Annotated in this window: 156 protein-coding genes and 1 pseudogene (2 of these 157 only partly in view); 99 read left to right on the plus strand and 58 right to left on the minus strand. The window is 60.7% G+C overall.

From position 1 onward, the window contains the following. The 3 genes from NQ519_RS06650 to NQ519_RS06660 all read left to right on the plus strand — a co-directional run. A protein-coding gene (locus NQ519_RS06650; protein WP_019152376.1) for an MFS transporter crosses the window boundary here: on the plus strand, window positions 1–942 show its 3' portion. 429 nt of this gene lie to the left of the window's left edge; the window shows 942 of its 1,371 coding nt (coding positions 430–1,371); its start codon lies off the left edge, out of view; the stop codon is at window positions 940–942. Continuing rightward, on the plus strand, window positions 939–2,021 hold the full coding sequence (locus tag NQ519_RS06655) for an SGNH/GDSL hydrolase family protein (RefSeq protein ID WP_227900995.1): 1,083 nt from the start codon (window positions 939–941) through the stop codon (window positions 2,019–2,021). The genes NQ519_RS06650 and NQ519_RS06655 overlap by 4 nt, the downstream gene beginning before the upstream one ends. 66 nt (window positions 2,022–2,087) lie before the next feature. Continuing rightward, complete coding sequence (locus tag NQ519_RS06660; protein WP_019151950.1) at window positions 2,088–3,092, plus strand: aldo/keto reductase; 1,005 nt, start codon at window positions 2,088–2,090, stop codon at window positions 3,090–3,092. Window positions 3,093–3,159: 67 nt separating this feature from the next. Here the strand turns inward: NQ519_RS06660 and NQ519_RS06665 are convergent, their stop codons facing one another. The 10 genes from NQ519_RS06665 to NQ519_RS06710 form a co-directional block, all read right to left on the minus strand. Beyond that, complete coding sequence (locus NQ519_RS06665) at window positions 3,160–3,939, minus strand: class I SAM-dependent methyltransferase (protein ID WP_019151949.1); 780 nt, start codon at window positions 3,937–3,939, stop codon at window positions 3,160–3,162. A 156-nt stretch (window positions 3,940–4,095) separates the two neighbouring features. Beyond that, window positions 4,096–4,722, minus strand: coding sequence for an outer membrane beta-barrel protein (locus NQ519_RS06670; RefSeq protein ID WP_019151948.1), 627 nt, complete (start codon window positions 4,720–4,722; stop codon window positions 4,096–4,098). A 26-nt stretch (window positions 4,723–4,748) separates the two neighbouring features. After that, complete coding sequence (locus NQ519_RS06675) at window positions 4,749–5,390, minus strand: DUF4136 domain-containing protein (RefSeq protein ID WP_019151947.1); 642 nt, start codon at window positions 5,388–5,390, stop codon at window positions 4,749–4,751. Between the two features lie 198 nt (window positions 5,391–5,588). Further along, window positions 5,589–6,833 (minus strand): glycoside hydrolase family 5 protein, encoded by a 1,245-nt coding sequence (locus NQ519_RS06680; protein ID WP_019151946.1) that lies wholly within the window; start codon window positions 6,831–6,833, stop codon window positions 5,589–5,591. Next, window positions 6,830–8,632, minus strand: a complete 1,803-nt coding sequence (locus tag NQ519_RS06685) for a glycoside hydrolase family 2 protein (protein ID WP_019151945.1) — start codon at window positions 8,630–8,632, stop codon at window positions 6,830–6,832. The genes NQ519_RS06680 and NQ519_RS06685 overlap by 4 nt, the downstream gene beginning before the upstream one ends. Window positions 8,633–8,646: 14 nt before the next feature. After that, window positions 8,647–9,549: a glycosyl hydrolase gene (locus NQ519_RS06690; protein WP_026076764.1), complete on the minus strand. Its 903-nt coding sequence runs from the start codon at window positions 9,547–9,549 to the stop codon at window positions 8,647–8,649. A 25-nt stretch (window positions 9,550–9,574) separates the two neighbouring features. Further along, the gene (locus NQ519_RS06695; protein WP_019151943.1) at window positions 9,575–12,262 is read right to left on the minus strand and encodes an autotransporter outer membrane beta-barrel domain-containing protein; all 2,688 of its coding nucleotides are present in this window, start codon (window positions 12,260–12,262) and stop codon (window positions 9,575–9,577) included. 21 nt (window positions 12,263–12,283) lie between these two features. After that, window positions 12,284–13,237 (minus strand): PKD domain-containing protein, encoded by a 954-nt coding sequence (locus tag NQ519_RS06700; protein ID WP_019151942.1) that lies wholly within the window; start codon window positions 13,235–13,237, stop codon window positions 12,284–12,286. 19 nt (window positions 13,238–13,256) lie between these two features. Continuing rightward, window positions 13,257–14,900, minus strand: a complete 1,644-nt coding sequence (locus tag NQ519_RS06705) for a RagB/SusD family nutrient uptake outer membrane protein (RefSeq protein ID WP_019151941.1) — start codon at window positions 14,898–14,900, stop codon at window positions 13,257–13,259. 18 nt (window positions 14,901–14,918) lie between these two features. Then, window positions 14,919–18,029, minus strand: coding sequence for a SusC/RagA family TonB-linked outer membrane protein (locus tag NQ519_RS06710; protein WP_227900994.1), 3,111 nt, complete (start codon window positions 18,027–18,029; stop codon window positions 14,919–14,921). A gap of 287 nt (window positions 18,030–18,316) precedes the next feature. Here NQ519_RS06710 and NQ519_RS06715 point away from each other — a divergent pair, with 287 nt between their 5' ends. Further along, window positions 18,317–21,154: a helix-turn-helix and ligand-binding sensor domain-containing protein gene (locus NQ519_RS06715; RefSeq protein ID WP_227900993.1), complete on the plus strand. Its 2,838-nt coding sequence runs from the start codon at window positions 18,317–18,319 to the stop codon at window positions 21,152–21,154. A gap of 40 nt (window positions 21,155–21,194) precedes the next feature. On the opposite strand, the gene folE is transcribed toward NQ519_RS06715, so the two are convergent. The 6 genes from folE to NQ519_RS06745 are packed head-to-tail and all read right to left on the minus strand — an operon-like array spanning window position 21,195 to window position 25,471. After that, complete coding sequence (folE, locus tag NQ519_RS06720) at window positions 21,195–21,803, minus strand: GTP cyclohydrolase I FolE (RefSeq protein ID WP_019151937.1); 609 nt, start codon at window positions 21,801–21,803, stop codon at window positions 21,195–21,197. A 19-nt stretch (window positions 21,804–21,822) separates the two neighbouring features. After that, window positions 21,823–22,800 (minus strand): Gfo/Idh/MocA family protein, encoded by a 978-nt coding sequence (locus NQ519_RS06725; protein WP_019151936.1) that lies wholly within the window; start codon window positions 22,798–22,800, stop codon window positions 21,823–21,825. 4 nt (window positions 22,801–22,804) lie between these two features. Then, the gene (gene rdgB / locus NQ519_RS06730; RefSeq protein ID WP_026076763.1) at window positions 22,805–23,386 is read right to left on the minus strand and encodes an RdgB/HAM1 family non-canonical purine NTP pyrophosphatase; all 582 of its coding nucleotides are present in this window, start codon (window positions 23,384–23,386) and stop codon (window positions 22,805–22,807) included. A gap of 25 nt (window positions 23,387–23,411) precedes the next feature. Continuing rightward, complete coding sequence (locus NQ519_RS06735) at window positions 23,412–24,062, minus strand: ATP-binding cassette domain-containing protein (RefSeq protein ID WP_026076762.1); 651 nt, start codon at window positions 24,060–24,062, stop codon at window positions 23,412–23,414. After that, window positions 24,049–24,630, minus strand: a complete 582-nt coding sequence (locus NQ519_RS06740) for a hypothetical protein (protein ID WP_019151933.1) — start codon at window positions 24,628–24,630, stop codon at window positions 24,049–24,051. Before NQ519_RS06740 ends, NQ519_RS06735 begins: the two co-directional genes overlap by 14 nt. A 1-nt stretch (window position 24,631) precedes the next feature. After that, window positions 24,632–25,471, minus strand: a complete 840-nt coding sequence (locus tag NQ519_RS06745) for an HAD family hydrolase (protein ID WP_015546914.1) — start codon at window positions 25,469–25,471, stop codon at window positions 24,632–24,634. A gap of 77 nt (window positions 25,472–25,548) precedes the next feature. Between NQ519_RS06745 and NQ519_RS06750 the strand changes: the two genes are divergently transcribed. Further along, window positions 25,549–26,079, plus strand: a complete 531-nt coding sequence (locus NQ519_RS06750; RefSeq protein ID WP_019151932.1) for a nitroreductase family protein — start codon at window positions 25,549–25,551, stop codon at window positions 26,077–26,079. A gap of 61 nt (window positions 26,080–26,140) precedes the next feature. On the opposite strand, the gene polA is transcribed toward NQ519_RS06750, so the two are convergent. From polA to NQ519_RS06770, 4 genes are all read right to left on the minus strand, one after another. Further along, window positions 26,141–29,017 carry a DNA polymerase I gene (gene polA, locus NQ519_RS06755; protein ID WP_019151931.1) on the minus strand — a complete coding sequence of 959 codons (2,877 nt, stop codon included), beginning with the start codon at window positions 29,015–29,017 and terminating at the stop codon, window positions 26,141–26,143. Window positions 29,018–29,073: 56 nt separating this feature from the next. Next, window positions 29,074–29,526 (minus strand): 6-pyruvoyl trahydropterin synthase family protein, encoded by a 453-nt coding sequence (locus tag NQ519_RS06760; RefSeq protein ID WP_022061551.1) that lies wholly within the window; start codon window positions 29,524–29,526, stop codon window positions 29,074–29,076. A 372-nt stretch (window positions 29,527–29,898) separates the two neighbouring features. Next, window positions 29,899–31,524, minus strand: coding sequence for a ribulokinase (locus tag NQ519_RS06765; protein ID WP_019151929.1), 1,626 nt, complete (start codon window positions 31,522–31,524; stop codon window positions 29,899–29,901). A gap of 11 nt (window positions 31,525–31,535) precedes the next feature. After that, window positions 31,536–32,675, minus strand: a complete 1,140-nt coding sequence (locus NQ519_RS06770; protein ID WP_019151928.1) for a DUF6786 family protein — start codon at window positions 32,673–32,675, stop codon at window positions 31,536–31,538. Between the two features lie 115 nt (window positions 32,676–32,790). Between NQ519_RS06770 and NQ519_RS06775 the strand changes: the two genes are divergently transcribed. The 23 genes and pseudogenes from NQ519_RS06775 (at window position 32,791) to NQ519_RS06885 (ending at window position 71,982) form a co-directional block, all read left to right on the plus strand. Next, window positions 32,791–33,849, plus strand: a complete 1,059-nt coding sequence (locus NQ519_RS06775; RefSeq protein WP_227900992.1) for a LacI family DNA-binding transcriptional regulator — start codon at window positions 32,791–32,793, stop codon at window positions 33,847–33,849. Window positions 33,850–33,899: 50 nt separating this feature from the next. Further along, window positions 33,900–35,948, plus strand: a complete 2,049-nt coding sequence (locus NQ519_RS06780) for an FG-GAP repeat domain-containing protein (RefSeq protein ID WP_019151926.1) — start codon at window positions 33,900–33,902, stop codon at window positions 35,946–35,948. Beyond that, window positions 35,945–36,820 (plus strand): alpha/beta hydrolase, encoded by an 876-nt coding sequence (locus NQ519_RS06785; RefSeq protein WP_026076761.1) that lies wholly within the window; start codon window positions 35,945–35,947, stop codon window positions 36,818–36,820. Before NQ519_RS06780 ends, NQ519_RS06785 begins: the two co-directional genes overlap by 4 nt. Before the next feature lie 22 nt (window positions 36,821–36,842). Further along, window positions 36,843–37,754 carry a dihydrodipicolinate synthase family protein gene (locus NQ519_RS06790; protein WP_019151924.1) on the plus strand — a complete coding sequence of 304 codons (912 nt, stop codon included), beginning with the start codon at window positions 36,843–36,845 and terminating at the stop codon, window positions 37,752–37,754. 31 nt (window positions 37,755–37,785) lie between these two features. Then, window positions 37,786–39,273 carry a sodium:solute symporter family protein gene (locus tag NQ519_RS06795; RefSeq protein ID WP_019151923.1) on the plus strand — a complete coding sequence of 496 codons (1,488 nt, stop codon included), beginning with the start codon at window positions 37,786–37,788 and terminating at the stop codon, window positions 39,271–39,273. Then, window positions 39,270–40,718 carry a sulfatase family protein gene (locus NQ519_RS06800; RefSeq protein ID WP_019151922.1) on the plus strand — a complete coding sequence of 483 codons (1,449 nt, stop codon included), beginning with the start codon at window positions 39,270–39,272 and terminating at the stop codon, window positions 40,716–40,718. Before NQ519_RS06795 ends, NQ519_RS06800 begins: the two co-directional genes overlap by 4 nt. 22 nt (window positions 40,719–40,740) lie before the next feature. Next, window positions 40,741–40,831: pseudogene (locus NQ519_RS16250) on the plus strand (hypothetical protein); the annotation flags it as partial. Between the two features lie 286 nt (window positions 40,832–41,117). Next, the gene (locus tag NQ519_RS06810; RefSeq protein WP_083871159.1) at window positions 41,118–44,252 is read left to right on the plus strand and encodes a SusC/RagA family TonB-linked outer membrane protein; all 3,135 of its coding nucleotides are present in this window, start codon (window positions 41,118–41,120) and stop codon (window positions 44,250–44,252) included. Between the two features lie 18 nt (window positions 44,253–44,270). After that, entirely contained in the window at window positions 44,271–46,097 is a 1,827-nt protein-coding gene (locus NQ519_RS06815) for a RagB/SusD family nutrient uptake outer membrane protein (protein WP_083871157.1), read from the plus strand. A 32-nt stretch (window positions 46,098–46,129) separates the two neighbouring features. Further along, entirely contained in the window at window positions 46,130–49,180 is a 3,051-nt protein-coding gene (locus NQ519_RS06820) for a SusC/RagA family TonB-linked outer membrane protein (RefSeq protein ID WP_083871154.1), read from the plus strand. Window positions 49,181–49,184: 4 nt separating this feature from the next. Next, window positions 49,185–50,888, plus strand: a complete 1,704-nt coding sequence (locus tag NQ519_RS06825) for a RagB/SusD family nutrient uptake outer membrane protein (protein WP_019151918.1) — start codon at window positions 49,185–49,187, stop codon at window positions 50,886–50,888. Window positions 50,889–50,934: 46 nt separating this feature from the next. Next, entirely contained in the window at window positions 50,935–51,507 is a 573-nt protein-coding gene (locus NQ519_RS06830; protein WP_019151917.1) for a DUF1735 domain-containing protein, read from the plus strand. Window positions 51,508–51,521: 14 nt separating this feature from the next. After that, a complete protein-coding gene (locus tag NQ519_RS06835) occupies window positions 51,522–53,480 on the plus strand; it encodes an FG-GAP repeat domain-containing protein (RefSeq protein ID WP_019151916.1) in 1,959 nt (652 codons plus the stop codon). Window positions 53,481–53,498: 18 nt separating this feature from the next. After that, a complete protein-coding gene (locus NQ519_RS06840) occupies window positions 53,499–55,244 on the plus strand; it encodes a glycoside hydrolase family 32 protein (RefSeq protein ID WP_019151915.1) in 1,746 nt (581 codons plus the stop codon). A 19-nt stretch (window positions 55,245–55,263) separates the two neighbouring features. Beyond that, entirely contained in the window at window positions 55,264–57,039 is a 1,776-nt protein-coding gene (locus NQ519_RS06845; RefSeq protein ID WP_019151914.1) for an L-fucose isomerase, read from the plus strand. Between the two features lie 34 nt (window positions 57,040–57,073). Continuing rightward, the gene (locus NQ519_RS06850; protein ID WP_019151913.1) at window positions 57,074–60,223 is read left to right on the plus strand and encodes a SusC/RagA family TonB-linked outer membrane protein; all 3,150 of its coding nucleotides are present in this window, start codon (window positions 57,074–57,076) and stop codon (window positions 60,221–60,223) included. A gap of 19 nt (window positions 60,224–60,242) precedes the next feature. Beyond that, window positions 60,243–61,868 carry a RagB/SusD family nutrient uptake outer membrane protein gene (locus tag NQ519_RS06855; protein ID WP_019151912.1) on the plus strand — a complete coding sequence of 542 codons (1,626 nt, stop codon included), beginning with the start codon at window positions 60,243–60,245 and terminating at the stop codon, window positions 61,866–61,868. Between the two features lie 21 nt (window positions 61,869–61,889). Further along, entirely contained in the window at window positions 61,890–62,888 is a 999-nt protein-coding gene (locus NQ519_RS06860) for a DUF5017 domain-containing protein (protein ID WP_044118784.1), read from the plus strand. A 12-nt stretch (window positions 62,889–62,900) separates the two neighbouring features. Continuing rightward, on the plus strand, window positions 62,901–64,838 hold the full coding sequence (locus tag NQ519_RS06865) for a DUF5017 domain-containing protein (RefSeq protein ID WP_019151910.1): 1,938 nt from the start codon (window positions 62,901–62,903) through the stop codon (window positions 64,836–64,838). Window positions 64,839–64,861: 23 nt separating this feature from the next. Continuing rightward, window positions 64,862–66,454, plus strand: coding sequence for a sialidase family protein (locus NQ519_RS06870; RefSeq protein WP_019151909.1), 1,593 nt, complete (start codon window positions 64,862–64,864; stop codon window positions 66,452–66,454). A gap of 5 nt (window positions 66,455–66,459) precedes the next feature. Further along, window positions 66,460–68,070 (plus strand): sialidase family protein, encoded by a 1,611-nt coding sequence (locus tag NQ519_RS06875; protein WP_019151908.1) that lies wholly within the window; start codon window positions 66,460–66,462, stop codon window positions 68,068–68,070. 15 nt (window positions 68,071–68,085) lie between these two features. After that, entirely contained in the window at window positions 68,086–69,960 is a 1,875-nt protein-coding gene (locus NQ519_RS06880) for a sialate O-acetylesterase (protein WP_019151907.1), read from the plus strand. Window positions 69,961–69,969: 9 nt separating this feature from the next. After that, window positions 69,970–71,982 (plus strand): FG-GAP repeat domain-containing protein, encoded by a 2,013-nt coding sequence (locus NQ519_RS06885; protein ID WP_227900991.1) that lies wholly within the window; start codon window positions 69,970–69,972, stop codon window positions 71,980–71,982. Between the two features lie 68 nt (window positions 71,983–72,050). Here the strand turns inward: NQ519_RS06885 and sppA are convergent, their stop codons facing one another. Then, window positions 72,051–73,817: a signal peptide peptidase SppA gene (gene sppA / locus NQ519_RS06890; protein WP_026076759.1), complete on the minus strand. Its 1,767-nt coding sequence runs from the start codon at window positions 73,815–73,817 to the stop codon at window positions 72,051–72,053. Between the two features lie 165 nt (window positions 73,818–73,982). On the opposite strand from sppA, the gene NQ519_RS06895 reads away from it, so the two are divergent. The 5 genes from NQ519_RS06895 to NQ519_RS06915 all read left to right on the plus strand — a co-directional run bounded on the left by NQ519_RS06895 (window position 73,983) and on the right by NQ519_RS06915 (window position 81,793). Continuing rightward, the gene (locus NQ519_RS06895; RefSeq protein ID WP_019151904.1) at window positions 73,983–75,035 is read left to right on the plus strand and encodes an Mrp/NBP35 family ATP-binding protein; all 1,053 of its coding nucleotides are present in this window, start codon (window positions 73,983–73,985) and stop codon (window positions 75,033–75,035) included. Between the two features lie 388 nt (window positions 75,036–75,423). Then, complete coding sequence (gene nadA, locus NQ519_RS06900) at window positions 75,424–76,365, plus strand: quinolinate synthase NadA (RefSeq protein ID WP_019151903.1); 942 nt, start codon at window positions 75,424–75,426, stop codon at window positions 76,363–76,365. A 72-nt stretch (window positions 76,366–76,437) separates the two neighbouring features. Then, window positions 76,438–78,534: a S46 family peptidase gene (locus NQ519_RS06905; protein WP_019151902.1), complete on the plus strand. Its 2,097-nt coding sequence runs from the start codon at window positions 76,438–76,440 to the stop codon at window positions 78,532–78,534. 153 nt (window positions 78,535–78,687) lie between these two features. Next, a complete protein-coding gene (gene metG, locus NQ519_RS06910) occupies window positions 78,688–80,730 on the plus strand; it encodes a methionine--tRNA ligase (protein WP_019151901.1) in 2,043 nt (680 codons plus the stop codon). 49 nt (window positions 80,731–80,779) lie between these two features. Continuing rightward, entirely contained in the window at window positions 80,780–81,793 is a 1,014-nt protein-coding gene (locus NQ519_RS06915; RefSeq protein ID WP_019151900.1) for a branched-chain amino acid aminotransferase, read from the plus strand. A gap of 109 nt (window positions 81,794–81,902) precedes the next feature. Here NQ519_RS06915 and mnmG read toward each other — a convergent pair whose 3' ends face one another. From mnmG to pheS, 6 genes are read right to left on the minus strand one after another with little or no spacing between them, the layout of a single operon-like run. Next, the gene (gene mnmG / locus NQ519_RS06920) at window positions 81,903–83,861 is read right to left on the minus strand and encodes a tRNA uridine-5-carboxymethylaminomethyl(34) synthesis enzyme MnmG (protein ID WP_019151899.1); all 1,959 of its coding nucleotides are present in this window, start codon (window positions 83,859–83,861) and stop codon (window positions 81,903–81,905) included. Further along, window positions 83,858–84,751: a hypothetical protein gene (locus NQ519_RS06925; RefSeq protein ID WP_019151898.1), complete on the minus strand. Its 894-nt coding sequence runs from the start codon at window positions 84,749–84,751 to the stop codon at window positions 83,858–83,860. The genes mnmG and NQ519_RS06925 overlap by 4 nt, the downstream gene beginning before the upstream one ends. A gap of 10 nt (window positions 84,752–84,761) precedes the next feature. Beyond that, window positions 84,762–85,199 (minus strand): rRNA maturation RNase YbeY, encoded by a 438-nt coding sequence (gene ybeY, locus NQ519_RS06930; protein WP_019151897.1) that lies wholly within the window; start codon window positions 85,197–85,199, stop codon window positions 84,762–84,764. 57 nt (window positions 85,200–85,256) lie between these two features. After that, on the minus strand, window positions 85,257–86,375 hold the full coding sequence (locus NQ519_RS06935) for a murein hydrolase activator EnvC family protein (RefSeq protein ID WP_019151896.1): 1,119 nt from the start codon (window positions 86,373–86,375) through the stop codon (window positions 85,257–85,259). Window positions 86,376–86,381: 6 nt separating this feature from the next. After that, window positions 86,382–88,172, minus strand: coding sequence for a tetratricopeptide repeat protein (locus tag NQ519_RS06940; protein WP_019151895.1), 1,791 nt, complete (start codon window positions 88,170–88,172; stop codon window positions 86,382–86,384). Between the two features lie 13 nt (window positions 88,173–88,185). Continuing rightward, the gene (pheS, locus tag NQ519_RS06945; RefSeq protein WP_019151894.1) at window positions 88,186–89,211 is read right to left on the minus strand and encodes a phenylalanine--tRNA ligase subunit alpha; all 1,026 of its coding nucleotides are present in this window, start codon (window positions 89,209–89,211) and stop codon (window positions 88,186–88,188) included. A gap of 76 nt (window positions 89,212–89,287) precedes the next feature. Here pheS and NQ519_RS06950 point away from each other — a divergent pair, with 76 nt between their 5' ends. Continuing rightward, window positions 89,288–91,585, plus strand: coding sequence for a patatin-like phospholipase family protein (locus tag NQ519_RS06950; RefSeq protein ID WP_019151893.1), 2,298 nt, complete (start codon window positions 89,288–89,290; stop codon window positions 91,583–91,585). Between the two features lie 61 nt (window positions 91,586–91,646). On the opposite strand, the gene NQ519_RS06955 is transcribed toward NQ519_RS06950, so the two are convergent. Together NQ519_RS06955 and NQ519_RS06960 are read right to left on the minus strand one after the other, a co-directional pair. Then, complete coding sequence (locus NQ519_RS06955; protein ID WP_044118841.1) at window positions 91,647–93,038, minus strand: glycoside hydrolase family 125 protein; 1,392 nt, start codon at window positions 93,036–93,038, stop codon at window positions 91,647–91,649. A gap of 127 nt (window positions 93,039–93,165) precedes the next feature. Further along, on the minus strand, window positions 93,166–94,350 hold the full coding sequence (locus NQ519_RS06960) for an AraC family transcriptional regulator (protein ID WP_019151891.1): 1,185 nt from the start codon (window positions 94,348–94,350) through the stop codon (window positions 93,166–93,168). A gap of 209 nt (window positions 94,351–94,559) precedes the next feature. On the opposite strand from NQ519_RS06960, the gene NQ519_RS06965 reads away from it, so the two are divergent. The 11 genes from NQ519_RS06965 (at window position 94,560) to NQ519_RS07015 (ending at window position 112,160) form a co-directional block, all read left to right on the plus strand. Continuing rightward, entirely contained in the window at window positions 94,560–97,442 is a 2,883-nt protein-coding gene (locus NQ519_RS06965; RefSeq protein ID WP_019151889.1) for a GH92 family glycosyl hydrolase, read from the plus strand. Window positions 97,443–97,449: 7 nt separating this feature from the next. After that, a complete protein-coding gene (locus NQ519_RS06970) occupies window positions 97,450–98,289 on the plus strand; it encodes an endonuclease/exonuclease/phosphatase family protein (RefSeq protein ID WP_019151888.1) in 840 nt (279 codons plus the stop codon). Between the two features lie 13 nt (window positions 98,290–98,302). Next, window positions 98,303–100,234 (plus strand): alkaline phosphatase, encoded by a 1,932-nt coding sequence (locus tag NQ519_RS06975; protein WP_026076758.1) that lies wholly within the window; start codon window positions 98,303–98,305, stop codon window positions 100,232–100,234. A gap of 6 nt (window positions 100,235–100,240) precedes the next feature. Further along, window positions 100,241–101,857 carry an MGH1-like glycoside hydrolase domain-containing protein gene (locus NQ519_RS06980; protein ID WP_019151886.1) on the plus strand — a complete coding sequence of 539 codons (1,617 nt, stop codon included), beginning with the start codon at window positions 100,241–100,243 and terminating at the stop codon, window positions 101,855–101,857. 11 nt (window positions 101,858–101,868) lie between these two features. After that, on the plus strand, window positions 101,869–102,885 hold the full coding sequence (locus NQ519_RS06985) for a metallophosphoesterase family protein (RefSeq protein WP_019151885.1): 1,017 nt from the start codon (window positions 101,869–101,871) through the stop codon (window positions 102,883–102,885). Then, window positions 102,882–103,703: an ROK family protein gene (locus NQ519_RS06990; RefSeq protein ID WP_019151884.1), complete on the plus strand. Its 822-nt coding sequence runs from the start codon at window positions 102,882–102,884 to the stop codon at window positions 103,701–103,703. The genes NQ519_RS06985 and NQ519_RS06990 overlap by 4 nt, the downstream gene beginning before the upstream one ends. 9 nt (window positions 103,704–103,712) lie before the next feature. Further along, the gene (locus tag NQ519_RS06995) at window positions 103,713–105,347 is read left to right on the plus strand and encodes a beta-N-acetylhexosaminidase (protein WP_026076757.1); all 1,635 of its coding nucleotides are present in this window, start codon (window positions 103,713–103,715) and stop codon (window positions 105,345–105,347) included. A gap of 254 nt (window positions 105,348–105,601) precedes the next feature. Then, window positions 105,602–108,790, plus strand: coding sequence for a SusC/RagA family TonB-linked outer membrane protein (locus NQ519_RS07000; protein WP_026076756.1), 3,189 nt, complete (start codon window positions 105,602–105,604; stop codon window positions 108,788–108,790). A 12-nt stretch (window positions 108,791–108,802) separates the two neighbouring features. Continuing rightward, window positions 108,803–110,437 (plus strand): RagB/SusD family nutrient uptake outer membrane protein, encoded by a 1,635-nt coding sequence (locus NQ519_RS07005; protein ID WP_019151881.1) that lies wholly within the window; start codon window positions 108,803–108,805, stop codon window positions 110,435–110,437. A gap of 24 nt (window positions 110,438–110,461) precedes the next feature. Further along, on the plus strand, window positions 110,462–111,289 hold the full coding sequence (locus NQ519_RS07010; RefSeq protein ID WP_026076755.1) for an endonuclease/exonuclease/phosphatase family protein: 828 nt from the start codon (window positions 110,462–110,464) through the stop codon (window positions 111,287–111,289). A 37-nt stretch (window positions 111,290–111,326) separates the two neighbouring features. Next, window positions 111,327–112,160, plus strand: coding sequence for a hypothetical protein (locus NQ519_RS07015; protein WP_227900990.1), 834 nt, complete (start codon window positions 111,327–111,329; stop codon window positions 112,158–112,160). Between the two features lie 461 nt (window positions 112,161–112,621). On the opposite strand, the gene NQ519_RS07020 is transcribed toward NQ519_RS07015, so the two are convergent. From NQ519_RS07020 to NQ519_RS07035, 4 genes are all read right to left on the minus strand, one after another. After that, the gene (locus tag NQ519_RS07020) at window positions 112,622–114,616 is read right to left on the minus strand and encodes a M13 family metallopeptidase (protein WP_019151878.1); all 1,995 of its coding nucleotides are present in this window, start codon (window positions 114,614–114,616) and stop codon (window positions 112,622–112,624) included. A gap of 196 nt (window positions 114,617–114,812) precedes the next feature. Next, window positions 114,813–116,075, minus strand: coding sequence for a phosphoglycerate kinase (locus tag NQ519_RS07025; RefSeq protein WP_019151877.1), 1,263 nt, complete (start codon window positions 116,073–116,075; stop codon window positions 114,813–114,815). A gap of 109 nt (window positions 116,076–116,184) precedes the next feature. Next, window positions 116,185–117,507 (minus strand): ABC transporter permease, encoded by a 1,323-nt coding sequence (locus tag NQ519_RS07030; protein WP_019151876.1) that lies wholly within the window; start codon window positions 117,505–117,507, stop codon window positions 116,185–116,187. A 12-nt stretch (window positions 117,508–117,519) separates the two neighbouring features. After that, the gene (locus tag NQ519_RS07035) at window positions 117,520–118,440 is read right to left on the minus strand and encodes an ABC transporter ATP-binding protein (RefSeq protein ID WP_026076754.1); all 921 of its coding nucleotides are present in this window, start codon (window positions 118,438–118,440) and stop codon (window positions 117,520–117,522) included. Between the two features lie 188 nt (window positions 118,441–118,628). On the opposite strand from NQ519_RS07035, the gene NQ519_RS07040 reads away from it, so the two are divergent. The 3 genes from NQ519_RS07040 to NQ519_RS07050 all read left to right on the plus strand — a co-directional run bounded on the left by NQ519_RS07040 (window position 118,629) and on the right by NQ519_RS07050 (window position 122,870). Next, window positions 118,629–121,073, plus strand: a complete 2,445-nt coding sequence (locus tag NQ519_RS07040; protein WP_019151874.1) for an ATP-binding protein — start codon at window positions 118,629–118,631, stop codon at window positions 121,071–121,073. A 4-nt stretch (window positions 121,074–121,077) separates the two neighbouring features. Then, the gene (locus tag NQ519_RS07045; protein ID WP_019151873.1) at window positions 121,078–122,433 is read left to right on the plus strand and encodes a sigma-54-dependent transcriptional regulator; all 1,356 of its coding nucleotides are present in this window, start codon (window positions 121,078–121,080) and stop codon (window positions 122,431–122,433) included. A gap of 227 nt (window positions 122,434–122,660) precedes the next feature. Beyond that, window positions 122,661–122,870: a hypothetical protein gene (locus NQ519_RS07050; protein ID WP_227900989.1), complete on the plus strand. Its 210-nt coding sequence runs from the start codon at window positions 122,661–122,663 to the stop codon at window positions 122,868–122,870. A gap of 179 nt (window positions 122,871–123,049) precedes the next feature. Here the strand turns inward: NQ519_RS07050 and NQ519_RS07055 are convergent, their stop codons facing one another. The 3 genes from NQ519_RS07055 to NQ519_RS07065 form a co-directional block, all read right to left on the minus strand. Continuing rightward, entirely contained in the window at window positions 123,050–124,564 is a 1,515-nt protein-coding gene (locus tag NQ519_RS07055) for a BACON domain-containing protein (protein ID WP_019151871.1), read from the minus strand. 151 nt (window positions 124,565–124,715) lie between these two features. Next, entirely contained in the window at window positions 124,716–125,723 is a 1,008-nt protein-coding gene (locus tag NQ519_RS07060; RefSeq protein WP_019151870.1) for a GNAT family N-acetyltransferase, read from the minus strand. A 28-nt stretch (window positions 125,724–125,751) separates the two neighbouring features. Further along, window positions 125,752–126,579, minus strand: coding sequence for an acyltransferase (locus tag NQ519_RS07065; protein ID WP_019151869.1), 828 nt, complete (start codon window positions 126,577–126,579; stop codon window positions 125,752–125,754). Between the two features lie 93 nt (window positions 126,580–126,672). Here NQ519_RS07065 and rsmH point away from each other — a divergent pair, with 93 nt between their 5' ends. From rsmH to NQ519_RS07105, 8 genes are all read left to right on the plus strand, one after another. Next, a complete protein-coding gene (rsmH, locus tag NQ519_RS07070) occupies window positions 126,673–127,593 on the plus strand; it encodes a 16S rRNA (cytosine(1402)-N(4))-methyltransferase RsmH (protein ID WP_019151868.1) in 921 nt (306 codons plus the stop codon). Between the two features lie 146 nt (window positions 127,594–127,739). After that, complete coding sequence (locus NQ519_RS07075; protein ID WP_026076753.1) at window positions 127,740–128,255, plus strand: FtsL-like putative cell division protein; 516 nt, start codon at window positions 127,740–127,742, stop codon at window positions 128,253–128,255. A gap of 6 nt (window positions 128,256–128,261) precedes the next feature. Then, a complete protein-coding gene (locus tag NQ519_RS07080) occupies window positions 128,262–130,520 on the plus strand; it encodes a penicillin-binding protein (RefSeq protein ID WP_019151867.1) in 2,259 nt (752 codons plus the stop codon). Between the two features lies 1 nt (window position 130,521). After that, the gene (locus NQ519_RS07085; protein WP_019151866.1) at window positions 130,522–131,976 is read left to right on the plus strand and encodes a UDP-N-acetylmuramoyl-L-alanyl-D-glutamate--2,6-diaminopimelate ligase; all 1,455 of its coding nucleotides are present in this window, start codon (window positions 130,522–130,524) and stop codon (window positions 131,974–131,976) included. A 113-nt stretch (window positions 131,977–132,089) separates the two neighbouring features. Then, on the plus strand, window positions 132,090–133,334 hold the full coding sequence (gene mraY, locus NQ519_RS07090) for a phospho-N-acetylmuramoyl-pentapeptide-transferase (RefSeq protein ID WP_019151865.1): 1,245 nt from the start codon (window positions 132,090–132,092) through the stop codon (window positions 133,332–133,334). 1 nt (window position 133,335) lies between these two features. After that, window positions 133,336–134,685 (plus strand): UDP-N-acetylmuramoyl-L-alanine--D-glutamate ligase, encoded by a 1,350-nt coding sequence (gene murD, locus NQ519_RS07095; protein ID WP_019151864.1) that lies wholly within the window; start codon window positions 133,336–133,338, stop codon window positions 134,683–134,685. A gap of 4 nt (window positions 134,686–134,689) precedes the next feature. Further along, the gene (locus NQ519_RS07100) at window positions 134,690–136,060 is read left to right on the plus strand and encodes an FtsW/RodA/SpoVE family cell cycle protein (protein WP_019151863.1); all 1,371 of its coding nucleotides are present in this window, start codon (window positions 134,690–134,692) and stop codon (window positions 136,058–136,060) included. Window positions 136,061–136,062: 2 nt separating this feature from the next. Further along, window positions 136,063–136,458, plus strand: a complete 396-nt coding sequence (locus NQ519_RS07105) for an RNA-binding S4 domain-containing protein (protein ID WP_026076752.1) — start codon at window positions 136,063–136,065, stop codon at window positions 136,456–136,458. A gap of 819 nt (window positions 136,459–137,277) precedes the next feature. Here the strand turns inward: NQ519_RS07105 and pth are convergent. Together pth and NQ519_RS07115 are read right to left on the minus strand one after the other, a co-directional pair. After that, window positions 137,278–137,841, minus strand: coding sequence for an aminoacyl-tRNA hydrolase (gene pth / locus NQ519_RS07110; RefSeq protein WP_019151861.1), 564 nt, complete (start codon window positions 137,839–137,841; stop codon window positions 137,278–137,280). Window positions 137,842–137,849: 8 nt separating this feature from the next. Beyond that, window positions 137,850–138,422 (minus strand): 50S ribosomal protein L25, encoded by a 573-nt coding sequence (locus NQ519_RS07115; protein ID WP_026076751.1) that lies wholly within the window; start codon window positions 138,420–138,422, stop codon window positions 137,850–137,852. 298 nt (window positions 138,423–138,720) lie between these two features. Between NQ519_RS07115 and NQ519_RS07120 the strand changes: the two genes are divergently transcribed. Together NQ519_RS07120 and NQ519_RS07125 are read left to right on the plus strand one after the other, a co-directional pair. Further along, the gene (locus tag NQ519_RS07120; RefSeq protein ID WP_019151859.1) at window positions 138,721–141,366 is read left to right on the plus strand and encodes a glucosidase family protein; all 2,646 of its coding nucleotides are present in this window, start codon (window positions 138,721–138,723) and stop codon (window positions 141,364–141,366) included. A 7-nt stretch (window positions 141,367–141,373) separates the two neighbouring features. Beyond that, on the plus strand, window positions 141,374–143,080 hold the full coding sequence (locus NQ519_RS07125; protein ID WP_019151858.1) for a DUF5722 domain-containing protein: 1,707 nt from the start codon (window positions 141,374–141,376) through the stop codon (window positions 143,078–143,080). On the opposite strand, the gene NQ519_RS07130 is transcribed toward NQ519_RS07125, so the two are convergent. Next, window positions 143,022–147,053, minus strand: coding sequence for a hybrid sensor histidine kinase/response regulator transcription factor (locus NQ519_RS07130; RefSeq protein WP_026076750.1), 4,032 nt, complete (start codon window positions 147,051–147,053; stop codon window positions 143,022–143,024). The genes NQ519_RS07125 and NQ519_RS07130 overlap by 59 nt on opposite strands. Window positions 147,054–147,356: 303 nt before the next feature. Here NQ519_RS07130 and NQ519_RS07135 point away from each other — a divergent pair, with 303 nt between their 5' ends. The 13 genes from NQ519_RS07135 to NQ519_RS07195 all read left to right on the plus strand — a co-directional run bounded on the left by NQ519_RS07135 (window position 147,357) and on the right by NQ519_RS07195 (window position 177,228). Then, a complete protein-coding gene (locus NQ519_RS07135) occupies window positions 147,357–150,542 on the plus strand; it encodes a SusC/RagA family TonB-linked outer membrane protein (RefSeq protein ID WP_147513238.1) in 3,186 nt (1,061 codons plus the stop codon). Between the two features lie 19 nt (window positions 150,543–150,561). Continuing rightward, on the plus strand, window positions 150,562–152,448 hold the full coding sequence (locus NQ519_RS07140; RefSeq protein ID WP_026076749.1) for a RagB/SusD family nutrient uptake outer membrane protein: 1,887 nt from the start codon (window positions 150,562–150,564) through the stop codon (window positions 152,446–152,448). 32 nt (window positions 152,449–152,480) lie between these two features. Further along, window positions 152,481–155,576, plus strand: coding sequence for a SusC/RagA family TonB-linked outer membrane protein (locus tag NQ519_RS07145; RefSeq protein WP_019151854.1), 3,096 nt, complete (start codon window positions 152,481–152,483; stop codon window positions 155,574–155,576). Between the two features lie 13 nt (window positions 155,577–155,589). Further along, window positions 155,590–157,848: a RagB/SusD family nutrient uptake outer membrane protein gene (locus NQ519_RS07150; protein ID WP_019151853.1), complete on the plus strand. Its 2,259-nt coding sequence runs from the start codon at window positions 155,590–155,592 to the stop codon at window positions 157,846–157,848. Window positions 157,849–157,916: 68 nt separating this feature from the next. Beyond that, window positions 157,917–160,400 carry a beta-galactosidase GalB gene (gene galB, locus NQ519_RS07155; RefSeq protein ID WP_026076746.1) on the plus strand — a complete coding sequence of 828 codons (2,484 nt, stop codon included), beginning with the start codon at window positions 157,917–157,919 and terminating at the stop codon, window positions 160,398–160,400. An 88-nt stretch (window positions 160,401–160,488) separates the two neighbouring features. Beyond that, window positions 160,489–163,635 (plus strand): glycosyl hydrolase, encoded by a 3,147-nt coding sequence (locus NQ519_RS07160; RefSeq protein WP_026076745.1) that lies wholly within the window; start codon window positions 160,489–160,491, stop codon window positions 163,633–163,635. 23 nt (window positions 163,636–163,658) lie between these two features. Continuing rightward, complete coding sequence (locus NQ519_RS07165; protein WP_161603991.1) at window positions 163,659–165,113, plus strand: right-handed parallel beta-helix repeat-containing protein; 1,455 nt, start codon at window positions 163,659–163,661, stop codon at window positions 165,111–165,113. Then, window positions 165,076–165,351: a hypothetical protein gene (locus NQ519_RS07170; RefSeq protein ID WP_019151849.1), complete on the plus strand. Its 276-nt coding sequence runs from the start codon at window positions 165,076–165,078 to the stop codon at window positions 165,349–165,351. The genes NQ519_RS07165 and NQ519_RS07170 overlap by 38 nt, the downstream gene beginning before the upstream one ends. Window positions 165,352–165,404: 53 nt before the next feature. Continuing rightward, entirely contained in the window at window positions 165,405–167,663 is a 2,259-nt protein-coding gene (gene bglX / locus NQ519_RS07175; RefSeq protein ID WP_227901165.1) for a beta-glucosidase BglX, read from the plus strand. An 11-nt stretch (window positions 167,664–167,674) separates the two neighbouring features. Continuing rightward, on the plus strand, window positions 167,675–170,023 hold the full coding sequence (locus NQ519_RS07180) for an alpha-L-rhamnosidase-related protein (protein WP_019151847.1): 2,349 nt from the start codon (window positions 167,675–167,677) through the stop codon (window positions 170,021–170,023). A 34-nt stretch (window positions 170,024–170,057) separates the two neighbouring features. Then, window positions 170,058–172,460, plus strand: coding sequence for an alpha-L-rhamnosidase-related protein (locus NQ519_RS07185; RefSeq protein WP_019151846.1), 2,403 nt, complete (start codon window positions 170,058–170,060; stop codon window positions 172,458–172,460). Between the two features lie 22 nt (window positions 172,461–172,482). Beyond that, window positions 172,483–175,263 (plus strand): family 78 glycoside hydrolase catalytic domain, encoded by a 2,781-nt coding sequence (locus tag NQ519_RS07190; RefSeq protein ID WP_147513236.1) that lies wholly within the window; start codon window positions 172,483–172,485, stop codon window positions 175,261–175,263. Window positions 175,264–175,278: 15 nt separating this feature from the next. Beyond that, complete coding sequence (locus NQ519_RS07195) at window positions 175,279–177,228, plus strand: sialate O-acetylesterase (protein WP_026076743.1); 1,950 nt, start codon at window positions 175,279–175,281, stop codon at window positions 177,226–177,228. 64 nt (window positions 177,229–177,292) lie between these two features. On the opposite strand, the gene galE is transcribed toward NQ519_RS07195, so the two are convergent. Continuing rightward, on the minus strand, window positions 177,293–178,321 hold the full coding sequence (galE, locus tag NQ519_RS07200) for a UDP-glucose 4-epimerase GalE (protein WP_019151843.1): 1,029 nt from the start codon (window positions 178,319–178,321) through the stop codon (window positions 177,293–177,295). Window positions 178,322–178,632: 311 nt separating this feature from the next. On the opposite strand from galE, the gene kbl reads away from it, so the two are divergent. Together kbl and NQ519_RS07210 are read left to right on the plus strand one after the other, a co-directional pair. Further along, window positions 178,633–179,820 carry a glycine C-acetyltransferase gene (kbl, locus tag NQ519_RS07205; protein ID WP_019151842.1) on the plus strand — a complete coding sequence of 396 codons (1,188 nt, stop codon included), beginning with the start codon at window positions 178,633–178,635 and terminating at the stop codon, window positions 179,818–179,820. Window positions 179,821–179,828: 8 nt separating this feature from the next. Next, window positions 179,829–180,299: an Lrp/AsnC family transcriptional regulator gene (locus tag NQ519_RS07210; protein ID WP_044118783.1), complete on the plus strand. Its 471-nt coding sequence runs from the start codon at window positions 179,829–179,831 to the stop codon at window positions 180,297–180,299. A gap of 59 nt (window positions 180,300–180,358) precedes the next feature. Here the strand turns inward: NQ519_RS07210 and NQ519_RS07215 are convergent, their stop codons facing one another. The 8 genes from NQ519_RS07215 to NQ519_RS07250 form a co-directional block, all read right to left on the minus strand. Further along, window positions 180,359–183,472: a glycoside hydrolase family 2 TIM barrel-domain containing protein gene (locus tag NQ519_RS07215; RefSeq protein WP_019151840.1), complete on the minus strand. Its 3,114-nt coding sequence runs from the start codon at window positions 183,470–183,472 to the stop codon at window positions 180,359–180,361. 37 nt (window positions 183,473–183,509) lie between these two features. Beyond that, complete coding sequence (locus NQ519_RS07220; RefSeq protein ID WP_019151839.1) at window positions 183,510–184,055, minus strand: KdsC family phosphatase; 546 nt, start codon at window positions 184,053–184,055, stop codon at window positions 183,510–183,512. Beyond that, window positions 184,031–184,810, minus strand: coding sequence for a Rossmann-like and DUF2520 domain-containing protein (locus tag NQ519_RS07225; RefSeq protein ID WP_019151838.1), 780 nt, complete (start codon window positions 184,808–184,810; stop codon window positions 184,031–184,033). The genes NQ519_RS07220 and NQ519_RS07225 overlap by 25 nt, the downstream gene beginning before the upstream one ends. Before the next feature lie 113 nt (window positions 184,811–184,923). Continuing rightward, window positions 184,924–186,228, minus strand: a complete 1,305-nt coding sequence (locus tag NQ519_RS07230) for a YihY/virulence factor BrkB family protein (protein ID WP_019151837.1) — start codon at window positions 186,226–186,228, stop codon at window positions 184,924–184,926. 30 nt (window positions 186,229–186,258) lie between these two features. After that, complete coding sequence (locus NQ519_RS07235; RefSeq protein WP_019151836.1) at window positions 186,259–187,404, minus strand: THUMP-like domain-containing protein; 1,146 nt, start codon at window positions 187,402–187,404, stop codon at window positions 186,259–186,261. Then, window positions 187,401–188,879, minus strand: coding sequence for a ComEC/Rec2 family competence protein (locus NQ519_RS07240; protein WP_019151835.1), 1,479 nt, complete (start codon window positions 188,877–188,879; stop codon window positions 187,401–187,403). The genes NQ519_RS07235 and NQ519_RS07240 overlap by 4 nt, the downstream gene beginning before the upstream one ends. A gap of 28 nt (window positions 188,880–188,907) precedes the next feature. After that, window positions 188,908–189,960 carry a substrate-binding domain-containing protein gene (locus NQ519_RS07245; protein WP_019151834.1) on the minus strand — a complete coding sequence of 351 codons (1,053 nt, stop codon included), beginning with the start codon at window positions 189,958–189,960 and terminating at the stop codon, window positions 188,908–188,910. Between the two features lie 44 nt (window positions 189,961–190,004). Next, window positions 190,005–190,781 (minus strand): 6-phosphogluconolactonase, encoded by a 777-nt coding sequence (locus NQ519_RS07250; protein WP_019151833.1) that lies wholly within the window; start codon window positions 190,779–190,781, stop codon window positions 190,005–190,007. 274 nt (window positions 190,782–191,055) lie between these two features. Here NQ519_RS07250 and NQ519_RS07255 point away from each other — a divergent pair, with 274 nt between their 5' ends. From NQ519_RS07255 to NQ519_RS07310, 12 genes are all read left to right on the plus strand, one after another. Beyond that, a complete protein-coding gene (locus tag NQ519_RS07255) occupies window positions 191,056–192,399 on the plus strand; it encodes an MFS transporter (protein WP_227900986.1) in 1,344 nt (447 codons plus the stop codon). Between the two features lie 4 nt (window positions 192,400–192,403). Then, window positions 192,404–193,573, plus strand: coding sequence for an N-acetylglucosamine-6-phosphate deacetylase (gene nagA / locus NQ519_RS07260; protein ID WP_019151831.1), 1,170 nt, complete (start codon window positions 192,404–192,406; stop codon window positions 193,571–193,573). 206 nt (window positions 193,574–193,779) lie between these two features. Continuing rightward, window positions 193,780–194,787, plus strand: a complete 1,008-nt coding sequence (locus NQ519_RS07265) for a family 20 glycosylhydrolase (protein ID WP_019151830.1) — start codon at window positions 193,780–193,782, stop codon at window positions 194,785–194,787. A gap of 34 nt (window positions 194,788–194,821) precedes the next feature. After that, entirely contained in the window at window positions 194,822–198,034 is a 3,213-nt protein-coding gene (locus NQ519_RS07270; protein WP_227900985.1) for a SusC/RagA family TonB-linked outer membrane protein, read from the plus strand. Between the two features lie 14 nt (window positions 198,035–198,048). After that, window positions 198,049–199,917, plus strand: a complete 1,869-nt coding sequence (locus tag NQ519_RS07275; protein WP_083871148.1) for a SusD/RagB family nutrient-binding outer membrane lipoprotein — start codon at window positions 198,049–198,051, stop codon at window positions 199,915–199,917. Between the two features lie 27 nt (window positions 199,918–199,944). Continuing rightward, complete coding sequence (locus NQ519_RS07280; RefSeq protein ID WP_019151827.1) at window positions 199,945–200,295, plus strand: PKD-like domain-containing protein; 351 nt, start codon at window positions 199,945–199,947, stop codon at window positions 200,293–200,295. A gap of 64 nt (window positions 200,296–200,359) precedes the next feature. Then, entirely contained in the window at window positions 200,360–201,508 is a 1,149-nt protein-coding gene (locus NQ519_RS07285) for an acyltransferase family protein (RefSeq protein ID WP_026076740.1), read from the plus strand. A 10-nt stretch (window positions 201,509–201,518) separates the two neighbouring features. Next, a complete protein-coding gene (locus NQ519_RS07290) occupies window positions 201,519–203,075 on the plus strand; it encodes a family 20 glycosylhydrolase (protein ID WP_026076739.1) in 1,557 nt (518 codons plus the stop codon). A 1-nt stretch (window position 203,076) separates the two neighbouring features. Then, window positions 203,077–204,678 carry a beta-N-acetylhexosaminidase gene (locus NQ519_RS07295; protein ID WP_019151824.1) on the plus strand — a complete coding sequence of 534 codons (1,602 nt, stop codon included), beginning with the start codon at window positions 203,077–203,079 and terminating at the stop codon, window positions 204,676–204,678. 33 nt (window positions 204,679–204,711) lie between these two features. Next, window positions 204,712–206,100 (plus strand): PKD-like domain-containing protein, encoded by a 1,389-nt coding sequence (locus NQ519_RS07300; protein ID WP_019151823.1) that lies wholly within the window; start codon window positions 204,712–204,714, stop codon window positions 206,098–206,100. 10 nt (window positions 206,101–206,110) lie between these two features. Continuing rightward, complete coding sequence (locus NQ519_RS07305; protein ID WP_019151822.1) at window positions 206,111–207,160, plus strand: glycosyl hydrolase family 18 protein; 1,050 nt, start codon at window positions 206,111–206,113, stop codon at window positions 207,158–207,160. 12 nt (window positions 207,161–207,172) lie between these two features. Next, window positions 207,173–208,351, plus strand: coding sequence for a DUF5009 domain-containing protein (locus tag NQ519_RS07310; RefSeq protein ID WP_044118782.1), 1,179 nt, complete (start codon window positions 207,173–207,175; stop codon window positions 208,349–208,351). A 49-nt stretch (window positions 208,352–208,400) separates the two neighbouring features. Here NQ519_RS07310 and NQ519_RS07315 read toward each other — a convergent pair whose 3' ends face one another. The 9 genes from NQ519_RS07315 to NQ519_RS07355 form a co-directional block, all read right to left on the minus strand. Beyond that, entirely contained in the window at window positions 208,401–208,802 is a 402-nt protein-coding gene (locus NQ519_RS07315; RefSeq protein WP_019151820.1) for a structural protein P5, read from the minus strand. After that, complete coding sequence (locus tag NQ519_RS07320) at window positions 208,795–209,220, minus strand: phage holin family protein (RefSeq protein ID WP_019151819.1); 426 nt, start codon at window positions 209,218–209,220, stop codon at window positions 208,795–208,797. Before NQ519_RS07320 ends, NQ519_RS07315 begins: the two co-directional genes overlap by 8 nt. Beyond that, a complete protein-coding gene (locus NQ519_RS07325; RefSeq protein ID WP_019151818.1) occupies window positions 209,195–209,668 on the minus strand; it encodes a DUF6712 family protein in 474 nt (157 codons plus the stop codon). The genes NQ519_RS07320 and NQ519_RS07325 overlap by 26 nt, the downstream gene beginning before the upstream one ends. Further along, window positions 209,665–210,891, minus strand: coding sequence for a phage portal protein (locus NQ519_RS07330; protein ID WP_019151817.1), 1,227 nt, complete (start codon window positions 210,889–210,891; stop codon window positions 209,665–209,667). Before NQ519_RS07330 ends, NQ519_RS07325 begins: the two co-directional genes overlap by 4 nt. A gap of 72 nt (window positions 210,892–210,963) precedes the next feature. Then, window positions 210,964–211,941 carry a hypothetical protein gene (locus tag NQ519_RS07335; RefSeq protein ID WP_019151816.1) on the minus strand — a complete coding sequence of 326 codons (978 nt, stop codon included), beginning with the start codon at window positions 211,939–211,941 and terminating at the stop codon, window positions 210,964–210,966. A gap of 96 nt (window positions 211,942–212,037) precedes the next feature. After that, window positions 212,038–212,907, minus strand: a complete 870-nt coding sequence (locus tag NQ519_RS07340; RefSeq protein WP_019151815.1) for a Clp protease ClpP — start codon at window positions 212,905–212,907, stop codon at window positions 212,038–212,040. Then, window positions 212,904–213,170: a hypothetical protein gene (locus NQ519_RS07345; RefSeq protein ID WP_019151814.1), complete on the minus strand. Its 267-nt coding sequence runs from the start codon at window positions 213,168–213,170 to the stop codon at window positions 212,904–212,906. Before NQ519_RS07345 ends, NQ519_RS07340 begins: the two co-directional genes overlap by 4 nt. 2 nt (window positions 213,171–213,172) lie before the next feature. Beyond that, window positions 213,173–215,524, minus strand: coding sequence for a hypothetical protein (locus NQ519_RS07350; protein ID WP_019151813.1), 2,352 nt, complete (start codon window positions 215,522–215,524; stop codon window positions 213,173–213,175). Further along, on the minus strand, window positions 215,515–216,564 hold the full coding sequence (locus tag NQ519_RS07355; RefSeq protein ID WP_019151812.1) for a hypothetical protein: 1,050 nt from the start codon (window positions 216,562–216,564) through the stop codon (window positions 215,515–215,517). The genes NQ519_RS07350 and NQ519_RS07355 overlap by 10 nt, the downstream gene beginning before the upstream one ends. Before the next feature lie 361 nt (window positions 216,565–216,925). On the opposite strand from NQ519_RS07355, the gene NQ519_RS07360 reads away from it, so the two are divergent. The 12 genes from NQ519_RS07360 to NQ519_RS07415 all read left to right on the plus strand — a co-directional run bounded on the left by NQ519_RS07360 (window position 216,926) and on the right by NQ519_RS07415 (window position 228,394). Next, window positions 216,926–217,480 carry a type 2 periplasmic-binding domain-containing protein gene (locus tag NQ519_RS07360; RefSeq protein ID WP_257005817.1) on the plus strand — a complete coding sequence of 185 codons (555 nt, stop codon included), beginning with the start codon at window positions 216,926–216,928 and terminating at the stop codon, window positions 217,478–217,480. Between the two features lie 68 nt (window positions 217,481–217,548). Beyond that, the gene (locus NQ519_RS07365; protein WP_019151810.1) at window positions 217,549–218,532 is read left to right on the plus strand and encodes a magnesium transporter CorA family protein; all 984 of its coding nucleotides are present in this window, start codon (window positions 217,549–217,551) and stop codon (window positions 218,530–218,532) included. Window positions 218,533–218,747: 215 nt separating this feature from the next. Then, entirely contained in the window at window positions 218,748–220,220 is a 1,473-nt protein-coding gene (locus NQ519_RS07370) for a lipopolysaccharide biosynthesis protein (protein ID WP_019151809.1), read from the plus strand. 1 nt (window position 220,221) lies between these two features. Beyond that, window positions 220,222–221,367 (plus strand): DNA polymerase III subunit, encoded by a 1,146-nt coding sequence (locus tag NQ519_RS07375; RefSeq protein WP_019151808.1) that lies wholly within the window; start codon window positions 220,222–220,224, stop codon window positions 221,365–221,367. Between the two features lie 3 nt (window positions 221,368–221,370). Then, window positions 221,371–221,862, plus strand: coding sequence for a 2-amino-4-hydroxy-6-hydroxymethyldihydropteridine diphosphokinase (gene folK, locus NQ519_RS07380; RefSeq protein WP_019151807.1), 492 nt, complete (start codon window positions 221,371–221,373; stop codon window positions 221,860–221,862). Between the two features lie 7 nt (window positions 221,863–221,869). Continuing rightward, complete coding sequence (locus NQ519_RS07385; RefSeq protein WP_026076737.1) at window positions 221,870–222,844, plus strand: hypothetical protein; 975 nt, start codon at window positions 221,870–221,872, stop codon at window positions 222,842–222,844. Beyond that, on the plus strand, window positions 222,841–224,874 hold the full coding sequence (locus NQ519_RS07390; protein WP_019151805.1) for an Ig-like domain-containing domain: 2,034 nt from the start codon (window positions 222,841–222,843) through the stop codon (window positions 224,872–224,874). Before NQ519_RS07385 ends, NQ519_RS07390 begins: the two co-directional genes overlap by 4 nt. Window position 224,875: 1 nt before the next feature. Further along, complete coding sequence (locus NQ519_RS07395; RefSeq protein ID WP_019151804.1) at window positions 224,876–225,685, plus strand: outer membrane beta-barrel protein; 810 nt, start codon at window positions 224,876–224,878, stop codon at window positions 225,683–225,685. A gap of 12 nt (window positions 225,686–225,697) precedes the next feature. Next, window positions 225,698–226,039 carry a 30S ribosome-binding factor RbfA gene (gene rbfA / locus NQ519_RS07400; RefSeq protein ID WP_019151803.1) on the plus strand — a complete coding sequence of 114 codons (342 nt, stop codon included), beginning with the start codon at window positions 225,698–225,700 and terminating at the stop codon, window positions 226,037–226,039. A 7-nt stretch (window positions 226,040–226,046) separates the two neighbouring features. Next, window positions 226,047–227,252, plus strand: coding sequence for an FtsX-like permease family protein (locus tag NQ519_RS07405; RefSeq protein ID WP_019151802.1), 1,206 nt, complete (start codon window positions 226,047–226,049; stop codon window positions 227,250–227,252). A gap of 1 nt (window position 227,253) precedes the next feature. Continuing rightward, entirely contained in the window at window positions 227,254–228,081 is an 828-nt protein-coding gene (locus tag NQ519_RS07410) for a DUF4296 domain-containing protein (protein WP_019151801.1), read from the plus strand. Then, window positions 228,041–228,394, plus strand: a complete 354-nt coding sequence (locus NQ519_RS07415) for a hypothetical protein (RefSeq protein WP_019151800.1) — start codon at window positions 228,041–228,043, stop codon at window positions 228,392–228,394. Before NQ519_RS07410 ends, NQ519_RS07415 begins: the two co-directional genes overlap by 41 nt. Window positions 228,395–228,402: 8 nt before the next feature. On the opposite strand, the gene xerD is transcribed toward NQ519_RS07415, so the two are convergent. After that, complete coding sequence (gene xerD / locus NQ519_RS07420; RefSeq protein WP_019151799.1) at window positions 228,403–229,299, minus strand: site-specific tyrosine recombinase XerD; 897 nt, start codon at window positions 229,297–229,299, stop codon at window positions 228,403–228,405. A 70-nt stretch (window positions 229,300–229,369) separates the two neighbouring features. Here xerD and prmA point away from each other — a divergent pair, with 70 nt between their 5' ends. Then, a complete protein-coding gene (prmA, locus tag NQ519_RS07425; RefSeq protein WP_019151798.1) occupies window positions 229,370–230,200 on the plus strand; it encodes a 50S ribosomal protein L11 methyltransferase in 831 nt (276 codons plus the stop codon). Further along, window positions 230,197–230,686 carry the 5' portion of a DNA repair protein RecO gene (gene recO / locus NQ519_RS07430; protein WP_019151797.1) on the plus strand. It continues 236 nt past the right edge of the window, so the window shows 490 of its 726 coding nt (coding positions 1–490); it begins with the start codon at window positions 230,197–230,199; its stop codon lies off the right edge, out of view. Before prmA ends, recO begins: the two co-directional genes overlap by 4 nt.

Genomic DNA, 230,686 nt, shown 5'->3' on the forward strand with positions numbered 1-230,686 from the left:
TGGGCACAATCCATGGGAGCGCCCCCGGCCATCATATTCCTCTCGCGATGGTATCCCCTCCGGGAACGGGGAACCTACTACGGATTCTTCTCGGCAAGCCACAACCTCGGAGAATTCTTCTCATTCCTATTCGTGGGCTCCATCGTGACATTCGCAGGGTGGCAGGCAGGGTTCTTCGGATCGGCCGTGGCGGGAGCAATCGGTGTGGTGATCGTCCTCTGCTGGCTCCATGACACCCCGGAATCCAAAGGACTGCCGCCCGTAGAAGCCCTGGCGCACGAGAAACCGGCGCCGGAAGCGGACAAATCCGTTCGGGAGATTCAAAAACAAGTGCTCCGCACCCCGGCGGTATGGGTGCTGGCGGCGGCGAGCGCGTTCATGTACATATCCCGCTATGCCATAAACGGATGGGGAGTACTGTTCCTGCAAGAGGCCAAGGGATACTCGGATGTGGAGGCAATATCCGTGGTCTCGATAAACGCCCTGCTGGGAATACTCGGAACCGTGTTCTCGGGATGGTTCTCGGACAAACTCTTCAAGGGAGACCGAAAGATTCCCGCCCTGCTGTTCGGCATACTGAACTCCCTGGCCCTGGCACTGTTCCTCTACGGAGGGAATGCCATGTGGGTGAATGTCCTCTCGATGGTCCTGTTCGGAATAGCAATCGGAGTGCTGATCTGTTTCCTCGGAGGACTCATGGCCGTGGACATCGTGCCGAGAAAGGCGACGGGGGCCGCGCTGGGAGTGGTGGGGATAGCCTCCTACTGTGCTGCGGGAATTCAGGATGTCGCGTCGGGATGGCTCATAGATGCGAACATTACCGTAACGGCAGATGGCGCCAAACACTACGACTTCGGACCTGTGGCTGTATTCTGGATTACAGCGTCAATAATATCGTTTCTGCTGCCGCTGATGAACAAAAAACAAAAGACAGAAGCATGAAAAAAAGGATATACGCGATCCTCGGTCTGCTGATCCCGGCGATGGCCGTGGCGGAGAACACGCCGGTGAAATATGCGGACGCGGCAAATCTCACGATCGTTAACAAAGCCCAACCGGGAGGTTCGGCATTCCAGCGTATCGAGGTGGCCCGCTACCCCGAGCTGACCCCGACGGTCACGCGATATTACCGCTACTCCACGGGGCTGGCTGTGGCGTTCCGCACCGACAGCCGCAACATCCGCGCCCGGTGGACCACTGTCAACCAACTCCCCGGAGCCAATTCGACGCTCATCGCACAGCGCGGGCTCGACCTCTACATCCGCCGCGACGGCAAATGGGTCTTCGCCGGAGTCGGGGTGCCGAGCAAATCCGGAACGCAGCACGAAGCCCCCGTCGTCGAACACATGGATACGACGATGAAGGAGTGCCTGCTCTACCTCCCGCTGCACGACGAAATCGCCGCCCTCGAAATCGGAACCGACGAAGGTGCGCGGCTGGAAGCCACTCCCGACCCCTTCCGTCACCGGATCGTGGTGATCGGGTCGAGCATCACGCACGGCACCTCGGCGAGCCGTCCGGGAATGGCCTACGCCGCACGACTGGGCCGCGCGCTGGGATTCGGATTCGTCAACCTCGGGGCCAGCGGACAATGCAAACTCGACACGTTCTTCGCGCGCATCGCCGCGGAGACCCGGGCCGACGCCTTCGTGTTCGACGTTTTCTCGAATCCGTCGCCGCAGCAGATCGAAGAGCGGCTGGAGGGATTCGTCCGGCGCATCCGCGAAAGCCACCCCGCGACGCCGCTGATCTTCCTCCAGACGGAGGTGCGCGAAAGCGGGAACTTCGACCTGAAAAAACGCGCTTTCGAAGCCGACAAGCGCGAAGCCGCCCGGAAAGGGATGGAGAAACTCCTCGAAAGGGACGAAAACATCTATTTCATAGACCCCGGCATGGATCTGGGAGACGACCACGAGGCGACCGTCGATGGCGTACACCCCACGGACCTCGGGTTCGAACGGATGCTGGACGCGCTGACGCCCCGCATCGCCCGCATACTCCGGAAATACGGCATCAAGTAGTCCGGGCGACGGAGAACGGCGGCAAAAAAATCGTATCTTTGTCTTGGAATCCAAAATCGGACAGCTATGATCGAACCCCTCTACCAGCCGTCGCCGTCGCGTTACGAAAACGGCATGATTTTCCGCCGCGCCGGGCGCAGCGGCGTGCAGCTGCCGGCCCTGTCGCTGGGCATGTGGCACAATTTCGGCAGCGAGCAGACCTTCTCCAAAGTGCAGGAGATGGCCCACTACGCCTTCGACCGCGGGATCGTGCACTTCGACCTGGCGAACAACTACGGCCCGGCCTACGGAACCGCCGAGGAGAATTTCGGACGCCTGATGGAACGGTCGTTCCGCCCCTACCGCGACGAGATGTTCATCGCCACCAAGGCCGGATACGACATGTGGCCGGGGCCCTACGGCAACTGGGGTTCGCGCAAATACCTCATGGCGAGCCTCGACCAGAGCCTGCGGCGCATGAAGCTCGACTATGCGGACGTTTTCTATTCGCACCGCTACGATCCCGAAACGCCGCTCGAAGAGACGCTTCAGGCCCTGGTGGACATCGTGCGCAGCGGCAAGGCGCTGTACGCCGGGCTGTCGCGCTACCCGCTCGCGGCGGAGCGTTTCGCATTCCGCTACCTGGCCGAGCGCGACGTGCCGTGCCTGCTGTTTCAGGACAAATACAACATTTTCAACCGCGAGCCCGCGACATCGGGCGTGCTGTCGCTGGCCGCCGAGTCGGGCGCAGGGTTCGCGGCCTTCTCGCCGCTGGCACAGGGGCTTCTGACCGGGCGTTACCTCAACGGCATTCCGCAGGATTCGCGCATGGCCGAGGGGCGTTCGCTGCGGCGCGACGTGCTGACCGACGCGATGCTGGCCCGCATCCGCGGCCTCGACGACCTCGCCCGGCAGCGCGGGCAGACGCTGGCCGAAATGGCGCTGGCGTGGCTGCTGCACGACAGCCGCGTGACGACGGTCATCATCGGAGCCAGCTCGACGGCCCAGATCGCAGACAACCTGCGGGCGTTGGAGAACACGGCCTTTTCCGACGAGGAACTGGCGCGGATCGACGCGCTCTCGCGGGAATGACCCCGGCATGGAAAAAAGAGGTCCGCTTTCCGATGAAAGCGGACCTTTTCGCGTTATGACGGCAGGATTACTTTTCGGGTTTCTGCCCGATGTAGAAAACATATCCGTAGTCCGTTCCGTGGGCGCGGTAGTGTTCGATCTCCTCCCGCATCAGCGTGGCCATGCGGACCGCAGCCGGACTGTGACCCTGCTCTTCCAGAAAGTCGGGGATGCGCGCGGCCACCGCAGCGTAGTAATTCTGCGTCCAGCAATGCTGCGGCAGCACGAAATGCGCCAGCGGAACGTATCCGGCCTTTTCGAGGATGCGCACTTTGGCCGCAGGGGTGCCGATGTCCGGGAAATTCTCCCGGATGTACGCCGTCTCCGGCAACCGCGAGGGCGCGAGCCACGAGCACTCGGTGACGGCGATCACGCCCCCGGGTTTGAGGAACCGCCGCCACTCGGTGAGCCCCCTCTCGAAACCGATGTTGTAGATCGACCCCTCGGCCCAGATGAGGTCCAGCTCTTCGTCGCCGAAGGGCAGTTCGTCCATCGACCCGACGAGGGCCGTGACCTTTTCGCTCAGTCCCGTGCGCTTCATCCGTGCGCGAAGCTCCTCGATCATTCCGGGCAGCAGGTCCACGGCCGTGATCGTGCCGTCGAGGTGCCGGGCGAGCACTTCGGTCTGCCGCCCCGTACCGCAGCCGATGTCGGCGACGCGGAGTCCGGGGCCTGTCGCCGGGAGGAACCCCAAAGCCCGGATGGTTTGTTCGTCGCCGCCGGGGCCCTGCCGGTCGAGGGCGCGGAAAAAATCGGCGATGAGGGTCAAATCGAATTCGAAGATCGGTTCCTTGTTTTCGTTGTTCATAATCGGGAATATTCGGGCCGTCCGTCGGACGGCTGAAACAATGTTTCGGGCCTGCAAGATAGTTCTTCGAAACGGAACCGCCAAATCCGTCCGCACGAAAACGCCGGACCTTCGTACAAGGCCCGGCGCTTCCGGTGAGGCGTCACCCGACGGGTGTCAGAACGAGATGCCGACACGTATGCCGAAATTGTTGATGTTGTTGATCGAGTAGGTCAGCACATCGCCGCTGTTGGTGGCGTAGCTGTAATAGAGCGCCACGTGGAAACCCAGCCGGTAGTCGGGGCGCGGGAAGATCGACACGCCGATCTCCGGCGACATGAAGAATCCCCATGTGTCGGTGTACTGCTTGACGACATAATAGTAAGACGACATTTCGGCGTAGCTGGCGCCCAGCTTCAGGCCGGCATAGGGCTGGAATACGCTGTCGGTAAGCCAGTTGTAACGTCCCGTAACGCCGAACGGCAGTTGGAACAGGGCGTGTTTCTGGTTGGTGGTCAGCGCCGAGCCGCCGCCCAGATCGAGCGTCTGACGCGAAATGCTTTGCAGATTGGTCTGGTAGGAGATGAACGGACCCACGGTGATGGCCGGCGTCACGAAGTAACCGCCTTCGAAGTTCATGCCCCAGCCCGAGGTCTTGTCGGCGAAATCGGCGCCCAGAGGCACGCCCACCTGCCAGTCGATGTTGATGTAGGTCTTGGGGAACACCTGTGCCTTGCCCGGCAGGGCCGCAGCAAGCATAACGGCGCAGATAGCGATGGTTTTGAAGTATTTCGATGTTTTCATAATCGGACGAATTTTTTGCTGTTAAACTATTTTGCCAGATAAGGCGACTGCTCGAAAGCCTGCTCCACGCCGGCGATCGTGCGTTGCCGGTTGAGTTCCGCATCGGAAGTCAGCAGACCGCCGATGAAGCTGTCCCACACGACGGGCAGTTTCTTGTTGCTCTCCCGATCGGCTTCGAGGTCCAGCATCTCCAACAGCAGCGAACCGGCCGTGTATCCGTAATAAACGCTGTAAGGGTAGTGCCAGCCGACCCAGTCGCCCCAGTATCCGGGAGCCCAGTAGTAGGGGTAGTACCACCACCAGTAGGGATAGTCGTAGCCTACGAAGTAGGTCACTTTCCGGACGTAGCTGAGCTGGATGCCCACATTGGCGGCATCCTTGTCATCGGTGCGGGTGTATCCGGCGGCATTCATCTTGCCGGCGACCGTGCCGATGATCTCCAGGGCGTCGGCGTCTTTCCAGTATTCGGTTTTGTCGCTGTTCCCGATCACCAGAATACTGTCGGGGAGGTAGTAAGTGTCGATGGCGGCGAAATCGGTGTCGGTGTCGTGGGCTGTGTAGACCAGATAATCCCGGTGAAGGTCCGATGTCGAAGGCTCCTTCTGACACGCGCAGAACGCAACTGCAATGAGTGCGAACGCAAAGTAACGTAATTTTTTGACGTTCATGGTTGTTTAATTTTTTTGGTTTGCTGTCCCGACCATCGTTTCAAATTCCGTTCCCCGCGCGCGGGTTTCCCGGCGCAGGGCCCGAATCGCGCATAAAGAAACCGTTTTCGAAGCACGAAAAACCGGGACTCCCGTCGTGGGAGCCCCGGTCGTTCCGGCGGCGAATATCTCTCAGAACCCGAACGTCTTGCAAGGCAATCAGGGATTCAACCCCAATGCAGCGACATACGTGTCATTCGGGCGGCAGTTCGCAAATTTGCAGTTCTCGAGGTAAATATCGAGCACGCGGCGCATCTCGGACTGGTCCGGACGAGCTTCACGGATGAATCCGTATTCGGAACGGTCGGCCGCCAGGAAATCGCAGATCTTCTGCCAGCCTTCGGGCATCGGCACGCTCACGAACGACGGCCGGGCATCGAGCCGCTTGTAAGTCCAGAAAGTCCACCCGATGTTCATCTCGTCGAGCGCCCTGCGGAAATTCCCGACCCACTCGTCGGTATTCTCGCCGGTTTCGCCCATATACATCGGGCATTGCGACTTGTCGCGGAAAGCCGCGAAGCCTTTGAGCGAATTGACCGAAGGCGGACACTTGTAGATATGGCACGTGAAGATCAGATTGTCATCGAAGGTCCAGTCGTCGTAAACCTTGAAATTCGTGTTCCACTGCGCTCCGGCGAGGATCAGAATGTGGCGGGAATCCACCTCGCGGATAGCCTTGGCCGTCCGGATCATCAACGGCTGGAGTTCGGCGTTCAGCTCCTCCTTGTCCTCGAAATAGTGGGCGATCGGTTCGTTCATCAGGTCGTAGCCGAGGATCGTGGGTTCGTCCGCATAACGGGCCGCAATGCCGCGCCAGACGGCGATGAAGCGTTCCTGCATCTCCGGACTGCGGAACAGCCACGGATAACCGTACGAATCGTCGATGTTGTCGCCGGTCTGCCCGCCCGGGCAGTCGTGCATGTCGAGAATCAACCGCAGCCCGGCGTCGCGGCACCACTCCACAACGCGGTCCACGAGGGCGAATCCCTCCTCGGGATCATGCAGCCCGAGATACTCCTCCGCGGTGAAAAGTTTGTAGTGGAACGGCAGACGCACGGTCGTAGCTCCGGTCGAAGCGATGTAATCTATATCCTCGCGAGTGATGTAGTTCTCGCGGAACGTACGCCAGAAACGCTCCATATAGGCCGGACCGACCAGCTGGCACAGACCTTCATGGATGCGGCGCGGCGAATTGGCGCTTTTGGGAAACTGAAAGAGGTAACCCTCGGGATTGAGCCAGTGTCCGAGGTTGGTGCCCCGGATTTCGAAACGGTTCCCGTTCCCATCGACCAGATTCACGCCGTCGGTGCGGATGAAATCCGGCGAACCGCCGGCACGGCCGGCACATGCCGCACAGCACAGCGCGGCGAGAGAGAGGATGAGATGTTTGAAAATTGCGATCATCTTTTCGTTTTGTAATAATCTTGAAGTACGTAGAATGCCTGTTTGCGTTCGCCGCGGTCGGAGATGACCCCCTTGCGGTTGAAGCCGTCCTGCGTCTGGGGCAGCAGCCGGCGCGCCGAACGGAAATCTTTGAGCACCCAGGGCGAAATGCCCGAAACTGGCGGCATCCGCTCTTCGATCATCCGCAGCGTCTTGCGATAGAGATCGGCCTGATACTCCTCGGTCCAGATCTCCGTGGCTTCACCGCGCTTGCCGTAAGGGGCGCCGCCGCCGAACTCCGAGATCATGACCGGCTTTTCGTAGTCGATCTCCCAGCGCACGCGGTCGATCTTTTCGTTCGTCCCGTCGTACCAGCCCACATACTCGTTCAGGCTGATGATGTCTACATATTCGTTCATGTTATCCTGCACGGAGAGCACCTCCGGGCTTTTGTCGTTGCGCTCCATCGCCATCGAGATCAGACGGGTCGGGTCCTTTTCGCGGGCATAGGCGGCCAGCGACGAGAGGAACCGGTCGCGGGCGTCGCCGTGGGGCGTTTCGTTGGCGATCGACCAGATAATGACGTTGCAGCGGTTCTGGTCGCGTTCGATCATCTCGTCGAGCTGGTTCAGGGCATTGGCGTAAACATCCTCGCGCTCCCAGAGAATCGTCCAGTAAACCGGAATCTCGCTCCACACGAGCAGCCCCATCCGTTCGGCCTCGCGCACCATCTGTTCGTTGTGTGGATAGTGGGCCAGACGGACGTAGTTGCAGCCCAGTTCCCTGGCCCAGCCGAGCAGCGTGCGGTCCTCCTCGACCTTGGCGATGCGCCCGTTGCGGAATGCCGCCTCCTCGTGGATCGAAATGCCGCGCAGGAAGATCGGTTTTCCATTGAGCAGTATTTCGCGGCCGCGGGTCTCGATGGTGCGGAATCCGATCTCGTCCTCCACCCGGTCGTCGTCCGATGCGATTTCGACGGCATAGAGTTTCGGGGATTCGGGCGACCAGAGACCGATCCGGGCGCGCTTTTCGAACCGGGCGACCCCGTCGGCGTCGGTCGTTCCCCGAAGGTCGATCTTCAGTTCGGGAATCGCAAATCCGACATGCTGCCCGGCCTCCTTCCCGTTCATGCGCACAACAGCCTCGACGGTGTCGGTCGTACCGGGTTTCAGCCGCACGGTGTAACTCTCGACAAAGCGTTCGGGAACCGACACCAACATCACGTCGCGCGTGATGCCGCCGTAGTTGAACCAGTCGCAGATGATGGTCGGCACGCGTTCGGGCAGCCGTTTGTTGTCCACGGCCACCACCAGCGTATTCTCCCCGTCGCGGAGCAGGTCCGTCACATCGAAATTGAACGGCGTATAGCCGCCTTCGTGGTCGCCGACATGCTCCCCGTTCAGAAAGACATGGGTGAGGTAGTTCGAAGCCCCGAAATAGAGGTACTGCCGTTTTCCGGCCTCGCGGGCAGCCGGGAACTTATGGCGCAGCCAAACCATCCCTTCGTAGTGGAAGAGCTGATGCACCTGCGTATTCCAGTCGCCGGGAACGGCCATCACGGGCGAAAGGTCGAAGTCGTACTCCTTCCACGTAGTAACGTTGTCCACCTGCTTGTCCTTGAAGAAACCGTTGGGATCGGGTCGCCGGCGGTAGTCGTAGTAACCGGTTTCGAGCGGATCGGCGAAATAGTTCCAATAGCCGTTCAGCGACCGGATTTCGCGCCCGTAGACATGCTGGATCAGCGGATCGAGCCCTTCGGTGCGCTGTCCGTAGGCAAGAGAGGCCGACAGCAGGGCTGCCAGAATCAGGATTTTTTTCATGCGGTTCGTGCAGTTTATTGATTTTTAAGCCGAATATCGTCGTTGGGTTCGAGCGTGGCGTAATATTCGCCCAGCGAGGTGATCCGCTCGTCGTCGCCGAAAAAGCGCGAGGTGATCAGGCCGATCATCGTCGGCGAAGCACACCCGAACCACGAGTAGCGGAACACCTCGTTCATCCCCTCGTAGGCCGGCAGCAGCACCTTCATCTGATCGAGTACGCGGCTCTCGGTGTAACTGTTGTAGCCGTTGTTCTTGGCATTGTCGTCGCGCGGCGCGAACTCGGTGATCCAGATTTTCTTGCCGAATTTATTATAAACGTCGCGGATCACCGACTGGTAGTTCTGGGTTCCGATGCCCGCATACATGTGCACGGCGACATAATCGCAGCGCAGTCCCCGCTGCGCGACGCCGGCCATAAATTCGTCGAGCCAGGCCCGCGTGGGGTACGACGGGGCCGGACTTACGAGTTTGATGCGGCTGTCGAGGTTTTGGCAAAGAAATTCCCACTTTTCGAGAGCATCGGAGACACTCATGTTCGACTCCTCTTTCAGATCGGGTTCGTTGAATCCCAACACATAGAAAACCCGCCCCTCTTCATAGAGTTTGTTGATTTTGTCGCAGTTGTCCTTGGTGACCGACGAGGCGCCCCAGAACATCGGCACGAACTCCGCGCCCTCGACCGTATTGCTCGGATCGAGCCCCCAGGTGTAATACCAGTTGGCCTTCAGATCGACGAGTTTCTGTCCGAAATCCAGCGTGTTGGTGCTTTGGCAGACGCCGCGTTTGGCCTTCGTGGCCCCGGTCGTTCCGCCCTCGGGTTTGTTGATGTCCTCGGGCAGGTCCGAGATCATCTGCTCTTTGGTGCACGCCGTAACGGCGCACACCAGAGCAATGAGGATAAACAGTATCTTTTTCATAATCAGTCTTCTTATTCTCGGTTAGTTAGTTGATTTTCACGGCATCGTCGCAGCCCGTCTTCTGCAATTTCGGGGCTGACGCCGCAGCGTCCCAGATCCATACCGATGCGAAGTCATAGCCGAGGCTTTCGAACAACGCCTGCGTCGGCTCCTGCTCGACGCCGTCCTGGCCATAGGTATCGGTATCCAGTGCGACGTAAGCCGACGCATCGGCATAGGAGACATTCCAACGGTAATTGGACGTAGCGGTAATATCGCCCGCCGCCGTACCGTAAATGGCAAACCCTCCGGTCTGGATCGTGGTGGCGATCACGGCGCAACCGGTCGTCTTCGGAGTATTGCCGTTCTTTATGTTCACGATACCGGCCGTATAGGAAGTGCCCTTCGAACCTCCCGTCACACGCGCCCCGCAGACCACGCAGCGTTCAACGTCACCCTTGACGGCAGCCGAGATTCCGGCCGCAGCAGCCGTACTGGAAGACGACACGCTGATCGCCTGCACCGAGCCGCCGACATAGCAGTCGCGGACCGAACAACATACGCCGCCGATGCCGCCCACAGCGTTTCCGCCGCTGACGCTTCCTGTAAAGGCACTCTTCTCGATGGTGATGCCGCCGACGTAATCGCCGCTGACGGTCGATCCCTGCAAAGCGCCGAAAATACCGCCGATCATATTCGAACCCTCGCCGGACATCTTCACTTCGGCAGTCACCAGACATCCTTTGATAATATCCTTCGAATTTTGGTTCGTATTGGTTTTGCGACCCAGAATACCGCCCAGCTTCGTGCCGGAAATCGTTCCGGAAATCGAGCCTTCGACCGTCGAGTCGGACATCGTGACGCCGTTCGAAGCCTTGATGACACCGACCAGACCTCCGGTCGCAAAATTCGAATTGGTGGTCATTGTGACATTCACATAGCAGTTATTGATGACGGACGAACCCTGCGCCTGTCCGGCAATGGCTCCGAAGCCCGTATCGGCTGACGATGCACCCGATTCCGCCGACAGCGTACCCGTCACGGCCACTCCTTCGACATGTCCGTCGAGCAGGTTGGCCACGGCTCCGCAGGCGCTCTTTCCGGCAGAGATATTCACACCGGAGAACTTCACGTTCTTCACCGCACCCGTAAGCGTCGCAACGAAAGGCGCCGTCAGCCCCTCGACCGTATGTCCGTCGCCGTCGAGCGAGCCCGAGAACGCGGGAATGGTCTCCCAGCCGGAAACGGCGATGTCCTCCGTCAGTTTCACGTGGGCCGCCGGATAGGTGTGCAGCGTCGCGGTGAACTGATCAGCGTCGATCACCACGTAGGGATCGCCCTCGATGCCCGAACCGCTTTCGTACATATTTTTCGACGAAACCGCAATGGTGTGCACCGTCGAAGTCACCCGGTCGCCGAGCGACACGCTGAACGTGACATCTCCACCGGAAAAATCGGCCTCCTTGGTGACGGTGAAGTTCCCCGAAGCGTCGTCGTAGCTCCACGACGTGCCGGTCGCACCCGGATCGAAAGTCACCGTCGCGCCCTTGGTCACGAGTCCCAGCGACTCGGTGGCCGAATCCGAGCCCATCGTGATGTTGACAGCCGCGGGAACCGTACCGAACTCGATCACCCGGGCATCCCGGCCCGCACCCGAAGCGACGGATGCGGCGACGAAATTCTCCCCTCTGACCGTGACGGCCGAAACATCGGCCGAAAGAGAAGCCTCGCTTTCGGCAGCGAGCGCCGAGACGTAATTACGGCCCGTGACACTGCCGTCGAGCGTCAGGTTCGTGACCTCGGCACCCGCACCGACACGGGCGAAAAGAGCGACATAATCCTCCGCCGGACGGTCGAGCGCCAGCGTGATCTTGCGGCCGTTGCCGTCGAGCGAACCCGTGAAGGGCTGCGCCTCGGTGCCGGCGGGCGTCCAGTTATTGTCGAGAACAATATCCGAAGCGAGGCGGAAAGCCTTGTCGAATCCGTAGCCGATCTTTTCGAGTTCCGCAGCGGAGGTGACCTCATAGGGAGCGTCGGCCGTACCTTCACCGGCTGCGAAAGCGCTGACGCGGATCTTGCACACCTGCGGCGGACGAGCGCCGAACGAGGCGGTCAACTCCACCTCGCCGCCGAGGAAATTGGCGGCAGGAGTGAACGTGACGGTACCTTCGCCGGTCGCCGGGTCCGAAACCACGTTGACACGCAGCCCGTCGGGCGTCGTGCCCGATTCGACGACCGCGGCCATCGTCGGGCTGACGGTGAAAGCGATGGTTTCGGGAGCGGTCAGACCCGTGAGCGGCGTGCGGTCGATCTCGAATTCGATCGTCCCCGACGGGTCCACATCCTCCAGCACGGCGATTTCGACGCTCGAAAGATAGGTCTTGGCCCGGTATTCGACGTTGAGTTGCAGGAACGAGGTTTCGAGCAGCAGGGGCGTACCCTTGACGGCCACCGTCGCTTCACCCGCTCCCGACACGAGCGTCACCTCCTGCGCGTCGATGCGCAGGCCGTTGGTTTCGGGGGCACTGATGCGCGCCGTGCCTCCCCTGGCGTTCTCGTAGGGAATCTTTATGCGGCAGAGGTCGTTCGCTTCGACGCCCTGCACGTAGCTGCCTTCCGCGAGGCAGTTGGCCGTGTCGATAACCAGTTCATCGAGGTAGTAGGACGAAGCGTCGTCGTCCGAACATCCCGCGGCCAGCGCGGCGGCACAAAGGATATAAAGCAGTTTTTTCATAATGTCAATCGGTTTTGCGGGTTAATCCTTCGACCAGATCCACTCGATCGGATCGTTGTTCGACGCCGTTTCCCTGGTGCGCAGCAACAGCTGGCGCAGCGACAGTTTGCCGTCGATCGTTGACCACATGAAAATCTTCATATGGGTCTCCGAGATGGCCCGGACCTCGTACTGCGTATTCCAGCCGCAGAAATAGAAGAGGTAGCCGCCGTGACCGGCATTGGTCGAGGGGAAAGAGATGTAATAGCGCCCTCCCGTCTGCGAAAGGCTCCAACCCATGTTCGAAGGCGGCGTACAGGCGACGATGTAGTCGTTCGTCGAGGCCAGGTTATAGGCCGTCGCGCTCCATGCCCCGTCGTTGTAAAGCTCCATAGCGGGGGTCATGTTGTTCAGCGTCGAACTCTTGCCGTTGTTCACATAGCCGAAAGCCTGGCCGCGTTCGCTGTTGAGGATGAAGGTCGCCTCGTCGTCGTAGAGCTCGCAGCCGGCCTTTCCGTTCGGGCTGACGCCCCACCAGCGGTCGCTCACGTTGTTGGGATTGAACAGGCCGATATGGTCCTGGCGCTCGGCATCGAGCATCCAGGTCTTGCCCTCGCCGCCGATCTCTCCGGCGATGTAGGTGTACATCGGATCGTTCAGCAGGAAGAGGTTTTCCGTCGTCACGGAGAGTTTCACCGAAACGTCGTTCGTGCGCCCGTTGTCGCCGTAGGCTTTCAACGAGATCGTATAATCGCCCGGAAAAGGGTATTCGGCCGTTACCGAATTGACGCCCGAAGCGGTGTTGCCGTTGCCGAGGTCCCAGAATCCGATCACGTCGGTGCGGTTCGTGCGCAGCAGATAGGTGTTCTGCACTTCACCGGGCGTCACGACGATTTTCAGGTCGGAGACACGTCCGTCGGGCAGTTCGGGGCGCTCGTCGATCGTGCACCCCACGGCCGCGAACGCGATGGTCAGTATGCTGATTATCTTTTTCATGGAAAGTTCGTTTTGAAAGTTAGTAGCCGGGGTTCTGCACCAGCGAATTGCGCGACTGGGTGATCTCATACTGCGGGATCGGCAGCAGGCCGCGGCGCGTCTTGTCCCACGTGACGGCGAATTCGCCCTCCTCGCCGTTGGTCAGGACACTGGCTGCGTAGGTATCGCCCTGACGCAGGACATCCCAATAGCGATGGCCTTCGAGGGCCAGTTCGAGCAGGCGTTCATCGAGAATCTTGTTCAGCGTCAATTCTCCGGCATTGCCGGCCGACCCGGCGCCCAGCGCACGTTCGCGCACCTTGGCGTAATATCCGAACGCCTTGCTCTGCGAGCCGTAGCGGAACTCCATTTCGGCAGCCATCAGCAGCACGTCCGTCCAGCGGATCGAGGGATAATTGTTCGGATAGTTCAGCTCACGCGACCCCGACGAGGCATTGTTGGCCGTCAGCGGCGTAAACTTGCGGCAGAAATAGCCCGTGTTCTGGAACCCTTCCGTGTATTTCAGCCCTTCGCCGTCGTTGTCGCCCTCGGCGGCATTGGCATTGATGAGCGTCGCCCAGCGGCGCGGGTCGGCGGGATCGTAGGCGTCGAAAAGGCGCTTGTCCACCGGAGCGAACGACCAGCCGGCGGCATAAGGCGAGGCAACGTCGCGGATGCCCCACAGAATCACGGCCTGATTGCCCATACAACCCTCGCGGTTGCTCCAATCGCCCCACTTCGAAAGGGCCGAATACTGGATGGTGAAGACCTCCTCCGAACAGTTTTTGTTCGAGACGTTCCACAGCGGGGAGACGCCGCTCGCCGTATCTTTCGCATAGGCATTGGCCAGGAACGAATAGTTGCCGCTGTCGGCCACCTCCTCGATCATGCGGATCATCTCCTCCGCGGAGACTCCGGGCAGCTCCTGCCGACCGTAATACCCCGTATAATAGAGCCATACGCGGCAGAGCAGGGCTTTGGCGGCGTCGAGCGTGGCGCGGCCCTTATCCGCGGAGTCGAACTGGTTGGCGGCCTCGGTCATCGCCGGAGAACCGTCGGCGCGCTTCATCCCGATAGCCGTCAGCAGGTCGGTGGCGATTTGTTCGTAGACAGCGGCGGGCTCCGCCTGTTTCTGAGCGAAATCGGCCGGGGTGAGCGGCGTGAGGATCAGCGGCACGTTGCCGAACAGACGCACGAGATCGAAATAGTAGTAAGCCCGCAGGAAATGTCCCTCGGCCTTGTACATGGCACGCAGGTCCTCATCTTCGAACGCGGCGCCGTCGATCTTCTCGAAAAACTTGTTGCAACGGTAAATGCCGGTGTAGTATTTGTGCCACAGGGCTTCGGGATAGAGGTCCGAAACCAACATCGTGAAGCGGTCGAGGCGACTGGTCTGCACGGCGTCGTTGGCACTGGCGCCTCCGGCGTAGCAGCAGTCCCCGAGGATCTCGCTGACCACCTCGAACGCACAGTTCTGCGCGCCGCCGCTGACAGCCTTGGGAGCGCTCCAGGTCAGCACGTTGTAAGCCGAGGTGAGCGACTGGTACATGTCCTTGGACGATCGGTAAAAGTTGTCTTCGACATCGTTCATCGGCGGCGTGAGGTCGAGCAGCGAGTTGCAGGCCCCGCCTCCGAGACACATCAGGCCCGCAGCGACGATCGAATAAATTCCGGTATGTTTCATAACAGTTGTTTTTTCGGGTTAGAAGGTGAGGTTCAGGCCGACCGATACGGTGCGCGGACGGGGATAGACGCCCCGGTCGATGCCCGATCCGAGGATCGACCCGCCGTTGCCCACTTCGGGATCGTAGCCGTCGTATTTCGTGAACGTGAAGGCGTTATCGACCGACGCGAAGACGCGCACCTTGCGCAGGTAATACTTCTCGGGAATATTGACCGTATAGCCGAGCGTGATATTGCGGATGCGCCAGAAATCCCCGTCCCTGAGGTAGAAATCCGACGGCCGCGTCCAGTTCAGATTCGTGTCGTTATGCGCCACGCGGGGGATCGAGTTCGACGTTCCCTCGCCGTGCCAGCGGTCGAGCACCCAGGCTCCGTAGTTGCTCATCGTCAGATCGGGACGGCGCAGGACACTGAATATTTTGTTGCCGGCCTGCCCCGCAGAGGTGATGCCCAGGTCGAAACCGTAGGCGCTGACATTGACGTTAAGGCCGAAAGTCACCTTCGGGAAGGGATTGCCCAGATCCACCCGGTCGTTGTCGTCGATCGTGCCGTTGTCGTCGGTATCCTGATAGCGGAAGTCGCCGGGACGGGCGTCGGGCTGGATCTGCACCCCTTTCGAGTTGACCCATGCGTCGATCTCGGCCTGATTCTGGAAGATTCCCAGCGTCTTGTAGCCCCAGAAATAGGACATGGCGTGTCCGGCCTCCATGCGGGTCACGGCACCTGTAATGCCCTGGACGGTCGAACCGGTGACATAGCCGGTGTCGGTTCCGACATAGGTGACCCGGTTCTTATTGTAGGAGATGTTGCCGTTCACGGCGATATTCCACTTGCCGAACTGCCGCTGGAAATCCACGGCGAACTCCACGCCCGAGTTTTTCACGTTGCCGGCATTGGCCGTCGGGAACGAGTTGCCCAGCATCAGCGGAACGGGCGTCGTCACGAGCAGGTCCTTGGTCTTCTTGACATAGTAGTCGAACGTAAGTCCGAGACAGCCGAAGAGCCGCACGTCGAGACCGATATCGGTCTGCTCGGAGGTCTCCCATTTCAGATCGGGGTTGACCACCTTGACCGGAGCCGCTCCGACCGCGAGGCTGCCGTTCGCATTCTGCGACCCGAAGGAATAGCCGAGGCCGTAGGTCGAAATGGTCGCCAGATAGGCGAAATCGCCGATATTCTCGTTACCGTTCTGTCCCCACGAAGCGCGGAATTTCAAGGCGTCGAGCCAGCGGACATCGCGCAGGAAACTCTCGTTGGCGACATTCCAGCCCACGGAGACCGAGGGGAACGTACCGAAACGGTTGTTGGGGCCGAAACGCGACGACCCGTCGCGGCGGACGGTGGCCGTGAGCATATAGCGGTTGTCGTAGGCATAGTTGACACGCCCGAAGAACGACACGATGGCCGAGGGATTGCCCGGACCGCCGCTCGCCGATGCCGAGGAGTTGGTCGCCATCGAGATATAGGCGTGGTCCTCGTCGTCGATTTTCAGATCGTTGCGGCTGGCGCTCAGCGAGAGGGAGCTGCGCTGGAGCAGCGAAGCTCCGATCATCGCCGACACGTCGTGCCGCCCGTCGTAGACATGCCCCCAGGTGAGATAACCTTCGTAGCTGAACCGGCGGTTCTGGTCATAGCTCTGCGATGCGCCGTTGGCCGACGTGTTCCCGGTCGTCGAGTTGAGTTTATACATCGGGGAATAGCCGAATCCGTCGGTCCAGGTGATGTCGGCGCCGGCGGAACCGCGCAGCCGGAAATCATTCAGGAATTTGAGTTCCGCGAAGACGCTCCCCTTCATGGTGGTATAGAGCGTGCGTCCGTTCGAATAGTAGATGCGCGCCACGGGGTTCACCACCTCCTGCGACACGTATTTCGAAACGCCGAAGCCGCCGTAAAGCTCGTCGGTCTGATAGGGATCGTAAACCGGCGTGAGCGGGTCCATGTTCAGGGCGCCGACCAGCGGTCCGGCCGTCGAGGAGTTCTGCGTCACCGACTGTTTCTTGACGTGGCTCACCACGACGTTCTCGCCGACGGTCAGCGCATCGTTGCGCAGCAGTTTGTGTTCGGCGGCGAGGTTGATCGTATAACGCTTGAAATTCGACTTGCCCTCAGCCAGAATGCCGTCCTGATTCAGATACGAAGCCGATCCGTTGAACGACGAGCGGGCCGTGCCGGCCGAAATGCGCACGTTATGGCGCTGCACGCCGGCATTGCGGTTGAGAATGGCCTCCTGCCAGTCGGTTCCCTGACGGAAAGAGGCGATCTGCTCGTCGGTGAACGGAAGCGTCGCGCCCGAATTGGCCGCAGCCTCGTTCTGGATAATGGCGTATTCGCGGGCGTTCAGCACGTCGATCTTACGGGCGATGTTCTGGATACCGTACGAAAAGTCGTAGTTGACGCTCCATTGTCCGTCCTTGCTGCGCCGCGTCGTGATCAGAACGACACCGTTGCCGCCGCGGGCTCCGTAAATCGCCGAAGCGGCGGCATCTTTCAGCACCTCGATCGATTCGATGTCGCCCGGGTTGAGGTACTCGATGCCCGAAACGGCCATTCCGTCAACGATATAAATAGGTGTCGCCGTGCCGTTGGTGCCGATACCGCGGATGTAAATCTGAACATCCGATCCGGGTTGTCCGGAGTTCGACACGACCTGTACGCCGGCTGTTTTCCCGGCCAGCGCATCGTCGGCACGCATGATGCCCGTCGTTTCGAGGGCCGAACCCTTGACCGACGAGATGGCTCCCGTCACAAGGCTTTTCTTCTGAACGCCGTAACCCACGACCACCACTTCGTCAACCAGCTGCGCATCGCTCTCCAAGCGCACGTCGATCTCCATGCGGTTGTGTACGGCCACCTCCTGCGTCTTGTATCCGAGGAAGCTGAACACCAGCACATCGGATTTCGACGCACGGATCGTATAAGCGCCCTTCATATCGGTCGAAGTGCCGGTAGTGGTGCCTTTGACGATGACCGCCACACCGGCGATGCCTTCGCCCGACGCATCCGTCACGATACCCGAAACGGTGCTTTGGGACTGCGCCGATCCCGGCAGCAGAAACAACGTGCCGGCCAATGCCAGCAGCATCCTGCGCAACCCCGGGAGAACGGCTCTTCCGTGTAGATTTTCATTCATAGATTTGGATTTTAGGTTAGCTATATAAATTATTTTAGAAACAATTCCTGTCCAAAAGTAAAATTTCAATGAACGAATCCGAATTTTTCAACCCCTACAAAACTACGACACAGCCGATTTCCGGAATCATCCAAATCCCTACAAATCGGTATTCAAACCGTTTATTATCAATGATTTCACCGTCCGAAAATCCGTTTCACAGCGCATACGACATTCCCGTGATTCCGGGCCGGTTCGTTTTTCTTAATATATTTAATATATTTGTGGAAAGAAAACGCATCCGAACGATGGGCCGAACGATTCTTACCCCGTTACGTCTGCTGCTGCCGGTCGTCCTGACGGTTTTGGCAGGAGATGCCGCCGCCGCGATCCGCTGCGGTCTGCGCCATGTGGAACGCTTTGCGCAAAGCGCAGAACCCGTGGCCCATACGCAGGTGTGGGACATAACGGCCGACGGAGGGGACGGCTGCCGGATCTTTTTCGCAACCAACGACGGGCTCTGCGTCTACGACGGCATCCGCTGGAACAACTACCGCCCCGAGGGCAACTCCGTGCTCCGGGCCCTGCGCTACGACGCCGAAACGGGCCGGCTCTATACGGCCGGAGTCAACGAATTCGGATACTGGGTGCGCGACGACTACGGCCGGCTCGCCTACACGACGCTCTACAAAAATCCCGACTTCCGCTCCCGGAGCAATGATTTCTGGCGGATCGCTCTCGAAACCCATTCGGGACGGGTCTATTTCCAATGCCGCGAAAAGATCTGCATTTACGACCTGCTGTCGGGCGCGATCCGCGAACTGCACCCGCAGGACGCCTTCCGGTATATGTACGAGGTGGACGGACGCATCTATTTCCAGGACGGCGCCACCCTCTGCCGCTTGGGCGACGACCTGAGCCGCGGAATCGTCTGCAACGTCCCGAGCCGCATCATCAATCTCGTTTCGGGGCGCAACGGCGAATTGCTGGCTGCCGTGGAACATGCCGGCATGTTCTCCATCGACAACGAAGGGCGCATCGCACCGCTCGACACCGCGACCAACGCCCTGCTGGCGGATGCCAAGATCATGTGCTGCCGACGCTACAACGCCGAACTGCTGCTGGTCGGAACCACCCGCCGGGGGCTGTTCCTGATCGACAACGACGGTTCGGCCAGCCACTCGATCCCCTATGGCCGGGAACTCGACAACGCCACGATCCTGAGCGCCGCGGCGGACGAGCGCGGCAACATCTGGCTCGGGCTCGATTCGGGCGCGGCGTCCATCGACAACAGCACGCAGGACTATTACTTCACCGACTCCCGGCTGGGGCAGGTTCACGGCGTGCTCGGACTCGGCGACGACCGGATGCTCATAGGCTCGAACAAGGGGCTTTTCCTGCTGGACAACGACGGTTCGCTGAACCTGATCCCGGGCAGTACGGGTTCGGTGTGGGAACTGGATGAAATCGGCGGCCGGATCTATGTGCTTCACGATCTGGGGCTCTTCCGGCTGGCAGAGGGGCTTCGGCTCACGCCGGTCGTCACGGGAAGCGGCGTCTACTCGCTGCGCCGGTGCCGGAACGACCGGCGATTCTACATCATGAGCACCTACTCGGGCGTCAGCCTGCTGCGGCACACCGACGAGGGATTGCAACCCGTATCCCGGATCGCCGATTACAGCGGATTCACACGCAACATCCGCATCGACGAGAAAGACCGCATCTGGGTCACGGTGCTCGGCGTGGGATTCGTGCGGCTGACGCTCTCCGAGGACAAATGCAGCGTCGTCGAAGCCCGCAACTACGACCTGGCCGCGGGAACGGACGGCAATGTGTTCTCGACCCGCATCGACCAGGAACTGATCCTGTGCTGCGACGACCGGGCATACCGCATCGACTACGTGACGGACTCGCTCGTCCGCGCTCCCGGCGCCGAACAGATACTCGGACTGTGCGGCCGGGGGGGGGTGAAAAGCATCGTCCAGCAGGACAACCGCTTCTGGTACGTGGCAGCCGACGAAACGGGCTACGTCGAACGAACGGGCAATTCGCTGAACCGCTGCGCCGGCATCCTCGCACAGGCGACCAGGGAGCGGATCTCAAGCGGATTCCGGACGGTCGGCGATGCAGGAGTCATCGGATTCCGCAACGGCATCGGGTTCTCCTACGGAGGCAGTTCCCCGTCACAACCCGTCGAAATCGGCATGGTGGCGGCGCAAGGGCCCAATAAAACGCGCTATCACCGGCTCGACGATCCGGTGTTCGAGATTCCCGCAGCGATGAACACGCTGCGCATCTGGCCGATCCGTCTCCCGCCGGGGCAGCAGCTCGAATACCGGATCGCATCGCTGGCTCCCGAATGGCAGACGGTGCATATCGACGAGTTTCTGCAAATCCCCGCGCTGCCGCACGGCCGCCACACCGTCGAACTGCGCGCCCCGGGCGCCGCCGATCCGTCGAATACCCGGCAGGTCGAAGTCTGGGTGCGTCCCCCGTGGTACATTTCGTGGCCGATGATCCTCCTCTACGTATTGGTCGTCACGCTGCTGCTCGCCGGAGTGCGAGGCTATTACATCCGCAAGAACCGTCTGGCGCAAGAGGCCGTGCTCCGCCGGGAGAAGGAGCGCCGGGAGAAGGAGCTCGAACAACTCGAACGGGAAAACCTGCTCAAAGAGAAGCGGATCTCGGAACTGGAACGCGAGAAACTGAAAACCGACCTGCGCAACAAGGACAAACGGCTGGCAAATATCACCATGAACAGCATTCGCCGCAACAACATGCTCAACGAGCTGAAAAGCGAGGTCTCGGAGCTGCTCACGGTCGAAGGATCGGGACGAATCAAAACGATCGTCGGACGGGTCATCCGCCAGATCAACGCCCAGCTCAAGGACGACAGCGACTGGCAGCTGTCGGAGAACTATTTCAACACGATCTACGACGGTCTGCTGGACCGGCTGCGGGCCAACTATCCGTCGCTGTCACAGACCGACCTGCGGCTGTGCGTCTATATCAAACTGAACCTTTCGACCAAGGAGACGGCCGAACTGATGAACATCTCACCGCGCAGCGTGGAAATGGCCCGCTACCGGCTGCGCAAGAAACTGGGACTCGGTTCCAACGACAATATCGGGTCGGTCCTCCGGTAACAGATGCGCCGGACGCCGCCGCGCCGGAACGGGCGTAAGTCTAACGGTAGCGGTGGGAAATGAGGGTCATGAACTCCTCGCGGGTCCGCTGGCTCGACAGGAAGACGCCCGTGAAAGCCGACGTGGTGGTGGCCGACTGCTGCTTCTCGATGCCGCGCATCTGCATGCACATGTGGCTGGCCTCGATCACCACGGCCACGCCCATCGGGTTGAGGGCCTCCTGAATGCAGTCGCGGATCTGCACCGTCAGCCGCTCCTGCACCTGCAAGCGGCGGGCGAAGCACTCCACCACGCGGGCCACTTTCGAAAGACCCGTGATGTAACCGTTGGGGATATAGGCCACATGGGCCTTGCCGTAGAAGGGCAGCATGTGGTGTTCGCAGAGCGAGTAGAGCTCGATGTCCTTGACGAGCACCATTTGCCGATACTCCTCGCGGAACATCGCCGAGCGGATGATGTCGAGCGGATTTTCGTCGTAACCTTTCGTCAGGAACGCCATAGCCTTGGCCACCCGTTCGGGGGTTTTCAGCAGCCCTTCGCGCGCGGGGTCCTCGCCCAGCAGGCGCAGGATCTCCGCATAGTGGAGTTTCAGCGCCTCGACGGTCGCAGGGTCGAAACGCTCCTCCTTGTCGTAGTTTTTCGTCTCCATAGGGCGCAAAGATAGCGATTTATTCTTTCATTATCTCATCCATCACCCGCGAAGTTCGCGCCGCGGAGACTCCCGTGGAGGGGCACACGCCCTCGCCGCGCAGCTCCCGGACGATCGTTTCGATCAGCGGGCCCTGAATATGCTCCGGAGGGGCGATTTCGAAGCGTTCGATGCCCCGCGCCGTCACCAGTTCGACCGGCGTGAAATCGAACGTGCTGAACCGCACCGAGCCTTTGCGGCCCGTGACGACCACCGAATCCTCCGCAGCGGAGGGCGGAGCGACGAAGCACCACATTCCCGTGCCGGGCACGCCCGAACGGAAGCGGAACGACGCCGCGACGGTGTCCGCCACGTCGTAGAATCCCCCGCGGTTGGCCTTGCACCCCCGGGCGTCGGCGATCTCCCCGAGCAGGAAGTCGAGGATGTCGAGCGTATGGGGCGCCATGTCGCAGAAATAGCCCTCCCCGCCGACCTCGCGGCGCAGCCGCCACGGAAGGCGTGCCGGATCGCGGTCCCCGGGGCTCTCCGGACGGAAATAGCGCACCTCGACGCTCAGCACTTCGCCGACGGCCCCGCTGTCGATCAACTCCTTCACTTTCAGGAAGTAGGGCAACGCCCGGCGGTAATAGGCGACGAAGAGCCGCTGCCCGGAGCGTTCCGCCGCGGCGATCATGTCGAGGCACTCCGCATGGTTCATCGCCATCGGCTTCTCGACGTAGACGGGTTTTCCGGCGGCCAGCACCTTCAGGGCGAGTTCCCGGTGGCTGTCGGGCGGGGTTGCGACGTAGACGATGTCCACGCCGGGATCGGCGATCAGCGCATCGGCGTCGGTATAATTCCTCGGCACGCCGTGCCGGCGGGCGAAATCGGCGGCCTTGGCGGCGTCGCGGCGCATGACGGCCGCGAGGGCGGAATGCGGGGTCTTGTACATCGGCGGGCCGCTCTTGCGTTCGCAAACGTCGCCGCAGCCCAGGATGCCCCAATTGACGTTTTCCATACGGCTATTTTTCGATCGAACGGAGGAATTCGGCCAGTTTGCGCACGGCGCGGGCGCGGTGCGAAACGGCGTTCTTTTCGTCGGTGGTCATCTCGGCGAAGGTCTTCGCGTAGCCGTCAGGGATGAACAGCGGGTCGTAGCCGAACCCCTCGTGCCCGGCCTCGCGGTCGATGATCCGCCCCTCGACGACACCTTCGAAAAGGTGCTCCTCGCCGCCGAGAATCAGCGAGATGACCGTGCGGAAACGCGCCCGGCGGTTCTCCGCACCTTCGAGGTTTTTCAACAACAGGCGATTATTGGCCGCAAAATCGTGGCCGTCGGTGGCATAGCGGGCCGAGTGCACGCCCGGGGCGCCGCCCAGCGCCTCGACCTCCAGCCCCGTATCGTCGGCGAAGCAGTCGAGCCCGGTGCGGCCGTGGAGGTAGTGCGACTTCTGCGAGGCGTTGCCTTCGAGGGTCTCCTGCTCCTCGGGAATATCCTCCTCAACGCCGCAGTCGCGGGGCGTCAGCAGGGTGAAGGCGTCGCCCAGCACAGCCTGCACTTCGGAGAGCTTGTGGGCGTTATTCGTGGCGAAAACGATTTTCATGGCATGGAATTTTTCGTAAAGGTACTCATTTTTCCGCAATCCCCGAAGCGGCCGCTTCCCGGACCGCCCGGGCGAATTCGTAGTGTTCGTAGCGGCCGCGGACGCCCCCGCCGCCGAGCACGTAGAAATCGTCGCAGATGCCGTCCAGCTCCGCCAGCCGGGCGGCGACGAGCACCGTGCGGCCCTCCGAGCCGAGTTGCAGGATCAGTTGGCGAAGCATGAAGGCGCTCTCGACATCGAGGCCGCGGAAAGGTTCGTCGAGCAGCAAGACCCGTTTGGGATTCAGCAACAGCAGGACCAGCGCCAGCCGTTTCCGCTCCGCCTCGGGGAGCGCCGCGGCCTCCGCGTCGAGCGGCACGGGCAGACGGCGGAGCATAGCCGCGGGATTCGACCCGGGGTTGTAACGGACCGCAAGGTCGAGACAGTCGCGCACCGTCAGCCCGGGCCAGAAGCGGGGTTCCGCCTCCGCAAACCCCACGTCGCACCGCCGCAGGGGATGTCCTCCGAGGGTGATGCGCCCCGCGTCGGGGACGACGAACCCGTACAACGCCCGCAACAGCGCACTCCGACCCTCGCCCGCGATGCCGTGGACGGCATTCGCCGGAAGGTGCATCGTCACACCGTCGAGGAGCGTCCGCTCCCCGTCACGAATCCGGAGGGCGTCAATCGTAATCATAAAGGTAGCGACTGAGGTTGCGTTCGGCCCGGAGCAGGTAGCTCACCACGAGGCAAAGGCTGAGGGGCAGCAGGGGCGGGAGGAGAAATCCCGCAGCGCCCAGCCGGGCTGCCAGCGGCCAGCGCGGGGATTCGTCCGCCGGGTCGTAGCGGGCGTATTTGGCCGCGACGAAATAGAGCAGCGCCAACGCCGCCAGCGGGGCCCACGCCGCGGCCATCCAGGCTGAACGGGGCTGTGCGAGGAGTGCCAGCACGGCGAAAGGGGCAGTCATCAGAAAGTAGTTGCGCCAGGCCGTGAGGACCTTGCGGGCAAGCAATCGCGCGGCGCCCTTTTCGGGCAGCAGCAGGAGTTGCAGGGGTTCGTTCGCGGCATAAAACGACCCGCAGGCCGCCGCCGCGAGATAAAGGGCCGGAAATCCGGCATAGGGGATGCAGGCGCAGACGAGCAGCACGACGGCCGCGGCGACGACCGCGGCAGGGTGCCGGCGCACCCCGGCGGTCCACTCGGGCGATCCGCCGAACAGGGCCGGGCGCACCAGCCGTCCGGAGTAGACTTTCCCGGCAAGCATGTTATCGGACGACCTCCAGTTTTTCCAACCTGTCGTCGAGGTCGATCTTGTCGATGATGGTCTTCACGAGGATGTCCATCTCCGAACCCTCCGTGTAGTCGGCCGGGCATACGTGGCTCACACGGTTGTCGTGGATCAGCGAGGCCATCTCCTTGCTGGCTCCCTTCCGGTCGGGGTTGTAGACCGCGATCGAATGGCCCCCGGAGTTCTTGACCAGCCGCATGCAGGGGATGTCGGTGGTCCCGTCGCCCACGTAGATCATGTGTTTGAACGGTACGGGACGCTCGTTTTCGGGGATGTAGCGGTTGACCAGCTTCGAATCGAAAACCGACTCGACGCCCTTGTTGATCTTGAAGATGAACTGCGTCTTGTTGGTGTAGTTGACCGCCACGGCGGGCCAGTAGGCGATGCCGTCCACGTCGTAGAGGAACGAGCAGGCGTAGATCTTGCGGAACTCGTGGGCGATCTCCGTGCCCTCGATGATCTCCTTCAGCCCCGAGGAGTTGATGTAGTGCAGGATGCGGATGCCCCGCCCGGCCCCGTAGGCGTTGATGCGCGAAAACCACTCTTTGACCCCCGCGAAGAGCGTCACGCGGCGGCCCGAATCCTGAAACGCCTCGCGGCGCAGCGACAGGCCCTTCGACTTGGCCTCCTGGATCATCCGGGCCATGTACGTGAGGACCATGTCGGCATCCTGCTCCTCGGCCAGCGTGTTGGCCTCGGTCCAGAACTCCTTGTTGCTCTTGCCGACAGCCGGAATGAAATCGTACTCCTGCATGTTGCCCGGGGCCAGCGTGCCGTCGAAATCGTAGATGAGTGCTATGGTGAATCTGAATTCCATCGTTTTCAAGGTTTTGATTCTCAAAGATAGTTTTTTTTAACTATTTTTGCAAGAACCGTACGAAAACGCAAAAGATTATGGAATTCAAGGAATTGATCGCAAAACGCCGTTCGGTGCGCAAATTCTCCGACCGGCCGGTTCCCCGCGAGGTCGTGGACCACATCCTCGCCGAAGCCCTCACGGCCCCCTCGGCCCGCAACACGCGCACGTCGCGCCTGCTGGTAATCGACGACCCCGCGCTGGTGGCCCGCATGGCCGACATGCGCGACTACGGATCGGGATTCCTGACGGGTGCGCCGCTGGCGATCGTGGTGCTGGGCGACACGTCGTCGAGCGACCTGTGGCGCGAGAACGCCGCGATCACGGCGACGGTGGTGCAGCTGGCCTGCGTTGACGAGGGGCTGGCCTCGTGCTGGGTGCACGTCAACGGACGCCCCCGGCGCAAGGACGCTCCCGACGGGGAGACTGCCGCCGACTATCTGCGGCAGTTCCTGCCCATCCCCAACGGCTGCGAACCCCTCTGCGCCATCGCCGCAGGGTATTCGGACTTCACGCCCGCCCCGCTTCCCGCTGCGGACGACGCGGCGCGGATCATCCGGCTGAAATAACCGCCCGGAACAGAAAATCGCCCTCTTTCGGAGGGCGATTTTCTGTTCCGGCATACCGCGGTCAATGCGCTTCGAGCCAGTTGCCGCCGATGCCGGCGTCAGCAATAAGTCGCACCTTGAGCTGCGCCGCGGACTCCATGCACTCGGTGACGATCTTCGTGACGCGTTCCTGCTCCGAACGGAGCATATCGACGACCAATTCGTCATGCACCTGCAAGATCACCCGCGAACGGATGCCCTCGGCGGCGAAACGCCGGTGAACGTCGATCATGGCAATCTTCATGATGTCGGCCGCAGAGCCCTGAATCGGGGCGTTCACGGCGTTGCGTTCGGCCAATCCGCGCGCCACGGCGTTGTGCGACGAAATGTCGTTGAGGTAGCGGCGGCGGCCGAAAATCGTTGACACGAAACCCTCCTCCTTGGCCTTAGCGACCACATTGTCCATATACTCCTTGACCTTGGGGTAGGAGGCGAAATAGCCGTCGATGATCTCTTTGGCCTCCTTGCGGGGAATTTCGAGCCGCTGGCTCAGACCGAAGGCCGAGATGCCGTAGATGATGCCGAAATTGGCCGTCTTGGCCCGGCGCCGCTCCTCGGGCGTCACCTCTCCGAGCGGTTTATTGAACAGTTTGGCGGCGGTGGCGGTGTGGATGTCCTCGCCGTGTCCGAAGGCCGAGATCAGCGACTCGTCGCCCGACAGATGGGCCATCAGGCGCAGTTCGACCTGACTGTAATCGGCCGAAAGCAACAGGTGGTCGTCATCCGAGGGGATGAACGCCTTGCGGATGCGGCGGCCCATGTCGTCGCGGACCGGGATGTTCTGCAAGTTGGGATTCGTCGATGAAAGGCGCCCGGTGGCCGTGACGGCCTGATTGAACGAGGTGTGGATACGCCCCGTGGTGCGGTTGACCAGCTGGGGCAGCGCCTCGACATAGGTCGAAAGCAACTTCTTGACGCCCCGGTATTCGAGGATCAGATCCACGATGCGGTGTTTGCGGGCGAACGACTGAAGATAATCTTCGTCGGTGCAGAACTGTTTGGTCCGGGTCATCTTGGGCTTCTCGGCGATGCGCATCTTGGCGAACAGCACCTCGCCCAGCTGACGCGCGGAGTTGATGTTCAGATTGGGTTCGCCCGCCTCGGTGCGGATCGCCGCTTCCAGTTCGCCCAGCTTGCGGTTCAGCTCGACGGCATAGACAGCCAGCGCCCCGGTGTCGATCCTCACACCCGCCATCTCGATGTCGGCCAGCACGGCGATCATCGGCTCCTCGACCTCGAAATAGAGATGCTGGAGACCGATCTCCTCGACCTGGGGATAAAGCACCTGTTTGAGCCGCAGGGTCACGTCGGCATCCTCGGCGGCGTACTCCTTGACGCGCTCGACGTTCACCAAGTCCATCGTCAGCTGTTTGGAACCCTTGCCGATCAGCGTCTCGATCTCGATGGGCTTGTAGTTGAGATACCGCTCCGAAAGGGCGTTCATGTTATGGCGCGACTCGGGATCGAGCAGGTAGTGGAGGATCATCGTGTCGTACTTGCGGCCCCGGATCTCGATCCCCAGCCGGCGCAGCACCATCAGGTCGAACTTGATGTTCTGGCCGATCTTGGCGATCCGCTCGTCCTCGAACAGCGGCCGCACGATCTCCGCGTATTCGGGCGTGTTCTCCTCTTTGAAAGGGACGTACCATGCTTTGAAAGGCTCCACGGCGAGCGACAGCCCGACGATCCGGTCGTTGAAAATGTCGAATCCGGTGGTCTCCGTGTCGAAGCAGAACTCCTCATACCGTCCGACCTCGGCGACGACTTCGCGCAGTTGCGCGGCGCTCTCGACGAGCGTATATTCGTGAGGCGTGTTCTGAGCCGTCGCCAGCTGCATCGCGTCGGCCTCGGCCTGCAATTCGGCGACGGGAACCTCCCGGACCTCGGGCATCTGCACCACGGGGTCGCCGAACAGATTGCCCTGACCCGCCAGCGCGGCTTTCTTCGCCGCGGCGGACTTGGCGCGGGCCATCTCCGCCAGCTGGGTCTGCGCCTCCTGCCGGGGGCCTTCGGGAAGCGCCTCGGGCGGCGCGAGGTTGGCCAGGTCGTTCATGAAAGCCTTGAAATCGAGCTCGGCGAAGACCCCGCGCAGCTCGTCGATATGCGGTTCGCAGACCGTGAGGTCCTCCTCGCGGAAGGGGATCGGCACGTCGAGGCAAATGGTCGTCAGGCGCTTGGCCAGACGCAGGTTGTCGGCCCACTCGGCGATCTTCTCGCCCTGTTTTCCCTTGATTTTCGAAACGTTGTCGAGGATGTTCTCGACCGTTCCCCACTCCTGCACCAGCTTGCAGGCGCTCTTTTCGCCGATGCCCGGCACGCCGGGGATGTTGTCCGAAGCGTCGCCCCACAGCGCGAGGATGTCGCGCACCAACTGAGGGTCGTCGATGCCGTACTTCTCGCGGATGGCCTCGCGGCCGACGATCTCGATGCTTCCCTCCGCGCCCCGCTGCTTGTAGATGCGGCAATGGTCGCGCACGAGCTGTCCGTAATCCTTGTCGGGGGTCACCATATAGACATCGTAACCCGCCTCGACGCCCTTCTGCGAAAGGGTTCCGATCACGTCGTCGGCCTCGTACCCCTCGACTTCGAGGATCGGGATGCACATCGCTTCGAGCACCCGCTTGACGTAGGGCACCGAAAGCAGGATGTCCTCGGGCGTCTCGGAACGGTTCGCCTTGTACTCGGGGAAGATGTCGCGGCGGAAACTGCCCCCCTTGGGATCGAAGGCCACGCCCAGCAGGTCGGGCCTTTCGCGCTTCTGAATGTCGCGCAGGAACTTCACGAACCCGAACACCACGGAGGTGTTCATCCCGGCGCGGTTGCGCATCGGCCGCCCCAAAAAAGCATAGTAATACTTGAAAATCAACGCATAGGCGTCAACCAGAAAGAGTTTTTTCATATCTGTATTTAAGTTGCGTCGCTTGTATTCGCGGGGGGGGGCGGAAAAACAGGGTGTCACTCGTTGTCGCCGGCAAACCACTCGGCGAACGAGGTTGCGGTTTCGTGGAGCTTCAACGAATGGAGCGCAACGCCTTCGGGAAGCCGGGCGGCGATGCGGCGGGCGAAATCGGCGAGCATGTTCTCGCACGTGGGCTGGTAATCCACCGTCAGGATGTTGCCGAACCGCTCGGCGAGCACCCGGCGCAGCTCCGCGCCCGACGCCGAACCGCGCAGCACCAGCGCATGATCGAACCGCGAGACGATCTCTTCGTTCACGATCCGCTTCAGCACCCCGAAATCCATCACCATCCCGCATTTGGGATCGGCCTCGTCTTCGGCCGGGGTGCCTTTCACCGTCACGAACAACCGGTAGGAGTGCCCGTGGATTTCGCGGCACGGCCCGTCGTATCCGTCGAGGGCATGCGCTGCCTCGAATGAAAATTCCTTGGTCAATCTGATCACTGTCATAGGGCAAAGATAGTGCAAGGTGAGCGGAGTGCCAAATTTATTTGAGCACTTCCGAACCGCAGCCTATCTAAGACAAAAGTCAAAGATAGTGCAAGCCGAGCGCAAAAGCAAGTTTACTTGCATTTTGCCGAGGCGCAGCCTGTCTAAGGCAGGGCCAAAGATAGTGCAAGGTGAGCGGAGTGCCAAATTTATTTGAACACTTCCGAACCGCAGCCTATCTAAGGCAACGCCAAAGATAGCGCAAGCCGGGCACAATGCCAAATTTATTGGGGGGGGGCAGCCGACCCAAGACAGCACACAGGCCGCAGGCAAAACCGAACGATTCGTCGGCTCTACCCGCGGCCCGTGCACCCGGCCCTCCGGAACGCCCGCTCAGCGGCGGCCTCCGAGTTTCAGATAACGGTCGTAGAGGCGGTCGTAAACCGCGTGACGCTCCATATCGGGCAGGTATTCGTCCGAGAAACCGGGACACATCGCCCGCTGGGCCTCCTGCACCGATCCGTAGAGCCCGGCGGCGACCGCCGCGAACATCGCCGCACCCAGGGCGCAAGCCTGATCGCTGGCCACCACCCGGATCGGAACGCCGATGACATCGGCCATCGTCTGCATCACGAAAGGCGATTTGCGGGCGATGCCGCCGATGGCGAGGATGTTGTCGATGGGCACCCCCTCTTCGAGCATCCGCTCGTCGATGGCCCGGGACCCGAAGACCGTCGCTTCGACCAGCGCCTTGTAGATCGCCGGCGCCGATGTCGCAAGGGTCAGTCCGTCCAGCGCACCCCGCACCCGGGGGTCGGCATCGGGCGTCCGGCGGCCGTTGTGCCAGTCGAGCGCCACGGGATCGTCGGGTGTCAGGGGCAGCCGTTCGGCCTCGGCCGTCAGCTCCCCGAGAATCCGCTCTTCGAGCTGCGGATCGCTTCCGGCAATCTGCCGCAGCGGCCACGCCATCACCCGCCGGAACCAAGCGTACAAGTCGCCGAAGGCGGCCTGCCCGGCCTCGAAACCGATATACCCGGGCAGCACCGAACCATCGACCTGACCGCAGATGCCGCGCACGGTCCGGTCGCCGACCTCGTCGTAAGTGCCGACCACAATGTCGCACGTCGAGGTTCCCATCACCTTGACCAGCGTTCCAGGGACGATCCCGGCCCCGACAGCCCCGACATGGCAGTCGATGGCCCCCACGCCGACGGCGATGCCCGGTTTCAGCCCCAGCCGGGCGGCCCACTCGCCGCACAGCCGGCCGACGCACGCATCGCCCGTGACGGTGTCGGAATAAAGATGTCCGCGGAAGATGCCCAGCAGCGGATCGACCGCCTCCAGAAACTCCGACGCAGGAAGTCCGCCCCACGAGGCGTGCCACATCGCCTTGTGTCCGGCCACGCAGCGGCTGCGGGCGATGGTCTCGGGGGTCGTGTCCCCGACCAGCAGGGCGCTGATCCAGTCGCAGTGCTCCACCCACGAATAGGCCGCAGCCCGCAATCCGGGTGAACGGCGCAGGCAGTGGAGCATCTTGGCCCACACCCATTCGCAGGAGTAGGTGCCGCCGCTGTAACGGGTATAGTCGATCTCCCATTTTCTTGCTAAATCGTTTATCTCATCCGCTTCGGCGAGGGCCGTATGGTCTTTCCAGAGCACGAACATCGCATCGGGCTCCTCGGCGAACTCCGGCAGCAGAGCCAGCGGGGTGCCCTTGGCATCGGTCAGCACCGGGGTGGACGCCGTGGTGTCGAAGGAGATGCCGCAGACGGCATCGGCAACGTCGCGTCCGCAGGCCGCCAGCGCCTGACGGACAGACGCTTCCAGAGATTCGACATAATCGAGCGGATGCTGGCGGTAGCAGTTGTGCGCGGGATCGCAGTAGAGCCGTTCGGCCCACCGGGGATAGGCCACCACCGCCGAAGCGAGTTCCGACCCGTCGGCGGCATCGACGACGAGGCACCGCACGGAATCGCTCCCGAAATCGACGCCCAGAAGATAGTTGGTTCGAGGTTGCATAGTTATTTCGATTAATGGTTGAACGCTTCTTTCACAGCCCGCAGCCCTCCGGGTATCAGCCCGCGGAGAAGTTCTTCGAGCAGGGCTTCGTCCCCTTGCAGGTGGAAGACCTCCTGCGTGTGGCACAGCGTCTCGCCGGGCCGCAGGAAGGCCGCCGGCGAGGAGGTTTCGATTTCATAGAACGGGCCCATCACCTCGCCGGTCTCGGTCGGCCCGTCGTTGTAGGCGTTGACGACATCCCCGCCGAACGGATCGGCCTGCGCGCCCCAGCGGCTCTCCACATAGCGGTCGCCCGGCGCGGAACGGCGGTAGCGAACCAGCGTCACGTGATGCGCCGCCGCGTCATAACTGCCGCAAAGCCCCGTATCGCGGCCCGCAGGCAGCCCGATCTTCGACCGGAAAGCGCCGTCGATCCGCAGGCATACGAGCCCTCCGGAGACGGAGAGCCGGTCGTCCGGAAGCTCTCCGAAATAATCGCTGTTGACGGCCGCACGCACCTCTTCGCCGTCGCAGGGGAGGAAAACGACGGTCGTCGGCGACGGCATGAACATCCCGAGCATCCAGACCGACGGAGCGCCGCCCGCGGGTGTCCAGGGCTCCGGACCGCAGTTCCCGATCCGGTTCTCGCTGCGGTAGGCCACCAATGCGAGTTCCGGCGGCAGGACACGCCCCAACGACACCTCCGCCTGCCGGTGCGAGAGGAGTTCGACGCGACGCGCCACCCCGATCTCAAAACGGGTTCCGGCGGCGTTGCGAAGCGACATCTCGGCTTCGAAGCGCACTTGCCGGGCATCGCGCCCGACCACCCGGAAAGGCTCGGTGTCCAGCGCCGCCGGAACCTGCCAGTTGGCATAGACCTGCTCGGCGCCGGGCGCGAAGTAGAGCGAGAAGGGGCCGCCCTCGGGCCCGAGCCAGAGACGTTCTTCGCCGCCGAAAGGGTTGAACCGGGATTTCCGGACCCCCGAAGCGATCAGCGAGCGGTTTATCCAGCCGTAGCCGGGTCCCCCGGTTCCGGCCGCCGTCGAGGTCATCACCCGTCCCTGCCACGCCGGAACCAGACAGACCCGCGCCCGGCCCGATTCGTCGGACAACTCCACGACCCGAACCCCGCAACTCTCCAGGAATGCGCGCTCTTCACCGTAAGTTTTCATATTCCGAAAGGGATAAAATCAAAAAAATTGCGAAAAAATTTGTTTATTAAAACGTTTTAATTACTTTTGCAAATGTAACAGAAAATCCCAGATATTGCAAAAAATCGCAAAAAATATGCGCACGAAGCGAGTCACCATAAAAGATATAGCCACGGAGGCGGGAGTTTCGATCGCCCTGGTCTCGTTCGTGATGAACAACAAGGCCGACGGCAAGGAGACCTACCGCGTGAACAAGGAAACGGCCCAGCGCATTCTGGAGGTCGCGCAAAAACTCAATTACCAGCCCAACAACGCCGCCCGCACCCTGCGCAGCGGCAAGACGAACACCATCGGCGTCATCGTTTCGGACATCTCGAACAAGTTCTTCGCCGACATCGCCCGGTGCATCGAGAACCACGCATATAAACATAAGTACACCGTGCTGTTCGGCAGCACCGACGAGAATCCGCAGAAGCTGGAGAATCTGGTCGAGGTCTTCCGCAACAAGGGCATCGACGGCCTGATCGTGGTTCCGTGCGAAGGTGCGGACGAGATCATCCGCGACATCGCCCGCCAGAACATCCCGCTCGTGCTGCTCGACCGCGAGGTGCCCGATCTGGAAGTCAGCAGCGTCGTGCTGAACAACCGCCGCGCCGGGTACGAAACGACCGAGGCGCTGATCCGGCGCGGATTCACCCGCATCGAGATGATCTCCTACTCGATGGGGCTCTCGAACATCCGCGAGCGCGAAGAGGGCTACCGCCGCTGCATGCAGGCACACGAAATGGGCGAAAACGCCGTCATACACCACCTGCGCCACGACAAGTTCGCCAAAATCGAGGAGATCATCCGCGAGGCCCGGCAGCGCCGCGTTGAGGCTTTCCTCTTCGCCACCAACACGTTGGCAGGCCAGGGCCTGAGCGCCATCTTCCGCAACGGCTGGCGCGTGCCCCAGGATTTCGCCATCGCCTGCTTCGACACCAACGAAGCCTTCGACATCTACAAAACCGCCATCGCCTACGTCCGCCAGCCCATCGAACGGTTCGGAACCGAGGCCCTCGACCTGCTGATCAAGAGCATCGAACAGCGCGACAAACCCGGAAGCTGCACACGCATCGTGCTGACGCCCGAAATCGTCGAGAGCGCCCCCGAAGAGGCGCTGCGGAGCGCGGAAGAGGCGACAGTGAAAAGTTAAAAACATTTGCCCCGAGGCTAAAACGATTTACAAGAAACCGACATAAAACCATGAACCCGGCAACCCATCTTTACAAAACGAGCGTCCTCGCCATCCGCACCGCAGCGCTGGCCGCCGCACTCTTCGTCACGACATCGGCACCGGCCCGAACGGCGCATACAGCCAATCCCAAGGGGGGGGGAAACACCCCGGCCCAATCCGACCCGGACATCCTGCGCTATAACAATCCGGGCCTCACGGTCGATCTGGGGGTCGGGCTGTGGGGCATTCCGCTGCCCGTGGACTACGACGGCGACGGCGTGAAAGACCTGCTGGTGTCGTGCCCCGACCGCCCCTACAAAGGACTCTATTTCTTCAAGAACATCGGTACGCCGCGCCATCCCCGTTTCGCCGCCGCCGAGCGCATCAGCGAGAAGGGGATGAACAACATCCGTCTCTCGGAGGCGGACGGCAAACCCTACGTCCTTTCGAAGAATTTCGAATACCCCGACTTCTTCAAGGCCCCCTATGCCAAAAAACGCCGCCTGCACTACGAAGGCGAGGAACTCGGGGCCACCTACAACAAGTCGCGGAGCAATATGTGGAGCTACGCCGACTGGGACGGCGACGGCGACAAGGACATCGTCGTGGGCATCGACACGTGGGACGACTACGGCTGGGACAACGCTTTCGACAGTCTCGGACGCTGGACCCGGGGTCCGCTGCACGGCTACGTCTACCTGCTGGAAAACACCGGCAGGGGATATGTCAACCGCGGCAAGGTGGAGGCCGCAGGCGCCCCGATCGACGTTTACGGGGCGCCCAATCCGTGTATCGCCGATTTCGACGGCGACGGCGATCCGGACCTGATCTGCGGCGAGTTCGTCGATGGACTCACCTGGTTCGAGAACGTCGGCACCCGCACGGAGCCCCGCTTCGCCGCGGGACGGCCGCTTGCGAACAAACACGGGGAGATCCGCCTCCATCTGGAGATGATCGTCCCGGTGGTGTCGGATTTCGACGGCGACGGGCATCCCGACCTCATCGTCGGCGACGAGGACGGCCGCGTGGCCTGGGTGCGCCACACGGGGAAGGTCAAAAAAGGCATGCCGCAGTTCGAATCGCCCCTCTACTTCACCCAGCAGGCCGATCCGGTCAAATTCGGGGCCCTCTCGACCCCCTGCGCCTTCGACTGGGACGGCGACGGAAAACAGGACATCATTGCCGGGAACTCGGCCGGCGAAATCGCTTTCATCCGCAACCTTTCGGGCGGCGAAAACCCCGTGTGGGACGCTCCGCGCCTCTTCACCGTCAACGGCAGGCCCATCCGCATCCAGGCCGGGGAGAACGGTTCGATACAGGGTCCCGCCGAACGCAAATGGGGCTATACGGTGCTCTCCGTGGCCGACTGGGACGGCGACGGGCTTCCCGACATCATCGTCAACTCGATCTGGGGCAAGATCGAATGGTTCCGCAACCTCGGCGGCAAAGACGGGCTAAGACTCGCCCCGGCGCAGCCCGTGCGCGTGGCCTGGGAGGGCGAGGCCCCCAAACCCGCCTGGAACTGGTGGACGCCCGAGCCCGGCACGCTCGTCACGCAATGGCGCACGACGCCCGTGGCGATGGACTGGAACGGCGACGGGCTGACGGACCTCATCGTCCTCGACCAGGAGGGTTACCTCGCCTATTACGAACGTTTCCGCACGCCCGACGGCGAACTGCTGCTCCGTCCCGGACGCCGCATCTTCCACGGCACGAACTGCTCGCTCTACAACTCCAGAAGCGGGGTAGCGGATGCGTCGGAAGGGCTTCTGCGGCTGAACGACGGCATCGGCGGACAATCCGGGCGCCGCAAGATCTGCTTCACGGACTGGGACGGCGACGGACGGTTGGACCTGATCGTGGACAGCCAGAACGCCTGCTGGTTCCGCAACGTACGCGAGGAGCGGGGCGAGGTGTGGTACGAATACATGGGCAACGTCGGCGAACGCATACTGGCCGGCCACACGACCTGTCCGACCCCCATCGACTGGCGGGGCGACGGCACGCCGGAACTCCTGCTGGGGGCCGAGGACGGCCACTTCTACCGGATGGCGAACCAACAGAAACAGACGCGATGAAAACTTGCCTCACGACACTCTGCGCCCTATTGCTGGCCGTCGCCGTATCGCAGGCCGCCGAGCCGCTGCACGTCAAACTCTTCCCGGAGGGAACCCCGACGAAGAGCGGTCTGGAAGAGCAGCCCGAAAGCGTGAACGACAAGGGATATTACGTCGGCGTCAGCGACCCCGAATTGTTGGTCTATCTTCCCGATCCGGCGCGCGCCACGGGGCAGGCCATGCTGGTCGTGCCGGGCGGAAGCTACGAGAAAGTCTGCATCACGCACGAGGGCTACAAGACCGCCGAATGGCTCAACGAACACGGCATCGCCGCGATGATCCTCAAATACCGGATGCCGAACGGCCATCCCGGGATTCCGCTCGAAGACGGCGAGCAGGCGATGCGCGTCATCCGCCGCAGCGCCGCACAATGGGGTGTCGATCCTCACAATGTGGGAATTATCGGCTTCTCGGCGGGAGGCCATTTCGCCTCGACGCTCATCACGGAATACACGAGCGAAGAGACGCGCCCCGATTTCGCCGTCCTGGTCTACCCGGTCGTCTCGATGAACTATTCCAGCGTCCGGACCCGGGAGAACCTCCTCGGGGCCCGCAGCGAAGAGGAGGCATTGCGCAAACGTCACTCCACCTTCGGACAAGTGCACGAAGGGATGCCCGAGGTGATGCTTCTGCTGTGCAACGACGACAAAGCGGTGGTCCCGGACAACTCCATCGCCTTCTACCGGGCTCTCAACCGCCGCGGAGTGAAGGCCGAAATGCACATCTATCCCGAAGGAGGCCACGGCTTCTGGATGCGCGAACGCTACAAGTACGGCGACGAAACCTATCCGGCCGTCATCCGGTGGATCGAACGGCACAGAACGAACAACTGACTGAAACCTAAAACATAAAAAAATGAAGACTATCAAAGGGATCATTCCCCCGATGATCACCCCCTTGAAGGGTGACGACCAGATCGACCGCGAAGGCACCGTACGGCTCACGGAGCACATCCTCGCCGGCGGCGTCCACGCCCTTTTCCTCCTCGGCACCACCGGCGAGGCCCAGAGCCTCTCGTACGAATGCCGCTACGATTTCGTCGAACTGGTCTGCCGTCAGGTCGCCGGGCGCGTTCCCGTGCTGGTGGGCGTCACCGACACGTCGCTCGACGAGAGCGTCAAACTGGCCGCCCATGCCGCGAAATGCGGCGCCGTGGCGGTCGTGGCCGCCGCTCCCTACTACTTCGCGCCCTCGCAGCAGGAGCTGATCGAATACTACACGGCGCTGGCCGACGCCCTGCCGCTGCCGCTCTTCCTCTACAACATGCCGTCGCATGTGAAGGTGTTCCTCGAACCCGCGACCGTCAAGACGCTGGCCGAACACCCGAACATCGTCGGGCTGAAGGACAGTTCGGCCAACATGACCTATTTCCAGACGCTGCTCTACCACCTGGGCGACCGCGAGGATTTCGCCCTCTACGTGGGTCCCGAAGAGCTGACGGGCGAAAGCGTCGTGATGGGGGCCGACGGCGGCGTGAACGGCGGCGCCAACATCTTCCCCGAACTCTACGTGCAGATGTACTACGCCGCCTGCAACCGCGACGTGAACACGATGCGCGCGCTGCAACGGAAGATCATGCAGATCAGCACGTCGCTCTACACCGTCGGGAAATACGGCTCCAGCTACCTCAAAGGCGTGAAGTGCTCGCTCTCGCTGATGGGCATCTGCGACGACTACATGTCCTACCCCTACCGCCGTTTCCGCACCGAGGAGCGCGCCCGCATCCGCAAGGCCCTCGAAGCGCTGGGAACCGCCTGCGGCGAATGACACACGACCGAACTACCTAACCCGACAAAAAATGGAGATAACCTTACTCGATTACCTCGTCTTCTTCATCTTCGTGGGCGGCGTCGCCCTCTTCGGCTGCTCGTTCTACTTCCGCAGCCGCAAGGGCGCCGCGGCATTCACCGCCGCCGAAGGATCGCTGCCCACCTGGGTCGTGGGCATGTCGATCTTCGCCACGTTCGTCAGCAGCATCAGCTTCCTCGGACTCCCCGGCGACGCCTACAAAGGCAACTGGAACCCCTTCGTATTCAGCCTCTCGATCCCCATCGCCACGTGGCTCGCGGCCAAGGTCTTCATCCCGCTCTACCGCGGAATCGACAGCGTCTCGGCCTACCACTACCTCGAAATGCGCTTCGGCTACTGGGCCCGCTGTTACGTGGCGGTCTGCTACCTGCTGACGCAGCTCGCCCGCGTGGGCTCGATCCTGCTGCTGCTGGCCCTGCCGCTGAACACGATGTTCGGCTGGGACATCCAGACCATCATCGTCTGCACGGGCATCGCCACGCTGATCTACACCCTGCTGGGCGGCATCGCCGCCGTGGTCTGGACCGACGCCATCCAGGGCATCATCCTCATCGTCGGGGCCATCGCCTGCGCCGCGATCCTCACCTTCACGATGCCCGAAGGCCCCGGGCAGCTCTTCGAAATCGCCTCGGCCCACGGCAAGTTCAGCCTCGGCAGTTTCGGCGCGAGCCTTACGGAACCGACCTTCTGGGTGGTGCTCATCTACGGACTGTTCGTCAACATGCAGAACTACGGCATCGACCAGAACTACGTGCAGCGCTACATGACGACCCGCTCGACGGCCGAAGCCGTGAAATCGACCCTTTTCGGCGGACTGCTCTACATCCCCGTGTCGCTGGTCTTCGTCTACATCGGCACGGCGCTTTTCTCCTACTACACGGCGCGTCCCGAACTGCTGCCCGCCGGCACGCCCTCGGACCAGGTATTCCCGTGGTTCATCGTCCACGGGCTCCCCACGGGACTCACCGGACTCGTGATCGCCTCGCTCTTCTCGGCCGGCATGTCCACCATCGCCACGAGCATCAACTCCTCGGCGACGATCGTGCTGACGGACTTCGCCAAGCGGCTCTCGAAAAAGGAGCTCTCCGAAAAGAAGAGCATGCGGGTGCTCTACGCCACGTCGTTCGTCGTGGGGGCACTGGGCATCGTCATGGGACTGCTGATGATGCGCATCGACGGCGTGCTGGACGCCTGGTGGAAGCTGGCGTCAATCTTCAGCGGCGGCATGCTGGGACTGTTCCTGCTGGGCGTCGTCTGCAAAACCGTGCGCCGGGCCCATGCGGTCGTCGCCGTGATCCTCGGACTGCTGACCATCGCCTGGATGAGCCTCTCGCCGCTCATCAACGAAGGTTCGCCCTTCTACCGGTTCCACAGCCCGCTGCACACCTACCTGACGATCGTCTTCGGAACGACGGTCATCTTCCTGACGGGTTTCCTGCTTACGAAGCTCACGAACCGCAAAGCCGAAAACGCATGAAAACCCGACTGAAAACCGGTCTGCTGCTCTGCGGCGGCGTCCTGGGCGGCAGCGCCGCCGTCGCAGCCCAGAAACAGCCCAACATCCTGCTGGTGCTGAGCGACGACCAGAGCGCCTTCGCCGTCGGCTGTTACGGCAACGCCGACATCCGGACGCCGAATCTCGACCGTTTCGCCGCCGAGGGCGTGCGCTTCAACCGCGCCTACGCCACCTCGCCGCAGAGCGTGCCTTCGCGCGCCTCGATCATGACGGGGCGTTCGCCCGTGGCGGTGAACATGACGCGCTTCAACGTGACGCTCGCCCGCCGCTTCCGCGCCTTTCCCGAATACCTGCGCGAGAACGGCTACTACACGGGCGTCGCCGGGCGCGGCTACCACCTCGACGGAGCCGTCAGCGGCCGGGTCGGAAAGATCAAGGAGGTCGAACTCTACTATGCGGAGCACGGCTACAAGACCTTCCCCGACCGGCTCGACACCTGCATGGTCGTCGCCGACGCCAGCAGGGGCAAGAACCACGGGAAGATCAACGCCCAGTTCCGGACCTTCATGGAGCGCCGCGACAAGGACAAGCCCTTCTTCCTGCAACTCTGCTATTCCGATCCCCACACGCCTTACGACGCCCCGAAGGTGCACGACCCCCGGTCGCTGACCCTCCCGCCGTTCTATCCCGACACGCAGCTGGTCCGCGAATACCTGGCGGCCTATTACGACGAGATACACCGGATGGACTCCGATTTCGGGGAGGTGCTGCGCTACCTCGACGAACACGGCCTGAGCGACGACACGATCGTCATCTTCATGGGCGACAACGGCGGAGCGCAGTTCATGGCCAAAGGCACGCTCTATGAAAACGGAATCCGGGTGCCGTTCCTGGTCCGCTGGCCCGGGCGCATCGCTCCGGCCGTGACGGACGCCGTGGTTTCCAACGTGGACATCGCCTCGACCTGTCTAGCGGCCGCCGGGCTGCCGGTTCCCGAAGAGATGGAGGGTACGGACCTCCTGCCCCTCCTGACGCAGGGCGAAACTCCGGCCGAAAGGTGGGTCTACTCCGTACGGAGCTGCCATGCGACCAATTCGCTGCCGGGCAAAACCTCGGTCTTCGACCAGATGCGCTGCATCGTCGGCGAACGGTACAAACTCATCTACAACCTGCTGCCCGGTCTGCCGTGGGTGCCCGTCGATTTCTCCGGCACGGAGATGTTCGCCGAACTGAAACGCATGCACAAGAGCGGAGAGCTCGATACGCTTTCGAGCCGCCTCTATTTCTCGCCGACACGCCCGATGTTCGAGCTCTACGACCTGCGGAACGACCCCTGCGAACAGCACAACCTGATCGACGATCCGGCGCTGAAAGAGATCCGCAACGACCTGATCCTGAAACTGACCTACAAGATGATCGAGGACGAAGATTTCGTGACTCTCCCTCATCCGAAAATTTACGAATAAGAACCGAAAAACCATCCGACCTATGACAAACCATCCTAAAATCGGTATCCGTCCGATCATCGACGGCCGCCGCGGCGGTATCCGCGAATCCCTCGAAGAGATAAGGATGGGTTGTTGCGAAACGCGGCCGAATTCTTTCCTCGGAGCCTCAGAGATGTATGCGGAAAACTCCTCCTGTTCGGACGGACCGCACCAGACATCATCCCAATGAAGGACAAGTCCCATCTCTCGATCGAATCCGTATCCACACTCCCTCCAAAAGCATATCGGCACGAACAACGCCGATGATGATCCCATTTTCGCTTCCGGAGAGAACCCGGAGTGCAGACCTCCGGACCTGCAATACATTCGGCCCCTATACATGAATAATATTCCCTAACAACCTTAACCCATTAACCTATGAACAAAACACTACTCTGTACATGGAGGAGGAATATCCTGCGACGCATCCTGTCAGGCATATTCCTGATCGGGATGTTCGTTACCGCAGCGGCCCAGCAAAACCGCCAGGACGCGGTCAAAGGCACTGTCCTCGACGACAAACAAGCGCCCGCCGTAGGAGCGACCATCGTGGTAAAAGGTACGAACCGGGGAACGATCGCCGACGGGCAAGGAAAATTCTCGATTGAAGCCTCCTCACGAGATACCCTGCAAATCAGTCTGATCGGATACCTTCCCCAGGAGATACCGGTAGGCAGCCAGGCCGAAGTGACCGTCTGGCTGAAAGAGAACCTGCTTTCAATCGAAGACGTGGTCGTGGTCGGCTTCGGTGTCCAGCGAAAAGAGACCGTAACCGGTGCCATCAACAGCATCGGCTCCAAAGAGATCCTGCGTTCGCCGACAGCCAACGTCACTAACGCGCTGGCAGGCAAGATGGCCGGTCTGACCGCCGTACAGCGCGGAGGAGAGCCAGGCAAGGACGGAGCCACATTCAAAATCCGCGGCATCGGAACGCTGAACGAAGGCAGCGAATCCGCCCCGCTTATCCTGATCGACGGCATCGAACGCACCTCCCTGGACGTAATCGACCCGAACGAGATCGAAACCATCAATATCCTGAAAGACGCTTCCGCCACCGCGGTATATGGAGTCCGGGGAGCGAACGGAGTCATTCTCGTCACGACCAAGACAGGCCAGCCCGGACGCGCCCAGGTCACGCTGACATCCAATTTCGGATGGCAGTCCTATACCATGATGCCCGAACTGGTCAACGCTTACGAATGGGCGACCCTTTACAACGAAGGGCTCGCACACGAAAACAGCACCAAGGCGCCGTTCCCGCAGGAAGCGCTCGATGCCTGGAAGAACCACACGAACCCGGTACTCTATCCGGACGTAGACTGGGTGGACAAACTGCTCCGCAAATCGGCCCCTCAGCAACAGTATAACGTCAACGTAAGCGGCGGAAGCGACCGGACCAAATATTTCGTCTCCTTCGGAATGCTCCATCAAGAAGGCATTTACAAGGAGTACGACATCGACGGCGTGGACTTCTCCGTCAATCCGGATTACCGCAGATTCAACCTGCGCGCCAATCTGGACATCGACGTGATGAAGGGCATGACGCTCGGACTCCGGCTCGGTACCATCTTCACGGACGGCAACTACCCGAACGCATCCACTTCCAATATTTTCGACTATCTGTTGCGCACGGTCCCGGGTGGAGGTCCGGGTCTGATCAACGGCAAGCTCGTTACGGGTTATTCGGGCGACGATCCGCTCGAAAACTACGAGCGCAGAGTATCCAATCCGATTTTCGACATCCTCGAACAGGGGTATCAGGAATACAACACCAGTACCTACAACCTGAGCGCAGACCTGAACTACGACCTCGGATTCCTCGTCAAAGGGCTGTCGGTACGGGGCAAAGTCGCCTACGACGACTACGGCACCCACCGGGTAGCATACACGACGGGAAGCATTCCGCAATACACGGTCGTGGTGGACAACGACTACGAAGACGGATACCGCCTCGTCAAGGCTTCCGACGAAACGGCCTTCGGCGCCAAGGAGTCTTACAGCACCCGTTACCGTAATGTATACCTGGAAGGCGGCATCAGTTATGCCGGCCAGTTCGGCCGCCACAGCGTCACCGCCCTGGCCCTCTACAACCAGCGGGTACAAGACAATCCCTCGTTCCAATACGACCTGCCCAAAGGCCTGCTGGGATTCGTAGGACGCATCACCTACAATTTCGACAACCGCTATCTGGCCGAATTCAACGCCGGCTATAACGGTTCGGAAAACTTCGCCGAAGGCAAACGATTCGGCTTCTTCCCCGCATTCTCCCTGGGCTGGATTCTGACCGAAGAGAAATTCATACCCCGCAACAAATTTCTGACCTACGCCAAAATCCGCGGGTCATACGGAGAAGTCGGAAACGACCAAATCGGCGGCGACCGCTATCTCTACCTGCCTCCGACATTCGTATACGGTTCGAACGGCTACAACTTCGGAACATTCGGGCAGAATTCGCAGTACTATCCCGCCTCCGCCGAGGGAAGCGTCGGCAACTCCGACGTGACCTGGGAAAGGGCCAAGAAAGCCAATATCGGACTCGACCTGAAAATGTTCGACAACCAGTTGAGTTTCACGGGAGACTATTTCTGGGAAAAACGCGACAACATCCTCTGGGATTACGGAACCGTCCCCTCGATCGTGGGTACGACTCTTTCGGCCGCGAACCTGGGCCGGGTGGACAACAAAGGTTTCGAACTCGAACTGGGCTGGAATTCCAAAGTCCGGAACTTCGAGTATTGGATTTCCGGCGTATTCTCCTATGCCAAAAACAAGATCGTCTACATGGACGAAGCCAAGCAAGCCTATCCCTATCTGGCGCAAACGGGTTACTCCGTGGGCCAGTACAAAGGCTACATCAACGAAGGGTTCATCAACACGGATGCCGACCTCGAAAACCAGCCCGCACACGGCTGGGGCGGCGACCGGTGGGCCAAAGGCGAGCTGAATTTCATCGACATCAACGGCGACGGCATCGTCGATACGAACGACCGTGTAACAATCGGGTACGGCTCCTATCCCGAAATCACGTTCGGCGTGAACCTCGGATTCCAATGGAAAGGGTTCGAAGTCAGCGCCTTGTTACAAGGAGCCGCAAACGTCTCGCTCTACCTGAAACAGAGCGCCGTCTGCCCGCTGTATTACACCCGGAGCGCCCAGAAATGGCACATGGGCCGCTGGACCGAAGAGCGGTATCTCGCCGGAGAGAAGATCACCTATCCGCGCATTCTGTCCGACAACATTTCGTCTCCCTCGTTCCTCGACCAGAATCCGCTCTCTACGTTCTGGCTCTACGACGCTTCCTACCTGCGCCTGCGCAACCTGGAAATCGCCTACACGCTGAAATCGAAAACGCTCAAAAACTCGGGCATCTCCTCCATCCGGCTCTATGTCAGCGGCACCAACCTGTTCACAATCACAGGCATGGATAATTTCGACCCGGAAGCGCCCTCCGGCATCGGAAGTTTCTACCCGATGCAGAAAGTCTATAATGTAGGTGTCAAACTTGTTTTCTAACTCCGTAACCAGAAACCCATGAAAAGAAAAATCCACCTATTCGTTGTGGCGGCACTGTTTCTATCGAGTTTGTTCACGACGACATCGTGCCTCGACATCCTGGAAAAACCGACCAGTTCCGAAATCACGATTGATACGATCTTTTCCAAAAGACTTTATGCGGAAAGTTACCTGTATCAGGCCTACCATACCCTGATTCCCCGCGGATTCCCGTTTACCAACGGAAATCCCGCCGCCACCCAATTCAGCACGGAGTTCGCCCGTTCGACCCTGGCCAGCATCACCGACGAGGGCTGCAACGTCCGCGGAGCCAGCTGGGGCTGGTATGTCAACACGTCCGGCTTCGACCCGACGAGCAGTGCCAAAAACCAGGAAGACGGATTCGGATTCCGCTGGAAAGGAATCCGCGCCGCCTATATATTCATTGAAAACCTCGACAAGGTTCCTGAATCCGAAATCGACAATGCCGAAAAAGCGCAGATGAAGGCCGAGGCCAAAACTCTGATCGCACTGGCCTATCAGGAGATGCTCGTGCGTTACGGAGGCGTGCCGATTGTCCGCGAATCGTTCAGCACCGGCGTAGCTCCCAGTGAAATGGCCATTTCCCGGAGCAGCGTGGAAGATGTGATCGACTTTATCCTGTCTCTCTGCGACGAAGCCAAGGAGATCCTTCCCGATGCTTACTCCTCCGACAAACAGGGCCGGATCACCAAGGGAGTCGCCCTGGCTATCAAATCGAGGGTGCTGCTCTTCGCAGCGAGCCCGTTCTTCAACAGCAGCGCGGCGGACATGGTGCTCTCTTACGACCATCCCGAATACGTATGTCTCGGCGAATACCGGAAAGACCGCTGGCTGGAAGCCGCCAAAGCCGCCAACGACGTACTGGTATGGGCGTCCACGAAAGGCGGAGTATCGCTCATCATGCCCGAGGATATCGAAGGCGGGGAGACCGACGCCAAGCACAACGCCTACGGCTACGCCACGTCCGTGAAAGACAACAAAGAGATCATCCTGGCCAACAAAGGTTACAACAGCAGCAACAACGGTTTTGCGGACGGCATCTACTGGAAATTCACCAGCCGCGGCCTTTCCGTCATGCAGAGCATCATCTACAACTTCCGCAAGGCGGACGGCTCCGATCAGACATGGCCCGCCACGCTTGAAGAACGTCATCCGTTCTCCGAATACACGGCGAAAGTCAATGAGATGGAGCCCCGCTTCACGCAGTGCTGCTGGCCGGTCGGACAAGCCGCACCCAACTTCTCGGCAACCGGAAACTACGCCAAATGGCCGTTCAATTCGATCGACGACAACATGGGAACCTCCGATATGTACGGAGCCTGCCCGATGGTCAAATTCCACTACAATTACAGCAGTTCCACAAAGATGCAGGATTGGATCGTGTTCCGCCTGGCCGAATTCTACCTCAACTATGCCGAAGCCGTGAACGAATACTACGGACCGGACGGCAGGGTGGAAGGTGCCCGGTACACGGCGGTCGAGGCCCTGAATGTGATTCGCAACCGCGGCGGTCTGCGCGATTTGAACGAAGAGGAAAGCAAGGACGACCTCTCTTTCCGGGCCCAGGTACGCCGGGAACGGGCCGTGGAGCTCTTCGCCGAAGGGCAGCGTTTCTTCGACTGCCGCCGATGGAAAATCGCGGACGAAAAGTTCGGACAGCAGCTCCACACCCTGCGCTACGTACAAAACGCCTCTAAAACCGGCTACGACTCTTACTACCTGGCACTGCACGACAAACGGGCATGGTCGAAAGCCATGTATCTGCATCCCTTCCCCCAGAAAGAGGTAGACAAGGGGTATCTGCAACAGAATCCCGGTTATTAACGGACCATGTGTAACCAATAGCAACCAATTCGATGAATAAACATAAAAACAACCTCAGAACCACGATATGCGGCGCCTTAACGGGCCTGATGCTGCTGGCAGGCGGCCAGGTCTATGCACAACGCACCGCACAGGGACATGTCGTGGACGAATCGGGTTTCCCGATCGCAGGCGCCATCGTCACAGCCGGCAGCAAAACGGCGACAACGGACAACAAAGGACGGTTCCGCATCGAGGACGCCACCTCCCTGCGGATCGAAATGCCGGGGTACATGCCCCAGATCCTCGATCGCCTTTCGGACAAGATGACCGTCACGCTGAAAGAGGACGATCTTCAACGCAGCCTTTCGACCCCTGCCGGCATCCGCAGCCGGTTTGGGATGGCATCCGCCGTTTCGACCATACAGGGCGACGAGCTGAACGACGAATTCGTATCGAATGCGGGCCGGATACTCTCCGGCAAGCTCCCCGGACTGACCGTAGAACAAACCTCCGGCGAACCGGGCAACGATTCCCCCGTATTCTATATCCGCGGCCTCGGTTCGTGGAACACCAGCAAGCCGCTGATCTACGTCGATGGGTTCGAAGCCCCGATGGACCGTCTTTCCCCCACGGAAATCGAGTCCATATCCGTACTCAAAGACGCCGGAGCGCTGGCCCAGTTCGGAATAAAGGGAGCCAACGGCGTGATCTGGATTACGACCAAACGCGGTTCGATCGGGAAACCCAAGGTGAAAGTAAGTCTCAACCAGGGATGGCAGGAAGCGGTATCGCTGCCCAAGTTCATCGACTCGTACACCTATGCCTCCCTTTACAACGAAGCGGTCAGCAACGATCTCGGCAGATGGAACCCATACTACACCGAAGCACAGCTCAATGCCTATAAGAACGGGAACGACGGCACGATCGAACATTACGACCAACTCTATCCAAACGTAAACTGGCACGACGAGGTGCTTCGCTCCTTCGCCCCGGCAACCAACGCCGATGTCAGTTTCTCCGGGGGGAGCAAAACGGTGCGTTATTTTCTGGCCCTGGGTTACCAGAACATCGACGGTCTGTACAAAAACACCGACAAGGACCGCGATGTGAACTCCAATCTCAATTTCCAGAAATTCAACTACCGGGCGAACATCGACGCCCGGCTGGGAAAGATTTTCGACGTTGCAGCATCGGTGGGCGGCGACATTTCCGACCGCTACACCCCCAACTATTCGACCGAAACCCTCTGGACCAACATGGTGAAATACCCCGCCAATGCCTTTCCGGCCCGGACTCCCGGCGGATACGGCGGCACGGTCATCTATCCCGACAACCCGATCGGATCGGTGCTGGAAACGGGATTCCGGCATTTCCACTACCGGAATGTGCAGGCTACCGTCACCATCGGGGAAGATCTGAGTTTCATCACCAAAGGCCTGCGGCTGACGGAGACAATCTCGCTCTACAATCACCAAGGCCAGTATTACTACAAGACGAAAGACTATCAGCGTTTTGCACCCTACATCTCCGATGGCGCGCTCCAATATTCCACCATAGGCACGCAGGACACCGATTTCACCATCTCCAACACCGGCAACAACCGCAATGCGGCCCAAAGCCGGCTCAACACGGAAATCGCGCTGACCTATGAACGGGAGTTCGGCAAGCACCGTGTATCGGGCTCATTCGGTTATCACGGCGACAAATACACCATAGAGGGGACCCAGGTGCCGACCTACACCCGCGGATTCTCCGGCCACTTCAATTACAGCTACGATTCGCGGTATTTCGCAGAGATCGGATATGCCGTCAACGGCATGTCGCCCTACTCCCCGAAAGACAACATCGGATGGTTCCCCTCCCTTTCGCTGGCATGGGTGGCCTCCAACGAAAAATTCCTGAAAGAAAACGACTGGATCGACTATCTGAAAGTGAGAGGCTCGGTAGGACTGATCGGAATGGCCGACCTGGAGACAGCATCCAACTACTTCATGTACCAGCAGTACTACAAGAGCAAGGATATCGGCCCCTGCTTCGGCTGGGAAGGAACCGCCGCGATGAACGCACTCTACGAATACTACATCGCCAATCCCGACGCTTCCTGGGAAAAGCTCCTGCGTACGAACATCGGAATCGACGGACGCTTCTTCTCCGAGCGGCTGAATGTTTCGATCGACGTATTCTACGACCGGCGTTACGACATCCTCACGAAAGCCAATGTCCCGGAGTATTTCGGCATCCTCTCGGATACGAACATCAATCAGGGCAAAACTTCCAACCGCGGTGTCGAAATCAGTCTCGATTGGAGCGACCGGATCGGTGAATTCTCGTATTACGTCAATCCTATTTTCTCGTTCGCCCGCAACAAGATCATCAACATGAACGAAGCCCCGACCGCTTACGCATACCAGCGCCGGACAGGCCATCCTATCGGAACGTTCAACGTGCTGCAAGCCGACGGGCTGTTCCAGTCATGGGACGAAATCAACGCTCCCGGAGCGCCCCAATCGCTCTATGCCGACGTACAGCCGGGCGACATCCGTTATATGGACCTGAACAAGGACGGCTATATCGACGACAACGACATCGCCTACCAGGCAGGACATTACACGGCCGTTCCCGAGATCACCTACGGCATCACCCTCGGTGCGGCTTACAAGGGTTTCGACCTCAAAATCTCCGGCTACGGAGCCGCCCATCGCACCATAGGCGTGATGAATACCCGGAACAACGCCTTCCAGAACGGTACCGGCAACGTCACCGAATGGGCGCTCGAACGCTGGGCCTACTATCCCGAACAGGGAATCGACACCCGTAAGAGCGCCACCTATCCGCGTCTTTCCGCCGGTTCCAACACCCACAACTGGCAGAATTCGACCTTCTGGCTGCGCAACGGCAATTTCTTCCGCCTGAGCGACATCACGCTGGGCTACACCCTTCCCAGACATTTGCTCAGCAGGGTCGGGATCGACAAGATACGCCTCTATTTCACGGGCACCAACCTCTGCGCAGCAGACCATCTCAAAGCCGGAGACGCCGAAGTCCAAACGGGTTATCCGCTGATGAGAACATTCAAAATCGGGTTGAATCTTAACTTCTGACAGCATGAAACTGACCATATCCATCAAAACGATACGCATGGCTCTTGCCGGACTGGCCGTGCTCTCCATGTCCGCCTGCGAAGGCTTGTTACCCGACAACAAGGTAGACCTCGATCTGACCGACAAAAACGCCTCGCAAGCATATACCAATCTCAAAAGCCAGGGGATGATGCTCTACGATTACCTCCCCACGGGTTACAACCGGATCGACGGAGCCATGCTCGCCGCAGCGACAGACGAGGCGGACCACGCCCCGATCGGGTCCGACATCGAGAAATTCCAGCTCGGCACGTGGAACGCCGTCACCAATCCGGACAATAATTGGAGCGACTGCTACCGGGCCATCCGGCTTTCCGCCCTGTTCCTCCAAAACAGCGAGAACTACGAAACGATCATCCTGCGCGATACCTCCACGGCCTCGAAGCTCAACACCTACAAAACCCAATGCGCCGACCTGAAAGCGCTGCGGGCAGAGGCGCGCATACTCAACGCCTACATGTATTTCGAACTGCTGAAACGATTCGGCGGTGTGCCGCTCATCGACAAACTTTACAGTCTGGAATCGCATCCGGACATGGAGCGAAGCACCTACGATCAGGTAGTAACGCACATCGTCGGGGAGATCGACGACGTGCTGGACAACGACGAACTGGAAGACGACTGGTATGCCTACGACCAGAAACAGTACGGCCGCTTCACGCAGGGTGCCGCTCTTGCGCTGAAATCACGCATTCTGCTTTACCGGGCCAGCCCGCAGAACAATCCCTCGGGCGACACGGAGCGTTGGAAAGAGGCTGCGCAGGCCGCCCACGACCTGATCGAGCTCTCCAAATACACACTGGAAGGCAATTACGGCAATCTGTTTTCCGGTACGACCTCGCACCAGAGCAAAGAGGTGATCCTCGCCTACATGACCGGTGCGAACAACACGCCCGAAACGGACAATTATCCCATCTCCACGAACGGCGGCAAGACCGGAACCTGTCCTTCGGCCAATCTGGTGGACGCCTATGAAAATGCGGACGGAACCCCCTTCGACTGGAATTCGCTGACGCCGGGAGACGATCCCTACGCCGGACGTGACCCGAGACTGCAATACAGCATCGTCGTGAACGATTCGCAATGGAACGGACGCACCATGCAATGCTACGACGGGGGAGCGGACGGCAGCGGCGTGACGCAGGCGACGACCACCGGATATTATCTGAAAAAATTCCTGACCGACGGACTCGACCTCGAAAAAAACCAGACCTCCGTTCACTCCTGGATTTTGTTCCGCTACGCCGAGATTCTCCTGAACTATGCCGAAGCGATGAATGAAGCCTACGGACCCGACACCGATCCGTTCGGAGACGGCAAAACAGCCCGCTGGGCCGTGAACGAGGTGAGGGGCCGCGTCGGGATGCCGCCCGTAACGGCATCGGACGAGACGGAGATGCGCAACCGGATCAAACACGAACGCCGGATCGAACTGGCCTTCGAAGACCATCGGTTCTGGGACGTGCGGCGCTGGGGCAAGGCAGATGCCGAATCCGCCCTGGGAGTGCCCGTCAAGGGTGTAAGCATCACGAAAACCGAAACAGGGTTCACCTATGCAACCAAAATCGTCGGGACCCGCACGTTCCAGGAAAAAATGATGCTCTATCCGATTCCTCAAAGCGAGATTCTCCGGTCTGCCGGAAAAATCGAGCAGAATCCGGGCTGGTAACACCATACAAATAGCTTATTCACAGATACGTTATAAAGATTTACCCATGAAAAGAATTCTGATATTTCTCTGTACCATCGCATCGACTGCCGGCTATATTTCATGTTCCGATTCGGCAATCGGGGATGAATACGGTTCCACGCTGATCTACATGCCCCAGGCCACTCACAATCTCGGAACAGACAACAATCTCACGCTGAAATTGAGCAAGGAAGCGGTTACAGCCACCCCGAGCAAACGCACGCAGACGACGCTCGGCATCTACCGGGCCGGTACGGCGCCCAAGGAATCGGCGACCGTCGATCTGCTGATCGACAAGGACTCCCTCACCTCGGCCCAACAATACGCCCAGAGCGGAAATGCCGGAAGCAAATACGACATTTACAAGACGGGCGTACTGCTCGACAAGAAATACTACGACAAACTGCCGGAAACGCTGACCATTCCGAATGGCAGCCGCGAAGCGACGACACAACTTGTCCTGCACAATGCGGAAATATTCGCGGACTACCCTGTCGGCCAAATCCTGCTGCTGCCCGTTCGGATCGCAAATCCGACACGTTACACCCTGAACCATTCGCTGTCGCTAACCATGGTCGTCATCACACTGGCCGATTAATCGAAAACAAAACGATGAAAATTCCGATCAGATTCCTGCTTACGACGCTCCTCGGCCTGTGGACCGGGGCCTCCGTTCAGGCGGCCAACCCCGAAGTGCTGGAATGCCGCCTGCATGTAACCGGCATCGGGGATTTCGCCCTGCACAGCATCTCGGCCCGGATACTCGGGACAGCCTTTCTGGACGATCCGAAACACCCCGATCTGTTCATGCTCGGCGACAAATATTACAAGAACGAATGTTTCCGGTACAGTTGCGTGGACCGGGGAAAAGACGGCGTTCCCGTCTTCGAACGGAAAGAGCGGATAAAGTTACCCGACGGCGCTCTCGCCAAAATATGTATCCGCCAGCGCGGAAAACAAATCTATCTCTTCTGGTGCTCCGACAAAGAGCTGAAATACGCGGAATACGATGCGAAAAAGGCTGCATTCCTTGAAAAAGGCGCTCTTCCCCTGCCGGAAATGAAATGGAACCCGAAAAACATCACGGTCGAATTGCCGGACGACGGTTCGCTGCGGGTCAGTGCTTCCTGCACCATCGTATCGTCAACGAAAGCTCCGGGAAACTGGCGCGCGGCCGACTATTTCCCATACGACGGAACAGGCGTATGGCGAGGCCGTTTCGGTGCGGACGGATTCTTTTCATTCAATTACCCGAAATTCCCGAAAGGCACGGCCTCCGAACCGCAGTTCATCGCCGCCTCCGAGAAAGAGATCTTCGGGTCCTCGAACGGCATCGACGTGATCCGCTACCCGGGACAGGACGGGATCATCACCGGCTCGTCCTACGGAGGACTCTATTTTCTGAAGCGAAAGGCCGACGGAACCTGTGAACCCAAACGTCATATCGTGGATGAAACGTTCAATGCGCTGCGCCATCCGACCATTTGGCCGACGCCCGTCGTCTACCCGAACGAACAGGGAGAGTACGTGGATTTGCTCGCAACGGGCGAGGGCGGAGCGTTCTATTACCGCTTCACGGGGAAATTCGCCTCCGACGGACGACCCGTATATGACGATCCCGTCACCCTGAAAGAGAAAAACCCCGCTTTGTATGCCGGTTCGCTCGTCACCCCGACGCTCGTCGATTGGGACGGCGACGGCAAACTGGACATCGTTTGCGGCAATTCGGCAGGACACATTCTCTTTTTCCGCAACGCGGGCACGAACCGGAATCCCTCTTTCCGCTCGGGAACTTATTTGAAAGCCGGCAATGAGATCATCCACATTCAACCGGGTTACGGCGAGGACATCCAGGGGCCCGGCGAATCCCGATGGGGATATGTCGGCGCCAATGTATTCGACTGGAACAACGACGGGAAGCCCGACATCCTGACCAACGACTCGCGCGGCAAACATACCGTATTCATGCAGGGCGCGAACGGCCTGAAAGCGGGGAAATCCATCTATCTGAACGATCTCGAACTCCACGGCATGTGGCGCTGCCGTCCGGGCGTCGGGACAATGGCCGGCAAATACGTCTATTTCACGCTCGACGATCAGGATGAAATCCACCGCTACTTCCGGGAGGACGACTACAATCTCACCGACGGCGGCAAGATGAAACTGACCGACGGTTCGTCCGTCAAGGCCAACTGGCTCGAAGCCGGCGGCAAAGGGCGCCTGCGGTTCGAAATCGTGGATTGGGATGGCGACGGCATCAAGGACCTGCTGCTGGCGACCAATATGCACCACATGATCCCGGACACGATACGCGGCATACCTTGGAGCCGTCCCAAACCGCTCCGGGGAGCCACACTGCTATTCCTGCGCAATGCAGGCACAGAAGCGGACCCGGTCTTCGAATTTCCGAAACAGCTGAAATACAAGGGCGAACTCGTCCGTTTCGGACACCACGGCTGCGGAGCGTCCACCGGCATGATCGGTAAAATCACGGACGGGCTGCCCAACGTGGTAGTCGGCGACGAACGCGGAAGCATCTACCTTCTGGAACGCGAGCATTTAAGCTGGTAAAACAGATACAGCCGCAACATGAAGAATACCGATATAAAACAAATCGCGCTTTTCCTCATCGTACTGACGACCCTTCTTCCGGGACTTTCGGCGACAGCTCAGCAAACGCCTGCCGCCGACAGGGTCACGATGTACACGTTCAGCGACGGATTATCCGACCAGCTGCAAGAGCTGGCCGGAAATCCGCTTCTGCACCGCTATGCTCAAACGCGGGAACGACTTTCGTCGGGCAAATACCGCCCGCTCTACCACTTCTCCGCCCCGGAAGGGCGGCTGAACGACCCCAACGGACTCTGCTATTGGAACGGCAACTGGCATCTGTTCTACCAGGCGTATCCCATCGAGAATCCCATTGCCCATTGGGGCCACGCTTACAGTCCCGACCTGATCCATTGGAAAGACCTTCCGATCGCCATCGCCCCTTCCATCGAAGAACGGGTATATTCAGGTTCGACGCTGATTCAGGGCGACAGCGTCATCGCCATGTACCGGGGTGTCGGGCAGGGGGAGATGGTCGCTGTCTCGCGCGACCCCCTGCTGCTGAACTGGCGCAAACCGGCAGCCAATCCCGTCATTCCGGATCTCGATCCCGAAAAGGAACAGCCGGTCTTCGCCCGGGGCGGCGACCCGTTTCTGTGGTACTGCGACAAGCACTATTACGCCATATTGGGCGGTTACTCGGACTCCGGTCCCGGCGGCAAACGCATGTTTGCCGAATACCTCTACCGCTCGCCCGATCTTCTCCGCTGGGAGTATCTCCATCCGTTCATCGACACCGATCCCTATGCTTTCGTGGGCGACGACGGAGCCTGTCCCTACTTTTATCCCATCGGTAACGGAGGCGAGCACATCCTCCTTCATTTCAGCCACAAAAGCGGAGGCAAATACCTGATCGGCAACTACGACACACAGCGTCAGAAGTTCATCGTCACGGACGGAGGAAATTTCAACCACGGACCCGCCAAAGGAGGAGGCATACATGCACCATCGGCCTGCCCGGACGGAAAAGGGGGTATCGTCGTCCTGTTCAACACGAATCCGGGATTCCCCCGCAAAGACGATTTTTCCGAGATGATGACCCTTCCGCGCCTTCTGACATGGGAGGAAGGCGCCCTGCGCGTCCGTCCCTGGGACGCCGTGGAATCGCTGCGCCGCGATCACATTCGGCTGGAACATATCGCCGTGCCCGCCAATCAGGAAACCATACTGGACGGAATAACGGGAGATGCCCTGGAAATTTCGATGGAAATAGACCTCGGGAAAACAAAAACTTTCGAACTGTCCGTCCTCCGCTCCCCGGACGGACAGGAACACACCCGGATTCTTTTCCAACGTGACATGGGAAAACCGACCCGGGAATACGAAAACCACACGCCCACCAGTACCATCACAATAGACAATACCCACGGTTCACGTTCCCCTCTTTTCGCATCCCGGCCCCCGGAAACGGCCGAATTGTCATTCGCCAAAGGAGAAAAACTGAAACTGCGGGTGTTCATCGACCGAAGCATCGTCGAAGTTTTCGTCAACGACCGGCAAAGCGTTACGCTGCGAACCTATCCCGAGCGGGACGACAGCAAGGGAATCTCGGTCCGCACCACAGGCAACAGTGCCGAAATACTTTCGCTCGACGCCTGGCGGATGGAAAGCATCTGGACCGATGCGTCCCGGCAGACACGAAGATCCGCCGATGGAACCCGATCGCAGCAATCTGCCGACAGACTTCCAACTCACGAAATTCATAAAACTTACAAAAACAGATAAAATCTTAAAACGTACAATCATGAAAAATTCACATCCCAAAATCGGTATCCGTCCGATCATCGACGGCCGCCGCGGCGGTATCCGCGAATCCCTCGAAGAGATGACCATGGGCATGGCCCTGAGCGTTGCGAAACTCTATGCCGCGAAACTGCGCTATGCCGACGGAGCACCCGTCGAATGCGTCATCGCCGACACGACGATCGGCGGCGTGGCCGAAGCGGCCGCCGCGACCGACAAATTCCGCGACAACAACGTCGGAGCCGTCCTCTCGGTGACCCCCTGCTGGTGCTACGGCTCCGAAACCATCGACATGGACCCGCTGATGCCCAAAGCCATCTGGGGCTTCAACAAGACCCAGCGTCCGGGAGCCGTCTACCTCGCCTCGGCGCTGGCCGGACACAACCAGAAAGGGCTGCCCGCATTCGGCATCTACGGCTCCGAAGTGCAGGAGCAGGACGACAACAGCATCACCCCCGACGTGGAGGAAAAGCTGCTGCGCTTCGGCCGCGCGGCCGTCGCCGTCATGGAGATGCGCGGCAAATCCTACCTCTCGATCGGCTCCGTGTCGATGGGCATCGCCGGTTCGATGCCCGATCCCGACTTCTTCCAGGAGTATCTGGGCATGCGCAACGAAGCCGTCGATTGCTCAGAGATCGCGCGCCGCATCGAACTGGGCATCTATGACAAGGAAGAGTTCGAACGGGCTATGGCCTGGGTCGAAAAGCACTGCAAGACGCACGAAGGCGAGGACCTCAACCCGGAACACCTCCGCTATTCGCGCGAAAAGAAAGACGAGGTGTGGGAGTATGTGGTCAAGATGACGATGATCTTCCGCGACCTGATGGTCGGCAATCCGAAACTCGCCGAAATGGGCTTCGAAGAGGAGGCCGCCGGGCACAACGCCATCGCCGGAGGTTTCCAGGGCCAGCGCCAGTGGACCGACTTCCGCCCCGACGGCGACTTCTCGGAGGCCATCCTCAACACGTCGTTCGACTGGAACGGCATCCGCGAAGCCTACACCTTCGCCACCGAAAACGACACGCTGAACGGCGTTTCGATGCTCTTCATGCACCTGCTGACCAATCAGGCGCAGCTTTTCTCCGACGTACGCACCTATTGGAGCCCCGAAGCCGTAGAGCGCGCCACGGGCAGGAAACTGACGGGCAAGGCCGCGAACGGCATCATCCACCTGATCAACTCGGGAAGCAGCACGCTGGACGCCTCGGGCGCGATGTCCGACGCCGAGGGCAACCCCGTGATGAAACCTTTCTGGGAGATCACCGAACAGGAGGCCGAACGATGCCTCGAAGCGACGACCTGGCACCCGGCCGGCCGCGAATACATGCGCGGCGGCGGTTTCTCGTCGAAGTTCTTCACGCGCGGCGACATGCCGGTGACGATGTGCCGCCTGAACCTGATAAAAGGCCAGGGTCCGGTGCTGCAAATCGCCGAAGGGTGGGCCGTGAACGTCGATCGGGCGATCTTCGAGCACATCGACAAACGCACCGACCCCTCGTGGCCCACAACCTATTTCGCACCCCGGCTGACGGGCAAGGGAGCTTTCAAGAGCGTCTACAACGTGATGAACAACTGGGGTGCCAACCACGGGGCCATCACCTACGGACACGTCGGAGCCGACCTCATCACGCTCGCCTCGATGCTCCGCATCCCGGTCTGCATGCACAACATCGACGAGGAGAAGATCTTCCGTCCCTCGGCCTGGGCCGCCTTCGGCTCCGACCCCGAAGGGTCCGACTACCGCGCCTGCAACAACTACGGACCCGTCTACCGTTAACCGACCCACAACCCAAACCTACAACCATCGACCTATGAAACCCATACAGATGATATGCCGCGCCGTGCTGCTGCTCCTGCTCCTCGCAGGAGGCAGCCCGACGCCGCTATCGGCCCAGACACCTCGCAAAGTCGAAGGCAAGGTGACCAATCCGGGCAAACAGCCCATCGCCGGAGCCGTCGTCCTCGTGAAGGGAACGACCCGCGGAACGACCACGCTCGGCGACGGCAGCTACTCCATCCAGGCGTCGGCGCGCGACGTGCTGGTATTCTCGCTGCTGGGCTACGCCGAACAGGAGGTCGCCGTAAACAACCGCACGCGCATCGACGTCACCCTCGAAGAGTCGGCCAGCGCCATCGACGAAGTCGTCATCGAAATCGGCTACGGCGGACAGGCCCGCAAAGACATCACCGGAACGCTGAGCAGCGTGAAGATGGAGGATCTGGTGAAAGCCCCGGTCATGAACTTCGATCAGGCTCTCCAGGGACGCCTGGCCGGAGTCTCGGTCTCGTCGTCCGACGGACAGCCCGGAGCCGAAATGGACATCGTCATCCGCGGCGCCAATTCGCTCACCCAAAGCAACGCACCGCTCTACGTCATCGACGGATTCCCGATCGAGGACTTCTCGAACGCCGCCATCAACTCGGCGGACATCGCCTCGATCACGGTGCTGAAAGACGCCTCGGCGACGGCTATCTACGGAGCCCGCGGCGCCAACGGCGTCATCATCATCGAGACGAAAAAGGGTGTGGAGGGCAAGCCCGTCATCACCTACTCGGGAACCTACGGATTCCAGACCGTGACCAAGAAGATGGACATGATGGACGCCTACGATTTCGTCATGTACCAGATCGAGCGCCAGCCGTCGAGCGTTGACACCTATCTGAACAACCTCGACCGCACGCTCGAAGACTACAAGCGGATGGGGCAGGGGATCGACTGGCAGGACAAGCTCTTCCGCAACGCGGCCATCCACATGCACAACCTCTCGATGACCGGAGGCACGAAGCAGACCAAGTATGCCGTTTCGCTTTCGATGGCCGACCAGAAGGGCGTGATCCTCAACTCGGGATACGAGAAGTATCAGGGCCGCATCTCGCTGACCCAGCAGCTGAACAAGAACGCCAAGGTGACCGTCAACGCCAGCTACATGGGCGACAAGACCTACGGACAGACCTCGTCTTCCGCCCTGACGACGAGCAACGCCTATGCCTCGTACCTGATGTACCGCACATGGGCCTACCGCCCGGTCATCACCAATGTCAACTCGGAGGAGGAGCTTTTCGACGACTATTTCGACGGCAACAACTCCTCGACGATGAACCCCATCCTGTCGAGCAAGAACGAAGACAAGGTCACGCGCAAGCAGACCTTCATCTCCAATGCCAAGCTGGATTACAACCTGCACAAAAACCTTCGTCTGAGCATCAGCGGCGGCTATTCGCGCTTCCTCACCGAGGCCACCGAGTTCAACAACTCCAAGACCTACAAGGGCTATCAGACGCTCACCAACTCAAAGGGCGTCAACGGCTCGGTGCTGAATACGAACCGGACCGACTGGATGAACGAGAACATGTTGACCTACAAGAAGGACTGGAAAAACGGCCGCCACAAACTCAACGCCGTGGCCGGATTCACGATGCAGGGCAGCAGCCAGCGGCGCTTCGGCTATTCGAGCATGCAGATCCCCAACGAGTCGCTCGGCATCAGCGGCATCGACGACGGTCTGCCCGACTCGATGACGGCGCTGCTGACGGAGAATTACCTCATGTCGTGGCTCGGACGCATCAATTACAGCTTCCGGTCGCGCTACATGTTCACCGTTTCGTTCCGCGCCGACGGATCGTCGAAGTTCTCTCCCGACAACCGCTGGGGCTATTTCCCCTCGGGAGCCTTCGCATGGCGTCTGGGCGAGGAGAAGTTCATGCGCCGCCTGCGCTTCATCGACGACGCCAAACTGCGCATCAGCTACGGTGTCACCGGCAACAACCGCATCGGCGACTACTCGGTGCACCCGTCGCTGACCCTTTCGGACTATTATTCGTTCAACAACGGCCAGCCCGCCGACGCCATCGTCACCAGCAGTCTGGGCAATCAGGACCTGATCTGGGAGAGCACCGAGCAGGTCGATGCCGGGCTGGATCTGCGCCTCTTCAAGAACCGCATCAGCCTGACGGTGGACTGGTACCAGAAGAAGACCCGCGACCTGCTGCTGAACGCCAATCTGCCTTACAGTTCGGGATACCGCTCGGTCTACAAGAACATCGGCAAGGTTCGCAACCGCGGACTGGAAATCTCTCTGAGCACGGTGAACGTCAAGACGCGCCGCTTCGAGTGGAGCTCCGATTTCAACATCAGCTTCAACCGCAGCCGGGTGCTGGCGCTCTCCGAGGGCGAAGAGAACTACCTCTCGAAAATCAGCTTCACGGGCGACTTCAACTCCACCTATCTCTATCTGGCCAAAGTCGGACAGCCCGTCGCGCAGTTCTACGGCATCGAATGGGCCGGGGTCTACGGCTACGAGGATTTCGATCAGGACGCCGCAGGCAACTACACGCTGAAAAAGGGCGTCGCCACCAACGGCAACGACCGCAGCTCGATCCAGCCCGGCGACATCAAATACGTCGATCAGAACGGCGACGGCGTGGTCAACGATCAGGACATGGTGGTCATCGGGCGCTGCGAGCCGATCCACATGGGCGGATTCAACAACAACTTCACCTACAAGAACCTGAGTCTGAACGTCTTCTTTCAATGGCGCTACGGCTCCGACGTGATGAACGCCAACCGCATCATCTTCGAAGGCAACTACGCCAACAAATCCATCAACCAGTACAAGAGTTACGTAGACCGCTGGTCGCCGACGAACACCGACAGCAAGAACTTCCGCGTCGGCGGCCGAGGCCCTGCGGGCGTATACAGTTCACGGACCATCGAGGACGGCTCGTTCCTGCGGCTGAAAACCCTTCAGCTGAGTTACACCCTGCCCAAGAAGTTCACCCGGAAGATCCATCTGAACCAGGTGCAGGTCTTCATCGCCGGGCAGAATCTCTGGACCTGGACCTCCTATTCGGGCCTCGACCCCGAGGTCTCGACCCGCAATTCGGCCCTGACACCCAATTTCGACTACTCGGCCTATGCCCGCAACCGGATTTACACGGCCGGCATCAAGGTCACTTTCTAACCTAACGGAGCCTACGGATATGAAAAAGAACACCATCTTATTAAGCCTCTGCATACTGTTCCTGGCCTCGTGCAGCCTGCTGGACACCGAGCCGCAGGATTTCGTCACCCCGTCGAACTACTACAACAACGAAACCGAAATGAACACGGCGCTCAACGGGGTCTATGCCACGCTGGCCAACACGACGCTCTACGGCGGCAACCTGCTGGGCCGCATGGGGCTGTCTGCCGACATCGGTTACGAAAGCTACTCCTCGGACTACGGTTCGGTGGGCGACTACGATGTTTCGCCCGCCGACGCCAAGATCCTCACCTTCTGGCGCGACCTCTACGACGGAATCGGCCGGGCCAACATGCTCATCAAATACATCGACAAGCCGCAGCTCGACGAAGCCACCCGCAACAACATCTACGGGCAGGCGCTCTTTCTGCGGGCCTACTACCACTTCCTGCTGGTCGTCCGGTTCCACAACATCCCGCTGATCCTCAGCGTCCCCGAAGACGGCAACCGCGAGAGCGTGCAGACGCCGCAGAGCAGCACGCGCGACGTTTACCTGCAAATCATCAAGGACATGGAGGAAGCGGCTCCGCTGGTCCGCACGGCCGCCGAATTGCAGTCGCCGGGCCGTGTCAGCCAATCGACCGTCTACGGAATGCTGGCGCGCGTGGCCCTCTACATGGCGGGCTACCCCGTGAAGGAGCCGGGAATGTACGCCAAGGCCAAGGAGTACGCCCAGAAAGTCATCGACACGGGAAGCCATGCGATGAACGCCTCCTACGAGCAGGTCTTCATCAACTACATCCAAGACAAGTACGATGCGGGCGAAAGCCTTTTCGAAGTGGAGTTCTGGGGCACGAACGAGGGGACCTACACCACGACGGCCGGCATGGTAGGCCGCAACAACGGCATCGGCTGTTCAAGCACGAACATCATCGGCGACACCGGGAAATCGGTCGTCGATCTCTTCGGCTACTCCATCGGCGCGATCCGCACGACGCCCTATTTCTTCACGCTCTTCGAGACCGGCGACCTGCGGCGCGACTGGACCATCGCACCCTTCACCTACAACACGACGACGGGCACCAAGACCGAACAAACGTCGAATATCTGGGTTCGCTATTGCGGCAAATTCCGCCGCGAATACGAACTCAGCCAACCGCGATCGACCAACTACACGCCCATCAATTTCCCGCTGCTGCGCTACTCCGACATCCTGCTGATCTGGGCCGAAGGCGTCGCCGCCGACCCCGACAACCACAGCGCCGACGACCTGAAACAAGCCTACGAATATGTCAACCAGGTGCGCCGCCGCGGCTTCGGAAAAGACATCGGCACGCCGGATGCGAGCGTCGATCTCGAAACGGGCGACAAAAGCTACCTGTTGGAGGCCATCAAGGACGAGCGGCCGCGCGAACTGGGCTTCGAGCTGCTCCGCAAGGACGACATCGTGCGCTGGGGCGAATTCTACGACCGGATGCGCTACGCCCGCAGCCTCGCGGCGGCCATTCCCGACAGTTACACCTCCTCGTACTACGTAAACGCCCGGCGCACCTACAACAACGTCAACCGCCGCGACGAGATATGGCCGATCCCCACCTACGAACTGGGTGTCAACCGTGCGCTGGTCCAGAACCCCGGATGGTAGCATCCGAACAATCAAACGATTATGAAACGAACAATGAAATATCTTCTGTTGTTTTCGGCATTCGCCGTGCTGACGACCGGATGCCGCAAGAACCTCGACGACGTAGACGACGTGCACTTCGACGTATCGCTCGAAGCCGAAACCTTCAAGGTCGGCGAACCCGTCCGGTTCCATTTCAGCGGCAACCCCGACTTCATCATCTTCTACTCGGGCGAGAAGGGCAACGACTACGCCTACAAGGATACCGACCGGATCACGGACAGCGAGATGACCTTCTCCTTCTCCACGACGACCACCGCAGGAACGGCCGGAAACCCCAATCCCTCGCATGTCCCGGTCTGCTATTCCACCGACTTCTCGGGAGAATACACCGAAGAGGCCGTGCGGGCCGCCACGTGGATCGACATCACCGACCGTTTCACGATGCCGACCGACACCGGGATAACCGCTCTGCTGTCGGGCGACGTGAATGTCACCGAATACTTCTCCGACCCGGAAACCCCGCTCTATTTCAGTTTCCACTGGGTAGTCGAACCCTACGACGCCGCGATAAAGAACGGCCGCACGCAATGGAACATCCAGGCGACGAAGTTCAACGGCATAGCCGGAGAGTCGGTCTCCACGCTCTACGATTTCGCCGACATACATTGGCAGCTCGTGCAGGCGGCCTCGTTCGAAGGAGCCACTTCGCTGCCCGACATCAACGCTTCGCGCATCCTTTTCCGCAGCGAGTTCCAGCCCACGGTCTCCCGCGAATGCTGGGCCGTCAGCGGACCCATCTACCGAATGGACCAGATCAACGACGGTCCCGATTTCGGCGTCGGCATCAAGGCGATGGCCGAGGCTTCGCTGAGCAGCTACGCCTACACCTACACCGAACCGGGCGACTATGAAATCGCCTTCGTGGCGGCCAACGCCAACGTCTACGGCCGCAAGGAGGTCATCCGAAAGGTCTCGGTGCGGATTATCGAGGACGAAGGCGGCATCACGCCGCCGCAGCCCGGAGAGTGGAACCAATAAAACGACAAGACCATGACGAACCGCATAACCTTTACGATCATCGCTGCGTCGCTGTTCCTGGCGGCGTGCAGTCAGGACGACACCATGCCGCGCGAAACGCTCCCCGGCGAAAAGCAAGCGGTGCTCTTCTCCGCAGGCGGAACGGCGACGACCCGCACCGAAGTCGGGACCAACGACGACCGGACGCTCTCCATCGCCTGGGCCGAAGCCGACGAAGTGGGCATCTACGGCCGCAATGACGGCCGCTCCTCGGGCGACAACTATGCCTACACAGCCAGCCCCTACAAGAGCGACGCCACACGCTGCTCGTTCTCGGCATCGGACTCCTACGAACTCTTCACGTGGACGAAAACCGCCGCCCAGAGTTACTACGCCTACTATCCCTATGCCAAAATCACGGATCGCACGCCGAATCCCGAGGCCCATCCCTTCTCGCTCCCGGCCCTGCAAACCCAGTCGGAGGGGAACTCCCCGGCCCATATCGCCCGCTACGGGCTGATGACGGCCGCACCGGTGGACATCCCTGCGGGAACCGTGGGCGAAGGAGCGATCCTGTTCAATTTCGCCAACGTCTTCTCGATCGTCGAACTGCGCTTCAAAATGACCGCCGACTGCGCCCTCGCTTCGGTGCCGGTCAAGCAGGTCCGCCTGCTCTCCGACGCCGCGGCGCTCGCCATCCCGGCCGGAACCATCGACCTGACCCGGGCCATAGATCCCGAAGCGGAACTGCCCGTCGTCATCGGGGAGGGGGGGGGTTCGCAGAGCCTCGCGCTGACCTTCGACACGAACCTCGCCGTCACGAAGACGGACTACGCCAGCGCCTATCTGGTGGCGGCTCCCGGAACCCATCCGGCCGGTACGCTCCGCCTCGAAGTGACGGCCATCGACAATTCGATCTACGGTTACACCATCCCCGAACAGGTCGTGCTGCGCCCGAACCGCCACTACACCAAGTCCTATGAGCTTTCGCTCGACGAGTTCGTGCTCTCCGACGAATTCGAGGCGGAAATCCCCGTATTGAGTTGCAAGGTCGGAGAGCCCCTGACGGTTTCCATGACGGGCATCGCCGACCGCGTGGACTTCTGGTCGGGCGAGGAGGGCCACGACTACGCCTATGCGGAAAAAGACCGGATGCAGGAGCCCGATATGACGATGAATTTCATGATGCTGCTCAACAGCGGTACACAACGCCGTCCCGCCAAGGTGATGTACTCGACCGATTTCGACGGCACGATGACCCAGGAGGGGATTCTCGCCGCCACATGGACCGATGTTTCCGACCGGTTCGACATGGAGAAGCCCGTGCACGGCGTCGATCCCGGATACCCCGCCGCCAGCACTTCGACCAAACCCTCCGATGCGGGCACGGCCGACTGCACGGACTGGTTCTCGGGCGAAGGCAACAGCTGCTGGATCGCCTTTTTCTACCACGTGGACAAATACGATGCTAACTACATCGACCCCGAAACGGGCACAGTCGGCAACGGCCGCACCTATTTCTACTCCTACGACATGTGGGTGCGGGCCCAGTACAAGTCGGAGAGCTCCTATACGGAGATCTACCGCCAGAAATATGTGGACGGCGTGAGCGACCCGAGCTATCCGACTTTCGTTCAGGGCCCGACCTTCGATGCCGGCGACGGAACCAATCCGTTCCGACTCTTCGCCTACACAGGCTATCCCTATGTCCTGCGTCTGGGAGCCGCATTCAGACCCACAGTTGACAAGGATTCCTACCTCGTGATGCCGAAGCTGACGCGCCCCGAGGCGAAGAACGTGGGCAAGGACAGCCCCTTCGTGATCAAGGGCTCCGACGACGAGCAGCCCGCAAGCTATCAGTACACGTTCACCGCCCCCGGCACCTACCAGGTAGCGGTGGTCGGCACGGTGACGACCCTGGCCGGAGAAAAACAAATCCTGCTCCGGAAGAGCGTCACCGTCACCGAATAACCCCACTCCGAAAACTCATTACCATGAAAAACAGCATCAAAACAGCGCTTTTATTTCTTCTCGCCGGATTCCTTTTCGGCGCCTGCGAGAAAGAGGACGGCGGTGCCGCGGAAACGCCTCTGCCCGCCGGGGCCGTAGAGGTTCGCGGAACGCTCATCGACATCCGGACGTTCGCAGCCGGAAAGGAGGCGTTCCCCCAGCAATCCGACTATATTTTCGACTCGGACATCGAAACGCTCTTCGATACGCCGCTCTCCTATGCCACCGGGCTCCTGAAAGCCCGCGGTGCCGAGGCTTTTCGCTGCGGCAGCGCCCAAACGGTCTACATGGCCACCACCTCCTCCGGGCTGAACGCCGCAGGGTGGAGCGCCACGGAGAAGAGTTTCACGGTGAACGACCTCATCTATCACCTCTACTCCTACGTCTGCCGCACCCCGGGACAATGGATCGAAATCCCCGATCCGGCCGACCGCGAATATGCCACGATGCTCTTTGCCGAGACCCTGAGCGTCGCCTGCGATCCCGTACCGGGAACCGTCGTCGCACAGGTCCCCGAACTGCGCGGCAGCACCGTCAGCAACGCCTCGATCGCCATCCTCCCCAACGGGAACTATGTGGCTTCGTGCACCGGAGTCACGGACGGCGCGGCGCTCTTCGTGTCGAAGGACCGCGGCGCCACCTGGTCGCTTCTCGTGGAGAACGTCACGGCCCTCAACCATATACGCAACTACTACAACCTCTTCGTCTTCGAGGGCGCGCTCTACATGATGGGCGCCGGCGCCGAAAACCAGAAACTGCTGATTTCGCGCTCGGAGGACAACGGCGTGACCTGGACCGAACCCACCGACGCCACGAACGGCGAACTGCTCACCGGAGGCTTCCACTCGGCCGCCGTGCCGGTGGTGGTCTACGACGGCCGCCTCTGGCGGGCCTGCGAAACGGCCGGAAGCGACACCTCCATCAAACGTCCGTTCGTCATTTCCGCACCCGTCGATGCCGACCTGCTCGACGCGTCGAGTTGGACGAAATCCGACAACCTGATCACCGACAACGAAATGATCGTCAACGAAAAGACCGTCACCGAGCTGATCGAGGGCAACATGGTCGCCACCTCCGACGGTCTCTACAACATCCTTCGGGCCAGCAGCCGGCAGACCAGCCAGCTGGCGGCCAAAGTCACCGTCACCAGCCCGTCGAAACTCACCTTCTCCGTCTCCAACGACTTCATCACCTTCCCCGGGGGCGGCAAGAAATTCACGATCCGTTACGACGAGCAGAGCCGCCGCTACTGGACCCTCTCCAATCCTGCGGCCTCGAAATACGTCGGAATGAAGAACGACGGCCTCTACCTGAACGGCATCACCCGCGACCTGATCCGCAACCGGCTGGTGCTGTGCTACTCGACCGATCTGATCACGTGGGTTCCCTACAAGGTCGTCCTCGAAAACGAAGACCCCTTCTTCCACGGATTCCAATACGTCGATTGGCAGTTCGACGGCAGCGACCTCGTGGCCGTATGCCGCATGGCCTGCCCCGAACGCCGCGGCTTGCCCTACCGCCAGCACGACGCCAATATCCTGAGCTTCCTGCGCATCGCCGACTTCCGAAACCTCTGACCGCCATGCGCCGAATCCGACTGCTCGCTCCGCTGCTCCTGCTTCTCTGCACGGGAAAGCCGCAACCCCTTGCGGCCTCCCCGCGCGGGGAGGGGATCATCGAAGTCCGGGGACGGTTGATCGACATCCGTCAGGCGCAGCCCGGCGCGGAGGTCTTTCCCCAATACAAGCGCAACCGCTTCGGCAAAAGCCTCCCCGCACGGCTCGAAGGAATGACCTATGCCGTCAGCCTGCGGGAGTTCCGGGGCCCCGAAGCGGTGCGGGCGTCAAAGCCCTGCGACCTGCTGCTGGCGCTCTCCGGCGCCCGGCCCGACACGACGCAATGGCTCCCCACGGGCGAGGGATTTTTCGTCGATAAAACCCGCTACCGGCTCTACCGGCGGAGTTACGACACCCCCGGCCGCTGGCTGGAACTCCCGTCGCAGCAGGAGGGGCCCTCCTGCATGCTCTTCGCCGAAAACCTCCGCGTGGCCGGTACGGCGCCCGTTCCCGGGGTGGTCATCGCACAGGTCCGGGAGCTGCGCCGCACGCACATCACCAATCCCAATCTGCTGATCCTCCCCGACGGCAGTTATCTGGCGGCGTGCAGCGGCGCGAACCTCCAGCGGAACGTCGATTTCTACCGCTCGACGAACCGGGGTGCGACCTGGAAACACTGGTCGCGGGGACGCTATCCGATCAATTTCTACACGGTGTTCCTCCATCAGGGTGCGCTATACATGATGGGAACGGCCACGCCTCAGGGCGACATCATCATCTGCCGCTCGGACGATATGGGCCGCACGTGGAGTTTCCCCGACGAAACATGCTCCGACGAAGGCATCCTCCTGCGCGGCAAATACCACTCGGCACCCGTTCCGGTCGTCGTCCACGGAGGGCGCATCTGGCGTGCCATGGAAACCAATACGCCGGGCGAGAAACGCCGGGCGTTCGTCATGTCGGCACCCGTCGATGCCGATCTGATGCAGGCGTCGAGCTGGAGCCGCTCCGAACAGCTCGACTACGACCCCGCGTGGATAGACGGGAACAGGTTCCGCCAGTGGATCGAGGGCAACATCGTCGTCGCCCCCGATCAATCGCTGGTCAATGTCCTGCGGGTGGACGAGCACACCTGCGGCCACTCGGCGGCCATCGTCCGCGTGTTAAGCCCCGAACGGCTCGCGTTCGATCCCCGCAGGGACATCGTCGAAATGCCGGGCGGCGGCAAGAAGTTCACCATCCGCTACGATTCGCTGTCGCAGCGCTACTGGTCGCTCACCTCCGTCGTCTGCGAAGAGTTCCGGGGCCTCGCCCACGGGGGCATCTACGCCAACGGCATCCATTGCGGACTGATCCGCAACACCCTGGCGCTCATCAGTTCGGAGGACCTCCGCCGCTGGGATGTCGAACGCATCGTCATCCGAAGCGACAACCCCTTTTTCGACGGTTTCCAATACATCGACTGGCAGTTCGACGGCGACGACCTGATCGCCGTCATCCGGCTGGCCATGGAGGAGCCCCGCGGCCTTCCGAACCGCCAGCACGACGCCAATTTCCTCGTATTCAAACGCATCGAACGGTTCCGGGAACCCGGAGCGGCCGCCCCCGACAACGTCCGAACCTTGCACAAACCTTAAAAACAAACAGATACCATGAAACACAGCATCCGAAAAGCGCTTCTCCTCGCGGGATTCTGCCTGCTGGGCGCCCTCTCCGCGGCGGCGCAACCGTTCCTCCGGCTGCCGGCCATCATCGGCGACCATATGGTCCTTCAGGAAAAAACCACCGTCAGGCTGCACGGCTGGGCCGATCCCAACGCCACGCTGACGGTCACCCCTTCGTGGGGCGAAGCCGTGACGGTCAAAGTGGGATACGACACGGCCTGGAGCGTCGAACTGACCACCCCCGCCGCCTCGGCGGAACCCCGTTCGATCACCTTCGCCACCAATAAAAAGGCGGTCCGGAAAGTCGATGACATCCTCATCGGCCAGGTATGGCTTTGCAGCGGACAGTCGAACATGAACTGGAGCGCAGCCAACGGCATCGTGGACATGAAGAAAGAGCTCGAAAGCCCGATGAATCCCCGAATACGCCTCTTCACCGTCACGAAGAACAGCACCCCGTATCCGCAGGACGACTGCGAAGGCCGCTGGCAGGTGTGCACCCCCAAAAGCGCCCTCTATTTCAGCGCCGTGGGTTATTTCTTCGGCAAACGCCTCGCCGATGAACTCCAGCAGCCCGTCGGACTGGTCAACTCGTCGTGGGGCGGAACTCCCGTCGAGGTCTGGACCCCCGCCAACGTCATGGGCAAAAACGCACAGATGGTCGCCTCGTGGAAAGAGCAGCCGAAAAGCAAACTCTGGCAGATCGGCTCGCTCTACAACGCCATGATCCACCCGCTGCGTCACACGACCTTCGCCGGAGCCATCTGGTATCAGGGCGAATCCAACAAGACGAACGCCGCACTCTACGGCGATGAATTCACGATGATGATCGAGTCGTGGCGCAAGGTATTCGGCCGGACGCTGCCCTTCTATTTCGTGCAGATAGCCCCCCACGCCCGCGCCGAGGGCGGCACTTCCGGCGCCGTGGTCCGCGAACAGCAGGCCCGCGTCGCCGCGACGGTTCCATCGACGGGCATGGCGGTCATCTCCGATCTGGTGGACGACGTGACGAACATCCATCCCCGCTACAAACAAGGCGTCGGCGACCGGCTGGCCGGCTTCGCCCTCGCCGAAGTCTACGGCAAGAGCGGCCGGAAATACAAAAGCCCGACCTTCCGGCAGGCGGAGTTCCGGAAATCGCAGGTTTACGTCTCGTTCGACAACGCCGAAGGGGGCATCGTCTGCAAGGACGACGCCATCCGCGGACTGGAGGTGTGCGACGCCTCGATGAAATTCGTCCCGGCGCAGGGAATCATCGACGACAAAAACAACCGGCTCGTCGTCTGGAGCAAACAGGTAGCCCGCCCGACAGCCGTGCGCTACTGTTTCAGCGACGGCGCCATCGGCAATCTCTTCGATACGGCCGGACTCCCCGTAGCCCCTTTCCGCAGCGATGCCGACGACAAGGCCGCTCCGGCCCGCCAGCCCGCCGAATCGCTCTCGGGAGCCGCCGTGACGGCTTCGGGCAAAGGTTTCGCGGTGGGGAGTTTCCGCCTCGGCGAAAAGTTCTTCACCAACCGGATTTACCCGTTGACCAAGCTCCCCGAACGCTTCGCCGGCTACGAGATGCTGATACACGACGCCGGGCTGGGCGAACAGATGCTCACCTGCAAAGTGACCGCCCGGGAGAAATGCCGCATCTACATCGCCGTACGCCGCAACAGCCACACGGCCGACGTGCTGAACGGCTGGAAACCCGAACGCGACGACGAAATCCGCTACACCACGCACGACAAAAGCAAGCCCGGCATCCTCGGCATCTACTACCGCGACGTGAAGGCCGGAGAGAGCGTGACGCTCCCCCGCACCAAGGATTTCGCCGGAGTGACGCTTCTGGCGCCGAAAATCGTCTACACGAAATAACCTGACGCCATGAAAAAGACACGTCTTATCCTCGCGGTCCTCTGCGCCCTCACGCTGCAAAGCCTTTGGGCGGCAGGGCCGCTGCAACACGCACGACCCATCGCGGCCGGCGGTGAAGAGGGGCTCGCCCCGATGTCGTTCGGACTGACATACAGCAACGCCCCGCGCGGCTTCGCCTACATCTCCTCGGAGCAATATCCCGATCTTTTCGTCTTCATAGCGAGCGGAATGCCCGACGCCCGGGGATTCTGGCGCTGTCCCTATGACGGGACCACGCCGGAGGGCGAACTCGTATACGCCGCACCGCAACGCGTGGCGACCCCCTGGGACAAGGAGAAAAACTTTCCTTCGCAGATCCGCATCTTCCAGGACGGCAAGGAGGTCTACCTGCTGCGCCTCTCCACGAAACGCCTCGTCGTCACCCGCTGGGACGGCCGGGCTTTCACGACGATCGCCGAAAGCGTGCTGAAAGGCATTCCCTATCCGATAGCGTCGTTCGACTGCATCCGCCGCGGCAAACGCGACATCGAACTGGCGATCCTCTGCCACGACGGACAGTCCTACCGTCCCGAAACGTTCAAGGGCGACCGTCAGTCCTACTACGACGGCGCCGAGATCTACCGCGGAGCGCTGCCCGGATCGGGACTCTTCCGCATGACGCTGGACGCCGGCAACTGGAACCAGATCACCGATGTCGAACAGGTGGGAAACAACATGAACCTCGTCATCGGGGCCAGCGAACTGGCCTGCGTGCGCTCGGCGGACGGCAGCTGCGACGGCTACCTCTTCACCAACAAACTCGGAAGCATGAAGTTCATTCCCTACCGGAAAAAGATTCCGACCGGGGGATTGCCGCCGCTCCACGCCATGCGCGACAACGAACGCATCCGTGTGCATACGGCTTACAGTTCGCGCGTCATTCCCTATCCCTCGGGCCGGAACGACCGGCAGGACCTGATCATCGGCGGCGAAGCGGCGATGTACCGCTACCGCTTCCTGGGCTTCACACCCGAAGGAGCCCCGATCTACTCCGACCCGGCGCCGGTGCTGCAACGCAACGCCCCGCTCTACGGAGGCTCGCTGACGGTGCCCAACGTCGTGGACTGGGACGGCGACGGCGCACTGGACATCGTGGCCGGCAATTCGGAAGGACGGCTGCTCTTCTTCAAGAACCGCGGCACGAACACCGAACCCGATTTCGCCCGTTCGGAGGAGGTCTGCGCCGGAGGCAGCCCGATCCTGCTGCGCCCGGGGTATCATGTCGTGCAGGGTCCTTTCGAGGCTTCGTGGGGCTATCTCTGCCCGACGGTCTGCGACTGGAACGGTGACGGACTGCCCGATGTCGTGGTCTCGGGTTCACGGGCCAAATTCGAGGTGATGCTCAACCGCGGCACCCGCGAGAAACCCGAACTCGACGCTCCCGTGGCCCTGAGCGTGGACAATCTCGAACTCTACGGCACCTGGCGCGTCCGCCCGGCCATCGCCCGGATCGGCGGCAGCAACCGCATCGTCATCATGGACAAGGACAACGCCCTGCACATGTACCGCCAGATCGACGATTTCAACGTCGAGGACATGGGCAAACTCCGCCTGACGGACGGTTCGCAGATCACCGGCCACAACAATGCGATGGAGTCGCTCGGACAGATGGGCCGCGGCAAACTGCGCTTCGTGGACTGGGACGGAGACGGAAAACTCGACCTGCTGATCGGTTCGGTCAAACGGTCGTCGTATCCTTCGCCCGAACGGGGACTTCCTTACAGCCGTTTCAAAAAGAAGGAAATAGGTTTGCAGGTAATGCTGCTGATCAACGCCGGGACCAATGAAAAGATGGTCTTCAAGGAACCCGTCCAGTTGCAGATCGACGGCAAGGATTTCTACCTCGGCGCCCATTCGAACGCCCCCGAACCCTGTATGCTGGGCGACACGTCGAAGGGTCCGAATCTGGTGGTCGGATGCGAAAGCGGCAAATATTTCTTCTTCGAACACGACCGGATCACGACCGTCGGCATCGACGACTGATGCCGTGCCGATAAACGGAAAAAGGCTCTCCGAACAAGTGGAGAGCCTTTTTTCATCGAGCGATAATGCTACCGAATCTCGACCTTGTAGGGCGAGTACATCAGCACGCCCTGCTGGCGGAAGGCTTCGCGGACGGTGTTGTAATCCTTCATCATCAGCCCCAGTTCCGAACGGGTGAAAGCCTCGCGGACGCTCATGTTGAGCGACGCGATGAAAGCTGCGAATCCGGTCGGAGTCTCGGTCACCTCGGTCACACGGTAGTTGTCGCCCAGATCGGCTTTATCCACAGCCAGCGCAATGGCCGTCTTCAGACCGCCGTAGGTGTCGATCAGGCCGATGCCAAGCGCATCCGCACCCGACCAGACCCGTCCGCCGGCGATGTCGAGGACCTTCTCGATGGGCAGGTTGCGGCCTTCGGCCACGTCGTTCGTGAAGGTGGTGTAGACCTTGTCCACGCCGCGCATGATCATCGAGCGCTGGACCGGGGTGAGGGGCTGCGTGGCGAGGAAGCTCGACGAGGCGTTGCTCTGCACGCCGTCGATGGTGATGCCGAGTTTGTTCTTCAATGCCTCGCGGGTGTCGAGGATCATGCCGAAGACCCCGATCGAACCCGTAAGGGTCAGTTTGTCGGCCACGATCACATCCGCCGGGCAGGAGATGTAATAACCGCCGCTGGCGGCATAGGAGCCCATCGACACGACGACGGGTTTCTCGGCCCGGAGCAACTCGACCTCACGCCAAATGACATCCGAAGCCAGCGCGCTGCCGCCGGGGGAGTTGACGCGCAGAACCACGGCTTTGACCTTCTCGTCGTCGCGCACGCCGGCGATCTTCGCGGCCAGCGTGTTGCCGTAGATCTCCTTGCCGTATCCCTCGCCATCGACGATCTGGCCGTCGGCATAGACGATGGCCACCTGGTCGGCGGAGATGTTTTTCAGATCGGCGCCGACTTGCGAAGCGTAGTCGCCCAGCGTGATGAAATCATAGTCGTCGGAGACCCCGAGTTCGGCGAAAACGTCCTCCATCTGGTCTTCATAGAGCAGGCTGTCAACGAATCCGTATTCGAGCGCCTCCTCGGGAAGCGTCACCTGGAGGTTGTCGGTGATCCGGCGCATCTTCACGGAGTCGATGCCGCGGGATTCGCAGACGGCGCCCGAAATGGTTCCCCACATCGAATTGACCAGCGCCTGCATCTGCTCGCGGTTCGCGGCGGACATCTTGTCGAGGATGAACGGCTCCACGGCGCTCTTGTACTTGCAGGCGGTGGGGCGGAACACCTCGGCACGAAGGTCGAGCTTGTCCAACAGCCCCTTGTAGAACATCACGTCCGAAGCCAGCCCCGACCACTCCATGCCGCCTTCGGGCTGCAAGTAGATTTTGTCGGCGACCGAGGCGAGGTAATATTGCCCCTGGGAATAGGTTTCGTTGTAGGCGACGATGAATTTGCCGCTCTGCTTGAATTCGAGGAGCGCTTCACGAAGCTCCTCCAGCAGGGCCGAACCCGTGACGCCGCCCCCGCCGTTCATGCGCAGGTAGATGCCCTTGATGCGGTCGTCGGCCCCGGCGGCCTCGATGGCCCGGAGCGCCTTGAACAGCGACAGCTGCCGCGTGGTTTGGAGTGTCATCAGGTCGATGCCGGCCAGCGGATCGGACGAGGGAGCGTCGGTCAGCACCTCGGAGAAGTCGATTTTCAGGATCGACTCGGGATGCACCGCAACGCTTTTTTCCATCGACCCGGCGATGCCCAGCAGAATGAAAATCCAGAGGAAAAACACCAGGAACGTCCCCACAATGACCGCAAGAAGTCCGGCCAAAAAAGTCTTCACAAAATTCATAATCCTTTATTTATTTGTTCACAAGTCTTTTTTATCAGGAGCAAATATAACGATATTTTACGAAAAACAAATAAAATTTATCGTTTTTCGATAAAAAAGTAAGATATACACCATTAATTCTATAAATATGCGTTATCTTTGTCAAAGACAAACCTTTCTTACTGCATGGAAGAAAAAATCAAACGCCTGCTCACAGCGGTCGTCCATCCCGAAACGGGGCAGGACATCGTTACGAGCGGATTCATCGAACATACGGCCGCCGCGAACGGGAAAGTCACGGTCGTCCTGCGCTTCGCCAAAGCCCGCGATCCGTTCGCGGTGAAGATCAAGAACCAGGCCGAAGCTCTTTTGCGCGAGGCTTTTCCGGACGCCGAAGTGCTGGTGGTCGTCAAGGAGGGCGGCGCCGCACCGCGCCCCGAACCCAAGCAGAACACCACGACGGGCGGCATCGCCAAAGTGATCGCCGTGGCTTCGGGCAAGGGCGGGGTAGGCAAGTCCACCGTCACGGCCAACCTGGCCGTCGCGCTGCGGAACATGGGGTTCCGAGTGGGCATCCTCGACGCCGACATCTACGGACCTTCGCAACCCAAAATGTTCGGGGTAGAAGGGTATGTTCCCGAAGCCGTCTCCGAGGAGGGTGCGGACCGCATCGTCCCGGCCGAGTCGATGGACATCCGGCTGATGTCGATCGGCTTCTTCATCAAACCCACCGACGCCCTGCTGTGGCGCGGAGCCATGGCCGTCAGCGCCCTGAAACAGATGATCCACCAGACCCGGTGGGGTACGCTGGACTTCCTGCTGGCGGATCTGCCCCCCGGCACGGGCGACGTGCACCTCTCGATCATCGGGGAGCTGAAGATCGACGCCGCGGTGATCGTCTCGACGCCGCAGCAGATCGCCGTGGCCGACGTTGTGCGCGGCGTGGAGATGTTCCGCAACGAAAACGTCAACATCCCCGTGGCGGGCATCATCGAGAACATGGCGTGGTTCACCCCCGCCGAGCTGCCCGAAAACCGCTACTACATCTTCGGCCGCGGCGGAGCCCGGGCTTTCGCCGAGCGGAGCGGGGTGGATTTCCTGGGCGAAATCCCCATCGTGCAGTCGATCATGGAAGGAGGGGAGGAGGGACGCCCTGCGGCCGGCATCGACCCCCGCGTCGAGGAGTACTACCGGGAAATCGCCGAAAAGGTGGTTTCAAAAGTGATGAAAAACGGTTGATAACTCCCCCGATAACCTGTCGATAACCGTTGGAAAAAAGGTGAAAAATCGAGGCCCGAAAATTTGCTTTTCAGAAATGAGGAAAGGTATAATCGGTTTTTTCCCGAAACCAAATTTTTTTATGAGAAGTTATGCCGGGGCCGAACCCGACGGAAACGGCACGGAATGTTGAAAACAAATGGCTGTCGGTATGTCCGCAACTATTTTCAACAATTGTTGATTATTTTCCTATTTTTTTGATTTTTAACAGATTAAAATTCGAAATAAGAAACATGAAAAAGAAAAATTGTTGATTGGGAAATAACACTCCCGGTTGTCAACAATATCAACAGCTATTATATCTATTCTTCTTTATTATTTAATTTAATTAAAGGAATAAAAATAAAAAATGAACGTCGAAAACTCCGCCGCACTCACCCGCCGCATCGAGGAACTCAAACGGGAGAAAAAAGCCGTGATCCTGGCCCACTACTACACGACTCCCGAGGTGCAGGCCGTCGCAGACTTCCTGGGCGACTCGCTCGCCCTGTCGGTGAAGGCGCAGTCGGTCGATGCCGACATCATCCTCTTCGCCGGAGTGCACTTCATGGCCGAGACCGCCAAGGTCCTCTGCCCCGAAAAAAAGGTGCTGATACCCTGTCCCGAGGCGGGCTGCTCGCTGGCCGAGTCGTGCGACGCCGCGGAATTCGCGGCTTTCAAGGCGCAGCATCCCGGTCATACGGTGGTCTCCTACGTCAACACCACGGTCGGCGTCAAGGCCCTGACGGACATCTGCTGCACCTCGTCCAACGCCCTGAAAGTCGTGGAGTCGATCCCCGCCGACCAGCCGGTCATCTTCGCTCCGGACCGCAACCTGGGTTCCTATATTCAGAAGCTGACCGGACGGCAGAACATGGTGCTGTGGAACGGCGCCTGCCATGTCCACGAGGAGTTTTCGCTCGAAAAGCTCCTGAAACTCAAACGGGAGCATCCCGAAGCCAAGGTCGTGGCGCATCCCGAATGCCGCGCCTATATCCTCGAAGCGGCCGATTACGTGGGTTCCACGGCGGGTATTCTGGAGTATTGCGGGCGGAGCGACGCGCAGGCGTTCATCGTCGTGACCGAGTCGGGGATTCTGGCCGAGATGAAAAAGCGCTACCCCGAAAAGACCTTCATTCCGGCGCCCCCCGACGACGAGACCTGCGCCTGCAACAACTGCCGCTATATGAAGATGGTGACGCTGGAGAATATCTGTGCGTGTCTTGAAAACGAAGCCCCCGAGATCGTCCTCGACGAGGAGGTGCGCCGCAGCGCCGAACGTTCGATCCGGAACATGATCGCCATCAAATAGACTTTTTCTTCTTTCGGATTTTAATTCTTTTTCTTTTTTATAAAAATCTAATTGAAAAAATAATAAGAAAACATGAAGAAACTCTTTTTACTCTTTGCTGCTGCGTGCGTCACCTTTTCAGCCGCGGCGGACGAGGGCATGTGGATGCTGCCCTACCTCCAGAAGATGAATGCCAAGGACATGAAGGCCCGCGGCTGCAAACTCTCGGCCGAGGAGATTTACAGCATGAACAACTCCTCGCTGAAGGATGCCATCGTCATCTTCGGAGGCGGCTGCACGGGCGAGATCGTGTCGCCCGACGGACTGCTCTTTACCAATCACCACTGCGGCTACGGGTCGATCCAGGCCCTGTCGTCGGTGGAGCATGACTATCTGAAGAACGGCTTCTGGGCCATGTCGCGCGCCGAGGAGATTCCCGCTCCGGGGCTCAAAGTGCGCTTTATCCGCAAGATCGTCGATGTAACGTCCGACGTACTGGGCGCCGTGCCCGACATCGCCGGCGGCGAGGAGCGTTCGCGCCTGGTCGCAGAACATGCGGAGGCCGTGAAGAGCCGCTTCGAGGCGGAGAACCCAGGCATGGAGATTTCGGTGAAACCCTTTTTCGGAGGCAATCAGTTCTTCGCCTTCGTGATCGAGGTCTTTTCGGACGTGCGGCTGGTCGGCACGCCCCCGACGTCGATCGGCAAGTTCGGCGGTGACACCGACAACTGGATGTGGCCGCGTCATACGGGCGATTTCTCGATCTTCCGGGTCTATGCCGGACCCGACAACAAGCCGGCCGACTATGCGCCCGAAAACCGCCCTTACAAGGCTGAAAAATTCCTGAAAGTCTCGCTGAACGGCTACGACGAAGCCGACTTCGCGATGATCATGGGTTTTCCGGGATCGACGCAGCGTTACATGACCTCCTACGAGATCGACCGGATGCTGGAGGTGGAGAATCCCCAGCGCATCTTCATCCGCGGCGAGCGGCAGACGATCCTCAAGGAGGATATGGCCGCCAGCGACAAGGTCCGCATCCAGTATGCCTCGAAATACGCCCAGTCGTCGAACTACTGGAAGAATTCGATCGGCATGTCGCGCGGCATCAAACGGCTGGATGTAAAGGGCCGCAAACAGGAGCAGGAGGCCGCTTTCCGGGCGTGGGCCGCCAAGAACACGCTGCCGACCGAGGGCTATGTGGATGCGCTGGACAAGATCCGCGAGTCGGTGGAGGAGACGCTTCCCTCGTATGCGTCGTTGCAGTATTTGCAGGAGGCATTCCTTCGGGCCGTGGAGATTCTTACCCCGGCGCGCTATTCGGGTTCGCTGAAAGGCGCTGAGCTGGAGAAGGCCCTGAAAGGTTTCTATAAGGACTATAACATGCCCACGGACCGCCGTGTCGCCAAGCGGATGTTCCGGATCGTCAAGGAGAACTGCAAAGAGCTGCCTTCGGTCTTCGCCGAGGTGATCGACAAGCGTTTCGGCGGCGATACGGATGCCTATGTGGATTATCTCTACGACAATTCGGTCTTCGCCGACGAACAGCGGGCGCTGGCAGCCGTCGCTTCGGGCAAGGAGCTCAAGGAGGACCCGGCGGCGGTGCTGAGCGAGTCGATCGTCGGGAAGATGCGCGAACTGAGCAAGGCCCAGAAGGAGGGGCGTCAGAAATACGCCGACGGCCACCGTCTTTACATCGCGGGTCTGATGCGCATGCAGCCCAAGAAAGCGTGGGCTTCTGATGCCAATTTCACGATCCGTCTGACCTATGGACGCATACTGCCCTACAACCCCGCGGACGGCATCCGTTACAACTATTATACGACGCTCAAAGGCGTGATGGAGAAGGAGAATCCCGAAAATCCGACGGAATTCACCGTGCCTGCGAAGCTCAAGGAACTCTATGCCGCCAAAGATTTCGGCCGTTACGCCAATGCCAAGGGGGAGCTTCCGACCTGCTTCCTGGCCGACTGCGACATCACGGGCGGTAACTCGGGATCGCCGGTGCTCAACGCCAAGGGATCGCTCATCGGACTGGCTTTCGACGGCAACTGGGAAGCGATGTCGGGCGATGTGGCCTTCGAACCCGAATTGCAGCGCACGATCGCCGTGGATGTGCGTTACGTGCTCTTCGTGATCGACAAGTTCGCCGGTGCGGGCTGGCTGCTCGACGAGTTGCAGTTCGAATAGAGACCGGATTTTCCGGTGAGATAGAGAAGGCGTGCCCGGCGGGGTGCGCTTTCTTTTCTTTGAACCTTTCATAAAATATGCGCTTTTCGTTCCCGATTCTCTTAAAAATTAGTAATTTTGACAGAAATTAGTAATACTGTATCTATTTTACATATGGCAAAAGAGTTCAAACGCTACCTCGTGACATCCGCACTCCCTTACGCCAACGGCCCCGTGCACATCGGCCATCTGGCGGGAGTTTACATACCTTCGGACATCTACACCCGTTACCTGCGGCTCAAGGGCTGCGACGTGATTTCGGTCTGCGGGTCAGACGAACACGGCGTACCCATCACCATCAAGGCCCGCAAGGAGGGCGTCACGCCCCAGCAGATCGTGGACCGTTACCACGCGCTGATCAAGAAATCGTTCGAGGGGCTGGGAATGTCGTTCGACATCTATTCGCGGACCTCGTCCGAAACCCATGCCGAGACCGCTTCGGCCTTTTTCCGGAAACTCTACGACGAGGGCAAGTTCATCGAAAAGACCTCGATGCAGTATTACGACGAGGAGGCGCAGACCTTTTTGGCCGACCGTTATATCGTCGGTACGTGCCCCAAGTGCGGCAATGACCGCGCCTACGGCGACCAGTGCGAGAAGTGCGGCTCTACCCTCTCGCCCGACGAGCTGATCGAACCCCACAGCGCTGTGTCGGGGTCGGTGCCCGTGAAACGCGAAACGAAGCACTGGTACCTGCCGCTGGACCGTTATGAGGAGTTCCTCCGCGAATGGATTCTGGAGGGGCACAAGGAGTGGAAAACGAACGTTTACGGGCAATGCAAGAGCTGGCTCGACGGAGGGCTTCAACCGCGTGCCGTCAGCCGCGACCTCGACTGGGGCATTCCGGTTCCCGTGGAGGGCGCCGAGGGCAAGGTGCTCTATGTGTGGTTCGATGCACCGATCGGTTATATATCTGCTACAAAGGACCTTACGCCCGACTGGGAGAAATACTGGAAGTCGGAGGACACCAAGATGGTGCACTTCATCGGCAAGGACAACATCGTCTTCCACTGCATCGTGTTCCCCTCGATGCTGAAAGCTCACGGCAGTTATATTCTGCCCGAGAACGTGCCGGCCAACGAATTCCTGAACCTCGAAGGTGACAAGATTTCGACCTCGCGCAACTGGGCCGTGTGGCTGCACGAATATCTCGAAGAGTTCCCCGGCAAGGAGGACGTGCTGCGTTATGTCCTGTGCGCCAATGCTCCCGAAACCAAGGACAACGACTTTACGTGGAAGGATTTCCAGGCCCGCAACAACAACGAACTGGTGGCTGTGCTGGGCAATTTCGTCAACCGGGCGCTGGTGCTGACGCAGAAATACTACGGCGGCAAGGTCCCGGCCTGCGGCGAGCTGAACGATTACGATCGTCAGACTATTTCCGAAGTGGCCGCCGTGAAGGCTTCGCTGGAGGCCAATATCGAAAATTACCGTTTCCGCGAGGCGCTGAAAGACGCCATGAACATCTCGCGCATCGGCAATAAATACCTCGCCGACACCGAACCGTGGAAGGTGATCAAAAACGATCCGAAACGGGTGGAGACCATTCTCAATATCGCCCTGCAAATTACGGCGAATACGGCCATTGCCATCGAACCTTTCATGCCCTTCTCGGCAGCGAAGATCCTCGGGATGCTCGCCGTGGAGAAATTCGGCTGGGAGCGGCTGGGAGCGATGGACCTGATTCCCGCCGGACACACGATCGGTGAACCTGCCCTGCTGTTCGAAAAGATCGAAGACGACGTGATCCAGCGCCAGTTGGACAAACTCGCTGCGACGAAGGCCGCTAATGAAGCCGCCGAAATGAATCAATCTGTTGAACCTCAAAAAGATACGATTCAATTCGACGATTTTCAGAAAATGGATATTCGCGTTTCGACGATTCTGGAGGCCGAAAAGGTGGCCAAAACCAAAAAATTGCTGAAACTGACGGTCGATACGGGTATCGACAAACGGGTGATCGTATCGGGAATCGCCGAACACTTCACGCCCGAAAAGCTTGTCGGTAAACAGGTCCTCGTATTGGTGAACCTCGCTCCGCGCGAATTGAAGGGCATACTCTCCAACGGTATGATCCTAATGGGCGAAGATGCGTCGGGAAAATTGCGTTTGTTACAGCCCGGAGAACCGACCAACAACGGGGCTGTCGTCGGATAGGCGAAAAATGAATCGTATGAATTTTGGAATTTTTTAACACTGATTTGATATGGAAACAACAGATTGGAGCGCCTTGGGTTTTGATTATTGCAAAACCGATTGGAATGTCCGCTACTCTTACACCGATGGCAAATGGAGCCCGATGGAGGTTACGCAGGACGAGTATATCAAGATGCACATGTCGGCTTCGTGCCTGCACTACGGCATCGAACTCTTCGAAGGTCTGAAAGCCTTCCGGGGCGTTGACGGAAAGGTCCGTCTTTTCCGCGTCGCCGACAATGCGCGGCGTCTCCAATCGTCGGCCGAGCGTCTTTGTCTGCCGGTGCCTTCTGTCGAAATGATCGTCGATGCCTGCGTCGAAGTCGTCAAACGCAACGAGCGTTTCATCCCTCCTTACGGGACGGGTGCTTCGCTCTACCTGCGTCCGGTGATGTTCGGAACGACGGTCGGATTGGGTGTTAAACCTGCCAAAGAAGCCTTGCTGATCGTTTACTGCTCGCCCGTGGGCGCCTATTTCAAGGGCGGTATCAAGCCTATTCGTGTCGCTGTCGATCGTGAACAGGACCGCGCTGCTCCACGTGGAACAGGCGATGTGAAGGTCGGCGGCAACTATGCGGCCAGCCTGCTTTCAGGAGAAAAGGGACATGAACTGGGTTATTCCAATATCATGTATCTCGATGCCGCCGAGCATAAATACATCGAAGAATGCGGTGCTGCGAACTTTTTCGGTATCAAAGACGGTAAATATATTACTCCGAAATCGCCTTCGGTGCTTCCTTCTATTACTAATATGAGTCTTCGTCAGCTTGCCCGCGATATGGGTCTGACTGTCGAAGAACGTCATATTCCGGTCGAAGAACTGGCTACTTTCGAGGAGTGCGGCGCCTGTGGAACAGCGGCGGTTATCTCCCCTATCGGGTTTGTTTACGATATGCAGACCAAAGCCGAGTATAGCTACGGCGAGGAAGTCGGTAAAACTTGCCTGGAACTTTATACCCGTTTGCAGGATATTCAATACGGCCGAGCTGAAGATAAATATAGCTGGTGTACGGTTGTATTATAGTTTTACTTTTGATGATTTGATAAGGGCCGCCCGAAAGGCGGCCCTTATTGTTTTGCTCCACGTGGAACGTTTACTGTGTTATCTTTATCTATTGTTCCACGTGGAACCTTTATCGACCGAATTTTATTAGTAAAACATTCACGTCGGCTGGGGAAACTCCGGGAATTCTCGACGCCTGCCCTATCGTTGTCGGCCGAATCCGCGAGAGTTTTTGACGGGCTTCGATGGTCAGCGAATTCATCGAATGAAAGTCGAAATCGCTCGGAATGGCGATATTTTCGAGGCGACGGAGTTTTTCGGCGATGAATTTCTCGCGTTCGATATAGCCTTTGTACTTGATCTGTATCTCCGCCTCCTCGATCATTTCGGCGTTCATTTCATTATCGGCGATGAATTTTTTCAGCTTCGGAAGAACTCTTTGCAGCGATTCGAAGGTGACATTGTTGCGCATCAGGATGTCGTAGAGCTTCCTGCCCTGCGTCAAAGGCTCTGAATTTACCGATTTCAAATAGTCGTTGATTTCGGCTGCTTTGATGCTCTGCCGGCGTGCGAACTCTACAAGCGATTCTACGAGCGTATTTTTTTTGACGAAATGGTCGTATCTTTTCTGCGGAATCAGTCCGATTTCGTATCCTAACGGAGTAAGTCGGATGTCGGCATTGTCCTGCCGGAGCAGGATACGATACTCGGCCCGCGAGGTGAACATCCGGTAAGGTTCGTCAACTCCTTTGGTTACCAGATCGTCGATCAGCACACCGATGTAGGCTTCGTCGCGTTTCAGTACGATAGGCTCCTCCCCTGCCAGCGCCCGGTGTGCATTGATGCCGGCCATCAGCCCCTGAGCTGCGGCTTCTTCGTAACCGGTCGTTCCGTTGACCTGTCCGGCGAAATAGAGTCCCGAAACCAGCTTGGTTTCGAGGGAATGGTGCAGCTGCGTGGGCGGAAAATAGTCGTATTCGATGGCGTATCCGGGGCGATAGATGTGCAAATCTTCGAATCCCTGAATCTTATGCAACGCTTTCCATTGCACTTCCCAGGGCAGCGACGATGAAAAACCGTTGAGATAGTATTCATTGGTCGTGCGTCCTTCGGGTTCCAGAAAGAGCTGATGTTGGTCCTTATCGGCGAAAGTTCGGAGTTTGTCTTCGATCGAGGGGCAGTAGCGCGGACCGATGCCGCGGATGGTTCCGTTGAACAGGGGCGATTGGTCGAAACCGCTGCGCAGGATGTCGTGAACCTCGGTGGAGGTATAGACCAAAAAACAAGGAAGTTGGTCTTTAACCGGCTGTGTATCAGGTGAAAACGAGAATTTGGCCGGATTTTCGTCGCCGTACTGGGGTTCGAGCCGTTCGAAGTCGATGGTCCGGGCATCGAGACGCGCCGGGGTCCCGGTTTTCATGCGTCCGCTTTCGAAACCGATTCGGCGAAGGCACTCGGTGATTCCGTGCGAAGCGGCGTCCCCCGCCCTGCCGCCTTCGGCGTGCGAAGCGCCGCAGTGCATCAGTCCTCCGAGGAAAGTTCCCGAGGTGAGCACGACGGCGCGGCAGGTGAATTCGACGCCCATGCGGGTCCGGACCCCCGTGATACGGTGCGTTTGCGCGGCGGACCGGAGGTTGTCCCGGTTCGGGTCCGCTTCTGCGCACGGGGTGGCCGGTCGTGCAGAATCCGTGCGCAGGGCGTCGTCGAACAGCAGTTCGGTCGCCGCATCCTGCCAGATATAGAGGTTTCGGGTGTTTTCCAGCGTATGCCGCCACTCCTCCGAGAAGCGGGTTTTGTCGCATTGCGCCCGGGGACTCCACATCGCGGCGCCTTTCGAACGATTGAGCATCCGGAACTGGACGGTCGTCAGGTCGGTGATGCGGCCCATCTGACCGCCCAATGCATCTATCTCTCTGACAATCTGACCTTTGGCCACTCCTCCGACTGCCGGGTTGCACGACATGGAGGCCATTTTGCCCATGTCCATCGTGAGCAGCAGCGTGCGCGATCCCAACCGTGCGGCGGCCGAGGCGGCTTCGCATCCGGCGTGTCCGCCGCCGATGACGATGATGTCGTAATCGAGTGTCATTGTTCTTCGATTTTATACTCTTCCGGAGCTTCGCCGGCGGAGGTCGAAGCCTTGCCGGCGATCAGTGCCTCGAAGTCGATCTCGTCCCATTTTACCACGTCTGCGTGCCGTTCGAGGGAGTAGAAATCGACCATATCCATTTCGAGTCCGGTCTCGAAAGGGGCGTAAAGCGCGTGAAAACAGGTTTTATTGTTTTCGTAGCAGAAAGCAAATACAGCTATCTTGCGTACGGTATCCACGATGTGTATCTCCACCCGGTCGATACCCGAATATCCGGCCGATGTCCGGAGACGATAATGCGTGGGGGAGATGCGCTTGGCTGCTTCGATCGGTGACGGACAGGGGCCGTCCATGAATTGCCGGACGAACAGCGAATCGGAAATCCACACCGGATAGGGGGCGAAGCCATCGACGTAATAACGTCCTCCGAAGGAGCGGATCGGCGTCCAGTTGTGCGGCAGATCCTTTAGTGCGGCATGGCGAGGAAGCGGCTCCGGATGGCTTTTTTTGATTCCGTGGAGTATGGAGGTGAATTCGTTCCAGTCCCTCTCGTTCTGCGGCGAAAGGACGGTGAAATTCACATTGTCGGCCGGTTGGGGAGCTCTCCGGATGAAGACCCTGTAATGGTTCGTGTCGCTGCCGATCGGATACTCTTCGACAAAGAGGAACGTCGTGTCCCGCTCCACGAAGGGCCCCCACCGTTTGCGGCCTCCGTTCCGGTAAATCCAGTCCCCGGCATCGCTACCCTCCCCCGCTGGGTCCGGCTTCGCATTCGCTTCGGGGATGCTGAAATCAGCAACGGTCGCATCGGCGGCGCTGTCCGGCGTACGGCGGCCCAGGCAGCCGGCGAAGAGTGAAACGGCGAGAATGAACGGGATGAACTTTTTCATGTGCGGGGCGTTATTTTGCAAAGTTCTCCCAGAATTTCAGGTATTTATCCTCCTTGCGGTGCATCTGCGCATTGGTACGGGGGGTCTTGTCGCCCTGACCGCAGAGGTGCAGCACCCCGTGGACCACTACCCTGCGCATCTCCTGCAACGCCGTGAAGCCGTATTGACGGGCATTGTCGGCCACGGTCTCGACATCGATGAAGATGTCGCCCGAAACGATCCGTGTGCCTTTGCGGTCGCTGTAATCGAAGGTGATAACGTCGGTGAAGTAGTCGTGCCCGAGGTATTGGCGGTTCATCTCCAGCAGGCGCTGCGCCGAGCAGAAGATATAGGTGACATCGCCCAGCGTATAGCCTTCGGCCTGTGCCACCTCGTGCAGCCATCGGGCCGTGAGGCGTTTCTGCGGGAGGCGGTAGGAGCAGTCGTCGGTATAGTATCTGACAGCCATTTTTCGTCGTTGTTAGGTCGTGCCCGTCCCGGGCTTCGGTGCGCAGGGGCGGCGGTTTCACTTGAAACAGTCTTCGGCGCGCATCTTCTGCCCGGGATTGGGCGGGTAGATGCCGAAGACGAGTTTGTATTCGGTTTCCATGGTCATCACGTTGACCGACGAGCCGATGGTTCCCAACTGTGCGTTTCTCGCCACTTTCTGGTCCTTTTCGACGCAGATCGTCCCCAGGTTGGCATAGGAGGTTATGTATTCGCCGTGGGCCACGTAAACGTCGTATTTGTTGGTGATGCGGTTGCGTTTGATGTCAACGACCTTGCCGTCGTAGATCGAGATCACGTGGGCGCCCTTCGGACCCGTGATTTCGGCCATGTTCTCCTTGTAGCGTTTCACGCGCCCGGCCGTGACGGGAAGCCGCAGTCCCGATGTCTTCGTCGAGAACGAGGCGCCTTCGGTGTTGCCCTTCGTGAGCTTGCGCAGTTCGCTGATCGCCACGCCCAGCTGCTGTTCCTGCGACATCTTGCGCTGGAGGGCCTGCTTCTCCTTCTGCGACAGCGAACGGATGCTGGCCTTGGCGTTGCGGGCGTCGCGCTGGAGTTTTGCGCGCTGGGCCGAGAGGCTTCGCGTCACCGAGTCGAGCGACCGTTTGCGGAGGTCGAGCTCCTCCTTTTCGTGACGCACCTGAACGGTCAGTTCCTCGATGTCGCGCAGTTTGCGTTCGCGCAGCGAGGCGACTTCGCGCAGCGCGGTGATCTTGCGGGCTACGTCCGCGAAGTCGCGCGACGAGAAAAGGAAGGTCAAATAGTTGTTGTGCTTGTAGTTGCGGTAGGCTTCGCGCACCATCTCCCCGTATTGGGCACGGTCGCGTTCGAGCGTCGCCGAGAGATTGCCGGCCACGCTGTCCGTGCGGGCTATCTCCTCGCGCAGCAGGCGGGCCTGCTTCTCGGTTTCGTCGAGCAGCTGGTTCCGGGAGTCGATCTGACGCGCCAGACGGCGGACCTGCTCTTCGGTGGCCGAGCGGCCCTTTTGGAGCTTGGAGATCTCCTGCTCCTCGGAGGCGATCCGCTTTTCGAGGGCCGCGATGACCTTTTTCTGCGCCTCGATGCGGCTGTCGTGCTGGGCGGCGGCCGCAAAGGCGAAGAGCAGGAAGACGAGGGTCAGTGTGCGGAAGGGTCTCATGGCGTGTTATTCGGCGGTTTTGGAGCTTTTGGCGGGCTGTTTCAGCCGCAGTTCGATCTGTCGGGCGTCGTAGCCCTTTTCGAGGGCGCGTTTCCAGTAGATTTCGGCCATGAACTGTTCGCCCAGCTCGTGAAGGATGTCGCCGTAGTGGACCATCAGTTCAGGACTCTTCTGCCCGTCGAGCGCCACGGCCTTTTGCAGGACCTTCTTGGCTTCGTCCGTGCGTCCCAGCTTGAAAAGCACCCACGCATGGGTGTCCAGATAGGTCGGATTGTTGTCGGTGAGCGCCACCACGCGGCTCGACATCGAAAGGGCCCGTTCGAGATCGCGCTCCTCCAGCGAGAGGAAATAGGCGTAGTTGTTGAGCACCAAGGGGTTGTCGGGACGGTACGCGAGGCTGCGCTCGTAAGCCTTGTAACACTCCTTCATGGCCTTGCGGTAGGGTCCCGAACGGCCCTCCTTCGCCGTGCGGCTCTCATCCTGTTCGGAGATGCCCGCAGCGGCCTGCTGGTGCCACGTGTCGCCGATCATGCCCCAGATCACGCCCCGCAGCGAGTCGGTGTCGGCGTAGCGGAGCGACTCCTTGTAGGCTTTGACCGCCTGGCCGTACTGCTTCGAGCTGTTCATCACATGCCCTTTCGAGATGTGGAAATCGACCTTGTCGGGGAAGAGTTCCAGCGCCTTGCCGACGTATTTTTCCACCGAATCGGGGTGTTGCAGATAGGTTTCGATGTCGATCACCGTCCGGTAGAAGTCCTCCACGGGCGGACGGTCTCCGAGACGGCTCTTGTAGAGCGTAAGGGCCTGTTCCAGTTCGCCCGAGGCGATCAGGTGGTTGGCGTAGAGCTCCACGACGCGCCGATCCTCGGGATAGCGGATCGCCAGGATCGAGGCCAGGTCGTTCAGCTGGAAATAGTATTCGCGGTAGAAGCGCGTGTCGGAGGTGAATTGTTCGAAGCGCTTGATCTTCGTTTCGAGCGGCAGGGCGTCCGAGAGAAACAGTTTCCGGGTGACGGCCAGCAGCGAGCGGTAATCCTGCCGTCCGGTGTGGAAATCGGCCAGCGACATCAGCGTCTGTACGTTCGTGGAGTCGATCTGCAACGCCCGGCCGTACTCGGCGAGGGCCAGCGAGTCCTTGCCGTCGAGCCCGTAGAGGTCGGCCAGCACGACGTGGTGCTGCGCTTCGTAGGGTGCGGCTTCGACCATCGCACGGGCTTCGTCGATGGCTTTGCCGATCTGGTTCGTGGCCACCAGCATCTGACGTTTCATGGCGCTCAGCAGCGGGATGCGTCCGAAACGCAGCTCTGCCGAATCGAGCGTCGCAAGGGCCATGAACGGCGACCGTTTCTGTTCGTAGAGGGCCGCCACGATGCGGTAGTTGTCCGGGTCCTTCGGGTCGTTCTCCAGCAGGCGGCGGTAGACTTTCAGCGCTTCGTCGAGGCGGTTGGAGATGATCAGCGCCTGTCCGTAGAACTGGTGGTACCATTTGTTCGCGGTGTCGAGCCGGTAGGCGCGGCGGGCCATTTCGACGGCCTCTTCGGGCGACGAATTCAGAAGGTTCCCGGCCAGTTCGTACCACGCCGGGGCATAGGTCGAGTCGTTGCGGACCGCTTCGAGAAACAGTTCCCGGGCCCGGGCCGTGTCGCCCGCGATGATGTTTTGCTTGATGCCCTCGGTGTAGAGCCACACGCTGCGCAGCGAATCGGGGTATCCGGGCGTTTCCGCAGGGCCCTTCCCGGCGACGAACGCCGAAAAGAAGAGCAGGCAGAAAAGCGTTGTCGCTGTCAGGCGTTTCATGGGCGGCGGGGGTTTAGAGCGCTTCGTCGAACTGGTGGAGGAACCGCACGTCGTTTTCGAAATAGAGACGCAGGTCCTTCACGCCGTATTTGAGCATGGCGATGCGTTCAATACCCATGCCGAAAGCGAATCCCGAGTACTTTTCGGGGTCGATTCCGTTGGCTTTCAGCACGTTCGGGTCCACCATGCCGCAGCCCATGATCTCCAGCCACCCCGTGCCTTTGCAGACCGGGCATCCCTTGCCGCCGCAGAGGTTGCACGAAACATCGACTTCGGCCGAAGGCTCCGTGAAGGGGAAATACGACGGGCGCATGCGGATCACCGTCTGCTCGCCGAAGACCTCCTTGGCGAAGTAGAGCAGCGACTGTTTCATGTCGGCGAACGAGACTCCCTCGTCGATGTAGAGACCCTCGATCTGGTGGAAGATGCAGTGCGCACGGTACGAAATGGCCTCGTTGCGGAACACGCGGCCGGGGCAGATGACGCGGATGGGGGGCTTCTGGCGCTCCATCGTGCGGACCTGGATCGACGAGGTGTGCGTGCGCAGCAGGATGTCGGGGTCCTTCTCGACGAAGAACGTGTCCTGCATGTCGCGCGCCGGGTGCTCGGGCGGGAAGTTCAGGGCCGAGAAGACATGCCAGTCGTCCTCGATCTCCGGACCGTCGGCCACGGTGTATCCCAGCCGGGAAAAGACCTCGACGATCTGGTTCTTGACCAACGAAATCGGGTGGCGCGACCCGAGGTGTTCGGCCGATCCGGGGCGCGTCAGGTCGTCCGTCCGGGCGGCGTTGTCCGCCGCGGCGTTCTGCAACTGCTCGCGCAGGGTGTTGATGCGCTCCGTGGCCTCGTTTTTGAGGCGGTTCAGCTGCTGTCCCAACTCGCGTTTGAGCTCGGGGGCAACCGTCTTGAACTCCTCCATCAGGGCGGTCAGCTCGCCTTTCTTGCCGAGGATTTTGATGCGGAAATCCTCGATCTCGGCGGCGGCTTTGGGCTTAAACTCCTCGACTCGTCGGAGGAGTTCATTGATTTTGTCGGTCATATTTTGCTCGTGTTTCTTTTTTGTCTACTTTTGAGAGACATCGTAGTAACGTGCAAAGTTATAAAAAAATTGAGATATGTTGCGTAAAATCGGCTCATTTGTCCTGACGTGCCTGCTGGCCGCGCTCCCCGCCTCGGCCCAGAAGGTCGGGGTCGTGATGAGCGGCGGCGGTGCGAAGGGGCTTTACCATATCGGCGTTTTGGAAGCGCTCGAAGAGAACGGCGTGCCGATCGACTATGTGGCCGGAACCTCGATGGGCTCGATCATCGCCGCGATGTACGCCGCCGGATACTCCCCGGCCGAAATGCGGGAGATCGTCAACTCCGGCGTGGTCCGCGAGTGGGTGTCGGGGCGCATCGACCCCAACCGCTACATGGCCTACTACCGGCAGCTGGGGAGCAATCCCGGCTTCCTGAGCATGCGCATCGACGTTGAAAGCCCCGCCGGAAAGCGGCTGCGGGCACCCCGGAACCTGATCTCCTCGACGCAGATCGACATGGCCCTCACGGAACTGTTCGCTCCGGCGACGGCCGCGGCGGACGGTGATTTCGACCGCCTGATGGTCCCCTTCCTCTGCGTGGCCAGCGACATGAACCACCGCGGACCGGTGGTGATGCGCCGCGGCGACCTGAGCGAGGCGGTCCGTTCGTCGATATCTATTCCGCTGGTATTCAAACCCATGAAGGTCGATTCGATGCTGCTCTACGACGGTGGCATCTACGACAATTTCCCTTGGAAGCCCCTCGACCGGAATTTCCGGCCCGACGTGATCGTCGGGTCGATCTGCACCGAGGGCAACACCCCGCCCAGCGAGCAGAGCAACATCATGGACCAGGCTTTCATGCTGGCCATGCACGACACCGACTACACGCTGCCCGAGGGGCGCAGCGTCACGATCCGCCGCGCCGTGGATGTCAACATGCTCGACTTCGACCAGGCCGAAACGATCATGGACGCCGGTTACGAGGACGCTATGGCGGCGATGCCGCAGCTGCTCGAAAAGGTCGGGGAGCGGCGCGATTCGGCCTATTACGCCGGGCGCCGCGAGGCTTTCCGCGCGAAGTGTCCGCCGCTGATCTTCAACGACTACAAGCTCGAAGGGCTGAAACGCACCCAGCGGGAGTATATCCGCGATTTCGTGCAGGTGGACCGCCGCACGCCGGGCATCCAGCGGCCGATGGGCTTCGAGGAGCTGAAAGACAATCTCTTCGAGGTGCTTGCGGGCGGCGATTTCACGATGGATTTCCCCGTCGTGCGTTACGATTCGCTCCGGAAGGGCTATTCGTTCGAAGCCCGGTTCGAGACGCGGCCCAATTTCAAGATCACCGTCGGCGGAAACATCTCCTCGACGGCTTTCAACCAGGCTTACATCGGCGTCAACCACCATTGGATCGGCCGCGTGTCGCAGCAGCTGGGGGCCGACCTCTATCTGGGGCCCATCTACACGTGGGGTGCGGTCGGCGGCCGCACGGATTTCTACGCCTGGAAGCCGATTTTCCTCGACTATTCCTACAACTTCGCAGTCCGCAACTTCCGCCACGGCTACTTCGGCAACGTCACCAAGGTCCGCAATGCCGAGCAGGTCAAGAACAGCGAGAGCTTCTTCTCGACGGGCGTGGGAATGCCGCTGACCCACCGCAGCGTCCTGACGCTGCGCGCCAATGCCGGACACATCAACTACCGCTACGATTCGGACGTGCTGTTCGCCGACGACACCGACCATTCGCGCTTCTCGTTCTTCGGCCTGCGGGCCGGGGTCGCCCGCAATACGCTCGACAAGTTCCTCTATCCCCGGCGGGGTTCCGATCTGCGGCTTTCGGCTGTTTTTATCACCGGCCGCGACAAGTACCAGCCCTATGATTCGGGCCGTTTCATCTCGCGCGAAACCCGCCAGTGGTTCGGCGGGCGTTTCACCTGGGACAAGTTCTTCGACGTGCCGGGAATCAGCTGGTTTTCGTTCGGCATCAACGTGGATGCCGTTCTGACGAACCATCCGAGGTTCCGGACCGCATCGGCGACGCTGATGTCGATGCCCGACTACGCGCCCGTGTCGCATATGCAGATGGTCTACATGCCCGACTTCCGGGCCCGGCGCTTCGTGGCCGGCGGGCTGATGCCGACCTTCGACCTGATGCCCAACTTCTTCTTTCGCACGGGATTCTACGCCATGTACCGCGACAAGCGCGACTTCAATCCGCTCGGGGAGTCCGACCGGCGCTGGCATTGCGTCGCCGAGGCGTCGTTGGTCTACCATACGCCGATCGGTCCCGTGAGCCTCGCCCTGACGAAATACGAGGTGCAGAATTGGAAGAACATGTATCTGACCTTCAATTTCGGCTATGCGATCTTCGCCCCCAAAGGGACGTTCTATTGACGGAATTCGCACGGCCGCTTTTGGCGGCCGTGCGAGTTTTTGAGCCTTCCCCGGTGTCTGTTCAACGCACTTCGATGCTGTTCAGCAGGTCGGTTTTGCCCTCGTCGGCCAGCCGGAGGATCAACTCGCCGAAAAGCGTGTTGGCCCACGCGAACCAGGGGCGGGTGAAGTTCGAAGGGTCGTCCTTGTGAAAGGATTCGTGCATGAATCCGGTTCCCCCGTCGGTGTTTACGAGCGTCTCGACGCATCGTTTGATCTCCGCGTCGTCGTCGCTGGTCAGAGCCCGCATGATCAGGCTCATGGGCCAGATCATGTCGGCGCCGATATGCGGCCCGCCGATCCCTTCGGCCGCCGTGCCCCGGAAGAAATAGGGGTTCGATTCGCTCCATACGAAACGCCGGGTGTTCCGGTAGACGGGATCGTCTTGCGCGATGTCTCCCAGATAGGTCATGGCGAGCAGGCTGGGGACGTTGGCATCGTCCATCAGCAGGCGGTTGCCGAAGCCGTCTGTTTCGAAAGCGTAGATCTTCCCGAACTGCGGATGGTCGCAGACGGCATGCTTTTTCAGGGCCTGTTCGACCTCGTCGGCGAGCGTTTCGCAGGCGGATGCCAGGGTTTCGTCGCGGTTTACCGTGCGCAGGATCTCCGCAGCTTTGCGCAGCGACGAGACGGCGAAGAAATTGGACGGAATCAGAAACGGAAAGGTCGTGGCGTCGTCCGACGGCCGGAACGACGAGGCGATGAGTCCGACGGGTCTGGCCGGATGTCCGTATCCGTTTTTGAGCTGGGTGTCCAGTGCATCTTCGGTCACGCGCTGGAATCGGTACGCCCCCGGCCCTTCTCGGCGCTGCTGGTCGCGCAGGGTTTTCAGCACGAGGCGCATGGCTTCGGTCCACCGTGCGTCGAACACCGAGGCGTCGCCCGTGGCTTTCCAGTAGCCGTGGGCCAGTCGGATCACGTAACACGGGGAGTCCAGCTCCCATTTGCGTTCGTGCAGTTCGGGCTTCATCTCCGTCCAGTCGTCCTGCCAGCCGGTTCCGGTGGGGCCGTCGTTGAAGGCGTTGGCATAGGGGTCCGTCAGCAGGCATTTCAGCTGGCGGCGGACGACGCCCCGGATCAGCCGGCGCAGGGCTTCGTCCTCGCGTGCCAGCGGGAGGTAGGGCCACACCTGCGCCCCCGAATCGCGCAGCCACATGGCGTGGATGTCGCCCGTATATACAAAGGTGTCGTCTTCGCCCTCTTCGTCCTGACGGTAGTGGACGGTGGTGTCGAGCGTATTGGGGAAGCAGTTTTCGAACATCCATGCCAGCTTGGGAACCGTGACCGTCTGCCGGATGCGTTCGATCTGCCGTTCGACGGCCTGCGAAGTGAAGAGCCGCTCCGAGGCTTCCGGACGGTTGGATGTCCCGTAATCGGGGCCGGATGCGCCGACGGCCGCCGCCGCGGAGAGCATCAGGGGCAGGAGAAGCAGTTTTTTCATGCGGTTGAGTTATTGGTTTCTGCAAAAATAGCAGGAATGCCGTCCGCTCGCTTCCCGATATGCGCGTCCGGGTCTTCGTTTTGCGCAGGTTCGCCGTGCGTCAGAATTTGGCCCGTATGACCTGCTGCCGGTATTCCGAGGGAGTTATGCCCTTGATCTGTTTGAACGAGCGCGAAACGTTTTTGAGGTCGGAGAATCCCAGTTCGACGGCCGCCTCCGAGACGCTCATCCCTTCGCACAGCAGCTGCGTCATCTTTTCGATCCGGACCTGAATGATATAGTCGTAGATCGACGTGCCCATGCTCTTCTTGAACCGGGTCTCCAGCAGGCGGCGCGAGAGCGGTACGAGCGAGACCAGGTTATCGACCGAGATTTTCAGGCTGATGTTTTCGTGGATGTATTTCAGCACCTCGGCGATGTGGGGGTCGTTGTTGGCGTAGATGTCCGTTGATTGACGGGTCACGATGTGGGTCGGGAACACCATGACATCCTCCCGTTCGGCCTTCGGGTCGCGGATGATCCGGTCGATCAGCCGGGCCACGTCGTATCCGCCCTGTTCGATGTTCTGGTTAAGCGACGAGAGATTCGGGTCCGACAGCCGGCAGATCGTCTCGTCGTTGTCTACGCCGAGTACGGCAATGTCGTCCGGGATGCGGAATTTCCCCCCCCCTCCGCCTTCGGCCTGCAAACAGGCTTCGGTGATGTGATAAGCCTGATTGTCGTCGCAGGCCATGATTGCGACCGGTTTGGGCAGCGATTGCAGCCAGGTGGTCAGCTGGATCGGGTCGTAGAGCCACAGGTCGGTCTGCGACGTGTTCCGCAGCGCCGAGAAGGTGAATTCGGGATTGGCCCGGCGGACCGTTTCGCGGAAACCCTGATAGCGTTCGTCGGACCATACGATTCCGCGGGTGCCGTAGAATGCGAAGTGGCGGAATCCTTTTTTCAGGAAGTACTCCGCGCCCATCTGCCCGGCCCGGTAGTGGGGTCCGGTGATGTTGGGGATCGTCGTGAAGCGGGCTTTGAAATCCTGTGCGACGGCGATGATGCCGTTGCGGGCGAACAGTTCGACGTTGTCCGTGTTGTAGAACTGTCCGATGACGGCATCGGCACGCATGCGCAGCGCCCAGTCGATCACGGCTTCGATGCCGAATTTGTCGCGGATGGAGAGAGGCAGCCGGCAAAGGCTCCAGGCTTGTCCGGTGTCGTGGGCGTAGCGTGCGATACCCAACAGAAGGCCCCGGGCGTAGGCTTCGGAGAAATCCGTCAGAAAGATAATGCGTGCCATTTTGGTGCTCTTTTGTGGGTTAAAGATAGCTTTTTTTGCAGAAACGGCGCTGTCCGGTCCGCTTTTTTGTCCGCAATTTTTCGCGGTGCGGGGTTTCTCCGGCGAAATGTCTGCGTGAAATGAGGATGCAAAAGCGGAAATCGCCGCTGGTTGCGGCGGCGGCCTTGTGTATATTTGTGTACACGAAACTCCAACCCATCCGAACGACCATGATGCGAACCTTGATTTTGGCATTTGCAGCGCTTGCGGGCGCCGCCTGTGCCCGCTCTTCCGATCCGCTCGAATACGTCGATCCCTTCATCGGGACCGGATTCCACGGCCACACCTATCCCGGCGCCGCAACTCCGTTCGGCATGGTGCAGCTCAGCCCCGATACGCGGGCGGACGACTGGGACGCCTGTGCGGGCTATCACTACGACGACACGACGATCGACGGATTTTCCCATACGCATCTGAGCGGAACGGGGTGCGCCGATCTGGCCGACATCCTGTTCCATCCCACCACCCAGACCGAAGTGGTGCGCGACGGCGAGTATCTGCCGCAGCCTTACGCCTTTTCGCACGACCGCGAACGGGCCTCCTGCGGTTATTATGCGGTCGAACTGCCCGAGGAGGGGCTTGCGGTCGAACTCACGGCGGCGCCCCGTACGGGCGTGCACCGCTATGCGTTCCGCGGCGCCGGGCCGCGGAGGGTGGTCATCGACCTGATGCACACGATCACCGATGAGAAGATCGACCTGCGTGAGCTGCGGCAGACGGCGCCCGACGAGATCGCGGGCATGCGGCGCACGCAGGGATGGGTCTCCGACCATTACGTTTTCTTCTCGGCCCGCTTCTCGGAGCCTTTCGCCGACGTGCAGCTGCTCGGGGACAGACAGGCCGTGCTGACGTTCGCCCCCGACCTCAAAACGCTGACCGTCGCAGTCGGACTGTCGTCCGTGAGCGCGGAGAATGCGCGCGAGAACCGGATCGCCGAGGTTCCCGAGTTGGATTTCGACGCCGTGCGCTCGCGCGCGGAGGCGTTGTGGCGCGATGCGCTCGGCGACATCGTCGTCGAGGGCGGCACCCGCGGCGAGCGGATCAATTTCTATACGGCGCAGTACCACGCCAAACTGACTCCCAATCTGATGAGCGATGTCAACGGGGAGTACCGCCGGAGCGATCGGACCATCGCCCGCGTCGCCGACGGCCGTGCGTACTATTCGACGTTCTCGCTGTGGGATACCTTCCGGGCGTGGCATCCGCTGCAGACCCTCGTCGATACGGCGCGTGTGAACGACATGATCGTCAGCCTGCTCGACATGTACGATGCGACGGGCGAACTGCCCGTCTGGCCCCTCGCCTCGGGAGAGACCGGCACGATGATCGGCTATCACGCCGTGTCGGTCATAGCCGACGCTTATCTGAAGGGTATCCGCGGCTACGACGCCGGGAAGGCGCTCGATGCGATGATCCGCTCGTCGAACATCAACAAGAAGGGTTCGGAATACTACGTAGCGCAGGGCTTCATCCCGTCGAACGTCTGCCGCGAATCGGTCTCCTGCGCCCTGGAATACGCCTATGACGACTGGGCCGTCGCCCGCATGGCCGAGGCGATGGGGCGGACCGAAACGACCCGCGAGTACGATCGCCGGGCGCTCAACTACGTCCGTGTCTTCGACGGTGCGACCCGCTTTTTCCGGGGCCGGCAGGCCGACGGAGGCTGGTCGGAGCCTTTCGACGAATTCATGGCCGGACGCGACTATACCGAGGCTACGCCGTGGCAGTACCGCTTCTTCGCGCCGCACGACGTGAACGGTCTGGAACAGCTTTTCGGCGGCCGGGAGGCTTTCGTCCGGGAGCTGGACCGCCTCTTTACGCTCGAATCGCCGCACGAGGATGCGGGGCTGGTGGACATTACGGGCCTGATGGGGCAGTATGCCCACGGCAACGAGCCGAGCCATCACATGGCCTACCTGTACAGTTATGTCGGTCAGCCGTGGAAGACGCAGGAGCTGACGCGCCGCCTGCTCGACGAGATGTATGCCCCGACCCCGGAGGGAATCATCGGCAACGAGGACTGCGGGCAGATGTCGGCCTGGTATATCTTCTCTTCGCTGGGTTTCTATCCGGTGTGTCCGGGTTCGAACGAATTCGTGCTGACGGCGCCGCTGTTCGAAAAGGCGACCGTGCGGCTGGCCAACGGCCGCACGCTGACCGTGACGGCCGACAAGCCGCGGCGCAACCGCTATGTCGGGAGCGTGACGCTCGGCGGGCGGGCGATAGACAAGAATTTCATCACCTACGATCAGCTGATGGAGGGCGGAGAGCTGCATTTCGAGATGGTGCCTCAGCCCGCTTTCGACCGGGCGTCGGGCCCGGACGCACAGCCCTATTCGCTGACCCGCGGTGAGGCGGTCTCGATCCCCTATACGACGCAGTCGGTGAGTCTCTTCACCGAGCCGGTCGATGTGGCGCTGGCGACGACGACTCCGGGAGCCGAAATCCGCTATACGCTCGACGGCTCGGAGCCCGATTCGCTTTCGGCGCTTTACCGGACGCCGCTGCGGGTGGACCGTTCGCTGACGCTCTGTGCCAAAGGCTTCAAGGCGGGGGCCGCACCCAGCCAGACCCTGACGCTGCGGGCCGAGAAGGCCGTTTTCCTCTCCCCGGCGGCCGCGGTTGCGACCGTTCCGGGAGTTCGCTTCGCCTATTACGAGGGGACCTTCTCGAAGGTGGCCGACATCACTCGCGGGAAGCTCGTCTCCACGGGCGTGATGGCTGCTCCTTCGATTGCCGAAGCGCCGCAGGAGGACCATTTCGGCTATGTGTTCGAGGGTCTGATCCGGATTCCCGAGCGGGGCGTCTGGGAGTTTTTCACGCGGAGCGACGACGGCAGTGTGCTGCTGATCGACGGCCGCAAAGTCGTGGACAACGACAGTTCGCATGCCGCGGTCACGGCCACCGGGCGCGTGGCCCTCGAAGCGGGGCTGCATGCCTGCAAACTGCTCTATTTCGAGGATTACGAGGGGCAGGAGCTCGAATGGGGCTGGAAAGCCCCCGGAGAGAAAGCGTTCTCGCCGATTCCCGCTGAAAATCTGTTCGTAAAATGATACGGCCATGAAGAAGTTGCTTTTTCTGCTGACGCTGACGGCTGCGGTTTCCTGCAACACCCCGCAAGAGCTGGCCGTGATGACGCTCAATATGCGCTATGACAATCCCGAAGACGGGATGAACAACTGGCATTTCCGCCGCGAACGGATCGCCGGGCTGATCCGCTCGGAGACGGTCGATCTGCTGGGGACGCAGGAGGTGCTTGCCAACCAGTTCGACGACTTGCAGGCCCTGTTGCCCGGTTACCGGGCGGTCGGCGTCGGCCGGGAGGACGGGGCGCGGGCAGGCGAGTTCAACGCCGTATTTTTCCGCAGCGACCGTTTCGAACTGCTCGACTCCGGGGTGTTCTGGTTGAGCGAGGAGCCCGAGACGCCCGGTTCGAAGGGTTGGGACGGAGCCTGCGAGCGTCTGGCGACATGGACCGTGCTGCGGGATAAAAGCGGCGGCGAGTTGCTTTTTATCAACACCCACCTCGATCATATCGGCGAGCAGGCTCGCCGGGAGGGCGTCGCGTTGCTGCTGCGGCGCATCGAAACGCTGCGTGCCGGTCGGCCGGTGATTCTTACGGGCGATTTCAACGCCGAACCCTCGTCGCCGGTCATCGCGCACGTGGTGGCCGACAGTACCTTGCGTAGCGCCTGGGACACGGCGCCCGAACGGCACGGAACGGCGTGGAGCTTCTCCGATTTCGGGCAGCTTCCGGAGGAGGAGCGTCCGTTGATCGACTACGTGTTCTGCGGCGGCGGCCTGGAGGTCCGCTCCTGCTCGATATTGCCCGACACGCTCGGCGGCGGATACCTCTCCGACCATGCACCCGTCGAAGCACGTTTGAAATATGTACGATAAAAGATAGACCGCTATGAAAAAGATTTTGAGAATCGGGTTGTCCGCCGCGGCGTTGTTCGTCTGCGGCGTGGCTGCCGCCCAGCCGCCCGTGCTGATCCATTCGCACAACGATTATGCCCGGCGGGTGCCCTTCTATCAGGCTTACGCCCAGCAGGTCGCCTCGATCGAGGCCGACGTGTTCCTGCGGGACGGAAAGCTGCTCGTGGGACACGAGGTCGGGGAGCTGTCGCCCGATATGACCTTCGAGGCGCTCTACGTGGAGCCTGTCGTGACGCTTTTCAAACGGAACGGCGGACGCGCCTGGAGGGATTCGGACCGGCATCTGCAACTGATGGTCGAACTCAAGTCCGAGACCGGTCCGACGCTGCGCGCCGTCGCCGAGGTGCTGGGGCGCTGGCCCGAGGTGTTCGATCCCGCGGTGAATCCCGACGCCGTGCGCGTCACCGTGACGGGGCGGGTTCCCGAGCCTGTGGATTTCGGCGATTACCCGGCTTACATCCGTTTCGACGGGGCGTGGGACGCGGAGTACACGCCCGGGCAGCTGGAGCGCGTAGCCCTGATAAGCGCCGATTTCAAACGGTTCTCCCAATGGAACGGCAAGGGCTCCATCATCCCCGCCGAGCGCGAGAAGCTCGAACGGGTCATCGACAAGGCCCATGCGTGGGACAAGCCCGTGCGCTTCTGGGGAGCTCCCGAGGGGGTGACCGTCTACTACACGTTCTACGACATGGGCATCGACTACATCAACACCGACCGTCCGGAGCTCTGCGCCGAGTTCTTCAACGATTTCGGCAACAAGAATTTCCAGATCGGCGAGCGCCGTGCGGCCTCTTCGACCGTGACGGGCACGAAGCGTCTGGACAAGGCGACCCGCGATTTCAAGGGCTTCCAGAGCGATAAGTTGCAGCTTTCGAAGGGCATCGACGTTTATACGCCGACCTACCGCAACGACGGGGGCAAGGGAAAGGTGAAGAACGTGATCTTCCTGATCGGCGACGGCATGGGGCTGTCGCAGATCGTGGCGGCCATGTTCGCCAACAAAAATCTGACGCTGATGGGGCTGAAGAACATCGGCTTGCAGCAGAACAATGCGCTGGACGCCTTTACGACCGATTCGGCCGCCGGAGGCAGCGCCCTGGCTACGGGCGAGGTGCATGCGAACCGTCATATCTCGGCGGGGGTGGACGGAACGGCCTATCCTTCGCTGAGCGACTTCTTCTACGACCGCGGCCGTGCCGTCGGCGTCGTGACGCTGGGCGACATCGCCGACGCCACGCCGACGGCGTTTTTCGGCCATTCGGTCGAGCGCGACAATTCGGACGAGCTGACCGCGTGGTTGCTGAAAGGGCGTCTGGACCTGCTCTGCGGCAGCGGCATCCGCAAATTCACGCACCGCGACGACGGCATCGACCTGGTGGGCGAGCTCTCGAAACAGTACGATTTCGTTCGTTCGGTGGACGAGCTCAACGCCGCGAAGGGCAAGGTGATCTGCATCGACGAGGAGATGGACGAAGCCGCCGAAGAGAAGAACCTCACCCTGCTGGCCGACGCCACGCGCGGGGCCATCGAGAAGCTGCGGGAGCGCAGCGGCAAGGGCTTCTTCCTGATGGTCGAGGGTGCCAAAATCGACTATGCGGGCCATTCGCGCTGTCTGCCCGGCTCCGTCATCGAGACGCTGAGCTTCGATCTTGCGGTCGCCGAGGCGCTGAAATTCGCCGATTCGAACGGCGAGACGCTCGTCGTCGTCACGGCGGACCACGAGACGGGCGGCCTGACGCTGATCGACGGCGACGAGGCTACGGGGCGGATCATGGGCGTTTACGTCTCCGACGACCACACGCCGGTCATGCTTCCCGTCTTCGCCTACGGGCCGGGCTCCGACCGTTTCCGCGGCACCTACCGCAATACGGAGATTCCGCGCAGAATCAAATCGCTTGTAAAATAGACCGGTATGAAGATCGGAAGAGATATGGCGCTCGTTTTGCTCGCCGCAGCCGCTCCGGTTGCGGCCGGAGCGCAGGATTTGCGTTCGGGACCCTACCAGCTGCCCTATAAGAACACCTACGTCAAGGAGGTGTTCGTGGCCGAGAACGATTTCCGGACGATGAAACCCGAGACGATACGGCCCCGTCCGTTCGCCGAGGCCCGGAAGATTCTGCCCGCACCGATTTGGGAGGGGCATGACCGAGAGATCGAAATGTACTGGCATGCCTGGCGGATCGCCGTGGGCAACATCCGTCAGCCCCGGGAGGGTTCGGGATTCGTCTCTCCCTACCTCGACATCGCCTACAACGGCAATATTTTCATGTGGGACGCCTCGTTCATGATGATGTTCGCCCGTTACGGCTACCGCTTCTTCCCCTTCCAGCGGACGCTGGACAACTTCTATTCGCACCAGCATCCCGACGGCTTCATCTGCCGGGAGATCCGCGCCGACGGCTCCGACTGTTTCGAACGCTACGACCCCACCTCGACCGGGCCGAACCTGCTTCCGTGGACCGAGCTGATGTACTACCGCCAGTTCGGGGACATCGACCGCCTGCACAAGGTCTTCCCGGCCCTGTGCGCCTATGCCAAGTGGTGGAAGCTGAACCGGACGTGGCCCAACGGGACCTACTGGTCGAGCGGCTGGGGCACGGGCATGGACAATACGCCCCGGGTTCCGGAGGGGTACAATCAGATCTTCTCCAACGGCCACATGGAGTGGCTCGACGCCAATTTGCAACAGATGCTCGTCAACGAGTCGCTGCTCCAGATCGGATTTTACATCGAACGCTGGCAGGAGATCGAAGAGGTCGAGGACGAAAACCGCTTCCTCAAAAAGCATATCAACGACTTCATGTGGAACGACGCGGAGGGCTTCCTCTTCGACCGTTACGCCGACGGGTCGCTGGGTACGGCCAAAGGCATTTACGCCTATTGGGCGTTGCAGACCGACGTTCTCGGCAAGGAGCGTCTGGACCGTTTCGTGGCTCACTTGAGCGACTCGACGGAGTTCGACCGTCCGCACCGCGTGCCGTCGCTCTCGGCCGACCACCGCAAATACAACGCTCTGGGCCGCTACTGGCAGGGCGGCGTCTGGCCCGGGGCCAACTATATGGTGATCGACGGCCTTTGGCGCAAGGGCTACCGCGCCGAGGCGCAGCGGATCGCCGAGAACCACTACGCCGCGGTCTTCGAGGTGTGGAAGAATACGGGGACCTTCTGGGAGTATTACGCGCCGGAGAAGCTCGAACCCGGATTCATGGCCCGCAAGGATTTCGTCGGATGGACCGGACTGCCGCCCATCGCCGTCTTCATCGAGTACATCCTCGGCATCAAGTCCGACTATTCGGAGCGGCGGATCGAGTGGGACCTCACCCGGACCGAGGCGCACGGCATCGAACGCTATCCGTTCGGTCCCGACGGCGTCGTGGACCTGAAGGTCCGTGCCCGCAAATCGGCCGACGAAACGCCCGCGGTGACTGTCTCGACCAACGTGCCGTTCGAGTTGGTGGTGACGTGGGGCGACGGCCGCAGCAGCACCGTGCAGGTGGAGAAGAGCGGCAGCGTGAAGTTGAACCAATGAATTTTCAGGAGATGAACAAGTGGATTCTCTCGGCCTGCGCCCTCTTCGTCTGGGGTGCGGCCTCCGTCCGGGCGCAGCAGCCTGTGCTGTGCTTCGGCAGCGACAAGACTTTCAAGATAGCGCAGTTCACGGATATGCACCTCGACCCCTCCAAACCCCGGAGGCTTGCCGAGGCCGAAAAGACCTTTGCCCGCCTGGACCGCATTCTGGCGACGGAACGTCCCGATCTGGTCGTCTTCACGGGCGATGTGGTGACGGGGGCCCCGGCCGAAGGCATGTGGCGCCGCCTGCTCGATACGATGACTGCGCGCAGGGTGCCTTTCTGCGTGGTGCTGGGTAACCACGATTCCGAGCAGGACCTCAGCCGGCAGCAGATCGGCCGTATCGTGACCTCGTGTCCCGGAAGCCTGAATACGCTCGACGCGGCCGGGGAGCTGGCGGACCGGGAGCTGGAGATTCTCGGCAGCGGCTCGCGGCGGCCCGTGTGGCTGCTCTACTGCCTCGATTCGCACTCCGAGTCGCTCTTGGAGGGGATCGACGGCTACGACTGGTTCCGGCCGGAGCAGGTCGCGTGGCTGCGCGACCGTTGTACGGCCCGCCGGACGGCCAACGGCGGCCGTGCGGTGCCTTCGCTGGCGTTCTTCCACATCGTGCTGCCGGAGTACCTCGCGGCGTGGCGCAATCCCTCGAACACGCATATCGGACGGGCCGCCGAGGCCGAGTGTCCGGGCGCGCTGAATACGGGGATGTTCGCGGCCATGATCGAGACGGGCAGCGTGGCGGGAACCTTCGTGGGGCACGACCACGACATCGACTACCTGGTGGCCGAGAAGGGCGTTTGCCTCGGTTACGGCCGTTTCTCGGGCGACAATACGACTTACAACAACCTGCGTCCGGGCGTGCGGCTGCTGCTGCTGACCGAAGGGGAGCGGGGATTCGAGACCTGGATACGCGAAGACGACGGCCGCATGGTGGATCATGCCCGTTTCGCGGAGGGTAAAATCATGGAAATAGCAGTGGAGCGATGAGAATAGGAGTGGATTTGGGTGGCACGAACGTGCGCGTCGGTCTGGTGGCCGGCGGCCGGATCGTGCGGATGATTTCCGAACCTTGCCGGGCGGATGGTTCCGAGGCGGAGGTTCTGGATCATATCGCTTCGCTCGTCGATCGGCTCATCACGCCCGATGTCGAGTGCATCGGCATCGGTGTCCCTTCGGTGGTGGATGCGGAGCGGGGAATCGTCTACGATGTGGTCGGCATTCCCTCCTGGCGGGAGGTGCATCTCAAAGAGCGTTTCGAAAAACGCTTCGGGGTGCCCGTTTCGGTCAACAACGACTGCAACTGCTTTGCGCTGGGCGTCTGCCGCTTCGGCGAGGCGCACGGATACCGCGACGTGGTTTGCATCGCGCTCGGCACGGGGGTGGGCGCCGGCGTCGTGATCGGCGGGAAACTCTACTGCGGCCGCAACACGGGCGCCGGGGAGATCGGGGGCATCCCCTATCTGGACCGCGATTACGAATACTATTGCAGCAGCCGCTTTTTCGTCGGCCGCGGCACGTCGGGCAAAGAGGCTTATGAACGGGCCCTGGCCGGCGATTCCCGGGCGCTGGAGCTGTGGCAGGAGTTCGGAACGCATATCGGGCAGCTGGTCATGCTGGCGCTCTATGCATACGATCCGCAGGCCATCGTCTTCGGAGGGAGTATCTCCCATGCGTTCGGGTTTTTCCGCGACGCCATGTACGAACAGCTGAAACGGTTCCCCTATGCAAAGACCGTCGAGAGGTTGCATATCTGCTGCTCGGGGATCGAATATGTCGGGTTGCTGGGGGCTTCGGCCTGCGAATAGAACAACGCTATGGGAAAATTACGGATATTGCTTGTTTTGGGCGTGCTGTGCTGCGGGTGCGGCCGTGTGGTTCCGGTGGACGGCCCGGTCTCCGTGGTGCCTGCGCCGGTGAGCGTGACGCCCGCCGAAGGGGTTTTCCGACTGTCGGCATCGACGCGCGTGGTCGTCCGGTCGGCGGACGAGCGGATGTCGTTCGTGACCGATGCGCTGGATGACGTGCTGCGTCCGATTTTCGGCCGGGGGCTGACCGTGTGCCCTGCGGCCCCGGCACAGGACGGGGCGGTGAATTTCATCGGGACCGATTCGATCCCCTCGGACGGCTACTCCCTGACGATCGCGCCCGACCGGATCGAGGTGCTTTCCGGAGGTCCCGAGGGGGCTTTCTATGCCGTGCAGACCCTGCGCCAACTGCTGCCCGCGGCGGCATTCGGGGCGGGACGGGTGAAGGCTGTCGAACTGCCGGCCGTGGTCGTCGAGGACCGCCCGGGGATGGGCTACCGCGGGATGATGCTCGATGTCGCGCGGCATTTCTTTACGGTGGAGGAGGTGAAGCGCGTGCTGGACCTGCTCGCCCTGCACAAGATGAATGTTTTCCACTGGCATCTGACCGATGATCAGGGCTGGCGGATCGAGATCGTGAAATATCCCGAACTTACGCGCATCGGTTCGGTGCGCGCCCGCACGCTGATCGGCAAGGACCCGGGCGGCGAGTACGACGAGACCTGCCGCTATGACGAGACGCCTCACGGAGGGTTCTACACGCAGGACGAGATCCGCGATGTGGTCGAATACGCCGCCCGCCGCTTCATCACGGTCATTCCCGAGATCGAGTTTCCGGGACACGCCGTGGCCGCGCTGGCCTCCTACCCGTGGCTGAGCTGCACCGGGGAGCAGTACGAGGTGCGCCAGACGTGGGACATCGACGACCGTGTCTTCTGCATCGGACGCGATTCGACCTTCCGCTTCATCGAAGGGGTGCTGGAAGAGGTCGTCGCTCTTTTTCCGTCGGCTTATATACATATAGGAGGCGACGAATGCCCGACCGACCGCTGGGAGCGGTGTCCCCGGTGCCGGGAACGGATGCGCGCCGAGGGGCTGTCCCGCCCGCGCCAGTTGCAGGGCTACGCCACCACGCGCATCGAGCGTTTTTTGAGGAGTCACGGCCGGCGGCTGATCGGCTGGGACGAGATTCTCGACAGCGGCGTTTCGCAGACGGCGGTCGTCATGTCCTGGCGCGGCACCGAGGGCGGCATCCGTGCGGCGCGTCGGGGGAACGAGGTCGTCATGGCACCCACGACCCACTGTTATTTCGACTATTACCAGACCGCCGACACCGCCGGAGAGCCGTTGGCATGGGGCGGCTGCCTGCCGCTCGACAAGGTCTATGCCCTGAATCCCTGCGAGGGACTCGATTCCGTGCAGCGGGCGTCGGTCCTCGGCGTGCAGGCGAATCTGTGGACCGAGTATATCCCCGATTTCGCGCAGGCGCAGTACATGCTGCTGCCGCGTCTGGGTGCGCTCGCCGAGGTGGGCTGGGCCCCCGACCGGAAGGACTATGCGGAGTTTCTGCCGCGGCTGAGACGCCTGACGCGCCTCTACGACGCCTGCGGATATGTTTACGCGCCGCATCCGCTGGCGGATTAGGCCGCCGGAGCCCGTCTGAAAACCGGGGAGGACGAAAAGTCCTCCCCGGTTTTTCGTCCTCTCAATTGTGCGGAATGTGAGGACTTAAATACGTAAAATTCGCCCGTTCCGACTGTTAAGATGGATAATTTTGAATATTAAAAAAGTGAGAATATTACAAATGCGTTACGGTGTCGGGTATTTATTAAATAATTTAATAAATTATTCTCTGTCGCTGCTTACAACCAGATATCTTAATTATTAACCTTAACTTTATGGAAATGAATTTGACTTTTACGGGGAAGAGACGGAGGATCGTCCGTTTTCTTCTGATGAGCCTGCTGAGTTGCATGCTCATTCTTCCGGCCCAGGCTCAGGACCGTGTCACGGTTTCGGGCCGCCTGACCGATACCGGTCAAAATCCGCTTATCGGCGCTTCGGTCATAGAGCGCGGCACGACCAACGGTGTTACGACCGATGTGGACGGCCGCTACCAGATCTCCGTGGCGAAGAACGCCACGCTGGATTTCTCGTTCGTAGGCTATAAAACGCAGAGCGTTGCGGTGGCGAACCGCACGCAGATCGACGTTACGCTGGAGGAGGATGCCATGATGATCGGCGAGGTGGTCGCCATCGGTTACGGCTCCCAGCGCAAGGAGGACCTTTCGATGGCCGTTACGACGGTCAAGGTGGACGAGGGGGCGCGCAGCCGCGCCGCAGACCTCGGAACCCTGCTCCAGGGCCGCATGCCGGGCGTGACGATCCTGCAATCGGGCGGCGACCCGATGCGCAAGGCGTCGTTCTCCATCCGCGGACGCGGCTCGAAAGGCAACGATGACGATCCGACCTCGGGCGACGGCGTGCTGGTCGTCGTGGACGGCGTTCCCAACGCTCCCTACTCGGTCGAGGACGTAGAGACGGTGACGGTCCTGAAGGATGCGGCATCGGCGGCCATTTACGGTGCGTCGGTCGGATCGAGCGGCGTCATCCTGATCACCACCCGGAAGGCCGAGGCGGGCAAGATGCGCGTGAACGTGAATGCCGCGATCGGTGTCCAGAAGGCGATGAATCTGCCGAACATGCTCAATGCCCGGCAATACTGCGACGTATGGGCCAAGGCCGTCGGCAATTCGGTGAACGGATCGCTGCCCAATCTGGCCAATCCGGAGGTGTATGCCGGTGCGGACGTGACCCGTACCGACTGGCTCGACGAGATTTTCCGGACGGGCATGACGCAGCACTACGGCATCTCGCTCAGCGGCGGAACGGAGAAGATTTCGTCGATTCTTTCGGTGACCTACGACAAGAAGGAGGGTACGATCATGAATACCTGGAGCGAATCGCTGGGCGCAAAACTCCATACGGACCTCCGGCCGACCAAATGGCTGAAGGTTTCGGAGCATGTTTCGTTCGAATACCTGGACGGACAGGGCAAAGTCAACCGCTCCCACACCGGACCTATTCTGGGCGCCATGTGGTTCCCCTCGTCGGCTTCGGTGTATGATCGCGACGCCGAGGGCAACATCATCTACGACGACAAGGGCAAACCCAAATACGGCGGCATTGCTTCGTCGGCCGATATGGCGGCGGGCGTCACCGGCCCCAACGTCGTGAATCCCGTCGCCCAGCTCGAAACGATGCACAGCCGCGCTCCGGAGATGCGGTTCTTCTCGACGACCTCGTTCGAGGTGAAGCCCGTGCGGGGACTGACCCTCAAATCGGATTTCACGGCCGATCTCGACGTTCTCGAAACGGATGCCTTCCAGCCGGTCATCGACGTTCCGGGCGGCTCCACCACGACGCTCCGCGAGCAGGAGCACACCCGCACGTTCCACTATCTGTGGGAGACGACGGCCACCTATGCCGAGGTCTTCGGCAAGCACCACATCTCGGCCATGGCGGGCTTTACGACCGACTACAAAAAACTGCGCCTGTACGACTTCCGGACGCAGAACTATCCCAGCGACACGTGGGACAAATACCAGAACCTCTGGCAGAACGGATCGTGGTACCGCGACCCGACGGAGAACTACTACGAGTATGCCATGGTGTCGTTCCTCGCCCGTCTGGGCTATTCGTTCGACGACCGTTATTTCCTGACGGCCAGCATTCGCCGCGACGCCTCGTCGAAGCTGCCCTCCTCGAAGAACTACGACTGGTTCCCGGCCGTTTCCGGGGCCTGGAAACTCTCCTCGGAGAAGTTCTTCGCCAATTCGTCGCTCGCCGGTGTCTTCGATCTGATCAAGATCCGCGCCGGCTGGGGTATGGTGGGTAACGTGGACCTCTACCCGAACACCTCTTCGGTCGATGTGCCGCTCTCCATCTATCCCGACGGTTCGCTCATCGGCGGCAACACCGTCTACGGAAGCTATTACGACACCATCGCCAATCCCGGCGCCACGTGGGAGACGACCGTGCAGACCAGCGCCGGTATCGACCTGACGCTTCTGAAAAACACGCTGGACATCTCCGTCGATTATTACGACAAGGAGACGCGCGACCTGGTGGACTACGTGCCTACGCCCCCGCAGATGGGCGTCACCACCTCGCCGATGGGCAATATGGGCCGTGTGACCAACAAAGGCTGGGAGTTCTCGGTGGCCTATCGCAATACGGCGGCGCAGGGCAAGCTCAATTATAGCGTCTGGGGCAACTTCTCGACCAACAAGAGCAACGTGGAAGAGTACGGTTCGCAGCCGCTCGTGCGACACGAAAATCCCAACATCAACAGCCAGTCGATTCTCTATTCGGGCGTCGGACATCCGTGGTACTCCTACTACATCTATCGCACCGACGGCATCTTCCGTTCGCAGGAGGAGATCGACCGCTACGTCAGCAAGAACGCCGAGACGGGCGAGGTCATGCAGGTGCAGCCCAACGCCAAGGTGGGCGACCTGAAGTTCATCGACACGAACGGCGACGGTGTCATCACGGACGCCGACAAGGTGCTGACGGGCTGCTATACGCCCAAGCAGACCTTCTCGTTCGGGGCTTCGCTGGATTGGAAAGGCTTCGACTTCAGCTTCATGTTCCAGGGCGTTGCCGGCAACTACATCTACAACGGTACCAAGCAGATGGGCATGAACGGTCATGGAGGCGATTTCGGCAATCTGATCGAGGACGTTTTCGATACGTGGGACTTCAATCCTTCGGGCAGCAAATATCCGCGTCTGGGCCTTGCCGAAGACAATAACGGCAACTACACCAAATTCTCGGATGCCTTCCTCGAAAAGGGCGACTACCTGCGTTTGAAGAATATCACCCTGGGCTATACGCTGCCCAAGCACATCGCCCGCCATATCGGTCTGACGAACGGTTCGCTGCGCGTCTATGTCAGCATCGACAACGTTGCGACGATCACCGGTTATTCGGGCATCGACCCCGAGGTGGGCAACTACGGTCTCGATGCCGGCATCTATCCGTCGTCGCGTTTCTTCAACTTCGGTGTAAACCTCAACTTCTAAACTTTAAGGACCATGAAAAAAATCATATTCAGCATTTGCCTGGTCGTCGGCGTTCTCGCCATGTCGGGGTGTGCCGATTTCCTCGAGCGGGAATCCTACGGTAAAGACGAGACCTGGAAGACGCAGGAGGACGTTATGCAGGCCATATACGGGCTCTACCATTTCGTCTCGCCCTATTGGAGCGAGGAGATCTGCGGCCGCGGCCACATGTGGCTGGAGTGTGCCAGCGACAACATTCTGATCGGCCGCGACCGTGCGTCGGTGGATGAAATCCGCGAATTCCGCATGTCCCCTTCGAACAGCAACGACGTGTCGCGCGTCTGGGAGGTGATGTACCAGAACGTGGCCAAGGCCAACAACATCATCAAACTCGTCCCCGACATGAACCTCGACGGGTCGTTCAAGAACCAGGCGTTGGGAACGGCGCTCTTCTTCCGCGGATTCTCGATGCTGTGGATGGTGCCCTACTACGGCGACGACACCAACGGCGGCATTCCGATCATCACGGACAAGACGCCGACCGCCGAAATCGACTCTCCGCGTCCGTCGCACGTGCTTCAGAACTACGACCAGATCATCGAGGATTTCCGCGCGGCCGGCGAGATCCTGCCTTACTATTCGCAACTTCCGGCAGATCAGATCGGTCTTCCGCACAAGGCTGCGGCCTGGGCCTATGCCGCCCGTGCGGCGCTTTACGCCTCGATGTACGATGCGAAGTACTACGATGTCGTGATCGAGATGTGCGACAAGGTGATGAACATGACCGGGGCCGACAAGCGGTCGCTTTACGTCGATTCGTCGGACAAGTCCAAGTCGTTCGCCAACCTCTGGCGCAAGGAGCAGAACCACTCTTCGGAGTACATCTTCTCCCTGGAGGGCAGCAATACCAACGGCGCCCGTTATCACGGCGTATCGTTCGTCAATGCCGGCTGGGGCCTTTACAATACGTGGGGTTATTATACGCCGAGTCTGGAGCTTTACAAAGCCTTCGAGGAGGGCGATACGCGCCGCGATGCGACGATCCTCTCGCCGGGCCAGCACATTCAGTTCATGGGACAGGATATTCTTTTCGCCGGCTATTCGCCCGACGGTTCCGTCTCGTCGATATCCAGCAGAACCACGGCTCACATCTCTGCGGGAATGGTCCTGCGCAAGTTCATGTCTCCGTGGGAGACGGGCAGTTACAGCGAGGTTTCCAACCTGCGCGACAAGCTCTGGAATTCGCTCAACTGCTGCCTGATGCGTTATGCCGACGTGATGCTGATGAAGGCCGAGGCGCTGATCTGGACCAAGGGCGAAGGCGACGGCGAGGCCAAGGAGCTGCTCAACGACATCCGCGAGCGTGCCGGTCTGCCCCGCAACAGCCAGGCCACCAAGGCCCAGTTGCAGAACGAGCGCCGCTGTGAACTCGCTTTCGAATTCCAGCCCAGCCGTTTCGTGGACGTGATCCGCTGGGGGCTGGCTCCGACGCTGCTTACGACGCCGCTGCACAGTGTCATTTCGAAGGGGCAGGACGGTCAGATCGTCACCGAAGAGGTCGAAGTCTATCCGGCCCGGACGTACAATCCCACCTACAACAAGGTGTTCCCCATTCCGGAGCGGGCATTCACCGGTACGGAGAACCTGACACAGAACAAAGGGTATTAACCGACGCAAATTCGATATAAGCATATGAAAATTTATAGATATATATTGGGAGCGCTCCTGCTGTCGGGGCTGGCTCTCCCGCTGACGAATGTACGGGCGCAGGATGTTCAGCTCAAATGCCTGGAGTGGAATGTCAAGGCCCTGGAGTTCTACAACAACAGCAACGTGAGCAAGGACATCAGCCGCTTCGTTACCCTGATTCGGGAACAGCAGGCGGAAATCATCTTCTTCAACGAGTTCGAGACCCTCTCCGGTGCGATGTTCCTCAAGGAGAAGGCGAACGAGTTCGCCAAAGAGCTCGGGATGTACTCGTTCTTCATCCACTCCTACAATAAGAGAGGCAACGACGGCTACTACGGCAATGTGATTCTGTCGAAATATCCGATCGTGAATACGGGCCGCGTGCTGCTCGGCATGTATGAGGGCGCCGACCAGCGTTCGGCGGGCTGGGCCGATGTGCTGGTTCCGACCGATTCGCATCCCGAGGGCGTGAAGGTGCGCATCGTCTGCACCCACCTCGATGCTTTCGGCGGCAACGTGACCTGCCTCGAACAGGCCAAGGAGGTGCTCGAGTATGCCATACAGCCGGCCGTGGACGAAGGCATTCCCGTACTGCTGGCGGGCGATATGAACTGCGGCGTTTCGTCCTCTGCGATTGCGGAATATGTGAAATCGGGAGACCGGCTCTGCAACAACGACGGGACTTACGAACGGAGCAGCAAACTCGATTATCTGATCGGCTTCCCGAAGCAGAAATGGACCTGCTCGGACTATCAGGTGGTCCGCTCCACCGAGGCGGACGCGCTTTCCGACCACAGCCCCATTACCGGCACGGCGGTGCTGAAAAATTAGATCTGTTGACTCGAAGTAAATCAAAGCGATGAAAAACATGAAAACATACATTTCGATTTTCCTGTCCTTTGCGATGGCGGCTCCGCTCCTTACGGGCTGCGACAACGGGCTGGACGAATATCCTTCGGACGCTCCGATTCCGGCTCCGTCGGATAAGTTTACGACCGACGTGCAATTCGTCTCTTCGCTGAGCGACGCTTCGCTCGGAACGGGCTATGTCGATTACCTGAATGCGCTCGACGACAAAAATACGTGGATGACGATTATCGACCGCGTGGACGACGGCAATCAGGCTGCCGTTATGAAAGCCGCATGGGATACAGAGCGCTGGATGACTTTCGCCTTTAACAAAATGGCCAATAAGAAGGCGGAGGGCAGTATGCTCTATTTGGGTCCCTGGGGGACGCTGAACACCTATATCACCGGTGCGACCGGGGTTCCTTCGGGCAGCGGCTGTTATGTGACCGAGGTGAAGACCCTGCTGGCCGGCGTTCGTTCCGACAAGGACGAAGACGGTGTGGTGACCGCTACGAAGGACGTGTCGTTCGATGTCAGCTTCCTGACGGCGCGTTTCGAGACGGCGGATCAGATCGCGGCCTTCGGCGGCAGGAACGGCATACTGCGTTCGTGCTATGACCGGACCATGTCGCTGCTGATGATCGGAACTGTCAGGAACGATCTTTTCGCACAGCTGGAGTCGGCCGCAAAGTCGGCTGCCGGAAGCTATGACTTCAAAGTCATCAATGTGGCCGCCGGATCGCAATATACGATCTTTATGTTGACGGAGGAGCGTTTCTGGGGCCTCAACGGCGTCGAAGCGAAGTCGTTGTCCAACGGCGTCTCGGCTTACGATATCAGCGTTATGTGGTAATCGGCTTCGAGGGGCGCGGCCATTGTGCCCAGCCTCTCGGTTCCGGTGTTGGAATGAAAAAGAGGATGTCTAACTTCAAGTTAGACATCCTCTTTTTGTTTCGCCGGGCGCGGAACCGGCCCGGAAGCCCGATGACCCGGCATCGCCCTCTAAATCCCGCCTCTTGGGCGGGCGGTGGCGCAGTATAGGGGCAGAGCCTCACCGGCTTTCCGTTGCCCCCTAAACCCGTCTTTTAGGCGGAGCGTGGAACTGGCTCGGAAGCCCGATGACCCGGCATCGCCCTCTGAATCCCGCCTCTTGGGCGGGTGGTGGCGCAGTATAGGGTCAGAGCCTCACTGGCTTTCCGTTGCCCCCTAAAACCCGCCTCTTAGGCGGGCTCTTAGGCGGGCGGGGCGCAGTATAGGGTCGGAGCCTTACCGATTCTCCGTTGCCCCCCCCCTAAATCCGGCTTCTTAAGCCGGTTACCAGATGATTACTCGTTCTTCCTCGGGCATGAACATCGCGCCGTCGGTGATCGAGAATGCGTCGTAGAAGTCTTGCAGGTTGCGCAGCGAGGCGTTCACGCGCCATTTGCCCAGCGAGTGTACGTCGAGCTTCGTCAGACGGGCGATCTCCTCGTCACGGATGTTCTGGGCCCACAGCGTGGCATACCCCAGATAGAACCGTTGTTCGGGGGTGAATCCGTCGATCGGGGCGGGTTCCTCCTTGCCTTCGAGCGAGTTGCGGTAAGCCGTGTGAGCTACGCGCAGACCGCCCTGATCGGCGATGTTCTCGCCCAGACAGAGGGCGCCGTTGGCGAAAACCGCAGGTTGGTCACCCTTGGCCGGAAGCACTTCGATCGCGTCGAATTGCTTGACCAGAATCTCCGTCTTGGCCTTGAATGCGGCGGCATCGGCATCGGTCCACCAGTTGTTCATGTTGCCGTCCTTGTCGAAATTGCGGCCCTGATCGTCGAATCCGTGGGTCATCTCGTGGCCGATCACCACGCCGATGGCTCCGTAGTTCACGGCATCGTCGGCATCGGGATTGTAGAACGGCGGTTGCAGAATGGCGGCCGGGAAGCAGATTTCGTTGGTCGTGGGGCTGTAATAGGCGTTGACCGTCTGCGGGGTCATGTGCCATTCGTCCTTGTCCACGGGTTTGCCCAGCTCGGCGATGTTGTCGGCTGTGTACCACTTGTTGGCCTCGACGATGTTCTCCCAGTAGCTCTTCGAGGGGTCGATCGCAAGCGTCGTGTAATCCTTCCACTTGTCGGGGTAGCCGATCTTCACGGTGAAGGCCGCGAGTTTCTCCTGCGCCTTGGCCTTCGTGGCGTCGGACATCCAGTCGAGCCCGGCGATGTGCTGCGAAAGCGCCGTTTGCAGATTCCTGACCATCTCCAGCATGCGGGCCTTGTCCTTTTCGGGGAAGTACTTGGCCACGTACATCTCGCCGACGGCTTCGCCGAGGGTGCTGTTGGGCACCGACATCGCACGCTTCCAGCGGGGTTTCTGCTCCTGCTTGCCCGACATGGCGCGTCCGTAGAAGTCGAACGAGGCGTCGATGAAGTCGTCGCTCAGGTAGCCGGCTGCCGCGTCGATGTACTGGGCGGCCAGGTAGTAGCGGATGTCGTCCAGCGGGGCGTTCTTCATCAGTTCGTTGGCGTTGGCCAGCGCCGAAGGGGTCGTCACGATGATCCGTTCGAAATCGCCGATGCCCATCGTCTTGTAGTACTTGGCCCAGTCGATGGCGTCGTAAGTCTTTTCGAAATCGGCCTTGGACGTGGGGTTGTACATGGCGGGGATGTTGCGCAGTTCGACGCTCGACCAGTTCTTCTCGGCGAGCTTCGTCTCGACCGACATCACGCCGGCGACGGCCTTCTCGATGTCGGCCTCCGGAACGCCTGCCAGCCGGAAGATCTTGTCCAGATACTCCTTGTAGGCGGTGCGGATCGACTCGTTTTCGGCGTCGAGGTAGTAGTCGCGGTCACCCATCATCAGCTCGGGCTGCGAAGCGTAGAGGGCGTTGATGTCGCTGTTCATCAGGTCGGACTGCACGCCTATGCCGAAGAACGGATTGGCGATCGAGGTGTGGAGCCTGGCGATGGCGGCGGTCAGCTGCGAGCGGTCGCCGATGGCAAGAATCTCTTCCACGGCGGCCTTGATCGGCGCGGCGCCTTCGGCGTTCAGACGCACCGAGTCGAGGCCCATCTTGTAGAGGTCGGAGATCTTCTGCTCGACGGTGCCCGGGGCGGCCGTCGTCTTGGCCATCTCGGCGAAGAGCTCGTTGATGCGCGTCTCGTTGTTGTCGCGCAGGATGTCGAACGATCCGTAGCGCGCGTATTCGGGTTTCAGGGGGGTGTTTTTCTGCCAGCCGCCCGTGGCGTACTCGTAGAAATCGGCGTTGGGGGCTATCGAAAGGTCGAAGTTGGCCATGTCGATCGCCGGGGTCTTGGGGGTATTCTGGCAGGCTGTCATACAGGCTATCGTTGCTGCGAAAAGAACGTTTTCGATAAGCCGAGAGCAGTGCCGCGCTTGCGCAGGCAATGCCGAGGCGAGAAAAGGTGCGTGAAAACGAATGATTTTTTTCATATTGTTCGGGTTTTTAAGGAACGGGGACCTCCGGACAAACCGGAAGCCCCCGTTCGGATCGTTGTTTCGCGGGATGTCCGGTCTATTCGCGGATAGCCGCAACGCCGGGGAGGTCGCCGAACTCGATGTATTCGAGCAGCGCGCCGCCGCCCGTCGAGATGTACGATACCTGGTCGGCCAGACCGAACTTGTTGATGCAGGCCACCGAGTCGCCGCCGCCGATGAGCGAGTAGGCGCCCTTCTTGGTGGCCTCGGCGATGGCCAGCGCCACCTCTTTCGAGCCGGTTGCGAACTTGTCGATTTCGAACACGCCCACGGGACCGTTCCAGAGGATGGTCTTGCAGCTCAGGATGTGGTCGCGGAAGAGCTTCTTGCCCTTCGAACCGATGTCCAGACCCTCCCAGCCGTCGGGAATGTCGTTGGCCGGGGCCTCCTTGGTGTTGGCATCCTCCGAGAATGCGTCGGCGACCAGCGCGTCGGGCGACATCACCAGTTCGACGCCCTTCTTCTTGGCCAGTTCGAGGATTTCGAGCGCTACGGGGAACATGTCGGGCTCGCAGATCGAGTCGCCGACCTTGCCGCCCTGTGCGGCTGCGAAGGTGTAGGTCATGCCGCCGCCGATGACGATCGAATCGACCTTCTCGATCAGGGCCTTGATGACGCCGATCTTCGACGACACCTTCGAACCGCCGATGATGGCGCAGAACGGATGCGCCGGAGCCTCCATCAGCGAGGAGATGGCCTTCACCTCCTTCTCCATCAGGTAGCCGAACATCTTGTCGTTGGGGAACTTCTTGGCGATCAGGTAGGTCGAGGCGTGCTTGCGGTGGGCCGTGCCGAATGCGTCGTTGATGTAGCAGTCGGCGTACGAAGCGAGCTTCTGGACGAACTCCTTCTGCGGACCCTCTTTCAGGGCCTTCTTGGCGGCGTCCTTCTCCTCCTTGGTGGCGTCCTCGGCCAGGCCGCGGGGCTTGCCCTCCTCCTCGGCGTAGAAACGCAGGTTTTCCAGCAGCATGACCTGTCCGGGCTTGAGGGCCTTGGCCATTTCGGCGGCCTTCTCGCCGATGCAGTCGCCGGCGAACTCGACCTTCACGCCGAGGTTCTTCTCGACGGCGGGAACGATCTGTTCGAGCGAATATTTGGGATCGGGATTCTTCTTGGGGCGTCCCATGTGCGACATCAGGATCACCGAGCCGCCGCCGGCGAGCACCTTCTTGACGGTGGGCATGGCGGCGCGGATGCGCGTGTCGTCGGTCACTTCGCCCTTCTCGTTGAGGGGCACGTTGAAATCCACGCGGATGATCGCGCGTTTGCCTTTGAAATCGTAGTTGTCGATCGAGATCATAGCTGTTTGATTTTTAAGTATTTTGTTGAAATGATTTTCGGTAAGTCCTAATTCGGGACAAATTTATGAAAATTTTCAGTAAATCTGTTATTTCGCTAACGGAAAAAACTCAATACTTATACCGAATCCATTTGAACAGCTCTTTGAGCGACGGTTTTTTGCCGTACATGAAGATGCCCACGCGGTAGATCTTCGATGCGACCCACACCATGCCCACGAATGATCCGTAGAGCAGCACGAGCGAGAGGACGATCTCCCACAGCGGGATGTCGTAGGGGATGCGGGCCATCATGACGATCGGCGAGGTGAAGGGGATGATCGAGAACCAGAAGGCCATCTGCGAGTTGGGGTCGCGGATCACGACGAACATCATCAGCAGGGCCAGGATGATCGGCAGCGTGATGGGCATCTGCAACTGCGAGGCGTCCTGCACGTTGTCCACGGCCGAACCCACGGCGGCGAACATCGCCGAGTAGAGCAGATAGCCGCCGAAGACGAACAGCAGCAGGCTGACGAAGATCTTGACGATATAGCCCAGGTCGGTCATGGCGGCCACGGCCTGGAGCATCTCGGGATTCATGTCGGTCATCGCGGCTGCGTCGGGCATGCCCTGCTGCATGGCCTGGGCGCCCGCCATGACCTCTTCGGGCATCAGGTGGGGCATTACGAGGGCTCCGACGCCGACGATCAGCACGCCCCAGATCAGCACCTGCACGACGGCCACCGAGGCCACGCCGAGGATTTTGCCCATCATCAGGTCGAAGGGGCGGACCGACGAAACCATCACCTCCAGCACGCGGTTGTTCTTCTCCTCGATCACCGACTGCATGACCATCGCGCCGTAGATCAGCAGGAACATGTAGAGGATGAATCCCAGGACATACCCCAGGCCCGTGGCCACGGCCGACGACTGCGCCTGGGCGTCCTCCTCCTGCGACTTGTCGTTGCGGAAGGTCTGCATGACGACCTTGGTTTCGACCTGTTCGAGAATCTGCGAGAGGTTTTCGATGTTGTAGGCTTTGAGTTTCTCGGTTTCGAGGATGCGCTCGATCTGCCCCGTGATGTTGCTTTCGAGGGCGAGCGACGACGACGAATTGGCGTAGAGCCGGACGTTGTTGGAGTTTTCCAGAATGTCGCCGCCGATCCAGAGCACGCCGAATTTTTCGGTCAGCTCCCTGCGGGCCTCTTCGGTCGGGAGTTCCGTGGTCTCGAAGCGGATCTCCTCGTCGCTTTCGAGCTTCGGGGCTATCAGGCCGCTTTCGTCGATGACGGCGATGACCTTCTCGTCGCCCCGCGAAAACTGCATGATGAGCGCCGGGGCGGCCATCAGGGCGATCATCAGCACGGGCATCAGCAGCGTGGTGATGATAAAGGATTTTTTGCGTACGCGTTCGTTGAACTCGCGCTGGATGATGATGGATATGTTGGACATGGCTTTTCCGTTTTAGAGTTTGCCGTTGACGGCTCTTATGAAAATGTCGTTCATCGAGGGGATGATCTCGCGGAACGAACGCAGTTCGACGGCTTCGTTGACGGCGGAGATCACCCCGCGCACCTCGGAGTCGTCGTTGACGTGGAGTTTGAGCATGCGGTAGACCGACTCCTCCTGCGTTCCGTCGAGAATCTCGCAGCGCCCGGCGACGGCCTGTCGCAGGACGGCTTCGTCGCCCCGGTAGGCCACCTCGAAGATGTTCGACCCGTGGCGGCGGCGGATGTCATCGACCTTGCCCGAGAGGATGTTGCGCGATTTGTTGATGAGCGTGATGTGGTCGCAGATCTCCTCCACGGAGGACATGTTGTGCGTCGAGAAGATCACCGTGGCGCCCTTGTCGCGCAGCCCCAGAATCTCCTCTTTCAGCAGGTTGGCGTTGATGGGGTCGAAGCCCGAAAAGGGCTCGTCGAAGATCAGCAGCTTGGGTTCGTGGAGCACCGTGACGATGAACTGCACCTTCTGGGCCATGCCCTTCGAGAGCTCCTCGACCTTCTTGTCCCACCACTCCTGAATGCCGAATTTGACGAACCACTCCTTCAGCCGCACGACGGCTTCGCGGCGCGAAAGACCTTTGAGGCGTGCGAAGAAGACGGCCTGTTCGCCGACCTTCATTTTCTTGTAAAGCCCGCGCTCCTCGGGGAGATAGCCGATGCGGTAGACATCTTCCGGGGCGATCTCGCGGTCGCCGAACAGCACGCGGCCCGAATCGGGTGCCGTGATGCGGTTGATGATGCGGATCAGGGTCGTTTTGCCCGCTCCGTTGGGGCCCAGAAGCCCGTAGACCGAGCCTCGGGGGATGGCGAGCGATACGTCGTCGAGCGCCGTGTGCGAGGCATAGCGTTTGGTGACGTGTTCTGCTGTGAGTAAATCCATAGTCGCGGAATGTTTGTTTTTCGGATCGTTCCGGCGACAAATATAGAAACAAATTTTGAATATCAAAAAATATTTATCGTTTTTCGATAAATCGTCGTGCCCGGGTGTCCTGCGCAATCCCCGGGATGCGGTTCGGTGGGGGTTGGGCGGGTTTGGCGTTGCGCGCTCCTTTCATTATCTTTGACGCTGTGAAGGAGTCGAAATTCGTCAAAACGAAGATGGTCGCGGGCTACGTCCTGCTGATCGCGGTCTGTGTGCTCGCGGTGGGCTATGTCTACCGGGTGGTGGTCCGTTTTTCGGCTCCCGACAGCAGCTACGTACAGTTGCAGACCAAGCACAGCGCCGTCAGCCGGACCCTTTACCATCTCTATCAGGCCGAAAGTTACGGGCAGCTGATGATCGCCGGCTACCAGTCCTACGAGGCGCGTTACAAACGCGAACTGCGCACCGTGAGGGCCTGCATCGACTCGCTGCGCTCGCTGACGGGCGACCGGGATTCGTTGCAGACGATGCGTCTGGACAGCATCACGCGTCTGCTCGCCGACAAGGAACGGCGCACGATGAGCCTGCGCCGCACGATCCGCGCCGGTTCCACGGCCAAACTGCTCGACAAGAACATCCGCGACCTGATCGGTCCCCAGCAGGGGATCGTGGCCGACACGACGCCGTTCCGCCGCATCGTGAGGCAGGACACGACGGCCGTGCCGCGCTCCCGGCGGCGTTTTCTGCAACGGCTGGGCGATTTGTTCAGTCCTCCGAAGGAGGATTCGAGCGTGGTGATCTCCCGCCGCGAACTGGTGGCCCCCGCGGTGCCCGCCGGGTCGGTGAAAGATACCATTACGCTGGTGCTGAGGGCCTTGCAGGATAGCGTCACGAGCAACCGCCTGGGCATTTACGACCGGGCGTGGCAGGAGGGACTGCGGCTGAGTTACAGCAACGAACTGGTCAACACGAAGATATACCGCCTGATCATGGACTTCGAGGCCGAGGATACGGAGTTCCTGATGCGGCGCATAGAGCGCACGGAGGCTTTCCGCCGCAGGTCGTCGCGTGTGTTGGGAGGCGTGACCGTCGGGGCCGTGGTGCTCGTGCTGTTGTTCGTCGGGATATTGTGGCGCGACATCAGCCGCAGCAACCGCTACCGCCGGGAGCTGGAGCAGGCCAACCGCGACAAGGAAGCCCTGCTGGCCGCCCGCGAGAAGCTGATGCTGGCCATCACGCACGACATCAAGGCCCCGTTAGGGTCGGTGATGGGCTATATCGACCTGCTGTCGCGGCTGACCGACGACAAGCGGCAGGAACTTTACCTGCACAATATGAAGGACTCCTCCGAACACCTGCTGGCGCTGGTCAACAGCCTGCTGGACTTCTACCGGCTGGACATCAACAAGATCGAGGTGGCCCGGGTGGCTTTCAGTCCCGCGCAGCTGTTCGAGACGATCCGGGCGGGATTTGCCGCCGCGGCCGCGGCCAAAGGGCTGGAACTGCGTCTGGAAACCGGTCCGGACGCCGCGCGGACGGTGACGGGAGACGCTTTTCACATCCGGCAGATCGCCGACAATCTGGTTTCCAACGCTTTGAAATTCACCAACAAGGGCTCCGTGACGCTTCGCGCCGACGTTCGGCAGGGGCGGCTGGTCTTCTCGGTCCGCGATACGGGCCGCGGCATCGGCCGCGAGGAGAAGGAGCGGATTTTCGGGGAGTTCGTGCGCCTGAGTTCGGCGCAGGGCGTCGATGGGTTCGGACTGGGGCTGTCGATCGTCGATCGCCTCGTGAAGCTGCTCGAAGGGACCATTTCGCTCGAAAGCCGTCTCGGCGAGGGGAGCAAATTCATCGTGTCGGTGCCCGTCGGGGAGGCCGGGCCCGCGGCGGTGCAGGAGGTCCGGGAGCCGGAGCCTCCGCAGCCGGGACTGCGGGTGCTGCTGATCGACGACGATCCGTTGCAGCTGGAGATGACCGCCGCGATGTGCCGCCGGGCGGGGATCGCCGCCGAGTGCTGCCAGTATCCCGAATACGCCGCCAAACTGGTCGCCGACGGCCGCTTCGATCTGGTGCTGACCGACATACAGATGCCCTCGGCCGACGGATTCAGCGTGCTGAAAGCCGTGCACGGGGTCGATCCCGCGCTGCGCGTGGTCGCCGTGTCGGCCCGCGGGGAGCTGGACGCCGCGGATTTCACGGCCCGCGGATTCTCCGGATGTCTCCGCAAACCGTTCGCATACGGCGAACTGCTCGCCGTGGTCCGTGCGGCCTGCGGCGGGGCGGTTCCGGCGGCGGAAGAACCTGGGGTCCCGGCGGCGGAGGGGGTGGATTTCGGCCCCCTGACGGCCTATGCGGGCGACGATACCGGTGCGGCGCGGAGTATTCTGGCCTCCTTCGCCGAACAGACTGCGGCCAATGCCCGGGAGTTCGAAAAGGCGGTCGGAAGCGGCGATGCGACAGCGGTAAGGGCCCTATCGCACAAGATGCTGCCGATCTTCACGATGCTCGGTGCGGCGGAAGTCGCCGACATCCTGCGCCGGGCCGAGAACCGCGAGGGGCCCCTGACCGACGCGCTGTGCGGTGAATTGCGCGCGGCGGTCGAAAAAATCCGCGCGATTGTCGCGGAAGCCGAAAAAACGGTAACTTTGTAGCGTTATGGAAGAGCGTATTCTGATCGTAGACGACGACATCACCTTTGCCCTGATGCTGCGCACATGGCTTTCGAAACGCGGTTTCGGGGTCGAGACCGCCTCATCGGCGGCGGCGGCCCGCACGGCCCTCGGCGCCGGTGGATTCTCGCTGGTGCTGAGCGACATGCGTCTGCCCGACGAGGACGGAATCGCCCTACTGCAATGGATGGCCGGGGCGGGCGTGACGGCGCCGGTGATCGTGATGACGAGTTACGCCGAGATACAGAACGCCGTGCGGTGCATGAAACTCGGCGCCCGCGACTACGTGGCCAAGCCGGTGAATCCCGACGAACTGCTGAAAAAGATCCGCGAGGCGCTGGACGCTCCGGAGGCGCAGGCCCCGGCGGCCAAACCGGCTCCGCGTGCGGCGAAAGGGGTTTCGGCCGCGGCGCTCAACTACATCGAGGGGCGCAGCGACGCCGCGCGGCAGCTGTACGAACACATCCGGCTGGTGGCCCCGACCAATATGTCGGTGCTGGTGAACGGCGAGAGCGGCACGGGCAAGGAGCACGTGGCGCAGCTGATCCACCGGGAGAGCAAACGGGCCGGAAAGCCCTTCGTGGCGGTCGATTGCGGGGCCGTTCCCCGCGAGCTGGCGGCATCGGAGTTCTTCGGGCACGTCAAGGGGTCGTTCACCGGGGCCCTCGCCGACAAGACCGGCGCTTTCGAGGCGGCCGACGGCGGCACGCTCTTTCTCGACGAGGTGGGCAACCTCACCTATGAAACGCAGGTGCAGCTGCTGCGCGCCTTGCAGGAACGGCGCATCCGCCCCGTGGGCAGCAACCGGGAGATTCCCGTCGATATTCGTCTCGTGGCCGCGACCAACGAGGATCTCGAAGCGGCCATTGCGCGCGGGACGTTCCGCGCCGACCTCTACCACCGCATCAACTCCTTCACGCTGCGCATGCCCTGCCTGCGGCAGATGCGCGAGGACATACCGCTCTACGCCGATTTCTTCCTCGACCAGGCCAACCGCGAACTGGACAAACGGATCGTGGGATTCGACCCGGCGGCCGCGGCGGCCCTCGCCGCCTATGATTGGCCGGGCAATCTGCGCCAGCTGCGGAACACGGTGCTTTCGGCGACGCTGCTCGCCGCGGGCGAGTACATCACCTGCCGGGACCTTCCCGGCGAGATCACGGGCGTGTCGGCGGCGGAATCCGCGGCGGTGCCCCATCCCCTGCGCGACCGGGCCTCGGAGGAGGAGCAGATCCGCCGGGCACTCGCGGCGGCGGGCGGCAACAAGTCGCAGGCGGCCAAACTGCTCGGCATCGACCGCAAGACGCTCTACAACAAACTGCATCTCTACGGCATCGAATAGCGCCGTTCCACACTCCGGATGTGGAATAATTCCACACTCCCGGCCCCGGCTCCACACTTTTTCCACATCCGCCGAATTTTCGGCGCGCCGCATCGTCCGTTGAAAGACAATGCGTTGCATCTCATCTGTCCGTATGGCATACGGCTTGAACTTCCGGAAAGCAGAAACGGTGAGGAAACGAACCGCAGAACTGAGAAAATGAAGTTTAACCACTAATTCTTAAAGCTATGAAAAAGACAGTTGTAATGATGGCCGCGATGATGCTGATGGCCGGCGGCATGGCGTTCGCTCAGCAGCCCGAACAGCCCGAAGCTCCGAAGCAGGAGAACCCCGCACCCGAGCAGAAGCCCGATGAGAAGTCGGAACCGACGGAAAAGAGCGAGCCCGAGAAGACGGAGAAAACCGAAGCTCCGACCTGCGGCGTGTTCGTTCGATAACCGTTCGTCCGGAATCATTTAGTTAAACGATTGTTTGCCTGGTACCCTGCCTTCGGGCGGGGTATTTTTATGGGCGGCGGGGTGCTTGTCGTGTCCGTTCTGTTGTGCCGCACCCCATATCCGACGAACGGCGCCCTCCGACTGTCGGAAAGCGCCGTTCGTTCGTCCGCGACCGTGCGTCACGGCTGCATCCACTCCACGTTCGGGGCGTCGCTGAAGAGGAGGTTCAGCGGCCGGGGGAGGCTCGCGGCGTCGGCCGCGAAGAGGAATCCCACCTTGTCGAGCGGCACGGAGAGGAATGTCGTCGAGGGATAGCCGCCGATGAGGTTCACCTCGTCGAGCAGCGACCAGACGAAGATCTCGAACGGCATCTGTCCCGGCAGGAGCGTCAGCCCCGGGAACCGCTCTTCGTAGTCGGACGACGAACCGTCGGCCGGATGGGGTTTGAAGAATACGTCGTATTCGGCGCCGTACTGCTCCATGATGCGCTGTACGTAGGCGGCCTGCTGTCGGCGGCTCTCGTCGGTGGTGTGGCTCGTGCCGAGGATGATGAGGTTTCCTTTCGGCGAGGCGTCGAACAGGGCCTTGAACCGGTCGTAGTCGAAATTGGCCATGCGGTAGAACTCCTTCTTGGCCTCTTCCGGGAGGGCCGTCAGCAGTTCGTAGGGCTGGACGCTCTCCATCTTCATCTCGGCGAGTTTCTGCGTCATAAAGGGCCCCGACGACTCCATCAGGGAGGCGTTTTGGAGCATCAGCCGGTAATTGGGGCGCGTCGAGAGATAGGCGATCCATTCGTCGGAGACGAGGTCCTGCGGGGCGCGGGTTTCGGGATAACGGCCGCCGTGGTTCCAGTCGAGGGCCTCGACCCGGGCGGCGTAGTCGTTCCAGTTCTGCTCGGCCGTGGCCGGATCGCCGAAGAAGGTGTGGAAATTGTTGTAGGTGCCCGTGCCGTCGGAGAGCATCGTCACCTTCACGCGCGCCGAGTCGATGCCCTGCCCGACGAACCAGTCGTAGCCCGCGCGGCAGGCCAGGTCGGTGACGTAGAGCCCGAATACGGCCGTGGGGTCCTCGGCGTTGATCTCCAGAATGCGGCGTTTCATCTGCTCGTTTATTGCGTAAATCTCCTCGGTGGTGGCTCCGGCATCGGGATTTGCGGCGGTGAAGACCGTGGCGTAGTCCGGGAACAACTCCGGATCGTAGGTCTGGGGACGCTCGTAGAAGAAATAGCTCGGTTTGTCGTGCGAGAGCAGGTGCAGACCCGCATAGAGGGCCGGCATCGTGCCGTATGCGGCGTAGAAATAGTAGTCCGGGGCGTCGAATCCCGTGTCCCGGGCGCTCTGCGAGAGGGTGAAGGCGGTGGTCTCCCCGTTGCAGTCGAAGAGCAGCAGCGCGCTGCGGGCAGGGCCCGGATTCGCGGCGAAGGTCACGTCGATTTCGGAATATCCTTCGGGCCCCTCGTTTGCCGAGAGGGTCACCCAGTCAGGGTCATTCCCCCCCCCGAAATTCCCTGACGATACGATGACGCTCCAGGGAGCCGGTGCGTTCACCGTGATCTTGCCGCTGCGGGCGAGGTAGTCGAGCGAAAGGAATTCGGCGCCGTCGTTGATGCGGACCTCCGAAGTTTGGTCGTCGGAACAGGCCCACGCTCCCGCCAGGAGGGCGAACGCCGTGAAAAGGCGAAATAGTCGTTTCATACCAAGAGATGTTTTTGGGTTTTCAGTGTTTTCCGCTAAATGTGTCCATCCGGCGATTACTGCATTGCGGGTGCAAAATTCGGGCCGATCGGACCATTTTTGTGGAAGAAATGACTATCAGGAGACCTTGTGCCGAAAAAAAGCGGAGCGCTCAGGCGTTCCGCTTTTTCTTCATCCGTTCGAGGTGTTCGCGCAGGTGTTCGCTGAACTCCTCGCGGCGGTGTTTGAGGTTGGCCCTCCACCCCAGCCAGCGGGTGTAGCGCAGGCGTTTTTCGGGATAGATGTCCCGGATCGTGACCAGGATGCCCGTCTCCTCCACATCGCCGAAATCGGGGTTCGACACCGTGTCGAAGACCCGCATCGTGGGCGAGAGATTCATGTAGGCGTTGATCAGCGGCGGGATATTCTCGTTGAATTCGCGGATCTTCTGGATCAGGATGCGGTAGTTCTCCATGTAGGTCGCGCCGCAGAACAGCTCCTCGTAGTAGGGGTCGTCGAGGTCGAGCTCGATCGGGCGGATGCCCTCCACCAACTTGTCGCGGTCGGGGAAATAGCGGCGCAGGAACCAGATCAGCGCGTTGCGCGCCACCGACTTGTAGTTGGTGTACATCGTGACCTTCCCGAAGAGGTATTTGGCTTTGGGGTTCAGCACGATCAGCGCCCCGAGCCCGTCCCAGAGGTTGTCCAGCGCGTAGATGCTCTTGGCATTGCCGCGGGCCTGGTAGGCGGGCTGCACGAACGAACGCCCCAGTTCGATGGTCCGGGGGAGGAATTTGCGGCGGAAGCGCTCGCTGAAACGGAAATAATGTTCGGTCGAGAGATGGCGGGGATTGGGCGTGGTGCAGACGATGAAGCGGTAGCCGCCGACGATCTCCTGGGCCGCGGGGTCCCAGACGATCAGCTGGTAGTAGCCGTCGCGGGCGAGGTCCTCCGCGTCGATGTCCACCTCCTGACCCGTGCCGCCGCCTGCGCCGCGGAAGGCGATTTCGCGCAGACGCCCCACCTCGCGCATCAGCGCGGGACATTCGGCGGCCGAGAAGATGTAGATCTCGTTCCCGGCCTTGTTCGTGTCGCGCATTTTGCGGGCGGGTGTCAGCTCCGCGAGCAGCGACTCCCGGTCGAGGGGTTCTATAATGGGTGCCATCTCTTTCTGTTCCATAGACGGGGCAAAAATATCAATTTTACCGCTACTTTGCCGGGGGATCGAGTCTGTTTTTCAAAAAATACGCTTTTTTGCGTACTTCTTCCGTCTGTTCGTGCAACGATCCGTAGCGTTGCAGGTCGGCCACGGGGATCGGGTCGCCGACGACGATGCGGAAGTGCTTGCCCTTCTGCGAGAACATCTCGTCGGGAAGCCACAGCATCTCGATGTTGAATTTGATTCCCAGCGCCTTGCGTATCCGGTAGACGCGGTAGAAGAATTTCGACAGCTCGCCTTCGACGAAGACCGGGACGATCTGCCGCTGTGAGGCGTAGGCTTTTTTCAGGAAGCTGATCTTCCACACGGGGTCGGTCACCTCGCCGTCGATGCAGCGCGAGCAGAGGCCCGCGGGGAAGGTCAGGATCGGCCGCTCGCCGAAGAACTCCTCGTCGAACTTACGGGCGTAGGCCGTGCTCTGCGAACCGTGCTTGTTCACCGGAATCCACAGCGGCCGCAGCGGTTCGAGGTGCATCAGCAGGTCGTTGACCACCACCCTCGCGTCGCCGAAGCGGTCGATCAGCTTGTCGGCCAGCATCATGCCGTCCATGCCTCCGAACGGGTGGTTCGAGGCGAATATGTAGCGTCCTCTGGGATCGAGTTTTTCGAGCCCCTCGATCGAATAGGTGACCTGCCATTCGCGGAAACAGGCGCGGATGAACTCCTGCGGCGGCAGGTTCCAGTAGTGTTCGAGGATGTGGTTTATCTCCTTTTCGTGAATGGTGCGGCGCAGCCAGCTTATGGCCGGGCGCGGAATCCAGCGGGCCAGTCGTGGAGCCTTCTTCCTGAGTATGGCGCCGATGTCGATTTTTGGCATGGAGTATTCACAAAATTATATCCACAAATATAGGTATTCTTTTTTGAAAAATCCCTAACTTTACACCCAAATAGACCTTTGCAAACAACCGTTATGTCGCAATATCATACTCCCGTGCTGCTGGAAGAGTCTGTGGCTCTGCTCGGTATTGATCCCGCGGGCACCTACGCCGACCTCACTTTCGGCGGAGGCGGCCATTCGCGCCGCATCCTCGCCGGACTGGGTCCCGAAGGGCGTCTTTACGGCTTCGATCAGGACCGCGATACGCTGGCCAACTGTCCCGACGACGCGCGGTTCCACTATGTGGAGAGCAATTTCCGCTTCCTGCGCGGCGCGTTGAGGCTGCGCGGCGTAAGGGAGGTGGACGGCATTCTGGCCGACCTGGGGGTCTCGTCGCACCATTTCGACGCCCTCGAACGGGGCTTTTCGTTCCGCGGCGAGGCGCCGCTCGACATGCGCATGAACCAGCGGGGACGACTGACGGCGGCGGACGTCGTGAACAACTATACCGCGGAGGAGCTGACCCGCATTCTGGGCGACTGGGGCGAGATCGAAACCCCGTGGAAGGTCGCCAACTGTCTGGCGAAGGCCCGGGCCGCGGAGCCCGTGACCACCACGGCGCAGCTGGTCGCGGCGGTGAAGCCCTGCACCCCCCGGAAGGACGAATCCAAATTCCTGACCAAGCTCTTTCAGGCGCTCCGCATCGAGGTCAACGGCGAGATGGAGGCGCTGAAAATGGCGCTGGAGCAGAGCCTCAAGGTGCTGAAACCCGGCGGGCGGCTGGTGGTGATCTCCTACCATTCGCTCGAAGACCGGCTGGTGAAGAATTTCATGCGCAGCGGCAACTTCTCGGGCACGGTCGAAAAGGATTTTTTCGGTCGTCCGCAGGTGCCGTTCGAGCCGGTCACGCGCAAGGCCGTGACCCCTTCGGCCGAGGAGCTCGGCCGCAACCCCCGTTCCCGCTCGGCGAAACTCCGGGCGGCGGAGAAACTTTCGGAAAGGCCGAAAGTTTAATTAAAAATTAAGAATGAAAAATGGGAAGACAACGTGCCATTTGTTTGCTGCGAGACGGAGGTTTGAGACAAACCGGGCCGTTGTTTGGCTCTGTATCCCGAAGGAAAATTCTTAATTCTTAATTTTTCATTTTTAATTCTGCAAAGATGTACCGCGACCACGAATTCGACCCCGTGACCCCCGAGGAGCAGGCCCGCCGCGAGCAGGACGAGGAGTTCGCGCGCCGCGTGCGCCGCGAGGTGCTGCGCATGGAGCGCGGCGAGGCGGAGGAGGACATCCGTGCCGACGAGGAGCGCGAGGCCGAGGAGCGTGCCGAAGCCGAGGAGCGCGAGCGGCGGGAGAGCCGCCGCAGGGCGAGCACCTTCTGGCAGTTGTTTTCGGGTTCGATCCTCGTGCGCGAGGGCGTTTCGAAATACTATCCCTACATGCTGACCATCGCGGGGATGTTCTTCCTGAGCATCGTGGTGATGTTCTGGTCGCTGCACCTCGACATGCGCTACACGCGCCTCGAACGCGACGTGCAGAAGCTCCGCGAACGCTCGATCCGCATGCAGGAGCAGCGTTACCAGCGCACGACCCATTCGGCCATCGTGCGCCAGCTGGAGGCGCGGGGCATCGAACTTTACGACCCGCTCGTTCCGGGCGAGATCATTGACGACTGAGCGGCTATGAAACAGGAACGGTCGAAGGTCAAAAGCGATATTCTGCTGCGGGTGAGGCTTCTCTACGTGCTGTTCATCCTCGCCGGGGGCATTGTGCTCGCACGGCTCGTCTGGGTGCAGCTGTTCAGCGCGGAGGTGGCCTACAACGCCGACCGCCTCGCCGGGCGCATCTTCACCGAGGAGGTGATCCCGGCTCAGCGGGGCAGCATCCTTTCGCGCGACGGCGAACCGCTGGCCACGTCGATTTTCCGCTATCAGGCCGCGTTCGACTTCGCCTCGCCGGGGCTCGATTCGCTCAAGACATTCCGGGAGCAGGCCGACTCGCTGGCCAAACTGCTGGCCGCCTTTTTCCGGGACAAACCCGCCTCGGCTTACTCGAAGAGGTTCCGCGACGAACACGCCCGCCGCTACCGGCTGGTGAATCCCCGCGACACCTCCTACCTGCGCTCCGAGGGGTGGTTTTCGCGGATGATGGACCGCATGCGGGGCGAGGAGTATGTCACGCGACGCATCTACGACACGATCCGCGACCATACGCCCGTGATGATCTTCCCCCGCGAGGTGGATTACGCCGAGTGGGAGACCCTCCGGCGCTATCCGCTGTTGAACTGGAATATGGGCATGGTCTACCGGCTCATCGAGCGCGACGAACGCATCTACCCGCAGGGCGAACTGGCCCGCCGCACCATCGGACTGACGGGCGACAAGGGCAATTACGGCATCGAGGAGGCTTACCGCGAGGAGCTGGCCGGGCGCGACGGCAAAGCCGTGCGGCAGCGCATCGCGCGCGGCTTTTACGGCCGGGTGGCGGGCGGTGACCATGTGGACCCGGTGGACGGCTTCGACGTGGTGACGACGCTCGATCTCGATTTGCAGGATGTGGCCGACAAGGCCCTGCGGCGGCAGCTGGAGCAGCAGAACGCCCTGTGGGGCACGACGATCGTGATGGAGGTCCGCACGGGCGAGATTCTGGCGATGGTGAATCTCGGCCGCAATGCCGACGGGACTTTCGCCGAACGCGAGAATTACGCCCTGGGGCGCAGTATGGAGCCGGGTTCGACCTTCAAGCTGGCGACGATGCTCACGCTGCTGGACGACGCCGAAATGCCGCCCTCGACGGTCTACGACACCCACGACGGCGACCCGGTGACGGTGGGCCCGGCCAAGAACATCCGCGATTCGCACCGCGGCGACCGCGAGATCGACTTCCGGCGCGCCGTGGCTTCGTCGTCGAACGTCTACTTCGCCAAGGCGATCTGGGACCGTTACGGGATCACGGGCAAGAAGCAGGAGTACAGCGATTTCCTCCATAAGGAACTGCATCTGGGCGAAACCGTCGGGCTGGAACGCCTCGGCGAACGGAAACCCTCGATCACGACCGACTGGAAGGTCCCCGACCCGGGGGTGATGCTGGTCAAGATGGCCTACGGCTACCGCGTGCGGATGGCTCCGATTCAGGTCATCACGTTCTATAACGCCATCGCCAACGACGGAAAGATGATCTCCCCGGTGCTGGTGCGCGAACTGCGCCGCGGCGAACGGGTCGAGGAGGAGTTCGAGAGCCGGACCATCGCTTCGTCCATCGCTTCGCGGTCGGCTCTGCGCGAGGTGCGCGCCTGCTTGCAGGCGGTCTGCACGGAGGGCACGGCCAGCGCGTTTTTCCGTGACACCACCCGTGTCCGCGTGGCGGCCAAGACCGGCACGGCGCAGATCACCTCGCCCACCGAGGGCGGGCGGCCCTATCTGGGTTCGATGGTGGCCTATTTCCCGGCCGACGAACCCCGCTATACGGTGCTCACGACCATCGAGACCCGTGCGCAGCCCGGAAAAGCCTACTACGGAGGTCCGCTGGCGGGTCCCGTCGTGAAGCGCATGGTCGATTACATTTACAACCGGGGCCGCGACTGGTATGCCCGGATCGACGACGACGGGCCGCGCCGCTATCCCGAGCGGATGAAGGGCGGCGACATCGCCCAGATCCGCCGCGTGGCCGACAAACTCTCGCGCCGCACCTCGTTCGACAGCCGCACGGGGTGGGGACGCGCCACGGTGGACAGCCTTGCGAACGTTTCGATCACCAGTCTGCCCGAAGACCGGAGCGTGATGCCCGACGTGCGCGGGATGGGGCTCAAGGACGCCCTCTTCATCCTCGAAAGCCGCGGCCTGAAGGTCCGCTTCACGGGGCAGGGGGCCGTGACACAGCAAAGCATCTCCGCCGGAACCCGCATCGTGCCGGGGACGGCGGTGAGTATAACATTGAAATGAAATGAAGAAACTTTCTGAACTGCTGGAAAATACGACGGTCGGGGCGCTGTACGGCGACGGCTCGGCGGCGATCGCCGGACTGACCTACGATTCGCGGGCGGTGAAGCCGGGCGACTGCTTCTTCGCCGTGCCGGGGACGCAGAGCGACGGCCACGACTACATCCCGTCGGCTGTTGCGAAGGGCGCCGCGGCGGTGGTCTGCGAGCGGATGCCCGAGACGGCGGCCGAAGGCGTTGCGTATGTCGTGGTCGAAGACTCGGCGGGGGCGATGGCCGACATGGCGGCGGCGTTCTACGGCTATCCGAGCCGCGAACTGAAACTGGTGGGCATCACCGGAACCAACGGCAAGACCACGACCGTGACGCTGCTGTACGACCTCGTGCGGGCCCTGGGCTACAAGGCCGGGCTGGTCTCGACGGTGGTCTACAAGATCGACGGCCGCGAGATCGAGGCGACCCACACGACCCCCGATCCGATCCGTCTGAACGCCATGATGCGCGAGATGGCCGACGCCGGATGCGAATTCTGCTTCATGGAGTGTTCGTCGCACGCCATCGTGCAGGAGCGCACGCGGGGGCTCGACTTCGCCGGCGGCATCTTCTCCAACATCACCCACGACCACCTCGACTATCACAAGACCTTCGCCGAATACATCCGGGCCAAGAAACTCTTCTTCGACGGACTGCCCAAAGGGGCTTTCGCGCTGACGAACGCCGACGACCGCAACGGCCGCGTGATGGTGCAGAACACGGCGGCCGCGGTGAGCACCTACTCGCTGCGTGCGATGGCCGATTTCCGCTGCAAGATCGTCGAGATGCACCTCGACGGCATGCTGCTGCGCATCGACGGGCAGGAGCTGTGGGTGGGGCTGCTGGGGCGGTTCAACGCCTACAACCTGCTGGCGGTCTACGGCGCGGCGGTCCTGCTGGGGCTCGACCGGAGCGAGGTGCTGCGCGTCCTGAGCGTGCTGCACGCCGTGAGCGGCCGCTTCGAGAAGGTCCGCGCGGCGAACGGCACGACGGCCATCGTGGACTACGCCCACACGCCCGATGCGCTGGAGAACGTGATCCAGACCATCGAGGAGATCCGCACGCCCGGCCAGCAGCTGATCGTGGTGTGCGGCTGCGGCGGCGACCGCGACCGGACCAAGCGGCCCGAGATGGCGCAGATCGCCGTGAAATACGCCTCGACGGCGATCTTCACGTCGGACAATCCGCGCCACGAGTCGCCCGAGGCGATTCTCGACGACATGGTTGCGGGGCTCGATCCCGGGGTGCGCTACCTGCGCATCGCCGACCGGGCCGAGGCGATCCGCACGGCCGTGATGCTCTCGCGTCCGGGCGACATCCTCCTCATAGCGGGCAAGGGGCACGAGACCTATCAGATTGTCGGCGACGTGAAACACCATTTCGACGACCGCGAAGAAGTTCGAAAATCGTTCGAACTTCTCAATTAAAAATTGAAAATGAAGAATGAAAAATTTTTTTCAATTTGGATTTTCAACGTAACCCCCCCCCTCCCGCTGTCGTAATTTTTTTAATTTTTAATTCTTAATTTTTAATTGAGATAATGCTTTATCACCTTTTCAAGTATCTGGACGAAGCCTATAACCTGCCCGGTTCGGGCATGTTCCAGTACCTTTCGTTCCGCGCTGCGGCGGCCGTCATCCTGTCGCTGCTGATCGTCATCATCTTCGGACGCCGGATCATCGACTTCCTGCGCCGCAAGCAGATCGGCGAGGAGATCCGCGACCTCGGGTTGCAGGGCCAGCTGCAAAAGAAGGGCACCCCCACGATGGGCGGCGTCATCATCCTCATCGCCATCCTGGTCCCGATGCTGCTCGTCGGCAACCTGGGCAACGTCTACGTCCGGCTGATGCTGGTCTCGACCGTCTGGCTGGGGCTGATCGGCGGTCTTGACGACTACATCAAGGTCTTCCGCCACCGGAAGGAGGGGCTGAAGGGCCGCTTCAAGATCGTGGGGCAGGTGGGCCTCGGCATCATCGTCGGCACGACGATGTGCCTGTCGCCCGACATCGTCGTCCGCGAGAAGGTCACCCAGCCCGAGCAGACGGTCTACACGGATGCCGACGGCACGGTGGTCGGGAGCGTCCAGCGCAACGTGGTGCTCAGTTCCGAGAGCCTCAAGACCACGCAGACGACCATTCCCTTCGTCAAGAACAACGAGTTCGACTACGGCTGGCTGACGGGAGGAAATTCCACGGCGACGTGGCTGCTCTACGTGCTGGTGGCGATCTTCGTGGTGACGGCCGTGTCGAACGGCGCCAACCTCACCGACGGACTCGACGGACTGGCGACGGGCGTTTCGGTCCCGATCGTCGCGGTGCTGGGCGTGCTGGCCTACCTTTCGGGACACATCGTCTACGCCGACTACCTCAACATCATGTACATCCCCGACAGCGGCGAGCTGGTGGTCTTCGCCGCGGCGCTGGTGGGTGCGCTGGTGGGATTCCTGTGGTACAACTCTTTCCCGGCGCAGATATTCATGGGCGACACCGGGTCGCTGGCCATCGGCGGCGTCATCGCCGTCTTCGCCCTCTGCATCCGCAAGGAACTGTTGCTGCCGCTGCTGTGCGGGGTCTTCCTCGTCGAGAGCTTCTCGGTAATGATGCAGGTCGGCTACTTTAAGTACACTAAACGCCGCTACGGCGAGGGGCGGCGCATCCTGCTGATGTCGCCGATCCACCACCACTATCAGAAGAAGGGCATCTTCGAAACCAAGATCGTCCTCCGCTTCTGGATCATTTCGCTGCTGCTGGCGGCCATTACGTTGGTAACGTTGAAGATAAGGTAATATGAAACAGATCGTCGTTCTGGGCGGAGGGATCAGCGGCTACGGTTCCGCGATCCTCGCCAAAAAGAAGGGGTTCGGGGTCTTCCTCTCCGACGCGGGGCGCATCGCCGACCGCTACAAGGCCAAGTTGGACGAATGGGGCGTCCCCTACGAGGAGGGCGGCCACACCGAGGAGCGCATCCTCGCGGCCTCGGAGGTCGTGAAGTCCCCTGGGATTCCCGACACGGCGCCCATCGTGTGCAAAATCCGCGCGGCGGGCATCCCGGTGATCTCCGAGATGGAGTTCGCGGGCCGCTACACGGGCAAGGCCCGGTGCATCTGCATCACGGGATCGAACGGCAAGACCACCACCACGTCGCTCATCTACAAGATCATGCGCGACGCCGGGATGAACGTCGCCCTCGGCGGCAACATCGGCGAGAGCTTCGCCTATTCGGTCGCCACGGGGTCGTACGACTGGTATGTGCTGGAGCTGAGTTCGTTCCAGCTGGACGGCATGTATAGGTTCCGGGCGCATATCGGCGTGTTGATGAACATCACGCCCGACCACCTGGACCGCTACGACCATTGTTTTCAGAACTATGCCGATTCGAAGATGCGCATCACGCAGAACATGACCTCGCGCGACTGGTTCGTCTACTCGGGCGACGACGCGGTGATCCGCGATCAGCTGCCGAAATACGACCTCCGGATGCGCCAGCTGCCGTTCATGGCCCATGCGGCCGTGGCGAGCGGCGCGGGCGACGCCTTCCTGTGCGACGGGAAGTTCACGGCGACGGCCGGCAAGGCATCGGTGGAGATCGACACCGCGAAGCTGCGGATCAAGGGGCTGCACAACGCCTACAACGCTATGGCGGCGGCTTTGGCGACCCTCGCGGCGGGCGTCGCCCCGGCGAAGATCCGCAGGTCGCTCTACGATTTCGCGCCCGTCGAGCACCGGCTCGAACCCGTGGCTGAGAAGGGCGGTGTGCTGTGGATCAACGACTCGAAGGCCACCAACGTCGATTCGGTCTACTATGCGCTGGAGAGCATGACGCGTCCCGTGGTGTGGATCGCCGGCGGCACGGACAAGGGCAACGACTACGAACCCCTGAAAGCCTTCGCCCGGGCCAAGGTCCGCACGCTGGTCTGCATGGGGCTGGACAACGCCAAGCTGGTGAAGGAGTTCACCGGGGTGGTTCCCGAGGTGGTTTCGACCGATTCGCTCGAAGCCGCCATGACGGCCGCGAAGGCCGCGGCGCGCCCCGGCGACGCGGTGCTGCTGTCGCCCGCCTGCGCGAGCTTCGACCTGTTCAAGAACTACGAGAACCGCGGCGAGCTGTTCAAAAACTGGGTGACGGAAAAGGCTTAGGACGATGTACCGGGACGAGATGAATGACGAACGTGCGGCGGCCGAACTGGCCCGCGACGCCGCGCCCCGGCGCCTCCGCCGGAGTGCGCCCGCGGACGAGGCGTGTGCCGCGGAGGGAACGGCCGGTGCCCGGGAGGGGGACGAGGGGCCCCGGTTCCGCTTCTTCACGGGCGACCGGGTGCTGTGGATCATCCTCGCCGCGCTGGCGGTGATCTCGGTGCTGGTGGTCTACTCCTCGACGGCCAAAATGGCCTACGACGCCCATACGGCCCGCACGACGGCGCATTTCCTGCGCCAGCAGCTGATTCTGCTGGTCGTCAGCGTTCTCGTCATGCTCGTCGTGCAGCGGATCGACTGCCGCATCTATAACTACCTCGCCCGGCCCGCCTATTTCCTCTCGGTGGCGCTCACCGTCGCCGTCTACTTCATCGGCGCCACGACCAACGGCGCGGCCCGCTGGATTCCGCTGGGACCCTTCCAGTTCCAGCCCTCCGAGGCCCTGAAGGTCGCCACGGTGCTGTTCCTGGCCCAGCAGCTGGCCGGGCGGCAGTCGAAGATCGACAAGATACGCATCGTCCCGACGTGGAGGTTCTGGACCTGGCGTTCGTCGCCCGAGCAGCGGAAAATCTGGCGCGAGGGCACGTGGCCGATCCTGATGCCGGTGGCCGTTTCGGCGCTGGTGATCTTCCCGGCGCACACTTCGTCGGCGGTGCTGGTGTGCCTGGCGTCGTGGGTGATGATGCTGATCGGCCGCGTGCGCTTCGGCGAGCTGATGAAGCTCGTGGGATGGGGCGCCGCCGCCATCGTCGTCGTCATGACGCTCAACCTCGGGCGCAGCGAGACCGCCGAAGGGCGCGTCTCGACGTGGATTCACCTCTGGACCGAATCGCAGACCGAGAAGCCCATCGAACACCTCTCCGACACCGAACGCTCGATGATCGCCATCTACAACGGCGGCATTCTGGGCGAGGGCGCCGGACAGAGCGCCATGCGCGTGGAGATGATCCACCCCGAGAGCGACTACGCCTATGCCTTCTTCGTCGAGGAGTACGGCATCATTCTGGCTGTCGTGCTGCTGATGCTCTACCTGTGGGTCTTCTTCCGGGGGATCGAGATTTTCCGCCGCTGCGGAACGGCTTTCCCGGGGCTGCTGGTGCTGGGGCTGGCGTTGCTGATAACGTGTCAGGCGCTGCTGCACATCATGGTCACGGTGAACCTGATTCCCGAGACGGGGCAGACCCTGCCGCTGATCTCGCGCGGCGGATCGTCGATGCTCTTCACGATGATCGCCTTCGGGATGATCCTCAGCGTCAGCCGCCAGAACGACGAACAGTCGCACGACCGGCCGAAAAACGAAACATTGTACGAAAAGTAGCTATGGAAGAGATTCGATTGGACAAATACCTTTGGGCGGTGCGGATTTTCAAGACCCGCAGCGACGCCGCCGACGCCGTCCGCACGAACAAGGTGACGGTCAACGGCTCCTATGCCAAGCCCTCGCGCGAGGTGAAGATCGGCGACGTGATCGCCGTGCGCAAGCAGGCCGTGACCTACTCCTACAAGGTGCTCGATCGGGTGTCGAGCCGCCAGCCGGCCAAGAACGTGCCGGAATACTGCCTCAACATCACGCCGCAGGAGGAGCTGGACAAACTCAACATGCCCCGCGAGACGATCTTCGTCTTCCGCGACCGTGGCACGGGACGCCCGACCAAGAAGGAGCGCCGCGAGCTGGACGGGCTGATGGAGGAGATTTACTACGACGACGAGGAGTAATTGCCTGAGCCGGGCGCGGAACTGGTTTCGAAGCTCTGGTAGCTTGCATCGCCCATAGAACCCGGCTCTTAGCCGGGGCGCAGAACTGGTTCCGAACCCCGGGCAGCCTGGCATCGCCTCTGAACCCCGGCTCTTAGCCGGGGGCGCAGGGCTGGTTTCGAAGCTCTGGTAGCTCGCATCGCCCATAGAACCCGGCTCTTAGCCGGGAAAAGAGAGACCCGGCAGGAGCGCAACCCCTCTCTTTTTTCCTGAAGAATTCAAAAAAAGGAAAAAAGGAGGCAACCTGCCGGGCTCTTTATTCAGCGGAATCCGGCAGGACGCAAAAAAGAGAGGCGGCGCCGAATCCTGCATCCTAAGGCTTTTGGCGGGCCCGCAACGACAAGAAAACAGCACACACCCCTCGGGGTGGTACTGTATCTTCGTTGCATAAAATTCGCCAAAATTTTAGGATGCGATACAATGGAAATATGTCAAGAACGCAATAAAGTCGGGGAGGCTTTACGCAGTAAAGATAACGAAAAAGTCGGGCAATGCAAAAAAATATTTGATAGCGTAGTTTCTGCGGCAGGACTGAACCGGGGAAAATAGAAAAAGGGCGGCGCTGAATCCTTAAATCTGAGGCTTTTGGCGGGCCCTGAACAAACAGAAAACAGCACACACCCTTCCGGGGGTGCTGTATCATTTGTCCATAAAATTTGCCAAAATTTCAGATGCCGATACAACGTAATATGTCAAGAACGCTATAAAGTCGTGACTCTACCTAACAAAGGTAAAGAAAAAAACCTGAAATGCAAAAAAGCGGCCCGAAAGCCGCTTTTCTTATTTTTTGTTGAAATTGGTCATCGTCAGCTGCGTCCCGACGGTCGTGAACGACCGGATGGCATCGACGAAAACCTTCAGCCGGTCGGGCATGGCCGTCCGCTCCTCGTCGGACCACTCCCCGAGCACATACTCCACCTGATGCCCTTTGGGAAAGTCGCCGCCCACGCCGAAGCGCATCCGGGCGTACTCCTCCGTGCCGAGCAGTTCGGTGATGTTTTTCAGTCCGTTGTGGCCGCCGGCGCTCCCCTTCGGACGCAGGCGCAGCGTGCCGAACGGCAGCGCGATGTCGTCCGAGATGATCAGCAGGTTTTCCAACGGAATCTTCTCGGCCTCCATCCAGTAGCGGACGGCCTTGCCCGAAAGATTCATGTAAGTCGAGGGTTTCAGCAACACCAGCGTCCGGCCCTTGTGCCGGACTTCGGCGATGTCGCCGTAGCGGGCCGTCGTAAAAACAGCGTTGGACGCCTCTGCGAGGGCGTCCAACACTTTGAAACCGATGTTGTGGCGGGTTCCGGCGTACTCGGCGCCGATGTTCCCGAGCCCAACAATGAGGTATTTCATGCTCCGGATTATTTCTCGGCGGCAGCGGCGCCACGCGATGCGCGGGTCACGCGGACGGCGCACACGGCGGTCGATGCCGGAGTCACGAATTTCAGGTTCTCGATGGAGAGGTCGCCGACGAAGATGGTCTTGCCGACACCCAGCGTGGTCACGTCTACGACGATCTCGTCGGGCAGGTTCTCGACCAGGGCGCTGACGACCAGCTTGCGGGCCGACAGGGTCAGTTTACCGCCGACCTTCACACCCTCGGCGTTGCCCGTCAGGCGCACCGGAATGGCGATCGACACGGGTTTGCCGTCGGCGATGCGGAAGAAATCCAGGTGGAGAATCTCCTCACGGACGGGGTGGAACTGGGCCTCGCGCAGCACGGCCAGCTCTTTCTTGCCCTTGATGTCGAACTCCACGATATAGGAGTTGGGGGTGTAGATCAGGGGTTTGATCTCGCGGGGATCGACCGAGAAGGTCTCCGTCTCGCCATTGCCGCACAGTACGCAGGGCACCATGCCTTCGCGGCGTACAGCCTTGGCTGCTTTCTTGCCGAAATCGCTGCGTTTCACAGCCTTTACCGAAATAGTTTTCATGGTAATCGTTTGTTTTTTAATGTGTTTCCTTCGGCGGTTCTCAATGCGGCCTCTGCGGACCGCATCCCATTTCCGCCTGCTTTCGGAGCGCAAAGATAGTGTAAATAATCAGGAATTAAAAATGAAAAATGAAAAATTAAGAATTGCCGATCCGCTCTTTTGAATAGGAAACAGAGGATTTTGAACGGAATCGTCATCCTGCATATCCTCTTTGCCGTTTACCTTTGTGACGAATCACCGAATGGAAAAGATCATGGACAGAACACTTTTGCGGTTATGTATTCTTTTTTTGGCATCCGTGTTTCCGGTGTGCCGGCAGTTTGCGGCGCGACCCGGACAGACACTCTCCGCGATCCGGGTCCTATGGAACGAACCCGGAATTTCCGGAAGCGTCGAGGTCCGCAACGGGGAGCTGCTCCGGTTGCGGGTCATCGGCAGCGGCCGGACACCCGAGGGAAGCGAATTTCGCATTGCGGGGCGGCAGTTCCCGGGAATAGAGCTGCAAATCGCCTCCCCGGATCTGGCGCCCGGACCCGGGCCGACGCTGGTGACGGTCAGGACCTCTCTCCATGCCTTCTCTTTTTTCCTCCGGGACGTGAACTCCTCCTGCCCGATCTATCTGCCCGCATACGGCGTTGCCGTGGTGCCTGCGGAGGACGGCAGGGACTATGCCGGAATCGAACGCGAGATACTTTCCCGCGGACTCTCGACCAAAGCCCGGCGGGCCGACCGGGAGCCCGAAGCCTCTTTCGACCGGGTGGCCGCCCGTACACGGAACATGAGCGTTCCCGTCTGGCTGGGGCTGGGCCGGGATATGCGCATGTTCGAGATCACCGAGGAGTTGCAGGATACGCCCAACGAGGATAAGATTGTCAAACCTACGATGTCTTCGGCGGCTTTCGGCCTGCCGGAGACGGCCGGCCGGCCCTTGTTCTACCGCTATGCCCTGGGACGGGGCGTCGGGGCGCTGAACAACATCCGCCGTTCCTTGGAGGAGGGTGTTTTGCCGATCTATCACGCTGAAATGCGCGACGACGACATCGTTTATCATTCGGTGTCGTTCGCCGCACTCGAAAGTTCGTCTCTCGGACCCGGTGCCGTGCAGGGGACGCATTACATGATCTCGGATGCGTACAGCCCCGGGCGGGTCTTCACCGAGACGCAGCAGAGGCAGTTGGAGGAGGTCCGTGCGCGGACGAAGACGCCCGCCGAGGAGACGGTGCTCTATTGCCGCACCGAGATTCGCAATACGGGGCGTGTTCCCCGGTATGCCTGGGTGAAGGTTCCTTTTCCGGGTGTGGACGCGGCCTACGGATTCGAGCCCGGAACGGGATTTTCGGGCTATTCCGAAGAGCGTGTTTTCTGCATATCCCGCTGGAACGGCCTTCCGATGCCCAACGAAGAACTGGCGGTGCTGCTGCAACCGGGCGACACGGCATTTTTCGAATTCCGGATGCCCCACTCCCCGGTCTCCCGGACCCGGGCGGAGCGGCTCGGCGAAAGGCCGTTCGACGAGGTTTTTGAAAATTGCAAGGCTTATTGGAAGGGGCGGCTCGCCGCGGCCGCGCAGGTCTGCCTGCCGGAGAAGCGGATCGACGAAATGGTGCATGCCGGACTGCTGCACCTCGATCTGAATACGATCGGCGAAGGCCCCGACAAACCGCTGGCCGCAAAAGCCGGAGTCTATTCCCCGATCGGGACGGAGAGTGCGCCGATCATCCAGTTCTATTGCTCGATGGGGTGGACCGATCTGGCGCGCAGGTCGCTCGATTATTTTATGGCTACGCAGCAGGACAACGGCCAAATCATGAACTATTACGGTTACACGATCGAAACGGGGGCCGTGCTGTGGTGTGCGGGTGAATATTTCCGCTACACCCGTGATACGGCGTGGATCGAACGGGTGCGTCCCCGACTGCTGAAAGCCTGCGGATTCCTGACCGAATGGCGGGCGCGCGACGGCAAAGACGGCTCGGGCATGATCAGCGGCAAAGTGGCCGATCCCGAAGACAGTTATCATCAGTTCATGCTCAATGCCTATGGGTATTTGGGGATGAGCCGCATGGCCGAAGTGATGGAGGCGTTGGGAAAGCCCGAAGCGGAGCGCCTGCGTGCCGAGGCCGACGACTGGCGGCGTTCGATACGCAAGGCTGCGCTGGACAGCTGGGCGACCTCGCCGGTCGTACCGCTGGGCGACGGGACCTGGTGCCCGACGCTTCCGCCCTGGACGGAGGCTCCCGGTCCCCGGTTGCTGTATCAGAAACCGGAAAAATTCCGTTCGCACGGGACCTTTACCGTGCCCGATGCGGGACTGAGCCCTGCCTATCTGGTCTTCGGGGAGGTGTTCGGACCCGAGGAGCCGCTTTCCCGAATGCTGATGACCTATATCGGAGAACTGATGTGTCAGGGGAATACGGGGTTCAGCCAGCCCTATTATGGCAGATTGAACTGGTGGTGGCTGCAAACGGGCCGTACCGGGCCGTTTCTCGACGCTTATTACACCGCCGTGTCCGCTCATGCCGACCGGGAGACGTACAGTTTCTGGGAGCATTTTTATCGGCTGAGCTCCCATAAGACGCATGAGGAGGCCGGGTTTCTGATGGAGACCCGCTGGATGCTCTATCAGGAGCGGGGCGATACGCTGAATATCTTCCGGACGATCCCCCGGAGTTGGCTCGAAGCAGGGAACCGGATCGTTTTGAAAGACGTGCGGAGCTATTTCGGTTCCGTGGATGCGGTTGCCGAGGGAATCAGGGAGGGGCGGCTCGAAGCCGTCGTCTCCTGCGCCGGGGAGCGGAAGCCGCGCTGCGTGGCCGTGAGGCTCCCGCATCCCGGGAACCGTCGGCCGTCGAAAGTCTCCGGCGGTCGCTATGTTCCCGAAACGGAAACGGTGGTGATCGACGATTTCGGCGGACAGGCACGGGTCGTTCTCGAATTTGAATAGAATGGTTATGAAATCGAATGTCTTGTTGTGGGCCGTCACGATGGCGGCGTCGGGGCTGTGTCTGCATGTCGCCGGCAGCCCTTCCGGCTCCGGAGAGTCGGAAAAAGCGGCAGCCGGAAATATCCGGGATTATCTTCATGCCGAATTTCCCTGTGCCGTGACGCAGGTCGATGCCGGGCTGGAAAGCATAAGGGTCTGCGGGCGGACGGACGGTGACGGTCCGTTCAGTCTCTGCGAACTGATGCCTTCCGGGGAGATCGGCGATGCCGGGGCGTTCCGGTGCCGGCTCGGGGAGAAGGAACTCGTTTTCGACCGGACTTTCGACCGTTATGCAATGCGGGAGGGCGTGTCGTATGACCGCACATTGTCCCGATGGGTCATCGTCAGGACCGGGGACCCGGAAAACCGGCCGGTGTCGCATGCCCGCTATGCGGATCGGATCGAGCCGCAGCAGCTGACTCAGCCGCTTTCCCCCGCCTCGAAAAAGGGGTTGGGGGATGTGCATGCGGATTCGCTGATGGTCCGCGATCTGGACGCACTCGGCATCACGAGCGCTACGGTCAATATCCGGATCACGACCTTCATGTACTCCCGGCCCGGGCCGCGGCGGATCGAACATGTCTACGGAGGGGAGAAATACTATTTCGATGCGGGATATGTGGGGGCGCTCGATGAAACGTTGGGGGTTTGCCGGGACCGCCGGATCGCGGTGGCGGCGATCATCCTGATCAACAATGCGGCCTCCGCCGCCGATCCCGTGATCGGGCCCTTGCTGCAACATCCCGACTACACGTCCGAAGGGAACTATTCGATGCCCGACATGTCTGCTTTCCGCAGCGTCCGGGCCTATGCGGCGGCCCTCGATTTCTTGGCCGGACGCTATTGCCGGCCGGACGGGCGTTACGGCCGGATACATTATTGGATCATGCACAACGAGGTGGATTCGGGACTGGAATGGACCAACATGGGACCCGGCAAACCCGTGGAGGTTTATATGGATGCCTATGTGAAATCCATGCGTTTATGCCACAGCATTGTGCGGCGCTACGACGCCCATGCCTGGGTGATGGCATCGCATACGCATGCGTGGGCCGTTGCCGACAATCCGAAGACCTATGCCACGCGGGAAATGCTGGAGATTCTGAATGACTATTGCCGGGCCGAAGGGGATTTCAGATGGGGCCTGGCTTTCCATTGCTATCCCCACAGCCTTTACGAACCCAAGACGTGGCTCGATGAAAAGGCGCTGTATACGGACGATACGCCGATCGTCACCTACAAGAATCTGGAGGTGCTCGACCGCTGGATACGGTCGCTGCGAAACTGCTACGAGGGGCGGCTGAAGCGTCCTCTCTGGCTGTCGGAGAACGGAACGAACTCGCCGAGCTATTCCGAACGGGACCAGTGCGAACAGGCGGCGGGGTTTGCGTGGGGATGGAAAAAGATCGCCGCGCTGGACGGAATAGACGCCCATGTGTGGCACAACTGGGCGGACCATGAGAAGGAGTACGGTCTGCTCATCGGTTTGCGCAAGCTCCCCAAAGAGGGGCGGGAGCCGAAAGAGGTCTGGCATGTCTACCGGGCGGCGGGGACTCCGCACGAAGAGGAGGCGTTCCGGAAATACCTGCCGGTGATAGGCATCGGCGACTGGAATATCATTCGTGATGTCCCCGATTCCTGTAATCTTTCGGCGACACGCCGAAGTGCTTTTTGAAAATTACCGAAAAGTGGGTGTAGTTGCTGAACCCCACGTTTTCGGCCACCTCGTAAAGATTCCACGAGCCCTCCTCGATCATCTCTGCGGCCCGCCGCAACCGGTATGCGCGGATGAAATCGGCGGGAGCCATGTTGGTCAGTCCTTTCAGCTTGCGGTAGAAGCTGGTCCGGCTGAAAGCCATTTCGCTTGCGATCTCGTCGATGTTCAGCTCCATGTCGGACAGCGACTTTTCCAGCAGCTCCATCAGCTTGTCCATGAATTTGCGGTCGAATGCGTTCAGTTTTACCGGAGGCTCCTCCCGGCCGGTTTTCGACCGGGCTGAAAAATAGTAGCTGCGCAGCTTGCTCCGGTTGCGGAACTGGTTGCCGATCAGCAGCAGCAGGTATTCGACGTTGAAAGGCTTGCAGACGTAGGCGTCGGCCCCGTGCGTCAGTCCTTCGATCTGTTCGGGCATCGAGGTTTTCGCCGTGAGCAGGATTACGGGGATGTGGCTCAGGTCCGGATGCTGTTTGACCCGGGCGCACAGTTCGTAACCGGACAATCCCGGCATCACTACGTCGCTCAGGATCAGGTCCGGGCTTTCGCTCTGCAAGATTTCCCACGCTCGGGTGCCGTCGGTCGCCTCGATCACGTTGTACTCTTCGCCGAGCATCTGTCTGAAATAGATCATCAGTTCGGTGTTGTCCTCTGCCACCAGAATCGTGTATTCGTGTTTCCCGGCGTCTTGCTGTTCCGATGTCCGGCCGATGTCCGCCGGGATCGGGGATTCGGCGTCGGATTCGGGGATGCCGGCTCCCGCTTTCTCCTCCGGAGAGTAGATGTCGCCGGAAGGAAGGATGAACGAGAATTTCATTCCCGTCGGCTTCCGGAGTTCGGCGATGATTTTTCCGCGGTGCATCTCGACCAGCCGCAGGGTGTAATGGAGTCCGATGCCGCTTCCCGTGTAATCGGGTCTCAGCCCCGCGGGAGATTCGATCTGGCGGTACCGGACGAACAGTTCGCCGAGCTTGTCCTCGGGAACTCCCGGCCCGTTGTCGGATACGGAGATCTCCAGATACCTTTCCTGCGGGGATTCTATTCCGTAGTGTTCGTGGACCTCCAGGATGCTGCGCTCCTCGGCGACGATCTCGATCCGGCCGTTCTCGGGCGTGTATTTCATGGCGTTGGAGAGCAGGTTGTGCATGATTTTCTCGATCTTGTCCGGATCATACCAGATCTCCAGAGGACGGACCTGCGGGGAGAAGACGACGGATATGTTCTTTTCGGCGGCGACGATCCGGTAGCTGTTGACGATGGTTTCCAGTTCGGCCGCAATGTCCGCGCGGACGATTTTCAGCGAGAGCATGCCGTCTTCCATCTTCCTGAAATCCAGCAGCTGATCCATCAGCCGGTGCAGCTGGCTGCAATTCCGGTGGATCGTCGTCAGCAGTTTCCCGGCGCTGCTTTCCGGGTCGATCAGCCGCATGAGCTGCTGGGTCGGGGCGGAGATCAGCGTCAGGGGTGTGCGCAGTTCGTGGGAGATGTTGGTGAAAAAGGTCATTTTCATTTCGTTCACGTCCTGCTCCCGTTTGTGCTCGTTGGCTTCCAGCTCCAGACGCTCCTGCTGGAGCCGGATTTTGATGCGCAGGTTGGTGAAGAACAGGATGGCGGCCGTGAGCAGCAGGATATAGACGGCCCAGGCCCACCAGGTCGCCCACGGAGCGGGCTTCACGGTGATCCTCAGTGTCGCGGGGACGGCGCTTTCCAGTCCGTCGCCGTTGATGGCCTTGACCTGAAAGACATAGTCGCCCGGAGTGAAGTTGGAGTATGAAGCCCGGCGGTACTCCCCGACGAAATTCCATTTTTCGTCGAAGCCTTCGAGCTTGTAGGCATAGGTGAGTTTGCGCGGGGACAGAAAGTCGATTCCCGAATAGTCGATCGTGATGACCGAGTGTTTGTGGGAGAGCGTGATCCGGTCGGTGCAGGAGACAGGCTTTTTCAGTACGGAGCCCTTTTCCGCCGGAACGACGCTTTCGTTTTTGATCTTCAGGTCCTCGATCACCACGGGCGACCGGCGGTCGTTCCGGGTCAGGACCTGGGGGTCGAAAAAGGTCAGTCCGTGATTGCCTGTGAAGAATAGGGTGCCGTCGGAACGGAGCAGGCTCGCCTTTTCGTGGAAAAGGTTGCCTTTCGTGCCGTCGTTCTCGAAGTAGTTGGTGATCGCCATGTCCCGGTCGATCCGGGATATGCCGTAAGCGGTGCTCAGCCAGATGTCGCCCGTACGGTCCTGCCGGATGCAGGTGATGTCGTTGCAGGGAAGTCCGTCCGCCATGCTCAGCGTGCGGTATTCCGAGCCTTTTACATACATGACCCCTTCGTTGTAGCTGCCGAACCAGATTCGCTGCTGGGAGTCTTCGAAAATATCAATGCAATGGCGGCTGATGGCCGAGGTCTCGGGCGACGGCATTTTTACGGGCGAAACGGACATGGTCTGCGAATCGATGGTGTAAACGTCGTTCCCGAATGCGGAAAAGAGCAGCCGGCCGTCGGAAAGCAGGTAGACTTTGGAGATGTTGCCGGAATATATCTTTTCCAACGCTCCGGGGAGGGTGCCGTTTCGGAGCAGGAACAGTCCGCTGGCCAGTCCGAACCAGATATTTCCGGCCCGGTCTTCCGTGATCGTCGCGGACCCGATTCCCCGGTGCGGGATCGTGTGCAGCACGGCGATCTTGCCGTCGCTGTCGTATGTTGCCACCGCGAGCTGTTCCGCGCCGGCGATCCACAGCCGGTGCCGTGAGTCGATGAAGAGCTCTTCGACCAGATTGTTCGTTTTGAATATCGGGGAGTTCGAGGTGTCGTATCTTCTGACCGTGCGGTCCTTGCCGTAAAACCAGAGCCCCCGGTAGCGCGTTCCCACCCACAAGTTCCGGTGTTCGTCCTCGACGATCCGCGTGGAGAAAACATCCTTGAAGGTGCCGTCGATCTCGTGGTCGAGATTGAAAAAACTGTGTTGGGGATTGATCACGGCGAAGCCGTTGTCGAACGACCCGATCCATACGTTGTCCTGCCGATCGACGTAACAGCACAGGGGTTCGCGCGAATGGAGCGGTTCCGTATATTCGGGCGGGTCCTGCTGGAGGGTTTGGCGGAGAGCGTCGTAGAGGAATATTCCGTCGGCCGAGGTCCCGATCAGGTATTTGAGCGGTCGGATCTCCCGGATGAAGTGGATGTAAGCCTTGTTCAGGGCCGGATTCGACGCCAGAATGGCCGGTGTTTCCAGGAAGGAGGCTGTCGCCGGATCGAAAAGGGTAATGCCCGAACCGGTTCCGAGCATGAATATCCCCTGGGGATCGGGACAGATGCAGGTCACGCTTTTGTCGCGGTCGAGCGCAACGGGCGTCCAGACCGCTCCGTTCCGGCAGGCCAGTCCCCTGTGGGTGCCGGCCCACAGGTTCCCCGACTTGTCTTCCACCAGCGTGCTGACCGTAGCGGCCCGGAGGTTTTCGTCGGGAACCATCTCCACGCATCGGTTCTGCGGGTCGATTTTCCCGATGCCCGAGGTGGTGGTGGCCCAGATCGCGCCGTGCGAGTCTTCGGTGATGGAGAGCACGTAACGCGGGCCGGGCATCTTGTAACGCAGGAACCTGTCGTGCGTGAAGTCGTAACGGTTGATTCCCGTGCTGGTGCCGACCCACAGCTGGTGGCGGGAGTCGAGAAAAAGACTATATATCATGTCGTTGTCCAGCGAAAGCGAATCGTTCTTGTCGTGGAAGAAATGCTTGAATTCGTAGCCGTTGTAGCGGTTCAGCCCTCTCGCCGTGGCTATCCACACGTATCCGAGACTGTCCTGGCAGAAGTTCCGGACGCACAGGTGGCTCGGATTGGGCGAGACGGCGCTGCCCGGGCGGGCGGCATAGTCATGCGTCCCTCCCCGGGTATGGCAGGATAAGAAGCTGAACAACAGTATACATAGGGAGGTTCTGATCGACATAAGGTCCGGGTTTTCGTCAAAAGGTCAAGGAAAGATAAGTAATTTTTCAGGACGGAACAACGGGGGTACCGGAAAACGAAATAATTTGAACGAATTTACAAAGTTTATCGGAAACGGATCGACCGGGATATGAAAAAAATTGAACGGGGCGAGACTCTTGTTCTGTTATTTTATTAAATAATTTTGTCATACCTGAAATCAACCTTTAATCCAGCCTATGACAAATTCTTTTTTCTATCGGTATGCCGGATTCCGGCGGTTCATTTTCGAGAATCCAAAAATTGTCAACTAACCCATCATGTTATGCTAAAACTTTTACGTTCCGGAATAACATTCCTGATTCCGGTGTTATTCTCGTTTTTCTGTGTCGGGCCGGTCTTTTCCCAAAACCGGCCGCTGACCGTCAAGGGTGTGGTGCGTGATGCCAACGGTATGGAGATGGCGGGCGTGACGGTTCTGCTCAAAAACTCGTCGGTGGGTACGGTCACCGATTCGGGCGGCGCCTTTACGATTTCGGTCCCCGGCAGGGAGAGCGTGCTCGTCTTCTCTTTCATGGGCTACAAGCCCGAGGAGGTGCCCGTCGGCACCCATCTCGCACTTGAAGTCACGCTGCGGGAGGAGGCTTCGGCCATCGAGGACGTGGTCGTGGTCGGCTACGGTGTGCAGAAGAAGGTCTCGGTGACCGGCTCCGTCTCCTCCGTGAGTGCCAGCGACATCAAGAAGAGCACTTCGGCGAGCCTGTCCAGTGCGTTGGCGGGCCGGATTTCGGGTCTGGCTTCGACCCAATCGACGGGCGGCCAGCCCGGTGCCGATGATGCCGTGCTTTACCTGCGCGGCGCCGGTACGACCAATGTGACCAGTCCGCTGATCCTGATCGACGGTGTGCCCCGTGACAACATTCGCACGATCGATCCCAATGAGGTGGAATCCATTTCGGTGCTGAAAGATGCTTCGGCGACGGCTGTTTTCGGAGTCCGCGGCGCCAACGGCGTCATCCTCATCACCACGCGCCGCGGCCAGGAAGGCAAGGCCAAGCTCTCGATCAACGCGACGCAGAGTTTCGCCACTTTCGCCAAGCGTCCGGAGCGCCTGCACTCGCTGGACTACCTGCGCATGCGCAACGAAGCGCTGACCAACGACGGCAAGGCCGGGATCGACCCCGAGTTGTTCGCCATGTACGAGAACCCGCTCAAAGGGCTCGATCCCAACGACCCGGACTATGCGGCGAAAGCCGCCAACCGGCGCTACCTCTATCCGGACATCGACCAGTACCGCGCGATGTTCAAGCAGTTCGCGCCCCAGACCACGGTCAATGCCAATGTGTCGGGCGGCACGAAGCGGCTCTCCTATTTTGTCAATGTGGGCTACACCTATCAGGGCGGCCACCTGAAAACCGAACCCAAGTCGAAACTGGGTTACGATGCTTCGATGCGTATGAACCGCTGGAGCTTCCGTTCGAATCTCGACTACAAACTGACCGAGTCGCTGAAAGCGTCGCTGAATCTGGGCACCTATATCGAGACGGTCGGTATGCCGAGTTATTCGGTGGCCGGATTCGGCGATCCCCAGACGATGACCGGCGCCATGTTCTGGTACTCTTCGCTGATGCTTCCGCTGTCGCCCGGTCCGCTGACGCTTCCCGATCACGGGGTGGGCATTCCCGGAGGCGGTTTCCTGGGCGCTTATTCCCCGGTGACGGGCGGAACCTATCTTGCCGTTTCGGGCTACGAATATGCCAACGGGTTCGGCTACCACAACCGGGTCAATGCCAACCTGAACTCCACGTTCGCACTGGAATGGGATTTGGGCAGACTCGTGACCAAGGGTCTCGTGCTGCGCGGCATGATCTCTTACGACGCCGTTTCGCAGACATCGACCGAGGGTGTCAAGCGCAGCAAGAACTACGCCCTGCAAGTGGGCAGCGACGGGGAGTCGTTCAACTACATCAACAATTTCACCGACGATATCAACATGATCGTCTACAAGGGCGCCGGTACGTCGTACAAGATCAACATGCAGGCGATCCTCTCCTACAACCGCACGTTCGGCCGCCATACCGTGGGCGCGACGTTCGTGGCCCAGCGCGACCATTGGGAGTCGGGCGGCGGTGAAATGCCTTACAACGTCGTGGGTATCGCGGCGCGCGCCACCTATGATTACGATAACCGCTATTTCGCCGAATTCAACCTCGGTTACAACGGTTCGGAACAATTCTCTCCCGCGAAGCGTTTCGGCGTTTTCCCCGCAGTGTCGGTCGGTTGGGTGGTCAGCAATGAATCGTGGCTGAAGGACAACAATGTTCTGACCAACCTCAAATTGCGCGCCTCCTACGGCAAAGTCGGCAATGACCAGATGAACGCCGCCCGTTTCATGTATCTCGACCAGATCTCCGTAGCAGGCGGCGGCTACCTCCCCAGCCTGGGTCTGGGCCAGCGTATCAATGAAGCGATCGTCGGCAATACCGGCATCACCTGGGAGACAGCCTCGAAATACAACGTCGGTGTCGATGTGGGACTGTTCCGCGATCTCTCGCTTTCGGTGGACCTCTTCCGTGAAGACCGCAACGACATTCTCACGCAGCGCAACACGATTCCTGCGTTCCAGGGCATCACGGCGGCGCAGCTGCCCCGTGTCAACATGGGCGAGGTCGAGAACAAGGGCATCGAGTTCGAGGTGAGCTATAACAAGCAGATCACCAAGGACCTGCATCTGTCGATCAGCGGGAATTTCGGACTGAACCGCAACGAGGTGAAGTTCGCCGATGAAATTCCTCTCGGCGAAGGGTATGCCTACCAGTACCGCAAGACCGGCTATTCGCTCGGTCAGGAGTTCGGATACCTGATCGACCGGTCGAACAACGGCGGGTACTGGACCAAGGAAACGCTCGCTTCGACGGATCTCGTCTATGATTTCGGCACGCCCCGTCCCGGCGACTTCGTCTACCGCGATCTCAACGGCGACGGCCATATCAACGAACGGGACATGGCGCCTGTCGGCAACGGCACCGTGCCGCGCCGCACCTACGGCCTTTCGCTCGGGCTGAGCTGGAAAGGACTCGATTTCAGCGTGTTCTTTCAGGGGCTGGGCGGCTTCCATTCCGTCTACCTGGGCAATATGGTGACCGAAACCGCCCTGGAAGGTTCCTATTTCAACTGGCATCGCCATGCGTGGACCGAGGAGCGCTGGAAGAACGGCGATAAGATCACTTACCCGGCTTTGGGAACGTCGAACAACACCAATCATCAGCGGAACGACTTTTTCATTCAGGACAAGACCTTCCTGCGGCTCAAGAACATGGAGATCGGCTACACGATTCCCGCACACCTGCTGCGCAGGGCCGGCATTACGAATCTCCGCATTTTCCTGAGCGGTCAGAATCTGGTCACCTGGTCGCGGCTGCTGGCCGATCACCTCGATCCGGAGCCTTTGAACCCGATGCACTACCCGCTGACCCGGATGTTCAACATCGGTGTAAACCTTTCTTTCTAACCCGAGGAATACCAAGATTATGAAATTGACGAAATTATATCGTGCAGCGGCGGGCTTGCTCGCTTTGGCGACAGTGAGCGCCTGTGAAAGCGCCCTGGACATGGCTCCCGACGGATATGTCTCCATTCCGCAGATTTTTCAGGACAATGAGCAGACGGGCGCCTGGCTGAACACCTGTTATGAATACATTCCCGAAATGGGCATCAAGTTCCATTACTGGTCGCGCGGTCTGGTGGTTTGGAGCGATGAGGCATGGGACAGCGACGAAGGGGCCGGTCTGATGTCGGGCTTGCTTTATAAGGGGCAGGCTTCGGCCGACAACCACCCGATCGTGAATCTCAGCGCCAATTTCGGCAACGGCGACTACTGGAACCGTTATTGGGCCGCTATCCGCAAGTGCGCCGTCTTCCTGAGCTACATCGACGGCGCCAACGTTACCTCTCAGTCCGACAAGATGCGCTGGAAAGCCGAAGCCCATGTGCTTCGGGCCTATTATTACAGCGAATTGCTGCGCTGGTACGGCACCGGCCTGCCCATCGTCCGCGAGGCTTATGCGCTGGACACCGACTTCGGCAAGGTCGTCAAGCCGAGTTTCTACGAATCGGTGCAGTTCGTGATCGAGGACTGCAATGCGGCGCTGGCGATTTCCCAGCTGCCGTGGCGCATCACGACTGCTGCCGAGGCGGGCCGCATGACCAAGGCCGTGGCCGAAGCGATTCGCGCCCGCATGATTCTCTATGCGGCCAGTCCGCTCTACAACGACGGGCAGGACCATTGGGACGAGGCTTACCGCATAACCAAAGAGGCGGTGACCAATCTCAAAAAGAACGGCTACGCACTTTACGACAAGGTCAACTATCCGGAATTCAAGGAGGCGACCGCTTTTCTGCCCAACGACGGAGCGGCGCTCTACAACGAGTATTTCACCTCGACGATGGAATACACCGCCGATCCGGCCGATCGTGAGACCATTTACCAGAACAAGGCGGATCAGGGGGCGGTCTTCCAGATGGACGGCATCGGCATCAACGGCGACAAGTCGGGGACCAATCCCTCGCAGGAGCTGGTCGATTGTTACGAAACAGTCGATGGCGAGCCGATTCTCGACCTGGCGAATCCTTACGAGGACGAGATGCACCTGACCCCCAACTACAATCCGGAGAACCGCACTTACGATCCGCAGAATCCGTATGAGAACCGTGATCCGCGCTTCTATGCCTCGATCTATTACAACGGTTCGAAACGCCACTGCTACTGGAAGGTCACCGAAGACCCGAAATGTATCGAGAACTATCCGGCCGAACCCGGCACCCGCACGCGCATCATCGCCACCTACCCCGAGGAGCCTTTCACGGGCCTTATGGGGGCCGGCCAGGGGTCGCAGCGGACCCGGACGGGATATTACGAGCGCAAGTTCCTCCATCCTTACGCGGCGCCGACCTATCCGGGCAGTGCCGGGGCGAATTTCAAGATGTTCCGTTTGGGCGAAGCGATTCTCAACTTCGCCGAGGCGGCCGCCGAAGCCGGACATGAGGACGAGGCCATCGCGGCCGTGAACGAGATCCGCAGCCGTGTCGGTATGCCGGGACTCGATGCCGGCCTGAGCGGCGACGAACTGATGCTGCGTATCCGCAACGAACGTCGTGTCGAGCTGGCCATGGAGGGCTTCCGCTATTACGACGTGCGCCGCTGGTCGCTTCCCTCCGGGGACCTTTCGGAGACCGACCGTTACCTGACGGCGGCGCGCGTTACCCGGAACGGGGACGGCACGTATTCCTATGCCCGCCAACTGGTCGGGGAGCGGATGTGCTATCAGAACAAATTCCTGTGGCTGCCCATCCCGCTGAACGAAGCGAATCTCATGACGACGCTGACGGGCGTGAATTGGCAGAATCCCGGATGGTAACGGGCAGTAATCTCTAAAACGAATTAACGATCATGAGACAGATAATCAAGTTTATCGCAATATTCAGCGTTTGCCTGTTCGCAGCCGGCCGGCTGCTTGCCGCAGAGCAGGGAACCATCGTCAAGGGACAGGTAACCGACAAGGACGGCACTCCGCTGGCAGGCGTGACGGTCCGTGCGGACGAATGTCCGGGTGCGGCGTTGACCGATGCCGACGGCTTCTATTCGATCACCGTGCCGGACGGTGCGAAGCAGCTGCTTTTCTACCTGCCGGGCTATCGCTCCGAGCGCATGGCCGTGGCCGACGCACGTGACCGCGTCGCCTTGGGGCTCGCCGAGACCTTCGATCTCGAAGAGACCGTTTACATGGGCCATACGGCCCAGCGCAAGGGCGACATCTCCGGATCGGTGGCTTCGGTCAGCGGGCAGGAGCTCGCCAAGTCGCCCACGAGCAACCTTTCGATGGCCCTGGCGGGGCGGTTGCAGGGGCTGCTTATGCAGGAGACCTACTCCGAGCCGTCGCGGGCCAATACGGGGATGTACGTGCGCGGGATCTCTTCGATCCGCGCCAACCAGCCCATCGTCGTGATCGACGGCATGGTCATCAGCTACAACGTGCTCCAGACTTTCGATTATATCAGCGCCGAAGAGATCGAGTCGGTGACCGTGCTCAAAGATGCGGCGTCGCTGGCGCTGTACGGCATTCAGGGCGCCGACGGCGTGCTGGTCATCACGACCAGGCGCGGCCGTCAGGGCGATTTGAAGATCGGAGTGCGGCTGGATCAGACCTTCCAGCAGATGACGACGAAACCCGCATTCATCAACTCGGCCGAATATGCGTCGCTGCGCAACGAGGCGGCTTTCAACGACGGTTTGGGAGAGAATTACTATTATTCCGATGAACAGATCACGGCATTCCGCACGGGGTCGGACCGCAGCCTCTATCCTGACAATGACTGGCGGGATATGTTCCTGAAGAACGTCAGCAGCATGCAGCGGCTCGGCGTGGACATCTCGGGCGGCAGCGACAAGGTGCTCTATTACACCAATGTCAACCTGATGCACCAGGGCGGTTTCTACAACACCGATCAGGACGAATACAAGTCCAACAGCAACTTCATCTGGGCCAATGTGCGTTCGAATGTGGACCTTAAAGTCAACAAGTTTCTGAGCGCTTCGCTGCGTCTGGCGGGCAATATCAAGCGCGAGCGTACGCCCGGCGGAGGTTTCCTGGCCGACATCTATCCGCTGCTCTACTCCGTTCCGTCGTCGGTCTACGGTCCGACCGTGCCTGCGGTCGATCCGGTGACCGGAGAACCCGTGGAGGGCGGCGGCGGGGTCGTTGTGACGGACAAGATACAGACGACGCCCTACGGACAGATCAACCGTTCGGGATTCGTGCGCCATACGGTCACCAACATATACGCGCAATTTGCCCTGAACGCCGATCTGAGCTTCATTACGCCGGGGTTGAAGGCGGGAGGCTCGTTCGGTTACCGGACCAATTCGGTCAACAGCCTCTCCACGTATCAGTCCTACGAAAAATGGATTCGTTCCGAGGACGGCACCTTCTCGAAATACGGCAACGACATCAACGGCAATCTCACTTATGGTAAGAGCTCGTCGATGTATTATCAGCTCGACTACCGCGGCATGCTGGGTTACGACCGGCAGTTCGGCCGCCACAAGGCGGGAGCCATGGCCTATCTCTTCTATCAGGATCTCTCGACGGAGGATAAGGCTATGCCGGGGCTGCTCCCTTACCGGAAACTGGTCAGCGGGTTCGAGGCGAACTATAATTTCGACGACCGCTATCTGCTCAAATTCGACGTGGGCTACTCCGGATCGGAGCAGTATGCCCGTGCCCGCCGTTTCGTCGCTACGCCGGCCTTCTCGGCTGCATGGGTCGCCTCCAACGAGGCGTTCCTGAAGGACGTTTCGTGGCTGAGCCACCTCAAATTCCGCGTCGCCTGGGGGCAGACTGCCACCGAGCGTTCCGGACTGGGCCGTTATGCCTATCTGGATAACGTGACGCTGGTCGGCGGCGGCACTATCCCCGCCTTCTCCAACACGGTGACCGAGACCCAGGTGGGCAGCCCCGACATCGAACCCGAGATCTCCGAAAAATTCAATTTCGGGGTCGATCTTTCGCTCTTCGACAACCTTTCGCTGTCGTTCGAACTTTTCCGCGACCGGATGGATAACATGGTCATTCCGGGCGCAGCGACGACCCCTTCGTATCAGGGCGTGCCGCTGGGCTACCTGCCGGCGACCAATTCGGGTGAGTTCGAGAGCAAGGGATACGAAGTGAGCCTGCGTTATTCGAAAGCATTCAGAAACGGTTTGAAAATCAATGTCGGCGGTTGGCTGACCTACACCGAGAACAAGGTCATCCGCAGCGGCGAGACCGAGAAAAATGCCGACTATGCCTATCGCAAATGGCAGGAGGGATTCCCCTACGGGCAGGAGTTCGGCTATCTGCTCGACCGCAGCAACGGATCGCCGTTCTACAATACGCCGGAAGAGCTCGCTCAGAGCGGCCTTACCTATGAGTTCGGAACGCCCCGTGTCGGCGACCTGAAATACGTTGACCTGAATAAGGACGGAATCATCAACGAGCGCGACAAGGCGCCGATCGGTACGGGTGCCATCCCGCGTGTCTACTATGCCTTCTTCGCCGAGGCGAAGTACAAGTCGTTCGACCTGAGCCTGCTGTTCCAGGGCGTCGGCAAGTACTCCACGACCTTCAGCGGCGCGGGTATCTACGAATACGATTACGACGGCGTGTTCGGTTCGCTGCACCGCAATGCCTGGACCGAGGAGCGCGCCCGCAGCGGTGCGCGCATCGACTACCCGGCATTATCGACGAAGAAGAATACCAACCACGAGACCAGCGAGTTCTTCCTCTACGACCGCTCCTACCTGCGTTTGAAGAATATCGAGCTGGGCTATACGCTGCCCCGCAAATGGGCCGCTGCCATTTCGGCCGAGAACCTGCGGGTAAGTTTCAGCGTGCAGAACCCGTTCACGTGGGACAATATGAAATCGTCCGACTTCGGCCCCGAGGGTAGTTTCCTCTCCGTTCCGGTCTATCGGTTTTACAGCGTCAAACTTTCTCTGAACTTCTAAACCTACCGAACAGATGAAAAAGATACTGCATTATATTTTGCTCGCCGTGGTTTGCCTGGCTTCGTCCTGCAACGATGTCATGGACCTTCCCTACGACGGACGCACCTCCCTCGATGCGCTTTTTACCGAGCGCCGGGGTGTGAGGGCCTACCTCAATTCGTGCTACGGATATTGTCCGGCGCCCTACATGGACCGTGCGTCGCTGACCGACGAGGCGCAGGATGCCGACGATATACTGGCGGGCTCGCGCTACGCCGCGTGGTACACCGATGCCGTGAGCGCTTCGAACTATGCCTCCTATTCGACCGACGGAAGTCCGTGGGCGGGACTTTATGAGGGCATCCGTCATTGCAACGTTTTTCTCGAACGCGTCAAGGGGGTCGATCCCGCCCTGATTCAGTCCAATGCCGACGAGGTGGGCGGCTGGACGGCCCAGGCCCATGTGCTGCGTGCGCTTTACTACTTGCAGCTCATCAAACGCTATGGCGACGTGCCGCTGCTGAAAAGCACTTACGAACAGAATCACGATTATACGAAAGATGTTCGCGCTCCCTTTTCCGAGGTGGTCGAGTTCATCGTCGAGGATTGCGACGCGGCGCTCGCTTACAGCGAGGCGGCTTTCGGCTGGGGCATTCCCGAAGCGTCGTTCGGGATCATGACCCGCGCCGTTCCCTATGCCATCAAGTCGCAGGCCGTGACCTACGCCGCCAGCCCGTTGTGGTCCGACGGGACGTATGACTGGGAGGATGCCCTCGAAGTCAGCCGCGAGGCGCTCGCCGTGCTGCTGACCCACGATTACAAACTCTTCGACAATGTTCCCTCGCCCGGCATCGCGCAGAATCCCTATGCCCTTTACTTCATCACCAGCTCCGACGACCGCCGTTCGACCGACAAGGAGACCATCCTCCAGGTCGGCGCCCAGATGGAGGTGTGGCGCCAGGCCGGTCTGCCCTCCACGCCCGGCCAGCTCAAAGCGGGTCCGTGCCCTTCGCAGGAGCTGGTCGATTGTTACGAAACAGTCGATGGCGAGCCGGTTCTCGATCTGGCGAATCCTTACGAAGACGACGCGCACCGGCAGCCCAATTACAATCGGGCGAACACGACCTACGATCCGCAGAATCCGTATGAGAACCGCGATCCGCGTTTCTATGCCTCGATCTATTACAACGGGGCGCAGCGCGTGCTGGGCAATACCGGCGACACCCGGGAGTTCCTGATGGAGTTCACCGATCCTCCTCACAACGATGTGACGCTCGCCTATATGCCCGAATGGGAGGGGTACAAGGATATTTGGACGGTTCTTACTTCGGGCCCCGATCCCTATGCCTATTTCAAACCGGTGAACTTCGGCATCGAATGGGACCGCCTGAAGAAAATGACTTTCTCGTTCTATTACCAGACCGATGCCACGACAGACCGTTTCCGCAATATGGGATTCTTCTTCGTGGTGGACGGTGCGATCGACCCGGCCAAACGGCTTGAGCTCGGAGACCTCGCGCCTACGAACGGACAGGTCGTTGAGTTCTCGTTCGACATGACCGAGCACATGAAGAACAATTTCGCCGATTCGTGGGGGCCCGACTCGTACATCCGCTTCGATTTCCTGGAACAGGAGGCTGCCGCATACATGGTGATGGCTTCGGTGAAGATCACGATCGAGTACGAAGAGTCGGAAGTCGAGGTCGATCCCAATGTCTATACCTATGTCGGCGCCGCCGACGGGATTTCGGCGAACAACCGCCGCAGTACCCGCACGGGCTACTACATGCGCAAGTTCAACAACTGGCAGTCGAACGTGAGCAACAATGCCGACGGCGCCATCCGGCTGTTCCGTCTGGCCGAAATCTACCTCAATTTCGCCGAAGCGGCTTATCAGGTCAAAGGTCCCGACGGAACGGTCGATGTGGCCGGGACCCAGGCTTCGGCCCGCGATGCCGTGAATTTCATCCGTGCCCGTGCCGGAATGCCTCCGCTGCCCGCCGGCATGTCGAAGGACGAGTTCGAACTCCGGTACCGCAACGAACGCCGCGTGGAGCTGGCTTTCGAGGAACACCGCTTCTTCGACGTGCGGCGTTGGAAGGTTCTGGACGAGACGGACAAGTGCGTGTCCGGCATGAGGATCACGAAGAAGGATGGCGGTTATGAATACGAACGCATCGGCTTCCCCCGCTCGAATTGGAGGGATAAATACTACGTCTATCCGCTCGATCCGGATGAGGTGAACAAGATGCAGGATTTCACCGGGGCCGACTGGCAGAACCCGGGCTGGTAACGGCTGACTCCCGGCACGGCGGACATCCGCCGCCGTGCCGGATTTCCCGATAAACGACAAAACGCTGAATGAAACGATTATCTTTTACCGCGACTCTCTTATTGACCGCTTTTTCCGCATTCGCCGCCCGGACGGAATTCAAACTGGAAAAGGGCTGGCGATTTACCCGCGAAGATCATGCGGAGGCCGTTCGTCCGGATTTCGACGATTCGGCCTGGCAGCGCGTGACGGTTCCGCACGACTGGGCGATTTACGGGCCTTTCGACATCGGCAACGACCCTCAGTTCGTGGCCATCGAGCAGGACGGCGAGACCGTTCCGTCGCTCAAAGCCGGACGTACCGGGGGACTGCCCGTCGTCGGGCCCGGTTGGTACAGGATTCGTTTCGACGTGCCGGATTTTGCCGCCGGGAAACGGGCCGATATTCTTTTCGACGGAGCCATGAGCAATGCCCGGGTCTATCTCAACGGAGAGGAGATCGGTTACTGGCCCTATGGCTACGGCAGTTTCCAGCTGGATGCGACCCGGCTGCTGAAGCCGGAGGGCAACGTGCTGGCCGTGCGGTTGGAGAACTATCCCGAATCCTCCCGGTGGTATCCGGGGGCCGGATTGTACCGGAACGTGCATGTGATCGTTTCGGATGAAATTCGTATCCCGCTGTGGGGCATTCGTCTCACGACGCCCGAGATCCGTTCGGGCCATGCGAAGGTGCGGTTGCAGGCGGATGTCGAATCGCCGGCGGGGGTTGATTCACGGCTGGTGTTGAAAACGCTTCTTCGGGATGCCGGAGGACGGGTCGTTGCGAAGGCTGAAACGACGCTTGCTGAATACGACGCCGGGACCTTCTGTCAGGATTTGGTGATTGATTCCCCGCGGCTTTGGTCGCCCGATACGCCCGACCTGTATGAAGCGGAGCTCCGGCTATATGCCGACGGGGAGCTTCGGGATACCCGTTCGGTGCCGTTCGGTGTCCGGGAGCTGAAAATCGTTCCCGACCGGGGGATGTTCCTCAACGGCGAACCGATCAAGTTCAGGGGTGTTTGCCTGCATCACGATCTCGGGCCGCTGGGCGCGGCGGTCAACGTCAGTGCGCTGCGCCGGCAGTTGTCGATCCTCAAGGAGATGGGGGCCAATGCCGTCCGCACGGCGCATAATATCCCCGCTCCGGAGTTGGTCGAACTGTGCGACCGGATGGGGCTGATGGTGATGGTGGAGACCTTCGACGAGTGGCGCACCCCCAAGATGAAGAACGGTTATCACCTCTATTTCGACGAATGGGCCGAGCGCGATCTGGTCAATACGGTCCGGCGTTTCCGCAATCATCCGTCGGTGGTGATGTGGTGCATCGGCAACGAGGTTCCCGACCAAAGCAGTTACGAAGGGGCGAAGATCGCCCGGTGGTTGCAGGATATCTGTCATCGGGAGGACCCGACGCGCCTCGTTACCATGGGGATCGACCGGGTGCAGGATGCTATCGACACCCATTTCGCGGCCGTCATGGACGTGGTGGGCTTCAACTACCGCACCCATCTCTATACGAAGGCGTATCACGAGCTGCCCCAGCAGATTATGATGGGGTCCGAGACCGCTTCCACGTTCAGTTCGCGGGGGACCTATCATTTCCCGGTGGAACGCACCGTGAACAAGGTCCGTCCGGATAACCAGTCGTCGGGCTACGACCTGGACTGCGGCAGTTGGTCCAATTTGCCCGAAGACGATTTCGTGCTGCACGACGATTACGACTGGTGTATCGGCGAGTTCGTATGGACCGGATTCGATTATCTGGGGGAGCCCACGCCTTACCATGAGATCTGGCCCAACCACAGTTCGCTGTTCGGGATCGTGGATCTGGCCGGGCTGCCCAAAGACCGCTATTACCTCTATCGGAGCCATTGGCGGCCCGAGGAGGAGACCTTGCATGTCCTGCCGCATTGGACCTGGCCCGGTCGTGAAGGCGAGGTGACCCCTGTGTTCGTCTATACGAACTACCCCTCTGCCGAGCTGTTCGTGAACGGCAGGAGCCAGGGCCGCATTGCCAAAGATACGACGATGACACAGGCCGCGACCGACAGCGAAGAGGCCGCCCGGGGACTTTGGCGCCAGCGCCGTTACCGTCTGATGTGGATGGATGTGAAATATGAACCCGGGACGTTGAGGGTGGTGGCTTACGACCGGAACGGCCGGCCGGCTGCCGAGACCGAGGTGCATACGGCGGGCGAACCCTGCCGGCTGGAGCTTTCGGCCGACAGGCAGACCCTTTGTGCCGACGGCAAGGACCTTTCGTTTGTCACGGTGCGGGTCGTGGACAGAGCGGGCAACCTCTGCCCGGACGCCGCTCCGGAGGTCTCGTTCCGCGTCACCGGGGCCGGAGGGTTCCGGGCGGCCGCGAACGGGGACCCGACCTGTCTGGAACCGTTCCACCATCCGCGGATGAAGGCTTTCAAGGGACAGCTCGTGGCGATTGTCCGATCGGGGGAGAGACCCGGGAAGATCGGATTCGAGGCTTCGGCGGAGGGACTGCGCAAGGCGCGGTTGGAAATTTCCGTGAAATAATCCTTCGGGCGGTGGTGCGCATTCCGGATAATGTCGTTAATTTTGATAGCCCTTCGGGGGCGATCTGACCTGCAAATGTAATATTGTTATGAAGCGAATCTCATTGTTGCTGCTGGCTGTGGCGGCCTTTTCGGTTTCATGCCGCGAAGCGGCCTGCGACACCCCTTCGATGGCCCGGATGCGGGAATCATTCCGGAACGTGCCCGATGAAACGCCGCTGGCGGTATACTGGTACTGGGTGTCGGACAACATCTCCGAAGAGGGGGCGGTCAGGGATCTCGAATCCATGAAGGAGGCGGGTATCAACCGCGCCTTCATCGGCAACATCGGCATCGGCGACCAACCCTACGGGGAGCATCCGCTCTTTTCGCCGGAGTGGTGGCGCGTGATGCATGCCGCGCTGAAACGGGCCGGGGAACTCGGTATCGAGATCGGTATCTTCAACAGTCCGGGATGGAGCCAGTCGGGCGGTCCGTGGGTCGGGCCGCAGCAGAGCATGCGTTATCTGGCGTCGGCGCGGACCGTCGTCGAAGGTCCGGCGCTGTTCGAGGGCCCGCTTCCGGAGGCGGGCGCCGACGCGGAGGATGTCCGGGTCATCGCCTACCCGCTCCCCGAGGCTGCCGAGAGCGATACGAAACGGGTCGTGAAGGTCGATGGCAGGGAAATGCGCCTGGACTGGAGCGTGTCGGGGACGCAGCCGATGCGCAGCCTTACGATCCGGGTGGACCGGCCTGTCCTGACATCGGCCGAATTGTACTGCCGGGAGGATGGGGGATGGAAGTTGCTGAAACGCTTCTCCATCGACCGGAGCAATTTGCAGATGAACGTGGGATTCGATCCTCTGGCGCCGGTTGTGATCTCCCTGCCCGAAACGCTTTCGGCGAATTACCGGCTGGTCATTCCGGCTCCGGGCGGTTTTGCCGCCGAGGCTACGCTCTCCTCGCTGCCGCAGGTGGAGCGGTTCCCGGAAAAGACGCTTGCGAAGATGTTTCAGACGCCGCTTCCCATGTGGCACGATTATCTTTGGGAACAGCAGCCCGCCGTGCAGGCGTCGCTGCCGGTCGATCCGGCCGCGGTGACGGACATTACCGCGCATTTTGACGGCGGGACGCTGCGTTGGGAGGTCCCTGCCGGAAAATGGCAGGTGGAGCGGCTGGCCATGCGCTCCACGACCGTGACGAACGGCCCGGCCAGTCCCGAAGGGCTGGGCCTCGAAATCGACAAAATGAGCCGGAAGCATGTGGCGAGCCATTTCGACGCCTTCATCGGGGAGATACTGCGCCGTATTCCGCCGGAGGACCGCCGGACATTCAAGGTGGTCGTGCAGGACAGCTACGAGACCGGAGGACAGAACTGGACCGACGATATGGCGGAGCGTTTCGAGGAGATCTACGGTTACGACCCCGTTCCTTACCTGCCGGTGCTGCACGGGACGGTCGTAGGAAGTCAGGACATTTCCGATCGGTTTCTGTGGGACCTTCGGCGGCTTATCGCCGACCGGGTTTCCTACGATTACGTGGGCGGACTGCGGGAGGAGTGTCATAAACACGGACTGACGACCTGGCTGGAGAATTACGGCCATTGGGGATTCCCGGGCGAATTTTTGCAATACGGCGGGCAGTCCGACGAGGTGGCCGGGGAGTTTTGGAGCGAGGGCTCGCTGGGCGACATCGAGAACCGTGCGGCCTCGTCCTGCGCGCACATTTACGGAAAACGCCGTGTCTGGGCCGAATCGTTCACCGCGGGATTGCAGGGTTTCAGCCGCTATCCTTACCGGATGAAACAGCGCGGCGACCGTTTCTTCACCGAAGGTATCAACAGTACGCTGCTGCATGTCTACATCCATCAGCCCTACGAGGACCGCTTCCCGGGCATGAGTTCCTGGTTCGGCAACGAATTCAACCGGAAGAACACCTGGTTCGGCCAGCTGGATGCCTTCACCGACTATCTCAAACGGTGCGGCTATCTGTTGCAGCAGGGCCGTTACGTGGCCGATGCGGCCTATTTTATCGGGGAGGATGCGCCGAAGATGACGGGTGTGTGCGATCCGGCGCTTCCGAACGGTTATTCGTTCGATTATATCAATGCCGAGGTGCTGTTGAAACATGCGAAGGTGCGTGACGGACGGCTCGTGCTGGACGGCGGGATGGAGTACCGCGTGCTGGTGTTGCCGAAACTCCGGACCATGCGTCCCGAACTGCTCGATGCGATCGAACGGATGGTCCGTGCCGGTCTGACCGTGCTCGGTCCGGCGCCGGATCGGTCGCCCGGTCTGGCCGGATACCCCGGGGCGGATGAACGGGTGAAAGAGACGGCGGAACGGATGTGGCATTCCGGGACCGCTGCGAAATATGCCGTTTACGGCAAAGGGCGTGTCTTCAACGACGGCTGTTCGCTGGAAGAGGTGTTCGCATCCCTTTCGATGCGGCCCGACTGCCGCATCGAGGGGCAGAATACGGATGTCAGATTCATCCACCGGACGACGGAGCAGGGCGACATCTATTTTCTGTCGAACCAGCAGGAGCGGAAAGTCGTATTCGAAGCCGCTTTCCGGACGGAGGACGGTGTGCCGGAGCTGTGGGATGCCCTGACCGGTGTGGTTCGCCGGCTGCCCGGGTTCTCGCGGCAGGACGGAGTTACGACCGTTCCGCTGGAACTCGATCCTTACGGCAGTGCGTTCATCGTCTTCGACCGGACGAAAGAGGCCCGGCAGTCATCCGCGGAGAATTTCCCCGAAGCGACCGTGCTGGCCCGGGTCGAGGGGCCGTGGAAAGTGACTTTCGAGGGGCTGGAGGCCCCCGAAGCCCCGGTCGTGCTCGATACGCTCTGCGACTGGACCGTGTCGGACGATCCCCGTATCCGCTATTTCTCGGGAACGGCCCGTTACGAGACCGCTTTCGAGGTCGAAAATACGGGTTCCGGGTCTGTCTGCGTCGATCTGGGCAAGGTGATGGTCATGGGCCGGGTCTTCCTGAACGGAGTTTGTGCCGGGGGAACGTGGACGCCTCCTTACCGGGTCGATGTCTCCGGCCTGATCCGGGAGGGCCGGAACGTTCTGGAAGTCGAGGTTGCGAACAACTGGATGAACCGGTTGATCGGCGATCAGCGGCTGCCGCCCGAACAACGCAAGACCTGGACGCCCGTCAACCCGTGGACCGCATCTTCGGAGTTGCAGTCTTCCGGACTGCTCGGCCCTGTGGTTGTCGGGAAATTCGATTATGAGATCGTAAAATAGATAGAATGACAAACCGTATGATTATGACACTCAGAAAAATCTTTTGCATGCTCAGCTGCATGCTGACTGTCTCCGCATGCGGCGGAGAGACACCGGTGCCGGGCCCGAACGAAGGGAACCAGGGCGGTAACGAGGGCGGCGGAGAGAGTTCCGGTCCGGCCTACTATATCAGTTATTCACGCGGGTCGGATTCGAATCCGGGGACCTCTCCCGATGCTCCCTGGAAAACCCTGGACCGGATCAATCGGGGGACATTCGAACCGGGCGACCGCATTCTGCTCAAATCGGGCGATACCTGGAACAGCGTGACGGTGATCGATTCCAAGTTCACGGGAACGGCCGAAAAGCCGATCGTCATCTCTTCGTACGGCGACGGGGCGAAACCGCGTCTGACGGCGCCGACGGCGCCCGCCGGGAGCAGCATTCTGACGATTAACAATTCGGATCATCTCGTAGTCGAGAATCTGGAGGTCTCCAACGGCACGGGATACGGCCTCGTCATGGGTATCAATGACGGCGGGACGCACGGCGATATCGTGATGAGGAACATCCATACGGCCGACATGCCCTATGTCGGCATCTGGTTCAATGCGGAACACAACCGCAATGTCGAGATCGTCTCCTGCACCTCGGAGCACACCATGCACCTGTTTGCCGTCTCGGGCGGAACGAATATCGATGTGACCGATTGTAAGGCGGAGAATTGCCATTACGGAGGCTATTCGATCATCGGTGTCAAAGGCGGCACCATGAAGAACTGCAAATCCCTCTACGGCGGTCAGGAACCGGCTCCGCAGGGAACTTGCGGCCTCTTCCTCGGCATCGTCGATGGCTACGAGGTCGTCGATTCGGAGTTCGCCTATCAGCAGCGGCTCGGAACGGACCCCGACGGGGAGGGCATCGATTTCGAGCGGAACAACCGCAATGTCGTCATCCGGAACTGCCATATGCACGACAATGCCGGATGCGCCATCATGTTTTTCGAAAGCGGAGGCGGTTCGGAGCAGGCGAACGACCATTGTACGATCGAGAACTGCCGTTTCGAGAACAATCACCGCAACGCCCGTTCGCCCCGCGGGTTCGAGATTCATTTCAGCCATCTCGACGACAACAACTACGGCGTCATCCGCAACAATACGTTCGATCTTCCCGAAGGGGTGATGTTCGTTTCCACGGCCGATCCTTCGGTGACCATCGAGGGCAACAAACTGGCCGACGGAACGCCGCTCGTCATTGCTCCCGCCTACACCGGTTCGCCGGCGGTGGCGAACGGGGGATTCGAGTCGCCGGCCCTCGAATACGGCAAATACGAGCACCGTCCCATGGGCGGCGTGTGGACCTTCCGCGGAAATTCGGGCGTTGCGCGATACGGGAGCGACTTCAACCCTCCCCCCGGCCCCGGAGGGTTCGCAGGTGCTTTTCCTGCAAGGGGCGAGCGATGTGACGCAGTGGGTTTCGCTGGCTGCCGGGAGCTATAAACTGACCTGCAAAGCCTCTTACCGGGAGAATTCGGGGTTGGGGCAGAGCATGGCGTTTTACGTCGATGGCAGGCAGGTGAGCGATATGTTCTCTCCGGCCGATGCCACGGCTTACACCGCTTATGAGAGCAACCCCTTTACGGTCGAAGAGGGCGTCCGGATGATCGAGATCCGAAGTTTCAGCGAAGAGGACAAAACCGTTTTCGTGGATGACATCGCTCTTGTTCCGGTTCAATGACGAAGGTTGAGGTGATGAAAGGATTGAAGCGTATCGTACTGCTGGGGTTGTGTATGGCAGGATGTTCGCATCCGGGAGCGGACGGCGGAGACCGTGAGATGGACCGGTTCGTCGATAGCCTGCTTTCCGAGATGACGTTGGAGGAAAAGATCGGGCAGCTGAACCTGGTGCCCGTGGACGGCTCTGCCATGACCGGCCCGGTGACGGAGTCGGCCACGGGCGACCGCATCGCCAAGGGGGAGATCGGCGCATTGCTGAACGTGATGTCGCCGGCGAAGATGCTCGAACTCCAACAGGCCGCGGTGACGGAAAGCCGTTTGGGAATACCCCTGCTGTTCGGTATGGACGTGATACACGGGTACAACACCGTTTTTCCGATACCGTTGGGACTGTCCGCCACGTGGAATCCGGAGTCGATCGAACGGTCGGCCCGAATATCGGCTGTCGAGGCGAGCGCCCAGGGCGTGAACTGGACTTTCAGCCCGATGGTGGACATCTCGTTCGACCCGCGCTGGGGACGTGTCGCAGAGGGTTCCGGCGAGGACCCTTATCTGGCCTCGCTGATCGCTGCGGCCTATGTGAGGGGCTATCAGGGCGATCTTTCCCGGAACGACCAGATTCTGGCCTGCGTCAAGCATTTCGCTTTGTACGGAGCTCCGGAGGGAGGCCGGGATTACAACTCGGTGGACATGAGCCGCCAACGCATGTATACGGACTATTTTCCGCCTTACAGGAGTGCCGTCGAGGCTGGCGCCGGCAGCGTGATGGCGGCCTTCAACGACGTGGAGGGAGTGCCTGCGGCCGCGAACGAATGGCTGCTGGGCGATGTGCTGCGGCGGGACTGGGGTTTCGATGGATTCGTCGTTTCGGACTGGGATGCCGTGCGGGAGATGACCGTGCACGGTATCGGGGATCTGCAAGAGGTTTCGGCCCGCGGCCTCAGGGCCGGGTTGGATATGGACATGGCCAGCCAGGGGCTATGGGGCACGCTGAAAGCCTCGCTCGATGCGGGCGAAGTCCGGATGGAGGAGGTCGATCGGGCGTGCCGCCGGATACTCCGGGCGAAATACAGACTGGGGCTTTTCGGCGACCCCTATAAATACCATGATACGACGCGGGTCTGGTCGGATGTGTTCACGCCGGAGCATCGCGCCGAGGCTCGCCGGATCGCGGCCGAGAGTTTCGTGCTGCTGAAAAACAAGGACCGGTTGCTGCCGCTCGCTCCCGGAGGAACCGTCGCCGTGATCGGTCCGTTGGCCGACAATAAGCCCAATATGTTGGGAACCTGGACGATGGGAGCCGATCTGTATTCCGCGGTTTCCGTGCTGGAAGGGCTGCGGACCGTCGTCGGCGACCGGGTCGAACTGCTCTATGCCAAGGGCAGCAACCTGACCTACGACAAGGAGATGGAAGACCGGGTAACGCAGAATTGGGGCGTGCCCTATAAGCATTTCGACCGTGACGGCCGTTCGGCCGCACAGCTCGAAGCAGAGGCGCTTGCCGTCGCCCGGCGGGCCGACGTGATCGTGGCGGTCATGGGTGAAGCGGCCGAGCTGGCGGGCGAGGGGGCTTCACGCGCCTGTCTGGATATTCCGGACGCCCAGAAGGCGTTGCTGAAGAAACTGACACGGATCGGAAAGCCGGTCGTGCTGGTCCTTTTCGCGGGGCGTCCGATGACTCTCGTGTGGGAGGATGCGAATGTGGATGCGATCCTGAACGTCTGGTTCCCGGGAACCGAGGCCGGATTGGCCGTGGCCGACGTGCTGTTCGGCAATGCGGAGCCCGGCGGACGGCTGACGATGACCTTCCCCCGCACGGTCGGGCAGGTTCCCCTGCGGTACAGTTGCAAATCGACGGGGCGTCCGGCTGATGAGGCCGGGACGATCCGCGCCTATGTCACCGGTTATATCGACGAAACCGTGCTGCCGCTCTATCCGTTCGGATACGGGCTGAGCTATACCGATTTCCGCTACGGGGAGCTGGAGCTGGACCGGACGCAGATGGCGCCCGGGGAGAGCATCACGGCGAGTATCCGGGTGACCAATACGGGAGAGCGTCCGGGCAGCGAGGTCGTGCAGCTTTATATCCGTGATCGGATGGCGTCGGTCACCCGGCCGGTCAAAGAGCTGAAAGGGTTCCGGAAAATACGGCTGGAACCCGGAGAGACGCAGCGGGTCGATTTTACGATCGACGCGGAGATGCTCAAATTCCATACCCCCGATTTGCGGTATGTTTACGAACCGGGAGAGTTCGAGGTAATGGCCGGACCGAATAGCGCCCGGCTGAGTAAATCCGTATTTAACGCATTGTAAAAGGACTGAAAATGAGACGTTCCGTGAAAATCCGGGCTCTTTTTTGCCTGTTCGCGCTCCTGCCGCTGCAAAACTCCGGCGCTTCGCTCCGGGAGTGTCCCGGCGCCCGTTGGATCAGCACGGCGGAGGAGGGGGCGGATTGTCCGAACAGCTGGATCGCGTTCCGGCGCGATGTGGAGCTGAAGGCGTTGCCTGCGGTCGCGCCGGTGTGCATTGCGGCCGATACGAAATACTGGCTGTGGATCAACGGCGAGTGCGTCGTTTTCGAAGGGGGACTGAAACGGGGCCCGACGCCCGGCAGTACGTATTACGACCGGGTGGACATCGCCCCTTTCCTGCGCAAGGGGACGAACCGGATCGCGGTATTGCTGTGGCATTTCGGGAAAGACGGCTTCTCCCATAAGGACAGCGGTCGCGCCGGTCTGTTGTTTTCGGCGACGGGAAAGCGTTTTTCCCTGCGAAGCGACTCTCTGTGGCTTTGCCGTATCCATCCGGCTTTCGGGGATACGGGCGATCCCCGTCCGAACTTCCGGCTGGCCGAGTCGAATATCCGTTTCGATGCGCGGAGGGATATCGGGCCGTGGCAGACGGCGGCTCTGTCCGATCTCGAAGGATTCCGGAATGCCCGGGAGATCGGCTGCCGGGGCGACGCTCCCTGGGGCGGACTGGTCGAACGCCCGATTCCGCAATGGAAGGATTTCGGGGTGCGGGAGGCCCGTTTCGAACGGTTTTCCGCCGGAAAGACGGACAGCGTGATCGTACGGCTGCCCTACAACATGCAGATGACCCCGGTGATCACGCTCGACGATCCGCAAGGCGGAAGTCCGGTCGGCATCTCGACCGACCACTCCTTTGCCGGCGGAACGTCCAACATCCGGGCCGAGTATGTCACGCGGCGGGGCGTTCAGCAATATGAATCCCTCGGGTGGATGAACGGGCAGGAATTGCGGCTGACCCTGCCGAAGCATGTGGCGCTGACGCGGGTCGCCTATCGGGAAACCGGCTATGATACCGAGCCGCAGGGCAGCTTCCGCTGCGATGACGATTTCTACAACCGGTTCTGGCAAAAGGCCCTGCGCACGCTCTATGTCAATATGCGCGACAACTATTTCGACTGTCCCGACCGGGAGCGCGCGCAATGGTGGGGCGATGTCGTCGTGCTGATGGGAGAGAGTTTCTACGCTTATTCGATATCGGCGTATGCCCTGATGCGCAAGGCGATCCTGGAGCTGGCGGGGTGGCAGAAGCCCGGAGGAGAGTTGTTCTCTCCGATTCCGGCGGGTAATTACGATTCGGAACTCCCGGGTCAGATGCTGGCGGCCGTGGGTCGTTACGGTTTTTGGAACTATTACATGAATACCGGGGATCTGGAGACGATCCGGAGGGTTTACCCGGCCGTGAAACGCTACCTCTCGCTTTGGAAGACGGACGACACGGGGCTGACGGCTTTCCGGAAAGGGGGCTGGACCTGGGGCGACTGGGGCAATAACCGCGACATCCGGCTGATTTTCGCCGGATGGCATTGCCTGGCCCTGGAGGGGGCTGCCGATATGGCGCTTGCGCTGGGCCTGCCGGAAGATGCCGCGGATTACCGTGCGCTCATGGTTCGGGTGAAGGAGGGTTTCCTCCGCTGCTGGGACGGGAATGCCTTCCGGCATCCCGAGTATCACGGCTCCACGGACGACCGGGTTCAGGCTCTTGCCGTGCTGTCCGGCATTGCGGATGAGTCTTATTACGGAAAACTGTCCGAAATTTTCCGGACGCAGTTCCATGCCAGCCCCTATATGGAGAAATATGTCATGGAGGCGCTGTTTCGGATGGGATGCGGACGTTATGCGATGGAGCGTACCGCGCGGCGTTTTGCCGATATGGTCGATGATCCCGGCAGCACGACGCTTTTCGAAGGATGGGGCATCGGCGAAAAGGGCTACGGAGGCGGTACGACGAACCATGCCTGGAGCGGCGGGGCGCTGACCGTCATCGCCGGACAGCTTTGCGGCATCCGGCCGTTGGAACCGGGCTATTCCGTATTCGGCGTGGAACCGGACCCGGCTTCCTTTCGGGATGTTTCGATCCGGGTGCCGACCGTCAGGGGCATTGTCGGAGAGGAGCTTCGGATCGAAGGGGCGCGGCTCTCGCTGCGTGTGATCGTTCCGGAGGGCACGACGGCCGTCGTCACGCTGCCGCAGGGAGCTGCCGGGCCGCGAGTGGACGGACGATCTCCGTCGGCCGGTCAGCTGCGCGTCGCGGAGAGATACCGGAAACCGGCACGTATCCAGCTGAGCCTGACTTCCGGGGATTATCGAATCGAATCGGAGTTCGATCCGGCGCCGGATGGTCTGCCGGTGTCCGGATCTTGAAATAAAACAATTTGGTGAGATGGCTTTTTTGCGAATGTTTCCGGCCTTTCTGCTGAAAGCGGCCTGCTGTTGTTTGCCGCTGGTCTGTGCATGTCCCGTTCGGGCCCAGATACGGCTTGAGGGGTACCGGCAGTCGGAGATCGACCCCCGGCTCTTTTCGGGGCGGTGGTCGGCCTGGTGGATCTCGGCACCCGGCGTGGAGGACGGCACCTACGGCGTTTGTCATTTCCGGAAAGAATTCCGGCTGCCCGAGGCACCCCGGAGATTTGTCGTGCACGTTTCGGCCGACAGCCGTTATCGGCTCTACGTCAACGGGATTCCGGTCTCGACGGGGCCTGCCTGCGGCGATGTGCTGAACTGGAACTTCGAAACGGTCGATCTGGCGCCCTGTCTGACCGCCGGGCGGAACGTGGTTGCCGCCGTCGTGTGGAATTTCGCCGACAAACGGCCGCTCGCCCAGATCAGTTTCGGAAAAACGGCGTTCTTGCTGCAAGGCGATACTCCGCGCGAGGAGGTCGTCAACACCGATGCGTCATGGAGCGCCCTGCGCAATGACGCCTATTCGCCGAACGAACGCCCCGTGTTCGGGTATTATGCGGCCGGGGCCTGCGAACGGGTCGTGGTGGCGGAATATCCCTGGGGATGGGAGCGTCCCGACTATGACGCGTCGCATTGGCGTCCGGCGGTCGCGCGGATTGCCGCGGCCATGAAAGGGGCGGCCGATTATCCGGGCTGGCAACTCGTTCCGAGCCCGGTTCCGCCGATGGAAACCGATACGGTCCGCATCCCCTGCGTCCGGCAGTTCGAAAACGTCTCGATTCCCGGGCGATTCCCGGCGGAACGCGCACCCGTTACCGTCCCCGCCCGCACCGAGGCTGAAATGTTGCTGGACAACCGGGTGCTGACAACCGGCTATCCGCTTCTCCATTACAGCGGCGGATGCGGTGCGGAAATTTCGCTGGGTTATGCCGAGGCGTTGTACGAAGACCCGGTGCGCGGGATAAAAGGGAACCGGGACCGGACGGAGGGCAAACATTTCGTCGGTTATGAAGATGTGATCGTAGCCGATGGCGCTTCCGGGCGGATGTTCTCGCCGCTTTGGTGGCGGACGTGGCGCTATCTTCGAATCCGTGTCCGGACCTCGGACGAACCGCTGACGATCGACGACATCCGGGCCGTGACCTCGATGTACCCGCTGCGGCGGGAGAGCGAATTCCGGGCGGAGGAGGACCCCGTACTGCACGAGATCCTCGAAACGGGCTGGCGGACGGCCCGGCTGTGCGCCCACGAGAGTTACATGGACTGCCCCTATTACGAACAGCTGCAATATTTCGGCGATGCGCGCATTCAGGCCATGATCACGATGTTCAATACGCGGGACGACCGGCTGGTTCGCTGTGCGTTGGAGCAGGGACGGCGCTCGCTTGTCCCCGACGGCATCACCATGAGCCGTTATCCCTCTTCGCTGCATCAGTTCATCCCGTCGTTTTCGCTGTGGTGGATTGTCATGGGACACGATTATTGGATGTACCGGGGCGGCGAGGAGTATTTGCGGACGCTGTTGCCTGCCTGGAGGAGCATTCTTTCATGGTTCGAACAATACCTGCGTCCCGATCTCAGCCTGAGGCGCATCCCCTATTGGTTCTTCGCCGATTGGAGCGGAACCCCGCTGGGCGAACCGCGGCGGGAAGAGGAGGGCGATTCTGCATTTCAGGACCTGCTGTATGTCTACGCCTTGCGTGCGGCATCGCGGATGGAAGCGGCATTCGGATCGCCCGCCGCCGCGGAAAAGTATTCCGGACTGGCGGACGCCATTTCGGACACGATGCGCCCGAAATACTGGGACGCCCGTAAAGGGATGTTCGCCGATACGTTCTCCCGGAGCGATTTTTCCCAGCATGTCAACGTGCTGGCGATCCTTTGCGGGGTCGTGGAGGGGGAGGAAGCCTCGGCGCTGCTGCACCGGATAACGGACGACCGGACGGTGATGCCGTGCAGCGTCTTTTTCCGCTATTATCTCCAGCAGGCGATGAAGTTGACCGGGAACGGCGCCATGCTGTTCGACGGACTGCGGATCTGGCGGGACCAGCTCGCATTGGGGCTGACCACCTGGGTCGAACAGCCCGAGCCCTCGCGTTCGGACTGCCATGCGTGGAGCGCCAGTCCGAACATCGAATTTTACCGGATCATTCTGGGTATAGATTCCGATGCCCCGGGATTCCGGCGGGTGAGGATCGAACCCTCTCTGGGCGATTTGAGGCGGGTTTCGGGAGCTGTTCCGCATCCGGCCGGGAAGATCGGCGTCGATTACGAGGCCGATGGCCGCGGCGGTCTCCGGGCCCGGATCGACCTGCCGGAGGGAGTTGCCGGGACATTTGTCTGGAGGGGAAAGGAGTATTCGTTGAAAGAGGGCCGGCAGGTGATGACGGTCCGGTGACGGTTTGATCGACGATTCGGAAATGAAAGGTTGTCTGAGATTTGTGCTCGCTGCGGTTTTCGCGTTTACGGCCCGGACCGGATTTGCCCGGGAGACACGGCCGTATGAATTGAGGTGCTGTCGGATGGAGAATCCGGCGGCTGTTGACAGACCCGTGCTGAGCTGGAAGACGCTCTCCGGAAAAGAGGGCTTCGTGCAGACGGCCTATCGGGTGGAAGTGGCTTCCTCCGGGGAAAAACTCGCCGGGAAGGCCGATGTCTGGTGCAGCGGCGACGTTCCGTCGGATGCCCAGTTCGGCATCGGGGTTCCGGTCGGCGGAATGACTCCCGGAACCGAATATTTCTGGCGGGTCCGTGTCCGGGACCAGAATGGTCGATGGAGCCGTTGGAGCGAACCGGCGCGTTTCCGGCTGGGACCTGCCGCCGCCGGATGGAACGCCGAGTGGATCACGGCCGATTGGGACGTGTGCGCTGCCGCTCCGTTTTTCCGGAAGGAGTTCCGGATTTCCGATTCCGGACGGCTCGTTTCGGCCGTTGTCTGCCTTTGCGGGTTGGGATGTTCCGACCTGTATCTCAACGGAAAGCCCGTGGACCCGGGGCGGATGCTCGATCCGGCCCAGACCAATTACGAACACTATGCGTTTTATTCCGCTTTCGATGTCCGGGAGCTGCTGCGGTCCGGGGACAATACGGTCGGGGTGCTCCTGGGCGACGGATGGTACAATCAGGACCTGGTCTGGAACGGCTTTTTCAGCTATGGCCGGCCGATGCTGACCCTGCGGATGGAACTGCGTTACGAAGACGGAACCGTGGAGACGATAGGCTCCGACCGGACCTGGGAGTGGACCGAATCGCCGCTGGTCAAGTCCAATATTTACGCCGGCGAGACGTACGATGCCCGCCGCAGGGCGTCGTTCCTCCGGAAAATGGAGCGGCGCGAAGGGTGGAACCGGGCGGTCCGGGCTTCGGGGATCGTTCCGAAGGCGCTTTATCCTCAGCCCGTGGAACCGATCCGGGTTCAGCGGGAGTATCCGGCGCTCAGCGTTCGCCGGGACCCTGCGGGGAACTGGATTTTCGATTTCGGCGTAAATATCGCCGGGATTCCCCGCATCCGGGTTTCCCAGCCGGAGGGGACCCGGCTCAGGATGCGTATGGGCGAGACGCTGAAACCCGACGGTTCGATCGATTTCTCGACGACGGGGGTGGCTGCTACCGGAGCGGTGCAGACCGACGAATACGTGTGTGCCGGGGACGGTGCCGAGGAGTGGAGCCCCCGGTTTACCTACCACGGATTCCGTTATCTCGAACTCTCCGGGGCCGTGACCGAACCCGATACCTCGTGGGTGCGGGCTGTCTCCGTCCGGTCCGACGTGCGGCCTGCGGGTTATTTCCGTTGTTCCGACGAAACGATGAACAGGCTTCATGAAATGGCGGTCCGGACGCTGGCCGGCAATCTGCACGGCCTTCCGAGCGACTGCCCTCACCGGGAAAGGTGCGGCTGGCTGGGAGATGCGCACACCATGGCTCCCTATGCCAACTTCAATTTCGGAATGTATGATTTCTGGATGAAGTACCTGGAGGACATCCGTTCGACCGCCTCGTCGTTCGCAGCCGGCGAACTGCATCACAAGGCTTCGAACGCGGAGTTTTATCATGCCGACAAACAGCCGGGCATCCCGTATATGATCGCTCCGGGGCGCCGGCTCTGCGGCGTCGCTTCGCCGGACTGGGGAACGGCGCTGGTGCAGCTGCCGTGGCAGCTGTATCTTCATTACGGTTCGCGGGAACCGCTGGAACGATACTACGACTGGATGAAGCAATGGGTGGAGTATGTCGGGAGCATCGGTGCCGACTGCATCATACCTTTCGGATTGGGGGACTGGTGTCCGCCGGGAGGAAACGCGAAGATCGACTGTCCGATAGCGCTCTCGTCCACCGCATTCCACTATATCGACGTTTCGATCGTGCGGCAGGCGGCAGAGGCGCTCGGGCGCCGGGCCGATTCGGAACGTTTCGGCGAGCTGGGCCGGCGGATCAGGGATGCGTTCAACGAACGGTTTTTCGATCCGCAGTCCGGTTACGGAAGCCATACGGCCAATGCGCTGGCGCTCGATGCCGGACTGGTTCCGGAGGGTTTCGAGAAGCTGGTGTCCGATGCCGTCGTGCGGGATGCGGAGAGTCGGTACGGGGGATTCATCCATGCCGGAATATTCGGGATAGGGCGTATCCCTGCGGCTTTGTCCCGTTACGGGAATGCGGCGGCGGCCTGCCGGATATTTGCGAAAGAGGGTGAGAACAGTTTCCCGTTCATGTGGCGGAATGCCGATGCTACGACGTTGTGGGAGGTGCTACCGGTCAGCAGCGAAAGCCGGGACGAGTGCCTTGCGGCGGGTTGTTCGCTGAATCATCCCATGCAGGGCGGTTACGATGCCTGGTTTTATGAGGATGTTGCCGGAATCCGGCCGGACCCGCAGCACCCGGGATTCAAGCGCGTTTTGTTCGAACCGCGGATGACCGGATGTCTGCAATGGGCCGAAGGGCGTGTGGATACTCCCTATGGTGAAGTCCGGAGCTGCTGGAGACGCGATGCGCAGGGATTGGAGTGGCGGATTGCGATACCGGCCAATGCTTCCGGACGGGTCGTGCTGCCGCTTCGGGGCGAAGTGTCGGTGAATGGAGAAGGAATTGCGGAATGCCGCGGGGTCGTGCCGGTCGCCGGAACGGACGACACCTATCTGTTTCAGGCCGGCGATTATGTGATAACCGTATCCGGAGAGTCGCGCGCGACGGGCGCTGTCCGGTAAAACGAAGATAACAGGATGAAAAAGATTCTTTTCGTGCCGATTGCACTCTGTTTCATGGCTGGGTTCCATGCGGCGAAGGCCGAGGTCCGGCTGGCCGGGATTTTTGCGGACAATATGGTGCTTCAGCGGGAGCAGCCGGTGAAGATCTGGGGCCGGGCGGACCGGAATGAACTTGTCACCGTACTTTTCAACGGCCGGAAACACCGGACCCGGGCTGATCGGGACGGAGCGTGGAGCGTTGTGCTGGAACCGATGCCGGCCGGCGGCCCGTATGTGCTGGAGGCGAAGGGAAAGGGCAATGCGGTGCGTTGCGGAAACGTTTTGGTCGGCGAGGTATGGCTTTGCAGCGGGCAGTCCAATATGGAATGGCCGGTATCGTACTCGATGAATGCCATCGAAGAGATCGTTGCGGCCGATTATCCGGAAATCCGCGCCTTGAACGTGAAGCGCAACGGCAGTTTCACTCCGCTGGACGATCTGTCGGCGGAATGGACGGTGTGTACGCCGGAGACGGCCGGGGATTTCTCGGCGGTGGCTTATTTTTACGCACGGGAACTCCATCGTGAACTCGGTGTTCCCGTCGGGATCATCAACTCTTCGTGGGGTGGGACCGACATCGAAACCTGGACTTCCGCGGCATCCTACGAGCACCTTCCGGAACGGGTGCGGATTCCTTATGCCCCTGAACTGGTCGCGCGGCTGCATCGCAATGACGGGGCAGGTCCGGATGAACTGGACCTCTACTCGGAGCGCAAGTCCGACGATGCCGGGATGGCCGGGAAATGGTATCGTGAAGAGACCGATGACAGCACCTGGGAGCGGATGCAGGTGCCGCAGGAGTGGGGAGACACTCCGCTGGCCGGAACGGATGGCCTGGTCTGGTTCCGTTTCGCATTCGATCTGCCCGCTTCGGCGGCGGCAGCTCCTGCCGAACTTCACTTGGGCCGGATCGACGATGTGGATATTACATGGGTCAACGGCGTGGAGGTCGGCCGGACGAACAGTCCCTCCCTGAACCGGGTTTACCATGTTCCCGCAAACCTGCTGAAAGCCGGGCGTAACGTCGTCGCGGTGCGTGTCGAGGATGTGATCGGTCCGGGTGGTTTTACGGGGCATTCCGGGGAGCTGTTTCTCGCGGCCGGAGGGGCGAGCCCGGTCAAGGTGCCGTTGGCCGGGCTGTGGCGCTACAATCCGTCGGTCGTGAACGAGCATTACAGGCATGTCGATTTGGGCCCGAATTCGGTGTATTCCCTGCTTTATAACGGAATGATCCATCCGCTGAAGGATTTCCGGATACGCGGTGCGATCTGGTATCAGGGAGAGAACAATGCCGGGAGGGCTTACGGCTACCGGACGTTGTTTCCGAATCTCATCCGGGACTGGCGCGGACAGTGGGGATATGAGTTCCCGTTTTACTGGGTGCAGCTGGCCAATTTCATGGAGAGGGACGACGTGCCTTCCGACAGCCCGTGGGCGGAACTCCGCGAGGCGCAGACCCTGACGCTCTCTTTGCCGCAGACCGGGCAGGCCGTCATCACGGATATCGGCGATGCGCAGGACATCCATCCGAAAAACAAGCAGGAGGTGGGCCGGCGGCTTGCGCTCGTCGCATTGAACAAGACCTACGGAAGAAGCGGAACGCTCTGTTCCGGCCCGACTTTCCGGTCGATGGAGAAGCGCGGCGACCGGCTCGTGCTGACCTTCGGACTGTGTGGGGCGCAATGGAAGGTGGCCGACAAATACGGCTATATCCGGGGCTTTGCCGTCGCGGGCACCGACCGTCGGTTTTTCTGGGCCAAAGCGGAACTCGAAGGGGATCGGATCGTGGTGTGGAGCGACCGGGTGAAAGATCCGGTGGCTGTCCGCTATGCCTGGGGAAATAATCCGGATGCGAATCTGTTCAACGACGCCGGACTGCCTGCGGTTCCGTTCAGAACCGACGGGTGGAAAGGGGTCACTGAATAGTGCAAAGAATGAAGAAGGCTGTCCGATGTTCGGACAGCCTTCTTTCGTTTTGCGTGATTCGTGGCTATTCGATGCCGCGCACGTGTTTCTCCCAGGCCCAGGCGGCGCGGAGCGTCTCGTCGAGCGTCCGGCCGGCCTTCCAACCCAACTCGGTGTTCGCAAGCGTGGGGTCGGCCCAGATGGCGACGATGTCGCCCGCACGCCGCGGAGCGATCTTGTGGGGAACCTTCACGCCGTTGACCTCCTCGAATTTGTGCACCAGCTCCAGTACCGAAACGCCGTTGCCGGTGCCGATGTTGAAGATCTCGTAGGGCTGTTTCTCCTTGCCGTCGATCATGCGGCTGATGGCTGCCACGTGGGCTTTGGCCAAGTCCACGACGTCGATGTAGTCGCGGATGCACGAACCGTCGGGCGTCGGATAGTCGTCGCCGAAGACCGAGAGGCATTCGCGCAGCCCGGCGGCGGTCTGCGTGATGAACGGCACGAGGTTCTGCGGCACGCCGCGCGGCAGTTCGCCGATCAGCGCCGAGGGGTGAGCCCCGATGGGGTTGAAATAGCGCAGGGCGATGCCCTTCATCCCGGGATAGGCGGCGATCGAGTCGCGCAGGATGTCTTCGCACATCTGCTTGGTGTTGCCGTAGGGCGAGGTGGCCGGCTTGCGGGGCGTCTGTTCGGTCACGGGCTGCTTCTCGGGCTCGCCGTAGACGGTGCACGACGACGAGAAGACGATGTTCCGGCGTCCGAATTCGCGCATCAGGCCGATGACGTTCATAAACGACGTGAGGTTGTTGCCGTAGTATTCGAGCGGCTTGGCGACCGATTCGCCCACGGCTTTCGACGCCGCGAAGTGGATCACCGAATCGAATTCGTACTGCTCGAAGACCTTGCGGAAAGCCGCGCGGTCGCAGCAGTCCACCTCGACGAAGGGGATGTCGGCGCCCGTGATCTTGCGCACGCCCTCGACGGCGTTCATGTCGCTGTTCGATAGGTTATCGACGATCACGACATCATAGCCGGCATTGATGAGTTCCACGGTGGTGTGCGAGCCGATGTACCCCGCGCCGCCGCTGACCAATACACACGATTTTTTCATAGGTTGCTGGTTGTTATTTGAGTCACAAAGACAGTGCAAGCCGAGTGCAGAGCCGGGTTTACCCCGGACTATGCCGAGGCGCCGCCTGTCTAAGCTGAAATTTATTTCAGCAAAGATATGATTTTTTCCGGCGGCGGCAAAAAAACGGGCCCGGAAATCGGGTCCGGAGGCTTTCGGGCTGCTTCGGCTAACAATTCGTAACCCGGTGTGCGAAAAAAGCGCCGGGAAAGTGTCGGTTTCTGAAATTTTTATCTATATTTGTAACAATTCGACACTCCAACGCGCGTAATTTTATCAAAACATAACGGAATATGTACGGAAAAATCAAAGAGCACCTGCAACGTGAGCTCGCCGAAATCGAGGCCGCAGGGCTTTACAAACGGGAACGGATCATCTGCTCGCCCCAGCGGGCCGAGATCGAGGTTGCAGGTCGGAAGGTGCTGAACTTTTGCGCCAACAACTACCTCGGCCTGTCGGACAACCGGCGGCTGATCGACGCTGCCAAACGCGCTATGGACGACCGCGGCTTCGGCATGTCGTCCGTGCGCTTCATCTGCGGCTGCCAGGACATCCACAAGGAGCTCGAAAAGGCCATCGCCGACTATTTCGGCACCGAGGACACGATCCTCTACGCCGCCTGTTTCGACGCTAACGGCGGTGTCTTCGAACCGCTCCTGACGGAGCAGGACGCCATCATCTCCGATGCGCTCAACCACGCCTCGATCATCGACGGCGTGCGTCTGTGCAAGGCCGTGCGCTACCGCTACGCCAACGCCGACATGGCCGAACTGGAGGAGTGCCTCCAGAAGGCGCAGGCCCAGCGTTTCCGCATCATCTGCACCGACGGGGTATTCTCGATGGACGGCAACGCCGCGCCGCTGGACAAGATCTGTGCGCTGGCCGAGAAATACGATGCGCTGGTGATGGTCGATGAGTGCCACTCGGCGGGCGTTCTGGGAAAGACGGGCCGCGGCATCACCGAACTCTACGACCTGCGCGGGCAGGTGGACATCCTGACGGGTACGCTGGGCAAGGCATTCGGCGGCGCCGTGGGAGGCTTCACGACGGGCCGCAAGGAGATCATCGACCTGCTGCGCCAGCGTTCGCGCCCCTATCTCTTCTCCAACTCGCTGCCTCCCGCCGTGGTCGGAGCCGGGATCGAGCTGTTCAAAATGCTCGGCGAGAGCGACGAACTGCACGACCGGCTGGTCGCCAATGTCGAACATTTCCGCAAGGGCATGATGGCCGCGGGCTTCGACATCAAACCCACCCAGTCGGCCATCTGCGCCGTGATGCTCTACGACGCCAAACTGTCGCAGGAGTTCGCCGCGAAATTGCAGGACGAAGGGGTCTTCGTCACGGGTTTCTACTATCCCGTGGTGCCGAAGGGGCAGGCCCGCATCCGCGTGCAGGTCTCCGCAGGCCACACCACCGAGCAGCTGGACCGCTGCATCGCCGCCTTCGTTAAGGTGGGCAAAGCGTTGAACGTCATTAAATAAGCACGACTATGAAAACCTCATTGGACGCGATAGACCGCAAGATCCTCAAATACCTCATCAAGAACGCCCGCATGCCTTTCCTGGAGATCGCCCGCGAATGCGGCATTTCGGGTGCGGCCATCCACCAGCGCATCCGCAAGCTGGACGAGGCCGGCGTGATTCTCGGCAGCCGCCTGATCGTCGATCCCAAGATGATGGGCTTCGATGTCTGCGCCCACATCAGCATCACGCTCAAAGACCCGCAGTTGCTGAAGAAGACCGTCGAGGAGCTGCGCAAGGTCCCCGAGATCGTGGAGTGCCATTTCATCACGGGCAACGGCAATATTCTGGTGAAACTCTACTGCGTGGACAACGAACACCTCATGCGCACGATCTTCGACGGCATCCTGCGCATTCAGGGTATCGCCACCACCGAAACGAACATCTCGTTGCAGGAGGTTTTCCAGCGCGAGGTGAACATCGACTTTATCGAGGAGTAGATTTCCGCTTCTCCCCGGGTACAGCAGCGGCCGACAGAGATGTCGGCCGCTTGCTGTTTTTACCGGACCGGCGTGATCCGGAAGAGGAATTCGTAATTTCCGTATGGCATGCGGTATTCGCGGAGCGGCAGGGCGCCCCACGAGTCGATGCACCCCAGACCGTACTGCGCCTTGTCGATGCAGAGCCATACGGCGTCGTCGGGTTCGATCTCCTGCGAATGTCCCTGCTGCTTGGTCAGCCCTTCGTCCAGCGCCTCTTGTGCATAGTGCAGGGCCGAGGCCGAGAAGGGCTCCGAGGCCGTGATCTCCACGCCGCGGCCTGCGATGTCGTGCTGCCGCCAGCGGCGCACGTCGCTCTTGGTTCCGGTCTCCTGCGGACGGATGTAGGGGTAGAACTGCTCGTCCACGGTCTGCCGGTAACGGCCCACGAGGGCGCCGTCCTTGCGGTCGGCGTAGTTCTCCCACGGCCCGCGGCCGTAGTAGTCGATGCGGTCGTAGGCGGCGGGCATGCGCATCCGCATGCCGAAGCGCAGCAGGTCGGGTTCGCCCTTGTCCGCAGCGGCGTGCAGCGTCTGACGGATCAGGATCTCCCCGGCGTTGTCGATGCGGTATTCGATCTCCAGCCGTCCGGTCACACGTCGGAGGTCGTAGCGGGCCGTGACGACGGCCACGCCGTCCGACAGCGTGTGGTCGAGCGACACAAGCGTCAGCCCCGGATCGGCCCACACGCGGTTCTTCTCGTTGAGCTTCGCCCCGAAGTCGTTGTCCGTCGGCGCGCGCCAGAAGTTCGGCTCCACGACGGCCCCTGCGTCGAGCAGGCGCATGCCGTCCGCTTCGTAGCGGGTGATGAGACCGTCGGCGCGGCGGAAGTCGATGCGTGCGGCGGGGCTTTCGACGATCAGGTAGTTGCGGTCGTCGTCGCGGACCGTGAGCGTGCCGATCGAATTGTGGCGGTCGGCCATGCGTTCGGCGACGGCGAGCGGCTCGGGTGCGGCCGCACGCAGCGTGAACTGCTGGTAGGCCATGCGGTGATCGGGCGCGAGCAGCGGTTCGGCGTCGCAGAGGCGGTATTCCACGTTGAGCAGCAGTTCTCCGTCGGCGGGCAGCGTTTCGGGGTCGAGCGGCAGCACGACGGCGGCGGTTTGCTGCGGGGCGACGCGCAGGTCGGCGACGATGCCGCTGCGCACGGGCTCTCCGTCGCGGAGCACCGTCCAGCGTAGGTAGCAGTTGTCGAGCGGCCGGAAGAAGTTTTCATTGAAAACCGTCAGCGTGCGCCGGTCCGCGCCGAGCGTGGTCCACACGGGCTGCTGCCAGTAGCGGGCCTCGTGCATGTGGGGATTCGGAACGCGGTCGGGCGAGATCAGCCCGTTGTCGCAGAAATTCCAGTCCGAGGCGTCGTAGGGATTCCAGTCGCCGCCGTAGCCGTAGATCATGGCGCCGTTTTTACCCGTCTTGCGCAGGCCCTGATCCACGAAATCCCAGATGAATCCGCCCTGATAATGCGGATATTGGCGGATCAGCGCCCAGTATTCGCCGAATCCGCCCAGCGAATTGCCCATCGCATGCGCATATTCGCATTGAATCAACGGTTTTCGGGGGTTGTCCTTGAGGTATTTTTCGCACCGTTCGTAGTCCCAGTACATCGGGCAGGTGATGTCCGTGTTGCGGCTGCCGGGAGAATAGATCGCCCGTTCGTAATGGACCGGCCGCGAGGGATCGTAAGCCTTGATCCAGTCGTAGCAGGCGTCGAAATTGGGTCCGTCGCCCGCCTCGTTGCCCAGCGACCAGACGATGACCGACGGGTGGTTGATGTTGCGCCGCACGTTGCGGATGTTGCGTTCCAGATGCGCCTGGGCATAGGCGGGATTCTTGGCCAGCGTCTTTTCGTCGTAGCCCATGCCGTGCGATTCGAGGTTGGCCTCGGCCACCAGATAGAGTCCGTAGCGGTCGCAGAGCGCGTACCAGCGGGCGTCGTCCGGGTAGTGGCACGTGCGCACGGCGTTGAAATTGTTCTCCTTGAGGATGCGGATGTCCTCGATCATCCGCTCTTCCGAGACGACATACCCGCCGTCGGGGTCCATTTCGTGGCGGTTCGCACCTTTGATCAGTACCGGCTGCCCGTTCACCAGCAGCTGTCCGCCCTCGATCTTCACCTCGCGGAAGCCCGCACGCAGGGGGATGATTTCGATCGTTTTTCCGGCCGGATCTTTCAGGGTCACCGTGACGCCGTAGAGCGCGGGAATCTCCGCCGACCACGGCTGCACCCGCCCGGCGTCGAGCACGAGACGGGCTATCGTACCGAAGAGTTTCGCCGTTTCAGAAGCTACGGCCTTGCCGTCGGGGTCCGTGAGCGTCACCTCCGCCGTGCAGCCCCGGGTCGCTGCGGGGAGAGCCAGCTCCACGGAGAGCCGGCCGCGGGTGTAGTTCTCCGAGAGGGTCGCGTCGAGCCGCACGTCGGCGATATGGCGTTTGTCGCGGGCATAGAGGAAGCAGTCGCGGCCCACGCCCGAGAGGCGGAAGAAGTCCTGATCTTCGAGATAAGTGCCGTCGCACCAGCGGAAGACCTGAAAAGCGAAGAGATTCTTGCCGGGCTTCACGAAGCGCGTGATGTCGAACTCGGCCTCGAGTTTCGAATCCTCGCTGTAACCGACGAACCGTCCGTTGACCCACAGGTAGATGTTCGAGGTGACGGACCCGAAATGGGCGATGACCTGTTTGTCCGACCACGCGGCGGGAATTTCGATTTCACGGCGGTAGGAGCCGACGTGGTTTTCGGCCGTGGGCACCTCGGGCGGATTGTTTTCAAATTGCTCGCGCCAGGCGTAGCCGACGTTGAGGTAGACCGGATCGCCGTAGCCGTTCAGTTCCCAGAGCCCCGGAACGGGCATCGTGCTCCACGAGCGGTCGTCGTAGTCCGTGCGGAAGAAATCCGCGGGACGCTGGTCGGCGTTGCGGACCCACGAGAATTTCCACGTCCCGTCGAGGTCGAGGAAGCGTTCCGAGACGCGCGGGTCGCCCTTCCGGGCGGCTTCTGCGGATTCGTAGGCGAAATACGAAGCCCGCATCGGCAGGCGGTTGATTTCATTCACCGCGGGATCGAGCCATTCGTTGCTCCGGGCCCGGAGTCCGGCGGCCGTGCATGCGCACAACAGGGTCAGGATCAGTTTTTTCATCGTTCAGGTCGGTTTTGAAATTGTTTCAGGGATTATGTTACCGCGATGCGGCGAGCGACGAGGGGGTGACGCCCTGCGAATCGCGGGCCCAGTCGCCGCGGGCGCGGAGAACCTGCTCGACGATGTCGCGCACGGCGCCTTCGCCGCCCCGGAACTCCGAAACGTAACGCGAAGCCTCGATCACCTCAGCCGCGGCGTCCGCCGGGCACACCGGAATTCCGACCGCGCGCATGCACTCCAGGTCGGGGATGTCGTCGCCCATGTAGATCACGTCCTGCGGGTCCAGACCTTCGTTGGACAGGTATTCGCGGAGTGCTGTGATCTTGTCCATGCAGTCGATGTAAAAATGCCGGATGCCGAGCATCCGAAGACGGTTTTCGAGCGTCCGCCCGCGGCCTCCCGTGATGATGCAGACCTTGTAACCCATTTTGATCGCATAGGCCAGCGCATAGCCGTCCTTGGCATTGTAGCGGCGGATGAAATCGCCGTCGGCCGTGGGGATGATGCCCCCGTCGGTCATCACGCCGTCAACGTCGAACACGAACGCCCCGCAGCGTGCTATATCTTCTTTGAAGTTTCCCATATGCTTTGACTTATAGTTGAATAGATGTTTTTCAGTCGGAGGTCGAACGACAGCAGGTCGCCGTGGCGGGCCTTCGTGGCGAAGTCGTTGCGCACGGCGGGTCCCGTCTGCACGTCGAGCGGCGAGCGGGCGTCGCAGGCTTTGGCGGCGGTCTCGGCGATCAGCGGTTTCAGCACGTCGAAATTAATCCCTGCATCGCGCACGATGCGTTCGCCGATGGCATACATGTGGTTGGCGAAATTGCAGGCGAAAACCGCCGCGAGGTGCACCCGGGCCCGCTGCTCGGAGGTGGCCCAGATCACCGTGCCGGAGAGCTGCCGGGCGAACGCCTCCAACTCCGGGTGCAATTCTGCCGAAGGGGTTTCGAGGAAGACCGGAATGACCGAGAAATCGACTTCGCGGCCCTTGGTGAAGGTCTGCATCGGGTAGAAAACCGCCCGGCGGGCGAATTTCTCCGGGATGGCGGCCAGCGGCACGCTTCCGGCCGTGTGGGCGACGGCGGCGCCCTCGGGGATGGGAAGCGTCGCGGCGACGTGCTCCACGGCCTTGTCGCTCACGGCGATCAGGTAGATGTCGGCGTCTTGGGCGAGCATCCCGGGATGTGTCGCCCAGTCGGTAGCCGTGAGCTCCGCGATGATGCGGGCCCGTTCGGCGTTCCGGGCGAAGATCTGCACGAGTTCGAGGCCGCTTTTCGCAACCGCGCGGGCCAGCGCTTCCGCCAGGTTCCCGCTGCCGATGATGACGACACGTTTCATGGAATTAAGAATTAAGAATGAAAAATTAAAAATCGAACTTTTCCCGATTTTCGTTTCCGGGATGTTTCCTGGTCAGGGTCTCATTTTTAATTCTTCATTTTTCATTTTTAATTTTATAGCAGTTCTGTCAGCCGCACGTTCTCCTGCGACTGGCGGGCCGAGTCTTTCAGCATCTCCAGTTCGCGGTCCACGCGGGCGAGTTCGGGCGTCTGTCCGAGGTCGAAGGTGGTCTGTCCCGACCGTTCGACCGCTTCCAACACCCCGTAGACGGTCATCGACGCGATGTCGTGGGCCGGAGTGAAGGCCGTTTCGCGTTCGCCGTCGCCGCTGCGCACGGCGATCAGCTGCCCGGCCTGCACCAGCTGGAACAACACGTCGTTGACGATGCGCGTGGGCAGGCCGAGCCGTGCGCGGATCTCGTCCGCGGGCATGGCCCCGCCCTTGTCGCGGAAGTTCCGGACCACGGTGAGCATCACGGCCAGCAGCACCTTGCGGCGCTGGTCGTAGCTGATCAGCAGCGATTCGCGCTCCTCGCCGAAACGCGCTATGTTCTGGTAGGCGAACGACAGCTCGCCGCCGAAGAGGAGTATCTCCCACGAGGTCTGCATCCAGATCAAAAAGAGCGGCAGGGCCGCGAAACTGCCGTAGATGGCGTTGTAGGAGGTCATCCACCGCTGGACGTAGACATAGCCCCATTGGAACAGCAGGAAGATGGTTCCGGCGACGATGCCGGCCATCAGGGCGCTGCCGAAGCGGACCTTGGCGTTGGGGATGATGATGTAGAGGAAGGTGAACATCACCCAGATCACGATCATCGAGGCCAGCCGCGACAGCAGTTCGAAATACCAGCTGTCGTCGAACCCCACGAGGTCCTGGGCGTATTTGCCCACGGCGTTGGCCACGATCCAAAGGATCGGCACGATCATCACCACGGCGATGTAGTCGGTCCACTGGCGGGTGATGCTGCGTTCGACCTTGACCTCCCAGATGTTGTTGAAGGCGCTTTCGATCGACCCGAAGACCCGGATCACGGCCCAGAAGAGCGTCACGAGCGCCACGGCGGCCACCACGCCGCCCTGCGTGCGGGCCAGGGCGTTTTCGGCGAAACCGACGAGGTAGTCGATGATCTCGGGATTCTGCGGGAAGAGGGCGTAGAGGTTCTCGGTGAGGCCCTCCGCGAGTCCGAATCCCTTGACGATGGCGAAGACCACGGCGACGATCGGCACCAGCGACATCAGCGTGTAGAATGTGAGCGCTGCCGAGCGGACGATGGTCCCGTGTTCGAGCAGGCCCCGCGCCGTGTAGAACAGCAGGCGGTATTGCTGCACGAGCCACCGCACGACGGGGTTGCGCCATTCGTTCACGTCGCGCCGGAAGATCGTGTCGGTGAAGTATGTCAGGAATTCGCTGAGTTTCATAAGAGGCCGTTGGAAATCAGGCAAATGTAGTTATTTTAAGCGGATAACCCAAAAATCGTTCCCGATTTTCGTGAAAGCCAGCCGCAGTTCCGCTCCGGGATGCAGTCCGAGGCGGCGCATCAGCTCCTCCGCCGCCAGCGGGAAGTCGCGTTTGAGCACCTCGGCCCCGCGGCCTTTCAGTTCGCGTTTCAACCGTTTGGGATCGTAGGGTTCGATCCGCTCGACGGCGTAAATCCGTCCGAGCACGTTCTGCGGCTCTTCGGCGGCGAATCCGTAGCCGTTTTCGCTCCAGACGGCGGCCTTTCCCGCGAGATGGAGCCGGACCAGCCGGGCTTTTTGCAGGGCCACGTCGGGGACCACGAGCCAGCGGCAGCGTGCCGGGTCGAACGTTTCCGGTTCGGGCACCGTGTCGCCGGGCCGGGCCGAGAAGGAGCCGTGCCCGAGGGCCGTGGCGGTGACGAGCGGCCCCGTGCCGTCGGCGTAGACGAGCACCTCTTTGCATTCGCCGTCGAGCGAGACGACCTCCACGCGGCTGTCGGGGAAGAGCCGCAGGGCCTCGCCGATGTCGAAGAGCGGGGAGTTCTTGATGCACAGACGCCCCGAAACCCGGTTGAGAAGCGGTTTCAGGGCGATGATGTCGGGCGAACAATCCTCCGGCCGCACCAGCTTGCGGCCCTCGGCTGAGCGGCGGTCGGGGTCGGCGTAGATCCAGTCGAAATGCAGGCCGTCGCGCCGGAGATACTCCTCGGCGGAGGTGTTCACGACTTCGATATTCGTCGCGCCCAGCCGCGAAAAATTCTCGGCGGCCACCCGGGCCAGTACGTCGTTGCGTTCGAGCGTCACCACGCGGCCGAAGCGGCGGCTGAGGAAAAACGCATCGACGCCCAGTCCGCAGGTGAGGTCCAGCACCGTGTCGCCCCCGATCCGTTTGTGGGCGGCGCAAGCCTCGCTCGACGCTTGCTCGAAGGCCAGCGGAGGCAGGATGCACTGCGCCGCGGCATACGACGGGAGTTTCTGGGCGGCTCGCGCGAGGTATTTGACCTGCGTGGCGACCAGCCGTGCATGGGGGACCCGGCGGTCCTTCGCCACCTCGATCGGGTCGCGGTCCCGGGCGGCGGCGATGGCGCGCTGCACCTCGCCGGTCAGCAGGAGGGTGTATTCTTCGGATGTTATCACGTCCGCAAAGGTACGCTTTTTTTCGGTTCGGCACTCCATGCCGCGGCGGTCGCAAGGACGAAGACGAGGTACAGCGTCGCCGTCTGCCATCCTCCGAGGGTGTAATCCGCCGCTCCGCCCGGCAGCGAGGCGGTCAGCCGGGCCAGCGCGTCGATCCCTTCGGCCGCCGTGCCCGTCACGAATCCGAACGCCGGGGCGAGAAACCCGACCGGCGCGAGCATCCACAGCGCCCCGCCGAACACCACGACCCCGGCCAACGCGATAGCCGGCGGATTGACGGCCAGTCCTGCCAGCGGCACGACGCCGAAGGTGTGGGCGACGAGCGGCGCCGTGGCGACGGTTGCGACGAGTCCGATCAGGTAGGCGTCGATCACGATGTTCAGCCCTTTCCACCGGGTCCGGCAGCGACGGCAGAGCGGCACGCCCCACGCGAGGATGCCCGCCACGGCGAGGAACGAGAGCTGGAAACTGATGTCCCCTAACCAGTTGGGATTCCACAGCAGCATTCCGAACGCCGCCGTTGCGAGGGCGTTCATCCCGACGTATTCCGAGGCCGAGGCCAATGCCGCCTGCAAGACGGTGCACATCACGGCGGCCCGCACGGCGCTCGGCGGAAATCCCGCCGCCGCGACGAAGAGCCACACGGCCCCGGCTGCCAGCAGGTTTTTCAGCAGGTGTCCCCGGCGCAGCAGCGGCAGCCACCACAGCACGGCGTTGATGAGTACGAAGACGATCCCCGTGTGAAGTCCCGACACGGCCAGCAGGTGCGAAAGTCCGCTGCGGGAGAAGCGGGCGCGGAGTTCCGGGGTGATGCCCCGCCGTTCGCCGGCCGCCATCGCTTCGACGATGGCCGCGGCCTCCGGCTTTATCGGCAGCCGGGCGAGGCGTTCGACGGCGGTGCGGTGCAATCCGGCGTATTGCTGCGGCAGGCGTTCGAGGATCGTCCGCTCCGAGACCCGCAGCGTTCCGGCATAGCCCCTTCGCCGCATCAGGCGGCGGTAGCTCTCCGCTCCGCCCCGGAAAGGCCGTACCGTACCGCGGCAACGGAGGCATTCGCCGGGTTGCAGGTCGGTGAGCGAATCGACGTAGAGCCGGACCCGGGCGTCGGAGGGGTGCCAATGCCCGTCCGCGGGGTCGCGCCATGCCGCCACCGAAGCGTCGGCCGTGGCATACCGGCCCCGGTCGGCGGGAAATCCCTCCACGGTGATTTCGTAAACGGTTCCAATGTCCCGCGGCACGGTGGGCGAAGGCGTCCGGAGCTGTGCCGCGGCGAATCCCGCCGTGAGGAGCATTCCCACGGCCGACGCCTGCGAGCGGAGCAGCAGGGCCATGACTCCCGTGCATACGAAAGCCCCTGCGAGAAACCACAGGGGCAGTTCGTATCGGCTTGCCAGCGCGATCCCGGCCGCGAACGGCACGAGGAGTTTCAGGACGGGCATGCGGTCGAGCCGTTCGTATATTCGGGACGCTTTCATGGATTTCCCGCTTCTGCCGATACGGATGTCAGAATAGCGAGTCGATGTTTTCGCGGATCAGAATCTCGATCGGCGTGTGCTTGATGATTTGTTCGTGCTGTCCGTAAAGGATGTATTCCAGTACGTATTTGATGCTTTGGTACCCCTGTACGTCGGGGCGTTCCGACAGCAGGAATGACAGATAGCCTTTTTTCAGATATTCGATGTTCTTTTGCGTCACGCCGCAGCCGATCACCTTGACTCCGGTGATGCCGTGGTGTTCCAGGTAGCTGGCGAAAATGTATGACCGGGAGTTGAAAAGCACGGCGCCGCCGATGTCGTTTTCTCCGGAGAAGAGCCGGTCGAACTCTTTCCAGCTCTGCTCGATGTCCTGGCTGTAATAATTGGCGTAGAGGAATCTGTTTTTGCTCGATACGGTGTCGAAATATTCGAAGAACCCGGCTTTGCGCACGACCGTCTGCAACGAACTTTCGTTTCCCGAACGCACGGCGTGCAGGATGGCGATGTCTTTTTCTTCGCCGATCACGTCCGAGAGGAGTTTGGCCTCGATGTATCCGAGCATCCGCGAATCGGGGCCGAAGAACGCCCGCTGGTTGCACGACGGGATGAGCGTGTCGATGAAGACATAGGGGGTTCCCTGTTCGTCGAGCTTGCGGGAGAAGAGCACGGTTTCCTCGCGGAAAGTCGGGCCGATGATCATGGCGTCGCAGGCGTATTCCAACGCCTGGCTGTAAGCCGTGCGGCAGGAATAGAGGTCGAACTGGTCGTAATAGAAGGTTTTCGTTTCGGTGCGAATCTTCGAAAAGTCGTAGAGCGCCTGATGGATGCCCTTTTCGATCTGTTCCCAATATTCACCCTGCTGATGGCTGGGAAGGACGATCGCAAGGGTGATTTTGCGTTTGACGCCGATGGACGAAACGAGCAGGTTGGGGCGGTAGAGTATCTTTTCGAGCACCTGTTCCACCTTCTTCCTGCTTTTTTCCGAAACGTCGCCCCGGTTGTGCAGCACCCGATCGACCGTACCGACCGATACGCCGGCCATTGCGGCGATATCCTTGATCTTATAATTTTTGCGGTCCATAAGGCGAAAGTACGAAAATATTTTCGATTGGTAATGGATTCCGCTCAGATTCTCAGCAGCGAAGCCGCTCCTTCGTCGAGGAAAAGCGCCGCGTCGTCGTGGGTACGGAGGATCGAAGCCGGGCATTTTTCCGAAATGGGACCGTAAAGTGCGTCGTGCACGGCTTTTGCCTTGCGGTCGAGCGGCACGATGCCCACCGCGCAGCGGCATGACATCAGCGCAGGGATGGTCAGCGTCATCGCCTGGTGCGGAACGAGCGATATGTCGGCGAATTCGCCGTCGTGGACCTGCTGCTGGCGGCACGGTTCGTCGAGCGTGGTGATCTTCACCGTTTCGGGATCGTCGAAACGGGCTTCGTGCGGGTCGTTGAAGGCGATGTGTCCGTTCTCCCCGATTCCGAGCGACACGATGTCCAGCGGTGCGCGCCGGAGCAGTTCGCTGTAACGAAGGCACTCCTGGCGTCCGTCTCCGGCGCCGGAATTCATCAGATGGACCTTGCGGAAAGGCTTTCGGTCGAAGATCGCACGTGAAAGGAACGTGCCGAAACGCTGCGGCGCATCGGCCGGAAGCCCGATGTATTCGTCCATATGGAACGCTTCGATCCGGCTGAATACGGCATCTTCGGCTTCGATCAGCCCTTCCAGGAATTCATCCTGCGAATGCGCCGCTGCGAATACGGCCCGGGCTGCGGGCTGGCCGGCGAGGATGGCTTCCAGTCGTTGCAGGTAGTGCGCCGAGGCTGCCATTCCCATCTGTCGGCGGGTTTTGTAGATCGAGACGTGTAATTTGTCAACGTGGAATTCTTTTATGAGTCCATCCATGATTGTTGGTTATAGGCGTGATAAATTAATTTCCGTGTTCGAGCACAAAAATATGGATTTTTAGTCCGTTTTCCAAAATAAATTCGAAATTATTTTATAATCATTTGATATTATGATATATACATGTATATGTATTTTTGGATCAGAACTTTTTGTTGCATATTTTTTTGTTGAATTGTTGCATGATATTATTTTTTCACTACCTTTACGGCTGGATAATCCGTGTTCGAGCACGAACCGACGCACGGACCGATTTGAAGAGAACACTGACCGAATGAAACCTGACCGAACTTCGCACGACATGGACTCCCGACGACAATACTATGTTTCCATGACAATCATGGGGACGCTTTTCTTCTTCTTCGGAATGATCTCCTGGGTCAACTCCGTGCTGATCCCCTATTTTAAGGTGACGTGCGAATTGTCGCTGGCGCAGGCCTATCTGGTGGGGTTCGTCTTTTATATCGCCTATCTGGTCATGGCTATCCCCTCGTCGATGATGCTCGATGCGGTCGGTTATAAACGGGGCATCAGCTATGGGTTGTTCGTGATGGCACTCGGCGCCTTGTGCTTCGTTCCTGCCGCGCTGACCCGTTGTTACGCACTCTTTCTCACCGGGCTGTTTCTGCTCGGGATCGGGCTGGCCGTCTTGCAGACTGCGGGAAATCCCTTCGTGACGGTGATCGGGCCGATCGAGGCGGCAGCCAAACGGATGAGCGTCATGGGCGTTTGCAACAAGCTGGCAGGGATCATCGCCCCGCTGCTGCTGGGCTACGTCATCATCCGTCCGGGCGATGCAGCGCTTTTCGAGCAGGCCGAGTCCGGAACGGAACTTATCGGCGGGCTGCCCCGGGAGATGGTTCTCGACGGGATGGTGCGCCGTGTGATCGTACCCTATCTGATTTTGGCCTTCGTATTGATCGCGTTCGGCCTGTATGTCCGCCGTTCGCCGCTGCCCGATATTGCGGGCGGAAAGAGCGATTCGGCTTCCGGAGAAGGGGCGGGCCGGAGCATCTTCAGCTATCCTTATCTGGTTCTCGGCGTGGTGGCGATGGTGTGCCACCTCGGCACTCAGGCGCTTTGTATCAATACGCTGGTCACATCGTCCGTATCGCTCGGAACCGATATCGCCCAGGCCAAGCTGCTGCCGCCGATGATTCTTTTTTCGACCTTTGTCGGCTTTGCATTGGGGACGGTGCTCATTCCGCGTGTCGTTTCGCAGCTCACCGCCCTGCGGATCGCGTCGCTGCTGAACCTGGCGGCTTCGGTGGCAGCGGTGTGCGTCGGCGGACAGACCTCGTTTTTCGGCGTGGAGACTCACAATGCGATGTGGATACTGATTCTGATGGGCGTTCCCAACGCATTTCTTTATTCCGGCATTTGGCCGCTGGCGATCCGCGGACTGGGACGCCACACGAGTCTCGGCTCGGCGTGGCTGGTCATGGCGCTGGCTTCGAGCGGGGTTTTCCCGCTTGTCTACGCCGGTGAGGCGACCCGTCTGGGCGACGCTCAGTCGGCTTATTGGCTGATGATTCCCTGTTTCGTCTTTTTATTGTATTATGCGTTGAGGGGATACAGACTGGAATATTGGACCCGCCGCGGTGCGGAAAAAAGATAGAACGATGAAACAGGCGATCGTAAACGGACGGATCATCGGTTCCGCGACAGCGGGCCGGGGCTATGTGGAGTGGGACGGCGGTGTGATCACGGCTGTCGGCGAAGGTGACTATCAGGGGGATGCCGGACTGGTTACCGATGCCGGCGGCGATTGGGTTTCCCCCGGATTCATAGATATTCATACGCACGGCGCCGGCGGTCACGATTTCATGGATTGCACGGTCGAAGCCTATCTGGGTGCGGCGGAGATGTCGGCGCGTCACGGCGCCACGACGATCTTTCCGACGACGCTGGCCAGCACGAACGAGAACCTGTTCGAGACGTTCGAGGTGTTCCGCCGTGCGCAGCCGCTCAATACGAAAGGGGCGAACATGCCCGGGCTGCATCTCGAAGGCCCCTATTTCTCCTACAACCAACGCGGCGCGCAAGATCCGCGCTACCTGCGCGATCCGCGTCCCGAAGAGTACGATGCGATTCTTGCCGCCAGCGACGATATTCGCCGAATGTCGCTGGCTCCCGAGCTCGACGGTGCGCTCGAACTGGGACGGGTGCTGCGCGCGAAGGGGATTTTAGCGTCGATAGCCCATTCCGACGCGCTGTTCGAGGAGGCGGTCGAGGCGTTCCGCAACGGCTATACGCATGTGACGCACCTCTATTCCTGCACCTCGTCGGTCGTCCGCCGCAACGCTTTCCGGTATGCCGGGATCGTCGAGGCCGCCTATTGGCTGGACGACATGACGGTCGAGATCATCACGGACGGCGTGCACCTGCCCGAAAGCCTGCTTCGGCTGGTCTATAAGCTCAAAGGGGCCGACCGGACGGTGCTTATCACCGATTCGATGCGTGCTGCCGGAATGCCCGAGGGCCGTTACGTGCTCGGGGCCCGGAATTCGGGCATGGAGGTCGTAGTCGAGGACGGTGTGGCCAAGCTGGCCGACCGGAGCGCATTCGCCGGCAGCGTCGCAACGGCCGACCGCTGTGTGAGGACCATGCACCGGCTGGCCGAAGTGCCGGTACCCGAGGCCGTAAAGATGATGACGGCGACTCCGGCCCGCGTGATGCGCATCGACGACCGGAAGGGTTCGCTCGAAGCCGGAAAAGACGCCGATATTCTGATTTTCGACGACAATATCGGAATTCAACGGGTCGTGATAGCCGGCGAAACTCGTTTTTAGCTATGATGAGACCGATCCATACTTTGACCGTTCTGCTGTCTGCGGGCTGTATCCTGGTGGCGGCGGCAAACAGGGAGGGAATTTCCCCCCCCCGGACGGCCGATTCTGTTTCTGTTGATATTTCTGTGCTCGATAACGGTTTCCCGGTTCGGGCTTTTTCTGTTGCTCTTCCATCTGTAAAACAAGCTGATACGTTCTTTGATTTTGTGGAGAACGATCTGGCTCTTGCGGGTATCAATACGCTGGTTGTCCGGGTGAACTGGGCCTATGATTTCGAATCGCGTCCCGAACTGGCCGATCCCGACGGCTGGAACCGAGCGCTGGCCGGCCGGCTGGCCGCATTGTGCCGTGAGAAGGGCATCAGGCTCGTGCCGCTGATCAATCTGCTGGGCCATCAGTCGTGGCATGGCAAGGCGGGCAAATTGTTGCAGGTCTACCCGCAGTTCGATGAAAAGCCGCGGGTGAAACTCCCCGAAAATTACGTCTGGCCCAATCCGGACCGCCTCTATTGCAAAAGTTATTGTCCGAATCATCCCGAAGTGCATGATGTCGTGTTCGACTGCGTGGACGAGGTCGTGGAGGCTTTCGGAGCGACGGATTTCCATGCCGGGCTCGACGAGGTGTTCGATCTGGCCGATACGGATTGTCCGCGCTGCGGCGGGCTGGACCCTGCTGAGGTCTTCGCCGGGGAGGTGAACCGGATTGCCGCCCACCTGCGGCGGAAAGGGGTGCGCCTCTGGATGTGGGCCGACCGGCTGATCGACGGGCGGCGCGATGCGAGCGGCTACGGTGAGTGGTCGGCCAGCATCGGCAACACCCACCGCGCGATCGACCGGATCGACCGCAGCGTGATGATGTGCGACTGGCACTACCGCGACGCCGAACAGTCTGCCGTCTATTTCGCCATCAAGGGTTTCGATGTCGTTACCTGCGGCTGGGAGCGTCCCGCCGTCACGCGGATGCAGCTCGACGACATGCTCCGTTTCCGCAGGCACTCTTCGAAATACATGTCGGAGCGCTTCAAAGGCTACATGCAGACCGTATGGTCGGGATTCGGGCAGTTTCTGGACGAGTACCGCAACGGTTCGGACAAGGAGTTCTGCGCGGCCCGGAACTACCGTTTCCTCAAATCCTATTTCCGGCAGTTCTCCGAAGACGGCGGCGGGAACTTTCCGCATGCCGGGGAGGAGAAAGCTCCCGTATTCGGGCAGTGATGAAAGGCAACCTTACTAACTTAATACAAATGATATGCTAAGACCATTACAATTACAGATTTGCGGCGGATTGACGCGGATTTTATCCGTGCTGCTTCTGTCGGTCCTCTGCTGTTCCGCGGCAGTGGCTCAGCAAAATGTTACCGTTACGGGTGTCGTGACGAATGAGGCGAAGCAGCCGATTGTCGGAGCCACGGTCATCCAGGAGGGGACGAGCCGCGGCGCGACGACCGATTCGAAAGGTCGGTTCACGCTGAACATATCCGACAGGAACGCCACCTTGCAGGTGTCGTTTATCGGTATGGCGACGCAGTCGGTTCCCGTCAGCGGTAAGACCAGTCTTGAAATCGTACTCAAAGAGGAGGCCGTTTCCGTGGGCGAAGTCGTAGTCACGGCCTTGGGTATCAAGCGCGAAGCCAAGGCATTGGGTTACGCCGTGTCGTCGGTGGGCAAGGAGGACCTGACGGCCGGACGCGAGTCGAACATCATGCAGGCGATGATCGGAAAGGTCGCCGGAGTCGATATTTCGACGACGACGGCCGGTCCGACGGGATCGTCGCGCGTGCTGATCCGCGGTAATTCCCAGCTTTCGGGCTCGAACCTGCCGCTTTATGTCATCGACGGAATGCCGGTAGATAATTCGCAGTTGCAGGGCGCCGACGGCAAGTGGGGCGGTTCGGGATTCGACTTCGGCGATGTCATGTCGTCGATCAATCCCGAGGACATCGAGAACGTCACGATCCTGAAAGGTCCGTCGGCTTCGGCGCTTTACGGTTCGATGGCCTCGAACGGCGTGGTGATGATCACCACCAAATCCGGTTCGGCGCGAAAGGAATCGCTCGGCATCGAAGTGTCGTCGAACATCAGCTTCACGACGCTGCTGTCGAAGTTCGACGATTACCAGCGCGTCTACGGACAGGGGCGCAACGGTGTTATTCCCCTTACCGATTCCGACGGCCGCGGCACGACACAGGTCGCTTGGGGCGGCAAGCTCGATCCCAATATCATGATCCAGATCTACAACGGCGAGTGGAAGCCCTACGGCAACGTGAACAACAACGTGCTGTCGTTCTTCGATACGGGTTTCACGGCCCAGAACTCGGTGTCGCTCTCCAATGCGACCGAAAAGACCTCATTCCGCTTCGCCGTAACCGACATGCGCAACAAGGACATCGTTCCCAAGTCGGAGTTCAACCGCACGAACATCACCATGCGCGGTACGACGAAACTGGGCAAGACGATCTCGGCCGATGCTTCGGCGTCGTATATCTACGAAGACGTGAAGAACCGTCCGGCGCTGACCGACAACGCCAGCAACATCGGCAACGCGCTGATCGGCATCGCCCCGAACTTCGATCAGAACTGGCTGGCCGACTCCTACAAGGACGCGAACGGCAACTACTACCAGTGGAACGGCAGCGACTACCGCTTCAATCCCTATTGGGTCATCAACGAGATGCGCAACGAGTCGAGCCGTTCGCGGTTGATGGGCAATGCGCGTATTTCGTGGGACATCACCCCGTGGCTGAAACTGGCGGGGCGCGGCGGACTGGATACCTACAATTTCCGGGCTACGACTTTCTCGCCCATTTCGACGCCGCGGCAGGTCGAGGGTGCCATCAACGAACGTGTCATGAACGTCACGCAGACGAACCTCGAAGCGACGCTGACCTTTGCGAAGAAATACGGCGATTTCGACATCAACGCTTTCGTCGGCGCGAGCCTCTGGCGGAACAAGAACGAACAGTTCACCACCGAGGGGCTCAAACAGGTGATGCCGGGTGTGGACGACATCAATGCCTTCGAGCGGATCAATACGACGCATGGTTTCTATAAGAAGGAGGTGCGTTCGATGTTCGGTTCCGTAAGCCTCGGTTACAAGGGGTTGGCCTATCTCGACGCCACGATCCGCAACGACGTTTCTTCGACGCTCTGTCCGGAGAACCGCTCCTACTGGTATCCGTCGGTTTCGGGCAGCCTGATCTTTTCGAGCCTTTTCAAGCACGGCGACTGGTTTTCGTTCGGCAAACTGCGTGCGTCGTGGGCCAATGTCGGCGGCGATACGGACCCTTATCAGCTTTATCTCGATTTCGGAACGAAGGGGTTCAAACTCAACGGACAGTCGCTGGGCGAGGTCGCCAGCACCGTGATTCCCTATTATGACCTGAAACCCACGGCCAGCTACTCGATGGAGGTAGGTCTCGACGTCCGTTTCTTCCAGAGCCGGCTGAGTCTTGACCTGACGCTCTACCAGCAGACGACCAAGAATCAGATCATGAGCCTGCCGATCTCTTCGAGTTCGAGCTTTACGCGGGCGCTGATCAACGCCGGTGAGATCCGCAACCGCGGCATCGAACTGGCCGTGACGGGCGTTCCTTTGAAAATCAAGTCGTTCCAATGGGAGACGACCTTCACCTATGCCACCAACGACAACAAGGTGCTTTCGCTGCATCCCGACGTTCCGTCGTATGAGCTGACGGCGGCACGCTGGGCCAATGCCTACATCTATGCCATGGAGAATCAGCCTTACGGCGTGATCGTGGGTCAGGCGCAGAAGCGCACGCCTGACGGACGTGTGATCGTGGATGAAAAAGGTCTGCCGACCTTCGACACCAACGTTTCGGTGCTCGGCAAGGGCACCTACGCCCATACGCTCGGCTGGTCGCACAACTTCACCTGGAAAAACCTGAACCTGCGTCTGCTGTTCGACGCCAAGTTCGGTGCCGACATGTATTCGATGTCGATGATGCAGTCCTATTACAACGGTACCGCGAAGGAAACGCTCAAAGGGCGTGACGCCTGGTATCGCTCCGAACAGGCCAAACGCGCTGCCGGCTCTCCCGCTGACTGGAAAGCCACGGGCGGTTATCTGGTCGATGGCGTGAAGGTCGTCGGCAAGGACCCCGAAGGCAATCCGATCTACGCGGAGAACGACATCTATGTCAACCCGCAGTCCTATTGGCAGTCGTTCCAGGACGTGTCGCCCGAACCGTTCATCATCGACGCTTCGTATATCAAGTTCCGTGAACTGGCGTTTTCGTTCGATTTCCCGAGGCGCTGGCTGCGCAAGACGCCTATTGCCGGCGTTCAGTTGACGGCTTTCGCCCGCAACCTGTGCATTCTCTATACGAACGTGAAGAACATCGACCCCGAGTCGTCTTACTATAACGGAAACGGTCAGGGTTTCGAATACGGTTCGCTGCCTTCGAGAAGAACCTTCGGTTTCGGCATCAAAGTTAAATTCTAAACGATCTTGCGACCATGAAAAAGCTATCATTATATCTCTTGTCGGCGCTTGCGGCCGTTGCCGGCGGTTGCAGCGACCTGACCGAACTGAATGTCAACCCGACGAAAGCCAACGGAAGCATCGACCCTTCGCTGTTGGTTCCGACCATCCAGATGTCTCACTCGATGGGCCGTCAGAATGCGGCGCGCTTCTTCACCTATCCCGGCGAATGGGTCAACCATTGGAGCGGCTCGTGGGGAAATGTCGAATACGGCGGCAAGGGTATTCGCAACAACGGTTACTTCGCACGCCTGTGGCAGGACCTGTTCTATCCCGAGGCCGTGAAGAATATCGTGGCGCTCGAAAATATCGCCGACAACGATCCCGAACTGGTCAATTACAGCGCGATCGCCAAGGTGCTGCGTGTGGAGACCTTCCTCAAACTGACCGACTGTTACGGCGACGTTCCATATTTCGAAGGAGGGCAGGGTTATTACCAGTCGATCTTCTCGCCCAAATACGACCGGCAGGAGGCTATTTACAACGATTTCTTCGAGCGTCTGGACGACGCCCTCGCGCAGTTCGACGCTTCGAAATCGTCGCCTTCGACGGATTGCTATTTCGGGGGCGACGTGGAGAAGTGGAAGCGTTTCGCCGCCTCGCTCAAACTGCGCGTGGCGATGCGCCTGATCAAGGTGAAGCCCGATGTGGCCCAGCAGAAAGCCCGCGAGGCGTTCGCCGCAGGAGTGATGACCTCGAATGCCGACATCGCGGCCGTCAAACACGCCGAGGATTACGAGACGCTCGGGGCCGGCAACGGCTATGCCGACATCATTCTTCAGGTGACGGGCAATACGGGTCTCGGCATCACACAGTACAAGATGACCACGGAGTTCTTCAAATCGCTCTGTGTGATGGACCCGCAACAGTACACGACGCCTCCCTATCGGCGTTATCTGGCGCTCGATCCGCGTCTGCTGCTCATCGCAGGGGTTTATGTGACGACTTCGGGAGCGGGGCTTCCCGCCTGGGGCGACGCGGTCGAGGTGACCGAGCTGATGCGTAAGTTCAATGCCGGATACGCTGGCAATCAAGGGCCGGCCGATCTGGCCGCGACCCCCGACGGTTACATCAACATCGGCGGTTATCTCACGCTGCCCGCTCAGGACTTCACCTACGGCGGCGGCAACCAGGGGCCCGGAGAGAACGGTTATCAGGGAGCGGCGAAGACCCGCAGCGTCTGGGCTCAGGGCATTACGTCCGCTATGGTCGATGCCGCGACGTGGATGACCGAGGACGAACGCGCTGAACTGAAACGTGCGATCGGCAGCTATACGGTGCCCCATGCCATGTATCGTCTTTCGCCTTCGCGGACCGTCATGGCCGTGGACAGTCCGTGGATTCACATGAGCTATGCCGAAACACAGTTCCTGCTGGCCGAGACGACCGTCCGCGGCTGGGGAATCGACACCGAGACGGCCGAGTCGCGTTTTGCCAAGGGCTACGAGGCGGCCGTGAAGCAGTTCTCGCTGTTCGGGGTGAGCGCCGCCGACATGCCTTCGGATGAGGAGATCCGGGATTATATGACGACCTACCTGCTCCCGGAGGTGGCGGCGGGCGGCACCCGGGCGCTCGAAGAGATCAACAAGCAGATCTGGATTCTCCACTTCATGGACCCCATCGAGGCGTGGTCGAATCTGCGCCGTACGGACGGCATGCCTACGGCCTACTGCAAGTGGTACAACCGTTATCCCTCCGAGAACCAGTCGAACGGCCAGCGTCCGCTGCGTCTGACCTATCCGATCGAGGAGCAGAGCAAGAACGCCGCGAACTGGCAGGAGGCCGTTGACCGCATGGGCGGTTCGGACGACTGGACGGTGCCGGTATGGTGGGATGTGCAGTAAGTGTTTAACCCGAAAAACGATACGATTATGAAAATGCTGAAATACATGTTGCTTTTGCTGGCCGGACTCGTATGTCTTGCCTGCGACGAGGATGAAGGCAATCCGCCTTTCGCTGCCGACGAACTTTACATCTACGACCAGACCGCCGAATCGTTGACGGCCGTTGTCGGCGAGGAGTTCAAACTGAGTCTGATCGTCTCTCCGAACGACGGTTCGGTCGAGTGCACCTGGCTGCTCGACGAGCAGGCGATCGGCCATTCGAAAGACCTGGTCTATACGTTCTCCCGGCCGGGGACCTTCGCCCTGCGTTTCGAGGCTGTCCGCGGCTCGCGGGCCATCTCGATGCGCTATACGCTCTCCGTAACGGCTCCTAATTGACCTTTTGCGTCCCGATGTCCGGGAATCCGGATGTCGGGGCTTTCTTCAACTCATGGAAAAGACGATGAAATCCGAAAGACTGCTATCGCTCGACGTCATGCGCGGCATGACGATCGCCGCCATGATTCTGGTAAACAACCCCGCCGTATGGGGCAAGGCTTATGCGCCTTTGCAACATGCGTTCTGGCACGGCATGACGCCGACGGACCTGATCTATCCGTTTTTCGTCTTCATCATGGGGGTGTCGGCCTTCTTTTCCCTCTCGAAACGCTACGAGGGCGCCGGCCGGGAGGCTTTTTCCCGGATTCTGCGCCGCAGTGCGGTCATTTTCGGCGTGGGGCTGCTGTTGCAGGAGATCAGCTATTTCGGTTACGGCACGGCGAACTTCCTCTCCGGGCAGACGCCTGCCGGGGCGACCTGGTTCGAGACGGCCTTTCCGTTCCGGACGTTTCGGATTATGGGCGTGTTGCAGGGACTGGCATTGGCCTACCTGTTCGGTTCCGTGGCGTTGCTCTGTCTGCGTTTCCGGCATCTGATCGCTGCCGCCGGAGGATTGCTGCTACTCTATCTGGTGCTGCTTCAAACCGGTAACGGTTATTCGCTTTCGGCCGACAACATCATCGCGGTGGTGGATCGGGCTGTTTTGGGCGAGAGCCATCTTTACAAGGAGTGGTTGCCGGACGGCTCGCGGCTGGCTTTCGAGCCGGAGGGGCTGTTGAGCACTCTGCCGCGGATCGCGCAGTTCCTACTGGGATGCGCCGCCGGGCGGATACTGCTTGCAAAGGAGGATGCTCCGATGCGGTTCGGGCGTCTGTTCGCATTCGGAACGGCGCTGCTCTTTGCGGGGTTGTTGCTGCAATACGGCGATCCGCTCAACAAAAAGATTTGGAGCAGTTCGTTCGCGCTGACCACTTCGGGGTTCGCATCGCTGCTGCTGGGGCTGCTGTGCTGGGTGATCGACTTGCGCAAACAGGTGCGGTGGACCGGATTTTTCCGGGTGTTCGGGGTCAATCCGCTGTTTCTCTATATCTCCGCCTGGGTCCTGTCGGTTGTGTTGGGTGCCCTTTCGATTAAGAGCTGGTTCTATACGACGCTGATCGACCCGTTGTTCGGCGACGCTTCGGGGTCGCTGGTCTATTCGTTGTGCTTCATTCTGCTGGTTTGGAGCCTCGGACTGGTGCTGTACCGCCGGAAAATTTATATCAAAATCTGAAAACGCTGCCATGAAACACCGTTTTTTGACTGTTGCCGCAGCCTTGCTGACGCTCTTGACGGGCATCGGAACCTGCGCTGCCCGGACCGGGGATTTCCCTATCCGGGCCTTCCATCTCGATTTCCGTACCGAGGTGATGACGCTCGACGCCATGAAAAGCCTCGTCGATCGGATTTCCGAACGGGGGATCAACACGCTCGTTATGGAGTGGGAGGCCGCTTTCCCTTTCGATAAGCATGCCACGCTGTCGAATGCCTCCGCCTTTACCCGCGAAGAGGTGACTTCGTTCATCGACTATTGCGAAGGACGGGGCGTCGAGGTCATTCCCTTGCAGAATTGCTTCGGGCACTGCGAATACATCCTGCGACATGAGCGTTACCGCGCCCTGCGGGAGGACCCCAAAGACCCTTCGCAGGTCTGCCCGTTGAAAATTGAGGAGGCGACGGCCTGTTTTTCGGAACTGTTCGCCGAGGTGGCTGCGCTCCATCCGTCGAAGTATTTCCACATCGGCGCCGACGAAACCTATCTGCTCGGTCTGTGCGGGAACTGTCGCGCCGTGGCCGACCGGGAGGGGAAATCGCGGCTGTTCGTGGACTATGTCAAGGCGATGTGCGACATCGTGCACCGTCTGGGCAAGACGCCTGTTATCTGGGCCGACATCATTCTCAAATACCCCGAAGCGCTCGACGAATTGCCCGACGACCTGATCTTCGTGGATTGGAACTACGGCTGGGAGCCGGACCGTTTTGGCAAACTGGCTAATCTCTTCTCCCGCGGCGTGAAGCTGTGGGGGGCTCCGGCATTGCGTTCCGGACCCGACAACATCTACCTGACGCAATGGAAAAAACATTTCGACAACCTGGCTGTTTTCGTCGAATATGCACGGGAGCACGACTACGGAGGCATGATCGAAACGTCGTGGTCCACGAGCGGCACCTACGGCTATTGGTTCGACAACGGGTACGAGATTCTCTCGATGCAGCCTGTGCGGCTGGTTTACCCGATGTCGGCATTCCGGATTCTCGAAGCGGCCTGCTGCGAAGCCTTCGTGACGGATGCACCGTTCGAACCGGAGGCGTTCGTGCGGCGGTATGCCCGGACGGAACTGGGACTCGACGATGCGGGAGCCAGTGTGCTGTGGCGCTATTTCTCGATGCCGCAAGAGACCGTGACGGTCTCGGATTCCGGAGCGAAGGACGCCTCCGGGCGCGACCTGCGCGAGGTGATCGACGAATGCGTGCGGATGCGTGACGAACTGGCGCGGTTGAAACCCCGCAAAGGGGCGGAAGAGGCGGCGCACTATCTGCTGATGCTCGATATACGGATCAATTACCTGCGTTTCAAGGCGGTCGAGGCGCGTTACCAGTCCGCTTCGTTCGACCGCTCCGGGATTCCGGAACTGGTGTCCGGGCTGAAAACGCTGCTCGCCGAAGCGCGTACGTTGGACCGTCGTTTTGCACGGCTCAACGGCGGCTATCTCAAAGCGCGTGAAATAGAGTATATGAACACCATGCGTTCGGTGAAGATGAAATCGCTTTACGAACGACTGACAAACAACACCCGATAAGATGAAGAAAACCATTCTTACAACCGCTGCCGTTCTGTTGGCGGCCGTTGGCGGCATTGCCGCAAAGCAGATCGACGTTGTCCCCCGGCCGCTCTTCATGGAGGTCTCGGACAGCGAGGAGTTCCGTCTTTCGGAACCGCTCGCACTGCGGGTAGCAGTCTCCGAACTGCTCCCTGCCGCCCGGATTTTCGCCGGTCAGCTCGAACGGATCGTCTCCTTCGAACCCGACGTGGTTTGCGGGAAGGCGAAAAAAGGTGCCGTCAACATCGTTCTCGACCGGAAACTCGCCGCGGAGGAGTATCGCGTCGAGGTCTCCGGACAGCGTATCGACCTCACGGCCGGATCGCCCCGCGGAGCGTTCCATGCCATGCAAACCCTGCGACAGATCGCTGCCTGCTGCGCCGGGGAGGGTGAAACGGTGATCCCCGCGCTTCGGATCGAGGACAAGCCGTTTTTTGCCTACCGGGGCATGATGCTCGACGTTTGCCGCCATTTCCGCACCGTGGAGGAGGTGAAACGCTATCTCGACATCCTTTCGTTGCACAAGGTCAATACGTTCCATTGGCATCTGACCGACGACCAGGGGTGGCGGCTGGCGATCGACAAGTATCCGCGGCTTACCGAGATCGGCACCGTGCGCGCTCAGACTGTCGTCGGGCATGCCCGGACAAGCAAAGAATATGATGGCAAGCCCTACGGCAAGGGGATGTTCTACACGGCGGACGATGTGCGTGAAGTGCTCCGTTATGCCGCCGACCGTTACATCGATGTCATTCCCGAGATCGAGATGCCGGGACACGCGCTGGCCGCGCTGGCCGCCTATCCCGGATTGGGATGCCGCGGAGAGGGGTATGCCGTGTCGCCGACATGGGGCGTCTTCGACGACGTTTTCTGCGCCGGGAACGACCGGGTTTTCGAGTTCATGGAGGGCGTGCTCGATGAGGTGATCGCGCTTTTCCCTTCGGAGTATATCCACATTGGCGGCGACGAGTGCCCGAAAACGCGCTGGAAGGAGTGTCCGGTTTGTCAGAAACGGATCGCCGAAGAGGGGCTCGAAGACGAACACGAGCTGCAAAGCTATTTCATGAAACGTATCGAACGCTTCGTCAACAGCCGGGGCCGCAGGATCATCGGCTGGGAGGAGATTCTCGAAGGGGGTGTTTCGCCGACGGCGACCGTGATGTCGTGGAAAAGTCCGCAGGCGGGGATCGAAGCCGCCAAGCGGGGCAACAAGGTCATCATGGTGCCCTCGAAGTTCAGCTATTTCGACTACTACCAGTCGCAGGACACGGAGCGCGAGCCTTTCGCCATCGGCGGCTATGTTCCCGTTTCCAAGGTGTATGAATACGATCCCTACGATCAGCTCGATGCCGGGGAGCGCAAGGCGATTCTGGGCGTGCAGGCCAACCTCTGGACGGAGTACATCTCCTCCATGCCGCATGTCGAGTACATGGTGCTGCCGCGCATGGCCGCAATGGCCGAGAACGGGTGGTCGTACGACCGCAAGGACTACGACGATTTCGTGCGGCGCATGCAGTCGCTGCGCAGGATCTACGACCTGTGCGGATTCAACTATGCGAAGCATATTTTCATTCAAAATTGAAACCTGAAACCTATCTTGTAAAATTTACCTACTATGAAACATGTATTGAAAAGAGCGCTGTGGGTGCTGCTGCCCGGAATCTTCGCCGTGCTCGGAAGTTGCAGCGATGACAAGACGGAGACGGTGGCGCCGCCCGTCGTTTCGTTCCCCGTGACGGATGCCGAAATGGAGGTGGATGTGGAGGAGGAGATCACGTTCGAGGCTGTCGTCGAAAACGACGAGGAAGCCGGCTGCATCTGGTATGTGAACGGAGTGGCGGCCGCTTCGACGCCGACGATGACCTACGCATTCGCCCAAGTGGGACTTTATACCGTGCGCTGCGAAGTGTACAACGACGGAGGCCGTGTTGCGAAAGTCTATAAGGTGAAAGTCAACGGGATTCCGCTGGAGGTGGAGTTTTCCGACTCCGGAGATGAGGTTTCCTGCGATCAGGGCGACGAGGTGCGTATTTCGGCAACCGTGGTGGGCGGTGATAAGGAAGTGAAACACTCCTGGAGCATCGACGGCACAGTCGTTTCCGAGACGGCCGATTTCATCCATACGTTCATGGAGCCGGGAACCTTCACGCTCGCCTACGCGGGAGTCAACGCCTATCGGATGACCGCCGCGAAGAGCTGGACAGTCCGGGTGGCCGAGGTCGAACTGCCTCTGACGATCGAATTCTCTCCCGTGCCGGGGGCTATCGACAGCCATCGTGGCGACGAGGTGGTGATCTCGACTTCGGTGAAAGGCGGTGCTGAGGGGCTCGTGCATGAATGGAAGGTGGACGGTGCGGTCGTTTCGTCCGATGCGGAGTTCCGCCGGGTGTTCTCCGAGCTGGGAACTTTCTCGATCTCCTATACGGGCGTGAACGCCAAGCAGGAGCGTGTCGAGAAGACCTGGTCGCTGCTTGTCAGCCATTCGGTCGAGGATTTGGAGGAGGCTGCGGCGCTTCCTTCGGTGCTGGTCGATCAGAACAAGTCGATTTCCGTTGTGGAGAATCCCCATGTCACGGCGGTCAACGGCAGTGCGAAGGTGCTCAAAAGCGATATGTCTTCGTCCAGCAATCCAACGTCGGGACGTTTCTGGCTCGACCTTTCGGGGATGTCCGACCTCGCTTCGTACAGTGCGGTTCGGGTGAAGGTCTGGATCGGGACGAACTCCTATGTGCCTTACATGCAGCTGCTCAATCAGGGCATCAACCGTCGTCCCACGACGCTCAACGGACAGCGTTACACGACTGAGGACGAGTGGCGGCAGATCGTTCGGACCGACGAATGGAACGTGCTCGTCTACGATCTCCCGGAGACCTTCGGCAAGGAGAATCTCGACGGTGTTGCGACGCTCGATTTCCGTCCGATGTCGAATTTCGACGGTTCCAATGCCCCGGCGGAGAACAACGACCGCATCCTTTACTATGACGATTTCGAATTTCTGAAATAAGCATCCGATTATGAAAAATGTCTTTTTTTCGTATTTCCTGTTTCCGCTGACGTTGGTGTCGCTCGCTTCCTGCTCTTCGTGTTCCTCTTCTTCCGACGAGGAGCACGACGGGCCGAAGCCGTCCGTCTCCCGGTGTATCGTCGCCGGTTACTCCAATGCCGGGCGCATCTCGTCGGCGTCGCCGGCCGATTATCCCTACCTGAAATATCCCACGCGGGTTTATTGTTTCGGCATATCGCCCGACGCACAGGGCGTGTGGTACGTCAATCCCGAACGCGAACGGCAGCAGAACACGGTCCGTGCGGCCATGACCTCTTCGCAGGAGGCGTTTTTGGTTGTTGGCGGCGGTGCCACGGCGGGTAACATGTACCGCATGGGGACCGATCCGGCGAAGCGGGCGGCTTTCGCCAGGGCGGTTGTCGAATACGCGCATGCCCGCGGTTTCGACGGCATCGATGTCGATTGGGAGACGGACTGGTCGTCGGAACCGTTCCTGCATGTTCCCGAGGACGATATGGTTGATCTGTTGCAGCAGATCCGGGCGCGGATGGCCGAACTTCCCGTCGGCACGAAGGTCCGGCAGCTGACGGCGGCGCTCTCTTCCAGCACGCGCGGCCAGTCGATGGGCGGCCGGATCGCCGGTTATGTCGATCATATCAACGTGATGATCTACGACACCTACGGTACCGAGGAGGAGGGTTATCCCCATGCGCCGATGCGTGTGTTGAAAGAGTCGCTTGCGGGCTATGCGGCCGCAGGCGTCCCCAATTCGAAAATTATCGTCGGCGTGCCGTTCTACGGAGGCGACAAAAGCGTGTCGCCGGTCATAACGCAGCCTTACAATACGCTTTGTGCCATGGCGGGCGGTGCGATTACGGCTTCTTCGAACTCTTACGGCGGCTATGCTTTCAACGGTGTCGATCTGATGAAAGAGAAGACGCAGTACGTGCTGGACAACGGCTATGCGGGGCTTACGATTTGGGAACTTTCGCAGGACGTGGCCTACGACAGTCCGCTGTCGCTGCTGCGGGCTATCAAGAGCGTTGCCGACGCAAAGTAAAGGTTCGGAGCCATGACAGAACAACGTAACAGAATAGCCTCTATCGATATTTTTCGCGGGCTGACGATGTTTTTCATGCTGTGGGTGAACTCTTTTTGGAGTCTGAGCGATGTTCCGCACTGGTTGCAGCATGCGGCCCGCGGCGAAGATATGCTGGGTTTTTCGGATACGATCTTTCCGGCGTTTCTCTTTATCATGGGAGCCTCCGTACCGCTGGCGGTCGGCAGCCGCCGCGCCAAAGGCGATTCGACGGTGAAGATCGTGTGGCATGTTTTCACGAGAACCTTTGCCCTGGTGGTCATGGGGCTATTGACGGTCAATTTCGGAGACGCCTTTTCGGCCGCCGGAACGGGCCTTTCCCGCGGGAACTATGCGATGCTCATGGTTTTGGGGTTCTTCCTGGTTTGGAACGTCTACCCGCGGACCGAGAGCGTCTGGAAAAAGCGGGGCATCCTGCTGCTGCAATTCTCGGGAGCGGCGCTGCTGGTCTGGCTGGCGGTTATCTTCCGGGGCAGCGACGGTTCGGGATTCGCCATTCGGTGGTGGGGCATCCTGGGACGGATCGGATGGACCTATCTTTTTTGTACGCTGGTGTTTCTGGCGGTCGGCAAACGTCTGGCGGCGCATGTCGTTGTCACACTTCTGCTTGTGGCGGGAGCTTTGTTGCAGGCGTCGGGACTGGTCCCCGGGAACATCCTGCCCAACCAGTTGACGATCTTCGCTTTCGGCAGTACGGGCGTCTTGCTTTCGCTGCTTGTCGAACGTTATGCCGATGTCCGGGCTCCGGGACGTTTCTATCGGATCGCCCTGTTCGCCGGTGCGGGCATGCTCGCTGCGGGCCTCGTCGCCCACCGCTTCTGGATCGTCTCCAAACTCGCCGCTACGCCGACCTGGTATTTCTACTGCTGTGCGATCTTCTTTCCGCTCTTCGCCCTGCTTTACTATCTGACCGATGTGCGGGGACATGCCCGTTGGTTCGCGTGGGTGAAGCCGGCCGGTACGGCGGCGCTGTCGTGCTACGTGGTGGCTTATGCGTGGAATCCGTTGAAGAACCTGATCTTTTCCGATCCGCTGCTTCGTCCCGAATTTTCGGTCGGGATTCCGGGGCTTGTCAATTCGTTCCTCTACGCGCTGTTGCTCATTTGGGCCGTCTGGCTGTTGGGCCGCGGAGGGGTGAGGCTCAAGGTCTGATCCGGCAGAGAAATGCGAAAAGAGGCTGTCCATCACGGACAGCCTCTTTTCATGTCGTGAACAGCTCCCAGCCGCGCCTTATTTCGTCGGGATCGGCGGCCGTGCCGTTCTCCACGCGGGAGATGGCCGCCGCGACGGGAACCATCGTCGCCGGGTCGAGCGTCTCCAACGCCTCGTCGGGGCCGATGCCCGTGTCGGCCGACACGGCGCGGATGTAGGCTTCGGTGCGGTTCTCCGAGGGCGGGGCCCAGCGCGAGATCATCTCGCGGATGCTTCGCAGTCCGTGCCGCACCCGGTAGGTGTGCAGCAGGACGAAGATCGCCCGGTATCCCCACGCCAGCGATTCGAACTGTTTGAAGGCCGGGTCGCGCGAGGGGCGCACCTCGCCTTTGTAGCGGACCTTCGACTGCCGGATATTGCCCGGATTGCAGTTCGCCAGTCCTCTACTCATCGCCTGCCTCCTTTCGGATGCGGCGGTGGACGTAGCGGCGCAGCCAGCGGAACAGCGGGGCGTCGGAGAGTTGCGCGGCGTTTTCGAGGAACGACCACAGCTCCACTCCGCAGGTGAACCCCGTGAGGAGTTTCGCCACGTTCAGCTGCATGAAATCCAGTACGCAGCTGTCGATCAGCCACGCCATTGCGATCGCCGTGACCGCCAGCGTGAGTTTGACCACCGTGCGCCACGCCTTGCAGCTTTCGAAATACCAGGCGCGGCCTTCGCGGCGGGCCGTGGCGCGGTCGGCGGCCACGCCCGAAAGGAAGTCTACGCCGATGAAAACCACGGTCGTGGCTATCAGCGGCCCGATCGGGGCGAACAGGGCGGCGATCCCCGCCGCCGCGCCGCTAATGAATCTGAACAAAGCCTCCATCGGTCGTGCAGCGTCTGAGCGTGTCGTTTTCGGGGTCGTATTCCGGGAATTCGTCCCGGTGTGCGAACAGATGTTCTCCGGCGCGGCGCAGCAGCGTCCGGGCCTGAGTCCGCAGGCTGCGTCGCAGGGCTCGGAGCGCCGCTTCGCCGGCCGGCTGGCCGCAGGCGGTCTTGGGGGCCGTCGTGCCGCATTGCCCGGTGCTGATGTCGAGCCGCGATTGGAGAGCGAGACGGGTGAAGAGAGCCGTCGGGGCCGCGAGGTATTCGTCGCGGAATCCGGCGTAGGAGCCTTCGAGGAGCTTTTCGTAGAGCGCCCGCCCTACGACGGGGACGATGTGGCGCTGTTCGGCTCCGGCGATGTCGGCTTCGGTGACGCTATCCGGAGGCAGGTAATCCCCGCCGCCGAAGGCGAGGCGCAGGACCTGCAAAGGTGTGATGAGGGTTTTCATTCGATGCTCTTGATGTTGTATTTGGTGATTTCCGAGAGGAAAACCTGTTGTTTCGGGTCCTCCGGGTCGTAGTCGAGTCCGTCGGCCTTGCGGGCCTCCCAGACCTTCATGTAGATGGGTTTCGAGCGCGTCGGCGGGCGGTTGACGATTTGCAGCGACGCCGTGTCGAGCCCCAGCACCGAGGCGATGACGGTGCGGATCGGCTCGGTGAGTTCGGCTTGCTCGGCCAGGATCACCGTGTTCAAAGCCACTTCGTATTCGTGGAGGATGCGCTCGGCGCTGAATCCCGAGGCGTAGTCCAGTCCGCTCAGGGTCCGGAACCACGAATGGGCCACGACGATGTCCCCGACGGCCTGTTCGTGCAGCGCCTGCCAGTCGCCTTCGTTCTGCGCGGCGATGGGGATGAAGCGCGAATTGTCGTCTTCGCCCCCGTCGCGGATGACGAACATCACCTGCCCGGGATTCCCGGCGAATTTCTGCTCTGCGAGGCGTGCGATGCGTTCGGCTTCGGCCTCGTTGTCCACCGACGAGTCGAGCATCATCACGCCCGACAGCTGGAACGAGTTGTCCAGCCGCGAGATGTTCCAGCGGTCGGTCTTCCAGGCGATGGCCGAAACGCTGAAACCCGCGATGTAGGGCGGCACGCCGTAGTGTTCGAACATCGGTTCGTAGTCCTTGTAGTGGACGATCGAGCGCATGGAGCCGTCCTCCTGCCGTTCGAATTGCGGATAGAGGGGCAGCGACCGCGCTTCGGCGGGTTTGAACGCCGCCCAGTCGTGATGGAGCAGGATGTGTTCCGAGTCGCGGGCCACGCGGCAGCGCGAGGCGTCCTGATGGTAGAGCGAGAGGAAGGAGCGCTCCTCGTCGGTGACGATTTCGAGAAAGGCGTTGCCGAACAGCGACTTGTCGAAGGCCAGTTTGTTGAGCACCTGCCTCAGGCTTTCGCCGCTGCCGTTCACGCGGCGGACGAACGCCGCCAGCCGCGGTTCCCGGGCTTCGTCGCAGGTGAATCCCTTGCCCGAGATGTAGTCGGCCTTGTCGTTGATGATGCGTCGGTGGGTCGTCGAGCGCCGGGCCATCAGGGCCAGCGCCGCCGGGAAGAGGTTGTCGTCGCCCCAGCGCCAGAATCGGTCGCTCTCGACCCGCGCCGTCCCCAGCGCGAAGTAGGGGTCGGTGCGGTTGGCGACCCCTACGGCGGTTTTGATTTTTTTCGCTTTGTTCATGGCGTTGTTTCGGATTCGGGGCCGCGGCGGCCCGCAGGGAATCTCCCTGCGGACGCCCGGTCCCGGGTCGGGTTACTGTTTGTAGGCGTAGGTGATGAGGTCCGTGTCGAGGATCTGGCTTCCGGCCATGAAGACCGCGCGCTGGCGGTTCTCCATCTCGTCGGGATTGTACCACATGCGCACTTCGTTGCCGGGCATGTCGGCCGTGTTGACCGCCAGCACGAGGTTGCGGCGGTCGGTGAGCATGCCGAACGACTGGTGGTAGGAGCTTCCCGCGAGGTAGCCGCCCAGACGCAGGTCGATGACCGGGATTCCGTGGTAGGCGAGGTTCCGGCGGCCGTTCACCGTGTCGGTGTAGGCGGCGTCGGCGCCCTTCGAATCGAGGTATTTCTCGTAGAGGTGGCAGAGGTCCGAGGTGACGAAGAACGCCAGCTGCCCGTCGGCCTTGAGGTCCTGGACGCGCAGGTCGGATTTGTTCCACAGCTTGTCGAACAGCTCCACGACGTAGGCCGGGTCGGCGAGCGACGCCTCCTGGTAGGTGAAGTTGTAGATGACCTCGTCGTCAACCTGGGCCTTGATCTGTTTCAGGAATCCGTCGAAGGTGTTGTAGCCCGACGTGGCGGTCGTGTCGCCGATCCACATCGTGGCGCGGATGTTTTCCGCGAGGGCCTGCCTGAAGAGCGTCGTTTCGGCCTGTTCGAGGTCTGTGCCCGAGAGGTCGTCCATGTTGACGTTCGCCATCGCCGTGATCTTTTCGTAGACCATCGAGAAGTAGTCTGCGGCGGAGAATCCCAGTTCGGCTTTCACGCGGCTGAGGTTGACGGTCTTCTCCTTTTTGGTTGCCGGGGCGCCTCCCGTCCAGCCTGCGGAGGTGAATTTCTGGAGGATGTTGCGCTGTCCGTCCCAGAGCTGGATGTGCGTGGGCTGGGGCATGTTGTAGAGTACGCGCACGCCGAGCTCCTGGGCCGACGGTCCGGTCAGCATCGGGCGGAAGAAGATGTTTTCGAGATCGGTTCCGGTGTACTGTTTCGAATTTTCGAGATAGGTCATGGTGATTGTTGTTTTTGGATGTTTGTTTGATTGGGGTTGTTGGGTTTTGCCTGACCTTACTTTTGGTAAGGGCAATTTTTAATTGCGGTTCCGCTGTTATCCGCGGAATCGCCTTGCGTCTTCGGCATAGGCGCGTTCGTTTGCCGAGCGGACCGTGTCGCCGTACGAGGGGTCTTCGCGGGGTTGCGTGACGGTGGCTCCGAAGCGTTGGCGGGTTTCGTCCGACACGACGGCCGAGCGCCGTTGCAGGGCCCGCACCTCTTCGCCGGAGTGCAGCACGCTGCGGTCGGCGGGTTCTTCCTCTCCGGGCCGCAGGCCGATGCCGGCGAGCAGACGCTCCCAGCCCCGGGCGATGTCCCGGGCCAGCGACGACGACCGTCCGGCTGTTTCGACCACTTTGTCGGCGAGCCCCGCCGCAACGGCCTCTTCGGGCGACAGCCAGCGCCCGTTGCCGTTGTTCTCGGCCATCAGGGCCTCGAACTCCTCGGCCGGGCGTCCCGAACGGGCGGCGTAGACCGCGGCGATGCGGGCGTCGGTCTGGTGCAGCAGATCGAGCTTTCCGGCGATCTCCGCGGCGTTTCCCTCGGTCGCACAGACCGCCGTGTGAATCAGATAGAGGGCGTTCGCCGAGATTTCGCGGCACCCTTCCGAGGCCGCTTGCGCGATGATCGTCGCGGCCGAGGCCGTGTAGCCGTAGCAGCGGGTGGTGATGCGTGCCGGCAGTTGCCGCAGGGCGTCGTGGATCAGCAGGGCGTCGTTCACGTCGCCGCCCGTCGAGCGGATGTTGACCACCACTTCCGGGGCTTCGATCCCGGCGATGCGTTGCAGGGCCTTGCTGAAACGCTCGTAGGTCGCCACCCGGGCTTCGGGGTCGTCGAACTGCCACTCCTCGGGGATGCCGATGGTTCCTTCGATGTCGATCCGGCAGACTTCGGCTGAATTGTTGATTTGGATTTCCGATTTCATGGTTTGTTTTTGTAATTGGTGTAAAATGCGTTGCGCGCCTTTTCATAGGAGCAGCAGTATTTTCCGGCCGCCGCTTCCAGCGCTTCGCAGCGGGGCACTCCCTCCCGTTCGAGCCGCCGCACCTCGTCGCGGATGGCCTGTCGTTCGCACTCCCGGCGGCTGATGAGCCCCATTTCGAACAGCCGCCGCACGGCCTCCGCGGTTCCCAGTCCCCTGACCTCGCGGAGCGCCGTTTCGGCCAGCATTTCGTCGTGCCGCGTCATCGTCAGTCCTCCGTCAGCCGGTCGAACGTGCAGCGCACCGAGGCTTTTTCGGGGTCGTAGTCGCCCACGGCGCAGAGTGCGGCCCTCACCACGCCCGCTCCGGTGTCGATGCGGAAGACCGAGCGGATCTCCGGGGCTCCCGTGCCGGGCGTGAAGAGCGCTTCGAACTCGTGGGGCGCGAGCCGCAGCGAGAGGGTGATACGTTCGCGGGCGGCTTCCCGGCGCACCTGGCGGTCGTAGTAGCGGTGCAGTCCCGCCTGCCCGTCGCGGTCCTCGAAACAGAGCGTGAACCCCTCGTCTCCCGCGAGGTGGAACGCCGCCAGCGGATATTCGGCCTGCCCCGAAGGATATCCCCAGCGTTCGCCCGCGGGCAGCGGACGCATCCCGGCGTAGCGGACGATCCGGGGCGTGAAGTTGGTGCCGTCCTCCTCCGCATCGTCGCGGTCTCCGACCCGGAGGATCAGCGCCGACGGGGCGTTGAGGTAGTGCCCCGCCGAGTTGAGCGAGGGAGCGAACAGCGGGTTGCGCACCGTCTTTTCGCCCTGCAATGCGGCATACGATCCGGTTTCGAAGCTCCACGACCCCAGCGGCGACTCCTCTCCGGCGTCGAAGCGCGTCACGGCTCCGTCACCGTCCTGATAGCGCCATGTCCGTACCTCGTGGATTTCCGGGGCGATCTCCCGCCGTTCGACCGACTGCGAAAAATCCGTCCTGCGGCTCCAGTCCGCCTCGGGACCCGCTCCGAAGAACTCCCCTTCGGGTTCGATCCACACCGTCCGGGTCGCTTCCTCGGTGTAGAACCGCAGGTTGAAGAGATGCGCCAGCGCTTCGAGCAGCTCCGCCTGCCGGATGCGGTGCTGCGCCACGTCGGCGAAGGCGATCCGCGACCCGAATCCGGGGCCCGACAGGAACCGGGGGCGCAGCGCGCATTCCTTGTGCAGCGTCAGCTTCATCCCCTCCTCGGCTCCCGCGAAGTAGATCTGGTTGAAGTACTTGGGCGACTGCGGCGAGACGCTCTCGGCGACCGTGCGGAGCCGCACCTCGACGGTCGTTTCGCCCGTCTCGCCGACATACCCGTTGTAGAGCGCCCAGTCCCCGGTGTAGGGCACCCATTGCGAGCCGCTGCGGACCATCAGCGTCGGTTGGGCTACGGTTCCCGATGCCGGGGTCGTGACCTGCGCCGAGCGGGCCGCGAAATCGGTCCACACCGTGTCCGCCGTGCCGTTGCGGACATAGACGAGGCGGTATTGCGCCCCTGCGGCGTGATCGAAGACCAGCGCACGGTAGGTGAAGTTCGGGGCGATCGCGTCGCGCAGGTCCTTGTAACGGTTGGCCAGTTCGAAGCGGAATTCCGATCCCGGCCCGAGATATACCGTGTCGAATCCTTTGAGCCGCGTGCGGGAGACGATGCGGTGCGCGGTGGTGTATTTCAGGCGGTATTCGAATCCGACGCTGATCTCCGCGGGCGGCGTGAAGACGATCTTTCCGTTCTCCGTCGAGAAACAGTTGCCGTTGTTGTAGAGTCCGCTGACTGCCTCGCCGTCCGCATCGACGCTCTGCGGCGTGGCCGTTTCGACGATGTTTCCCACCGTGTTGGCTATCGCCTTGGGATTGGCCGCGACCCGTCCCAGTTCGTTGGCCGTCGCCGTCGCCGGGGCCAGCCTCCGGGCCGCGAATCCCATGCGGTTGGCCGCCGCCGTGGTGTTGCGCGAGGAGTAGGCTCCGCTCATGTAGAGCGAGCGGAAGAACTCCGATTCCAGAAAGCGGCTCTTCACTCCGTAGCCCGCTTCGGTGAAGATTTGCCCGACGAGCGTGGCGATGTGCAGAAAGGGGTGGTAGTCCTCCACCGAAAGGAGCCGTTCGGCCGGAAGCAGGTCCTGCGAGCCGTTCTGTTGTTCGTATTCGTCGCGGTGGACGGGGAAGAACTTCACGGGCGACGCATCCGTCCAGCTTTCGAAGATCGTCGTCGGCGTCAGTTCTCCCTGCCACGCCACGCCCAGCCGGGAGAACATCCTGCGGGCGGCGTTTTCGGCCCATCCGGTACCGCCGTCGCGGATTTCGAGCGTGTAGCCCGCCTCCGACGAGGCCAGCAGGCGCACCGTTCCGCCGATCAGCACCGCTCCCTCCGCCGTCAGTTCCGCCGTGTGGAGCGCATCATTGAACCGCCCGGCGGCATGGGGGTCCCCGGCGAAGGCCGTCACGGCATCGTTTCGGGGCGTCGCCGGGATCGTGATTTTCAGCGACCTCCCCTCGCGGCAGGTCTCCGGCCCGGCCAGCTTCGACGCATCGTAACCGGGTACGGCGATGCTTTTCGTGCCCAGATCGCAGGGCTGTCCGTCGATTCTCAGTTCCATGACGTGCGGGTTTTGCGTTTGGGACGAACGGCGATTTCCAGACAGCTCAGCGTGCCGTGACGCTGTACGACGGCTTCATCGGAGGCAATATCCACCGGGGTGTACATGTCGCCCCGGGCGATCCAGACCTCCGGGGCCGATGTCAGTTCCGCAAGGGCTTCCAGCACCTGCCGTCCTTCGTAGGCCGACACGAGTACCGTCTCGCGGTCCGTCTCCGCCGTCGCCGCTGTGCGTCCGTCGGGACCGTACGCCTGCTGCCGGACGCTCCGGACGACCTCCGTTTGCAGGACGGGGAAGGAGTAGTGTTCGATCGACCCTGCACGGCTGCGCCAGGCGAGCCGCACGGCCTCCTGCCGGGCCGGGATCACGGTGTAAACCACCGTGCCGCAGGCTCCGGCATCGACCGTCAGCGTCTCCGCATCCGGGAAGTCGCGCAGGTCGAGGCGGAAGATGTGCAGCCCGGCTTCCGCCGCACGGTAACTCTCTGCGGCGGCGGTGTCCCCGGCCATCGCGGTCACCGTCACGGTGCAAGGGCCGTCGGTCAGCAGCGTCAGTTCGTCGCACGCTCCCTCGGGGATCAGACGCCGGAGGGGCATCGAGGTCAGCAGGCAGGGTGCTTCGGCGGCTTCGGCGCCGGGCCGGAACGTGCGCGCCGGGGAGACGGCTTCGACGGCTCCGCCCGTCGCCGCTGCTTCGACGTGGACCGTGACCGTCCGGCCCGCCGCGGGGTGAAATCCCGTGCCGCCCGTCGCTGGGACGAACTGCACGCGGCGGCGCAGATAGGGTGCGATGTCGAATCCGGCCTCCGTCACCGCCGCGAACCGCTTCGCGCCCAGCAGGGCGCTTCCGTCGCCGGTCTGTCCAGCCGTGCCGGCTTCGTTTGCACCGCCGGGCGAGACGGCTGCGCCGATTCCCTCTGCGGGCCCGGCCGCCGCATCGACGATGCGGATGTCGATGTTTCCGGCCGCCTCCTGACTGACGGCATAGCGGAGTTCCCCGCCTAAGGGGGCGTACTGTTGCGGAATTCGTGTAAATAGCATAATGGATGTTTAAGAAAGATGACTGTATTCGGTTCGCCGCAGAACGCGGCGCAATGCGGCATGCGGATGCTTTCGGTGCTTTCGGCGCCACAGGCACAGAGGCGGCCGGGTTGTTGACAAAACGGTTGAAAACTTGTCGATAAACGGGGATAACAATTCACAAAATGCGGAAACAGAAGCGTTTCCCGATGTCGATAACTTTGCCGTCCTTGCCGTCCGGTTGTGAATCGTTCGGCAAATATACGACAGCCGATACCCCCTTGTCAAGACCCCGATGCACTTTTTCTAAATTTTATGGAAAAACTTCGGGATTTTGTCGTACCTTTGTTTCGCGAACCAACAGTTTTACATCGTATGGATGATGGTCATAGTTCCACGTATAGCCGTCGTGTCGTGCCTCAGTACGACCCCATTCATCTATGGTATCCAGCGCGAGGGTAACTTCCGCGCCGAATTGCTGTTGTCCGATCCCGAAGAGTCGATCCGCATTTTTTCCGACCGTAAAGCCGACATCGCCCTGGTGCCTGCCGCCGCCGTGCCCTCGTTGGAGGATGCGCGCATCGTCACCGAATACTGCGTCGGCGGGGTCCCTGCCGCGAAGGAGGCGTTGCTTGCCGACGACGATCCTTTCGTGGCGGCGTGGAAGCCTTTCGGGAAACTCCCCTGCGCCTTCGCCCTCTGGGTGGCGCACGGCGACGTGGAGCCCGAGACGGTCGAGGCTTTGCAGCATGCGCTGACCTTCGGTCTCGAACACGGTTACGAGGCGGTTCTCGATTCGGCTTTTTCGGCCGATCCGGGGCTTGCTTACGCGGGTCTCGCCCATTTCGACTACATTTTCGACAATCAGAAAGACAAGGCGCTCAAAAAGTGCTGGGATTCGGGGCTCAAGGTGGCTCCGCGAGCCAATCCCGGCTGAAGAGCTTAGCGGACGGACTTCCGCCTCTCTGCACGTAAACGGATTCACGAACATTAAGAGAGCGTCTTATGATTACAATTTACCTCAAACAATACAACAAGATCATCCGGAACGCCGATACCAAGCTCTTCGACGAGTTGGGTTACGACGACATCCTGTGGATCGACATGCTGCTGCCCACGATCAAGGAGCAGAAAGCCGTCGAGAACTTCATGGAGATCAGCCTTCAGACCAAACAGCAGGTCGAGGAGATCGAATCGACATCGAAATACTCCGAGAACGAGAACGCCATCATCTCCAATTCGAACTTCTTCGTTCCCACGGGCGATTCGTTCATCGTCGAGCCGGTGTCGTTCATCATTTCGAACGAGGGCGTGCTCGTTTCGGTGCGCAACGCCGAGTTCCGGACCTTCCGCGAAACGGAAAAGCGGCTCCAGATGAACTACCGCAGTTATTCGACGGGCTACCACCTCTTCATTTCGTTGTTGGAGGTGCGCATCGACTTCGATGCCGACCTCGTGGAGTTGATCGCCAAGCAGGTCGCGGCGTTGTCGAAGGACATCAACTCCGAGGATTCGATCGACAAGGAGGTGTTGCACCGCATCAGCGCCTTGCAGGAGTCTACGATGTCGTTGCGCGAGAACATCTTTGACCGCCAGCGCGTATTGTCGGGCATCCTGCGTTCGGAGCGCTTCCCGAACGACATCTACCCGCGCTTGCAGCTGATGATCAAGGATGTCAATTCGCTGATCAACCACGCTGATTTCAGCTTCCAGCGACTCGATTATATCCAGGACGCTGCGTTGGGTCTCATCAACATCGAGCAGAACGAGATCGTGAAGATCTTCTCCGTGGCGGCCGTGATCTTCATGCCCGCGACGCTCATCGCCTCGATCTACGGCATGAACTTCAAGTTCATGCCCGAGCTGGATTGGATGCTGAAGCTCGGCAACGGTTGGAACATCCCTCTGGGCTACATCTTCGCCATCGGCATGATGATCTTCTGTTCGGCCCTGACGATCTGGTACTTCAAGTACAAAAAATGGCTCTGACCTCCCCGCCTGAGAGGCGGTTTTCAGCGTAGGTTCGGGAGCGCAGAACCGGCTGGTCAGCGAGCCAGCCGGCTTTCGCCCGTAAACCGGGCTTTTTAAGCCCGTGCTTTTGGTACTTTTGGCATCAAAAGTACAGTCCTCTTTTTCTCTTCTTTCAAAGAAAGAAGAGCTTTTCCCGGTAAATTTCGTATATTTGCAAGCTATAAACATTCGTCATGCTCGAAAAACTGGCCAAACAAACCGCCGTCTACGGTATCAGTACCATTGTGGTAAGGTTCCTGAGCTACCTGCTCACGCCTTACTACACCCGTATTTTCGGGCAGGAGACCTACGGCATCGTGACGGATGTCTATGCCCTCATTCCGCTGGCGCTCACCCTTTTGACGATGGGTATGGAGTCCAGTTACTTCCGTTTTTCAGCCAAGGCCGAGGAGGCGGGCGGGGAGGTGAAGGCCGCCAAGCGGCGGCTTTTCGCCACCACATGGGGCATCACATCGCTCGCCGCCGCGGTCTTTTTCCTCGCAATGGCCTTTTTCCGCAACGGCATCGCTCGCGTCATGGGCGAGGCGTATGTGTCGCATCCGGAGTATGTCGTCTGCGTCGGGTTGATCATCCTTTTCGACGTTTGGGCCTGCATTCCCTTCTCGCGGTTGCGCGAACAGGGCCGGGCCATGACTTTCGTGGGGTTGAAAGCGCTCAACGTGGCCTTGAACGTGGCTTTGGCTTTCGGATTCGGCGCCGCGGGGCTTTTCGCCTCGGAGTTCGGCGTGGGGTGGGTCTTCGTCGCTAACCTCGCCGCCAGCGTCGTGACGTGGCTGGCGATTCTGACCACCGTCGATCGCACGGTCCCGAAGATCGACTGGGTACTTTTGGCCGCTGTTTTCGCTTATTCGCTGCCGTTGCTGGTGGGCGGATTGGCCGGTACGGCCAACGAGTTCATCGACCGCCAGTTGATCAAATACCTCGTTCCCGAGGGGGCTATGGCGCAGTTGGGCGTCTACGGCGCTATCACGAAGATCGCCGTGGTGATGATGCTCTTCTACCAGATGTACCGCCTCGCCGCCGAGCCGTTCTTCCTCTCGAACTTCAAAAAGTCGGATTTCGTGCAGATGAACGCCGCGGCGTTGAAATATTACGTCATGGCTTCGATGTTGATCTTCCTCGGCATCGCGCTCTTCCGCGACCTCTTCGCGTTGATCGTCGGGCGGGATTTCCGCGAGGGCATCTTCATCCTGCCGGTGGTGCTGGGGGCGAATGTCCTCACGGGCGTCTGGCTCAACCTCTCGTTCTGGTACAAACGGGAGGAGCGCACCTCGCTGGCCATCGTGGTCACGGGTTCGGGACTCGTCGCCATGCTCGCTTTCGGATTGTGGCTCATTCCGTTGTGGGGTTATTACGGGGCTGCTTGGGCACGTCTGGCGAGCGAATCGGCGATGGTCGCCGTCAGTTGGTGGCTCAACCGCCGTTATTATCCGACGCCCTACGACTGGCGCCGCATCGGCGAGTATGTCGCCGCGGCGCTCGCCGTTTTCGCTGCTTGCGAGGCCGTAACCTCCTGCACGGGCAATATGTTCGTAAGCTATGCGTTTAATATAGTGCTCTTTGCGTTGTACGCCGCCTACCTCGTCCGCCGCGAGCGGATCGACTTGGGGGCCATGCTCCGCTCGGTGCTGAAAAAGAAGAAATAAGATGCGATTTGCGGACATCATAGGACAGGACGATCTGAAACGACATCTCGCACAGTCGGTCGATGCCGGCCGTGTGAGCCATGCCCAGCTCTTCACGGGGTTGTCCGGTTCCGGGGCGCTGGCGTTGGCCGTGGCCTATGTGCAGTACCTCTGCTGCCGTCACCGCCGCGACGGCGACTCGTGCGGCGAGTGTCCCGACTGCAAACAGATCGCATCGCTGGCGCATCCCGACCTGCATCTGGTCTTTCCCGTGAACAAACAGGGCAAGAAGTCCGGCGAGGTGATGCGGAGCGACGAGTTCCTGCCCCTGTTCCGCACGTTGTTCGACGAACGGGGCGGCTATGTTTCGCCGCAGGACTGGTACGACCGGCTCGACCTGGGCAAGACGCTCAAAGGCATGATCGCGGCCCGCGAGGCCGACGAGATCATCCGCAAACTCTCGTTCAAGAGCTTCGAGGCCGATTATAAGACGATGCTCATCTGGCTTCCGGAGGCGATGAACGAGGAGGCTGCCAACAAGATCCTCAAAATCCTCGAAGAGCCTTGGGAGCGGACGCTTTTCATTCTGGTTTCCGAGCAGCCCGACCGGTTGCTGCCGACGATCATTTCGCGGACGCAGGAGGTTGCCGTGCCGCGCATCGCTCCCGACGTGTTGGCGCGGGTCGCTGCGGAGAGGGGCGTTTCCGACCCGTTGCAGGCCCGCAACATGGCGCGTCTGGCCGGCGGCGACCTCTTGGAGCTGAATCACCTGGTCGCGGGCGAGAGCGATGCGCTGCGGAAAGAGAATTTCGACCTTTTCTGCGGCCTGATGCGTTTGAGCTACAACGACAAACACCTCGAACTGGTCTCCTGGGCCGAGGATGCGGCGCAGCTTTCGCGCGAGCAGCAGCGGGCTTTCCTGCGCGATGCGGCACGGCTTCTGCGCGAGAGTTACATGCTCCATGCGGGCATCCGCGAAATCAGTTACCTTTGGGGCGAGGAGTTGGCCTTCTGTTCGAAATTCGCCCCTTTCGTCGGTTCGCAGAACATCGAGCCGTTGATCGCCGAGATCGAGAGCGCCTCCGCGCAGATCGCGCAGAACGGCAACCCGACGATCGTTTTCACCCATTTTGCCCTCTCGGTGAGCAAGATGATAAAACATTTGTGAGTTATGGCACGTGTGGCACTTCTTTTAGGCGGAAACCAGGGCGACGTGAAGCGCACCCTGCAAACGGCACAGCAGTTGATAAACTCCCGCGTGGGGGCTGTCCTGCGTTGTTCGCACCGTTACGAGAGCGAGCCGTGGGGATTCCCGGCCGCGCAGCGTTTTTCGAATCAGGCGCTGGAGGTCTCGACCGATCTTTCGCCGCTCGAAGTGCTCGACGCCTGCCAGGGGATCGAGCGCGAATTGGGCCGCAACCGCGCCGCCGAGGCGATCGAGAAGGCTTCGTCGGGCGCCGCCTATTCGTCGCGTCCGATCGACATCGACATCATCTTCTACGGCGACGAGGTGATCGACGACGAGCGCCTGACGGTTCCCCACCCGCTGCTCGCCGAACGGGAGTTCGCATTGCAGCCGCTCGCGGAGATCATGCGCCGGCACCGTCATCCCGTCACGGGAGTCACCGTCGGGGAGATGCTCGATGCGCTGCGTAACCGATAAACAGAAGATGAACGTGAGACGAACGATACTCTTTCTCGCCGCCGCGGCGCTCTTGACGGGGTGCTTCAAGGACGTGTCAACCACGACGAATTACGTGATCAAGCCCCTCGTGCAGGACTTGTCGGGCGATCCGTACCTGGCGCTCGACGGGGTGAAAGCCTACGCTTTCGACGCCGACACGACTCTTTATACCGTCGCGTCCTACGCGGATGCGTTGGAGGGCGTCGCCAGCCTGAAAGGCAACCCTTCGGAACGCCTTTCGCCCTTCGTCACGGCCGGGCCCTACGAGCGCGAAGGAACTTCCGGATGGGTCCAGATGTCGATGTCGAACGCTACGCAAATGGTCTTGGCCGTCGATACGGAGCATCGAATCTACGCCTACACCCAGCAGGAACTGACCGAAAACCTCCCGACCCTGTACGTGACGCTGCCTTTCAAGCCGTGGAAGGAGGGTTTTTCCTACAAGGACGGCAGTTGGAGCTATTACAACGAATTCTATACGCCTCCCACCTACCTCGACTGCTTCATTGATCCCGCTGTCCAGAGCGAGGAGGGCGGTGCCGCGGAGGAGATTTCGAATTTGAAAGCCTATGCCTTCGCCGCCGACACCGCGGCGTGGTACATCGCCTCCTACGACGATGCCGTTGCGGGCAAGATCACTTCGAAGGACGACGATTCGTTCACGCGCTCCAATCCCAACTTCACGGCTTACAAGGAGGAGGGTTCGTCGCTCTATAAGATGCAGGTTTCGACCGGGACGCTGATGGTGGTCGTGGTCGATCGCGTCGATCGGCTCTATGCCTACACGAAGAAGGAGGTCGATCTCGAAGGGGCTCCGCCGACCTTCTCCGTCCTCTTCCGGCCGTGGGTGCAGCAGTGGATCGACACGGAGGAGCCCGACGGTTGGATCGTCGTCAATCCGGCGCTCGACCCCGACCCCGACAAGGATTCGCAAACGCAAACACAACCACGCCGCCGATGAATACGCCGCGACATACCCTTTACCTGCTGCGCCTTGCGGTGGCGCTGCTCTTCGTGTCGGCCTTTCTGAGCCGTTGCGCGAGCATGATGACCCCTACCGGCGGTCCCCGCGACTCGCTTCCGCCCGTCATCGTGAACATGACGCCCGACAACAATTCGGTCAACCGGCCTCTCGTCGGCCACGAGAAGATCTACATCGAGTTCGACGAGTTCGTGCAGCTCAAGGACCAGCAGAAGGAGTTCTTCACCTCTCCGGCCATGAAGAAGAAACCCACGGTCACCCTGCGCGGCCGGGGCATCGTGATCCAGTTGCGCGACACGCTGGCTCCGAACACGACCTATTCGCTCAACTTCGGCAGCGCCATCCGCGACAACAACGAGGGCAACCCGCTCTATTCGATGCGCTACGTCTTTTCGACGGGTCCCGAGATCGACTCGATGCTCCTCACGGGTTATACGGCCGACAGTTACAAGGCCGATTCTGTGTCGAAGACCTTCATCTGGTTCTTCCCGGCCGATTCGGTCGGGAACGTCGCCGAATACGACTCCACGGTGTTCAAGTACAAGCCTGCGTCGATCGCCCGCGCCGAGAACAACGGCATCTTCATCGCCCAGAACCTCAAGCCGATCCCCTACCGGGTCTACGCCGTCCAGGACAAGAACGACAACCAGATGTACGATCCGGGCAGCGACCAGGTGGGCTTCCTCGAAAAGACCTACAACCCGGCCGAGATGCCCGATTTCGCCATGTGGTACGATTCGATCCGCCAGTACGTGACTGCCGAGCCGCAGCTCTATTTCCGGATGTTCACCGACAAGGCGTTCCGCCGGCAGATGCTTTCGGAGTCCGAGCGGCCCCAGCAGCACAAGGCGATGCTCTATTTCGCGTCGGCGCACCCGAAGATCACCGCCCTGCGTTTCGACAGCATCTCCGCCGACCGGGTCATCTTCGATCCCCAGACCGTGGGCCGCGATACGATCGCCCTGTGGTTCAACGTCCCCTCGGCCGACCTTCCCGATACGATCAAGGGTGAGATCACCTATTTCAAGCACGATACGGTCAACCGCTTGCAGGAGGTCACCGAGCCGTTGAAACTCGCCTGGCGGCTGATCGAGACCAAGGAGCAGGAGCGCGAGCGCGAGAAGCTCGAACGCGACCGCCGCAAGGCCGAGGCCGCCGGCGAGGAGTGGGTCGAGCCCAAAAAACCGAATCCCTTCGCCGTCAAACTCCCCACTTCCGGCGACATCAACCCCGAGAACCACCTCACCGCGGAGTTCGATTACCCGTTGGTGTCGGTCGATTCGTCGCGCCTGTTGTTGACGCGCCTGCTCGAAGACAATTCGGTCGAGGACGTTCCCGTGCATATGGTGCGCGATACGGGACAGTTGCGCAAATGGTACATCCGCGCTCCGTGGAAGACGGCCGGACAATATATGCTGACCATCCCCGCGGGGGCCATCACCGACGTTGCGGGCCTTTCCAACGACTCGATCGTCGGCAAATACACGGTCCTCGACCCCGAGAAGTTCGCCACGGTGAAGATCCACGTCAACGGTCGTGACGACGGCACGAAATACATCGTCCAGCTGCTCGACGGCAACAACGCCCTCAAGCAGGAGCGGCGCGACGTGACGACGGGCGACATCCAGTTCAATTACGTTCCGGCCGGCGAGATCAAGTTCCGCATCATCGAGGACCGGAACGGCAACGGCAAGTGGGACACGGGCAACCTGGTCGAGCGGCGCCAGCCCGAGCGGGCTGAGATCTATGCCAACGACGAGGGCGAGGACACCTTCGCCACCAAGACCAACTGGGAGATCGAGTTCACGATGGACATGAACCGCATCTTCGCGCCGGTCACGATGCAGTCTCTTTCGCGCCTGCTGGACGAGCGCGAGGCCCAGCGCCTGCGCCGCGAGGAGGAGAAACGGCTCAAAGAGGGCCCGAAAAAGAACCGTCAGGAGCAGGAGCGCCAGCAGCAGAACAGCAATTTCAACGCTGCGGGCGGCATGTTCAATAATTTCAGGTAGGATGACGATGAAACGACATATCATTGCCGGGCTCCTCGCCTTCGCCGCTCTCGCCGCGTGGCAGGGCGCCTCGGCGCAGCATACGCTCGGCTTCACGGTGGGCTACGGCATGGGCAACGGCCGCTTCCAGCCCCAGCAGGAGATGCGGGCGATGTGGGGCATGTACAGCGGCGGCCTTTCGTGGCGTTACTACGGCACGCAGCGCTTCGTGGGCGGCTTCGGCGTCGATCTCGAATTTCTCCAGCAGGGCTTTTCGTTCGCGCCCAACGCCTCGCTGGTCGAGGAGAAGAAGGATTATCTCTACTATTCGCGGCATGTCAATTCGATTGTGCTGCCGGTCGTCTGGCAGCCCCATGTCTACATGTTCCGCAACCGCATGCGCGTCTACCTCGAGGCCGCCGCGACCTTCTCCTATAACTTCTCTTCGACTTACGAGAACGAGCAGGCGCGGGCCAACGGGGCTTCCGACTGGAAGGGAACCTACGATTTCAAGCTCCCGCGCGACAACCGCTGGGGTTACGGGCTGGCCGGGGGCGGCGGCATCGCCTTCCTGATCCGCCGTTTCGAACTGAATTTCCGCGTGCGTTACTATTTCGGTTATTCGGACATCGTCCGCAACCGCAACAAATATTCGGACAATGTCGGCGACGGGTCGGAAAACCCCTTCTGGGCCACGCCGCTGCGTTCTCCGCTCGACAACCTCACGATCTCCGTGGGGCTCAACTACCGCTTCAACAAACAGGGCTTCGAGACCTGGAAACCGAGACCCAAGAGGGAGAAGAACCGCGAGGTCTTCAAATATGGGTTGTAAAAACAGCAGATTATGGAAACCACCCGTCAGCAGAAAATCGCCAAACAGATTCAGAAGGACGCCGCCGACATCTTCCAGAAGGAGGGTGCGCAGATCGTCCGCGGTGCGCTCGTCACGGTCACGGCCGTGCGTGTTTCGCCCGATTTCAGCTACGCCAAGATCTACGTCAGCATCTTCCCCTTCGAGCAGAGCGGGGAGGTGATGCAGCGCCTCGAACACCAGAATTGGTTCATCCGCCGGGCCTTGGGCCAGCGGTTGCGCAACCAGTTGAAAAACGTCCCCGAAATCCAGTTCTTCCTCGACGATTCCCTGGAATACATCGAGAATATCGACAAAGCGTTGAAGAACGAATAACCGGACCATGCTGCCGCAGCTCTTCGCCCGCCGCTACCTCTTCTCGTCCCAATCCCGGTCGGTCGTCAACCTGATCGCGGGACTGAGCGTCGCGGCCGTTGCGATGCCCGTCGCGGCGATGATCATCCTGCTGTCGGTCTTCAACGGCTTCGAGTCGTTGGTGAAGTCGATGTATTCGGCTTTCGACGCCGACCTGACCGTCACTCCGCGGCAGGGGCAGACTTTCGCACAGGGGGAGATCGACTCCGCGGCGCTTCGGCGCATCCCGGGCGTCGGGGCGTTGTCGTTCACGCTCGAACAGAGCGCCCTGCTCGAACACGGGGGGCGTCAGGCCACCGCCACGGTGCGGGGCGTCGATGACGCCTATGCCGAGGTGTTCGCCTTGGGCGACGCTGTGTCGGCCGGGGAGTGGCGGGTGCGTCTGGGCGATCTGGAACGGCTGGTCATCGGACAGTCTATGGCGTGGATGTTGGGTATCCGGTCGCTGGCCGACGCCGATGTCACGCTCTACGCCGTGCGCCGGGGTTCGTTCTCGTCGCTGCTGCCGTTGGAGAACTACACGCGCCGCACGGAGCCCGTGGGCGGGGTCTATACGCTCGACCTCGACACCGAGCGCACTTATGTGCTCTCGTCGCTGCGGTTGGCGCAGGAGCTTTTCGGTTACCCGGGCCGCGCTTCGTCGCTGGTCGTGCGCCTCGATCCGGGGGCCGATGCCGCCGGGGTCCGCCGGGCCGTCGCCGAGACTGTGGGCGACGACTTCCGGGTCCGCACGCGCGACGAACTCCGCGCTTCGTTCTACCGCATCATGGCCTACGAGAAGTGGGGCATCTTCTTCATCGCCCTGCTGGTGCTCGTCATCGCCTCGTTCTCGGTGGTGGGGGCGTTGGCCATGCTGATCGTCGAGAAGCGGGGCGACATTGCGACGCTCCGGGCGCTGGGGGCTGACACGGGACTGATACGGGCCGTGTTCCGCTCCGAAGGATTTCTGATATGCGGTCTGGGAGCCGCCGTCGGTGTCGTGCTGGGTGTCGGCGCGAGCCTCGTGCAGCAGCATTTCGGGTTGATCGAGATTCCCGCCGAGACGTTCCTCACGAAGAGTTACCCCGTCGAGTTCCGTTTTGCCGACCTGTTGGCCGTTCTCGCCGCCTTCGCCGCCGTGGCCGTCCTGCTGTCGGGCGTCACGGTGCGCAGTATGTTGAAAAACAACGAATGATATGAAACGATACCTCCGTATAACGGCTTTCGCCCTCTTCGCGGTGCTTTTCGCCGCCTGCGCCCGCCACAAAATCATCCCCGACGACAAGCTGGCGCAGATTTTCCACGATGCGTTCCTCACCAACGCCTATATCGGCAACGGGAATGTCAAAACCGATTCGCTGCGCATCTACGAGCCGATCTTCGCCCGTTACGGTTATACGACCGACGACGTTCACTACACCATCGGCAACTTCTCGAAGCGCAAGAGCGCCCGCCTGGGCGACATCGTCGAGCGCGCCATCGAGATGCTCGAACGCGAAGGCAAGTTTTACAACCGCGAGGTCGCCGTGCTCGACACGATCGACAACGTGGCCCGCCGGACCTTCACCCGGGCGGTCCTCGCCGACTCGCTGATCCGCGTGCGGTCGCTGGCCGACACGGCGCGGTTGAGCTTCTCGCTCGACGTTGAGCCGGGCGACTACCAGCTTTCGCTCAGGTACCTCGTCGATTCGCTCGACCGCAATGACAAGGGGCTCAAGGGCTCCGTCTGGCTCGAACGCCGCGACAGCACCCGCACGGGGGTCTATACCACGACCCTGCGGCGCAACCGCGAGGAGACTTTCTCGCGCCGTTTCACCGTCGATTCGTCGCACCGCCGCCTGCGCATCGACTTCTTGAACTTCACGGGCAAGCCCCAGCGCCCCTCGGTGACGGTCACCGACCTGAAGGTCGAATTCACGCCTCCGACGCGCACGGCGGTCGAAAAGCTCTACGAACAGCAACTCGGTATCCGTATTTTCGCCGATGAATTCTTCCGCGCAGCCCTCCCGGCGGATAGCCTCTAACCTCCTCTGGACCTCCGGGGGCATCGTCCGCAATCCGTTGCTGACGCTCGACTCCGGCGGGCGTGTGGTTGCCGTCGAAACCTGTCCCGAGCCCGACCGCCTCGCCGCCACGGAGTTCTATGCGGGATTGTTGGTCCCCGGCTTTCCGGACGACTTCCGTGCGGCTTTCGAGCGTCTGTGCCGGAGCTCTGCGGCGCCGTTGCCCGAGTTGCTCGCGCAGACCGTGACGCCCGGCGGCGTGTTGGTCGTGATCTCGGGTCTCGACTACGAATCGCTGCGGTTGACACCCCGGTCGCAAATCCGCAGGTTATAATTCCCTTGTCAGATCGGCAGATGCTCTTCGACCGTGTGACGCAGATGTTCGCGGTCGAGATGGGTGTATATTTCGGTCGTCAGAATATTTTCGTGCCCCAGCATCTCCTGCACCTGGCGGATCGAGGCGCCGCCTTCGAGCAGGTGGGTGGCGAACGAGTGGCGGAAGGTGTGGGGACTGATGCGCTTGGTGATCCCGGCCCGGCGGGCGGCCTCCTTGAGGATGGTGAAGATCATCACCCGGGTGAGTTGTTTGCCGCGGTTGTTCAGGAATACGACCTCCTCGCCCGTCCGGGCGCTCCGGCGCTTTTCGAGATAGAGTTGGATGCGGTCGCGCGCCGCGGCGCTGATCGGCACCAGCCGCTGCTTGTCGCCCTTGCCGATCACTCGGATGTACCCTTCGCCGAAAAAGAGGTCCTGCATCCGCAGCGACGTGAGTTCCGAGACACGCAGCCCGCACGAGTAGAGCACTTCGAGCATGGCGCTGTCGCGCAGCCCCTTGGGCGTCGAGGTGTCCACGGCGGCGATGATGCGGTCGATCTCCGGGGTGGTGAGCACGTCGGGGAGCTGGCGTCCGAATTTGGGCGTCAGGACGAATTCCGCCGGCGACGATTCGATCTTGTCGGAGATCATCAGGAAATTGAAAAAACTCTTCACGCCGCTCAGCGCCCTCGCCTGCGAGGTCTTTTCGCGTCCCTTGTCGTAGAGCCACGCCATGTAACGTTCGATCATCGCCTCCTCGACCTTGTGGGGCGCTACGTCCCATTGGCGCAGGATGAAATGGGCGAATTGCCGCAGGTCGCGCATGTACGATTCGACGGTGTTTTTCGAGAGCCGCTTTTCCAGTTTTATATAGGTGCGGTAGCGGCGTCCGGCCTCCTCCCATTTTTTCGTATTTTCTGCCATGTCCGATCCGCTCGATGTCGATAATTTGAGTAACTTTGCTCCGACGAAGGTACGAAAATTTTACATGATTATGGATTACGTTGCACTCAATATTCCGTGTTCCGACGACGAGCAGGCCGGAATCCTGACCGCCGAACTGGCCGACTTTCCGTTCGAGAGTTTCGAGATCGGCGACGGCGTGCTGAAAGCCTATATCCCGCAGGAGCGGTTGGCCGATTGCAAGGAGCAGGTCGATGGTCTGCTGGCGCGCTACGGCGTCGCCGGACGTTATATCTCCATCGAGACGCAGAATTGGAACGCCTTGTGGGAGAGCAATTTTCCGGCCGTCGATGTCGAAGGGCGCCTGCGCATCCGCGCGCCGTTCCACGAGGCGGCTCCCGCCGGCGAGACGGAGGTGATCGTGATGCCCAAGATGTCGTTCGGCACGGGCCACCACGCTACGACGTGGCTGATGTCGCGCGCGGTGCTCGACCTCGGGGTCGCGGGCCGCACGGGGCTCGACATGGGCAGCGGCACGGGCGTGCTGGCGATCGTCGCCGCGAAGTGCGGCGCCGCGCATGTCGATGCCGTGGACATCGACGACTGGGCCGATGAGAACTGCCGCGAGAACGTCGCCGCCAACGGGGTTTCGGAGCGCATTACCCCGATGTTGGGCGATGTCCGCCGCATCGCGGGCCGGAGTTACGATTTCATTCTGGCCAACATCAACCGCAATATCCTCGTGGCCGACATGGCGGCCTATGCCGCGGCCCTGGCCCCGGGCGGCGATCTGGTGATGAGCGGATTTCTGGAACAGGACGTTCCGGCGATCACGGAGGCCGCCGCGAAACTGGGAATGACGGTTGCCGCCACCGCCGACCGCGACGGTTGGATGCTGGTACATGTGAAAAAGGAGTCGTGAAAAGCTACAAAGGCCGCGGCATCGTGCTGCACACGCTCAAGTACGGCGATTCTTCGATGGTCGCCTACCTGTTGACCGACATCGGGGGCCGCCGCAGTTACATGGTGCAGGGGGTCCGCAGCCGCAGCGGGCGGGGTTCGAAGCTGGCGTTGTTCCAGCCGATGTTCCCCGTCGAGTTCGAGGGGTTGGAATCCCCGCGGCAGCAGATGGACCGTTTCAAGGAGGTGCGTGCGGGGTTCGTGCTGCAAAGCCTGCCGTTCGACGTTCGCAAATCCACGATGGCGCTCTTTATGGCCGAAGTTTTGTATCGTCTGGTCCGGGAGAGCGAGCCCAACGAACCGCTTTTCGACTTCGTGTGGGGTTCGGCCGAGGCGTTGGATGCGATGGACGACGGGGTTTCGAATTTCCACCTTTGGTTCCTGGCCAACCTGAGCCGCCTGCTGGGCTACCGTCCGGGCAACGACTATACGCCGGGGGCGTGGTTCG

The organism is Alistipes senegalensis JC50 (assembly GCF_025145645.1).
GTDB lineage: Bacteria > Bacteroidota > Bacteroidia > Bacteroidales > Rikenellaceae > Alistipes > Alistipes senegalensis.

What these genes read in the sequence shown, in the direction of transcription:
- NQ519_RS06655 (WP_227900995.1), top strand. Translation starts at nt 939, where the DNA reads ATGAAAAAAAGGATATACGCGATCCTCGGTCTGCTGATCCCGGCGATG.
- NQ519_RS06660 (WP_019151950.1), top strand. Translation starts at nt 2,088, where the DNA reads ATGATCGAACCCCTCTACCAGCCGTCGCCGTCGCGTTACGAAAACGGC.
- NQ519_RS06665 (WP_019151949.1), bottom strand. Translation starts at nt 3,939, where the DNA reads ATGAACAACGAAAACAAGGAACCGATCTTCGAATTCGATTTGACCCTC.
- NQ519_RS06670 (WP_019151948.1), bottom strand. Translation starts at nt 4,722, where the DNA reads ATGAAAACATCGAAATACTTCAAAACCATCGCTATCTGCGCCGTTATG.
- NQ519_RS06675 (WP_019151947.1), bottom strand. Translation starts at nt 5,390, where the DNA reads ATGAACGTCAAAAAATTACGTTACTTTGCGTTCGCACTCATTGCAGTT.
- NQ519_RS06680 (WP_019151946.1), bottom strand. Translation starts at nt 6,833, where the DNA reads ATGATCGCAATTTTCAAACATCTCATCCTCTCTCTCGCCGCGCTGTGC.
- NQ519_RS06685 (WP_019151945.1), bottom strand. Translation starts at nt 8,632, where the DNA reads ATGAAAAAAATCCTGATTCTGGCAGCCCTGCTGTCGGCCTCTCTTGCC.
- NQ519_RS06690 (WP_026076764.1), bottom strand. Translation starts at nt 9,549, where the DNA reads ATGAAAAAGATACTGTTTATCCTCATTGCTCTGGTGTGCGCCGTTACG.
- NQ519_RS06695 (WP_019151943.1), bottom strand. Translation starts at nt 12,262, where the DNA reads ATGAAAAAACTGCTTTATATCCTTTGTGCCGCCGCGCTGGCCGCGGGA.
- NQ519_RS06700 (WP_019151942.1), bottom strand. Translation starts at nt 13,237, where the DNA reads ATGAAAAAGATAATCAGCATACTGACCATCGCGTTCGCGGCCGTGGGG.
- NQ519_RS06705 (WP_019151941.1), bottom strand. Translation starts at nt 14,900, where the DNA reads ATGAAACATACCGGAATTTATTCGATCGTCGCTGCGGGCCTGATGTGT.
- NQ519_RS06710 (WP_227900994.1), bottom strand. Translation starts at nt 18,029, where the DNA reads ATGAATGAAAATCTACACGGAAGAGCCGTTCTCCCGGGGTTGCGCAGG.
- NQ519_RS06715 (WP_227900993.1), top strand. Translation starts at nt 18,317, where the DNA reads ATGGGCCGAACGATTCTTACCCCGTTACGTCTGCTGCTGCCGGTCGTC.
- folE (WP_019151937.1), bottom strand. Translation starts at nt 21,803, where the DNA reads ATGGAGACGAAAAACTACGACAAGGAGGAGCGTTTCGACCCTGCGACC.
- NQ519_RS06725 (WP_019151936.1), bottom strand. Translation starts at nt 22,800, where the DNA reads ATGGAAAACGTCAATTGGGGCATCCTGGGCTGCGGCGACGTTTGCGAA.
- rdgB (WP_026076763.1), bottom strand. Translation starts at nt 23,386, where the DNA reads ATGAAAATCGTTTTCGCCACGAATAACGCCCACAAGCTCTCCGAAGTG.
- NQ519_RS06735 (WP_026076762.1), bottom strand. Translation starts at nt 24,062, where the DNA reads ATGATTACGATTGACGCCCTCCGGATTCGTGACGGGGAGCGGACGCTC.
- NQ519_RS06740 (WP_019151933.1), bottom strand. Translation starts at nt 24,630, where the DNA reads ATGCTTGCCGGGAAAGTCTACTCCGGACGGCTGGTGCGCCCGGCCCTG.
- NQ519_RS06745 (WP_015546914.1), bottom strand. Translation starts at nt 25,471, where the DNA reads ATGGAATTCAGATTCACCATAGCACTCATCTACGATTTCGACGGCACG.
- NQ519_RS06750 (WP_019151932.1), top strand. Translation starts at nt 25,549, where the DNA reads ATGGAATTCAAGGAATTGATCGCAAAACGCCGTTCGGTGCGCAAATTC.
- polA (WP_019151931.1), bottom strand. Translation starts at nt 29,017, where the DNA reads ATGAAAAAACTCTTTCTGGTTGACGCCTATGCGTTGATTTTCAAGTAT.
- NQ519_RS06760 (WP_022061551.1), bottom strand. Translation starts at nt 29,526, where the DNA reads ATGACAGTGATCAGATTGACCAAGGAATTTTCATTCGAGGCAGCGCAT.
- NQ519_RS06765 (WP_019151929.1), bottom strand. Translation starts at nt 31,524, where the DNA reads ATGCAACCTCGAACCAACTATCTTCTGGGCGTCGATTTCGGGAGCGAT.
- NQ519_RS06770 (WP_019151928.1), bottom strand. Translation starts at nt 32,675, where the DNA reads ATGAAAACTTACGGTGAAGAGCGCGCATTCCTGGAGAGTTGCGGGGTT.
- NQ519_RS06775 (WP_227900992.1), top strand. Translation starts at nt 32,791, where the DNA reads ATGCGCACGAAGCGAGTCACCATAAAAGATATAGCCACGGAGGCGGGA.
- NQ519_RS06780 (WP_019151926.1), top strand. Translation starts at nt 33,900, where the DNA reads ATGAACCCGGCAACCCATCTTTACAAAACGAGCGTCCTCGCCATCCGC.
- NQ519_RS06785 (WP_026076761.1), top strand. Translation starts at nt 35,945, where the DNA reads ATGAAAACTTGCCTCACGACACTCTGCGCCCTATTGCTGGCCGTCGCC.
- NQ519_RS06790 (WP_019151924.1), top strand. Translation starts at nt 36,843, where the DNA reads ATGAAGACTATCAAAGGGATCATTCCCCCGATGATCACCCCCTTGAAG.
- NQ519_RS06795 (WP_019151923.1), top strand. Translation starts at nt 37,786, where the DNA reads ATGGAGATAACCTTACTCGATTACCTCGTCTTCTTCATCTTCGTGGGC.
- NQ519_RS06800 (WP_019151922.1), top strand. Translation starts at nt 39,270, where the DNA reads ATGAAAACCCGACTGAAAACCGGTCTGCTGCTCTGCGGCGGCGTCCTG.
- NQ519_RS06810 (WP_083871159.1), top strand. Translation starts at nt 41,118, where the DNA reads ATGAACAAAACACTACTCTGTACATGGAGGAGGAATATCCTGCGACGC.
- NQ519_RS06815 (WP_083871157.1), top strand. Translation starts at nt 44,271, where the DNA reads ATGAAAAGAAAAATCCACCTATTCGTTGTGGCGGCACTGTTTCTATCG.
- NQ519_RS06820 (WP_083871154.1), top strand. Translation starts at nt 46,130, where the DNA reads ATGAATAAACATAAAAACAACCTCAGAACCACGATATGCGGCGCCTTA.
- NQ519_RS06825 (WP_019151918.1), top strand. Translation starts at nt 49,185, where the DNA reads ATGAAACTGACCATATCCATCAAAACGATACGCATGGCTCTTGCCGGA.
- NQ519_RS06830 (WP_019151917.1), top strand. Translation starts at nt 50,935, where the DNA reads ATGAAAAGAATTCTGATATTTCTCTGTACCATCGCATCGACTGCCGGC.
- NQ519_RS06835 (WP_019151916.1), top strand. Translation starts at nt 51,522, where the DNA reads ATGAAAATTCCGATCAGATTCCTGCTTACGACGCTCCTCGGCCTGTGG.
- NQ519_RS06840 (WP_019151915.1), top strand. Translation starts at nt 53,499, where the DNA reads ATGAAGAATACCGATATAAAACAAATCGCGCTTTTCCTCATCGTACTG.
- NQ519_RS06845 (WP_019151914.1), top strand. Translation starts at nt 55,264, where the DNA reads ATGAAAAATTCACATCCCAAAATCGGTATCCGTCCGATCATCGACGGC.
- NQ519_RS06850 (WP_019151913.1), top strand. Translation starts at nt 57,074, where the DNA reads ATGAAACCCATACAGATGATATGCCGCGCCGTGCTGCTGCTCCTGCTC.
- NQ519_RS06855 (WP_019151912.1), top strand. Translation starts at nt 60,243, where the DNA reads ATGAAAAAGAACACCATCTTATTAAGCCTCTGCATACTGTTCCTGGCC.
- NQ519_RS06860 (WP_044118784.1), top strand. Translation starts at nt 61,890, where the DNA reads ATGAAACGAACAATGAAATATCTTCTGTTGTTTTCGGCATTCGCCGTG.
- NQ519_RS06865 (WP_019151910.1), top strand. Translation starts at nt 62,901, where the DNA reads ATGACGAACCGCATAACCTTTACGATCATCGCTGCGTCGCTGTTCCTG.
- NQ519_RS06870 (WP_019151909.1), top strand. Translation starts at nt 64,862, where the DNA reads ATGAAAAACAGCATCAAAACAGCGCTTTTATTTCTTCTCGCCGGATTC.
- NQ519_RS06875 (WP_019151908.1), top strand. Translation starts at nt 66,460, where the DNA reads ATGCGCCGAATCCGACTGCTCGCTCCGCTGCTCCTGCTTCTCTGCACG.
- NQ519_RS06880 (WP_019151907.1), top strand. Translation starts at nt 68,086, where the DNA reads ATGAAACACAGCATCCGAAAAGCGCTTCTCCTCGCGGGATTCTGCCTG.
- NQ519_RS06885 (WP_227900991.1), top strand. Translation starts at nt 69,970, where the DNA reads ATGAAAAAGACACGTCTTATCCTCGCGGTCCTCTGCGCCCTCACGCTG.
- sppA (WP_026076759.1), bottom strand. Translation starts at nt 73,817, where the DNA reads ATGAATTTTGTGAAGACTTTTTTGGCCGGACTTCTTGCGGTCATTGTG.
- NQ519_RS06895 (WP_019151904.1), top strand. Translation starts at nt 73,983, where the DNA reads ATGGAAGAAAAAATCAAACGCCTGCTCACAGCGGTCGTCCATCCCGAA.
- nadA (WP_019151903.1), top strand. Translation starts at nt 75,424, where the DNA reads ATGAACGTCGAAAACTCCGCCGCACTCACCCGCCGCATCGAGGAACTC.
- NQ519_RS06905 (WP_019151902.1), top strand. Translation starts at nt 76,438, where the DNA reads ATGAAGAAACTCTTTTTACTCTTTGCTGCTGCGTGCGTCACCTTTTCA.
- metG (WP_019151901.1), top strand. Translation starts at nt 78,688, where the DNA reads ATGGCAAAAGAGTTCAAACGCTACCTCGTGACATCCGCACTCCCTTAC.
- NQ519_RS06915 (WP_019151900.1), top strand. Translation starts at nt 80,780, where the DNA reads ATGGAAACAACAGATTGGAGCGCCTTGGGTTTTGATTATTGCAAAACC.
- mnmG (WP_019151899.1), bottom strand. Translation starts at nt 83,861, where the DNA reads ATGACACTCGATTACGACATCATCGTCATCGGCGGCGGACACGCCGGA.
- NQ519_RS06925 (WP_019151898.1), bottom strand. Translation starts at nt 84,751, where the DNA reads ATGAAAAAGTTCATCCCGTTCATTCTCGCCGTTTCACTCTTCGCCGGC.
- ybeY (WP_019151897.1), bottom strand. Translation starts at nt 85,199, where the DNA reads ATGGCTGTCAGATACTATACCGACGACTGCTCCTACCGCCTCCCGCAG.
- NQ519_RS06935 (WP_019151896.1), bottom strand. Translation starts at nt 86,375, where the DNA reads ATGAGACCCTTCCGCACACTGACCCTCGTCTTCCTGCTCTTCGCCTTT.
- NQ519_RS06940 (WP_019151895.1), bottom strand. Translation starts at nt 88,172, where the DNA reads ATGAAACGCCTGACAGCGACAACGCTTTTCTGCCTGCTCTTCTTTTCG.
- pheS (WP_019151894.1), bottom strand. Translation starts at nt 89,211, where the DNA reads ATGACCGACAAAATCAATGAACTCCTCCGACGAGTCGAGGAGTTTAAG.
- NQ519_RS06950 (WP_019151893.1), top strand. Translation starts at nt 89,288, where the DNA reads ATGTTGCGTAAAATCGGCTCATTTGTCCTGACGTGCCTGCTGGCCGCG.
- NQ519_RS06955 (WP_044118841.1), bottom strand. Translation starts at nt 93,038, where the DNA reads ATGCTCTCCGCGGCGGCGGCCGTCGGCGCATCCGGCCCCGATTACGGG.
- NQ519_RS06960 (WP_019151891.1), bottom strand. Translation starts at nt 94,350, where the DNA reads ATGGCACGCATTATCTTTCTGACGGATTTCTCCGAAGCCTACGCCCGG.
- NQ519_RS06965 (WP_019151889.1), top strand. Translation starts at nt 94,560, where the DNA reads ATGATGCGAACCTTGATTTTGGCATTTGCAGCGCTTGCGGGCGCCGCC.
- NQ519_RS06970 (WP_019151888.1), top strand. Translation starts at nt 97,450, where the DNA reads ATGAAGAAGTTGCTTTTTCTGCTGACGCTGACGGCTGCGGTTTCCTGC.
- NQ519_RS06975 (WP_026076758.1), top strand. Translation starts at nt 98,303, where the DNA reads ATGAAAAAGATTTTGAGAATCGGGTTGTCCGCCGCGGCGTTGTTCGTC.
- NQ519_RS06980 (WP_019151886.1), top strand. Translation starts at nt 100,241, where the DNA reads ATGAAGATCGGAAGAGATATGGCGCTCGTTTTGCTCGCCGCAGCCGCT.
- NQ519_RS06985 (WP_019151885.1), top strand. Translation starts at nt 101,869, where the DNA reads ATGAACAAGTGGATTCTCTCGGCCTGCGCCCTCTTCGTCTGGGGTGCG.
- NQ519_RS06990 (WP_019151884.1), top strand. Translation starts at nt 102,882, where the DNA reads ATGAGAATAGGAGTGGATTTGGGTGGCACGAACGTGCGCGTCGGTCTG.
- NQ519_RS06995 (WP_026076757.1), top strand. Translation starts at nt 103,713, where the DNA reads ATGGGAAAATTACGGATATTGCTTGTTTTGGGCGTGCTGTGCTGCGGG.
- NQ519_RS07000 (WP_026076756.1), top strand. Translation starts at nt 105,602, where the DNA reads ATGGAAATGAATTTGACTTTTACGGGGAAGAGACGGAGGATCGTCCGT.
- NQ519_RS07005 (WP_019151881.1), top strand. Translation starts at nt 108,803, where the DNA reads ATGAAAAAAATCATATTCAGCATTTGCCTGGTCGTCGGCGTTCTCGCC.
- NQ519_RS07010 (WP_026076755.1), top strand. Translation starts at nt 110,462, where the DNA reads ATGAAAATTTATAGATATATATTGGGAGCGCTCCTGCTGTCGGGGCTG.
- NQ519_RS07015 (WP_227900990.1), top strand. Translation starts at nt 111,327, where the DNA reads ATGAAAACATACATTTCGATTTTCCTGTCCTTTGCGATGGCGGCTCCG.
- NQ519_RS07020 (WP_019151878.1), bottom strand. Translation starts at nt 114,616, where the DNA reads ATGACAGCCTGCCAGAATACCCCCAAGACCCCGGCGATCGACATGGCC.
- NQ519_RS07025 (WP_019151877.1), bottom strand. Translation starts at nt 116,075, where the DNA reads ATGATCTCGATCGACAACTACGATTTCAAAGGCAAACGCGCGATCATC.
- NQ519_RS07030 (WP_019151876.1), bottom strand. Translation starts at nt 117,507, where the DNA reads ATGTCCAACATATCCATCATCATCCAGCGCGAGTTCAACGAACGCGTA.
- NQ519_RS07035 (WP_026076754.1), bottom strand. Translation starts at nt 118,440, where the DNA reads ATGGATTTACTCACAGCAGAACACGTCACCAAACGCTATGCCTCGCAC.
- NQ519_RS07045 (WP_019151873.1), top strand. Translation starts at nt 121,078, where the DNA reads ATGGAAGAGCGTATTCTGATCGTAGACGACGACATCACCTTTGCCCTG.
- NQ519_RS07050 (WP_227900989.1), top strand. Translation starts at nt 122,661, where the DNA reads ATGAAAAAGACAGTTGTAATGATGGCCGCGATGATGCTGATGGCCGGC.
- NQ519_RS07055 (WP_019151871.1), bottom strand. Translation starts at nt 124,564, where the DNA reads ATGAAACGACTATTTCGCCTTTTCACGGCGTTCGCCCTCCTGGCGGGA.
- NQ519_RS07060 (WP_019151870.1), bottom strand. Translation starts at nt 125,723, where the DNA reads ATGGAACAGAAAGAGATGGCACCCATTATAGAACCCCTCGACCGGGAG.
- NQ519_RS07065 (WP_019151869.1), bottom strand. Translation starts at nt 126,579, where the DNA reads ATGCCAAAAATCGACATCGGCGCCATACTCAGGAAGAAGGCTCCACGA.
- rsmH (WP_019151868.1), top strand. Translation starts at nt 126,673, where the DNA reads ATGTCGCAATATCATACTCCCGTGCTGCTGGAAGAGTCTGTGGCTCTG.
- NQ519_RS07075 (WP_026076753.1), top strand. Translation starts at nt 127,740, where the DNA reads ATGTACCGCGACCACGAATTCGACCCCGTGACCCCCGAGGAGCAGGCC.
- NQ519_RS07080 (WP_019151867.1), top strand. Translation starts at nt 128,262, where the DNA reads ATGAAACAGGAACGGTCGAAGGTCAAAAGCGATATTCTGCTGCGGGTG.
- NQ519_RS07085 (WP_019151866.1), top strand. Translation starts at nt 130,522, where the DNA reads ATGAAGAAACTTTCTGAACTGCTGGAAAATACGACGGTCGGGGCGCTG.
- mraY (WP_019151865.1), top strand. Translation starts at nt 132,090, where the DNA reads ATGCTTTATCACCTTTTCAAGTATCTGGACGAAGCCTATAACCTGCCC.
- murD (WP_019151864.1), top strand. Translation starts at nt 133,336, where the DNA reads ATGAAACAGATCGTCGTTCTGGGCGGAGGGATCAGCGGCTACGGTTCC.
- NQ519_RS07100 (WP_019151863.1), top strand. Translation starts at nt 134,690, where the DNA reads ATGTACCGGGACGAGATGAATGACGAACGTGCGGCGGCCGAACTGGCC.
- NQ519_RS07105 (WP_026076752.1), top strand. Translation starts at nt 136,063, where the DNA reads ATGGAAGAGATTCGATTGGACAAATACCTTTGGGCGGTGCGGATTTTC.
- pth (WP_019151861.1), bottom strand. Translation starts at nt 137,841, where the DNA reads ATGAAATACCTCATTGTTGGGCTCGGGAACATCGGCGCCGAGTACGCC.
- NQ519_RS07115 (WP_026076751.1), bottom strand. Translation starts at nt 138,422, where the DNA reads ATGAAAACTATTTCGGTAAAGGCTGTGAAACGCAGCGATTTCGGCAAG.
- NQ519_RS07125 (WP_019151858.1), top strand. Translation starts at nt 141,374, where the DNA reads ATGAAATCGAATGTCTTGTTGTGGGCCGTCACGATGGCGGCGTCGGGG.
- NQ519_RS07130 (WP_026076750.1), bottom strand. Translation starts at nt 147,053, where the DNA reads ATGTCGATCAGAACCTCCCTATGTATACTGTTGTTCAGCTTCTTATCC.
- NQ519_RS07135 (WP_147513238.1), top strand. Translation starts at nt 147,357, where the DNA reads ATGCTAAAACTTTTACGTTCCGGAATAACATTCCTGATTCCGGTGTTA.
- NQ519_RS07140 (WP_026076749.1), top strand. Translation starts at nt 150,562, where the DNA reads ATGAAATTGACGAAATTATATCGTGCAGCGGCGGGCTTGCTCGCTTTG.
- NQ519_RS07145 (WP_019151854.1), top strand. Translation starts at nt 152,481, where the DNA reads ATGAGACAGATAATCAAGTTTATCGCAATATTCAGCGTTTGCCTGTTC.
- NQ519_RS07150 (WP_019151853.1), top strand. Translation starts at nt 155,590, where the DNA reads ATGAAAAAGATACTGCATTATATTTTGCTCGCCGTGGTTTGCCTGGCT.
- galB (WP_026076746.1), top strand. Translation starts at nt 157,917, where the DNA reads ATGAAACGATTATCTTTTACCGCGACTCTCTTATTGACCGCTTTTTCC.
- NQ519_RS07160 (WP_026076745.1), top strand. Translation starts at nt 160,489, where the DNA reads ATGAAGCGAATCTCATTGTTGCTGCTGGCTGTGGCGGCCTTTTCGGTT.
- NQ519_RS07165 (WP_161603991.1), top strand. Translation starts at nt 163,659, where the DNA reads ATGACACTCAGAAAAATCTTTTGCATGCTCAGCTGCATGCTGACTGTC.
- bglX (WP_227901165.1), top strand. Translation starts at nt 165,405, where the DNA reads ATGGCAGGATGTTCGCATCCGGGAGCGGACGGCGGAGACCGTGAGATG.
- NQ519_RS07180 (WP_019151847.1), top strand. Translation starts at nt 167,675, where the DNA reads ATGAGACGTTCCGTGAAAATCCGGGCTCTTTTTTGCCTGTTCGCGCTC.
- NQ519_RS07185 (WP_019151846.1), top strand. Translation starts at nt 170,058, where the DNA reads ATGTTTCCGGCCTTTCTGCTGAAAGCGGCCTGCTGTTGTTTGCCGCTG.
- NQ519_RS07190 (WP_147513236.1), top strand. Translation starts at nt 172,483, where the DNA reads ATGAAAGGTTGTCTGAGATTTGTGCTCGCTGCGGTTTTCGCGTTTACG.
- NQ519_RS07195 (WP_026076743.1), top strand. Translation starts at nt 175,279, where the DNA reads ATGAAAAAGATTCTTTTCGTGCCGATTGCACTCTGTTTCATGGCTGGG.
- galE (WP_019151843.1), bottom strand. Translation starts at nt 178,321, where the DNA reads ATGAAAAAATCGTGTGTATTGGTCAGCGGCGGCGCGGGGTACATCGGC.
- kbl (WP_019151842.1), top strand. Translation starts at nt 178,633, where the DNA reads ATGTACGGAAAAATCAAAGAGCACCTGCAACGTGAGCTCGCCGAAATC.
- NQ519_RS07210 (WP_044118783.1), top strand. Translation starts at nt 179,829, where the DNA reads ATGAAAACCTCATTGGACGCGATAGACCGCAAGATCCTCAAATACCTC.
- NQ519_RS07215 (WP_019151840.1), bottom strand. Translation starts at nt 183,472, where the DNA reads ATGAAAAAACTGATCCTGACCCTGTTGTGCGCATGCACGGCCGCCGGA.
- NQ519_RS07220 (WP_019151839.1), bottom strand. Translation starts at nt 184,055, where the DNA reads ATGGGAAACTTCAAAGAAGATATAGCACGCTGCGGGGCGTTCGTGTTC.
- NQ519_RS07225 (WP_019151838.1), bottom strand. Translation starts at nt 184,810, where the DNA reads ATGAAACGTGTCGTCATCATCGGCAGCGGGAACCTGGCGGAAGCGCTG.
- NQ519_RS07230 (WP_019151837.1), bottom strand. Translation starts at nt 186,228, where the DNA reads ATGAAACTCAGCGAATTCCTGACATACTTCACCGACACGATCTTCCGG.
- NQ519_RS07240 (WP_019151835.1), bottom strand. Translation starts at nt 188,879, where the DNA reads ATGAAAGCGTCCCGAATATACGAACGGCTCGACCGCATGCCCGTCCTG.
- NQ519_RS07245 (WP_019151834.1), bottom strand. Translation starts at nt 189,960, where the DNA reads ATGGACCGCAAAAATTATAAGATCAAGGATATCGCCGCAATGGCCGGC.
- NQ519_RS07250 (WP_019151833.1), bottom strand. Translation starts at nt 190,781, where the DNA reads ATGGATGGACTCATAAAAGAATTCCACGTTGACAAATTACACGTCTCG.
- NQ519_RS07255 (WP_227900986.1), top strand. Translation starts at nt 191,056, where the DNA reads ATGAAACCTGACCGAACTTCGCACGACATGGACTCCCGACGACAATAC.
- nagA (WP_019151831.1), top strand. Translation starts at nt 192,404, where the DNA reads ATGAAACAGGCGATCGTAAACGGACGGATCATCGGTTCCGCGACAGCG.
- NQ519_RS07270 (WP_227900985.1), top strand. Translation starts at nt 194,822, where the DNA reads ATGCTAAGACCATTACAATTACAGATTTGCGGCGGATTGACGCGGATT.
- NQ519_RS07275 (WP_083871148.1), top strand. Translation starts at nt 198,049, where the DNA reads ATGAAAAAGCTATCATTATATCTCTTGTCGGCGCTTGCGGCCGTTGCC.
- NQ519_RS07280 (WP_019151827.1), top strand. Translation starts at nt 199,945, where the DNA reads ATGAAAATGCTGAAATACATGTTGCTTTTGCTGGCCGGACTCGTATGT.
- NQ519_RS07285 (WP_026076740.1), top strand. Translation starts at nt 200,360, where the DNA reads ATGAAATCCGAAAGACTGCTATCGCTCGACGTCATGCGCGGCATGACG.
- NQ519_RS07290 (WP_026076739.1), top strand. Translation starts at nt 201,519, where the DNA reads ATGAAACACCGTTTTTTGACTGTTGCCGCAGCCTTGCTGACGCTCTTG.
- NQ519_RS07295 (WP_019151824.1), top strand. Translation starts at nt 203,077, where the DNA reads ATGAAGAAAACCATTCTTACAACCGCTGCCGTTCTGTTGGCGGCCGTT.
- NQ519_RS07300 (WP_019151823.1), top strand. Translation starts at nt 204,712, where the DNA reads ATGAAACATGTATTGAAAAGAGCGCTGTGGGTGCTGCTGCCCGGAATC.
- NQ519_RS07305 (WP_019151822.1), top strand. Translation starts at nt 206,111, where the DNA reads ATGAAAAATGTCTTTTTTTCGTATTTCCTGTTTCCGCTGACGTTGGTG.
- NQ519_RS07310 (WP_044118782.1), top strand. Translation starts at nt 207,173, where the DNA reads ATGACAGAACAACGTAACAGAATAGCCTCTATCGATATTTTTCGCGGG.
- NQ519_RS07315 (WP_019151820.1), bottom strand. Translation starts at nt 208,802, where the DNA reads ATGAGTAGAGGACTGGCGAACTGCAATCCGGGCAATATCCGGCAGTCG.
- NQ519_RS07320 (WP_019151819.1), bottom strand. Translation starts at nt 209,220, where the DNA reads ATGGAGGCTTTGTTCAGATTCATTAGCGGCGCGGCGGCGGGGATCGCC.
- NQ519_RS07325 (WP_019151818.1), bottom strand. Translation starts at nt 209,668, where the DNA reads ATGAAAACCCTCATCACACCTTTGCAGGTCCTGCGCCTCGCCTTCGGC.
- NQ519_RS07330 (WP_019151817.1), bottom strand. Translation starts at nt 210,891, where the DNA reads ATGAACAAAGCGAAAAAAATCAAAACCGCCGTAGGGGTCGCCAACCGC.
- NQ519_RS07335 (WP_019151816.1), bottom strand. Translation starts at nt 211,941, where the DNA reads ATGACCTATCTCGAAAATTCGAAACAGTACACCGGAACCGATCTCGAA.
- NQ519_RS07340 (WP_019151815.1), bottom strand. Translation starts at nt 212,907, where the DNA reads ATGAAATCGGAAATCCAAATCAACAATTCAGCCGAAGTCTGCCGGATC.
- NQ519_RS07345 (WP_019151814.1), bottom strand. Translation starts at nt 213,170, where the DNA reads ATGACGCGGCACGACGAAATGCTGGCCGAAACGGCGCTCCGCGAGGTC.
- NQ519_RS07350 (WP_019151813.1), bottom strand. Translation starts at nt 215,524, where the DNA reads ATGGAACTGAGAATCGACGGACAGCCCTGCGATCTGGGCACGAAAAGC.
- NQ519_RS07355 (WP_019151812.1), bottom strand. Translation starts at nt 216,564, where the DNA reads ATGCTATTTACACGAATTCCGCAACAGTACGCCCCCTTAGGCGGGGAA.
- NQ519_RS07360 (WP_257005817.1), top strand. Translation starts at nt 216,926, where the DNA reads ATGGTCATAGTTCCACGTATAGCCGTCGTGTCGTGCCTCAGTACGACC.
- NQ519_RS07365 (WP_019151810.1), top strand. Translation starts at nt 217,549, where the DNA reads ATGATTACAATTTACCTCAAACAATACAACAAGATCATCCGGAACGCC.
- NQ519_RS07370 (WP_019151809.1), top strand. Translation starts at nt 218,748, where the DNA reads ATGCTCGAAAAACTGGCCAAACAAACCGCCGTCTACGGTATCAGTACC.
- NQ519_RS07375 (WP_019151808.1), top strand. Translation starts at nt 220,222, where the DNA reads ATGCGATTTGCGGACATCATAGGACAGGACGATCTGAAACGACATCTC.
- folK (WP_019151807.1), top strand. Translation starts at nt 221,371, where the DNA reads ATGGCACGTGTGGCACTTCTTTTAGGCGGAAACCAGGGCGACGTGAAG.
- NQ519_RS07385 (WP_026076737.1), top strand. Translation starts at nt 221,870, where the DNA reads ATGAACGTGAGACGAACGATACTCTTTCTCGCCGCCGCGGCGCTCTTG.
- NQ519_RS07390 (WP_019151805.1), top strand. Translation starts at nt 222,841, where the DNA reads ATGAATACGCCGCGACATACCCTTTACCTGCTGCGCCTTGCGGTGGCG.
- NQ519_RS07395 (WP_019151804.1), top strand. Translation starts at nt 224,876, where the DNA reads ATGACGATGAAACGACATATCATTGCCGGGCTCCTCGCCTTCGCCGCT.
- rbfA (WP_019151803.1), top strand. Translation starts at nt 225,698, where the DNA reads ATGGAAACCACCCGTCAGCAGAAAATCGCCAAACAGATTCAGAAGGAC.
- NQ519_RS07405 (WP_019151802.1), top strand. Translation starts at nt 226,047, where the DNA reads ATGCTGCCGCAGCTCTTCGCCCGCCGCTACCTCTTCTCGTCCCAATCC.
- NQ519_RS07410 (WP_019151801.1), top strand. Translation starts at nt 227,254, where the DNA reads ATGAAACGATACCTCCGTATAACGGCTTTCGCCCTCTTCGCGGTGCTT.
- NQ519_RS07415 (WP_019151800.1), top strand. Translation starts at nt 228,041, where the DNA reads ATGAATTCTTCCGCGCAGCCCTCCCGGCGGATAGCCTCTAACCTCCTC.
- xerD (WP_019151799.1), bottom strand. Translation starts at nt 229,299, where the DNA reads ATGGCAGAAAATACGAAAAAATGGGAGGAGGCCGGACGCCGCTACCGC.
- prmA (WP_019151798.1), top strand. Translation starts at nt 229,370, where the DNA reads ATGGATTACGTTGCACTCAATATTCCGTGTTCCGACGACGAGCAGGCC.